The sequence below is a fragment of the Streptomyces sp. DH41 genome (genome assembly GCF_029813785.1).
In the GTDB taxonomy this organism is placed as follows: Bacteria; Actinomycetota; Actinomycetes; order Streptomycetales; family Streptomycetaceae; genus Streptomyces.
The window spans coordinates 1-229,220 of record NZ_JARVKY010000007.1 but is presented as its reverse complement, the minus strand read 5'-3'; the positions used below and the strand labels follow the sequence as shown (position 1 = coordinate 229,220).

The 229,220-nt window shown below is 71.3% G+C and carries 199 protein-coding genes, 1 tRNA gene, 3 pseudogenes and 2 riboswitches (1 of these 205 running past the window's edge); of the genes and pseudogenes, 78 read left to right on the top strand and 125 right to left on the bottom strand.

Annotated features, from left to right (window positions below):
• On the bottom strand, positions 1–179 hold the 5' portion of the coding sequence (locus QC283_RS14485; RefSeq protein WP_279561907.1) for a hypothetical protein. The gene continues 10 nt to the left of window position 1, outside the view; only the first 179 of its 189 coding nucleotides appear in the window; the start codon lies at positions 177–179; the stop codon falls past the left edge of the window.
• Between the two features lie 601 nt (positions 180–780).
• On the opposite strand from QC283_RS14485, the gene QC283_RS14480 reads away from it, so the two are divergent.
• From QC283_RS14480 to QC283_RS14445, 8 genes are all read left to right on the top strand, one after another.
• The gene (locus QC283_RS14480) at positions 781–4,764 is read left to right on the top strand and encodes a sensor histidine kinase (RefSeq protein ID WP_279561906.1); all 3,984 of its coding nucleotides are present in this window, start codon (positions 781–783) and stop codon (positions 4,762–4,764) included.
• A 9-nt stretch (positions 4,765–4,773) separates the two neighbouring features.
• Complete coding sequence (locus tag QC283_RS14475) at positions 4,774–5,187, top strand: roadblock/LC7 domain-containing protein (RefSeq protein WP_003973453.1); 414 nt, start codon at positions 4,774–4,776, stop codon at positions 5,185–5,187.
• 110 nt (positions 5,188–5,297) lie between these two features.
• Positions 5,298–5,696, top strand: coding sequence for a DUF742 domain-containing protein (locus QC283_RS14470; protein ID WP_003973454.1), 399 nt, complete (start codon positions 5,298–5,300; stop codon positions 5,694–5,696).
• A complete protein-coding gene (locus tag QC283_RS14465) occupies positions 5,677–6,252 on the top strand; it encodes a GTP-binding protein (protein ID WP_003973455.1) in 576 nt (191 codons plus the stop codon). The genes QC283_RS14470 and QC283_RS14465 overlap by 20 nt, the downstream gene beginning before the upstream one ends.
• A gap of 402 nt (positions 6,253–6,654) precedes the next feature.
• A complete protein-coding gene (locus QC283_RS14460) occupies positions 6,655–9,921 on the top strand; it encodes a nitrate- and nitrite sensing domain-containing protein (protein WP_279561905.1) in 3,267 nt (1,088 codons plus the stop codon).
• 10 nt (positions 9,922–9,931) lie between these two features.
• Positions 9,932–10,345 (top strand): roadblock/LC7 domain-containing protein, encoded by a 414-nt coding sequence (locus QC283_RS14455; protein ID WP_055421938.1) that lies wholly within the window; start codon positions 9,932–9,934, stop codon positions 10,343–10,345.
• A gap of 94 nt (positions 10,346–10,439) precedes the next feature.
• The gene (locus QC283_RS14450) at positions 10,440–11,012 is read left to right on the top strand and encodes a DUF742 domain-containing protein (protein WP_053137547.1); all 573 of its coding nucleotides are present in this window, start codon (positions 10,440–10,442) and stop codon (positions 11,010–11,012) included.
• Positions 10,993–11,574 (top strand): GTP-binding protein, encoded by a 582-nt coding sequence (locus tag QC283_RS14445; RefSeq protein ID WP_009314218.1) that lies wholly within the window; start codon positions 10,993–10,995, stop codon positions 11,572–11,574. Before QC283_RS14450 ends, QC283_RS14445 begins: the two co-directional genes overlap by 20 nt.
• Before the next feature lie 208 nt (positions 11,575–11,782).
• Here the strand turns inward: QC283_RS14445 and QC283_RS14440 are convergent, their stop codons facing one another.
• The 3 genes from QC283_RS14440 to QC283_RS14430 all read right to left on the bottom strand — a co-directional run bounded on the left by QC283_RS14440 (position 11,783) and on the right by QC283_RS14430 (position 16,123).
• The gene (locus tag QC283_RS14440) at positions 11,783–11,980 is read right to left on the bottom strand and encodes an acyl-CoA carboxylase epsilon subunit (RefSeq protein ID WP_279561904.1); all 198 of its coding nucleotides are present in this window, start codon (positions 11,978–11,980) and stop codon (positions 11,783–11,785) included.
• A gap of 17 nt (positions 11,981–11,997) precedes the next feature.
• On the bottom strand, positions 11,998–13,581 hold the full coding sequence (locus QC283_RS14435; protein ID WP_279561903.1) for an acyl-CoA carboxylase subunit beta: 1,584 nt from the start codon (positions 13,579–13,581) through the stop codon (positions 11,998–12,000).
• A 154-nt stretch (positions 13,582–13,735) separates the two neighbouring features.
• Entirely contained in the window at positions 13,736–16,123 is a 2,388-nt protein-coding gene (locus tag QC283_RS14430; protein ID WP_279562007.1) for a polysaccharide lyase 8 family protein, read from the bottom strand.
• A gap of 155 nt (positions 16,124–16,278) precedes the next feature.
• Here QC283_RS14430 and QC283_RS14425 point away from each other — a divergent pair, with 155 nt between their 5' ends.
• Complete coding sequence (locus QC283_RS14425; RefSeq protein WP_279561902.1) at positions 16,279–16,836, top strand: YceI family protein; 558 nt, start codon at positions 16,279–16,281, stop codon at positions 16,834–16,836.
• Here the strand turns inward: QC283_RS14425 and QC283_RS14420 are convergent.
• The 12 genes from QC283_RS14420 to QC283_RS14365 form a co-directional block, all read right to left on the bottom strand.
• Positions 16,823–17,401 (bottom strand): cysteine hydrolase family protein, encoded by a 579-nt coding sequence (locus tag QC283_RS14420; protein ID WP_279561901.1) that lies wholly within the window; start codon positions 17,399–17,401, stop codon positions 16,823–16,825. The genes QC283_RS14425 and QC283_RS14420 overlap by 14 nt on opposite strands.
• 102 nt (positions 17,402–17,503) lie before the next feature.
• Entirely contained in the window at positions 17,504–18,847 is a 1,344-nt protein-coding gene (locus QC283_RS14415) for a hypothetical protein (RefSeq protein WP_279561900.1), read from the bottom strand.
• 88 nt (positions 18,848–18,935) lie between these two features.
• On the bottom strand, positions 18,936–20,540 hold the full coding sequence (cimA, locus tag QC283_RS14410; RefSeq protein ID WP_279561899.1) for a citramalate synthase: 1,605 nt from the start codon (positions 20,538–20,540) through the stop codon (positions 18,936–18,938).
• Positions 20,541–21,013: 473 nt separating this feature from the next.
• Positions 21,014–21,625, bottom strand: a complete 612-nt coding sequence (locus QC283_RS14405; RefSeq protein WP_279561898.1) for a TetR/AcrR family transcriptional regulator — start codon at positions 21,623–21,625, stop codon at positions 21,014–21,016.
• Between the two features lie 99 nt (positions 21,626–21,724).
• A complete protein-coding gene (locus QC283_RS14400; RefSeq protein ID WP_279561897.1) occupies positions 21,725–22,762 on the bottom strand; it encodes an agmatine deiminase family protein in 1,038 nt (345 codons plus the stop codon).
• A gap of 10 nt (positions 22,763–22,772) precedes the next feature.
• Positions 22,773–24,452 carry an urease subunit alpha gene (locus QC283_RS14395; protein WP_279561896.1) on the bottom strand — a complete coding sequence of 560 codons (1,680 nt, stop codon included), beginning with the start codon at positions 24,450–24,452 and terminating at the stop codon, positions 22,773–22,775.
• A complete protein-coding gene (ureA, locus tag QC283_RS14390; RefSeq protein ID WP_279561895.1) occupies positions 24,449–25,132 on the bottom strand; it encodes an urease subunit gamma in 684 nt (227 codons plus the stop codon). The genes QC283_RS14395 and ureA overlap by 4 nt, the downstream gene beginning before the upstream one ends.
• Before the next feature lie 271 nt (positions 25,133–25,403).
• Positions 25,404–26,510: a branched-chain amino acid aminotransferase gene (locus QC283_RS14385; RefSeq protein ID WP_279561894.1), complete on the bottom strand. Its 1,107-nt coding sequence runs from the start codon at positions 26,508–26,510 to the stop codon at positions 25,404–25,406.
• A gap of 259 nt (positions 26,511–26,769) precedes the next feature.
• Complete coding sequence (locus tag QC283_RS14380; RefSeq protein ID WP_279561893.1) at positions 26,770–27,813, bottom strand: 3-isopropylmalate dehydrogenase; 1,044 nt, start codon at positions 27,811–27,813, stop codon at positions 26,770–26,772.
• A gap of 75 nt (positions 27,814–27,888) precedes the next feature.
• Positions 27,889–28,020 carry a hypothetical protein gene (locus QC283_RS14375; protein WP_279561892.1) on the bottom strand — a complete coding sequence of 44 codons (132 nt, stop codon included), beginning with the start codon at positions 28,018–28,020 and terminating at the stop codon, positions 27,889–27,891.
• 307 nt (positions 28,021–28,327) lie between these two features.
• Complete coding sequence (gene pruA, locus QC283_RS14370; protein WP_279561891.1) at positions 28,328–29,968, bottom strand: L-glutamate gamma-semialdehyde dehydrogenase; 1,641 nt, start codon at positions 29,966–29,968, stop codon at positions 28,328–28,330.
• Positions 29,969–30,017: 49 nt separating this feature from the next.
• Positions 30,018–30,944 carry a proline dehydrogenase family protein gene (locus tag QC283_RS14365; RefSeq protein ID WP_279561890.1) on the bottom strand — a complete coding sequence of 309 codons (927 nt, stop codon included), beginning with the start codon at positions 30,942–30,944 and terminating at the stop codon, positions 30,018–30,020.
• A gap of 164 nt (positions 30,945–31,108) precedes the next feature.
• On the opposite strand from QC283_RS14365, the gene QC283_RS14360 reads away from it, so the two are divergent.
• Both QC283_RS14360 and QC283_RS14355 read left to right on the top strand, forming a co-directional pair.
• On the top strand, positions 31,109–32,395 hold the full coding sequence (locus tag QC283_RS14360) for a PucR family transcriptional regulator (RefSeq protein WP_279561889.1): 1,287 nt from the start codon (positions 31,109–31,111) through the stop codon (positions 32,393–32,395).
• Between the two features lie 30 nt (positions 32,396–32,425).
• A pseudogene (locus QC283_RS14355) lies at positions 32,426–32,800 on the top strand (MFS transporter); the annotation flags it as partial.
• Between the two features lie 60 nt (positions 32,801–32,860).
• Here QC283_RS14355 and serA read toward each other — a convergent pair.
• The 6 genes from serA to QC283_RS14325 form a co-directional block, all read right to left on the bottom strand.
• Entirely contained in the window at positions 32,861–34,450 is a 1,590-nt protein-coding gene (gene serA / locus QC283_RS14350; RefSeq protein ID WP_279561888.1) for a phosphoglycerate dehydrogenase, read from the bottom strand.
• Positions 34,451–34,716: 266 nt separating this feature from the next.
• On the bottom strand, positions 34,717–35,715 hold the full coding sequence (ilvC, locus tag QC283_RS14345; protein ID WP_279561887.1) for a ketol-acid reductoisomerase: 999 nt from the start codon (positions 35,713–35,715) through the stop codon (positions 34,717–34,719).
• 117 nt (positions 35,716–35,832) lie between these two features.
• Positions 35,833–36,357 (bottom strand): acetolactate synthase small subunit, encoded by a 525-nt coding sequence (gene ilvN / locus QC283_RS14340; RefSeq protein WP_239763114.1) that lies wholly within the window; start codon positions 36,355–36,357, stop codon positions 35,833–35,835.
• Between the two features lie 21 nt (positions 36,358–36,378).
• A complete protein-coding gene (locus QC283_RS14335) occupies positions 36,379–38,223 on the bottom strand; it encodes an acetolactate synthase large subunit (protein ID WP_279561886.1) in 1,845 nt (614 codons plus the stop codon).
• A gap of 242 nt (positions 38,224–38,465) precedes the next feature.
• On the bottom strand, positions 38,466–41,768 hold the full coding sequence (locus QC283_RS14330; RefSeq protein ID WP_279561885.1) for a putative bifunctional diguanylate cyclase/phosphodiesterase: 3,303 nt from the start codon (positions 41,766–41,768) through the stop codon (positions 38,466–38,468).
• A gap of 398 nt (positions 41,769–42,166) precedes the next feature.
• Entirely contained in the window at positions 42,167–43,108 is a 942-nt protein-coding gene (locus QC283_RS14325; RefSeq protein ID WP_279561884.1) for a 2-hydroxyacid dehydrogenase, read from the bottom strand.
• A 75-nt stretch (positions 43,109–43,183) separates the two neighbouring features.
• Here QC283_RS14325 and QC283_RS14320 point away from each other — a divergent pair, with 75 nt between their 5' ends.
• Together QC283_RS14320 and QC283_RS14315 are read left to right on the top strand one after the other, a co-directional pair.
• A complete protein-coding gene (locus QC283_RS14320; RefSeq protein ID WP_279561883.1) occupies positions 43,184–44,182 on the top strand; it encodes an aldo/keto reductase in 999 nt (332 codons plus the stop codon).
• Between the two features lie 109 nt (positions 44,183–44,291).
• Entirely contained in the window at positions 44,292–45,494 is a 1,203-nt protein-coding gene (locus QC283_RS14315) for a PQQ-dependent sugar dehydrogenase (protein WP_279561882.1), read from the top strand.
• Between the two features lie 9 nt (positions 45,495–45,503).
• Here the strand turns inward: QC283_RS14315 and QC283_RS14310 are convergent, their stop codons facing one another.
• The 6 genes and pseudogenes from QC283_RS14310 to QC283_RS14290 form a co-directional block, all read right to left on the bottom strand.
• A complete protein-coding gene (locus QC283_RS14310) occupies positions 45,504–45,686 on the bottom strand; it encodes a DUF6191 domain-containing protein (protein ID WP_279561881.1) in 183 nt (60 codons plus the stop codon).
• Positions 45,687–45,723: 37 nt separating this feature from the next.
• A pseudogene (locus QC283_RS39580) lies at positions 45,724–45,855 on the bottom strand (LuxR C-terminal-related transcriptional regulator); the annotation flags it as partial.
• 33 nt (positions 45,856–45,888) lie between these two features.
• Entirely contained in the window at positions 45,889–46,062 is a 174-nt protein-coding gene (locus tag QC283_RS14305) for a hypothetical protein (RefSeq protein WP_279561880.1), read from the bottom strand.
• Between the two features lie 231 nt (positions 46,063–46,293).
• Positions 46,294–46,881: a hypothetical protein gene (locus QC283_RS14300; protein ID WP_279561879.1), complete on the bottom strand. Its 588-nt coding sequence runs from the start codon at positions 46,879–46,881 to the stop codon at positions 46,294–46,296.
• Positions 46,882–46,916: 35 nt separating this feature from the next.
• Positions 46,917–47,501: a GNAT family N-acetyltransferase gene (locus tag QC283_RS14295; protein WP_279561878.1), complete on the bottom strand. Its 585-nt coding sequence runs from the start codon at positions 47,499–47,501 to the stop codon at positions 46,917–46,919.
• Positions 47,479–49,725: an MMPL family transporter gene (locus QC283_RS14290; RefSeq protein ID WP_279561877.1), complete on the bottom strand. Its 2,247-nt coding sequence runs from the start codon at positions 49,723–49,725 to the stop codon at positions 47,479–47,481. Before QC283_RS14290 ends, QC283_RS14295 begins: the two co-directional genes overlap by 23 nt.
• 333 nt (positions 49,726–50,058) lie before the next feature.
• Between QC283_RS14290 and QC283_RS14285 the strand changes: the two genes are divergently transcribed.
• Positions 50,059–51,933, top strand: a complete 1,875-nt coding sequence (locus QC283_RS14285; protein ID WP_279561876.1) for a protein kinase domain-containing protein — start codon at positions 50,059–50,061, stop codon at positions 51,931–51,933.
• 69 nt (positions 51,934–52,002) lie between these two features.
• Here QC283_RS14285 and gatB read toward each other — a convergent pair whose 3' ends face one another.
• From gatB to QC283_RS14240, 9 genes are all read right to left on the bottom strand, one after another.
• Positions 52,003–53,514, bottom strand: coding sequence for an Asp-tRNA(Asn)/Glu-tRNA(Gln) amidotransferase subunit GatB (gatB, locus tag QC283_RS14280; protein WP_279561875.1), 1,512 nt, complete (start codon positions 53,512–53,514; stop codon positions 52,003–52,005).
• A gap of 15 nt (positions 53,515–53,529) precedes the next feature.
• On the bottom strand, positions 53,530–53,769 hold the full coding sequence (locus QC283_RS14275; protein ID WP_210960232.1) for a hypothetical protein: 240 nt from the start codon (positions 53,767–53,769) through the stop codon (positions 53,530–53,532).
• Positions 53,766–55,259 carry an Asp-tRNA(Asn)/Glu-tRNA(Gln) amidotransferase subunit GatA gene (gene gatA, locus QC283_RS14270; protein WP_279561874.1) on the bottom strand — a complete coding sequence of 498 codons (1,494 nt, stop codon included), beginning with the start codon at positions 55,257–55,259 and terminating at the stop codon, positions 53,766–53,768. The genes QC283_RS14275 and gatA overlap by 4 nt, the downstream gene beginning before the upstream one ends.
• 5 nt (positions 55,260–55,264) lie before the next feature.
• A complete protein-coding gene (gene gatC, locus QC283_RS14265) occupies positions 55,265–55,561 on the bottom strand; it encodes an Asp-tRNA(Asn)/Glu-tRNA(Gln) amidotransferase subunit GatC (protein ID WP_004925108.1) in 297 nt (98 codons plus the stop codon).
• A gap of 264 nt (positions 55,562–55,825) precedes the next feature.
• Positions 55,826–58,255, bottom strand: coding sequence for a putative bifunctional diguanylate cyclase/phosphodiesterase (locus QC283_RS14260; RefSeq protein WP_279561873.1), 2,430 nt, complete (start codon positions 58,253–58,255; stop codon positions 55,826–55,828).
• A 257-nt stretch (positions 58,256–58,512) separates the two neighbouring features.
• Positions 58,513–60,708, bottom strand: a complete 2,196-nt coding sequence (gene ligA, locus QC283_RS14255; RefSeq protein WP_279561872.1) for an NAD-dependent DNA ligase LigA — start codon at positions 60,706–60,708, stop codon at positions 58,513–58,515.
• Between the two features lie 15 nt (positions 60,709–60,723).
• On the bottom strand, positions 60,724–61,737 hold the full coding sequence (locus QC283_RS14250) for a methionine synthase (protein ID WP_279561871.1): 1,014 nt from the start codon (positions 61,735–61,737) through the stop codon (positions 60,724–60,726).
• 58 nt (positions 61,738–61,795) lie between these two features.
• Positions 61,796–62,485: an SDR family oxidoreductase gene (locus QC283_RS14245; protein WP_279561870.1), complete on the bottom strand. Its 690-nt coding sequence runs from the start codon at positions 62,483–62,485 to the stop codon at positions 61,796–61,798.
• 26 nt (positions 62,486–62,511) lie between these two features.
• Positions 62,512–63,051 carry a TIGR00730 family Rossman fold protein gene (locus QC283_RS14240; protein ID WP_279561869.1) on the bottom strand — a complete coding sequence of 180 codons (540 nt, stop codon included), beginning with the start codon at positions 63,049–63,051 and terminating at the stop codon, positions 62,512–62,514.
• 92 nt (positions 63,052–63,143) lie between these two features.
• Between QC283_RS14240 and QC283_RS14235 the strand changes: the two genes are divergently transcribed.
• The gene (locus tag QC283_RS14235) at positions 63,144–63,479 is read left to right on the top strand and encodes a DUF427 domain-containing protein (protein ID WP_279561868.1); all 336 of its coding nucleotides are present in this window, start codon (positions 63,144–63,146) and stop codon (positions 63,477–63,479) included.
• 167 nt (positions 63,480–63,646) lie between these two features.
• Here the strand turns inward: QC283_RS14235 and mnmA are convergent, their stop codons facing one another.
• On the bottom strand, positions 63,647–64,780 hold the full coding sequence (gene mnmA / locus QC283_RS14230; protein ID WP_279561867.1) for a tRNA 2-thiouridine(34) synthase MnmA: 1,134 nt from the start codon (positions 64,778–64,780) through the stop codon (positions 63,647–63,649).
• 60 nt (positions 64,781–64,840) lie between these two features.
• On the opposite strand from mnmA, the gene QC283_RS14225 reads away from it, so the two are divergent.
• Positions 64,841–65,653 carry an N-acetylmuramoyl-L-alanine amidase gene (locus tag QC283_RS14225; RefSeq protein WP_279561866.1) on the top strand — a complete coding sequence of 271 codons (813 nt, stop codon included), beginning with the start codon at positions 64,841–64,843 and terminating at the stop codon, positions 65,651–65,653.
• Positions 65,654–65,660: 7 nt separating this feature from the next.
• Here QC283_RS14225 and QC283_RS14220 read toward each other — a convergent pair whose 3' ends face one another.
• From QC283_RS14220 to QC283_RS14210, 3 genes are all read right to left on the bottom strand, one after another.
• Entirely contained in the window at positions 65,661–66,830 is a 1,170-nt protein-coding gene (locus QC283_RS14220; RefSeq protein ID WP_279561865.1) for a cysteine desulfurase family protein, read from the bottom strand.
• A gap of 132 nt (positions 66,831–66,962) precedes the next feature.
• Positions 66,963–67,232, bottom strand: coding sequence for a DUF4190 domain-containing protein (locus QC283_RS14215; protein WP_279561864.1), 270 nt, complete (start codon positions 67,230–67,232; stop codon positions 66,963–66,965).
• Between the two features lie 72 nt (positions 67,233–67,304).
• Entirely contained in the window at positions 67,305–67,472 is a 168-nt protein-coding gene (locus QC283_RS14210) for a hypothetical protein (protein WP_279561863.1), read from the bottom strand.
• A 114-nt stretch (positions 67,473–67,586) separates the two neighbouring features.
• On the opposite strand from QC283_RS14210, the gene QC283_RS14205 reads away from it, so the two are divergent.
• Positions 67,587–68,240, top strand: a complete 654-nt coding sequence (locus QC283_RS14205; protein WP_279561862.1) for a TetR family transcriptional regulator — start codon at positions 67,587–67,589, stop codon at positions 68,238–68,240.
• Between the two features lie 199 nt (positions 68,241–68,439).
• On the opposite strand, the gene QC283_RS14200 is transcribed toward QC283_RS14205, so the two are convergent.
• Entirely contained in the window at positions 68,440–69,300 is an 861-nt protein-coding gene (locus QC283_RS14200; RefSeq protein ID WP_279561861.1) for a thioesterase family protein, read from the bottom strand.
• A 26-nt stretch (positions 69,301–69,326) separates the two neighbouring features.
• Positions 69,327–70,118, bottom strand: a complete 792-nt coding sequence (locus QC283_RS14195; RefSeq protein ID WP_279561860.1) for a TioE family transcriptional regulator — start codon at positions 70,116–70,118, stop codon at positions 69,327–69,329.
• Between the two features lie 58 nt (positions 70,119–70,176).
• On the opposite strand from QC283_RS14195, the gene QC283_RS14190 reads away from it, so the two are divergent.
• The gene (locus QC283_RS14190) at positions 70,177–71,403 is read left to right on the top strand and encodes an erythromycin esterase family protein (RefSeq protein WP_279561859.1); all 1,227 of its coding nucleotides are present in this window, start codon (positions 70,177–70,179) and stop codon (positions 71,401–71,403) included.
• A gap of 12 nt (positions 71,404–71,415) precedes the next feature.
• On the opposite strand, the gene QC283_RS14185 is transcribed toward QC283_RS14190, so the two are convergent.
• The 9 genes from QC283_RS14185 to QC283_RS14145 all read right to left on the bottom strand — a co-directional run bounded on the left by QC283_RS14185 (position 71,416) and on the right by QC283_RS14145 (position 81,489).
• Positions 71,416–72,075, bottom strand: a complete 660-nt coding sequence (locus QC283_RS14185) for a trimeric intracellular cation channel family protein (RefSeq protein WP_279561858.1) — start codon at positions 72,073–72,075, stop codon at positions 71,416–71,418.
• Positions 72,076–72,145: 70 nt separating this feature from the next.
• Positions 72,146–73,459, bottom strand: a complete 1,314-nt coding sequence (locus tag QC283_RS14180) for an ABC transporter ATP-binding protein (protein ID WP_279561857.1) — start codon at positions 73,457–73,459, stop codon at positions 72,146–72,148.
• 23 nt (positions 73,460–73,482) lie between these two features.
• The gene (locus QC283_RS14175; RefSeq protein ID WP_279561856.1) at positions 73,483–74,580 is read right to left on the bottom strand and encodes an ABC transporter ATP-binding protein; all 1,098 of its coding nucleotides are present in this window, start codon (positions 74,578–74,580) and stop codon (positions 73,483–73,485) included.
• Positions 74,577–75,575: an ABC transporter permease gene (locus QC283_RS14170; protein WP_279561855.1), complete on the bottom strand. Its 999-nt coding sequence runs from the start codon at positions 75,573–75,575 to the stop codon at positions 74,577–74,579. The genes QC283_RS14175 and QC283_RS14170 overlap by 4 nt, the downstream gene beginning before the upstream one ends.
• A gap of 107 nt (positions 75,576–75,682) precedes the next feature.
• Positions 75,683–77,488 carry an ABC transporter substrate-binding protein gene (locus QC283_RS14165; RefSeq protein WP_279561854.1) on the bottom strand — a complete coding sequence of 602 codons (1,806 nt, stop codon included), beginning with the start codon at positions 77,486–77,488 and terminating at the stop codon, positions 75,683–75,685.
• 70 nt (positions 77,489–77,558) lie between these two features.
• The gene (locus tag QC283_RS14160; protein ID WP_279561853.1) at positions 77,559–78,566 is read right to left on the bottom strand and encodes an ABC transporter permease; all 1,008 of its coding nucleotides are present in this window, start codon (positions 78,564–78,566) and stop codon (positions 77,559–77,561) included.
• A gap of 326 nt (positions 78,567–78,892) precedes the next feature.
• Entirely contained in the window at positions 78,893–79,690 is a 798-nt protein-coding gene (locus tag QC283_RS14155; protein ID WP_279561852.1) for an enhanced serine sensitivity protein SseB C-terminal domain-containing protein, read from the bottom strand.
• Between the two features lie 210 nt (positions 79,691–79,900).
• Positions 79,901–80,668 carry an enhanced serine sensitivity protein SseB gene (locus QC283_RS14150; protein ID WP_279561851.1) on the bottom strand — a complete coding sequence of 256 codons (768 nt, stop codon included), beginning with the start codon at positions 80,666–80,668 and terminating at the stop codon, positions 79,901–79,903.
• Positions 80,669–80,820: 152 nt separating this feature from the next.
• A complete protein-coding gene (locus QC283_RS14145) occupies positions 80,821–81,489 on the bottom strand; it encodes an AAA family ATPase (protein ID WP_279561850.1) in 669 nt (222 codons plus the stop codon).
• A gap of 180 nt (positions 81,490–81,669) precedes the next feature.
• Positions 81,670–81,764: riboswitch (glycine riboswitch) on the top strand.
• Positions 81,765–81,881: riboswitch (glycine riboswitch) on the top strand.
• Positions 81,882–81,920: 39 nt separating this feature from the next.
• Here QC283_RS14145 and gcvT point away from each other — a divergent pair.
• The 6 genes from gcvT (at position 81,921) to QC283_RS14115 (ending at position 88,571) form a co-directional block, all read left to right on the top strand.
• The gene (gcvT, locus tag QC283_RS14140; RefSeq protein WP_279561849.1) at positions 81,921–83,054 is read left to right on the top strand and encodes a glycine cleavage system aminomethyltransferase GcvT; all 1,134 of its coding nucleotides are present in this window, start codon (positions 81,921–81,923) and stop codon (positions 83,052–83,054) included.
• 120 nt (positions 83,055–83,174) lie between these two features.
• Complete coding sequence (gene gcvH, locus QC283_RS14135) at positions 83,175–83,552, top strand: glycine cleavage system protein GcvH (protein ID WP_279561848.1); 378 nt, start codon at positions 83,175–83,177, stop codon at positions 83,550–83,552.
• Between the two features lie 14 nt (positions 83,553–83,566).
• Positions 83,567–84,829 (top strand): serine hydroxymethyltransferase, encoded by a 1,263-nt coding sequence (glyA, locus tag QC283_RS14130; RefSeq protein ID WP_279561847.1) that lies wholly within the window; start codon positions 83,567–83,569, stop codon positions 84,827–84,829.
• A gap of 96 nt (positions 84,830–84,925) precedes the next feature.
• The gene (locus QC283_RS14125) at positions 84,926–86,293 is read left to right on the top strand and encodes an L-serine ammonia-lyase (RefSeq protein WP_279561846.1); all 1,368 of its coding nucleotides are present in this window, start codon (positions 84,926–84,928) and stop codon (positions 86,291–86,293) included.
• 142 nt (positions 86,294–86,435) lie between these two features.
• A complete protein-coding gene (locus QC283_RS14120) occupies positions 86,436–87,884 on the top strand; it encodes an MFS transporter (protein WP_279561845.1) in 1,449 nt (482 codons plus the stop codon).
• Positions 87,885–88,013: 129 nt separating this feature from the next.
• On the top strand, positions 88,014–88,571 hold the full coding sequence (locus QC283_RS14115) for a glycoside hydrolase family 25 protein (RefSeq protein ID WP_279561844.1): 558 nt from the start codon (positions 88,014–88,016) through the stop codon (positions 88,569–88,571).
• A 10-nt stretch (positions 88,572–88,581) separates the two neighbouring features.
• On the opposite strand, the pseudogene QC283_RS14110 reads toward QC283_RS14115, so the two are convergent.
• The 3 genes and pseudogenes from QC283_RS14110 to QC283_RS14100 all read right to left on the bottom strand — a co-directional run.
• Positions 88,582–89,319 (bottom strand): annotated as a pseudogene (locus tag QC283_RS14110) (NADPH-dependent F420 reductase); the annotation flags it as partial.
• Between the two features lie 71 nt (positions 89,320–89,390).
• A complete protein-coding gene (locus tag QC283_RS14105; protein WP_279561843.1) occupies positions 89,391–89,603 on the bottom strand; it encodes an EF-hand domain-containing protein in 213 nt (70 codons plus the stop codon).
• 46 nt (positions 89,604–89,649) lie between these two features.
• Complete coding sequence (locus tag QC283_RS14100) at positions 89,650–90,564, bottom strand: MerR family transcriptional regulator (protein ID WP_279561842.1); 915 nt, start codon at positions 90,562–90,564, stop codon at positions 89,650–89,652.
• A gap of 48 nt (positions 90,565–90,612) precedes the next feature.
• On the opposite strand from QC283_RS14100, the gene QC283_RS14095 reads away from it, so the two are divergent.
• Complete coding sequence (locus QC283_RS14095; protein ID WP_279561840.1) at positions 90,613–91,251, top strand: GNAT family N-acetyltransferase; 639 nt, start codon at positions 90,613–90,615, stop codon at positions 91,249–91,251.
• A 43-nt stretch (positions 91,252–91,294) separates the two neighbouring features.
• On the opposite strand, the gene QC283_RS14090 is transcribed toward QC283_RS14095, so the two are convergent.
• The 5 genes from QC283_RS14090 to QC283_RS14070 all read right to left on the bottom strand — a co-directional run bounded on the left by QC283_RS14090 (position 91,295) and on the right by QC283_RS14070 (position 96,408).
• Positions 91,295–91,906, bottom strand: coding sequence for an ADP-ribosyltransferase (locus QC283_RS14090; protein ID WP_279561839.1), 612 nt, complete (start codon positions 91,904–91,906; stop codon positions 91,295–91,297).
• A gap of 97 nt (positions 91,907–92,003) precedes the next feature.
• Entirely contained in the window at positions 92,004–92,507 is a 504-nt protein-coding gene (locus tag QC283_RS14085; RefSeq protein WP_279561838.1) for an ATP-binding protein, read from the bottom strand.
• 273 nt (positions 92,508–92,780) lie between these two features.
• Positions 92,781–93,548, bottom strand: coding sequence for an enoyl-CoA hydratase/isomerase family protein (locus QC283_RS14080; protein ID WP_279561836.1), 768 nt, complete (start codon positions 93,546–93,548; stop codon positions 92,781–92,783).
• A 180-nt stretch (positions 93,549–93,728) separates the two neighbouring features.
• Positions 93,729–94,955, bottom strand: a complete 1,227-nt coding sequence (locus QC283_RS14075; RefSeq protein WP_279562006.1) for a L,D-transpeptidase — start codon at positions 94,953–94,955, stop codon at positions 93,729–93,731.
• A gap of 205 nt (positions 94,956–95,160) precedes the next feature.
• Positions 95,161–96,408 carry a L,D-transpeptidase gene (locus QC283_RS14070; protein WP_279561834.1) on the bottom strand — a complete coding sequence of 416 codons (1,248 nt, stop codon included), beginning with the start codon at positions 96,406–96,408 and terminating at the stop codon, positions 95,161–95,163.
• A 170-nt stretch (positions 96,409–96,578) separates the two neighbouring features.
• Between QC283_RS14070 and glgX the strand changes: the two genes are divergently transcribed.
• The 3 genes from glgX (at position 96,579) to QC283_RS14060 (ending at position 100,520) form a co-directional block, all read left to right on the top strand.
• Positions 96,579–98,846 carry a glycogen debranching protein GlgX gene (gene glgX / locus QC283_RS14065; protein WP_279561833.1) on the top strand — a complete coding sequence of 756 codons (2,268 nt, stop codon included), beginning with the start codon at positions 96,579–96,581 and terminating at the stop codon, positions 98,844–98,846.
• 76 nt (positions 98,847–98,922) lie between these two features.
• Complete coding sequence (locus QC283_RS39575) at positions 98,923–99,018, top strand: putative leader peptide (protein ID WP_361741438.1); 96 nt, start codon at positions 98,923–98,925, stop codon at positions 99,016–99,018.
• A 101-nt stretch (positions 99,019–99,119) separates the two neighbouring features.
• A complete protein-coding gene (locus QC283_RS14060) occupies positions 99,120–100,520 on the top strand; it encodes a sulfatase family protein (protein ID WP_279561832.1) in 1,401 nt (466 codons plus the stop codon).
• A 13-nt stretch (positions 100,521–100,533) separates the two neighbouring features.
• On the opposite strand, the gene QC283_RS14055 is transcribed toward QC283_RS14060, so the two are convergent.
• Genes QC283_RS14055 through QC283_RS14040 form a run of 4 tightly spaced genes read right to left on the bottom strand, consistent with a single transcriptional unit; the run spans position 100,534 to position 104,113 of the window.
• The gene (locus tag QC283_RS14055) at positions 100,534–101,178 is read right to left on the bottom strand and encodes a response regulator transcription factor (RefSeq protein ID WP_279561831.1); all 645 of its coding nucleotides are present in this window, start codon (positions 101,176–101,178) and stop codon (positions 100,534–100,536) included.
• Positions 101,168–102,424, bottom strand: coding sequence for a sensor histidine kinase (locus tag QC283_RS14050; RefSeq protein ID WP_279561830.1), 1,257 nt, complete (start codon positions 102,422–102,424; stop codon positions 101,168–101,170). The genes QC283_RS14055 and QC283_RS14050 overlap by 11 nt, the downstream gene beginning before the upstream one ends.
• A gap of 40 nt (positions 102,425–102,464) precedes the next feature.
• Positions 102,465–103,214, bottom strand: a complete 750-nt coding sequence (locus QC283_RS14045; RefSeq protein WP_279561829.1) for an ABC transporter permease — start codon at positions 103,212–103,214, stop codon at positions 102,465–102,467.
• Positions 103,211–104,113, bottom strand: coding sequence for an ABC transporter ATP-binding protein (locus QC283_RS14040; protein WP_279561828.1), 903 nt, complete (start codon positions 104,111–104,113; stop codon positions 103,211–103,213). The genes QC283_RS14045 and QC283_RS14040 overlap by 4 nt, the downstream gene beginning before the upstream one ends.
• A gap of 148 nt (positions 104,114–104,261) precedes the next feature.
• Between QC283_RS14040 and QC283_RS14035 the strand changes: the two genes are divergently transcribed.
• The 6 genes from QC283_RS14035 (at position 104,262) to QC283_RS14010 (ending at position 114,757) form a co-directional block, all read left to right on the top strand.
• Positions 104,262–106,181, top strand: a complete 1,920-nt coding sequence (locus QC283_RS14035) for an ABC transporter ATP-binding protein (protein ID WP_279561827.1) — start codon at positions 104,262–104,264, stop codon at positions 106,179–106,181.
• On the top strand, positions 106,178–108,052 hold the full coding sequence (locus QC283_RS14030; RefSeq protein WP_279561826.1) for an ABC transporter ATP-binding protein: 1,875 nt from the start codon (positions 106,178–106,180) through the stop codon (positions 108,050–108,052). Before QC283_RS14035 ends, QC283_RS14030 begins: the two co-directional genes overlap by 4 nt.
• A gap of 49 nt (positions 108,053–108,101) precedes the next feature.
• A complete protein-coding gene (locus QC283_RS14025) occupies positions 108,102–109,949 on the top strand; it encodes an ABC transporter ATP-binding protein (protein WP_279561825.1) in 1,848 nt (615 codons plus the stop codon).
• Positions 109,946–111,739 (top strand): ABC transporter ATP-binding protein, encoded by a 1,794-nt coding sequence (locus tag QC283_RS14020; RefSeq protein WP_279561824.1) that lies wholly within the window; start codon positions 109,946–109,948, stop codon positions 111,737–111,739. Before QC283_RS14025 ends, QC283_RS14020 begins: the two co-directional genes overlap by 4 nt.
• Positions 111,740–112,055: 316 nt before the next feature.
• Complete coding sequence (locus QC283_RS14015; protein WP_279561823.1) at positions 112,056–114,107, top strand: M4 family metallopeptidase; 2,052 nt, start codon at positions 112,056–112,058, stop codon at positions 114,105–114,107.
• Positions 114,108–114,247: 140 nt separating this feature from the next.
• Entirely contained in the window at positions 114,248–114,757 is a 510-nt protein-coding gene (locus QC283_RS14010) for a DUF1990 family protein (protein ID WP_279561822.1), read from the top strand.
• Positions 114,758–114,798: 41 nt separating this feature from the next.
• Here the strand turns inward: QC283_RS14010 and QC283_RS14005 are convergent, their stop codons facing one another.
• Positions 114,799–117,417 (bottom strand): glycosyltransferase family 1 protein, encoded by a 2,619-nt coding sequence (locus QC283_RS14005; protein WP_279561821.1) that lies wholly within the window; start codon positions 117,415–117,417, stop codon positions 114,799–114,801.
• 310 nt (positions 117,418–117,727) lie between these two features.
• Here QC283_RS14005 and QC283_RS14000 point away from each other — a divergent pair, with 310 nt between their 5' ends.
• From QC283_RS14000 to glgB, 4 genes are all read left to right on the top strand, one after another.
• Complete coding sequence (locus QC283_RS14000; protein WP_443032598.1) at positions 117,728–119,914, top strand: alpha-1,4-glucan--maltose-1-phosphate maltosyltransferase; 2,187 nt, start codon at positions 117,728–117,730, stop codon at positions 119,912–119,914.
• Entirely contained in the window at positions 119,911–121,629 is a 1,719-nt protein-coding gene (gene treS / locus QC283_RS13995) for a maltose alpha-D-glucosyltransferase (protein ID WP_279561820.1), read from the top strand. Before QC283_RS14000 ends, treS begins: the two co-directional genes overlap by 4 nt.
• Before the next feature lie 99 nt (positions 121,630–121,728).
• Positions 121,729–123,123: a maltokinase N-terminal cap-like domain-containing protein gene (locus tag QC283_RS13990; protein WP_279561819.1), complete on the top strand. Its 1,395-nt coding sequence runs from the start codon at positions 121,729–121,731 to the stop codon at positions 123,121–123,123.
• 64 nt (positions 123,124–123,187) lie between these two features.
• Entirely contained in the window at positions 123,188–125,620 is a 2,433-nt protein-coding gene (glgB, locus tag QC283_RS13985) for a 1,4-alpha-glucan branching enzyme (RefSeq protein ID WP_279561818.1), read from the top strand.
• A 10-nt stretch (positions 125,621–125,630) separates the two neighbouring features.
• Here the strand turns inward: glgB and QC283_RS13980 are convergent, their stop codons facing one another.
• The 4 genes from QC283_RS13980 to QC283_RS13965 all read right to left on the bottom strand — a co-directional run bounded on the left by QC283_RS13980 (position 125,631) and on the right by QC283_RS13965 (position 130,302).
• Positions 125,631–127,931, bottom strand: coding sequence for a HelD family protein (locus tag QC283_RS13980; RefSeq protein WP_279561817.1), 2,301 nt, complete (start codon positions 127,929–127,931; stop codon positions 125,631–125,633).
• Between the two features lie 97 nt (positions 127,932–128,028).
• Positions 128,029–128,343, bottom strand: a complete 315-nt coding sequence (locus tag QC283_RS13975; RefSeq protein WP_279562004.1) for a thioredoxin family protein — start codon at positions 128,341–128,343, stop codon at positions 128,029–128,031.
• Positions 128,344–128,354: 11 nt separating this feature from the next.
• The gene (locus QC283_RS13970; RefSeq protein WP_279561816.1) at positions 128,355–128,753 is read right to left on the bottom strand and encodes a MerR family transcriptional regulator; all 399 of its coding nucleotides are present in this window, start codon (positions 128,751–128,753) and stop codon (positions 128,355–128,357) included.
• Positions 128,754–128,907: 154 nt separating this feature from the next.
• Entirely contained in the window at positions 128,908–130,302 is a 1,395-nt protein-coding gene (locus QC283_RS13965) for a cation:dicarboxylate symporter family transporter (protein ID WP_279561815.1), read from the bottom strand.
• Between the two features lie 155 nt (positions 130,303–130,457).
• Between QC283_RS13965 and QC283_RS13960 the strand changes: the two genes are divergently transcribed.
• The 7 genes from QC283_RS13960 (at position 130,458) to QC283_RS13930 (ending at position 137,176) form a co-directional block, all read left to right on the top strand.
• The gene (locus QC283_RS13960) at positions 130,458–132,155 is read left to right on the top strand and encodes a sensor histidine kinase (RefSeq protein WP_279561814.1); all 1,698 of its coding nucleotides are present in this window, start codon (positions 130,458–130,460) and stop codon (positions 132,153–132,155) included.
• Entirely contained in the window at positions 132,152–132,313 is a 162-nt protein-coding gene (locus tag QC283_RS13955) for a hypothetical protein (protein ID WP_279561813.1), read from the top strand. Before QC283_RS13960 ends, QC283_RS13955 begins: the two co-directional genes overlap by 4 nt.
• Entirely contained in the window at positions 132,310–133,008 is a 699-nt protein-coding gene (locus QC283_RS13950) for a response regulator (RefSeq protein WP_279561812.1), read from the top strand. The genes QC283_RS13955 and QC283_RS13950 overlap by 4 nt, the downstream gene beginning before the upstream one ends.
• Positions 133,009–133,124: 116 nt before the next feature.
• Entirely contained in the window at positions 133,125–134,504 is a 1,380-nt protein-coding gene (locus QC283_RS13945; RefSeq protein ID WP_279561811.1) for an extracellular solute-binding protein, read from the top strand.
• Positions 134,501–135,457, top strand: coding sequence for a carbohydrate ABC transporter permease (locus tag QC283_RS13940; protein ID WP_279561810.1), 957 nt, complete (start codon positions 134,501–134,503; stop codon positions 135,455–135,457). Before QC283_RS13945 ends, QC283_RS13940 begins: the two co-directional genes overlap by 4 nt.
• A 1-nt stretch (position 135,458) precedes the next feature.
• Entirely contained in the window at positions 135,459–136,322 is an 864-nt protein-coding gene (locus QC283_RS13935) for a carbohydrate ABC transporter permease (RefSeq protein WP_279561809.1), read from the top strand.
• 140 nt (positions 136,323–136,462) lie between these two features.
• Complete coding sequence (locus QC283_RS13930) at positions 136,463–137,176, top strand: helix-turn-helix domain-containing protein (protein WP_279561808.1); 714 nt, start codon at positions 136,463–136,465, stop codon at positions 137,174–137,176.
• Positions 137,177–137,393: 217 nt separating this feature from the next.
• Here the strand turns inward: QC283_RS13930 and QC283_RS13925 are convergent, their stop codons facing one another.
• On the bottom strand, positions 137,394–138,419 hold the full coding sequence (locus QC283_RS13925; RefSeq protein WP_279561807.1) for an ATP-dependent 6-phosphofructokinase: 1,026 nt from the start codon (positions 138,417–138,419) through the stop codon (positions 137,394–137,396).
• 377 nt (positions 138,420–138,796) lie between these two features.
• Between QC283_RS13925 and pta the strand changes: the two genes are divergently transcribed.
• From pta to pyk, 3 genes are all read left to right on the top strand, one after another.
• Positions 138,797–140,890: a phosphate acetyltransferase gene (pta, locus tag QC283_RS13920; protein WP_279561806.1), complete on the top strand. Its 2,094-nt coding sequence runs from the start codon at positions 138,797–138,799 to the stop codon at positions 140,888–140,890.
• Positions 140,887–142,143, top strand: coding sequence for an acetate kinase (locus tag QC283_RS13915; RefSeq protein ID WP_279561805.1), 1,257 nt, complete (start codon positions 140,887–140,889; stop codon positions 142,141–142,143). The genes pta and QC283_RS13915 overlap by 4 nt, the downstream gene beginning before the upstream one ends.
• 88 nt (positions 142,144–142,231) lie before the next feature.
• Positions 142,232–143,662, top strand: coding sequence for a pyruvate kinase (pyk, locus tag QC283_RS13910; RefSeq protein ID WP_279561804.1), 1,431 nt, complete (start codon positions 142,232–142,234; stop codon positions 143,660–143,662).
• 100 nt (positions 143,663–143,762) lie between these two features.
• Here pyk and QC283_RS13905 read toward each other — a convergent pair whose 3' ends face one another.
• The 4 genes from QC283_RS13905 to QC283_RS13890 form a co-directional block, all read right to left on the bottom strand.
• Complete coding sequence (locus QC283_RS13905) at positions 143,763–145,178, bottom strand: hypothetical protein (RefSeq protein ID WP_279561803.1); 1,416 nt, start codon at positions 145,176–145,178, stop codon at positions 143,763–143,765.
• Complete coding sequence (locus QC283_RS13900) at positions 145,168–145,806, bottom strand: DUF6114 domain-containing protein (protein WP_279561802.1); 639 nt, start codon at positions 145,804–145,806, stop codon at positions 145,168–145,170. Before QC283_RS13900 ends, QC283_RS13905 begins: the two co-directional genes overlap by 11 nt.
• Positions 145,807–145,921: 115 nt before the next feature.
• On the bottom strand, positions 145,922–146,563 hold the full coding sequence (locus tag QC283_RS13895) for a DUF6230 family protein (RefSeq protein ID WP_279561801.1): 642 nt from the start codon (positions 146,561–146,563) through the stop codon (positions 145,922–145,924).
• 651 nt (positions 146,564–147,214) lie between these two features.
• Entirely contained in the window at positions 147,215–148,192 is a 978-nt protein-coding gene (locus QC283_RS13890) for a tetratricopeptide repeat protein (protein ID WP_279561799.1), read from the bottom strand.
• A gap of 246 nt (positions 148,193–148,438) precedes the next feature.
• On the opposite strand from QC283_RS13890, the gene QC283_RS13885 reads away from it, so the two are divergent.
• Positions 148,439–149,074 (top strand): TetR/AcrR family transcriptional regulator, encoded by a 636-nt coding sequence (locus tag QC283_RS13885; RefSeq protein ID WP_279561798.1) that lies wholly within the window; start codon positions 148,439–148,441, stop codon positions 149,072–149,074.
• 176 nt (positions 149,075–149,250) lie between these two features.
• Complete coding sequence (locus QC283_RS13880; RefSeq protein ID WP_279561797.1) at positions 149,251–150,603, top strand: hypothetical protein; 1,353 nt, start codon at positions 149,251–149,253, stop codon at positions 150,601–150,603.
• A gap of 109 nt (positions 150,604–150,712) precedes the next feature.
• Here QC283_RS13880 and QC283_RS13875 read toward each other — a convergent pair whose 3' ends face one another.
• The 3 genes from QC283_RS13875 to QC283_RS13865 all read right to left on the bottom strand — a co-directional run bounded on the left by QC283_RS13875 (position 150,713) and on the right by QC283_RS13865 (position 153,546).
• Positions 150,713–152,413, bottom strand: a complete 1,701-nt coding sequence (locus QC283_RS13875) for an acyl-CoA mutase large subunit family protein (protein ID WP_279561796.1) — start codon at positions 152,411–152,413, stop codon at positions 150,713–150,715.
• A 93-nt stretch (positions 152,414–152,506) separates the two neighbouring features.
• On the bottom strand, positions 152,507–152,848 hold the full coding sequence (locus QC283_RS13870; protein ID WP_279561795.1) for a DUF3817 domain-containing protein: 342 nt from the start codon (positions 152,846–152,848) through the stop codon (positions 152,507–152,509).
• Positions 152,849–152,952: 104 nt separating this feature from the next.
• Entirely contained in the window at positions 152,953–153,546 is a 594-nt protein-coding gene (locus tag QC283_RS13865) for a TetR/AcrR family transcriptional regulator (protein WP_279561794.1), read from the bottom strand.
• Between the two features lie 102 nt (positions 153,547–153,648).
• Between QC283_RS13865 and QC283_RS13860 the strand changes: the two genes are divergently transcribed.
• Positions 153,649–154,389: a nitroreductase gene (locus QC283_RS13860; RefSeq protein ID WP_279561793.1), complete on the top strand. Its 741-nt coding sequence runs from the start codon at positions 153,649–153,651 to the stop codon at positions 154,387–154,389.
• A gap of 249 nt (positions 154,390–154,638) precedes the next feature.
• Here QC283_RS13860 and QC283_RS13855 read toward each other — a convergent pair whose 3' ends face one another.
• The 3 genes from QC283_RS13855 to QC283_RS13845 form a co-directional block, all read right to left on the bottom strand.
• A complete protein-coding gene (locus QC283_RS13855; protein WP_279562003.1) occupies positions 154,639–154,842 on the bottom strand; it encodes a transposase in 204 nt (67 codons plus the stop codon).
• 171 nt (positions 154,843–155,013) lie between these two features.
• Entirely contained in the window at positions 155,014–155,487 is a 474-nt protein-coding gene (locus tag QC283_RS13850) for a hypothetical protein (protein ID WP_279561792.1), read from the bottom strand.
• 10 nt (positions 155,488–155,497) lie between these two features.
• Complete coding sequence (locus tag QC283_RS13845) at positions 155,498–156,655, bottom strand: helix-turn-helix domain-containing protein (RefSeq protein WP_279561791.1); 1,158 nt, start codon at positions 156,653–156,655, stop codon at positions 155,498–155,500.
• 325 nt (positions 156,656–156,980) lie between these two features.
• Between QC283_RS13845 and QC283_RS13840 the strand changes: the two genes are divergently transcribed.
• The 4 genes from QC283_RS13840 to QC283_RS13825 all read left to right on the top strand — a co-directional run bounded on the left by QC283_RS13840 (position 156,981) and on the right by QC283_RS13825 (position 159,754).
• Positions 156,981–157,448, top strand: a complete 468-nt coding sequence (locus QC283_RS13840) for an ATP-binding protein (RefSeq protein ID WP_279561790.1) — start codon at positions 156,981–156,983, stop codon at positions 157,446–157,448.
• Between the two features lie 211 nt (positions 157,449–157,659).
• Complete coding sequence (locus tag QC283_RS13835) at positions 157,660–158,688, top strand: radical SAM protein (RefSeq protein WP_279561789.1); 1,029 nt, start codon at positions 157,660–157,662, stop codon at positions 158,686–158,688.
• On the top strand, positions 158,685–159,323 hold the full coding sequence (locus QC283_RS13830; RefSeq protein WP_279561788.1) for a dTMP kinase: 639 nt from the start codon (positions 158,685–158,687) through the stop codon (positions 159,321–159,323). Before QC283_RS13835 ends, QC283_RS13830 begins: the two co-directional genes overlap by 4 nt.
• Positions 159,320–159,754 carry an NUDIX hydrolase gene (locus QC283_RS13825; protein ID WP_279561787.1) on the top strand — a complete coding sequence of 145 codons (435 nt, stop codon included), beginning with the start codon at positions 159,320–159,322 and terminating at the stop codon, positions 159,752–159,754. Before QC283_RS13830 ends, QC283_RS13825 begins: the two co-directional genes overlap by 4 nt.
• Positions 159,755–159,790: 36 nt before the next feature.
• On the opposite strand, the gene QC283_RS13820 is transcribed toward QC283_RS13825, so the two are convergent.
• The 3 genes from QC283_RS13820 to QC283_RS13810 form a co-directional block, all read right to left on the bottom strand.
• Complete coding sequence (locus QC283_RS13820; protein ID WP_279561786.1) at positions 159,791–160,300, bottom strand: MarR family winged helix-turn-helix transcriptional regulator; 510 nt, start codon at positions 160,298–160,300, stop codon at positions 159,791–159,793.
• 77 nt (positions 160,301–160,377) lie between these two features.
• Complete coding sequence (locus tag QC283_RS13815; RefSeq protein WP_279561785.1) at positions 160,378–160,671, bottom strand: MTH1187 family thiamine-binding protein; 294 nt, start codon at positions 160,669–160,671, stop codon at positions 160,378–160,380.
• Complete coding sequence (locus QC283_RS13810) at positions 160,668–161,012, bottom strand: DUF3817 domain-containing protein (protein WP_279561784.1); 345 nt, start codon at positions 161,010–161,012, stop codon at positions 160,668–160,670. The genes QC283_RS13815 and QC283_RS13810 overlap by 4 nt, the downstream gene beginning before the upstream one ends.
• 215 nt (positions 161,013–161,227) lie before the next feature.
• Here QC283_RS13810 and QC283_RS13805 point away from each other — a divergent pair, with 215 nt between their 5' ends.
• The 4 genes from QC283_RS13805 to QC283_RS13790 all read left to right on the top strand — a co-directional run bounded on the left by QC283_RS13805 (position 161,228) and on the right by QC283_RS13790 (position 163,863).
• Positions 161,228–161,860, top strand: coding sequence for an AIM24 family protein (locus QC283_RS13805; protein WP_279561783.1), 633 nt, complete (start codon positions 161,228–161,230; stop codon positions 161,858–161,860).
• A 1-nt stretch (position 161,861) separates the two neighbouring features.
• A complete protein-coding gene (locus tag QC283_RS13800) occupies positions 161,862–162,512 on the top strand; it encodes an AIM24 family protein (RefSeq protein WP_279562002.1) in 651 nt (216 codons plus the stop codon).
• A complete protein-coding gene (locus QC283_RS13795) occupies positions 162,509–163,285 on the top strand; it encodes an AIM24 family protein (RefSeq protein WP_279561782.1) in 777 nt (258 codons plus the stop codon). Before QC283_RS13800 ends, QC283_RS13795 begins: the two co-directional genes overlap by 4 nt.
• Positions 163,286–163,386: 101 nt before the next feature.
• Complete coding sequence (locus QC283_RS13790; protein ID WP_279561781.1) at positions 163,387–163,863, top strand: MarR family winged helix-turn-helix transcriptional regulator; 477 nt, start codon at positions 163,387–163,389, stop codon at positions 163,861–163,863.
• 24 nt (positions 163,864–163,887) lie between these two features.
• Here the strand turns inward: QC283_RS13790 and QC283_RS13785 are convergent, their stop codons facing one another.
• Together QC283_RS13785 and QC283_RS13780 are read right to left on the bottom strand one after the other, a co-directional pair.
• Positions 163,888–165,426 carry a sensor histidine kinase gene (locus tag QC283_RS13785; RefSeq protein ID WP_279561780.1) on the bottom strand — a complete coding sequence of 513 codons (1,539 nt, stop codon included), beginning with the start codon at positions 165,424–165,426 and terminating at the stop codon, positions 163,888–163,890.
• Positions 165,423–166,091, bottom strand: a complete 669-nt coding sequence (locus QC283_RS13780; RefSeq protein WP_279561779.1) for a response regulator transcription factor — start codon at positions 166,089–166,091, stop codon at positions 165,423–165,425. The genes QC283_RS13785 and QC283_RS13780 overlap by 4 nt, the downstream gene beginning before the upstream one ends.
• A 125-nt stretch (positions 166,092–166,216) precedes the next feature.
• Between QC283_RS13780 and QC283_RS13775 the strand changes: the two genes are divergently transcribed.
• Positions 166,217–167,026 (top strand): PepSY domain-containing protein, encoded by an 810-nt coding sequence (locus QC283_RS13775; RefSeq protein ID WP_279561778.1) that lies wholly within the window; start codon positions 166,217–166,219, stop codon positions 167,024–167,026.
• On the opposite strand, the gene QC283_RS13770 is transcribed toward QC283_RS13775, so the two are convergent.
• From QC283_RS13770 to QC283_RS13760, 3 genes are all read right to left on the bottom strand, one after another.
• Positions 166,914–168,254: an MFS transporter gene (locus QC283_RS13770; RefSeq protein ID WP_279561776.1), complete on the bottom strand. Its 1,341-nt coding sequence runs from the start codon at positions 168,252–168,254 to the stop codon at positions 166,914–166,916. The genes QC283_RS13775 and QC283_RS13770 overlap by 113 nt on opposite strands.
• A 158-nt stretch (positions 168,255–168,412) precedes the next feature.
• Complete coding sequence (meaB, locus tag QC283_RS13765; RefSeq protein WP_279561775.1) at positions 168,413–169,372, bottom strand: methylmalonyl Co-A mutase-associated GTPase MeaB; 960 nt, start codon at positions 169,370–169,372, stop codon at positions 168,413–168,415.
• A gap of 46 nt (positions 169,373–169,418) precedes the next feature.
• On the bottom strand, positions 169,419–170,633 hold the full coding sequence (locus QC283_RS13760) for an acetyl-CoA C-acetyltransferase (protein ID WP_279561774.1): 1,215 nt from the start codon (positions 170,631–170,633) through the stop codon (positions 169,419–169,421).
• Positions 170,634–170,782: 149 nt separating this feature from the next.
• Here QC283_RS13760 and mce point away from each other — a divergent pair, with 149 nt between their 5' ends.
• The 7 genes from mce (at position 170,783) to QC283_RS13725 (ending at position 180,773) form a co-directional block, all read left to right on the top strand.
• Positions 170,783–171,223 (top strand): methylmalonyl-CoA epimerase, encoded by a 441-nt coding sequence (gene mce / locus QC283_RS13755; RefSeq protein ID WP_279561773.1) that lies wholly within the window; start codon positions 170,783–170,785, stop codon positions 171,221–171,223.
• 233 nt (positions 171,224–171,456) lie between these two features.
• Complete coding sequence (gene scy, locus QC283_RS13750; protein ID WP_279561772.1) at positions 171,457–175,440, top strand: polarized growth protein Scy; 3,984 nt, start codon at positions 171,457–171,459, stop codon at positions 175,438–175,440.
• 207 nt (positions 175,441–175,647) lie between these two features.
• Entirely contained in the window at positions 175,648–176,583 is a 936-nt protein-coding gene (locus tag QC283_RS13745) for a cellulose-binding protein (protein ID WP_279561771.1), read from the top strand.
• Between the two features lie 96 nt (positions 176,584–176,679).
• Positions 176,680–177,651, top strand: coding sequence for an ABC transporter ATP-binding protein (locus QC283_RS13740; protein ID WP_279561770.1), 972 nt, complete (start codon positions 176,680–176,682; stop codon positions 177,649–177,651).
• The gene (locus QC283_RS13735; protein ID WP_279561769.1) at positions 177,648–178,424 is read left to right on the top strand and encodes an ABC transporter permease; all 777 of its coding nucleotides are present in this window, start codon (positions 177,648–177,650) and stop codon (positions 178,422–178,424) included. The genes QC283_RS13740 and QC283_RS13735 overlap by 4 nt, the downstream gene beginning before the upstream one ends.
• Before the next feature lie 142 nt (positions 178,425–178,566).
• Positions 178,567–179,907, top strand: a complete 1,341-nt coding sequence (locus tag QC283_RS13730) for an ABC transporter ATP-binding protein (protein WP_279561768.1) — start codon at positions 178,567–178,569, stop codon at positions 179,905–179,907.
• Complete coding sequence (locus tag QC283_RS13725) at positions 179,904–180,773, top strand: ABC transporter permease subunit (RefSeq protein WP_279561767.1); 870 nt, start codon at positions 179,904–179,906, stop codon at positions 180,771–180,773. The genes QC283_RS13730 and QC283_RS13725 overlap by 4 nt, the downstream gene beginning before the upstream one ends.
• 36 nt (positions 180,774–180,809) lie before the next feature.
• On the opposite strand, the gene QC283_RS13720 is transcribed toward QC283_RS13725, so the two are convergent.
• On the bottom strand, positions 180,810–181,142 hold the full coding sequence (locus tag QC283_RS13720; RefSeq protein WP_279561766.1) for an ATP/GTP-binding protein: 333 nt from the start codon (positions 181,140–181,142) through the stop codon (positions 180,810–180,812).
• A gap of 278 nt (positions 181,143–181,420) precedes the next feature.
• Here QC283_RS13720 and QC283_RS13715 point away from each other — a divergent pair, with 278 nt between their 5' ends.
• Positions 181,421–182,449 (top strand): LLM class flavin-dependent oxidoreductase, encoded by a 1,029-nt coding sequence (locus tag QC283_RS13715; RefSeq protein WP_279561765.1) that lies wholly within the window; start codon positions 181,421–181,423, stop codon positions 182,447–182,449.
• Positions 182,450–182,526: 77 nt separating this feature from the next.
• On the opposite strand, the gene QC283_RS13710 is transcribed toward QC283_RS13715, so the two are convergent.
• Entirely contained in the window at positions 182,527–182,919 is a 393-nt protein-coding gene (locus tag QC283_RS13710; protein WP_230070388.1) for an SCO5389 family protein, read from the bottom strand.
• A 280-nt stretch (positions 182,920–183,199) separates the two neighbouring features.
• On the opposite strand from QC283_RS13710, the gene nucS reads away from it, so the two are divergent.
• On the top strand, positions 183,200–183,871 hold the full coding sequence (nucS, locus tag QC283_RS13705) for an endonuclease NucS (protein WP_053137172.1): 672 nt from the start codon (positions 183,200–183,202) through the stop codon (positions 183,869–183,871).
• Between the two features lie 103 nt (positions 183,872–183,974).
• Here the strand turns inward: nucS and QC283_RS13700 are convergent, their stop codons facing one another.
• The 4 genes from QC283_RS13700 to QC283_RS13685 form a co-directional block, all read right to left on the bottom strand.
• Positions 183,975–186,647, bottom strand: coding sequence for an ATP-binding protein (locus QC283_RS13700; RefSeq protein WP_279561764.1), 2,673 nt, complete (start codon positions 186,645–186,647; stop codon positions 183,975–183,977).
• Positions 186,648–186,959: 312 nt separating this feature from the next.
• Positions 186,960–187,283, bottom strand: coding sequence for an STAS domain-containing protein (locus QC283_RS13695; RefSeq protein ID WP_279561763.1), 324 nt, complete (start codon positions 187,281–187,283; stop codon positions 186,960–186,962).
• Between the two features lie 204 nt (positions 187,284–187,487).
• Positions 187,488–188,336, bottom strand: a complete 849-nt coding sequence (locus QC283_RS13690; RefSeq protein ID WP_279561762.1) for a 3-hydroxyacyl-CoA dehydrogenase family protein — start codon at positions 188,334–188,336, stop codon at positions 187,488–187,490.
• A 154-nt stretch (positions 188,337–188,490) separates the two neighbouring features.
• Positions 188,491–189,132 carry a TetR/AcrR family transcriptional regulator gene (locus QC283_RS13685; protein WP_279561761.1) on the bottom strand — a complete coding sequence of 214 codons (642 nt, stop codon included), beginning with the start codon at positions 189,130–189,132 and terminating at the stop codon, positions 188,491–188,493.
• A 93-nt stretch (positions 189,133–189,225) separates the two neighbouring features.
• Here QC283_RS13685 and QC283_RS13680 point away from each other — a divergent pair, with 93 nt between their 5' ends.
• Genes QC283_RS13680 through QC283_RS13670 form a run of 3 tightly spaced genes read left to right on the top strand, consistent with a single transcriptional unit; the run spans position 189,226 to position 191,372 of the window.
• Positions 189,226–190,008: an ABC transporter ATP-binding protein gene (locus QC283_RS13680; RefSeq protein WP_279561760.1), complete on the top strand. Its 783-nt coding sequence runs from the start codon at positions 189,226–189,228 to the stop codon at positions 190,006–190,008.
• A gap of 28 nt (positions 190,009–190,036) precedes the next feature.
• Complete coding sequence (locus tag QC283_RS13675; protein ID WP_279561759.1) at positions 190,037–190,786, top strand: ABC transporter permease; 750 nt, start codon at positions 190,037–190,039, stop codon at positions 190,784–190,786.
• Positions 190,787–190,799: 13 nt separating this feature from the next.
• Positions 190,800–191,372 carry a cob(I)yrinic acid a,c-diamide adenosyltransferase gene (locus QC283_RS13670; RefSeq protein WP_279561758.1) on the top strand — a complete coding sequence of 191 codons (573 nt, stop codon included), beginning with the start codon at positions 190,800–190,802 and terminating at the stop codon, positions 191,370–191,372.
• On the opposite strand, the gene QC283_RS13665 is transcribed toward QC283_RS13670, so the two are convergent.
• Together QC283_RS13665 and QC283_RS13660 are read right to left on the bottom strand one after the other, a co-directional pair.
• Positions 191,373–191,567, bottom strand: coding sequence for a DUF5708 family protein (locus tag QC283_RS13665; RefSeq protein WP_279561757.1), 195 nt, complete (start codon positions 191,565–191,567; stop codon positions 191,373–191,375).
• Positions 191,564–192,151, bottom strand: a complete 588-nt coding sequence (locus tag QC283_RS13660; protein ID WP_279561756.1) for a hypothetical protein — start codon at positions 192,149–192,151, stop codon at positions 191,564–191,566. The genes QC283_RS13665 and QC283_RS13660 overlap by 4 nt, the downstream gene beginning before the upstream one ends.
• A 152-nt stretch (positions 192,152–192,303) precedes the next feature.
• Between QC283_RS13660 and QC283_RS13655 the strand changes: the two genes are divergently transcribed.
• The gene (locus QC283_RS13655) at positions 192,304–193,500 is read left to right on the top strand and encodes a sensor histidine kinase (RefSeq protein WP_279561755.1); all 1,197 of its coding nucleotides are present in this window, start codon (positions 192,304–192,306) and stop codon (positions 193,498–193,500) included.
• On the top strand, positions 193,497–194,138 hold the full coding sequence (locus tag QC283_RS13650; protein WP_279561754.1) for a response regulator transcription factor: 642 nt from the start codon (positions 193,497–193,499) through the stop codon (positions 194,136–194,138). Before QC283_RS13655 ends, QC283_RS13650 begins: the two co-directional genes overlap by 4 nt.
• A 191-nt stretch (positions 194,139–194,329) precedes the next feature.
• Here QC283_RS13650 and QC283_RS13645 read toward each other — a convergent pair whose 3' ends face one another.
• Positions 194,330–194,614 carry a hypothetical protein gene (locus tag QC283_RS13645; protein WP_279561753.1) on the bottom strand — a complete coding sequence of 95 codons (285 nt, stop codon included), beginning with the start codon at positions 194,612–194,614 and terminating at the stop codon, positions 194,330–194,332.
• A gap of 776 nt (positions 194,615–195,390) precedes the next feature.
• Here QC283_RS13645 and QC283_RS13640 point away from each other — a divergent pair.
• Positions 195,391–195,708, top strand: a complete 318-nt coding sequence (locus QC283_RS13640; protein WP_279561752.1) for a hypothetical protein — start codon at positions 195,391–195,393, stop codon at positions 195,706–195,708.
• 282 nt (positions 195,709–195,990) lie between these two features.
• On the top strand, positions 195,991–197,817 hold the full coding sequence (locus QC283_RS13635; protein ID WP_279561751.1) for a glycoside hydrolase family 18 chitinase: 1,827 nt from the start codon (positions 195,991–195,993) through the stop codon (positions 197,815–197,817).
• Positions 197,818–197,957: 140 nt separating this feature from the next.
• Here QC283_RS13635 and QC283_RS13630 read toward each other — a convergent pair whose 3' ends face one another.
• From QC283_RS13630 to QC283_RS13505, 26 genes are all read right to left on the bottom strand, one after another.
• Positions 197,958–198,404 carry a DUF2550 domain-containing protein gene (locus tag QC283_RS13630; RefSeq protein WP_279561750.1) on the bottom strand — a complete coding sequence of 149 codons (447 nt, stop codon included), beginning with the start codon at positions 198,402–198,404 and terminating at the stop codon, positions 197,958–197,960.
• A gap of 142 nt (positions 198,405–198,546) precedes the next feature.
• The gene (locus QC283_RS13625; protein ID WP_279561749.1) at positions 198,547–198,921 is read right to left on the bottom strand and encodes a F0F1 ATP synthase subunit epsilon; all 375 of its coding nucleotides are present in this window, start codon (positions 198,919–198,921) and stop codon (positions 198,547–198,549) included.
• 131 nt (positions 198,922–199,052) lie between these two features.
• Positions 199,053–200,501 carry a F0F1 ATP synthase subunit beta gene (gene atpD, locus QC283_RS13620; protein WP_279561748.1) on the bottom strand — a complete coding sequence of 483 codons (1,449 nt, stop codon included), beginning with the start codon at positions 200,499–200,501 and terminating at the stop codon, positions 199,053–199,055.
• On the bottom strand, positions 200,501–201,418 hold the full coding sequence (locus QC283_RS13615; protein ID WP_279561747.1) for a F0F1 ATP synthase subunit gamma: 918 nt from the start codon (positions 201,416–201,418) through the stop codon (positions 200,501–200,503). Before QC283_RS13615 ends, atpD begins: the two co-directional genes overlap by 1 nt.
• A gap of 21 nt (positions 201,419–201,439) precedes the next feature.
• Positions 201,440–203,029, bottom strand: coding sequence for a F0F1 ATP synthase subunit alpha (gene atpA / locus QC283_RS13610; protein WP_279561746.1), 1,590 nt, complete (start codon positions 203,027–203,029; stop codon positions 201,440–201,442).
• Positions 203,030–203,154: 125 nt separating this feature from the next.
• On the bottom strand, positions 203,155–203,970 hold the full coding sequence (locus QC283_RS13605) for a F0F1 ATP synthase subunit delta (protein WP_279561745.1): 816 nt from the start codon (positions 203,968–203,970) through the stop codon (positions 203,155–203,157).
• Positions 203,967–204,512: a F0F1 ATP synthase subunit B gene (locus tag QC283_RS13600; protein WP_279561744.1), complete on the bottom strand. Its 546-nt coding sequence runs from the start codon at positions 204,510–204,512 to the stop codon at positions 203,967–203,969. Before QC283_RS13600 ends, QC283_RS13605 begins: the two co-directional genes overlap by 4 nt.
• 44 nt (positions 204,513–204,556) lie before the next feature.
• Positions 204,557–204,787, bottom strand: a complete 231-nt coding sequence (gene atpE / locus QC283_RS13595; RefSeq protein ID WP_279561743.1) for an ATP synthase F0 subunit C — start codon at positions 204,785–204,787, stop codon at positions 204,557–204,559.
• Between the two features lie 72 nt (positions 204,788–204,859).
• Positions 204,860–205,681, bottom strand: coding sequence for a F0F1 ATP synthase subunit A (atpB, locus tag QC283_RS13590; RefSeq protein WP_279561742.1), 822 nt, complete (start codon positions 205,679–205,681; stop codon positions 204,860–204,862).
• 225 nt (positions 205,682–205,906) lie between these two features.
• Positions 205,907–206,344, bottom strand: coding sequence for a hypothetical protein (locus QC283_RS13585; RefSeq protein ID WP_279561741.1), 438 nt, complete (start codon positions 206,342–206,344; stop codon positions 205,907–205,909).
• Between the two features lie 286 nt (positions 206,345–206,630).
• The gene (locus tag QC283_RS13580; protein ID WP_279561740.1) at positions 206,631–207,959 is read right to left on the bottom strand and encodes an MraY family glycosyltransferase; all 1,329 of its coding nucleotides are present in this window, start codon (positions 207,957–207,959) and stop codon (positions 206,631–206,633) included.
• Between the two features lie 129 nt (positions 207,960–208,088).
• Positions 208,089–209,360, bottom strand: a complete 1,272-nt coding sequence (gene glyA, locus QC283_RS13575) for a serine hydroxymethyltransferase (protein ID WP_383524663.1) — start codon at positions 209,358–209,360, stop codon at positions 208,089–208,091.
• A gap of 197 nt (positions 209,361–209,557) precedes the next feature.
• Positions 209,558–210,238 carry an arsenate reductase/protein-tyrosine-phosphatase family protein gene (locus QC283_RS13570; RefSeq protein WP_279561739.1) on the bottom strand — a complete coding sequence of 227 codons (681 nt, stop codon included), beginning with the start codon at positions 210,236–210,238 and terminating at the stop codon, positions 209,558–209,560.
• A complete protein-coding gene (locus QC283_RS13565; protein WP_279561738.1) occupies positions 210,235–210,882 on the bottom strand; it encodes an L-threonylcarbamoyladenylate synthase in 648 nt (215 codons plus the stop codon). The genes QC283_RS13570 and QC283_RS13565 overlap by 4 nt, the downstream gene beginning before the upstream one ends.
• 50 nt (positions 210,883–210,932) lie before the next feature.
• Entirely contained in the window at positions 210,933–211,772 is an 840-nt protein-coding gene (prmC, locus tag QC283_RS13560) for a peptide chain release factor N(5)-glutamine methyltransferase (RefSeq protein WP_279561737.1), read from the bottom strand.
• Between the two features lie 126 nt (positions 211,773–211,898).
• Entirely contained in the window at positions 211,899–212,975 is a 1,077-nt protein-coding gene (gene prfA / locus QC283_RS13555) for a peptide chain release factor 1 (protein ID WP_279561736.1), read from the bottom strand.
• Positions 212,976–213,083: 108 nt separating this feature from the next.
• Entirely contained in the window at positions 213,084–213,308 is a 225-nt protein-coding gene (rpmE, locus tag QC283_RS13550) for a 50S ribosomal protein L31 (protein ID WP_279561735.1), read from the bottom strand.
• 187 nt (positions 213,309–213,495) lie between these two features.
• Entirely contained in the window at positions 213,496–214,644 is a 1,149-nt protein-coding gene (locus tag QC283_RS13545) for an LCP family protein (protein ID WP_279561734.1), read from the bottom strand.
• A gap of 214 nt (positions 214,645–214,858) precedes the next feature.
• Positions 214,859–216,544, bottom strand: coding sequence for a trypsin-like serine protease (locus QC283_RS13540; RefSeq protein ID WP_279562000.1), 1,686 nt, complete (start codon positions 216,542–216,544; stop codon positions 214,859–214,861).
• A gap of 284 nt (positions 216,545–216,828) precedes the next feature.
• The gene (gene rho, locus QC283_RS13535) at positions 216,829–218,931 is read right to left on the bottom strand and encodes a transcription termination factor Rho (protein ID WP_279561733.1); all 2,103 of its coding nucleotides are present in this window, start codon (positions 218,929–218,931) and stop codon (positions 216,829–216,831) included.
• 429 nt (positions 218,932–219,360) lie between these two features.
• The gene (gene thrB, locus QC283_RS13530; RefSeq protein WP_279561732.1) at positions 219,361–220,290 is read right to left on the bottom strand and encodes a homoserine kinase; all 930 of its coding nucleotides are present in this window, start codon (positions 220,288–220,290) and stop codon (positions 219,361–219,363) included.
• 386 nt (positions 220,291–220,676) lie between these two features.
• A complete protein-coding gene (gene thrC / locus QC283_RS13525; protein WP_279561731.1) occupies positions 220,677–221,735 on the bottom strand; it encodes a threonine synthase in 1,059 nt (352 codons plus the stop codon).
• Between the two features lie 6 nt (positions 221,736–221,741).
• Entirely contained in the window at positions 221,742–223,034 is a 1,293-nt protein-coding gene (locus tag QC283_RS13520) for a homoserine dehydrogenase (protein WP_279561730.1), read from the bottom strand.
• Between the two features lie 170 nt (positions 223,035–223,204).
• Positions 223,205–224,596, bottom strand: coding sequence for a diaminopimelate decarboxylase (lysA, locus tag QC283_RS13515; RefSeq protein WP_279561729.1), 1,392 nt, complete (start codon positions 224,594–224,596; stop codon positions 223,205–223,207).
• 18 nt (positions 224,597–224,614) lie between these two features.
• Entirely contained in the window at positions 224,615–225,688 is a 1,074-nt protein-coding gene (nrtL, locus tag QC283_RS13510) for an ArgS-related anticodon-binding protein NrtL (protein ID WP_279561728.1), read from the bottom strand.
• Between the two features lie 128 nt (positions 225,689–225,816).
• On the bottom strand, positions 225,817–226,251 hold the full coding sequence (locus QC283_RS13505; RefSeq protein ID WP_443032596.1) for a response regulator: 435 nt from the start codon (positions 226,249–226,251) through the stop codon (positions 225,817–225,819).
• A 208-nt stretch (positions 226,252–226,459) separates the two neighbouring features.
• On the opposite strand from QC283_RS13505, the gene QC283_RS13500 reads away from it, so the two are divergent.
• Both QC283_RS13500 and QC283_RS13495 read left to right on the top strand, forming a co-directional pair.
• Positions 226,460–226,531 (top strand) — tRNA-Arg (locus QC283_RS13500).
• Between the two features lie 523 nt (positions 226,532–227,054).
• Positions 227,055–227,474, top strand: a complete 420-nt coding sequence (locus tag QC283_RS13495) for a hypothetical protein (RefSeq protein WP_336620643.1) — start codon at positions 227,055–227,057, stop codon at positions 227,472–227,474.
• 105 nt (positions 227,475–227,579) lie between these two features.
• On the opposite strand, the gene QC283_RS13490 is transcribed toward QC283_RS13495, so the two are convergent.
• Together QC283_RS13490 and QC283_RS13485 are read right to left on the bottom strand one after the other, a co-directional pair.
• Positions 227,580–227,744 carry a hypothetical protein gene (locus QC283_RS13490; protein WP_279561726.1) on the bottom strand — a complete coding sequence of 55 codons (165 nt, stop codon included), beginning with the start codon at positions 227,742–227,744 and terminating at the stop codon, positions 227,580–227,582.
• 148 nt (positions 227,745–227,892) lie between these two features.
• Positions 227,893–228,726: a PIG-L family deacetylase gene (locus QC283_RS13485; protein WP_279561725.1), complete on the bottom strand. Its 834-nt coding sequence runs from the start codon at positions 228,724–228,726 to the stop codon at positions 227,893–227,895.
• Between the last annotated feature and the right edge of the window lie 494 nt (positions 228,727–229,220).

The following is a 229,220-nucleotide window of genomic DNA, read 5'->3' as shown; positions in this document are numbered from 1 at the left end:
ACGGAGGCCGCGACCGGCATCTCCATCAGGATGGTGCGCCGGGGGTTGGCGGTCTGGGCGGGGAGCTCGACGGCGTGCTCGGGCTGGTCCGGCGTCGCCAGCTCGGTGGCGGCGTCGAGGTGCGCCAGCGTGGTGCGTCGCGGGTTGGCGATCTTGTGGAACATCGTCGTCGTCTTCACGGTTGAACGAGACCCTGTCGTGTCCGGGCGCCGGGGGCTGACAAGAACCCCTGCGAGGGCGCGGGTTGTCGGTTTTGCCTTCTCTGTAAAGCGTCAGGCTAAACATGCGATTCCCCGCCGACCCGAGCGAGGCCCGTCATCTGCGTGTGAGTTTGCTCACTTAACCAGGGGCAAACCGGTCAATTCCGGCTCGCACGCCAGCCCGACGAAACCGACATTGCCCACCTGAAGCCATCATTCCGCTGCTGATCATGTCGACTGGGACACCGTCGGCGCACCGGCGACTCGCGGACGTATATCCGTTTTGCGGGTGATCATTTTCTACGTCCGGTGACTCGTCCCTCACGTGCTGTCACGTACCTCACGGGCTGACCCACGGGCCTTGTTGGAGATCCCGCACTGTGCTGGAATTCCACGGACCGCTGCGGGATCGAGCCGGTGCACAGGGGGCGCACACCAGCGCCGAGCGGCGGCGAGAAGGGGGAACCAGCGCCGGTCACTCACGACCGCCACGGGGGCGTATTCAGGGCGCCCCTATGACGCCGACACCGTGCCCGTCCGTTCACGCGGAGGGGCGCCTGGTCCAGAGGTTGCGACGCTAGTGCAGGGACGTTTCAAGAGGGATGGCAGCGCTTCGGCGGAGCCGGAGCCGCACGGCGGGACCGGCCCCAAGGCCGTCGGTTCCTCGCCCCAGCACGCCCAGAACCAGGGCCAGGACCAGTCCGGCGACAGTGGGGACCGCGCCGGACGCTCCGGTCAGGCGGCGGCCTCGTCCGCTCCCGACCAGAAGCCGTCCGCCAAGCCGGCCAAGGCCTCGACCGGCCCCGGCCCGCGAATAGCCCTGCGCAACTGGCGGATCTCCACCCGTCTGGTCTCGCTGCTCGCGCTTCCGGTGGTCGCCGCCACCTCGCTGGGCGCGATGCGGATCAACCAGTCGATGGACGACATCCAGCAGCTCGACAACATGAAGCTGCTGACCGAGATGACCAAGCAGGCCACGGAGCTGGCCGCCGCGCTCCAGGAGGAGCGCGACCAGTCCGCCGGTCCGCTGGCCCACGGCTCGACGTCCAGCGCGATCTCCGTCAAGGGCGACCGGGAGAAGACTGACCGGGCCCGGAAGAACTTCCTCGACAGCTCCGAGGCGATCGACGCCGCCAGCAAGGACGGCAACCTCGTCGGCGTCCGCGACAGCCTCGTCGGCCTCGCCGGCGACCTGAACGACCTCGAGCGGATCCGGAGCAACGCCTACCAGGCCGAGGACAACTCGACCCAGACGGTCGAGGCCTACCACCGCCTGATCACCCACCTGCTCGACCTCTCGCAGGACATGGCGGAGGCGACCAGCAACCCCGACATGATCCAGCGCACGCGCGCGCTGTCGGCCTTCTCCTCGGCCAAGGAGTACGCGTCCATCCAGCGCGCCGTCCTCGCGGCCGCCCTTCCGGCGAGCAACACCACGAAGCCCGACCTCTCCGAGAACGACCGGCTCTACGCCGAGTCCGCGCTGCAGAGCCAGAAGTCCGACATCCGCAGCTTCACCAGCATCTACGGCGACGGTGCCGAGGAACTCCTCAAGCCGATCTCCGAGGGCAACGCGGTGATCGAGTCGTCCGACGAGTACGCCGGCCGCGCGCTCGGCAAGAAGGGCGCCATCGGCGGCCTGAACAAGCGGTCCTACCAGGACTGGCTGGACGACAGCTCCACCAAGATCCAGCAGATGAAGAACATCGAGCTCAACCTGCTGGAGGACATGGAGCAGCAGGCCCGCGAGCTGCGCAGCGAGTCCGAGCGCGAGGCGATCATCTCGGGTGTGGTGATCCTGCTGGTGCTCGGTGTCTCCCTGGTCGGCGCCTTCGTCGTGGCCCGCTCCATGATCCGCTCGCTGCGCCGCCTGGAGGACACCGCGACCAAGGTCGCCCAGGACCGCCTGCCCGAGCTGGTCAAGCAGCTCTCCGAGACCGACCCGCAGGACGTCGACACCTCGGTGGAGTCGGTCGGTGTGCACTCCCGGGACGAGATCGGCCGAGTGGCCTCCGCCTTCGACGACGTGCACCGCGAGGCGGTCCGCCTCGCCGCCGAGCAGGCCCTGCTGCGGGGCAACGTCAACGCGATGTTCACCAACCTCTCGCGCCGTTCCCAGGGCCTGATCCAGCGCCAGCTGTCGCTCATCTCCGAACTGGAGTCCCGCGAGGCCGACCCGGACCAGCTGTCCTCGCTGTTCAAGCTCGACCACCTCGCGACGCGTATGCGCCGTAACGGTGAGAACCTCCTCGTCCTCGCCGGTGAGGAGCCCGGCCGACGCTGGACCCGTCCGGTCCCGCTGGTCGACGTGCTCCGTGCCGCCGCCTCCGAGGTGGAGCAGTACGAGCGCATCGAGCTGTCCTCCGTGCCGACCACCGAGGTCGCCGGCCGCGTGGTCAACGACCTCGTGCACCTGCTCGCCGAGCTGCTGGAGAACGCGACCTCGTTCTCCTCCCCGCAGACCAAGGTCAAGGTCACCGGTCACGCGCTGCCCGACGGCCGCGTGCTGATCGAGATCCACGACACCGGTATCGGCCTCTCGCCGGAGGACCTGGCCGCGATCAACGAGCGGCTCGCCTCGCCGCCCACCGTGGACGTCTCCGTCTCGCGCCGCATGGGTCTGTTCGTGGTCGGCCGCCTCTCGCAGCGCCACGGCATCCGCATCCAGCTGCGTCCGTCCGACTCCGGTGGTACGACCGCGCTGGTCATGCTGCCCGTCGACGTCGCCCAGGGCGGCCGCAAGCCGCAGCCCAAGCAGGGTCAGTCCTCCTCGGGCAACGGCGGTCCGGCCGCCGCGCAGGCCGCGGCCGGTGTCGCGGCGGCCCGGCGTGGTGGCGGCCAGGGCGGCGGCGCGTTCGGAAGCGGCGGCGCCTTCGGCGGCGGTGGCGGTGCCCTCGGCGCCGGTGCGCCGGGCGGCGGTGCCCTCGGCGCCGGTCAGGGCCCTCGGGCCGCACTGCCCGGACGGGACACGGGCGGTCGTCCGGGTGCGCCGGGTGGCGCGCGCGGGCCCCAGTCCCCGGCGGGCCCGAACCAGCAGAACCGCCCGGCTCCGGCCGGCGCGGGAGCGGGCGGCGGTGCCGGTCAGGCGCCGGGTGCTCCGCAGGGCCTGCAGGCCGCGGGCATGAACGCCCCGCAGGGCCAGGACTCCTCCGTCTTCGGCGGCGGGCGCGGTCCCTCCGCTCCCCCGCAGCGCGGCAAGCGCCGCGGCAACGGGAAGGGCGACGCCGAGCAGGGCCGTCGTCCGCAGCTGCCGCCGCGCGGCGGTCCGCGGGCCGAGCTGCCCGGCGGCAACCCGCAGCCCCGTACGCCGAGCTGGAGCGACGAGAACGCGCAGCCGCCGGTGCCGCGCGCCTCGCTGGACGCCCCGCGTGGTCACGAGGAGCCGGACAGCTCCCGTACGGACCGCACGCCGCGCTTCGACGACCGGCAGGGTCCCGGCTCGACCAGCGAGATGCCGGTGGTCCCCCAGCTCGGTGAGTCGCAGGGCCCCGCCGCCACGTCCGAGTTCGCCCGCCCTGACTTCGACGCCCCGGCCCCTCGCCAGGACGATCCGCAGAACACGGGCCAGTTCCCCCAGCCCGGCCGGGACCAGTACGGCCAGGACCAGTACGGCCAGGGTCAGTACGGTCAGGACCAGTACGGCCAGAGTCAGTACGGCCAGGACCAGTACGGCCAGGGCGGCATGAGCGCCCCGCAGAACGACCAGTTCGCGCGCCCCGAGCCGGCCGCCCCGCAGCAGGACGGCGGGTCCTTCGTCCGCTCGGACGTCTTCGGCAGCCAGCCCGGTCAGGGAAACCGGACGGGCCAGCCCGGTCAGGCCGGTCCGAACGACCCGGCCCGGACCGGACCGTTCACCGGCGCCCAGGGCTTCGACAACGGCTCGACCGGGCAGCACCGCCTGCCGGACCGGCAGAACCCGGCCGCCACCGGGCAGTTCGAGCGTCCGCAGCTCAACGGCGCGCAGGGCGGCAACGACTTCGGCGCCCCCCGTCCGCCGGCCCCGGCGCAGCGTCCCGCCCACCAGGAGCCCGCGGGCCCGAACGTCAACGGGAACTCGGGCGGCACCGCCGCCCAGCAGCCCGGTGACGGATGGGCCCTGCCCCCGGCCGCCGGACCCGGTGACGGACGTACGCCACTGTTCGACACGCTGGAGACCAACTGGTTCCACGGCGACCGCGAGGCCAGGGCGCAGCACGACGCGCCGGCCGCGGACCCGGAGCCGCAGGCCGCCCAGCCCCAGACCCCGGCGGCCCCCCAGCGGCCCGCCACCTCCGCCTGGCGCAGCTCGCCGAACGACGACCTCGTCCGGCAGGCCGAGCGCGTCCGGCAGCCGGCCGCGGGCGGAATCACCACCTCCGGCCTGCCGCGCCGGGTGCCCCGGGCCAACCTGGTCCCGGGCACGGCACAGCAGCAGTCGCAGCAGAGCGGTCCGCAGGTATCGCGTGCGCCCGACGAAGTGCGCGGCCGGCTGACCAATCTCCGTCGGGGAATCGCACAGGGCCGTCAGGCCGGTACCAACCAGACCGGCAGCTATCCGCGGCCCACTCACCAGCAGGAGCGTTAGTTGAGCCCGATGAGCCAGGCGGCACAGAACCTCAACTGGTTGATCACGAATTTCGTGGACAACACCCCGGGGGTGTCCCACACCGTCGTCGTGTCCGCCGACGGACTCCTCCTGGCGATGTCGGAGGGCTTTCCGCGCGACCGCGCCGATCAGCTCGCGGCCGTCGCCTCGGGGCTGACCTCGCTGACCGCCGGGGCGTCCCGGATCTTCGAGGGCGGCAACGTGGCACAGACGGTCGTGGAGATGGAACGCGGGTTCCTTTTCCTCATGTCCGTCTCCGACGGCTCGTCCCTGGCCGTCCTCGCCCACCCGGAGTGCGACATCGGCCTCGTCGGCTACGAGATGGCGCTCCTGGTCGACCGCGCGGGGGCGGTACTCACGCCCGACCTGCGCGCTGAGCTACAAGGAAGTCTGCTCCACTGAAGGGCCCCGGCACCACCCGTGTTACCAAATCACCGTCCGGCCGCCACAATCCCCCCACCGGCCTCGTCAGACGGCACGACTGACCAACTGCTGTCCCGCCCGGAGGATTCATGACCCCGCCCACCGCCTCTCATGATCCGTACGCGGAGCCGTACGAGGACGAGGGCGACCAGCCGCTGGTTCGTCCGTACGCGATGACCGGCGGCCGGACGCGGCCGCGCTATCAGCTCGCCATCGAGGCGCTGATCAGTACGACGGCCGACCCGGCAGCGCTCATGGGGCTGCTTCCCGAGCACCAGCGCATCTGCCATCTGTGCCGCGAGGTGAAATCGGTGGCCGAGGTGTCGGCCCTGCTCGCGATGCCGCTCGGCGTGGCCCGGATCCTCGTCGCGGACCTCGCGGAGGCCGGGCTCGTAGCGATTCACCAGCCTGGCGGCGATGAGAACAACGGCGGTGCGCCTGACGTGACACTGCTCGAAAGGGTGCTCAGTGGACTTCGAAAGCTCTGACGGAGGTCGGGCGACCACCTCCGCGAAGATCGTGGTGGCCGGCGGCTTCGGCGTCGGCAAGACCACGTTCGTGGGCGCCGTCTCCGAGATCAACCCGCTGCGCACCGAGGCCGTGATGACCTCTGCCAGCGCGGGGATCGACGACCTCACACACGCCGGGGACAAGACGACCACCACGGTCGCCATGGACTTCGGACGTATCACGCTCGACCAGGACCTGATCCTGTACCTGTTCGGTACGCCCGGCCAGGACCGTTTCTGGTTCATGTGGGACGACCTGGTGCGCGGTGCCATCGGCGCGGTCGTGCTGTGCGACACCCGCCGGCTGGCCGACTGCTTCCCGGCGGTGGACTACTTCGAGAACAGCGGGCTGCCGTTCGTCGTCGCGCTCAACGGCTTCGACGGTCAGCAGCCGTACTCCCCGGACGAGGTCCGCGAGGCGCTGCAGATCGGGCCGGACACTCCGATCATCACGACCGACGCCCGGCACCGCGCCGACGCGAAGAGTGCGCTGATCACGCTGGTGGAACACGCGCTGATGGCCCGCCTCCGGTAGGTCCGCGGGCGGTCGCAGCCAAGTCGGCAGGGTTCTACGGCGCTTGTCGTAGGCGGTTTGGAGCCGACTGTGTCCTTTGACACGGTCGGCTCCACCGTTCATAACGTTTCGGCAGAGGAATCGGGTGGTACCAACACGCGACGCGGTCAACTGGTCTCGCTGTGCGCACGAACGCCCCGTCTTTTGACGGGCCTCGCTCTTTATGACCGTTTTACGTGGGGCTTACATCACGTACAGCCCTCGCGTTCGACTGTTTGGAAGAGCGTTGGTCGCCGTGCTGGAATGCCAGAACTGCCCAATGGTCAAAGACGTACTCAGCGGTAGCGCGTACTCGATGACGGACTGGGCTCTGAGACACAGCGGCACGACATAGGTGCCGACCGCCGAGAGGTTGTTGGTCGAGTGAGGCGAAGCAAGAACAGTCCCGAGCCATCGGCCCGGGGCAACTTCACCCCGCCGCCGCGCACAGCGGCGCCCGTCCCCGAGCCCGCTGCGGAACCCAAGGCCGCGCCCGCCCCGAGCAATGGCCGTTTCTCCCCGCGCAACTGGCGGGTGACCACCCGGCTGAACGCGATCCTGCTCATACCCGTGCTGGTCGGCCTCGTCATGGGCGGCGTCCAGGTGAAGAGCTCGATCGACACCTGGCAGGACGCCGAGGACGCCGAGAGCACCGCGCGCCTGGTGCGTGCCTCCCTCGGCTACGCCAACGCCCTCTACAACGAGCGCGACCTCACGGCCGCCCCGCTGCTGCAGGGCAAGGGCCAGGAGGACGCCACCGTCACCAAGGCCCGTCAGGCGACCGACCAGGCGGCCGACGTGTTCGACGAGGCGGCCCAGGACATGCCCGGCAAGGCGGGCCTGGAGCGCCGGCTGAAGGTGTTCCGCGAGCAGGAGCCCAAGCTCCAGACGCTGCGCGCGGCCGCGTACACCTCCAAGCTCAAGGGCGTGGAGACCGAGGAGGGCTACACCGGGGTCGCCCACCCGCTGATGGAGTTCGCCAACGAGCTCGGTCTGGGCACCGGCAACATCACCTCCTACGGCCGTACCGTCTACGCGATCTCCCTGACCAAGGCGGCGCTCTCCCTGGAGCGCTCCATCGGCATGCACATGCTGGTCAAGCCGGGTCCGGACCCCAGTCACCTCGCCAGTCAGCGCGTCGCGCTCTCCTCGTACGCCTACCTGGAGCGCATCGCCATCGAGGAGTACATCGGCGGCGGTACCGAGGAGGACGCGCAGAAGCTCGAGGACGCCCAGGCGCGGCTGAAGACGGACGGCGCGGCCATGGCCAAGGAGGCCAAGGCCGCGGACCCGGACTACGTGCCGCCGCCGGCCAACCCGACCACGATGGTCTCGGAGCTGGCCCGGCTGGAGTCCACCGACACCAGTGAGCGGACCGACCTGGCCGAGCAGGGCATCACGCCGGACAACTGGTGGGCGGTCAACACCCTCAAGTTCGACGCGTACAGCAAGATCGAGACGGATCTGGCCGACAAGGCGGTGTCCGAGGCGTCCACGATCGCCGACGACGCCGAGCGGGACGCCTACATCACGGGTGCCGCGGTCGTGATCGCGCTGCTCGCCGCGTTCATCCTGGCCGGCATGGTGGCCCGCGGGATGAGCCGCTCCATGCGCCAGCTGCGCAACGCCGCCTTCGGCATCGCCGAGCAGCGTCTGCCGATGCTGGTCGACCAGCTCTCCCGTACCGACCCCGGCCGGGTCGACACCCGGGTCCAGCCGATCCCGATCACCTCGACCGACGAGATCGGCGAAGTCGCCCGCGCCTTCGACCAGGTACACCGCGAGGCCGTCCGGCTCGCCTCCGAGCAGGCTCTGCTGCGGGGCAACATCAACGCGATCTTCACCAACCTCTCGCGCCGCAACCAGTCGCTGATCGAGGGCCAGCTGAGCCTGATCACCGGCCTGGAGAACAACGAGGCCGACCCGGACCAGCTGGAGAACCTCTTCCGGCTGGACCACCTGGCCACCCGTATGCGCCGCAACGGTGAGAACCTCCTGGTCCTCGCCGGTGAGGAGCCCGGCCGCCGCTGGGACCAGCCGGTCCCGCTGGTCGACGTGCTGCGCGCCGCCTCCTCCGAGGTGGAGCAGTACGAGCGCGTCGAGCTGTCCGGCGTCCCGGAGGCCGAGATCCACGGCCGGGCCGTGACCGACCTCGTGCACCTGCTCGCCGAGCTCCTCGAGAACGCCACCACGTTCTCCTCCCCGCAGACCAAGGTCCGCGTCACCGCGACCCGTCTTCCCGACGGCCGTGTGATGGTCGAGATCCACGACAAGGGCATCGGCCTGACCGCCGAGGACTTCGCGGACATCAACCACAAGCTGGCCAACCCGCCGACCGTGGACGCCGCGATCTCGCAGCGCATGGGCCTGTTCGTGGTCGGCCGGCTCTCCGACCGGCACGGCATCCGCGTCCAGCTGCGCCCCTCCGGCGAGCAGGCGGGCACCACCTCGCTGGTCATGCTGCCGGACGCCATCACCCACGGTGGCGGTGGCGAGCACCAGTCGCGCGACGAGTTCACGGTCTCGCAGATCATCCCGGAGCAGAACGTCCAGGGCGGCGAGAGCTTCGGTCAGATCGGTCAGCCCATGCGGACCGCCGCCGAGCTGGGCTTCGACGACAGCCGGTACTCCGAGGTCCCCGACGACATACGCGACCTCGACCCGGTCGGCCGCTCGCTGCTGCGCGAGGAGCGCCGCGCGGCCCTGGAGGCCCAGGCGCACCCCGAGCTGACCGGCCCGGTGGAGCACGGCGGCCGCGAGGAGACCGAGACACCCGGGTACCAGGACCAGTTCACCGGCCGGCAGCCGGTGTACGACCCGGGCCAGGGTGGTTACCAGCAGCAGCAGAACGGCCAGGGCGGCGGGTACGACCAGCAGTCGCCGTACGCCGATCAGCAGCAGGCGTCGTACGGCGACCAGTACTACGCGCCGGACGGTGGCATGCCGCAGGGCGAGGGCTACCCGGCGGGCGGCGGTTACCAGGACCCCTCCTACGCGGAGCCGGACCGAAACGGGCACCAGTCGGCGGGCTCCGGTGCCCAGGAGAACTACTCGGCCTTCGAGCAGCGGCGTTACCAGGACGACTGGCCCCAGCAGGACGGTTTCCAGAACGGCTACCCGGACCAGTACTCCGCGGGTGCGCCCGAGGCGCAATCCGCGCAGGCCGCTGACGTGACCGAGGCGGACCGCGTAGGCTTCGACCGTCCGGGTCCGACCCCTTCCGCGGCCCACGAGATGACCGACGCGGGTCTTCCCCGCCGCGGATCCACCACGAGCGGCACGGGTGACGCGGGGCGCGCGGACCACGAGGCGCCGGCGGCCGCACCGGATGCGGGCGCCACGGACAACTGGCGGTCGGCGAACGACGACCGGTGGCAGCAGGCCTCGACACTGCGCAAGCCCAAGGCGGGCGGGGTGACCTCCTCGGGTCTGCCGCGACGGGTACCCAAGGCCAACCTGGTCGAGGGCGCCGCCGAAACCACTCCCCAGGGAGGCCCCCAGGTCTCCCGCGCCCCGGAGGACGTCCGGGGCAGACTGAGCAACCTGCGACGCGGCGTCGAACGAGGCCGCAGCGCGGGCAGTGAAACGAACGGCCAGGACACAAGGAACGAACACCGTGGTCCTGACAGCACCTACAACCAGGAGCGTTAGTGTGAGCCCGATGAGCCAGGCGGCGCAGAACCTGAACTGGTTGATCACCAACTTCGTGGAAAACACCCCGGGGGTGTCCCACACGGTGGTGGTCTCCGCCGACGGACTCCTTCTGGCGATGTCGGAAGGGTTTCCGCGCGACCGTGCCGATCAGCTCGCGGCCGTCGCCTCCGGTCTGACCTCGCTGACCGCCGGTGCCTCGCGCATCTTCGAGGGCGGCAGCGTGAACCAGACGGTTGTGGAGATGGAGCGGGGATTCCTCTTCATCATGTCCATCTCCGACGGCTCGTCCCTCGCGGTTCTCGCACACCCGGAGGCGGACATCGGCCTCATTGGGTACGAGATGGCCCTTCTGGTGGACCGTGCGGGCACGGTCCTGACCCCCGATCTGCGGGCGGAGCTCCAAGGGAGCCTTCTCAACTAAAGGACAGACGGTGCGTTTTGGCGTCCCGTGGCCGTAAAGTTTCGGGACGCGGCTCCACAGTGATGGATGCCAGGCACAGTCGGAGGAGGAAAAAGTGGCAACACCCCCAGGCGGTCCGTCTTCGGGCAACTGGTCGTACGGCCCTGGCCAGGGCCAGAACGACGGCTCGGCGAACGGATACGGCTACCCCTCCGTGCCGAGCCACCGGCAGCCGTACGCGCCGCAGGGCCCCGGTCCTTCGCCGTACGACCAGCCGCACGCTCCACGCATCCAGCCCGTGCAGCCGCAGCGCCGCACCCCTGAGCCGGCGCCCGCCGGGGCGTCGAACAACCCCCTGGTGCGCCCGTACGCCATGACGGGCGGCCGCACCAGGCCCCGCTACCAGCTCGCCATCGAGGCACTGGTGCACACCACCGCGCAGCCGCACCAGATGCAGGGCCAGTTGCCCGAGCATCAGCGGATCTGCAACCTCTGCCGGGAGATCAAGTCGGTTGCCGAGGTCTCGGCCCTTCTGACGATCCCTCTCGGCGTGGCCAGGATCCTCGTCGCCGACTTGGCGGAGGCGGGCCTGGTCGCCATCCATCAGCCCGGCGGCGACGAGAACGCCGGCGGCCAGCCAGACGTGACACTGCTCGAAAGGGTGCTCAGTGGACTTCGCAAGCTCTAGCGGAGGGCCTTCCCGCTCCACCACTTCCGCGAAGATCGTGGTGGCGGGCGGATTCGGCGTGGGCAAGACGACGTTCGTCGGCGCCGTCTCGGAGATCAACCCGCTGCGCACCGAGGCCGTGATGACATCCGCGTCCGCGGGCATCGACGACCTCACCCACACGGGGGACAAGACGACCACGACGGTCGCCATGGACTTCGGACGTATCACGCTCGACCAGGACCTGATCCTGTACCTCTTCGGTACGCCCGGCCAGGACCGTTTCTGGTTCATGTGGGACGACCTGGTGCGCGGCGCCATCGGCGCGATCGTGCTGGTCGACACGAGGCGGCTCGCCGACTGCTTCCCCGCCGTCGACTACTTCGAGAACTCGGGCCTGCCGTTCGTCATCGCCCTGAACGGCTTCGACGGTCAGCAGCCGTACAACCCGGACGAGGTCCGGGAGGCGCTGCAGATCGGGCCGGACACCCCGATCATCACGACGGACGCGCGCCATCGGGCCGACGCGAAGTCGGCGCTGATCACTCTCGTCGAGCACGCGCTGATGGCACGGTTGCGCTAGCCGCGCAGGTCGCACCCAGCCGACGCCGGGTTGCGTGACGCCCCCTGCGGCCACTGGGCTGCCGGGGGCGGACTCGTTGCCGGGGGCGGGCAGTCCGGGGCTGGTCGCGCCCGCGCGGCGGAGCCGCACATCGACACAGCCCCGCGCCCCTGGGTGGGTACGCGTAGAGGCCCCTCCAAAGCGGAGGGGCCTCTACGTATGTGTCAGGTCAGCGCCAGCTGTGCGGAGCGCGGAAACCCGGCTCGCGTTCCAGGCGGCGCCAGCCCGCGCGGACGCGGCCGCCGCCGTGGGCGGGGGCGATCTCGACGGGGCGGGCGGCGGCGCGGGCCAGGAGGAGGGCCGTGATGGCGGCGACTTCCTCGGGCTCGGCGTGGCCCTTCTCGACGCGGATGTCGGCAGTGGACATGGACGTGGCTCCTCGGGTCACTGCGGCGGGTTGCCGTGCTTGCGGGAGGGCAGGTCGGCGTGCTTGGTGTGGAGCATCGCCAGGGACTTGATGAGCACCTCGCGGGTCTCGGCGGGGTCGATGACGTCGTCGACCAGGCCGCGTTCGGCCGCGTAGTAGGGGTGCATCAGTTCGGCCTTGTACTCCTTGACCATGCGGGCCCGCATGGCCTCGGGGTCCTCGGCGTCGGCGATCTGCCGGCGGAAGATGACGTTGGCGGCACCCTCGGCACCCATCACGGCGATCTCGTTGGTCGGCCAGGCGTAGGTGAGGTCGGCGCCGATGGACTGGCTGTCCATGACGATGTAAGCACCTCCGTACGCCTTGCGCAGGATGAGCGAGATGCGCGGCACGGTGGCGTTGCAGTAGGCGTACAGCAGTTTGGCGCCGTGGCGGATGATGCCGCCGTGTTCCTGGTCGACGCCGGGCAGGAAGCCGGGTACGTCCAGGAGGGTGATGATCGGGATGTTGAAGGCGTCGCACATCTGGACGAAGCGGGCGGCCTTCTCGCTGGCCTCGATGTCCAGGACGCCGGCCAGGGCCTGGGGCTGGTTGGCGACGATGCCGACGACCTGCCCGTCCAGGCGGGCCAGCGCGCAGATGATGTTGCGCGCCCAGCGTTCGTGGACTTCCAGGTACTCGCCGTCGTCGACGAGTTCCTCGATGACCTTGGTCATGTCGTACGGGCGGTTGCCGTCGGCGGGGACCAGGTCGAGGAGGGTGTCGCCGCGGCGGTCCGCGGGGTCGCCGCACTCGTGGCGGGGCGGGTTCTCCCGGTTGTTCTGCGGGAGGAGGGAGAGCAGGTAGCGGACTTCGGCGAGGCAGGTCTCCTCGTCGTCGTAGGCGAAGTGGCACACACCGCTGGTCTCGGCGTGGACGTCGGCGCCGCCCAGGCCGTTCTGGGTGATCTCCTCGCCGGTGACGGCCTTGACCACGTCGGGTCCGGTGATGAACATCTGCGAGGTGTCGCGGACCATGAACACGAAGTCGGTCAGGGCGGGGCTGTAGGCGGCGCCGCCCGCGCACGGGCCGAGCATCACGCTGATCTGCGGGATGACGCCGGACGCTTTGGTGTTGCGCTGGAAGATGCCGCCGTAGCCGGCGAGCGCGGAGACGCCCTCCTGGATACGGGCGCCCGCACCGTCGTTGAGGGAGACCAGCGGGGCACCGGCCGCGATGGCCATGTCCATGATCTTGTGGATCTTCGTGGCGTGGGCCTCGCCCAGCGCACCGCCGAAGATCCGGAAGTCGTGCGCGTAGACGAAGACCGTACGGCCCTCCACCGTGCCCCACCCGGTGATCACACCGTCGGTGTACGGCTTCTTCGCCTCCAGGCCGAACCCGGTCGCCCGGTGCCGGCGCAACTGCTCGACCTCACGGAAGGAGCCCGGGTCCAGGAGCAGTTCGATCCGCTCCCGAGCCGTCAGCTTGCCCTTGGCGTGCTGCGCCGCCGTCGCCTTCTCGCTCGGGCCGGCCAGTGCCTGCGCACGGATCCCGTGCAGTTCGGCCACTCGCCCGCGTGCGTCCGTCGGCTCACCCGGCGCCTCATCCAAAACGGTCATGTAGCGACTGTACGAAGCCGGACAAGGAATGCCAGCCGTCGACTCCGTACAGTCTCCGACGCGATTTCCTGGTAGCACTGAACAGAACCCCCACGGCGCACAGCCGTTTCGACTGCTCAGAGGGGCTCAACCTTGTAGGGGTCGCACAAAGCCGTCAGCTGAGAGTCACCTCACATTCGTGGGTGGTACATACCACCCCTGGAGTGACTACCAGGTGCAGTCGGCGGCCCGTCGCGAGGATCTCGACCGTGTCGTCGGCCCGTAGCACCGCTCGGACCGGGTGGTCCCAGATGATCTCCAGAGGCTCGCCCGTGCGCGGCGGTTCGCTCACGCAGAGGGTAGCGGTACGACCCCGGCGGCGGATCAGCACGCTCGCTCCGGCCGTCGTGGTGAGCGGGCCGGCCGTGCCGGGCCGCCAGAAGTTCGCGGCCGTGAGGCCGAGTGGGGGAACGGTGACCGCCTGGCACCCGTCGTCGTTGGCGAGGACCGTGAGCCGGCGGCGGTCGGCGGCGCGCCGGGCGACGGCCCGGCGGCCGGCGCCCGGCATGAGGACGTAGACGTAGGCGGCGCCGGCCGGGTCCGTGCCGTGGTCCAGCCAGAGGGTCTGCCAGCGGCGGGTACGGCGCTCGGTCGTGCTGGTGGTGTTGATGTCGGACCAGGCGCCGGTGCGGTCCTCGCGCAGGGTGCGCAGGTCGCCCTCCGGCACGATCCAGCCGCCGTGGCCCTCCAGGTGGGCCCAGTCCCGGCCGCGGGCGAGGGCCTGGTCGCCGCCCTCCCCCAGGTTGCGGTTGTCGACGACCGTCTCGACCGGGGCGCCGTCCGCGCAGGTGATGCCGGCGCCCAGGCAGACCACCTCGTCGTCGAGGAAGAACCAGGACTTGCGGGCTTCGAGGGTCGAGCCGAGCCCCTTGAGGTGCTGTCCGACGGCCGCGTACTCGCCGTCGGTCGTGCCGCCGACCCAGCGGGCGTCGGGCTTGGGCGCGCCCCATTCGCCGCCCGCCCGGTCGGGCAGGCGCTTGGTGGAGACGGTGGTCCCGGGCAGCCGGTACCAGTCGACGGTGGGCCAGAACCAGTCCGTGTACTGGTCGGAGGCGACGCCGTTCGCCCACCAGCTGAGCATGCCCGCGCCGGTGTGCCAGCCGCGCGGGTTCTCGCCGTTGCCGCACTCGTAGTGGGCGATGCGGTCACTGGCCATGGCGAGGTGCGCGGTGAAGGCGGGGCGGCGGTGGACGGCACGGTCCATGGCGGCGAAGAGGTGGTGCCCGGTGGGTTCGGGCGCGGCATCTACGGGGGCGTCCGCGATCTCGTGCAGCCGGGCCAGGTCGGCGACCCGGAACTGGGGTGCCGTCAGGACGGGGGTGACGGTGTCCCGTTCGATCCAGCCCTTGATCCGCGCGTGCCAGCGCTCCCGCTCGGCGTCGCTCGCGCCGCCCGCGAGGACCGCCATCGCCGCGATGATCTGCTGCCCGTGGAAGTGGTCGCCGCGCATGACGTGCAGGTCGTCGCTCTTGAGGTAGCCACGGCTGATGGCGCGTCCGTTGACGCCGTCCATGACCAGCCCGTCGTGGACGAGGGGTGCGTAGGCGCGCTCGACGCTGTCCAGGACGATCTGCTTGCCGGGGTCCGTCACCTCCCACTCCGAGCCGGCGAGCAGGGTGAACAGCCGGCCGAGTCCGTCGAGCATGACCTGGCCGTACGTCCCCGAGTAGGCGACCCAGGTGTGCTGGACGAACGAGCCGTCGGCGTAGAGGCCGTCGCCCTCGGTGACGTACGGGAAGACCGGCGAGAGGGCGTCGCGGGCCAGGGCGATCTTGGCGGGGGCCCGGCCGAGGATGCCGCGCAGGGCGACGGAGCGGCACAGGTCGACGCGGTTGGCGCCGGTGGAGGTGCCGGAGTAGTCGGCGAGCATCGCGTCGGGGACGAAGTGGTCGACCGCGGCGCAGGCGGCGCTGACGCGTTCGGTGCCGAGGTGGTCGTACAGGGCGGCCGTGATGTCCGTCAGGAGGCGGGGGCTGCCGATCTGCCACTCCCACCAGTTGCCGTAGCGGGTGGTGGCCGGGTTGTAGACGGTGGCCGAGAGATGGTCGAGGCCGCGCAGGATGTCGGCGAGCAGGGCCTCGTCGCCGGTGGACCCGGTGCCCTGCTGGACGTACGCCTCGGTCATGGTCCACAGGCGGCCGTAGGCGAGGGTGATGCCGGCGGGCGGGTCGAAGGGGTGGCCGGGCCACAGGGAGGTGGGAGTGGGGGCCATGGTCGCGCGGTGGGCGCGGGCGCGTTCGCCGGTTGCGGCGAGGCGGGAGACGTACGGTTCGGCGGCCGGGTCGTAGCCGGTGCCGAGGGCGATGCCGAGCCAGCGTCGACGGAGGGTGTCGTAGGGGTCGGCGGCGGCCGCGGCGGGGGCGGTCGCGCCGAGGGCCGGGGGGAGTGCGGCGGCCAGGGCGGCCGTGAGGAGAAGGGAGCGGCGGGTGGGTTCGGTGCCGGTCCGGTCGGTGCCGGTTCGGTCGGTGCCGGTTCGGCGGGTGTGCGGCCACTTGGAGGTCATGCTCATGACCTTTCCCCGATTCACGGGGCGCCGCGCGAAAGCGTTGAAGCCCGTGCGGAATAGGTCTACAGTCGTGACCGTTGGACTGGTTGAACATTCAACATCATGTTGCCGAGCACCATCGCCCGGCTCCGATCACGACCAGGAGGAACACCATGACCACCACCCCCGACCTCGCCACCCTGACCGGCGACTACACGATCGACCCCGCGCACACGACGATCGGCTTCACGGCACGCCACGCCATGGTCACCAACGTCAAGGGCAAGTTCCTCGACTTCAGCGGCGAGCTGCACCTGGACGGCGCCGAGCCGGCCCGCTCCACGGCGTCCCTCGACATCACGATGGACAGCATCGACACCGGGTCCGCCGACCGCGACGGCCACCTCAAGAGCTCGGACTTCTTCAAGACGGACGAGTTCCCGAAGATGACCTTCCGGTCCACCAAGGCGGAGGCCCTGGGCGACGACGACTACCGCGTCACCGGCGACCTCACGATCCTCGGCACCACCAGGCCGCTCACCATCGACCTGGAGTTCAACGGCGCCGCCAAGGACCCGTTCGGCAACGAGCGCGTCGGCTTCGAGGGCAAGGCGGAGATCAAGCGCTCGGAGTGGGGGCTCACCTGGAACGCCGCCCTGGAGACCGGAGGCGTGCTGGTCTCCGACAAGATCAAGCTGAGCTTCGACATCTCCGCGATCAAGCAGGCGTGACGCCCCGCGCCTCCTCGCGAGCGGCGAAGTCCACGTCGGCGGCGGCCCGGACCCGGATACTCCGGCCGGGCCAGCCGATCATCCCGTAGACCGTGTTGTACTGGGCGATCGAGCGGTCCGCGGGCATCAGATCACCGGCGTCCGCCGCGCTCCGCCGCGACGTGGTGTGCCCGTCGGCCACGACGACCAGGTCGTAACCCCGGCTCAGCGCCTGCCGCGCCGTGGTGTCCACGCAGACCTCCGTGGCGAACCCGGTCACGATCACCTCGGTGACGCCGTGGGCCTGGAGGATCTCGGCGAGGTCGGTGTCCAGGAAGCTGTCCGGTGTCGTCTTGTCGACGACCGGCTCCCCCGGCCGCGGCGCCAGCTCCGGCACCACCCGCCACCCTTCGGTGCCGGGCACCAGATCCTGCCCCCGCTGCCGCACCGTCACCACGGGCACGCCGGCCGCCCGGGCCCGCTCGCTCAGCCCCGCGATCACGGCGACGGTCTCGGTGGGCCGGTGGGCGATGCCGACCGTGGCGTTCTGCATGTCGATGACGAGGAGCGCGGGAGTATGCGGCATGGGCTCACGTTAGCGAACGAGCGTTCCCCGGGCCCCCTGTACAGCGAACTCGCGACCCGCGTACGGGAACTCGCAGCCCGCCTACGGGAACTCGCAGCCCGGTCAGAAGCCTCCGCCGAAGTCGCCACCGCCGCCGAACCCACCGCCACCGCCGAAGTCGCCGCCGCCGAAACCGCCCCCGAAGTCGCCGGGGTCGAAGTCGGCGCCGGAGACGTCGCCGCCGCCGAAGTCGCCGTAGCCGGCGCCGTAGCCGGCTCCGTAGGCCGGGCCCGCCATCATGCCGCCCAGCATGGTGCCGACCAGCAGGCCGGGCAGGATGCCGCCGCCGAAGTATCCGCCCGCCCAGGGGCCGTAGGCCGGGCCCGCGTCCCAGTAGGGGCGGCGGCCGTACTCGGTGTCCACCTCGCGGATCATCGGGTCCCGGCCGTCGGACAGCCGGGTCCGGTCGGCCGCGCAGACGGGGACCTCGCGGGTGGCGCCGCCCGGTGGGGTCCAGGTGACGTCGGCGACCGACGGGCCGTGGCGCGGGTCGAAGAAGCAGGGCGGGCGGCGTTCGGGCAGCGGCCTGCCCTCGCGCCGGGCCGAGAGCTGCGCGAGCGAGAAGCGGCCGTCCTCCAGGGCCTGGGTCACGGCGCGCACGTCCTCCGGTTTACGGGCGTCCGCCATGAACGTCTTGGCCTGCTCGTAGGCGTCGAGGGCGCGTTCGTAGTCCGTGCGCATCGCGTCGTCGGCGCGCGGTTCCGCCGGGTGGAAGTCCAGGCGGTCCAGTTCCTCGCCGAACGCCGTGATGTCCTCGTCGACCACCACCCGCAGCCGCTCCAGCGCCTCCCGCTGCTCCTCCTCCCTGCGGTGCCGGTTGCGCCGGGAGAGGGCGTAGACGCCCGCGCCCCCTACCACCACGACCGCGCCGGCGGTGATCAGGGCGCCGGTCGGCGCGGAGGCGCCGCCGGAGTCCCAGGAGGAGGGCGCGGAGCCGCGTACGCTGCGCAGCGCGTCGTCCACGAAGTCGTTCAGCTGGGCCTTGGCGTCTCCGGCGCCCTGGGCCGCCGTGACCAGGTTGTCCACGCCCTGGCGGCTGAGCACCCGGCTGTCGGCGCGCGCGTCGAACTCGTCGCCGAGGCGGATGCCGTACAGGCCGGTGATGCCGGTCTCGGTGCGGAGGTTCTGGAAGAGGTTCCCGGTCGGGTAGTCGGCCGGGAGGACGGCGACGAAGACGGGTTCGTTCGCGTCCTCGATCTTGTCGGCGAGCGCCTCGGCGTCCGACGACGACAGCAGGTCGGTGGCGGCCGGGTCCACGTAGACGGGACTCTCGCGCAGGGCGGCGCCGATCTCGGAGACGTCGGTGGCCGCCTGCGCGCCGGGCGCACCGGCCATCAGCACCGCCAGCGCGGCGACGACCGGCGCGACCAGGAGGCGTATGAGGACTCGAACACGTGCGTCCGTCATACGTTCGAAAGTACCCGAATCCGCCTCGATAAGACATCAGTGCGGACCCGGAAAAAACCGGCACCCCCCCCCGCCCGCCCCCCGGCACTCATCCCGCGGGCGTGACCCCCGCCCGCAGCAGCCCGTACGTGTACGCGTCCTCCAGTGCCTGCCAGGAGGCGGCGATGACGTTCTCCGCGACGCCCACCGTGGACCACTCCCCCGTCCCGTCGCTGGTGGAGATGAGGACCCTGGTCGTGGACTGGGTGCCGTGCACGCCCTCCAGGATGCGGACCTTGTAGTCGACGAGGTCCAGCTTGGCCAGCTCCGGGTAGATCTTCTCCAGGGCGACGCGCAGGGCGCGGTCCAGGGCGTTGACCGGGCCGTTACCCTCCGCCGTGGCGACGATGCGCTCGCCCTTGGCCCAGAGCTTGACGGTGGCCTCGTTGGCGTGGGAGCCGTCGGGGCGGTCCTCGGCGATCGAGCGCCAGGACTCCACGTCGAAGTACTTCAGGGGGCTGCCCTCGGCCTCCGCGCGCAGCAGGAGTTCGAAGCTCGCGTCGGCGGCCTCGTAGGTGTAGCCCGCCAGCTCGCGTTCCTTCACGCGCTCGACGACCCGGCCGACCAGTTCCCGGTCGCCGCCGAGGTCGATGCCGAGCTCCTTGCCCTTGAGCTCGATGGAGGCGCGGCCGGCCATGTCGGAGACCAGCATCCGCATGGTGTTGCCGACCAGCTCCGGGTCGATGTGCTGGTAGAGGTCCGGGTCGACCTTGATCGCGGAGGCGTGCAGGCCGGCCTTGTGCGCGAAGGCCGAGACGCCGACGTAGGGCTGGTGGGTGGAGGGGGTGAGGTTGACGACCTCGGCGATGGCGTGCGAGATGCGTGTCATCTCGCTGAGCCGGCCCTCGGGCAGGACCTGCTTGCCGTACTTCAGCTCCAGCGCGGCCACGACCGGGAACAGGTTGGCGTTGCCGACCCGCTCGCCGTAGCCGTTCGCCGTGCACTGGACGTGGGTCGCGCCCGCGTCCACCGCGGCGAGGGTGTTGGCGACGGCGCAGCCGGTGTCGTCCTGGGCGTGGATGCCGAGCCGGGCACCGGTGTCGGCCAGCACCGTGCCGACCACGGCCTGGATCTGCGCCGGGAGCATGCCGCCGTTGGTGTCGCACAGGACGACCACGTCGGCGCCCGCTTCCGAGGCGGCGCGGACGACGGCCTTCGCGTACTCGGGGTTGGCGCGGTAGCCGTCGAAGAAGTGCTCGCAGTCGACGAAGACCCGGCGGCCCTGCGCGACGAGGTGGGAGACGGTGTCCCGCACCATCGCCAGGTTCTCGTCGAGCGTGGTGCGCAGGGCGAGCTCGACGTGCCGGTCGTGGGACTTGGCGACCAGGGTGATCACCGGGGCTCCGGACTCCAGGAGCGCCTTGACCTGGTGGTCCTCGGCGGCCGTGGCCCCCGCGCGGCGCGTGGAGCCGAAGGCGACCAGCTGGGCGTGGCGGAAGTCGATCTCCTGCTGGGCGCGGGCGAAGAACTCGGTGTCCCGGGGGTTCGCGCCGGGCCAGCCGCCCTCGATGAAGCCCACACCGAAGTCGTCCAGGTGCCGTGCGATGGCCAGCTTGTCCGCGACCGTGAGGTTGATGCCCTCGCGCTGCGCGCCGTCGCGCAGGGTGGTGTCGAAGACGTGGAACGAATCGTCGAGTTCGCTGGGTGCGGTCATGATCTGAAGACTCCTGTAGGGGATCTCGGTCTACCGGAATGACCGGTTCCACCGTCCGTCTATGATCCCTCGCGCTCTCTTCCCGGCTGGAGGTGGGCCAGGAAAACGAAAAACCTCTCGCGGGTGCGAGAGGTCTGCGCGCGGGTCGAGGACGACGGTGTCCACCCGTACCTGGTCGTACGTGGTGGTCACTGCGGACCGGCGCGCCTGCTGCCAATAATCATGGCGAACGAGAGCACGGGGGCAGTCTGGCACAGTCTGTCCCGTGCTCACCGTCCGTCTCAGGATGCGAGCGGTGGATGTTCAGTTCAGGCGGCGGACGAACCCGTCGGACTCGCCGTCGTGGTCCAGCCAGACGATCGTGCCCGAGCCCTGGACGCCTCTCCCCCGGCCCCGCGCCGGAGGCTCCCCGAGGCGGACGCGTCGCACGGCGCGGGTCGATCGGCCGTATGACGTACAACCCGGGCAGAGGCTCAGGCGTCCGCGAAGAGGCCGTCCGTCAGGAACTCCCGTACGTGGCCGAGAACCTGCGCCCGGTCCGTCCCCCGCAGCCCGATCGCCACGTGAATGGCGAAGCCGTCGAGGAGGGCGCGCAGCCGGGATGCGAAGCGGTCGGGGTCCACGGGCCGGAACTCGCCGCGTGAGACGCCCTCGGCGAGCAGCGCGACCAGGTCGCGGTGCCAGGCGCCCTCGATGGCGGCCTGCCGGTCGCGGGCCTGGTCGGCGGCGTTCTGCGAGCGGTTCCAGACCTCCAGCCACAGGGTCCAGTGCGGGTCGCGGTGCCCGTCGGGGACGTACAGGTCGACGTAGGCGTGGAGGCGTTCGCGGGCCGTCCCGGGGCGGGTGAGCAGCCGGCCGCGTTCGACGCCGAGGCGGCCCTCGCTCCACTCCAGGGTGCGCAGCAGCAGTTCGTCCTTGGACCGGAAGTAGTACAGGAGGTGGCCGCTGCTCATGCCGACCTCGCGGCCGAGCGCCGCCATGGTGAGCTTCTCCAGACCGCTGTCGGCGATCATCTCCATGGCGGCGGCGAGGACGTGCTCGCGCGGCGGGGCGGGGGTGCGGCGGCGGGCGCCGGGGGTGCTCATGCGGAGGTCACCGGGGCCGCGTCCGGCCGGTGTCCGCGGGCTGTGCAGGGCGATACATTCACCCGTACGTTCTACCCGATCATCGCCGTCGCCCCGCCGTCAGCCCGCCTTCGGCTGCTGCTGCGTGACGCAGTGGATGCCGCCGCCGCCCGCGAAGATCGTGCGCGCGTCCACCAGGGTCACCGTCCGCCGCGGGTGGAGCCGGCGGAAGATGCCGGCCGCGACCTCGTCGCGCGGGTCGTCGAAGCCGCAGAGGACGACGCCGCCGTTGCAGAGGTAGTGGTTGACATACGAGTAGTCGGCCCAGTGGCCGTCGGCCTCCAGGGTGGTCGGGGCGGGCACCTCGACGACCTCCAGGGGGCGGCCCCGGGCGTCGGTGGCGGAGCGCAGGATACCGATGGCCTCCCGCGTCACCTCGTGGTCGGGGTGGGCGGGGTCCGGCTGGTGGTGGGCGACGACGACGCCGGGGCGGGCGAAGGCGGCGAGGATGTCGATGTGGCCCAGGGTGCCGAAGCCGTGCGGTGGGTAGTCGCCGGTGAGGCCGCGCGGCAGCCAGATCGCCTTGCGGGTGCCGAGGTGGGCGTGGATCTCCGCCTCGACCCGCTCCTTCGTCCAGCCGGGGTTGCGCTCGGGGCCGAGTTGCACGGTCTCGGTGAGCAGCACGGTGCCCTCGCCGTCGACGTGGATGCCGCCGCCCTCGTTGACCAGCGGGGAGCTGTACGTGCGGGCGCCCGCGAGGCCGGCGACGTGACGGCCGATCTTCGCGTCGTGCTCCCAGTGGGCCCACTCCTGGGCGCCCCAGCCGTTGAAGGTCCAGTCGACGGCGGCCAACTCGCCGCCCCGGGTGAGGAAGGTGGGGCCGATGTCGCGCATCCAGGCGTCGTCCAGGTCGTGTTCGACCGTCTCGATGCCGTCGCCCAGCAGGGCGCGTGCCTCGGCCGACCGGCCCGGTCCGCACACCACCGTGACCGGCTCGAAGCGGCGGACGGCACGGGCGACCGACGCCCAGGCGATACGCGCGGCGGCCAGGTCCCCGGGGTCCTCGAAGGTGGGGTTGGGGCCCGGCCACGCCATCCAGGTGCGTTCGTGCGGGGCCCATTCGGCGGGCATGCGGAAGCCGTCTGCGGCAGGGGTCATGGCGGGACCTTCACAGGAAGTAGAGGCGGTTGAGGGAGACGGAGTCGGCCGGTTCGGAGCGCAGCGGGTCGCCGTCCAGGGTGACCAGGCCGGTGCGCTGGTCCACGTCGACCGCGCCGGTACGGGAGTTCAGGCGCAGGTCGGCCGGGCCGATGCCGCGGGTGCCGCGCACGGCGACCCTGCGGCGGCGGGTGGGCATCGTGTCGCCGCCCTGGTCGAGGGCGGCCCGCGCGACGAAGGCCACCGATATCTCGGCGGGCGTGGCGCCGTGCGCGCCGAACTGCGGGCCGAGGACGAGGGGCTCGCAGGTGTCGGTGGCCGCGTTCGGGTCGCCGACCACGCCGTACGCCGGGAAGCCGGACTTGAGGACGAGCTGCGGCTTGGCGCCGAAGTACTCCGGGCGCCACAGGACGATGTCGGCGAGCTTGCCGGTTTCGATCGAGCCGACCTCGTGGGCCAGGCCGTGGGCGATGGCGGGGTTGATGGTCAGCTTGGCGATGTAGCGCAGGACGCGTTCGTTGTCGTGGTCGTCGTCGGGGGCGCCGAACTGGGCCTTCATCTTCCCGGCCATCGCGAAGGTGCGGCGGACCGTCTCGCCGGCCCGGCCCATGCCCTGCGCGTCGGAGGAGGTGATGCCGATGGCGCCCAGGTCGTGCAGCACGTCCTCGGCGCCCATGGTCCCGGCGCGGATGCGGTCGCGGGCCATGGCGGCGTCGCCCGGCAGGTCGGTCTTCAGGTCGTGGACGGAGACGATCATGCCGTAGTGCTCGGCGACCGCGTCCCGGCCGAAGGGCAGGGTGGGGTTGGTGGAGGAGCCGATGACGTGGGGCACACCGGCCATCTTCAGCACGTTGGGGACGTGTCCGCCCCCGCAGCCCTCGATGTGGAAGGCGTGGATGGTGCGGCCCTCCAGGACACGGAGGGTGTCCTCGACGGAGAGGCACTCGTTCAGGCCGTCGCTGTGCAGGGCGACCTGGACGTCGTGCTCCTCGGCGACGCGCAGGGCGGTGTCGAGGGCGCGGGTGTGGGCGCCCATGTCCTCGTGCACCTTGAAGCCGCTCGCGCCGCCCTCGGCCAGCGCCTCGACCAGCGGCGCCCCGTCGGACGACGACCCCCTTCCCAGGAACCCGATGTTGACCGGCCAGGCGTCGAACGCGCCGAACGCGTGCTTCAGCGCCCAGGGCGAGTTGACGCCGACGCCCCACACGGGCCCGAACTCCTGCCCGATGACCGTCGTCACGCCGGACGCGAGCGACGCCTCCATGATCCGCGGGGAGAGCAGGTGGACGTGGGTGTCGACGGCTCCGGCGGTGGCGATGAGGCCCTCGCCGGAGACGATGGAGGTGCCCGTGCCGACCACGACGTCGACACCGTCGAGGGTGTCGGGGTTCCCGGCCCGCCCGATCGCGTGGATCCGTCCCTCGCGGATGCCGATCGACACCTTGCGGATGCCCTGCGCCGCGTCGATCACCACGACGTTGCTGATGACGACGTCGCAGGTCTCGCGCACGGCGGCGGCCTTGAGGTGGAGTCCGTCGCGGGCGGTCTTGCCGAAGCCGGCGAGGAACTCGTCGCCGTGCCGCTGGGCGTCGGACTCGACGCGGATCACCAGCCCCGAGTCGCCGAGGCGGAGGCGGTCGCCGGCGCGCGGGCCGTGGGTGGCGGCGTAGGCGTACGGGTCGGTGCTCATCGGTCCGCTCCCAGATATCCGCAGGCGGCGGCCCGGCGCAGGGCCTCTTCCCTCGCTCCCGGCGCGTCCAGCGGGCCGTCGACCAGCCCGGCGAACCCGACGGCGACGCGCGCGCCGCCGATCGGGACGAGCCCGACCTCGACGCGTTCGCCGGGCCCGAAGCGGACCGAGGACCCGGCGGGGACGGCGAGGCGCATGCCGTAGGCCCGCTCGCGGTCGAAGTCCAGCCGCGGGTTGGCCTCGAAGAAGTGGAAGTGGGAGGTCACGGAGACGGGCACCGTCGCGGTGTTGGTGACCGGGATGCGCACGGCGGCTTCCGGTTCGGCGTGGGCGGGGCCCGGCAGCAGGGCGCCCGGGCCCGCCGTCCCGAGCGCTCCGCCCGCGATGGGGCCGGAGACGACCGCGAGCCGGGAGCCGTCGTCGAACACGGCCTCCACGTGCACCTCGGTGACCACGTCAGCGACGCCGGGCAGCACGTCGTCCGGGCCGAGTACGGACCGGGCGCGCTCGACGGCCTCCGCGAGGCGGGCACCGTCGCGGGCGGCCTCGCACACGGTGTCCGCGATCAGCGCGGTCGCCTCCGGCACGTTCAGCCTGAGCCCGCGGGCCCGGCGGGCACGGGCCAGCTCGGCCGCGCCGAAGAGCAGCAGCCGGTCTCGTTCCGTGGGGGTCAGCCTCACGACGTGGCACCTCCTCGCCATCACTGATTAGAGCGTCACTCTAAACAGCGGGTTCGAGGAAGGGCAACGTTGACGAGCAGTGGCGAGCGGCCTTACTTTGAGCATCGCTCTAAATCGTGGACAGTCTGCGGCGACCTGCGGTGATGTCGCACGGGGCCGCTGCCGGTGTTCTACCGGCGGGGCGGGCCCCGGTTTCCCCCACTGTCGGGGCCGGGGGCGGGGAGCCGGGGGCTCACGCCCCCGGCACATGGCCGCACCGGCCCCGGGCGCCTCAGGCCAGGCGGTGCATCCAGCCGTGCTTGTCCTCGGCCGTACCACGCTGAATGTCCAGCAGGGCTCCGCGCAGGCGCTGGGTCACCTCGCCGGGCTCGCCTCCGCTCTGCTGCCACTGGGCCCCGGCGCGCTTCACCGTGCCGACGGGCGTGATCACGGCCGCCGTACCGCAGGCGAAGACCTCGGTGAGGGTGCCGTTCTCCGAGTCGCGCTGCCACTGCTCGACGGAGACGCGGCCCTCCTCCGCCTCGTAGCCGAGGTCGCGGGCGACGGTGAGGAGGGAGTCGCGGGTGACGCCCTCCAGGATGGATCCGGTCAGGGACGGGGTGACGATCACGGGCTTTGAATTGGACGCAGCGCCGTACACGAAGTACAGGTTCATGCCGCCCAGCTCCTCGACCCACTGGTGCTCGACCGCGTCGAGGTAGCAGACCTGGTCGCAGCCCTTGGCCGCGGCCTCCGCCTGGGCGAGGAGGGACGCGGCGTAGTTGCCGCCGGTCTTGGCGTCACCCATGCCGCCGGGGACGGCGCGGACGCGGTCCTCGGAGACCCAGATGGAGACCGGCTTGACGCCGCCCGGGAAGTAGGCGCCGGCCGGGGAGGCGATGACGATGAAGAGGTACTCGTTGGCCGGCTTCACGCCCAGGCCGACCTCGGTCGCGATCATGAAGGGCCGCAGGTAGAGGGATTCCTCACCACCGTGTGCCGGGACCCAGTCCTGGTCCTGGCGCACCAGGGCGTCGCACGCCTCGAGGAAGGTCTCCACCGGCAGCTCCGGCATGCCGAGGCGGCGCGAGGAGGCCTGGAAGCGCTGCGCGTTCTTCTCCGGGCGGAAGGTGGCGACGGACCCGTCGGGGCGGCGGTACGCCTTCAGCCCTTCGAAGATCTCCTGCGCGTAGTGCAGGACCATGGTGGCCGGGTCGAGGGAGAGCGGGGCGTACGGAACCAGCTGACCGTCGTGCCAGCCGCGGCCCTCGGTCCACTTGACCGTCACCATGTGGTCGGTGAAGTGGCGGCCGAACCCGGGGTTGGCCAGGAGCGCCTGCCGCTCTGCGTCGGAGAGCGGGTTGGCGGAGGGCTTGAGCTCGATCGTGGGCGTCGTCATGGGTTGATGTCCTTCACCGGTTTGGTTGTGACGGGCCGCGGTCACGCCCGTACGGCCGGTGGCCGGTGCTAGGACGTCCGAGCATTCCCTCAGGTCGCGGCTTCGCGTTCGATTATCGCGCGCGGTCCGTGACGGATGAAGCGGGGTGAATGCGGCCCAGGGTTCGATGGTCGCACCTTGCGGACGCAGGAGAAAGCCGCCGGGTGCCTTGTTTCTCGGACCCGGCGGCTTCGAAAGGTTGGATTTCGAGTGCGCCGGGTCAGCCGGCTACTCGTACGGCGAGTGCGTCGCCGATCTCGGAGGTGGAGCGGGCGGGCTTGTCGCCGCGCTCGCCGAGGTCGGCGGAGACGGCGTCCTCGATGCGGGCGGCCTCGGCCTCGTGGCCGAGGTGGCGCAGCAGCAGGGCGACGGAGAGCACCGTGGCGGTGGGGTCGGCCTTGCCCTGGCCGGCGATGTCGGGCGCGGAGCCGTGCACCGGCTCGAACATCGAGGGGAAGTCGCCGGACGGGTTGATGTTCCCGCTGGCGGCGACGCCGATGCCGCCGGAGACGGCCGCGGCGAGGTCGGTGATGATGTCGCCGAAGAGGTTGTCGGTGACGATCACGTCGAAGCGCTCGGGCTGGGTGACGAGGTAGATCGTGGCCGCGTCGACGTGCATGTACTCGGTGGTGACGTCGGGGTACTCGGTGGCCACCCTGTTGAAGACGTCCGTCCACAGGTGGCCCGCGAAGGTCAGCACGTTGTTCTTGTGGATGAGCGCCAGCTTCTTGCGCGGCCGGGCCTGCGCGCGGGCGAAGGCGTCGCGGACCACGCGCTCGACTCCGAAGGCCGTGTTGACGGAGACCTCGGTGGCGACCTCGTGCTCGGTGCCCTTGCGGATGGTGCCGCCGTTGCCCGTGTAGGGGCCCTCGGTGCCCTCGCGGACGACGACGAAGTCGATCTCGGGCTGGCCGGCGAGCGGGGTCGCGACACCGGGCAGGAGCTTGCTCGGCCGCAGGTTGACGTGGTGGTCGAAGGCGAAGCGGAGCTTCAGCAGGAAGCCGCGCTCCAGGACGCCGGACGGCACCGACGGGTCGCCGATCGCGCCGAGCAGGATGGCGTCGTGCGCCTTGAGGGCGTCGAGGTCGGCGTCGGTGAGGGTCTCACCGGTGGAGTGGTAGCGCCGGGCGCCGAAGTCGAACTCCTTGGTCTCCAGCTTCACATCCTGCGGAAGGACGGCGGAGAGGACCTTGAGACCTTCGGCCACGACCTCCTGGCCGATGCCGTCACCGGGAATCACTGCGAGATTGAGGCTGCGAGACATGACGGCACCCTACTCCTCGTCCCACGGGATGACATGCGGCGTCCGGCATGCGGACGCCGACGCGTCACCTCGGACTCAGTGCCCGGTGGAGCCGCCGTTGTCCCGGCGGTCGAGGGCGCGCTGGAGGGCGGCGGCCGCGTTCCTGCGGTCGGAGTCACTGGTACGGGAGAGGTGGCGGACTCGGCGGCGGACGGTCGTCTCGGCCATGGGAATCGACTCCTTCGGCACGCGGGAGAGCGCGGAAAGCGAGTGGTACGGGGAGACGCCGGAAGGGGCGGGGAGCGCGGTGCCGCAGGGGTTGCCTGCAAGGGGCCCGGCTCACGACCGCCATCCGCTCGATCGAGCGGGACGTTCGGCTCCTACAAAGCTAAGGGAGCGTGGAGCGTCTGTCTCCACAATTACTCGGACTTCCTACTATCTGAGACAGTGCCGTCGGTCACTCCGCCGCGACCTGCGAAAACGTCGGACGGGCCAGGTCGGGGGGAGACCTGGCCCGTCCGGGATCGGGTGGGCGTCAGCCCATGTGCGGGTACGCGTAGTCGGTCGGCGCGACCAGCGTCTCCTTGATGGCGCGGGTCAGGGTCCAGCGCATCAGGTTCTGCGGGGCGCCCGCCTTGTCGTTGGTGCCGGAGGCACGGCCGCCGCCGAAGGGCTGCTGGCCGACCACGGCGCCGGTCGACTTGTCGTTGATGTAGAAGTTGCCGGCCGCGTAGCGCAGCTTCTCCATCGTGTACGCCGCCGCAGCGCGGTCGTTCGAGACGACCGAGCCGGTGAGGGCGTAGTCGGAGACCGACTCCATCTGGGTCAGCATCGCGTCGTACGCGTCGTCGGCGCTGTCGTCGTACACGTGCACGGCGAGGAACGGGCCGAAGTACTCGGTGCGGAACACCTCGTTCTCCGGGTCGGTGCACTCGACGACCGTCGGGCGGACGAAGTAGCCGACCGAGTCGTCGTAGGAGCCGCCCGCGACGATCGTGCAGGTGTCGTCGGCCTTGGCGCGGTCGATGGCCGCCTTGTTCTTGGCGAAGGACCGCTCGTCGATGACGGCGCCCATGAAGTTCGACAGGTCGGTGACGTCACCCATGGTGAGGTAGTCGACCTCGGCCGCGAACTCCTCCTTGAAGCCGTCGTTCCAGATGGACGCCGGGATGTACGCGCGGGAGGTGGCGCTGCACTTCTGGCCCTGGTACTCGAAGGCGCCGCGGGTCAGGGCGGTCTTCAGCACGGCGCGGTCGGCGCTCGGGTGGGCGACCAGGAAGTCCTTGCCGCCGGTCTCGCCGACCAGACGCGGGTACGTGCGGTACTTCGCGATGTTGTTGCCGACCGTCTTCCACAGGTGCTGGAAGGTCGGGGTCGAGCCGGTGAAGTGGATGCCCGCGAGGTCGCGGTGCTCCAGGGCGACCTCGGAGACCGCGATGCCGTCGCCGGTGACCAGGTTGATGACGCCCTTGGGCAGCCCGGCCTCCTCCAGCAGCTGCATCAGCAGCACGGCGGCGTGGGTCTGCGTCGGGGACGGCTTCCAGACCACCACGTTGCCCATGAGGGCCGGGGCGGTGGGCAGGTTGGCGGCGATCGCGCTGAAGTTGAACGGCGTGATCGCGTAGACGAAGCCCTCCAGCGGGCGGTGGTCCATGCGGTTCCACACGCCCGGGGAGTTGGCCGGGGGCTGCTCGGCCAGGATCTGGCGGGCGTAGTGGACGTTGAACCGCCAGAAGTCGATCAGCTCGCAGGGGCTGTCGATCTCGGCCTGCTGGGCCGTCTTGGACTGGCCGAGCATGGTGGAGGCGGCGATGGTCTCGCGCCACGGGCCGGACAGCAGCTCGGCGGCGCGCAGGATGATCGCCGAGCGGTCGTCGAAGGACATCGCGCGCCACGCGGGGGCGGCGGCCAGGGCGGCGTCGATCGCGTCCTGTGCGTCCTGCTGGGTGGCGTTCGCGTACGTGCCCAGGCGGGACTTGTGGTTGTGCGGCTGCACGACGTCGAAGCGCTCGCCGCCGCCCATCCGCTTGACGCCACCGATGGTGCAGGGCAGGTCGACCGGGTTGTCGGCCAGCTCCTTGAGCTTGGCCTCCAGCCGGGCGCGCTCGGGCGAGCCGGGGGCGTAGCCGTGCACCGGCTCGTTGACGGGGGCGGGGACCTGGGTCACAGCGTCCATGGGTTCCGTAACTCCTTGACTTGAGCGGGTTGTGCGAGCGGGTGCGGGCTCAGCCCTTGCTCACCATCGAGCGGGCGAAGAACCGGAGGTTGGCCGGCTTCTCCGCCAGACGGCGCATGAAGTAGCCGTACCAGTCGGTGCCGTAGGCGGTGTACACGCGCATGCGGTGGCCCTCGGCGGCGAGCCGCAGGTGCTCGTCGCCGCGGATGCCGTACAGCATCTGGAACTCGTACTCGTCGAGCTTGCGCCCGGCGGTGCGGGCCAGTTCCTGCCCGATGGAGATCAGGCGCGGGTCGTGGGACCCGATCATCGGGTAACCCTCGCCCTCCATCAGGATGCGCAGGATGCGCACGTACGCCTTGTCGATCTCGTGGCGCTGCTGGTACGCGACCTCGGCGGGCTCCTTGTAGGCGCCCTTCACCAACCGTACGCGAGAGCCGTTGTCGGCGAGCCGGCGCGCGTCGGCCTCGGTGCGGAAGAGGTAGGACTGGATGACGCAGCCGGTCTGCGGGAAGTCCTTCCGCAGCTCGTCGTGGATGGCGAACATCGAGTCGAGGGTGGTGTGGTCCTCGGCGTCGAGCGTGACCGTGGTGCCGATCTCGGCGGCGGCCTCGACGACCGGGCGGACGTTCTTCAGGGCCAGCTCGTGGCCGCCGTCCAGCGCCTGGCCGAACATCGACAGCTTCACCGACATCTCGGCACGGGTGCCGAGGTCCAGCGACTTCAGCCGGTCGATCAGCTCCAGGTAGGCGTCGCGGGCCGCCTCGGCCTGCGCGGGGTTGGTGATGTCCTCGCCGACGACGTCCATCGTCAGTTCCAGGCCCTGGCCGGTGAGGTCCCGGATGATCGGCACGATCTCGTCGACCGTCTCGCCGGGGATGAACCGGTCGACGACCGGCTTGGTCACGGGCGCCGCCGAGACCATACGACGCATCCGGTCGCTGCGCGACGCGGCGAGAATCACGGGACCCAGCACGGGGCACCTCCACTTACCAACCAACACGAGGCCGCTGCCCGACGAACGGGGGACGGCACGGAGAACCACCGTGAAATCTAAGGATCCCCCCGATCGTCGGCCATCGACAGCTGTCACGCATCCGTGCCACGGATCTCAGACAAATGTATGAACCACGCGCGGATATGCGGCAGAATGCCCGGGTGACGACGGATTCCAGGGGTGACTACCAGGAGCTGGTCGACGAGATCTCCGAGCTGCTGGGCGCGCCCGCGACCCTGGAGAACCGCGACTTCGAGCTGATCGCCTTCGGCGCGTACGACAGCGAGGGCGACCTCGATCCCTCGGTCCTGGACCCGGTACGCACCCGCTCGATCCTGACCCGGCGTTCCACGGCGGCGGTCCGGGCCTGGTTCGAGGGCTTCGGCATCACCCGCGCGAGGGGCCCGGTCCGCATTCCGCCGACCCCGGAGGCCGGGGTGTACCGGGGGCGCACGTGTCTGCCGGTACGACACCGGGGCGTCGTCCTCGGCTATGTGTGGCTCCTGGACACCGAGCCCGGCCCGACGGAGCGGCAGCTGGCGGCGGCGATGGAGGTCACCGTCCGGATCGGCGCGCTGCTCGCGGACGAGGCGCAGCACGGCGCCGATCTGAGCCGGGAGCTACGGGCGGTGCTGACCGCCGAGCGGGACTGGCAGCGGGACATGGCGGTGGCGGAGCTGCGTACCGCCCTCGGTGCCCGCGCCGACACCCCGCACGCGGTGGTGTGCGTGGCGCCCTGGCCGTCGGCCGGCCCCGAGGACGCGCCCTCGGTCCGTACGGTGCCGGGGGCGACGGCGCTGTGCACGGTGCCGTGGGGGGCCGCGGGACAGTCGCTGGCGCTGCTGGTCCGGTTGCGCTCGGCGGACGTGCTGACCCCGGCGACGACGGCGGCGGGGCGGCTGCTGGAGCGGGCGCGGAGCGAGGGCGGGACGGCCGGAGCGAGCGGGACGGCCGGAGCCGCCGGCCGCCGGACCGGCGCCGTCTCCGGGGCGGCGGCCGGGTCGATCGGAGCGACGGCCGGGGTGGCGGCGGGGGTCTCCGCGCCGCGCACCGGGCTGGCCGAGCTGGGGGCCGCCTGGCAGGAGGCCTCGGCGGCGGCCCGGGCGGCGCGCGCCGAGAGCCGGTTCGGTCCGGTCGCCGAGTGGACGTCCATCGGAGCGTTCCGTCTGCTGACCGCGCTGCCCGCGCGGTCCGCCCACGATCCCGCCGTACGGGCGCTGCTCTCCCCCGCCCACCGCGAACTGGCCCGCACGGCCGAGGTCTACCTCGACCGCGCGGGCCAGGCCGGCCGCACGGCCGCCGAGCTGGGCATCCACCGCCAGACGCTGTACTACCGCCTGTCCCGCGTCGAGCAGCTCACAGGCCTGGACCTGGACGACGGCGAGGACCGGCTGCTGCTGCACATGGCGCTCAAGGCCTGGGGTCTGTAGCCGCCTCGATCACCGGACCGTCCCGGTGGAGCGGGCGGGCCGTCCTCGCTGATGGAGACCGGCACGGAGTTCGGTGGTGCGCTGGGCATGGCCGTCCTGGGCTCCATCGGCACCGCCGTCTACCGCCACGGCGTCCCGGACCCGGCACCGGCCGCGGCTCACGAGACGCTGGGCGGGGCGCCGGCCGTCGCCGGGCAGTTGCCCGGGCGCACGGGGGATTCGCCGGCGACGGCGGCTCGGGAGGCGTTCACCCAGGGAATGCGGGCGGCGGCGATCGCGGGCGCGGTGGTGCTCGCCGGTGCGGCCGTCCTGGCGGCGGTGACACCGCGTCGGGTGCGGGTGCGGGAGGAGTCCCGCACGGAGAACGCCGGACGGGCTGACCAGGTCAGCCCGTCCGGCGTGTGAGGGACGAGTCCGTTCGGAACGAACGGGGCCCGGGGGCGGCTGCCCCCGGGTACGGCGGCGTCAGACGAGGTTCACGGACCGGGCGGACGTCGCGCCGATCTCCGCCGAGACCTCCGTCAGCACCCCGGCGGGCACCGTGTCGTCGACGGTCAGCACGGCCAGCGCCTCGCCGCCGACCGTCGCGCGGGCGACCTGCATGCCGGCGATGTTGATGCCGGCCTCGCCGATGACGCGGCCGACGGTGCCGACGACACCCGGCCGGTCCTCGTAGCGCAGGACGACCATGTGGTCGGCGAGGGCGAGGTCCACGTCGTACTCGCCGACGGCGACGAGCTTCTGGAGGTGCTTCGGGCCGGCCAGCGTGCCGGAGACCGACACCTCCTCGCCGTCCGAGAGGGTGCCGCGCACGGTGACGACGTTGCGGTGCTCCGGCGACTCCGAGCTGGTCGTCAGCCGGACCTCGACGCCGCGCTCCTGGGCGAACAGCGGGGCGTTGACGTACGACACGGTCTCGTCGACGACGTCCTCGAAGACGCCCTTGAGGGCGGAGAGTTCCAGCACCTTCACGTCGTGCTGGGTGATCTCGCCGTAGACCTCGACGTCGAGGCGGACGGCGACCTCACCCGCGAGCGCGGTGAAGATGCGGCCGAGGCGCTCGGCGAGCGGCAGGCCCGGCTTGACGTCCTCGGCGATGACGCCGCCCTGGACGTTCACCGCGTCGGGGACCAGCTCACCGGCGAGGGCGAGGCGGACCGACTTGGCGACCGCGATGCCGGCCTTCTCCTGGGCCTCGTCGGTGGAGGCGCCGAGGTGCGGGGTGCAGACGACCTGGTCGAACTCGAACAGCGGCGAGTCGGTGCAGGGCTCCTTGGCGTACACGTCCAGACCGGCGCCGGCGACGCGGCCCTCCTTGAGCGCCGCGTACAGCGCCTCCTCGTCGACGATGCCGCCGCGTGCGGCGTTGACGATGCGGACGCTCGGCTTGACCTTGCGCAGCGCCTCGTCGCCGATCAGGCCGAGGGTCTCCGGGGTCTTGGGCAGGTGGACGGTGATGAAGTCGGAGACCTCGAGCAGCTCGTCCAGCGACAGCACCTTGACGCCCATCTGCGCGGCCCGGGCGGGCTGCACGTAGGGGTCGTAGGCGACGACCTTCATGCCGAAGGCCGACATGCGCTGGGCGACGAGGGCGCCGATACGGCCCAGGCCCACGACGCCGAGGGTCTTCTCGGCCAGCTCGACGCCGGTGTACTTGCTGCGCTTCCACTCGCCGTTCTTGAGCGCGGCGTTGGCCTGCGGGATGTTGCGGGCGGTGGCGACGAGCAGACCGCAGGCCAGCTCGGCGGCGGTCACGATGTTGGAGGTCGGGGCGTTGACCACCATCACGCCGGCCTTGGTGGACGCGGAGACGTCCACGTTGTCCAGGCCGACACCGGCGCGGGCGACGACCTTGAGCTTCTTCGCGGCGGCGATGGCCTCGGCGTCGACCTTGGTCGCGGAGCGGACCAGGATCGCGTCCACGTCGGCGATGGCGGGGAGCAGTTCGGCCCGGTCCGCGCCGTTGCACTGGCGGATCTCGAAGTCGGGGCCGAGCGCGTCCACGGTCGCGGGCGACAGCTCTTCAGCGATGAGTACGACGGGTTTCGAGCTCACGTGAGTCCTCACAGGTCCAATGCGGACGGCCGTCCCGACGGCCGCATGCGGTGGAGGGTTGCTAGCCGCGTGGAAGACGCACGACGCTGTGGGCCCGACGCGTATGTTGTCAGCAGTCTAGTGGCGTGGCGGGGGTCGTCCTGCGCCTCTGCGGAAGGATCACCCGTCCGTGGCCGGACGGATGGGACAACGCCGCACTCACGACGTTGCCCGAGGTTCGCCGAGGGGGCCGGAGCGGCTTCGCTCCGGCCCCCTCGGACCGAGGCTTACGCCTCCTCGTCGACCCAGCTCATGAGCTTGCGCAGCTCCTTGCCGGTGGTCTCCAGCAGGTGCTCGGAGTCCTGCTGCTTGTACTCGTTGTACTTCTTCAGACCGCCGTGGTACTCGTCCATCCAGTTCTTGGCGAACGTGCCGTCCTGGATCTCGGCGAGGACCTTCTTCATCTCGGCCTTGGTGGCGTCGGTGATGATCCGCGGGCCGGTGACGTAGTCGCCCCACTCGGCGGTCTCGGAGATCGACCAGCGCATCTTCTCCAGGCCGCCCTCGTACATGAGGTCCACGATCAGCTTCAGCTCGTGCAGGCACTCGAAGTAGGCGATCTCCGGCTGGTAACCGGCCTCGGTCAGGGTCTCGAAGCCCGCCTTGACCAGCGCGGCCGTACCACCGCAGAGGACGGCCTGCTCACCGAACAGGTCGGTCTCGGTCTCCTCGGTGAAGGTCGTCTTGATGACGCCGGCGCGGGTGCCGCCGATGCCCTTCGCGTACGACAGGGCCAGCGCGAAGCCGTTGCCCGTGGCGTCCTGCTCGACGGCGGCGATGCAGGGAACGCCGCGGCCCTCCTCGTACTGACGGCGCACCAGGTGGCCCGGGCCCTTCGGGGCGACCATGCAGACGTCCACACCGGCCGGGGGCTTGATGAAGCCGTAGCGGATGTTCAGGCCGTGACCGAAGAACAGGGCGTCGCCGTCCTTCAGGTTGTCCTTGATGTGCTCCTCGTAGACCTGGGCCTGGATCGGGTCCGGGACGAGGATCATGATGACGTCGGCCTCGGTGGCGGCCTCGGCCGGGCTGACCACGCGCAGGCCCTGCTCCTCGGCCTTGGCCTTGGACTTGGAGCCCTCGTGCAGACCGACGCGCACGTCCACACCGGAGTCGCGCAGCGACAGGGCGTGGGCGTGGCCCTGGCTGCCGTAACCGATGACCGCGACCTTGCGGCCCTGGATGATGGACAGGTCGGCGTCGGCGTCGTAGAACAGCTCGGCCACTGGGTTCTCTCCTTGTGTGCAGGTGTTGCGTCCCACCGTATGCCGGTGGGCGGAAGGGAAGTCTGAGGGTCTCGGAATGCGGGCGGCCGAACTTTCGCCGGCTGCCCGTTTCCGTCGTTATGCGGACCGGTCGAGTGCGCGCAGCGAGCGGTCCGTGATCGAACGGGCACCGCGGCCGATGGCGATCGTGCCGGACTGGACGAGTTCCTTGATGCCGTACGGTTCCAGCATCTTGAGCATGGCGGACAGCTTGTCGCTGCTGCCGGTGGCCTCGATGGTGACGGCCTCCGGGGAGACGTCGACGGTCTTGGCGCGGAACAGCTGGACGATCTCGACGATCTGGGAGCGCGTCTCGTTGTCGGAGCGCACCTTCACCAGGACGAGTTCGCGCTGGACGGCCTGGGCGGGCTCCAGCTCGACGATCTTGAGCACGTTGACCAGCTTGTTGAGCTGCTTGGTGACCTGCTCGAGCGGGAAGTCCTCGACGCTCACCACGATGGTGATGCGGGAGATGTCGGGGTGTTCGGTGACGCCGACGGCGAGGGAGTCGATGTTGAAGCCGCGGCGGGAGAAGAGGGCGGTGATGCGCGCCAGGACGCCGGGGGTGTTCTCCACCAGGACGGAGAGCGTGTGCTTGGACATGGTCTCTTCGGTCTCTCTCGCTCAGTCGTCTTCGTTGTCGCCGAAGTCGGGGCGGACGTCCCGGGCGGCCATGATCTCGTCGTTGGAGGTGCCGGCGGCGACCATCGGCCACACCATCGCGTCCTCGTGGACGATGAAGTCGACGACGACGGGGCGGTCGTTGATCGAGTTCGCCTCCTCGATGACCTTGTTGAGGTCGGCGGGGTCCTCGCAGCGGATGGCGTAGCAGCCCATGGCCTCCGACAGCTTCACGAAGTCGGGGACGCGGGTGCCGCGGGCCTGGGGGTTGACGTCCTCGGGGCCCGAGTGCAGCACGGTGTTGGAGTACCGCTGGTTGTAGAACAGGGTCTGCCACTGGCGGACCATCCCGAGGGCGCCGTTGTTGATGATGGCGACCTTGATCGGGATGTTGTTCAGGGCGCAGGTGGTGAGTTCCTGGTTGGTCATCTGGAAGCAGCCGTCGCCGTCGATCGCCCAGACCGCCTGGTCGGGCGCGCCGGCCTTGGCGCCCATGGCGGCCGGGACGGCGTAGCCCATGGTTCCGGCGCCGCCGGAGTTCAGCCAGGTGGCGGGCTGTTCGTACTGCACGAAGTGCGCGGCCCACATCTGGTGCTGGCCGACGCCGGCCGCGAAGATCGTGCCCTCGGGCGCCAGTTGCCCGATGCGCTCGATGACCTGCTGCGGCGAGAGCGAACCGTCCTCGGGCTGGTCGTAGCCCAGCGGGTAGGTGTCGCGCCAGCGGCTCAGGTCCTTCCACCAGTCGGTGTAGTCGCCCTTGCCGCCCTCGCTGTGCTCCTTCTGGACGGCCTGCACGAGGTCGGCGATGACCTCGCGGGCGTCGCCGACGATCGGCACGTCGGCCGCGCGGTTCTTGCCGATCTCGGCCGGGTCGATGTCGGCGTGGACGATCTTGGCGTGCGGGGCGAAGCTGTCCAGCTTGCCGGTGACGCGGTCGTCGAAGCGGGCACCGAGGGCGACGATCAGGTCGGCCTTCTGCAGCGCGGTGACGGCGGTGACCGCACCGTGCATGCCCGGCATTCCCACGTGCAGCGGGTGGCTGTCGGGGAAGGCGCCGAGCGCCATCAGGGTGGTGGTGACGGGCGCTCCGGTGAGTTCGGCGAGGACCCTCAGCTCGGCTGTGGCCCGCGCCTTGAGCACGCCGCCGCCGACGTAGAGCACGGGGCGCTTCGCTGCGGTGATCAGCTTGGCGGCCTCGCGGATCTGCTTGGCGTGCGGCTTGGTGACCGGGCGGTAGCCGGGCAGGTCCATGACCGGCGGCCAGGAGAAGGTGGTCTTCTTCTGGAGGAGGTCCTTGGGGATGTCGACCAGGACCGGGCCGGGCCGGCCGGTGGAGGCGATGTGGAACGCCTGCGCGATCACCCGGGGGATGTCCTCGGCCTTGGTGACGAGGAAGCTGTGCTTGGTGATCGGCATGCTGATGCCGACGATGTCCGCTTCCTGGAAGGCGTCGGTGCCGATCGACGAGGACACCACCTGCCCGGTGATCGCGACCAGCGGCACGGAGTCCATGTGCGCGTCGGCGATCGGGGTGACCAGGTTGGTGGCGCCGGGTCCCGAGGTCGCCATGCAGACGCCCACCTTGCCGGTGGCCTGCGCGTAGCCGGTGGCCGCGTGGCCGGCGCCCTGCTCGTGGCGGACCAGGACGTGACGCACCTTGGTGGAGTCCATCAGAGGGTCGTACGCCGGAAGGATCGTGCCGCCGGGAATGCCGAATACCGTGTCGGCGCCGACCTCCTCGAGAGAGCGGATGAGGGACTGCGCACCCGTGACGTGCTCGGGGGCGGACTGTCCTCCGGATCGGGGCCGCGGCTGCGGGTGATGGGCCCCGGTGGCCTGCTCGGTCATCGGCATTCTCTTCTCGATGCTGAGGGTTTTTGCGAGGTTTGCGCGGAGTGCGGCTGCTGCTCGGCAGGTGCCTGTGCAACAAAAAACCCCTCGTGCCATAAGGCAAGCGAGGGGAGCGCGCCGGGTGTGGGTCGCTGGGAGTCCGGGTCGGTCCGGACGTCACCAGCTCAGCCGACGCGCTTTCCAAGTACGAGAATTCGGGTGCGCATGGCACTGACCCTCCCCCCGGCACGCACCCACTGTCAAGTGGGTGGGACGGGAGTCTCATCATGTGAGCGGAGGGCCGTGCCACCACCCAGGACGGCGGGCAGTCCGGGGCCGCCACCTGGGGCTGCCCCCGGACCGACACCGGTACCGACGGCCGTTCCCATCCCCGCCCCGACCCCCGTACCGACGGCCGTCCCGACTCCCGTACCGACGCCCCTGGAGTACACCCCCGCGCCGCCGCCCGCGAAGGCCGGTTCGGCCGGGCCGTGCGGCACCGGGTAGTGGCCAGTCGCGAGCGCTCTGCGCAGCCGGTACTCGTCCAGCGGCCCGGAGAACGCCATGCCCTGCCCGTGCGTGCAGCCCATCGCCCGCAGGGCGACGATCTGCTCGGGCAGGTCCACCCCGTCGGCCACGGACTTCAGCCCGAGGTCGGTGGCGATGCGCAGCAGACCACTGGTGATCTTGTGCAGCCGCGCCGACTCCACCACGCCCTCGACCAGGCCCCGGTCGAGCTTGAGAACGTCCACGGGGAGTCGCCGCAGGGCGGTGATCGCCGCGTAGCCGCTGCCGAAGCCGTCCAGGGCGATCCGGACGCCCACTCTCCGCAGGGCGTTCAGCCGGCGGTCCAGCTCGTCCAGGCCGACCCGTGGGTCGATGTCCGACAGCTCGATCACAAGTGACCCGGGGGGCAGTCCGTGCCGGGTCAGCAGGGCCTCCACGGAACCCAGCGGCATGGACCGGTCCAGCAGTCGGCGGGCACCGACACGTATGGCGACGGCCACCGACAGCCCGGCGCCCGCGCGTTCGGCCGCCTGCTCCACGGCCTCCTGGAGCACCCAGCGGTCCAGTTCGGCGGTCTTGTCGCCGTCCTCGGCCACCCGCAGGAACTCGGCGGGGGTGAACATCACCCCCTGCGAGGAGCGCCAGCGCGGCTGGGCGCAGACCGACGTGATCCGGCCGTCCGTCAGGGAGACCACCGGCTGGTGCAGCAGCGCGAACTCACCGTCGTGCAGCGCGGCCCGCAGGCGCGTGGCCAGCTCGGCCTTGCGTACGACGTCCTGCTGCATCTGTGGTCTGTAGAGCTCGACGCGTCCCTTGCCGGCCGCCTTGGCGCGGTACATCGCGAGGTCGGCGTTGCGCAGCAGCTCGCCCGCGCCGAGACCTGGCTCGGCGAAGGCGACCCCGATGGAGGCGTTGACCCGGACGTCGTTGCCGTCGATGAGGTAGGGCTGGGAGAGGGTCATCCGGAGCCGGTCGGCGAGTTCCAGGATGTGTCCCTCGCGGGCGGTCCGGTCCCTGGCGCCGTCCCCGACGATCAGGGCCGCGAACTCGTCGCCGCCCAGCCGGGAGGCGGTGTCCCCCTTGCGGACGGCCTCGTGGAGTCTGCGGGCGGCCTGCACCAGCAGCTCGTCGCCGGCCTGGTGCCCGATGGTGTCGTTGACGGCCTTGAAACCGTCGAGGTCGATGAAGAGCACCGCCGTCCCGCGCAGGGCGGCGCCCCGGTCCGAGGCGCGGCGGCCGGACAGGGCCTGCTGGACGCGCCGGGTGAACAGGGCGCGGTTGGGCAGGTCGGTGAGCGGGTCGTGCTCGGCGTTGTGCTGGAGCTGCGCCTGGAGGCGCACTCTTTCGGTCACGTCCCGGCTGTTGAAGATCAGGCCCCCGTGGTGGCGGTTGACGGTGGACTCGACGTTGAGCCAGCCGCCGTCCCCGGAGCGGAAGCGGCACTCGATGCGTGTGGTGGGTTCCTCGGCCGGGCTCGCGGCGAGGAACCGGCGTACCTCGTGCACCACGCAGCCGAGGTCCTCCGGGTGGATGAGACCGGCCAGTTCACTGCCCACGAGTTCCTCGGCAGGGCTTCCGTAGACCCCGGCGGCGGCCGGGGAGACGTAGCGCAGGATGCCGCTCGGCGCGGCGATCATGATGACGTCGCTGGAGCCCTGCACCAGGGAGCGGAAGTGGTTCTCCTTCTGGGCCAGTTCCTGGGTGAGGGTGATGTTGTCGAGCAGCATGATGCCCTGGCGCACGACGAGCGCGAGCACCACGGTGCCGCCGGTCAGCAGCACCACGCGGTCGACGCTGCGGCCGTTGAGGACGTTGTAGAGGATGCCCAGGGTGCAGACCGCGGCGGCGAGGTACGGCGTGAGCGCGGCCAGGGACCCGGCGATGGGCCGGGTGGCCGGACAGCGTCCGCGATCGCCTCCGTGAGCGGGTCCGGCGCCGGGTACGCCCCCGTGCCCCGGTCCGGACGTGGAGTCGGGCACGGACGTGTCCACGGTCCCGGGCGCGGGTGTGTCCACGGTGTCGGTTGCGGAGATGGGTGCGGTCCCGGGCACGGGGGTGGGCGCGGTCATGGGCACGGAGACGGGTGTGGGCTGGTGACCGACGGTGTTGCGTTGTCCGGGCACGTGCTCGCGCACCACGCGCGTGTGCCCGTCTTGTTCTCGCCCGTCGGGTCCGCGCGCGCCGGATTCCCGCTCGTCGTACCGCAGCCCCCGCCGGGACGCGGCCCAGGGGGCGTACGCGAGCAGCAGGGAACCCGCGAACCAGCCCGCGTCGAGCAGTTGGCCCGAGCGGTAGTTGTTGTGCAGCAGCGGCGAGGTGAACAGGGCGTCGCACATCACCGTCAGGGCGAGCGCCCCGATGGCGGTGTTGACGGCCGACCTGCAGACGGGTGATCGTCTGAAGTGCAGCGCGAGCACCATGCTGACCAGTGCGATGTCGAGCAGCGGGTACGCCACCGAGAGCGCGGAGTGGGCGACGCTGGAACCGCCCCCGGCCTTCGCCGCCTGGGCGAGCGCCAGGCTCCACGCGAGCGTCAGCAGCGAACCGCCGATCAGCCAGGCGTCGAGACCCAGGCAGATCCAGCCGGCCTTCGTCACCGGCCGCTTGGCCAGTACCAGCAGCCCCACGATGGCGGGCGGCGCGAAGCACAGGAAGAACAGGTCCGCGTAGCTGGGGCTGGGCACGGGCTGACGCAGGACCACCTCGTACCACCCCCAGACCAGATTGCCCAGGGCCGCCATCGCCGAGGAGAGGGCGAACAGCAGCCAGGCCGGCCGGAAGCGGACGCGGCGCCCGCGGGCGTAGAGGAAGCAGGAGAGGGCGGCGGTGGCCGCGGCGGCGCTCAGTCCGAAGTCGCCCATGATCTTGGCGACGTAGTCCGAGCCCCAGCCGAGCGCGGCACCGACGGCGTATCCCGCGCAGACCAGGGCCAGCAGGAGCTGGCGGACGAGGACGAACCCGCCGGTGGCGGCCGACGGCCGGGGCAGCAGCGGTCCGGTCGAGGGCTGCGTCCGCGGCGCTCCGTCCAGGGTGGGCACGGAGGACGGCGGGCTCACCGGTGCCTCCCGGTCCCGCGTGCTCCCGCGTCCCCCGGACCCCGGTGCGCCGGCTGGGGGTGCTTCCTGCGGCTGCTCTGCCGGCGCTGTTGAGGACCGTGAGAGCCGCCGGGGCTGCTGTGCCGGCCGCGTCTGTGCGCGGTCGTGGTCGTGCGCCAGGGTCGCCGGCGGCGGCTCCGCCGCGTCGGGTCCTTCGTCCATAGGCCGTGCATCGCCCGTCGCCCCCCTCACAGTCTGAGATGTCCATCCCCGGCGCCGAACGGTGCGCGGCGCGTCCCCTGTCGGACGATACACCAGTATCGTCACTCAGGGACATAGGCTCTCTACTCTCCGTGACGACCAGCGGATATGCGCGTACCCACCGCATCCGGGGAGTCGCGGAGGGTACCTGAAACGGATTACGCGCCCGTCGTCAGGATCACGTTGCGCAGCGGCTCCCGGTTCACGAAACGGCTCAACTGGTCCACCAGCAGCCGCTTGGCGCGCGGCAGAAAGGCGGAGGTCGGCCCCCCGGCGTGCGGGCTGACGAGTATGCCCGGAGCATGCCACAGGGGGTGGCCCGGCGGCAGCGGCTCGGGGTCGGTCACGTCGAGGGCGGCGGTGAGGCGTCCGCTCTCCAGTTCGGCGAGCAACGCCTTCGTGTCGACGACGGGCCCGCGCGCGACGTTGACGAGCAGGGCGCCGTCCTTCATCCGGGTCAGGAAGTCCGCGTCGACCAGACCGCGGGTGGCCTCGGTGAGCGGCGTGGAGATGATGACGACGTCGGCTTCCGGGAGCAGGGCCGGGAGTTCGGTGAGCGGATGCACCGGGCCGCGCGCCGTGGTGCGGGCGGAGCGCGCGACGCGCACCACCGGCGCGACTTCGAAGGGCACGAGCCGGTCCTCGATCGCGGCGCCGATCGAGCCGTACCCGACGACGAGCACCTTCCGGTCGGCGAGCGCGGGCCGGAACCCGCCGAGCCACTCGCCCCGGTCCTGCGCCCGGACGAAGTCGGGGATGCCGCGCAGCGACGCCAGGATCAGGGTCAGGGTGAGTTCCGCGGTGCTGGCCTCGTGCACGCCGCGCGCGTTGCACAGCCGTACGCCCGCGGGCAGGTGCTTCAGCCCGGGCTCCACGTGGTCGATGCCGGCGGAGAGGGTCTGGACGACCTGGACGGAGCGCATGTCCGGCAGCGGGCGTACGCCGATCCCGGTGGGCTTCATGTAGGGGACGACGTAGTACGCGCAGTCGGCCGGGTCGGCGGGGAAGGCCTCCTCACCGTTCCAGTAGCGGTAGGCGGGGCCCTCGGGGAGCCCCTCGATCTCGTCCGGCGGGATGGGCAGCCACACGTCAGGAGTCATGGTCAGGAGGCTATGTCAGGGGCTCGGAAGGGCAGAGGTTAGGTTGGGTGGCCTGACGAGGGAGGGTCACGACCGGTGGAGCGCAGGACGATCGGCGCGACGGCACTCGCGGTGGGGGCCGTCGGACTGGGGTGCATGCCGATGAACTGGGCGTACAGCGCGTCGCGGCAGCGGGGCGAGGAGTCGGTCAGGGCGGTGCACCGGGCCCTCGACCTGGGCACTTCCCTGCTGGACACGGCGGACATGTACGGCCCGTTCACCAACGAGCTGCTGCTGGGACGGGTATTGAGTCAGCGGCGGTCCGACGCCTTCGTGTCGACCAAGGTCGGCCTGCTGGTGGGCGATCAGCACATCGTGGCCAACGGCCGCCCCGGCTATGTGCGGCGTGCCTGCGACGCCTCGCTGCGCCGGTTGCAGACGGACGTCATCGACCTCTACCAACTGCACCGCGCCGATCCCGAGATACCCGTCGAGGAGACCTGGGGCGCGATGGCGGAGCTGGTCCGGGCCGGGAAGGTGCGGGCGCTGGGGCTCTGCGCGGTCGGCGCGCGGTCGGCCCGGCGGCCGGGGGCGCGGCTGCACGACGCGACGATCCGCCAGCTGGAGCGGGTACAGCAGGTCTTCCCGGTGAGCGCGGTGGAGGCGGAGCTGTCGGTGTGGTCGCCGGAGGCGTTGCGGACACTGCTGCCGTGGTGTGTGACGCGCGGTGTCGGTTTCCTCGCCGCGATGCCGCTCGGCAACGGCTTCCTGACCGGCACGCTGACGCCCGGGCAGGGCTTCGAGCCGGAGGACCTGCGCGCCCGGCACCCCCGCTTCACCGCCGAGATGATGGCCGCCAACCAGCCGATCGTGGCCGGTCTGCGGCGGATCGCGGCCCGGCACGGCGATGAGGTCACACCGGCGCAGGTGGCGCTGGCCTGGGTGCTGGCGCAGGGGCGGCACGTGGTGCCGGTGCCGGGCACCAAGCGGGAACGCTGGGTGACGCAGAACGCGGGTGCGGCACGGCTTCGGCTGACCGCGGAGGATCTGGCGGAGGTGCGCGGGCTGCCCGCGGCGCAGGGCTCGTGGGAGTGACGCGCGCTTTACCGGTACGGATCCGCGGTCGCTGAGGCGCGATCGCCCAAGGGCGGGGTTTCCCGGTTCGGGATTCGGCGATCGGGAACTTGTAGGGCGCGTGCGGTGTATGACAAGGAGAACCCGCCGCGTCGAAGGGACCATGATCGTGCAACGTCGAGCCGTGTCGGCCGTGTTGGCCGCCGCCGCACTCCTGCTGACGGCCGGCTGCTCCTCCGACGACGGGGAGCCGTCCGGCGCCGACGGCGGCACCTCGCCGAGCCGTACGACGGCGCAGTCCTCGCCCTCGGGCTCGGCCGCCGAACAGGCCCCGCCCGCGAAGGGCTCCGTGGAGGTGGCCCGTACGGTCGCCACGGGGCTGAAGAGCCCCTGGGGCCTGGCCCCGCTGCCGGGCGGTGACCTGCTGGTCTCCTCCCGTGACGAGGCCACGGTCACCCGGGTCGACGAGAAGACGGGCAAGAAGACGGAGCTGGGCGAGGTGCCCGGGGTGTCCCCGTCCAGCGAGGGCGGCCTCCTCGGCATCGCCCTCTCCCCCGACTACGCCTCGGACCACATGGTCTACGCGTACTTCACCTCGGCCTCGGACAACCGCGTCGTGCGCATGCTGTACGACGAGACGAGGCCGTCCGGTGAGCAGCTGGGCGAGCCGGACACGGTTTTCCGGGGTATCCCCAAGGGCGTCATCCACAACGGCGGCCGGATCGCCTTCGGCCCCGACAAGATGCTCTACGCGGGCACGGGCGAGAGCGGTGACACCGGCCTGTCCCAGGACAAGGAGTCCCTCGGCGGGAAGATCCTGCGGATGACGCCGGACGGCGACCCGGCGCCCGGCAACCCCTTCCCCGACTCCGTGGTGTACTCGTACGGCCACCGGAACGTGCAGGGGCTGGCCTGGGACGGCAAGCAGCGGCTGTTCGCCGCGGAGTTCGGGCAGGACACCTGGGACGAGCTGAACGCGATCGAACCGGGCGACAACTACGGCTGGCCCGAGGCCGAGGGCAAGGACGGCGGCTCCGGGTTCCACGATCCGCTCGCCCAGTGGAGCACCGACGAGGCGTCCCCGAGCGGCATCGCCTTCGCCGAAGGTTCGGTGTGGATGGCGGGCCTGCGCGGTGAGCGTCTGTGGCGGGTCCCGCTGAAGGGAACGGAGGCGGCGGCCGATCCGCAGGCGTTCCTGGAGGGCGAGTACGGGCGGCTGCGCACGGTGGCCCCGGCGGGCGGCGACAAGCTGTGGCTCGTGACCAGCGACACGGACGGCCGGGGCGACGCCAAGGAGGGCGACGACCGGATCCTGGAGCTGCGGGTGACGTAGCCGGCGCCGTCACTCCTCTTCGGCCTCCGTGGGGCGCGGCAGGTGGACGACGACCTTGCCCGAGGTGAGGTCTATCGGGCCGTGCCCGGGGCCGCCGTCGCCGACGTCCTCGCGGGTCAGTTCCAGACGGTTCTGCTCGTCGCGGGTGTGCTTGCTGCCGGGGGAGAACAGTTCCTCGAATGCGTTGAACACGGAGCCTCCGTCGGTCGGCGTCTCTACAGCGTAAGCCTCACCCCGCCCAACGGGACGTGAGCCGTCCGGCCGGGAACAGCGCCGGCCGGCGCGTCACCGCCGCCTCGCCCCGGCCGGAGACGCCGAGCTTGGCCGGGATGTCGGAGACGCGGACGCCGGCCGTCGAGGGCGGCCGTGCGGCCTCCCTCCCCTGACTCCCCGTTCACGCGGCCCGGGCGAACCTGTGCCGGCGGAACCGCGGCGTATGGCTCTCCGCACCGGCGGCACCGTCGCGGGCGTCGCGGCGGGCGCGGCCGGCCTCGCGGGCCAGCCGGGCCTGGTCCGCGTAGCGGATCAGTTCGGCGACACGGGTCTGCTGGATCTCGTACTGGAACATGGTGTACCCCCTCGGTGAGAGCCGGTTCCGGCTCGGGTTTCGGCTTCGCTTGCTTGCGATGCCTCAACCTTCGTCTCCCAGGGGGGTGTGCCACATCGGGTAAGTTCCGCATCTTCGGCGGAGCGCGGGGCCTTAGAAACGCGCGAAGGGGCTTAGACACGTGTGAGGGGCCTTAGGGCGTGCGCCGGGGGCGCGCCGATGCCCTGAGACCCCTCAGTGACCGCGTGGGCGTCAGCCCACGGACGGCACGTCCAGCATGACGTTGGTGTACTTGAGCACGGCCAGGATGAGGCCGATCACGCCCAGCGCGACGCCGGCCCAGGAGACCGACTTGATCCACGCGGCCTGCGGCTTGCCGGGCGCGCCGAACGCGGGCCGGACCAGCACCACGACGCCGACGACCAGCGCGATCAGCGCGAAGACACCGCCCCAGAGCGCGGTGGCCTGCCAGGCGTCGCCGTAGCCCTTCTCGAGCATGTCCTGGACGTTCGACGACGTGGTCGTCTCCAGTTGTCCGAAGACCGACTCACGCGCGGAGGCGACGGTGCCGACCCAGCTCCCGGTCAGCGAGACGATGCCGAGCCCCGCGGAGACGACGGCGCCCGCGCCCTGGCCGACGCCGGTGACGTCCTCGTTCTCGGTGGTGGCGAAATCGCCGTCGTCCGTCACTTCGGCGTCCGTGGTGGCGTCGTCCTCGGCGGCGCCCGCGATGTCAGTGGTCTCGGTCTCGGTCCCGGCCGTCTCGGGGGCCTCGGCCGTCTCGTCCGTCTTGCGCAGGTCGGTCTTCACGCCGGTCTCGTCCACTGTCTTCGTTCCCATGTCTCGCACCGTACGGACGCTGTCTGAGAGGTCCCTTAACGTTCCTTTTGAGCGGCACGCGCGCGTGCCTCACGTGCCGCACGCCACTCGGGCGCGAGCACCGCCCACACCTCCATGTCCTGGCGGACACCCCGGTAGGGGAAACTCTCGCGCAGCACGCCCTCCCGCATCATGCCGAGTCGCCGGGCGGCGTTGACACTCGGGGTGTTCGCGGACGACGCGTGCCACTCCACACGATGCATCCCGCGCTCGTCGAACGCCCAGTCGATCAGGACCCGGGCGCCGCGTGTGACGAGGCCGCGCCCCGTGCCGGCGGGCTCCAGCCAGCAGCCGATCTCGCAGACGCCGGTGGCCGCGTCGAAGACCCGTAGGAGCAGGCCGCCGACGAGTGTGCCGTCCAGCCACAGCCCGTGCAGAAAGCCGCTGTCGGCGGCGCGCCGGTCGGCGTAGGCCTGGATCACCTCACGGGCGGAGTCGATGTCCGTGGCCTTCGCCCCGAAGGGGACGTGCTGTGTGATGAACTCCCTGCCCCGGTCCAGGTGGGCCAGGAACTCCTCGGCGTGCCAGATCTCCAGGGGGCGCAGTTCGGCTCCGTCGTCACCCAGTGGTATCGCGTACATCCTGCTGCCGTTCCTCCTCCGCAAGGACGTCCGCCACCTCGGCGTCCGTCGCGGCGGCCAGCCTCTCATGGGCGACGCGGCACTCGGGCGGCTCGATGCTGATGCGCGGCAGGAGCCTGTCCAGCCGGCGCGGCAGCCACCAGTTGGCGCTGCCGAGCAGGTGCATCAGGGCGGGTACGAGGAGCGTACGGAGCACGAAGGCGTCCAGGGCGACGGCGGCGGCGAGCGCGATGCCGAACATGGCGATCACCCGGTCGCCGCTGAGGACGAAGGCGAGGAACACCGCGATCATGATGACCGCGGCGGAGTTGATCACCCGGCTGGTCTCGGCGAGGCCGACGCGGACGGCACGGCGGTTGTCGCCGGTCTCCAGCCACTCCTCGTACATCCGGCTGACCAGGAAGACCTGGTAGTCCATGGAGAGCCCGAAGAGCACCGACACCATGATCACGGGCAGGAAGGGCTCGATCGGGCCGGCGCTGCCGAGGCCGAGCAGTTCACTCCCCCAGCCCCACTGGAAGATGGCGACGACGATGCCGAAGGAGGCGGCGACGGCGGCGACGTTCATCGCGGCGGCCTTGATGGGGATGCCTACGGAGCGGAAGGCCAGCAGAAGCAGTACGCAGCCCAGGCCGATGACGACGCCGACGAAGAGGGGCAGCTTGCCGACGATGACGTCGGCGAAGTCGTCGTAACCGGCCGTGACGCCGCCGACGTGCACGTCGAGCGCGGTGCCGGTCTCGGCGCGCGGCAGCACCTCGGCGCGCAGCCGCTCGACGAGGTCGCTGGTGTTCCGGGACTGCGGGGCGGACTCGGGCACGACGGTGAGGTACGCGGTGTCGCCGCCGGAGTTGTACGTCACCGGGGTCACCGAGGAGACGCCCTCGGTGGTGCGCAGGGAGGCGTCGAGATTGTCCAGGGCGAGCCGGTCCTCGGCCCCGCCGACCTCTGTGACCAGGGTGAGGGGGCCGTTCACGCCGGGTCCGAAGCCCTCGGCGAGGAGGTCGTAGGCCTGGCGGGTGGTCGTGCCGCGGGGGTCGTTCCCCTGGTCGGAGGTGCCGAGGCGCAGTCCGAGGGTGGGCAGCGCGAGGACGGTGACGACGACGAGGGCGAGGACGCCGAGCAGCTTGGGGTGGCGCTCCACGAACGCCGACCAACGGGCGGCGAACCCGGTGGGCAGCTCGGGTTCGGGTCCGTGCTCCGCGAGCCGGCGCCGCTCGCGCCGGCTCAGCGCGCGCGGGCCGATGTACGACAGCAGCGCCGGGAGCAGGGTCACGGAGGCGGCGACGGTGAGGACGACGGTCAGCGAGGCGGCGATGGCCACGCCGTTGAGGAAGTTCAGCCGGAGGATCAGCATGCCCAGCAGGGCGATGCAAACGGTGGCACCCGCGAAGACGACCGCGCGTCCCGTGGTCGCGACGGCGTTCTCGGCGGCCTCGGCGACGGTGAGTCCCCGCTTCAGTCCGCGCCGGTGTCTGGTGACGATGAACAGCGCGTAGTCGATGCCGACGCCGAGTCCGATGAGGGTGCCCAGCATGGGGGCGAAGTCGGCGACGGTCATGGCGTGGCCGAGCAGGGTGATGCCCGCGTAGGAGGTGCCGACCGAGACCAGCGCGGTGGCGATGGGCAGCACGGCGGCGGCGAGGGAGCCGAAGGCGAGGAAGAGGACGACCGCGGCCACGGCCACACCGAGGGCTTCGGCGAGATGACCTTCCGGCGCCTCGGTGAGCGCGACGGCGCCGCCGCCCAGTTCGACCTGGAGCCCCCCGGTCTCGGCTTCCTCGGCGAGGTCGACCACGGCCCGCGCGTCGCCCGCGTCGATGTCCTGGGCGGCGTCCTCGAAGGTGACCGAGGCGTAAGCGGTGTGGCCGTTCTCGCTGATCTGGGGCGAGTCGGGGTCGTCGTACGGGTTGGTCACCGAGGCCACCCCGGGCAGCTCGGCGACGCGGTCCAGGGTGCGTGTCATGGACTGTTCGACGTCGGTGGCGCGAACGGTGCCCGTCGTCGTGCGCCACACGATCGTCTCGCTGTCACCACCGAGGCCGGGGAAGCCGGAGGCGAGCAGCCGGGAGGCACGGTCGGAGTCGGTGCCGGGCACCCCGTAGTCGTTGGAGTACGCGGAGCCGGCGACCACGGCGGCCGTGGCGACCCCGCCGAAGGCGAGGAGCCAGAGCAGGACGGTGACGAGGCGGCGCTGGACACACCAGCGTGCGAGGGCTGCCACGAACGTGCTCCCAGAGTGTCTGATTGTGGATCTTTGACCGGGAACAGTCGTACATAGTGCGAACAGCCCGCAAAGAACGCATGAGCAATGCGCCGCCACTCTTTCAGGCAGAAGTGATCCTTTGCTGCTTTCGTGGGCTTGTTCACAATTCCGCCTTGTTCACCGTCCCGCCGTACACCCCCGGGGGCGGAACCGCCGGGTCGCACGGTGCTGTCGTTGACTTGGGCGACAAGTGGTGGGCAAGCTGACGCGCGCTCGCCTACGGCACCGCACTCTGCTTGTACTGGGCCGACAACTCATCGACGCCGGGGGGCAATTGACTTGAACAGTGCCATGCATCACATCGGGCCGGACGCGGCGCCCGACCGCTACCGGCTCCTCAACGCGATCGGCCGGGGCGGCGAGGCCGTGCTGTACCGGGCGACGATCCAGCTGGACGGAGAGCCCGAGACGGTGGTCGTCAAGGTGCTCGACGCGAAGAACACCCTCACTCCGGACCAGTTCGAGCGGCTGAGCACCAAGTGGAACGACCAGGCGGAGCTGCTGCGTTTCGTGGGGCGGCCGGGGGTCGTGGGGGTCCGTGAGCACTTCGAGGGGCCGCCGATCCACTCGCCGGGCGAGGCCGCGTCCGCCGCGGGACGGGCGCTGGTCCTGGTGATGAACCACGTCGACGGTCTCGACCTGCGGGACTGGCGCGCCGAACGCACCCTGGACACGCACGCCGAGCGGCGCGAGGTCGGCCGGGTGCTGGAACAGCTCGCCGACACCCTCGACTGGCTGCACTCCGGCCGGGCCACGCCGTCCGGGCGCACCGTGATCCACGGTGACCTGTCGCCGGGCAACATCATGGTCGACGTCCACGGCCAGGCCACTCTGGTCGACTTCGGCCTCAGCAAACTCACCGCCGACCACCAGACCGCCGAGGTCTGGTTCACCCCCGGGTACGCGGCGCCCGAGGTGTTCGACGGCAAGCGGACCCCGAACACGGACCGGTACGCCTTCGGGGCGATCACGTACTTCCTGCTGAGCGGGCAGACGCCGCCCACCACCCCGGAGCAGCTCCGCACGGCGCTGGCGGAGCTGCCGTCGGTGCGGGCGCTCGCCCCGGACCGTGCCGAGCGGGTCCTGACGATCTGCGCCACGGATCCGGCACAGCGGCCGGAGAGCCTGCGCACCTGGCTGAGCGACGTACGGGACGCGGTGGTGTCGACGACGAATCCGGTACGGGACGCCGTACCCACCGGGTTCGGCGGAACCCAGCAGCCGCCCACGACGGTGACGGCCGCGCCGACGGCTCCGCCGCCGCGCCCGGCCCAGGCGCCGCCGACCACGGTGACCGGCTCGGCCGCCCCGGGCCCGGCGGGGACCCAGGCACCGCCGACCACGGTGACCGGCTCGGCCGCCCCGGGCAGCGCTGGCGGCACGTACGGCACAGGCGGCCCCGAGCACCCGGTCCCGCTCGGGGCCTTCGGACCGCCCGTCCCGCCGCCCACCGTCGCCGGGGCCGCCTCGGGAGGCGCTCCCGGCCGTCCGGCGCGCGGGGACAAGGCGCGGCGGGTGCTGGTCCCCGTGCTGGCCGTGGCGCTCGTCGCCTCGCTGGCCGTCATCGGCGTCCAGGCCCTGGCCGACGACGGCACCGAGAACGGCGCGTCTCCCGCCGTGACCAGGACGGTCACGGAGACGGCCACGGTCACTGCGCCACCGGACACCCAGGAGAGCCCGGTGGCGGACGACGGGGCGACCGCCGAACCGTCGGGCGAGGAGTCGTCCGCGGACACCGGGAACGACGGGGTGGCGGACCAGGCGTCCTCGGTGTCGCTGACGACCTTCGAGACGGTCGCCCAAGTCCCGAACGCCTCGCTCGCCGTCGGCGACGGCACCATGAACAACCGGCGTTACGAGACGGCTCTCGTCCCCAAGGGTGGGAACAAGGAGTGCAGGGGGTGGGCCGAGTACAACCTGGGTCGTGAGTGGAAGAACCTCACCATGACCGCCGGTGTGTCCGACGTCTCGGCGAACACGTCGTCCCGCGTCGAGGTGTCCGTCGACGGACAGTCCCTCTTCACCGGGCAGGTCGATCTCGGCAAGCCGCGCGAGCTGAAGATGGAGGTCGAGAACGGGCTGCGGCTGCGCATCGCGTACAGCGACCCGGACAGCAGCTGCGACATGGGCGACCTGCTGCTCGCCGACCCCACGCTGACGAGGTGAACACGAGGGGCGGTGCTCCCGGACACGAGGTCCGGGAGCACCGCCCCGTCATGTGGCGCGGGTAAACGCTCAGCCCTCGACGCCCAGCTTCTGAAGGATCAGCTCCTTGACGCGCGCCGCGTCCGCCTGACCCCGGGTCGCCTTCATGACCGCGCCGACCAGGGCGCCGACCGCGGCGACCTTGCCGCCGCGGATCTTGTCCACGACGCCCTGGTTGCCGGCGATGGCCTCGTCGACGGCGGTGGTCAGCGCGCCCTCGTCGGAGACGACCTTCAGGCCGCGCTTGTCGACGACCTCGTCCGGCGTGCCCTCACCGGCGAGGACGCCCAGGATGACCTGGCGGGCCAGCTTGTCGTTCAGGTCGCCCTTGGTGACGAGCTCGGCGACCCGCGCGACCTGCTCCGGCGTGATCGCCAGCTCGTCGAGCGACTTGCCCGACTCGTTGGCGCTGCGGGCCAGTTCGCCCATCCACCACTTGCGGGAGGAGGCCGCGTCGGCACCGGCGTCGATCGTGGCGACGATCGGGTCCAGCGCACCGGCGTTGAGGATCGACTGCATGTCGTTGCCGGAGATGCCCCACTCCTCGCGGAGCCGGTTGCGGCGCACCAGCGGCAGTTCGGGCAGGGTGGCGCGGATCTCCTCGACCCACTCGCGCGAGGGGGCGACCGGTACCAGGTCGGGCTCCGGGAAGTACCGGTAGTCCTCGGCCTCCTCCTTCACGCGGCCCGAGGTCGTGGACCCCGTGTCCTCGTGGAAGTGGCGGGTCTCCTGGATGATCGTGCCGCCGTCGTTCAGCACGGCGGCGTGCCGCTGGATCTCGAAGCGGGCGGCGCGCTCCACGGAGCGCAGCGAGTTGACGTTCTTGGTCTCGCTGCGGGTGCCGAACTTCTCCCGGCCGTGCGGGCGCAGCGACAGGTTCACGTCGCAGCGCATCTGGCCCATCTCCATGCGGGCCTCGGACACGCCGAGGGCACGGATGAGTTCGCGCAGTTCACGGACGTAGGCCCGCGCGACCTCGGGGGCCCGCTCGCCCGCTCCCTCGATCGGCTTGGTGACGATCTCGATGAGCGGGATGCCGGCGCGGTTGTAGTCGAGGAGGGAGTGCGAGGCGCCGTGGATACGGCCCGTCGCGCCACCGACGTGCAGCGACTTGCCGGTGTCCTCCTCCATGTGGGCGCGCTCGATCTGGACGCGGAAGGTCTCCCCGTCCTCCAGCTGCACGTCGAGGTAGCCGTCGAAGGCGATCGGCTCGTCGTACTGGGAGGTCTGGAAGTTCTTCGGCATGTCCGGATAGAAGTAGTTCTTCCGGGCGAAGCGGCACCACTCGGCGATCTCGCAGTTCAGCGCGAGACCGATCCGGATCGCCGACTCGACGCCGGTCGCGTTGACGACCGGGAGCGCGCCGGGCATGCCGAGGCAGACGGGGCAGGTCTGGGTGTTGGGGTCGGCGCCCAGTGCGGTCGAACAGCCGCAGAACATCTTGGTGTGGGTGCCGAGTTCGACATGGACCTCGAGGCCCATGACGGGGTCGTACGACGCCAGCGCGTCCTCGTACGACACCAGGTCGGTCGTGGTGGTCACGGTGAAACTTCCCTCTCAGCCCAGCAGGACGTCGTCGTCGCCCAGGCGCTTCAGCTCGCGGTAGAGGATGGCGAGGTTGGTGACGACCGCTGCTCCGGTCACGACGGCGTCGAGCAGCCGCAGCGTGTCGTGGTCGCCGCGGGCCTTCTTGATCTGCTTGTACACCCCGACGGCGCCGAACGCCGACGTGGCCATCGAGACGTACAGGCCGGACTTCGAGCTCTTGAAGCCCTTGGCCTTGGACAGTGCGCTCACAGCGACGGTGCCTCCTCGATCAGCGGGTGGCCCCACCTTTCCACGAAGGCGGCCTCGACGGCGGCGCCGACCTTGTAGAGCCGGTCGTCCTTCATGGCGGGGGCGATGATCTGCAGACCCACCGGCAGGTTGTCCTCGGGTGCGAGGCCGCAGGGCAGCGACATGGCCGCGTTGCCCGCCAGGTTGGTGGGGATGGTGCACAGGTCGGCCAGGTACATCGCCATCGGGTCGTCGGCGCGCTCGCCGATCGCGAAGGCGGTGGTCGGGGTCGTCGGGGAGACGATCACGTCGACCTGCTCGAAGGCCTGCTCGAACTCCTGCTTGATCAGGGTGCGGACCTTCTGGGCGCTGCCGTAGTACGCGTCGTAGTAGCCCGAGCTCAGGGCGTACGTGCCGAGCATGATGCGCCGCTTGACCTCGGGGCCGAAGCCGGCCTCGCGGGTCAGAGAGGTGACCTCCTCGGCGGAGTGCGTGCCGTCGTCGCCGACGCGCGCGCCGTAGCGCAGGCCGTCGAAGCGGGCGAGGTTGGAGGAGCACTCGGAGGGCGCGATCAGGTAGTACGCCGACAGCGCCAGGTCGAAGGACGGGCAGTCCAGCTCGACGACCTCGGCACCCAGCTCCTTGAGCAGTTCGACGGACTCGTCGAAGCGCTGGATGACGCCGGGCTGGTAGCCCTCGCCGCGGAACTGCTTGACGACGCCGACGCGCATGCCGGCGACGGAGCCGCTCAGGGCGGCCTCGACGACCGCGGGGACCGGGGCGTCGATGGAGGTGGAGTCCATCGGGTCGTGTCCGGCGATCACCTCGTGCAGCAGGGCCGCGTCCAGGACCGTACGGGCGCAGGGGCCGCCCTGGTCGAGGGAGGAGGAGAAAGCCACCATGCCGTAGCGGGAGACGCCGCCGTAGGTCGGCTTGACGCCGACCGTGCCGGTGACGGCCGCGGGCTGGCGGATGGAGCCGCCGGTGTCGGTGCCGATGGCGAGCGGCGCCTGGAAGGCCGCGAGCGCGGCGGAGGAACCGCCGCCGGAACCGCCGGGGATCCTGGTGAGGTCCCACGGGTTGCCGGTCGGGCCGTACGCGCTGTTCTCCGTCGAGGACCCCATGGCGAACTCGTCCATGTTGGTCTTGCCGAGGATGACGACGTCGGCGGCCTTCAGCCGCTGGGTGACGGTCGCGTCGTACGGCGGGATCCAGCCTTCGAGGATCTTCGAGCCGACGGTGGTGGGGATGCCCTCGGTGGTGAAGATGTCCTTGAGCGCGAGCGGGACGCCGGCCAGCGGGCCGAGCTTCTCGCCCCGCTCGCGCTTGGCGTCCACGGCACGGGCCTGGGCGAGGGCGCCCTCGCGGTCGACGTGCAGGAAGGCGTGCACCTTCTCGTCGACGGCCTCGATACGGGCCAGGTGGGCCTCGGTGACCTCGACGGCCGTCAGCTCGCCGGAGGCGATCTTCGCGGCGATCTCGGCCGCGGTGAGCTTGATGATGTCGCTCATGGCGGTTACTCCTCCCCCAGGATCTGCGGCACCTTGAATCGCTGCTGCTCCTGGGCCGGGGCGCCGGAGAGCGCCTGCTCGGGCGTGAGCGACGGACGGACCTCGTCCGGCCGCATGACGTTCGTCAGCGGGAGCGGGTGCGAGGTCGGCGGTACGTCTTGGTCGGCGACCTCGCTGACGCGGGCGACCGCGCCGATGATGTCGTCCAGCTGTCCCGCGAAGTGATCGAGCTCTTCGGGCTTCAGCTCCAGACGCGCCAGCCGGGCGAGGTGGGCGACCTCCTCGCGCGTGATGCCAGGCATGCAGCGTTCCTCTGGGGTGAGTGTGTGTGGTGTGGGCAAATCGGCTTTCGCAAGTCGGTTTGGCCCAATCCTATGGGTCGGGGGCCGGTGCGCGTGAAACGGTCGCCCTCAGCGCCGGAGCGACGGCGCCGAAGCGCCCCTGAGGGGCGCGGGGCGGGTACGGCTCCGCGGCTCCGCCGAGCGAGCGCGACCAGCCACGAAAGGGCCGGCACACGGCCGACGCCCGATCCCGGCGCTGCCCGCTCCCGCGCTGCCGACCCGCCGCTACCCCACCCTCCCCGGATCGTCCGCCGCGGCTGCCGGAAGGGCCGCCGCGGGCCGCTGCCAGCCCCGGGAACCGCGTGCCAGCAACCACGCGGTGGTCTCCTCCGGCGGCATCGCGGCCGCGACCAGCCAGCCCTGTACGGCGTCGCAGCCCAGGTCGCGCAGACGCTCCCAGGTCTCGTCGTCCTCCACGCCCTCGGCGACGACGAGCAGGCCGAGCGAGTGCGCGAGGTCGACGGTGCAGCGCACGATGGCCGCGTCCTCGGTGTCGACGGCCAGCCGGGCCACGAACGAGCGGTCGATCTTGAGCTCGCTGACCGGGAGCTTGCGCAGGTGGACGAGGGAGGAGTAGCCGGTGCCGAAGTCGTCCAGGGACATCTTCACGCCGTGTCCGGTCAGCGCGTTGAGGGTGTCGGCGGCGCGCTGCGGGTCCTCCAGGAGGACGTGTTCCGTGATCTCCAGTTGGAGCGCTCCCGCCGGGACGCCGTGCCGGGCGAGACGGGCGGCGACCGCGCCCGCGAAGCCGGGGGTGTGGACGTCGCGCGGGGAGACGTTGACCGCGACGGGCACGAACAGGCCCTGGGAGCGCCAGTGGGCGACCTGTTCGAGGGCCGTCTCCAGCACGTACTCGGTGAGGTGGGGCATCAGACCCGAGGACTCGGCGATCGCTATGAACTCGTCCGGCGGCACCTTGCCCCGCTCGGGGTGCACCCAGCGGACCAGGGCCTCCAGGCCCGCGACCTGTCCGTCGAAGCGGACCTTGGGCTGGTAGTGCAGCTGGACCTCGTGGGCGTCCAGGGCCCGGCGCAGGTCGCCCAGCAGCCCGAGCCGGTCCGGGGTGTTGGAGTCCCGCTTGGACTCGTAGACCTCCACGCCCGTACGGTCCCGCTTCGCCTGGTACATCGCCACGTCCGTGCGGCGCAGCAGCCCTTCGGCGTCCAGGGCGTGGTCGGGGAAGACGGCGACGCCGGCGCTGGCCTCCAGGACGAGGGTGAGCCCGTCCAGGTCCATCGGGGAGCTGAGCGCGGACACGAGGCTCCGGGCGATCCGGGTCGCCGAGGTGGTCGAGTCGGCGACGGGCAGCAGGACGGCGAACTCGTCGCCGCCGAGCCGCGCGGCCTCCGCTCCGCGCGGCAGGGCCTGCCGCAGCCGGTCGGCGGTCTGCAGCAGCAGCCGGTCGCCGGCGAGGTGTCCGAGCGTGTCGTTGACCGACCGGAAGCGGTCGAGGTCGATCAGCATCAGGGCGGCGCGGGCCCCGATGCGCTCGGCGTCGTCCAGGGCGGTCCAGGTCCGCTCCAGCAGCCACTGGCGGTTGGGCAGGCCGGTGAGCGGGTCGCGCAGCTGCTCCTCGGCCCGGGCGCGGGCGATCCACAGCGTGGAGTCGAGGGCGATCAGCGGGATGGAGAACAGCGGCAGCAGCAGCGGCTTGGCGACGGCGACCACGCAGACCAGCGGGGCGATGCCGAGCAGCGCGACGGCGACCAGGCCCTGCCTGGCCAGGGCGGAGCGGGCGACGGTGGGCAGGCCGGGGCGCGGTGTCTGCAGGTACCACAGCAGGGCGCGGGTGACGGCGAGGTAGGCGACCGCGACGAGCACCACCTTGGGCGCCGCGTACAACCCCCAGGTGTTCGGGTCCCAGGGCTTCTCGACGGTCGGTACGGAGCCGCAGACGCCCAGCAGCAGGGCTCCCGCGGCGATGCCGAGGATGTCCACCGCGCCGTGCAGGATGCCTTGCCGCCAGCGGCCCCGGCGGGCTATGCCGACCAGGACGACGACGGTGAGGCTGACCAGGCCGGCCGGGAGCCAGCCGTAGAGCAGCAGGACGGCGAGGGTGAGGGCGGCGCCGGAGCCGGTGCCGCCCCACCAGCGGGAGCGGCCGAGCATGACCAGGTGACCGACGACGACGCCGGTCAGTACGGCCAGGGACCAGCCGACGGTGCCGGACGGGAAGAGGGCCTGGCCGTCGGTGAACGCCCGGTAGAAGCCGGCGCCCAGCACGAAGGCGGCGGCCGCGACGACCGCGGCGGGCAACGCGGGCCAGGCCAGGTGCCGTTCGCCGTCGGTGCCGAGGGCGGTATCAGCGCCGGTGCCGGTGCCGGACAGGGCGGAGGGGTGGCGGACGGCCGACGGCCCGGAGGCGCGACCGGTGACCGGCGGCCCGGAGGCGCGACCGCTGACCGGCGGACCGGAGGCGCGACCGCTGACCGGCGGCCCCGAGCCGCGACCGCTGACCGGCGGACCGGAATCGCCTCCGGTGGCCGGCGACGCGGAGCCGCGTACGGCCGCGGGCGGCCCGGAGCCGCGGGAGGCGGCCGCGGGATGCGGTGCGCCACCACCGCGCTGCCCGAGCCACCGGCTCACGTGCCACGCGCCCACCATGCGACGCAGGCGCAGCCGTGAGCCCGCGGCGGCGCTCTCGGTCGGTTCCATTCCCGTCCCTCTCACAGCCGGCGGTGCCCACGCCACGCGGCCCCCGCCTCGACCACCATCAACGGCTCCGCGTCGGAGACCTCTTCCTCCCGTCCCTCGGGGCAGGGGATGCCCCGACCGCAGCCGGGCACGGCGGGCGCACACCTCAACAGTAGGCCGCGGAAGGCTTCCAGGGGCACCGGTCGCCGACGGTTGCCCGAATGCGACCTGGCCACCCGTATGCATCTGGTATGCGCCGAACGGGTGGCCTTCAACCGCTATTCCTCAGCCGAAAGTGCGACGTCGGCCGCCGCTTCGGGTCCTTGTTCGAGCAGGACGGTGAAACCGTCCTCGTTCAGAACCGGCACTTTCAGTTGCATCGCCTTGTCGTACTTCGACCCGGGGCTGTCACCGACCACCACGAACGACGTCTTCTTGGACACGGACCCGGTCACCTTCGCGCCCCTGCTCTGCAGGGCGTCCTTGGCTCCGTCCCGGGTGTGGTTCTCCAGGGTGCCGGTGACCACGACGGTCAGTCCCTGGAGCGGGCGGGGCCCCTCGTCCTCCCCCGTCGACCGGTCCTCCAACGGGACTCCGGCCGCCTTCCACTTGCGGACGATCTCGCGGTGCCACTCCTCGGCGAACCACTCCTTGAGGGCGGTGGCGATGATCGGGCCGACGCCGTCGGTGTTCGACAACTCCGCCTCGGTGGCCTGCTCGACGCGGTCGATCGAGCGGAACTCGCGGGCCAGGGCCTGGGCTGCGACGGGCCCGACGTGCCGGATGGAGAGCCCGTTGAGGAAGCGGGCGAGCGGACGGGTCTTGGCCTCCTCGATGTGCCGCAGCAGCGCGAGGGTGTTCTTCTTCGGCTCGCCCTCCTTGTTGGCGAAGACCGTGACGATCTTCTCCTCGCCCGTTTTGGGGTCGCGCTTGGGGAGCCCGCTGTCCGGGTCGAGGACGTACGCCTTGATGGGCAGCAGTTTCTCGACGGTGAGGTCGAAGAGGTCGCCCTCGTCCACCAGCGGCGGCTCGGACGGTTCCAGCGGCCCGGTCAGCGCGGCCGCCACGACGCCGCCGAAGTGCTCGATGTCCAGGCACTCCCGGCCCGCGAGGTAGGACACACGCTCGCGCAACTGGGCGGGGCACGTGCGGGCGTTGGGGCAGCGGAGGTCGATGTCGCCCTCCTTCATCGCCTTCAGCGGTGTCCCGCACTCCGGGCACTCGGCCGGCATGACGAACTCCCGCTCGGTGCCGTCCCGCAGGTCGGCGACGGGCCCGAGGATCTCCGGGATCACGTCACCGGCCTTGCGCAGCACCACCGTGTCGCCGATGAGCACGCCCTTGGCCTTGACGACCTCCTGGTTGTGCAGCGTGGCGAACTCGACCTCGCTGCCCGCCACGGTGACCGGCTCGACCTGCGCGTACGGAGTGACGCGGCCGGTGCGGCCGACACCGACCTTGATGTCGACGAGCTTGGTGTTGACCTCTTCCGGCGCGTACTTGTAGGCGATGGCCCAGCGCGGCGCCCGGGCCGTGGAACCGAGCCGTCCCTGGAGCCGGATCTCGTCGAGCTTGACGACGACACCGTCGATCTCGTGCGCCACGGAGTGCCGGTTCTCGCCGTAGTACGCGATGAACTCCCGTACGCCGTCGAGCCCGTCGACGACCCTGTTGTGCGGGGAGGTGGGCAGGCCCCAGGTCTTCAGCAGGTCGTAGGCCTGGGAGAGGCGGGTCATGCCCGTGAAGCCCTCCAGGACGCCGATGCCGTGGACGACCATGTGGAGGGGGCGGGTGGCGGTGACGCGCGGGTCCTTCTGGCGCAGCGAACCGGCCGCCGCGTTGCGCGGGTTGGCGAAGGGCTTGTCGCCCGCCTCGTTCAACCGCTTGTTGAGCTCCTGGAACTTCTCCATCGGGAAGTAGACCTCGCCGCGGATCTCCACGAGGTCGGGGACCTCGTCCCCCGTGAGGCGCTCCGGGATGTCGGCGATGGTACGGACGTTGGGAGTGATGTCCTCGCCGGTGCGGCCGTCGCCGCGGGTGGCCGCGCGGACGAGCCGGCCCCGCTCGTAGGTGAGGTTGACGGCGAGTCCGTCGACCTTGAGCTCGCACAGGAAGTGGTACTTCTGCTCGCCCAGCTCCCTGGCGATGCGCTCGGTCCAGGCGGCGAGCTCCTCGTCGTTGAAGGTGTTGTCGAGGGAGAGCATGCGGGAGCGGTGCTCGACGGCCGTGAACTCCGTCTCGTAGGACCCGGCGACCTTCTGGGTCGGGGAGTCCGGGGTGCGCAGCTCCGGGTACTCCTCCTCCAGCTCCTCCAGGGAACGCAGCAGCCGGTCGAAGTCCGCGTCGCTGACGACGGGGGCGTCCCTCACGTAATACCGGAAGCGGTGCTCCTCGATCCGCTCAGCGAGCTGCACGTGCTTCTCGCGCGCCTCGGCGGGCACGCTCGTCGTCTCCGCCTGCTTGTCGCCGGCCACCGTGTTGTCCTCCCGTTACTCTGGGTTGTCCGCGAGGGATCTCGCCGCCCGGGCGCAGTGGGCGAGCGCCCGGCGGGCGTACTCGGGGGACGCGCCCGCGAGTCCGCACGCCGGCGTCACGGTGACCGCCTCCGCGAGAAGCCCCGGGTGCAGCCCCAGCCTGCGCCACAGCGTCCTGACCCCCATGACGCTACCGGCAGGGTCTGACAATGCGGCATCCGTGCCCGGCACGACACCGGCGAACAACCGGGTGCCGCCCTCGACGGCCTCGCCGATCACGTCATCGTCACGCTCGGTGAGGAGCGAGAAGTCGAAGGAGACGCCCGCGACGCCGGCCCGGCGCAGCAGGGCGAACGGCACGTCCGGTGCGCAGGAGTGGACCACGACGGGTCCGTCGCCGTGTACTCCCGCGACGTCGCGGAGCGCGGCCTCGACGACCTGGCGGTCGACGGCCCGGTGGGTGCGGTAGCCGCTGGCGCTCCGGACCTGGCCGCGCAGGACGGCGGTGAGGGACGGTTCGTCCAGCTGGAGCACGAGCCGGGCGCCGGGCACCCGGCGCCGGGCCTCGGCGAGGTGCAGGCGCAGCCCTTCCGCGAGGGAGGCGGCGAGGTCGCGGGACGCGCCGGCGTCGGAGAGGACCGCCTCGCCGTTCCTGAGCTCCAGGGCGGCTGCGAGTGTCCAGGGGCCGACGGCCTGGACCTTCAGCGGCCCCTCGTAGCCCTGGGTGAACTGCTCCAGGGCGTCGAGGTCCTCCCCGAGCCAGGCCCGGGCCCGCTTGGTGTCGCGCCCCGGCCGGTCGCCGAGCCGCCAGCCGCTGGGCTCCACGCGCGCGTACAGCTCGACGAGCATCCCGGCGGTGCGGCCGATCATGTCGGCGCCGGGACCGCGGGCGGGCAGCTCGGGGAGGAACGGGAAGTCCTCGAAGGTACCGGTGGCGGTCTTGACGGCCTCGCGGGCGTCGTCCCCCGGCAGGGAGCCGACGCCGGTGGCGGGGCCGAAAAGCGGGCTGGTCTGGCTGTTGTCGCTCACCCGGCCAGCCTATGCGGGAGCGGGAGCGGGCGAACACGACCGGCGCCCCCGCGGGCCGTCACCGCCCCGGGCGCACCGTCAGGTCGTTGACCTCCGCGTCCCTGGGAAGGTCCAGGGCCATCAGGATCGTCGTGGCGACCGACTCGGGGTCGATCCACTTCGTGGGGTCGTACTCCTTGCCCTCCTGCTGGTGCACCTTGGCCTGCATGGGGCTGGCGGTGCGGCCGGGGTAGACCGAGGTGACGCGGACGCCGTTCGCGTGCTCCTCGTGGCGCAGGGAGTCGGCCAGGGCCTTCAGGCCGTGCTTGGAGGCGGCGTACGCGGCCCAGCCGGCGTGGGCGTTCAGGCCGGAGCCGGAGTTGACGAACAGCACGTGTCCCTGGGCGACGCGCAGCTGGGGCAGGAAGAGGCGGGTCAGCTCGGCGGGGGCGACCAGGTTGACGTTCAGCTGGTTGAGCCAGGTCTTCGGGGTGAGGTCGCCGACCGGCCCGAGGTCGACGACCCCGGCGATGTGCAGCAGCGAGTCCACCCGGTCGGGCAGGCTCTGGTGGGAGAAGGCCCAGGACAGCTTGCCCGGGTCGGAAAGGTCGCCGACCAGCGTCTGCGCGCCGGGGAACTCGGCCGCCAGTTCCTTCGCCCGGCCCGCGTCGCGCGCGTGCAGCACGACCTCGTCGCCGCGCTCGTGCAGGCGGCGGGTGACGGCGGCGCCGATGCCGGAGCCCGCTCCGGTGATCACATGTGTAGCCATGCCGCCATGCTCGCACCACCGCGGCCTCACTCGATGCCCTGGCTCTCCTCCAGGTAGGCGAGCGCCCCGACGGGCTCCTCGGCGAAGAAGACCAGCTCGGTGAGGGGGCGGGGCAGGAAGCCCTCGTCCTCCATCCGGCGGAACTGCTCCTTGAGGCCGTCGTAGAAGCCCGCCGTGTTCAGCAGGACGACCGGCTTGTCGGTGTGCCCGTGCTTCTTCAGCTCCAGGATCTCCGTCGCCTCGTCCAGCGTGCCGGTGCCGCCCACCATGATCACCACGGCGTCGGCCTTCCCCAGCAGCAGCCGCTTGCGCTCGGCGAGGTCCCGGGCGATCACCATCTCGTCGGCGCCCTCGCGCGCCTTGGCCGCCAGGAAGTCCACCGAGACCCCCAGCAGCCGCCCTCCGGACTCCTGCACGCCGTCGGCGACCACCTTCATCAGGCCGACGTCGGAACCGCCCCACACGAGGGTGTGACCGCCCTTGCCGAGCAGTTCGGCGAACTCCTTGGCGGGGCGCGTGTAGCGCTCGTCGAGGTCGGCGGCGGAGAGGAAGACGCAGATGTTCATGGGGCCACGGTACGTTCGGCGCCCCACGGGGAAGAACCCGGCTTCCGGCCGCGCTGTAGTGACCGGGGCCACTGCCACCGAGGAGGACGATCGTGGGACTCGAGAAGCTCAAGGGACACCGCATCACCGTCGAGCCGAGCGACCGGCACGTGCGCGTGGTGCACGGCGGGCAGGTCCTGGCGGAGAGCGACGGGGCACTGGTGCTGCGGGAGACGGGCCTCCCGGAGCGGTACTACATCCCGCCCCAGGACGTACGCCTCGACCTGCTGACCCCGTCCGACACGCGGACGCACTGCCCCTTCAAGGGCGACGCGTCGTACTGGTCGCTGCCGGAGGCGGCGGATGTCGTCTGGGCCTACCCGGACCCGAAGCCGGAGGTGCGGGACATCAAGGACCACCTCTGCTTCTACGAGGTGGAGGTGTCCTGACCGATTCGCGTCCTGACCGATGCCGTGTCCCGACCGATTCGCGTCCTGACCGATGCCGCGTCCCGACCGATCGATCGCGTGCCGTGGGGAGTGATCGGGCCGCCCGCCGGTCCCCCACGTGGGCCGGCATGGAGTCGGTCGCGCGGGGGGCGGCGTACGACGACGGTTCAGGCCACGCCGGCCGTCGCGCGCGTGGTGGACGCGATCGTCGCCGAGCCCACCACGCGCGTGCCGTCGTACAGCACGATCGCCTGGCCGGGGGCGACGCCGCGTACCGGATCCGTGAAGGACACCTCCAGGAAGTCGCCGACCAGCTCGGCCCGTACCCCGGTCTCGCCGCCGTGGGCGCGGAGCTGCGCCGTGTAGGTGCCGGGGCCGGTCGGCGCGGCGCCGCACCAGCGGGGCTTGATCGCGCGCAGCGCGTGGACGTCCAGGGAGTCCGCGGGGCCGACGGTCACCGTGTTGGTCACCGGGGAGATGTCCAGGACGTAGCGCGGCTTGCCGTCGGGGGCCGGGGTGCCGATCCTGAGGCCCTTGCGCTGGCCGATGGTGTAACCGTAGGCGCCCTCGTGGGTGCCGAGCCGGTTGCCCGCCTCGTCGACGATGTCGCCCTCGGCCTTGCCGAGCCGGTCGGCCAGGAAGCCCTGGGTGTCGCCGTCGGCGATGAAGCAGATGTCGTGCGAGTCGGGCTTCTTGGCCACCGCCAGGTCCCTGCGCTCGGCCTCCGCGCGGATCTCGTCCTTGGTGGTGAGGGTGTCGCCGAGCGGGAACATCGCGTGCGCGAGCTGCCGGTCGTCCAGCACACCGAGGACGTAGCTCTGGTCCTTGGCCATGTCGGAGGCGCGGTGCAGCTCGCGTGTGCCGTCGTCCTTGAGGATCACCTTGGCGTAGTGACCGGTGCAGACGGCGTCGAAGCCGAGGGCGAGCGCCTTGTCGAGGAGCGCGGCGAACTTGATCTTCTCGTTGCAGCGCAGGCAGGGGTTGGGGGTGCGGCCGGCCTCGTACTCGGCGACGAAGTCCTCGACCACGTCCTCCCGGAAGCGGTCGGCGAGGTCCCACACGTAGAACGGGATGCCGATGACGTCCGCGGCGCGGCGGGCGTCCCGCGAGTCCTCGATGGTGCAACAGCCCCGCGCGCCCGTGCGGAAGGACTGCGGGTTCGCGGAGAGCGCGAGGTGGACGCCGGTCACGTCGTGCCCCGCCTCGGCCGCGCGGGCGGCGGCGACGGCGGAGTCGACTCCGCCCGACATGGCGGCGAGGACGCGGAGGGGACGGGTGCGCTGCGGGGTGTCATCAGTCATAGCCCTTCCAGGGTACGGGGAGGAGGGAACCGGAGCCCGCGAGTATGCGTTGGAGATCGCATGGGGGCGAAGCATGAATCCAGAAGCTCATCCACCGGCGGGTCCGTCGGTGGAGCTACCGGTGGACCGACCGGCGGGTCCGCGGGCGGGTCCGGCAGTGGCTCCCCCGGAGGGCCCGCTGGTGGGTCCAAGGACGCGGACCGGCGCATCGGCCGCCGCGCGCTGATCGTCGGCGGCACGGCGGCGGCCGTGGGCACGGCGGTGCTGGCGCGCGACGAGCTGGCCCGCCTGTGGTGGCGCGTGCCGGGAGTGGAGCGGCCCCGCGAGGAGGGCGTGGTCGACTACGCCGGCGCGCGCTGGGTGGCGGCCTCGGACGAGAACTGGCGCCGTGCCGACCGGCCCGACGACTTCGGCGTCGACATGGTGATCGTCCATGTCACACAGGGCAGTTTCGAGAGTGCGGTCAGAGCGTTCCAGGACCCCGGGCACAAGGCTGCCACGCACTACATCGTCGGGCAGGACGGGCGCGTCACCCAGATGGTCCGCGAGCTGGACGTGGCCTACCAGGCGGGCAACCGCGACTACAACGAGCGCAGTGTCGGCATCGAGCACGAGGGTTTCGTGGACCGCCCGCAGGATCTCACCGACGAGATGTACGCGGCCTCGGCGCGGCTGACGGCGGGGATCTGCGCGCGGTACGACATACCCCTGGACCGCGAGCACATCATCGGTCACGTACAGGTGCCGGGCACCGACCACACCGATCCGGGGCCGCACTGGGACTGGGACCGGTACATGAAGCTGGTGCGGCGGGCGGCCACGAGCGCCCCGTCGGGCGGCCCGACGAGCGGTCCGTCCCGGTCCGGCGCCTAGCCCGGTCTCAGCTCAGCCCCGCCGCCCGGGCCCGTTCCACCGCCGGGCCGATCGCCTTGGCGACGGCCTCCACGTCGGCCTCGGTGGAGGTGTGGCCCAGCGAGAAGCGCAGGGTGCCGCGGGCCAGGTCGGGGGCGGTGCCGGTGGCCAGCAGGACGTGGCTGGGCTGGGCGACGCCGGCGGTGCAGGCCGAGCCGGTGGAGCACTCGATGCCCTGGGCGTCGAGCAGGAGGAGGAGGGAGTCGCCCTCGCAGCCCGGGAAGGTGAAGTGGGCGTTGGCCGGAAGGCGGCCCTCCGGTGCCGGATCGCCGCCCAGGATCGCGTCCGGGACCGCCGTACGGACGGCGTCGACCAGGTCGTCGCGCAGGGCGCCGATCTCGCGGGCGAACCACTCGCGCTGCTCGGCGGCGAGACGCCCGGCGACCGCGAAGGAGGCGACGGCGGGGACGTCGAGGGTGCCGGAGCGGACGTGGCGTTCCTGGCCGCCGCCGTGCAGGACCGGTACGGGGCTGTACTCGCGGCCCAGCAGTAGCGCGCCGATGCCGTAGGGGCCGCCGATCTTGTGGCTGGAAACCGTCATGGCGGCGAGCCCGGAGGCGGCGAAGTCGACCGGCAGCTGGCCGACGGCCTGGACCGCGTCGGCGTGCAGCGGCACGTCGAACTCGGCGGCCACGTCGGCGAGTTCACGGACCGGCATGATGGTGCCGATCTCGTTGTTGGCCCACATGACGGTGGCGAGGGCCACGTCGGAGGGGTCGCGGGCGATGGCATCGCGCAGCGCCTCGGGGTGGACGCGGCCGTGGGCGTCGACCGGCAGGTACTCGACCCGCGCGCCCTCGTGTTCGCCGAGCCAGTGGACGGCGTCGAGGACCGCGTGGTGCTCGACGGGGCTGGCCAGGACCCGGGTGCGGGCCGGGTCGGCGTCGCGGCGGGCCCAGTACAGGCCCTTGACGGCGAGGTTGTCGGCCTCGGTGCCGCCGGAGGTGAGGACCACCTCGCTGGGCCGGGCGCCGAGGGCTTCGGCGAGGGCCTCGCGGGACTCCTCGACGGTGCGCCGCGCGCGGCGGCCGGACGCGTGGAGGGAGGAGGCGTTGCCGGTGGCGCTCAGGTGCGCGGTGAGTGCCTCGACTGCCTCGGGAAGCATCGGGGTGGTCGCGGCGTGGTCGAGGTAAGCCATGGTGGGGCCGATTCTACGGGGCACTCCCGCCCGGCCTCAGATCAAGGTTGGCCTCTTCCCCGCGCGGCCGTGCGGACGGTGCGCGTGGACGGCCCGCGCGGACGGTGCGGGGGCGCACGGTTCGCGGCCGGCTCACAGACTCCACGACATCGTGTCGTCCGCGGCCATGAACGCCACCAGGACCAACAGGTCGGCGATGCCCAGCCCGAGGCCGAGCAGGGCCCGGCCGCGGCGGGCGGTGCCGCGCCACAGGGCGACACTCGCCAGCACGATGGCGATCGGGCCGAGGAAGACGTTGAGGACGAGCAGTCCGAGCAGGCCGAGGACGAAGGAGGCGACGGCCATGCCGTCGGTGTCCCGGATGCCGGTGCGGCGGGCGGTGGCCGGTGCGGTGAGCTGCATGGTGTTCTCCCTGCCGTGCGTCAGTGCTGTGCGTACGTGCCGGGCGTCGGCGCCGCACGTCGGTGCCGTGCGTCAGTGGGTGGAGGTGCTCCGTCGGCGGCCGTGCCGCTCGCGGAGCGCGAAGATGCCGAGCCAGACCGCGATGACCAGGCCTGCGGCGACGGAGAAGGTGAGCGGTGCGTGGGCGACGGTGCCCAGCACCACGCCCAGGAGCAGGAGTGCGGCGACGAGAAACAGCATGGGGCGAACCCCCGACCTTTCGTGAACGGTTGCGGTTACAGTTGTTCACTGACTTGCCAGTCTAACGCGCGCCACGGCTTTTCAATTTCAGAGAACAGTTGTTGACTGCATGGCATGAGTCACACCCCCGGCGTTCGAGAGGCCCAGAAGCGGAAGACCCGGAAGGCGCTCCTGGACGCGGCCCTCGGACTGCTGGAGGAGCAGAGCCTGAGCAGCCTGGGCCTGCGCGAGGTCACCCGTGCCGTGGGCGTGGCCCCGACCGCCTTCTACCGGCACTTCCGCTCCATCGCCGACCTCGGCGTGGCACTGGTCGAGGAGGCGCTGGGCAGCCTGCACCCGATGATCCGGACGACGGTGTCACCGGCCGAGGACCGCGATGAACGCATCGCCCGCGCGGTCGAGCTGATCGCCGGTCACGTGGCCGCGTACCCCACCCACGTCCGGTTCATCGCGCGCGAACGGCACGGCGGGGTGCAGCCGGTACGGGAGGCCATACGGGAGCAACTGGCCCGGTTCGCGGAGGAGGTGAAGGCCGAGCTGGCCAAGGACCCCGTGTCGGCGGGCTGGAGCGACGCCGATCTGCTGATGCTCGCGGGTCTCTACGTCGACCAGATGCTCGCCACGGGCTCCCTGTTCCTGGAAGCGCTGGAGACGCCGGAGACACCGGAGACACCGGAGACACCGGACGAGGCACGCCGGCGGGCGGCCGACACCGCGACCCGCCAGATGCGGCTGATCAGCCTCGGCCGACGGCACTGGCTGGACTGACGGCCGTCTACTGTCACCCGTCTGCCGTCAGCCGTCAGCCGTCTGCCGTCAGCAACCGGCGGTCGGCGGTCGGCGGTCGACCGTCGGCCGTCGTCGGACACACCGAGAACCGGGACGCCGGAGGCGGACAGGGGCCTCGGCGTCCCGGTGGACGGTAGGGCCGGACTTCACGGCGCCGGCGTGCCGTAGGGGGCGCGGGTCAGCCGAGCCGGACCCGGGCGAGCTGACGGGACTGGGCCACCAGTCGGTCGGCGCTGTCCCAGATCTCCGCGTCCTCCTCCAGGAAGCCGCCGGCGAGGTTGCGGGTGGTGATGGAGACGCGCAGCGGTCCCGGCGCCGGACGGCACCGCACGTGCGCGGTCAGCTCGACGGTGGGCACCCAGCCCTTGAGCCCGAGCTCGAAGGCGGTCGGGGGCAGCGCGTCCACCGCCAGGAGCATCGACAGGGGGTCGGCGTCGCGGCCGTCGGCGAGCCCGAACCAGGCCCGCATCTCGCCCCGGCCCGAGGGCTGTCCGAGCGCCCAGCCCAGCGTGGCGGGGTCCAGCTTGAGCATCAGCCGGTCGGCGATGGCCGAGCTGCCCTCGACGGGGGCGGGGCCGTCCTCCGGACCGAAGCACTGGTCCATCGGCGGGATCCCGGGCGGCTTCGCCGAGGTGCGGACGTCGTCGGGCAGCGTGTCGAGGTCGCCGTAGGAGGCGAGGACGCGGATGCGCTCCACCTCGTTGCCCTCGTCGTCGTACTGGAAGAGGGAGGCCTGGCCGGTGGAGAGGGTGCGTCCCGTGCGGACGGTCTCGGTGCGTACGACCGCCGGGCCCGGCCGGGAGGCGGTGAGGTAGTGCGCCGAGATCGTGAAGGGGTCGGGATGCGGCAGGGCGTCCGCGAGAGCGCGACCCAGGACGGCCAGCAGGTAGCCGCCGTTGACGGCGTTGATGATCGTCCAGCCGGCGGAGAGGTCGATGTCGTAGACACCGGGGGCACGCCGGGTGACGGCGGTGTCCCGGTCGAACTCACTGTCGCCGATGGTGGCCCGCATGGCCGCTGCGGAGGCTGCTTCTGGCATGGCTGCACGGTACAACAGACAGGCTACTAAGCGGTAGCTTGTGAAATTCCGGTCACGGTCTCGTCCGCACTCACGGCGGGACGCCTCCGCCGCTCGCGGAGGTACGCCTCCAGTTCGGCGGCGCCCGACAGCATCGCCCGGCCGCGGGCGGAGACCCGGTCGTGCCAGTCGCGCAGGGTGGCCTCCAGCGGTTCCGCTCCACCGGCGTCCCGCACCTGGGCGATCACGGGAGCGATCTGCTCCAGCAGGTAGCCGCCCCGCCTGAGCTGGTGGGCCAGCCGGGCGTCCCGTACGTCGGCCTCGCCGTAGACGCGGTACCCGGTCAGCGGGTCGCGGCGCGGGCGCAGCAGCCCGGCACGCTCCCACTTGCGCAGCGTCGCGGGCCGGACCCCGAGCTCCGCCGCCAGCGGCCCGACGAACGTACCGCCCGGACGGGGCACCGCCGCACCGGACACGGGCACCTCCGCGGGCGCCAGGTCGCGCAGCGCGCTCTCCACGGCCTGGAGTGTCCGCCGGTCGGCGAGCAGTTGGGCGTGGCTCTCGTCGATGAGCCGGTACGCCTCGTCCGCCGCGCCCCGGTTCACGGCCCGCATGATCGAGGCAGCCGACCGGTGGCCGTGGCCGGGCAGCAGGGCGAGGAACGCGCCCAGCGCCTGTGCGTGCAGGGAGGTGTAGGTGCGGTAGCCGTGGGTCGTGCGACCGGCGGCGGGAAGGATGCCGGCCTCCTCGTAGTTCCTGACGGCCTGCGTCGACAGGCCGTACGCGCGTGCCAGGTCGATCGGCCTGAGCCTGCCACCGTGTTGAAGCTTTTCGGCCATGAGGAGGACTGTAGCGCGACAAAGTCTCCACCGAAGGTTCAACGATAGCGTTGAGGGCATGGCCACTGTCATCAAGGACACCGTCCACCCCGTCGAGACCGCCGCCGTCATGGGGCTGCTCCCCGCCCGGCCCCGGCTGCTCGCCCTGGGCGAGCCCACCCACGGCGAGGACACCCTGCTCGAGGTGCGCAACGAGCTCTTCCGGCAACTCGTCGAGCAGGAGGGCTACCGGACGATCGCGATCGAGAGCGACTGCCTGATGGGTCTGGTCGTGGACGACTACGTCACCTCGGGCACGGGCACCCTCGACGAGGTCATGGAGCGCGGGTTCAGCCACGGCTGGGGCGCGTACGCGGGCAATCGCGAGCTCGTGCGCTGGATGCGCTCCCACAACGAGCGCGTCCACGACGAGGGCCGGCCCGCCTCGGAGCGGCTCCGCTTCGCCGGTTTCGACGGACCGCTGGAGATCACCGGCGCCGCGAGCCCCCGCCAGGCCCTCACCGCGCTCCACGGTTGCCTCGCGGCCCGGGTGGACGCGGACCTGCTCCCGTGCACCGCCGAAACGCTCGACCGCCTGCTCGGCGCCGACGACCGGTGGACCGAGCCCGCCGCGATGACGGACCCGGCCCGGTCCGTTGGGCGGTCCGCCGAGGCCCGGGAGCTGCGGCTGCTCGCCGACGACCTGGTGTCGCTGCTCGACGAGCAGACGCCTCACCTGCTCGCGGCGGCCTCGCGGGACGACTGGGACCGGGCGCACCTGTACGGGCGGACCGCGGCCGGCCTGCTGCGGTACCACCACTGGATGGCCGACACCTCACCGGCCCGTATGAACCGGCTGCTGGGCCTGCGGGACCGGATGATGGCCGACAACCTCCTCGCGCTCGCCGATCGGGGCCCGGCCCTCGTCAACGCCCAGAACGCCCATCTCCAGCGGGAGAAGAGCACGATGCGGATGTGGCAGGGGAAGGTGGAGTGGTGGAGTGCCGGTGCGCTGGTCAGCGCCCGGCTCGGCGAGGAGTACGCCTTCTTCGCCACGGCACTCGGCACGATCCGGCACCAGGGGGTGGGCACCCCGCCGCCGGACACCGTCGAGGGACTCCTGTACGGGCTGCCTCAGGGGCGCTGCGTCGTCGACGCCTCCCGCCTGGCCACCGCTCTCGGCGACCCGCGGCCCGCGGCCCGCGTGTCCCCCTGGTTCGGTTACGCCTCGCTGGACCCGGCCCACCTGGCCTCGATCGACGGCCTGGTGTTCGTCAAGGACGTCGAGGTCCCTGACCGGCGATAGCGCCGCCGGGCCTCACTCCCCCTCCGTCACCGTCGACCGCCGGTTCCAGGCACGCGGTGCCCGCCAGTGGAACCGCAGGGCGAGCAGGCGCAGGACGAAGGCCGTGACCACCGCGAGGCCGGTGGTGAACGGGGTGAGGGCGTCGTAGCGGATGCACAGGGCGACCATGGTGGCGCCGACGATCGCCGGGACGGCGTACAGGTCGCGGTCCCAGCGCAGCAGCGAGGGCACCTCGTTGGCCAGCACGTCCCGCAGTACGCCGCCGCCCACCGCGGTGGTCAGGCCCAGGCAGGCGGAGGCGGTCAGGCCGAGCCCGTAGTCGTACGCCTTGACCGTGCCGGCGACGCAGAACAGGCCGAGGCCGGCCGCGTCGAAGATGTTCACGCCGGTCTGGAGGCGCTCCACATGCGGGTGGAGGAAGAAGACCAGCAGGGTGGCGAAGAGCGGGGTGATGAAATACCCCAGGTCCGTGAAGGCCGCGGGCGGTACGGCGCCGATGACCAGGTCCCGGAACAGCCCGCCGCCCAGCGCGGTGACCTCGGCGAGTACGGCGATGCCGAACACGTCGAAGTTCTTGCGTACGGCCAGCAGCGCGCCGGAGATGGCGAAGACGAAGATGCCGACCAGGTCGAGCGTGTGCTGGACGGTGGGCGTGAAGATCTGCTCGTACACCCTTCCATTCTTACCTGCCGATGAGCCCCCGCCTTCCAAACGAAGGCGGGGGCTCATCGGCAGGGCAAGGTCACTTCCCCTTGGCGGGAGGCTCCTCGTCGGTGCCGTCGGCACCCTCGGCACCGGGCTTGTCACCGCTCGCGGTGTCCTCGGTGGCCTCGGTCGCCTCGGCGGCCTCCGTGCGCTCGGCCTCCGCCTCGACCGCCTCGACCTCCGCGGCCACCGCCGCCGAGGTCGCCGCCGACGCCGCCAGGGCCTCCTCGGACACCAGCTCCGCCGCCTCCTTGGCGTCGGAGAGCAGGACGACGTCCTGCGGGGCCTGGTCCTCGAAGTTCTCCGGGTGGTGGCAGGCGACCTGCTGTCCGGGACGCAGCTCCTTGAGCGGCGGCTCGGTCGTCGTGCAGATCTGCGTCGCCTTCCAGCACCGGGTGTGGAAGCGGCAGCCGCTCGGCGGGGCGATCGGCGAGGGCACGTCGCCCTTGAGCAGGATGCGCTCGCTCTTGGCCGACTTGCGGGACGGGTCCGGGATCGGGACCGCCGACATCAGCGCCTTGGTGTACGGGTGCATCGGCGTCTTGTAGATCAGGTCGCGGTCGGCCAGCTCCATGATCTTGCCGAGGTACATCACCGCGATCCGGTCCGAGACGTGCCGGACGACGGACAGGTCGTGCGCGATGATCACGTACGTCAGGCCCAGCTCCTGCTGGAGGTCGTCGAGCAGGTTGACGACCTGTGCCTGGATCGACACGTCGAGCGCGGAGACCGGCTCGTCCGCCACGACCAGCTTGGGGTTCAGCGCGAGCGCGCGGGCGATGCCGATGCGCTGGCGCTGACCGCCGGAGAACTCGTGCGGGTAGCGGTTGTAGTGCTCGGGGTTGAGACCGACCACCGACAGCAGCCGCTGCACCTCCTTCTTGACCCCGCCCTCGGGCTCGACGCCCTGGAGGCGGAAGGGAGCGCTGATGATCGTGCCGATGGTGTGGCGCGGGTTCAGCGAGGAGTACGGGTCCTGGAAGATCATCTGCACGTCGCGGCGCAGCGGGCGCATGCCGCCGACCCCGAGGTGGGTGATGTCCTTGCCCTGGAACTCGACCTTGCCGGCGGTCGGCTCCAGGAGACGGGTGATCAGCCGGCCCATGGTCGACTTGCCGCAGCCGGACTCGCCCACGACACCGAGGGTCTCACCGGCCTTGACCTCGAAGTCGATGCCGTCGACGGCGCGCACGGCGCCGACCTGGCGCTGCAGCAGGCCCTTCTTGATCGGGAAGTGCTTCTGCAGCCCGGTCACCTTCAGCAGGGTCTCGCCGGGGGCGGCGTCCTTGGTGAGGGTGGCGGTGCCGGCGGCCTCGCTCTGTGTGCCGTCGCTCTGCGCAGGGATGGCCACTGCTTCGTCCTTGGCGTTCTCGCTCACAGCTTCGGCGCAATCTCTTCGGTCCAGATACGCTCCCGCTGCTCCTGCGACATGTGGCAGGCGGCCCAGTGCTTGCTGCCGACCTCGGTCAGGTCGGGGCGGACCGTGCGGGTGACGTCGTCCTTGGGCACGTCGGCGTACGGGCAGCGCGGGTTGAAGGCGCAGCCGGACGGGAGGTTGATGAGTGAGGGCGGGGAGCCCTTGACCGGGATGAGGCGTTCCTGCTGGTCGCGGTCGAGCCGCGGCATCGAGCCGAGCAGGCCCCAGGTGTAGGGGTGCCGGGGCTCGTAGAACACCTTCTCCGCCGGACCTCGCTCGACGCACCGGCCGCCGTACATCACCAGCAGGTCGTCGGCCAGCTCGGCGACGACGCCCAGGTCGTGGGTGATGATGATGACCGCCGAGCCGAACTCCGTCTGCAGGTCCCGGATGAGGTCGAGGATCTGCGCCTGGACGGTCACGTCCAGGGCGGTGGTCGGTTCGTCGGCGATGAGCAGCTCGGGGTTGTTGACCAGCGACATCGCGATCATCGCGCGCTGGCGCATACCGCCGGAGAACTCGTGCGGGTAGCTGTCCACCCGCTTGTCCGGCTGCGGGATGCCGACGCGGTCGAGCATCTCCACGGCACGGCGCTTGGCGGTCTTCTTGTCCACCTTGTGGTGGATGCGGTACGCCTCCACGATCTGCTGGCCGATCGTGTAGTACGGGTGCAGCGCGGACAGCGGGTCCTGGAAGATCATCGCCATCTCACGGCCGCGCAGCTTGCGCACGTGGTCCGGGTCGGCGGACAGCAGCTCGGTGCCGTCCAGCCAGATCTCGCCCGAGATCTGCGCCTTGCGCCTGCCGTACTGGCCGGCGGTGTGCAGGCCCATGATGCCGAGCGAGGTCACCGACTTGCCGGAACCGGACTCGCCCACGATGCCGAGGGTCTTGCCCTTCTCCAGCTGGAAGCTGAGGCCGTCGACGGACTTGACCAGGCCGTCGTCGGTCGGGAAGTGCACCTTCAGGTCGCGTACTTCCAGGAAGGCCTTCGGCGCGGGCGAGGTGCCGGTGGGCTCGCCCACGGCGGCTCCGCTCTTGCTGAGGTCGGTCATGCGAGCCTCACTCGGGGGTCGATCACGGCGTACAGGACGTCCACCACGAGGTTGGCGATCAGCACCGCGAGAGAAGTGATCAGGACGACGCCAAGGATAAAGGGCAGGTCCTGGTTCTGGATCGCGTCCAGCACCTTCTGGCCGAGGCCGGGGAGGCTGAACGTGGTCTCGGTCAGGATCGCGCCGCCCATGAGGGCGCCGAGGTCCATGCCGAGCATGGTGAGCAGGGGGGTCAGGGTCGACCGCATGGCGTGCTTGCGGATGACGACCTGCTCCTTGAGGCCCTTGGCACGCGCGGTGCGGATGTAGTCCTCGCCGAGGATCTCCATCATGGTGGCCCGGGTGATCCGGGCGTACATCGCGGCGTACAGGAAGGCCAGGGTGACCCAGGGCAGGAGCATGCCGCCGAACCAGCCGGTGAAGCTCTCCTCCAGGGGTACGAACTCACCGTTGATCCAGCCCAGCCCGTAGGAGAAGACCGCGAGGCTGACCAGACCGGTGAAGTAGATGGGGAGGGAGACGCCCGCCAGCGCGACGACCATCGCGCCGCGGTCCCACAGGGTGCCCCGCTTGAGCGCGGAGAGCACACCGGCGGCGAGACCGAAGATCAGCCACAGCACGGCCGCGCCGAGCGCGAGAGCCAGGGTCACCGGGAAACGCTCGGTGAGCACCGGCCAGACGGACTGCTCGGTACGGAAGGAGTAGCCGAAGCACGGCGCGGAGCAGTTGGTGACGTCACCGCCGGCCGCGTAGGTGCGGCCCGCGAAGATGCCCTTGAAGAACTCCCAGGCCTGGACGTAGACCGGCTCGGCCAGGCCCAGCTTCTCCCGCACCCCTTCGACGGCGGCGGGGTCCGCCTGCTTGCCGACGAAGCTCAGGGCGATGTCGACGCCCGCCCACTTGGGGACGAGGAAGAAGATGCCGAAGACCACCAGAATGATGACGACGAGCATCACAGCGGCGGCGAACAGCCGCCTGATGAGGTAAGCGAGCACGGGTTGCGGCCCGCTGCGGACCAGGGCCGCCGGAGATCGTCCGGCGGCCCGCGGTCACGCCGCGCCGGCCTTCACCTGCCTTTCGTGCCGTACGGCGGGTGTACCGGTTACTTCTGCGGGTTCTTCAGGCCGAGGTTGACGAAGTCGTACATACCGCTGTAAGCGTCGGTCGTGTACACGTTCGCCAGTCGGGGGGAGCGCCAGTTGATGAACTTCTCGAAGACGAAGGGCAGGTAGTACGCGCCCTCCATGATCTTGTGGTTGATCTCCGTGGCGATCTTCTCCTTGCCCGCGCTGTCCTTCTGCGTCAGGTAGTCGGCGAAGAGACCGTCGATCTTCGGGTCGTCGATCATCGCGAAGTTGTTGTTCGCGCTGTCGAGGATGTAGTCGCTGTGCCACAGCGGCAGACCGTAGCCCTGCACGGACGGGAAGTCCGGGCCCCAGCCCATGATGATGATGCCGTAGCCCTTCTTCTTCACGTTCGTGGGGCTACCGATGACGCTGGCGTACTGCGAACCGTCGTACTGGTCGATCTCGACGTCGATGCCGACCTTCTTCAGCGACGCCTGGAGGGACTCGGCGGTGGCCACCTCGACCGGCTTGTTGTTGCGGACCGCGATGGTGGTCTTGAAGCCGTTCGGCTTGCCGCAGGCCTTCAGCTCTTCCTTGGCCTTCTCGACGTTGCCGTTCTTGTTGTCGGTGGCCATCTTGTACGGGTCGTACTTCTGGCCCTCGGAGCCCGGGACGGCCGGCGGCAGCATGTTGGTGCCGATGTCGCCACCGGCGACCGGGCCGCCGCGCGCGGTCTGCAGCGAGACGTGGTCGGCCCCGTAGAGCACGGCCTTGCGGCAGTGGATGTTGTTGAACGGCTCCACGTTCTGCGGGAACGAGGCGTACCGGATGTAACCCGAGACCGGGTTGTCCAGGTTGCCCTTGTGCTCCTTCAGGGCGGTGGTGCGGCCCTGCGGGGACAGGCCGGTCTGGGCCAGGTCCAGGTCGTAGTCGCCGGCGATCAGGCGGGCGTCCAGGTCGTTGGCGTTGGAGAAGAACTTGATCGTGATCTTGTCCGGGTACGCCTTGCGGACCGGGTCCGACTCCTGCTTCCACTCCGTGTTGCGGACCAGGGTCAGGTCCTTGTTCGGGCTGTAGGACTCGAACTTGTACGGGCCCGAGGAGAACGGACGCAGGCCGTACTTGGACTTCGTGTCCTTGTCCTGGCGGACCGGGGACGCCGAGGTCAGCGCGAGCATCTCCTCGAAGTCCGAGTTGGCCTGCGGCAGCTTGAAGATGATCGTCTTGTCGTCCGGCGTCTCGATCGCCTTCAGACCCAGCTTGTCCTTGGACTTGTCCTTGTACGGACCCTGGTACTCGTCCTTCGGGTCGAGCACCTCCTTCAGGTACGTCGGACCGCCGGACAGCACGTCCTGCGCCCACACGCGCTCGATGCCGTACTTGACGTCCTTGGAGGTGATCGGCTTGCCGTCCTCCCAGGTGATGCCGTCACGCAGGGTGTACGTGTAGGTCTTGCCGTCGTCCGAGACCTTGGCGACGTCGGTGGCGAGGTCGGGGGTGACCTCGGCGCCGGTCTTGCCCGGCTCCGTCTTGTTCGTGACGAGCTGGCGGCTGTAGTAGCGGGAGAAGTTCCACATGAAGCCGTAGTAGCCGCGCGTGGTGTCCCACGAGTCGGCGTCCTGCGTGCTCGCGAACTTCAGCTCGCCGCCCTTCTTGGCCTCGGAGGCCTGAAGGACCTTGTTGTTGGCCGCGTCGAAGGTGGCCGCGCCGTTCTTCGAGCCGCCGCCGTTGCCGCCGTCGTCGCCGCCGCCGCCGCACGCCGCCGTGGTCAGCAGCGCGGCGACCACTGCGGCAGCGGCCAAAGCCTGCTTGCGCCGCCCTGAGGTGCGTTGGGTAGTCACGATCTCGGATCCTCCGGATTAGATGAGAGACCCCGTGCGGGAACCACGGGTCGCTTGCCGGTACGGCAGGTCAGCGGGAGCCCTTCGGGTCCAGCGCGTCGCGCACGCCGTCCCCGAAGAGGTTGAAGGCAAGAACGGTGATGAAGATCGCCACACCGGGGACCACCATGTACATGGGGTCCGACTTGTAGTAGTCGATCGCGCTCGAGAGCATCTGCCCCCAGGACGAGGTGGGCGGCTTGACGCCCACGCCCAGGAAGCTGAGTGCCGCCTCGGTGAGGATGTTGGTGGGGATCATCATCGTGGTGTAGACGATGATCGGCGCCACCAGGTTGGGCAGCAGTTCCTTGAACAGGATGTAGAACCGTCCGGCTCCCAGGGACCGGGCCGCCTCGACGTACTCCCGTTCACGCATCGAGAGTGTCTGGCCGCGGACCACGCGACCGATGTAGGGCCAGCCGAAGAAGCCGATGACCAGGATCATCATGAGCAGTCGCACGCCCGTGCCGCTCAGTCCGAGCATGTTGTCGGGCATGACGGAGACCAGCGCGATGATGAACAGCAGCTGCGGGAAGGCCAGCAGGCCGTCCATGACGCGGCTGATGAGGGCGTCGACCCAGCCGCCGAAGAAGCCGGCCAGGACGCCCAGGACGGTGCCGATGACCACGGCGACCAACGCGGACAGGAAGCCGACGAGCAGCGAGATCCGGGCGCCGTGGACGATGCGGGCGAAGACGTCGCGGCCGTTGACCGGCTCGACGCCGAGCCAGTGCTCGCCGCTGATCCCGCCCAGGGACCCCACGGGGGTGCCGAACAGCGGGTCGATCTTGTCCTCGTTGAAGGCGTTGGGATCCTGCCCGTAGAGGGAGGTGATCATGGGCGCGAACACCGCGATCACGATCAGGACGAGCACCACGATTCCGCCCGTCAGGGCCAACTTGTCCCGTTTCAGGCGCTCCCAGGCGATCCGGCCCAGGGAACGTCCCTGTACCGCCTTGGCGTCGGCGCCGGCAACCGCCGCTTCCTCGGCAGCACTTGGGGCCGCTTCCGCGGTCGGCTCGTGCAATGGTGCCGTCATCTGGCAGGGACCCCTCTCAACCGGCGGTAGCCGGCCCGCACTTGCCGCTGTAGCGGCGTGATCAGTCCGTCGTACACAGGAGCGAGCAACCACTCCTCGTTTCGGGAGTCTTCAACGCTTTGGCGATCTGTAGCCAGAGTTGAGGGGGAATGGATGCGTAACCGTGATGCTGTTTGAGGTGTTCCGTTATCCGGACACTGGGTAACGGGGGCCGGACATGGACGAGTTGGGACATCGAGGGCGGAGCGGGATCTTGCACCCTTGTCTACGCGCGAAGATGTCCCACGGGCGGGCCGCTCGACTCCGGCGGGACGAGCCCGCGTCGGTCAGTACCGCCCTTGGGCCGGAGGGTATCCGTATCCGCCCGCCGGGGCCTGGGCGGGGGCGGCCGCGTGGGCCTCACGGTCGTAGAAGGGTCGGGCGTGGGCACGCAGCCACATGGCGACCGGATCGTGGGCGTCGGTCATCGCCACCGTCGACACCGGCAGCCCGTCCGGCACCGCGCCGACGGACTGCTGCATCATCCCGCGCACCGCGTCGACGGCGGGCGGCGACGTGTCGTACACGTCGAGGCCGATGGCCAGATACGGCGCTCCCAGCGCCGGCTGGACCCAGGCACGGCGCAGCGCGCGGACCGCCGCGGTGCGATGGGCGTTCTGCGCGAGCAGGGCGTAGAACTGGGGGATCTCGATGGCCGGTTCGGACAGGCGCAGAGGGCCAGCCGGCTGGCGGCCCAGGCCGGAGGCGATGCGGCGCAGGTCCAGCCAGGGGATGCCGACACCACCGCCGGGGGCGTGCGGGTTGAGCCACAGGCCGAAGTGGTCCGGGTAGAGGGCGCGGGCGACCTCCAGGCCGTCGACCACCTCGTACGACCGGTTCCAGCCACTGGCGGACAGCTCCTGGGCGGAGGTGACGCAGGGCGCGTAGCCGTAGCCGTCGACCTCCATGTGCCCGTACTGGGCGTCCGGGGAGCCGGCCTGGCCGTGCCAGAGCAGCATCCAGACCTGGCCGGAGGTGGGGGTGGCGAGCGCGCGCAGCAGCGCCTCGTAGGCGTCGTAGCGCCCGGGCGTCACCTGGCGCAGCATGTGCTCGACCTGTCCGGTCGTGGTGCCGCTGGCGCTCACGCGTATCGCCCCTTCGAGAAGTCCCCGGTTACGGAACCAGCTTAAGGCTCCGCCTGACGCGGGGCGCCTATGAGCTCGGGGTGCGGTGTCCGTCGGCGAGTGCGGGTTCGTCGCGGCTGGTCGCGCCCACGCGGCGGAGCCGCACGTCGACACAGCCCCGCAGCCCTGGGCGAGCTGCCCCGGCCGGCACCCACGAGTTCCCTCGATCGCCTACAGGTCACGGTCGTAGAACGGGTGGACGTTCGCCCGCATCCAGTCGCAGACCGGGTCCTGGGCCGCCTCCAGGAGGACGAGGTTGACCTGTGTCTTCAGGGGGGCCCTGGTCAGCGCCCGGCCGAGGGCTTCCAGGGGCAGGGCGCGGGCGTCGCCCTCCCAGTGGGTGAGTTCGACACCGACGAACATGACGGGGTCGGCGGTCTCGATGGTGGCGAGGCAGCGGCGGGCGGTGCGCACGACGCCGACGGCGGCGAACTCGGCGGAGGCCGCGGCCAGGAAGTCCACGGGGTCGTCCTGCCAGTCCGGCTCGAAGAGGCGGACCCGGCCGCCGGACGCGGGCCCGTCGAGCGGGGTGCGGCCGGCCCGGCACAGCTCGGCCACGGCCTGCGGCGGCAGCGGGATGCCCACCACGCCCTCCGGGTTCACGGCGATGCCGATCTGCGGGGGCAGGCCGCGGGCGAACTCCGCGGCGGGGGCGATGGTGTACGCCATCTGCGCGCCGGCGACCTGGCGGAGCTGCTCCTCGGAGCTGAACACCGGTACGTAGGCCTGGCCGTCGACCTCCAGGGAGGGCAGGTCGAGGGGGCCGCTGTGCGGGCCGCCGCCGTTCGGCAGGGGGATCCACACGAAGCTGCGGCCGAGCACCTCCACGATCCGGCCGCCGGCGCCCGGCACGCCGAGGGAGGCGGACAGCACCTCCTCCAGCTCGTTGCCGGGCCACCCGCCGTGCGGGTGGGGGTGCGCCTGTGCCGGGAAGTCCATCTGCCTACCTACCGCCTGCCTGGTACCGCTGCTGTGGCTGAAAAGGCTAACCCGTCCGGCCCGGCGGCCCAGGGCCTGTCCCGAACACCGGGGAACGGACCTGGGGTTCGGAACAGGCCTCGGGTACGTCACCCCGCGAGGCCTCGGGCACGTCACCCCGTGAAGGCGATCCGGCGGAGCGTGTCCGCCGCCGCCCGGTCCAGGAGGACCGCCGAGGCGCAGCCGGCGGGCAGGGTGCCCTCGGCCACCGCGCGCAGCATGCGGGTGTTGGCCGAGCGGTGCCGCAGGAACGCGTACCGCGACACGCCCCGGCCGCGCTCGCGCTGGCCGGCCAGGGCGTCACCGGCGTCGACGTCGAGCAGCAGCAGGTGCAGGTCGCCGTCGCGGCGGCGGGCCTCACGGGCCAGCCAGCCGCGCACCCAGGCCTGGGTGCCGCAGTCGTGCACGACGACGCCCTCACCGGAGCGCAGCGCGCGGCGCAGTCCGGCGTAGTGGGCGAGGCGGACGAGGGGGCGGTAGAGCCCGTACGGCAGTAAGCGCGGCATGCGGTGGTCCCAGCGGTCCCGGGTGTCCTGGGAGTCGATGCGCGCTCCGCGCACGGTGCGCTTCATCAGTGTGGACTTGCCGCTGCCGGGCAGGCCGGTGATCACCACCAGGTCCCGGGGTCCGAAGAGCAGGGCGTGCGGGCTGCGGCCGCCCCGGTCCCGCAGGTCGCGGACGACGGGTGCGGGCAGTTCGGCGCACGCCTGTGGTGCCGGGGCGACGGGCTGCTTGGGCAGCGCGAGACCCGAGGTCGTGGCGTACGCCGTGGTCCTGTTCACCGTGATCGTCCTCCCCTGGGGCGGTTCACGAGTCACCATCCCCGTCGAGTGTAAAGAGAAGGTAATGCGCAGGTCTCGCGTTTTCGTGCGCTTACTGCCACAAGCCGGTTACAGATAGCTGTCTGCCCACGAACGGGCGGGGCGTGCAATGATGGCGGCGCCAACTGCATACCGGCCGTTTGAATCCGCGCGGGAGAGTCCCCGGTCGTCGCCGGGGCGCCGAAGGAGCAAGTCCCTCCCTTGAATCTCTCAGGCCCCGTTACCGCGCGGGCGAGGCACATCTGAAAAGCGGGCCGCCGCTCGACGGCTGCCCCACCCAAGGTGCAAGTCCTGACCGCCGCGCTCCGGTGGTCGTGGCGAACCTCTCAGGTTCCGATGACAGATGGGGAGGATCGACCTCGCCACGTCCTGTCCTGGGAGACGAACGACCGATGAGCAGTACCGAACTCCGCCGTACCGCGCTCGATGCCACGCACCGCGCGCTGGGCGCGACGATGACCGACTTCGCGGGCTGGGACATGCCCCTGCGCTACGGCTCCGAGCGGGACGAGCACCTCGCCGTGCGCTCCCGGGCCGGTCTCTTCGACCTCTCGCACATGGGCGAGATCACCGTCACCGGTCCGCAGGCGGCCGAACTGCTGAACTTCGCGCTGGTCGGCAACATCGGCACCGTGAAGCCGGGCCGCGCCCGCTACACCATGATCTGCCGCGAGGACGGCGGCATCCTGGACGACCTGATCGTCTACCGGCTGGACGAGACCGAGGCCGGTTCTCCTCACTACATGGTCGTGGCCAACGCCTCCAACGCCCAGGTGGTGCTGGACGCGCTGACCGAGCGGGCCGCCGGCTTCGACGCCGAGGTCCGTGACGACCGCGACGCGTACGCGCTGCTCGCCGTGCAGGGCCCCGAGTCCTCCGGGATCCTCGCGTCGCTGACCGACGCCGACCTGGACGGCCTGAAGTACTACGCGGGCCTGCCCGGCACGGTCGCCGGTGTCCCGGCGCTCATCGCGCGCACCGGCTACACCGGCGAGGACGGCTTCGAGCTGTTCGTGAAGCCGGAGCACGCCGTGGAGCTGTGGCAGGCGCTGACCGGGGCGGGCGAGGGCGCCGGGCTGGTCCCGTGCGGTCTGTCCTGCCGGGACACGCTCCGCCTGGAGGCGGGCATGCCGCTGTACGGGCACGAGCTGTCGACCGCGCTGACGCCCTTCGACGCCGGTTTCGGCCGGGTGGTGAAGTTCGAGAAGGAGGGCGACTTCGTCGGGCGCGCCGCGCTGGCCGAGGCCGCTTCCCGGGCGGAGCAGAACCCGCCCCGTGTCCTGGTGGGTCTGGTCGCCGAGGGCCGCCGGGTGCCGCGCGCCGGGTACCGGGTCGTCGCGGGCGGCGAGGTGATCGGCGAGGTCACCTCGGGTGCCCCGTCCCCGACGCTGGGCAAGCCGATCGCCATGGCGTACGTCGACCCCGCGCACGCGGCGCCGGGCACCTCGGGTGTCGGCGTGGACATCCGGGGCAGCCACGAGCCGTACGAGGTCGTGGCGCTGCCGTTCTACAAGCGCCAGAAGTAGACAGTAGAGGGACACCGGTCGCGGCCGTCCCGGGCCGCGCGTACGTTTCCGCTGCTCACCGGTGGTGTCAGCGGTCCCCCCGTTCATCAGCACTTTCCCGCGTACAGGAGAATTCAGGCCATGAGCAACCCCCAGCAGCTGCGCTACAGCAAGGAGCACGAGTGGCTGTCGGGCGCCGAGGACGGCGCCTCGACGGTCGGCATCACGGAGCACGCGGCCAACGCGCTCGGTGACGTCGTCTTCGTCCAGCTCCCCGAGGTCGGCGACGCGGTGACCGCGGGCGAGACCTGCGGCGAACTGGAGTCGACCAAGTCGGTCTCCGACCTGTACTCCCCCGTCTCCGGCGAGATCACCGAGATCAACGAGGACGTCGTCAACGACCCGTCGCTGGTGAACTCCGCGCCCTTCGAGGGCGGCTGGCTGTTCAAGGTGCGGATCACGGACGAGCCGGCCGACCTGCTCTCCGCCGACGAGTACACCGCCTTCACCGCCGGCTGAGGAGTCACGACCGCATGTCGCTTCTGAACACACCCCTGCACGAGCTCGACCCCGACGTCGCCGCCGCCGTCGACGCCGAGCTGGACCGCCAGCAGTCCACCCTCGAGATGATCGCCTCGGAGAACTTCGCGCCCGTCGCGGTCATGGAGGCCCAGGGCTCGGTCCTCACCAACAAGTACGCCGAGGGCTACCCCGGCCGCCGCTACTACGGCGGCTGCGAGCACGTCGACGTGGTCGAGCAGATCGCCATCGACCGGGTCAAGGCGCTCTTCGGCGCCGAGCACGCCAACGTGCAGCCGCACTCGGGCGCCCAGGCCAACGCGGCGGCGATGTTCGCGCTGCTCAAGCCCGGCGACACCATCATGGGTCTGAACCTCGCCCACGGCGGGCACCTGACCCACGGCATGAAGATCAACTTCTCCGGCAAGCTCTACAACGTCGTCCCGTACCACGTCGGCGACGACGGCCAGGTCGACATGGCCGAGGTGGAGCGCCTCGCCAAGGAGACCCGGCCGAAGCTGATCGTGGCCGGCTGGTCGGCGTACCCGAGGCAGCTGGACTTCGCCGCGTTCCGCAAGGTCGCCGACGAGGTCGGCGCCTACCTGATGGTCGACATGGCGCACTTCGCCGGTCTGGTCGCGGCGGGCCTGCACCCGAACCCGGTCCCGCACGCGCACGTGGTGACCACCACGACGCACAAGACGCTGGGCGGCCCGCGCGGCGGTGTGATCCTCTCCACGGCCGAGCTCGCCAAGAAGATCAACTCCGCCGTTTTCCCCGGTCAGCAGGGTGGCCCGCTGGAGCACGTGGTGGCCGCCAAGGCCGTCGCCTTCAAGGTCGCCGCGAGCGAGGACTTCAAGGAGCGCCAGGGCCGTACGCTGGAGGGTGCCCGCATCCTGGCCGAGCGCCTGGTGCGGGACGACGCGAAGGCGGCGGGCGTCTCCGTCCTGACCGGCGGCACGGACGTCCACCTGGTCCTGGTCGACCTGCGCGACTCCGAGCTGGACGGTCAGCAGGCCGAGGACCGTCTCCACGAGGTCGGCATCACGGTCAACCGCAACGCCGTCCCGAACGACCCGCGTCCGCCGATGGTGACCTCCGGTCTGCGCATCGGTACGCCGGCCCTGGCGACCCGAGGCTTCACCGCCGAGGACTTCGCCGAGGTCGCGGACGTGATCGCCGAGGCGCTGAAGCCGTCCTACGACGCTGAGGCGCTGAGGGCCCGGGTGAAGACCCTGGCCGACAAGCACCCGCTGTACCCGGGTCTGAACAAGTAGACACCGCGTGTCCGGGGCGCCGTGCCCGCCACAAGCGAGCCCGGCGCCCCACCCCGAAGCACCGCCTCCGCACCACCCCCGTTCTGAGGAGTCCCCGTGGCCATCTCGGTCTTCGACCTGTTCTCGATCGGCATCGGCCCGTCGAGCTCCCACACGGTCGGCCCGATGCGGGCGGCCCGCATGTTCGCCCGCCGGCTGCGGGGCGAGGAGCTGCTGGACACCGTCACCGGCGTCCGCGCCGAGCTGTACGGCTCGCTCGGCGCCACCGGCCACGGCCACGGCACGCCCAAGGCGGTACTGCTCGGCCTGGAGGGCGACTCGCCGCGCACGGTGGACGTGGAGAAGGCGGACGAACGCGTCGAGACGATCAAGTCCTCGGGCCGCCTCCGTCTCCTCGGCGAGCGCGAGATCGCCTTCGCCTACGACGACGACATGGTCCTGCACCGCCGCAAGGCCCTCCCGTACCACGCCAACGGCATGACGCTGTGGGCGTACGACGCGGCCGGCACGGAAGTGCTCTCCAAGACGTACTACTCGGTCGGCGGCGGCTTCGTCGTCGACGAGGACGCGGTGGGCGCGGACCGCATCGTGCTCGACGACACGGTGCTCAAGTACCCCTTCCGCACCGGCGACGAGCTGCTGCGCCTGGCCCGGGAGACGGGCCTGTCCATCTCCGCGCTGATGCTGGAGAACGAGCGGGCCTGGCGCGACGAGGACGAGATCCGCGAGGGCCTGCTGGAGATCTGGCGCGTGATGCGGGCGTGCGTGGAGCGCGGCATGTCCCGCGAGGGCATCCTGCCGGGCGGTCTGAAGGTCCGCCGCCGCGCCGCCAACACCGCGCGCAAGCTGCGCTCGGAGGGCGACCCGCAGGCCCTGTCCATGGAGTGGATCACCCTCTACGCCATGGCCGTGAACGAGGAGAACGCGGCCGGCGGCCGGGTCGTCACCGCCCCGACGAACGGCGCGGCGGGCATCATCCCGGCGGTCCTGCACTACTACATGAACTTCGTGCCCGGCGCCGACGAGGACGGCGTCGTCCGCTTCCTCCTGGCCGCGGGCGCGATCGGCATGCTCTTCAAGGAGAACGCCTCCATCTCCGGCGCCGAGGTCGGCTGCCAGGGCGAGGTCGGCTCCGCCTGCTCCATGGCGGCCGGCGCGCTCGCCGAGGTGCTGGGCGGCTCGCCGGAGCAGGTGGAGAACGCCGCCGAGATCGGCATGGAGCACAACCTCGGTCTGACCTGCGACCCGGTCGGCGGCCTGGTCCAGATCCCGTGCATCGAGCGCAACGGCATGGCCGCGGTCAAGGCGGTCACGGCGGCGCGGATGGCGATGCGCGGCGACGGCTCGCACAAGGTGTCCCTCGACAAGGTCATCAAGACCATGAAGGAGACCGGCGCGGACATGTCGGTGAAGTACAAGGAGACGGCGCGGGGCGGGCTGGCGGTCAACATCATCGAGTGCTGACCGGCCGTCGCACACGCGGCGAACGGGGACCGCGCGGACGGCGGCACCGCGCGGGCGTCTCACATCTTGACACCGGGTTTCCGAAAAATAAGACGCCTGAGATCGTTGCGATACCCATGTATCGCACGTGAAAGACCGAGAGATGCCCGCACCGTCCCCCCACTCCGCTCCCGCGCAGGCACCCGTCAATTCGCGGTCCCGCGTCCTCATCGCCAGCCTCATCGGCACGACGATCGAGTTCTACGACTTCTACATCTACGCGACCGCCGCCGTGCTGGTCTTCCCCGCGCTCTTCTTCCCGAACAGCGACCCCACCACGGCCCTGCTGTCGTCCTTCGCGGTCTTCGGTGCCGCGATGGTCGCCCGGCCGATCGGCGCCGTCTTCTTCGGGCACCTCGGTGACCGTCTCGGCCGCAAGAAGACGCTGGTGATCTCACTCCTCACCATGGGCATCGCCACGTTCCTCATCGGCGTACTGCCCACCTACGCACAGGCCGGCTGGGTCGCCACCGCGCTGCTCGTGCTGATGCGGCTGGCGCAGGGCTTCGCGCTCGGCGGCGAGTGGAGCGGGGCCGCGCTGGTCGCGACCGAGAACGCCCCCCGCGGCAAGCGCGCCCTGTACGGGACCTTCCCGCAGCTGGGCGCCCCGCTCGGCTTCATCATCGGCAACGGCCTGTTCCTGATCATCGGGGCGCTGCTGCCGTCCACGGCCGGCGCCGACCCCACCCAGCCCTCCGAGGCCTTCACCAGCTGGGGCTGGCGCATCCCGTTCCTGTTCTCCGCCGTGATGGTCGCGATCGGCCTGTGGGTGCGCTCGCGGCTCGTCGAGTCGGCGGTGTTCGCCAAGACCCGCGAGGCCGGGAAGGTGCGGAAGCTGCCGCTGGCCACGGTGGTCCAGGGCCACTGGAAGCAGCTGATCCTGGGCACGTTCATCATGCTGGCGACGTACGTGCTCTTCTACCTGATGACCACGTTCTCGCTGAGCTACGGGCGTACCGCGAAGGACGCCGACGTGCCGGGGCTGGGGTACAGCTACACCACGTTCGTCCTGATGATGATCTTCGGTGTGCTCTTCTTCGCCGTGTTCACCCTGGTCTCCGGCCCGCTCGCCGACAAGTACGGCCGCCGCGCCACCCTGATCTGGATCACCGCCGCGATCGTGGTCTTCGGCCTGGTCTGGGTGCCTCTGATCGACCTGGGCACGCTCGGCGTGGTGCTGTGGCTGGTGCTCGGCTTCACCCTGATGGGCATGACCTTCGGACCTATGGGCGCGCTGCTGCCGGAGCTGTTCCCGACGAGTGTGCGCTACACCGGCTCCGGAATCTCGTACAACGTCAGCTCGATCCTCGGAGCGGCCGTCGCCCCGTTCATAGCGGTGGCGCTGTGGGAGGCCGGAGACGGCTCCCCGTGGTTGGTCGGCGTCTACCTCTCGGCGATGGCGGTGCTGACGCTGACCGCCCTGCTGCTCGGCAAGGAGACCAAGGACGTCTCCCTGGACGAGGGCGAGAGCGAGGCCGAGGCCGCCTTCGGGGAGACGTCCGACGGCGGCACGCCCGCCACCGCCAGCTCCGTCACCTCCTCCGCCCCCTGATCCCACCGGCGTTCACCACCGCCGTACGCCGAGCATCCGCACGCCCGGCGTACGGCATCGACTGCCGGGCATAACAACTACCTACGCCCCCGGGGCACTTCCGCCCCACCGGCAACCGAGGGAGTCGTCATGCTGCGCGGCATCGACGTCAGCGCGTACCAGTCCTCCACCTACGACACCGACGGCCTCTCCTTCGTCTTCATGAAGGCGACGGAGGGCCGTTCGTACGTCAATCCGAAGCTCAAGGACCAGACCGAGCGGGCCCGCGACGCCGGTCTCGTCGTCGGCTTCTACCACTTCCTGTGGCCGGGCAACCTCACGGACCAGGCCGAGTACTTCGTCTCCAAGGCACCCGACAAGAAGGGTGACATCCTCGCCGTCGACTGGGAGACGACCGGCGAGGGCACCCACGCGAGCAACGCGGAGAAGGACAGCTTCATCCGGAAGGTGAAGAAGCTCCGGCCGGACAACCGGGTGATCCTCTACGCGAACAGGAACTACTGGCTGAACGAGGACACCACGTCCTATGCGGGCGACGGCCTGTGGATCGCCGACTACGTGTCGGCCGGCGAGCCCCGCATCAAGGCCAAGTGGCGCTTCCACCAGTACACCGACGACCCGGTCGACACCAACGTCGCGGACTTCGAGAGCAAGGCCGCGCTGAAGAAGTGGGCCGAGGGAGCCTAGCCTCCCGCCCCTAGCCCCTGAACGCCGCCGGACGCTCCGGCGACGCCTCCGCCAGGGCCTTGGTGACGCCCTCAACGCCCGCGCGCAGGCCGTACACCGGGGTGTCGGGCTGCTGGCGCCAGGAGTCGTCGATGCCGCCGGCGTCCACGGTGTCGAAGCCGATCTCGTCGATCAGGGTCCGCACCCTGGCCTTGGCCGCCTCGTCGTCACCGGCGACCGGGAGCGCCATGCGGTCGGGGTCGCCGGCCGGGCGCGGACGCTCCAGGATGTCCTGGGCGTAGGTGCCGTTGAAGGCCTTGACCACCGGGTGGCCGAGGTGGCGTTCGATCCAGCGGCTCTCGGTGAGGCCCTCGTCCTCGATGGCCGCGATCCGCCCGTCGCGCTGCCGCGGGTAGTAGTTGTTCGTGTCGATGACCACCACGCCGTCGGCCGCCCCGTCGAGGACGCCGGACGGCAGGTCCGGGACCGCCTTCAGCGGGATGGTGACGACCACGATCTCGGCGCCGCGCGCCGCCTCCCCGACCGGCACCGGGGTGGCCCCGGTCTCCTCGGCCAGTGCGGTGAGCGTGTGCGGGCCGCGGGAGTTGGCGACCAGGACGTCGTGTCCGAGGGCGGTCAGCCGCCGGGTGAGGTTGCCGCCGATGTTGCCCGCGCCGATGATGCCGATCTTCATGATGCCGACTCGCCTGGCCTTTCGGAGGTCGTGTGGTGCCTGGCCCGGCGGCTCGCGCCGGTGACCAGCCCAACCTCCGGCTTTGACCGGATATTCCGCCCGAGGGGCGCCCCCGGTCGACCGGTCGGGCGCCCCTCACCGCGTCGTCACTTGCTGAGGTGTGCCCAGAACTCGTCGAACGACAGAACCTTGTCCCCGTCGAGGTCGCGACCGGCGATGATCGCCTCGGCCACCGACTCGGTGACGTTCCAGTCGCCGCCCTGGGCCAGCGCGGTCTTGAACTCGGCCGCGGTGATGAAGCCGTCCTTGTCCGTGTCGATCCGCTCGAACTGCTTGCGTGCTTCCTCGATGTCCGCCACCGGTCCGCCCCTCGTCTTGTGCTGGGTCCTTCTGACGCAGGTCAGATTAGCTGCCCGTCCGAGCGTCCAGTGCGGCGACCACCCACCCGAACTGCTCCTCGTAGGCGGACGGGGGCTCGACGCCGTTCACGATCGCGGAGAGCTCCCGGTAGCGGGCGAGGCGGACGTTCGTCACCGCGGTGAGACGCTCCCGTACGACGGCCGGGTCGGCGTCGCCGATGAGCTCGCGCAGGATGTCGGCGGCTCGCGGCGAGTGGGGCGCGACGTCCTCGCTCAGCGCCTCCCCCGCGACCCGCACCAGGCGGCTCACGAACCACAGGGAGGAGCCTGTGGGGACGTCCGGCCCCCGGTCCGCCGCGTTGAACTCGATCATCCGGCGCATCGTCGCCCGGAACTCCGGGTCCTGGATCAGCTCGGCCAGCTCCACCCAGGCGTCCACCTGTTCGGGGGTGGGATCGTCCGGCAGGTCGGCCGCGGCGAAGCGCAGGCGGGTGCGGATGTCGGGGTCGGCGGTGTCGACGCCCGCGAAGACCTCCGTCATGAAGTCCTCGATGATGCGCCGTCGTTCGGCGGCGGACAGTCGCGCCAGTTTGTTCATCAGGGTCGTCTCCTCTGCGGTCGAGCCGCGTCGTGCCACGGTCGACAGCACCGCACGGGTCACCCTGAGCGCCCGGATCTGTGCGTCCAGCGCGCTCACGTGCGCCGCCGCGACCTGCGCGACCGTCGTCTCGCCGGCAAGGACGCGGCGTACGGCGTCAAGGCCGAGGCCGAGTTCACGCAGGGTGCGGATCAGCTCCAGACGGGCGACGGAGGCGGCGTCGTAGAGCCGGTAGCCGCCCGCGGAGCGGGTCACCGGGGGCAGGGCGCCCTCGTCGGACCAGAAGCGGATGGTGCGCACCGTGAGTCCGGTGGTCCGCGCCAGTTCGCCGATGGTCATGAGTCCGGTGCCGTCGTCGATCATGTGTGTGAGTCTGGGCCTTCCAGTGGGTGGAGACTCAAGGAGCGCGGTGTGGCGGAGAGCCTGCGGGACATTCTGGACGCGGCGGCGCGGGGCGTCTTCCCGGCGGCGGACGGCGGTACGACCGTCGTGCCGCAGCACGGTTCCCGGGACGCGGGGGTGATCGCGTTCACGGCGCACTCGGTCGTCTTCACGGACGAGGACCCGCGGTGGGTGCGCAAGACGCTGGACGGGCTCGGCTGCGACCCGCTCGCCGCCACGATGCACGCGCGGTTCCTGACCGCGTTCATGGAGCGCACGGGACGGACGACCGACACGATCGACGTGCTGCTGACCGGTGCTCCACTTCCGGGCCGGCCGGAGCTCGCGCTCACGGAGGTCGCCGACCCCGGGCATCCCCGGGTGGTCTCGGCCCGTCGGCGGCGCGACGACGTGCGGGTGTGGGCGGCGGACGGCGGCGTGCTCGTGCTGGGCCGCGGGGTCGCCGGGCGGCTGGAGGTCGCCGTGGAGGTGGCGGAGGCGGTACGGCACCGGAGGCTGGGGCGGCGCCTGGTGACGGCGGCGCGGCAGCTGGCCGGGGACGAGCCGGTGTGGGCCCAGGTGTCGGCGGGGAACGCCCGCGGTCTGCGGGCGTTCCAGGCGGCGGGTTACCGGGCGGTGGGGTCGGAGGCGCTGTTCCTCCGGCCCTGAGTCCCTCGGGCCGTGAGTCAGGGCCTGCCCTGAACCGGGGCCATCAGTGCCAGGGCTTGTAGTGCGGGTTGCTCTCGCACTCGCTCATGATCTCTGTCTTGGTCTGCCGGTCGACCGGGCAGACGCCGATGACGTACTGCCGCTTGATGCCGCCGGGGAAGGCGACCTCGACCTGGTCGGCCCACTTGTGGGTGTCGCCGATGGTCTTGTTGACGTCCACGCCGCCGGGGGCGTCGATGTAGTAGTTGTAGCCGGACTTGTACCAGGTCTTGTACAGGTCGTGGTCGTAGGTCGTCGAGACGTACGGCGAGGGCTGGTTGACCAGGACGTACTTCTCGACGTCGTACTGGCCGTTCAGGACGTCCCTGGCGTGGAAGCCCTCTTCGAAGACGACCTGCGGTCCCCGGCTGTCGCTGCGGTAGAGGGTGCCGCACGTGGTGCGCCAGACCGGCTCGGGAGTGATGCGGTCGATGTCGACGCCGGGGTCGGCGGCGGCCTTGAGCTTGTCGTCGAACTGGGGGCAGGCGGGGGCGGCCTTGGCCGGAGCCGTCGCCGGGGCCGCGGTCTCCGGGAGCGTGGCGGCCGAGGTGGCGAAGACGGCGGAGAGGGAGAGGACGGCGGCAGCGGCCCGGCGCCGCAGACGAGTGGTGATCATGCCGGTACGATCCCGCCCGCGCGGCGCCGGGCCGGGGACCGTCACCCGTAGGTGGCGTGTCTGCCGAACCGGCTTGATCTCAGCGGCAGATGGGGCCTCAGCGGTCCAGCACCCGCATCTCGAACCAGGTCGTCTTCCCGCGCGGCAGCAGGTCGACGCCCCACCGGTCGGACAGCTTGTCCACGAGGAAGAGGCCGCGTCCGCTGATGTCCGTCTCCTGCACCGGCATCAGACACGGCAGCCCCCGGGAGGGGTCGCGGACCTCGACGCGGATCCAGCCGGGGCGGCGGCGCATGTGGAGGCCGAAGACACGGGCGCCGGTGTGGCGTACGGCGTTGCCCACCAGCTCCGAGACGAGCAGGACGGTCTCCTCCGTCGCCTTGGGGCCGAGATTCCACTGGCGCAGGGCCACGACCTGGGCCAGTCTGCGGGCGGTGGCGGCGGACTCGGGGAGGGACGGTAACGGAATCTCGCGCTCCGTCGGATTGCCGAACAACTCCAGTGCCTTGAGCGCCCGTTCGTCCTCGACCGCCGGCGACCAGCGCGCCGCGGTCGCCCGTCCGGCTCCCCGCGGCTGTTCCGTACCCTCCAGCCCCGCCATACCTCCATCATGGCCGTCCCCAGGGGACCCCGGGGCCGTTCCCGGCGAATACGCCCCTGCCGGGCCACGGCCCGGCGAGGGGCGATCGGCATATGCCACAGGCAGTTCAGAGCCATGAAAAGCCCCGCTGACCTGCGTGGACGACTCGGCCGGAGACAAGCGGCGGACTCCCTCGACACGACGCGCTTAATGGTGCGTTAAGGCTGTCATAAACCGCCCTATCGAGGGACCTGGAATCAGACACCGCGTCAACTGCAAGTGATGCGCGCGAACTTAGAGGAACTTCGCCTTCCCGGGGCCCTCCTCCACGAAGCTGCGCATCCCGCGTTCGCGGTCCTCGGTGGCGAACAGACCCGCGAACCAGTTCCGCTCGACGGCGAGGCCGGTGTCGAGGTCCGTCTCCAGACCCGTGTCGATCGACTCCTTCGCCGCGCGCAGGGCGATGGCGGGCCCCTTCGCGAGCCGCGCGGCCCAGGCGTGCGCCTGCTCGTAGACCTCGGCGGCCGGCACCACGCGGTCCACCAGGCCGAGCGTGAGCGCCTCGTCGGCCTTCACCTGGCGGCCCGTGAAGATGAGGTCCTTGGCCTTGGAGGGGCCGATCAGCCGGGACAGCCGCTGGGTGCCGCCCGCGCCGGGGATCAGGCCGAGCAGGATCTCGGGCTGGCCCAGCTTGGCGTTCTCGCCGGCGATGCGGAAGTCGGCGCAGAGGGCGAGTTCGCAGCCGCCGCCGAGGGCGTATCCGGTGACCGCCGCGACCACCGGCTTGGGGATGCGGGCCACCGCGGTGAAGGAGTCCTGCAGGCCACGGGAGCGCGCGATCATCGCCGCGTGGTCCATCACCTGCATCTCCTTGATGTCCGCGCCGGCCGCGAACACCTTCTCGCCGCCGTAGATCACCACGGCGCGTACGTCCTCGCGGCGGGTGGCCTCCTCGGCGAGCTCCTTGAGCCGGTCCTGCGTGGCGACGTCCAGCGCGTTCATGGGCGGGCGGTCCAGGCGCAGCGTGCCGACGCCGTCCGCGACTTCGAGATGTACGGTCATGCCCAGCAGGTTAACGGCGCCTAACGGAAACTTGGTCGGTGCCGTCGCTCACACTCGGCCGGGGGTCCGGGGGTCGCCCCCGGGCAGGCACAGCACGACTGTTAACGGCGTCGGCCCCGGTGCCGTACCTCACATCGAGGACGGACACCGGGGCCGTACGCCGGACTCTCACCGGAAGGCTCAGGCCTTCCACTTCTCCCAGGACATGTTCCAGCCGTTGAGGCCGTTGTCCGGGGCGATGGTCGCGTCGTTGGAGTTCTTCACCACGACCACGTCGCCGATCAGCGAGTTCTCGAAGAACCAGGCGCCCGGTGCCTTCTCGTCCCAGCCGCCGCGCACGTCGCGCAGGCCGATGCAGCCGTGGCTGGAGTTGCGGTTGCCGAAGGCGTCGCCGCCCCAGTAGTTGCCGTGGATGAAGGTGCCGGAGGTGGACAGGCGCATGGCGTGCGGGACGTCCTTGATGTCGTACTCGCCGCCGTAGCCGACCGTCTCACCGTTCATCCGGGTCACCGGGAGCCGCTCGGTGATGACCATCTGGCCGTTCCAGGTCTCGTAGCCGGGCGCGCCGGTGGTGATGGGGATCGTCTTGACGGTCTTGCCGTCCCGGACGACCTGCATCGTGAGCTTCTTGGCGTCGACGACGGAGACCTGGCTGCGGCCGACGGTGAAGGAGACGGTCTTGGCCTGCTCGCCGTAGACGCCGTCGCGGCCCTCGACGCCGTCGAGGTTGAGGTCGACGGTGACCTTGGTGCCGGCCTTCCAGTACTTCTCCGGGCGGAAGTCGAGGCGGTCGTTGCCGAACCAGTGGCCCGCGACCTCGACGGCCGGCTCGGTCCTGACGCGGATGGCCTTCTCGACCTCCTCGGGGTTGGTGATGCCCCGGGTGAAGCGGATCGAGAACGGCATGCCGACGCCGACCTTCGAGCCGTCCTCCGGTGTGAAGGTGCCCATGAAGGTGTTCTTCGGCGTCAGGGTGGTGAAGCGGGAGTCCTCGGCCGCCGTACGGCCCTCGGAGTCCTTGGCGACCGCGTGCACGGTGTACTTCGTGGCGGCGGCCAGATGGGTGGACGGCGTCCAGGTGGCGCCGTCCCCGGATATCTCGCCGTCGACCTTCGCGCCCTCACCGTCCTTGACCACGACCTCGGTGAGCTTGCCCTTCGCGGCGGCTATCTTCAGAGCCCCGCTGGTGTCGACGGCCTTGGCCCCGTCCTTCGGGGCGATGGTGACGACGGCCTCGGACTGCTTGCTCTGTGCCGCGGTGGAGTCCTTCACGTTCTCCCCGCCGCCCTCCCCCGCCCCGGCTCCCGAGCCGGACCCTCCCCCGCCGCACGCGGTGACCGTCAGCAGCACGCCCAGTGCCAGCGCCGACAGCGCCCTGCCGCGTCCCTTGCCGCCCCGCCCCCGGATGCCGGCCGACGACGTCCCCGATATCGGACGCACGTTCAACTTGTCTCCCCTCGCCGGGCCTGGTCGGGCCCGCGCCCCAGTGCGCCTGCGCACGCACGGGCGCATCGTAACCGCAGGCCAGGGGGGTGGGGGGCAGCGGAATTGTCACTGTTCCGTACCGAGTTGGCGATCGGGGGCCGAGATCACGTCGGCGTCACGTCCGCCGTCACTTCACCGCGCTGCCCGCCTTCCACTTCTCCCAGTTCATGTTCCAGCCACCGAGACCGTTGTCGGGGGCGACCTTCTTGTCCTTGCTGTGGACCACCTCGACGACGTCGCCGATCAGGCTGCGGTCGAAGAACCAGCCCGCCGGGGTGTCGGAACCGCCGCCCTTGACGTCGCGCAGTCCGACGCAGCCGTGGCTGACGTTGGCCCGGCCGAAGGTGTCCTCGGGCGCCCAGTAGTTGCCGTGCAGGAAGGTTCCGGAGCTGGTCAGGCGGATGGCGTGCGGCACGTCGGGGATGTCGTACTCGCCGCCGAAGCCGACCGTGCGGCTGTTCATACGGGTGACGTCGAGCATCTCGGTGATCACCATCTTGCCGTTGTAGGTGGGGGTCTTCGGCGCCCCCGCGGTGATCGGCACGGTGGTCAGCAGCGTGCCGTCCCGGCGTACCTGCATGGTGCGCTCGGCCGCGTCGACGAGCGAGACCTGGCTGCGGCCGACGCTGAAGGAGAACGTCTTGTGCTGGAGCCCGTAGATCCCCGGCGCGCCCTCGACGTCGCGCAGGCGCAGGTCGACGGTGACCTCGGTGCCGGGCTTCCAGTACTCCTTCGGGCGGAAGTCGAGGCGGTCCCTGCCGAACCAGTGGGGGCGGATCTCGGTGGCGGGTTCCGCGGTCACCGAGACGGCGCGTTCGACGGCGGCGCGGTCGGAGATCTCCCGGCTGAACTCGAGCGAGACGATCATGCCGGTGCCGACGACCGAGCGGTTCTCGGGGGCGACATACGCGATGAAGCGCTCGTCGGGGACGTAGGTGGTGAAGGTGGTGTGCCGGGCGGAACGGCGCCCCTGGCCGCTCAGGGCGACGGCGTCGACGGTGTACCTCGCGGCCAGCGCCAGCCGGTCGTCGTCGGGTTCCCAGCGCAGGCCGTCGTCGGAGATCCGGCCGGGCACCGGGGTCTCCTGCGCGTCCTGCGACTTGACCACCTTCACCGACTCCAGCCGTCCGTCGGGCACCCGGACCGACAGCTTCTTCTCCGGCCGGACCGCCTTGCTGCCGTCGTCCGGGGTGATGCGGATGGCCTCCTCCGCCGCGGGGGGTTTGCCGAACACCCCGCCGATGCCGCCGATGCCACCGCCGGATCCGCCGCCGTCCGAGGTGCAACCGGCGGCCCCGGCCAGCAGTCCTGCCCATGTCAGTACGGCGGCCAGAGCGGCCCCCGCGCGCCGTGCGCGCCCATGTACGTGCCTCACATCCACCCGTAACGACCGGTCGGCCCTGGGGAAACGTGAGTGCGAGCCATGCGGTGGGCAGAACTGTGGGGAGGACGACGCGACGGGGAGCGGCGGTCGGGACGCCGCACGCCCTCCTCCCGTCTTCCTGTCTGAGGCACGTCGTTCCACGAGCCGCAGGAGGCTGACAGGTGTCCAGCGCAGCCGAGCAGGAGGTGGCCGGCGACCAGGCCGCCGAGGACGGGCGCCCCGCCGTCGTGGTCAACGGCGCGCGGCGTGCCGCGGTGCCGCCCGCCGTGCCGGCCTGGCCCGGCACCCCGGTGCCGCTGGGCGCCCGGTTCCGGACCGGCCCGGACCAGGTGGCGGGGACGAATTTCGCGCTGTGGGCGGGCGGGGCGGAGTCGGTGGAACTCTGTCTGTTCGACGGTCCGGGCCCCGGTGGCAGGGAGAGCCGGGTGCGGCTGACCGAGCTGACGCACGAGATCTGGCACGGCTTCGTGCCGGGCGTGGGTCCCGGGCAGCGGTACGGCTTCCGGGTGCGGGGCCGCTGGGACCCGTGGACCGGCGCCCGCTGGAATCCGGCGAAGCTGCTGCTCGACCCGTACGCGCGTGCGGTCGACGGCGACTTCTCCCTGCCGCCCGAGGTGTACGGGCATGTGCGGGACTGGCCCGAGCAGCATGTGGCGGACACCGTGCGCGACGACCGGGACTCGGCGCCGTACGTCCCGAAGGGCGTCGTCGTCCACGATGGCGGCCCCGACGACGAATGGACGTACGACCGGCGGCCGAAGACGCCGTGGGCGGACTCCGTCATCTACGAGCTGCACGTGCGCGGCTTCACCAAGCTGCACCCCGGCGTCCCCGAGGAGCTGCGCGGCACGTACGCCGGTCTGGCGCATCCGGCGGCGATCGAGCACCTGACGCGGCTGGGCGTGACGGCGGTGGAGCTGCTGCCGGTGCACCAGTTCGCGCACGAGAGTCATCTGCTGGAGCGCGGCCTGAAGAACTACTGGGGCTACAACTCGATCGGCTACTTCGCCCCGCACGCCGCCTACGCCGCCTCCGGCACCACCGGTGAGCAGGTCGGCGAGTTCAAGCGGATGGTGCGCGCGCTGCACGCGGCGGGCATAGAGGTCATCCTCGACGTGGTCTACAACCACACGGCGGAGGCGGGCGAGCTGGGCCCGACGCTCTCCCTGAAGGGCATCGACAACCGCGGCTACTACCGCCTCCAGCCGGACGCGCGCAGGTACGCCGACTACACGGGCTGCGGCAACACCCTGCACGTCGTGCAGCCGCACGTCCTGCGCCTGATCACCGACTCCCTGCGCTACTGGGTGACGGAGATGGGCGTGGACGGCTTCCGCTTCGACCTCGCGGCGGCGCTGGCCCGCTCCATGCACGACGTCGACATGCTGTCCCCGTTCCTCGCGGTGATCGCGCAGGACCCGGTGCTGCGGCGGGTGAAGCTGATCGCCGAACCGTGGGACGTCGGTTCGGGCGGCTACCAGGTCGGCGCGTTCCCGCCGCTGTGGACGGAGTGGAACGACCGCTACCGCAACTCCGTGCGGGACTTCTGGCGGCACGCGCTGCCGGACGTGCGGGAGATGGGCTACCGCCTGTCGGGCTCCAGCGATCTGTACGCGTGGGGCGGGCGGCGGCCGTACGCGTCGGTCAACTTCGTCACCGCGCACGACGGCTTCACGCTCCGGGACCTGGTCTCCTACGAGCGCAAGCACAACGAGGCGAACGGCGAGGGCAACCGGGACGGCACCGACGACAACCGGTCCTGGAACTGCGGCGCGGAGGGAGAGACGGACGACGAGGAGGTACGGGCGCTCAGGCGGCGCCAGCTGCGCAACCTGCTGACCACGCTGCTGCTGTCGACCGGGGTGCCGATGCTGGTCGCGGGCGACGAGCTGGGCCGCACCCAGGGCGGCAGCAACAACGCCTACTGCCAGGACAACGAGATCAGCTGGGTGGACTGGAGTCTGCTGGACGACCCTCAGTGGCGGCCGCTGTTCGAGCTGACCTCCCGGCTGATCGCGCTGCGGCACGAACACCCGGTCCTGCGCCGCCGGGCCTTCTTCTCCGGCCGGGCGCACTCCGCGGACGGCCTGCGCGACCTGGCCTGGTTCACGGCCCGGGGCACGGAGATGACGGAGCGGGACTGGTACGCCCCCGCCGCCACCCTCGGCATGTACCTGTCCGGCCGGGACATCCCGGGCCGGGACGAGCGCGGTGCCGCGATCGTCGACGACAGCTTCCTGACCGTCCTGCACGCGGGTGACCGGCCGGCCGGCTTCGCGCTGCCGGGGCCGCCGTGGGCACAGCGGTACGAGGTGGTCGTCGACACCAGCCGGGAGCGGCAGGCCGACGCCCCGGGCGGGACACACCCGGCGGGGACGGAGATCACGGTGCCGGCGCGGTCGGTGCTGCTGCTGCGGGTCGTCGGCTGAGGTCTCGTTTCGGCTCCGTGAACTCGGCGGCGATCTTCTTGACCGGCGTACCGGCCGGCTGGCAGCGTCCCGGAGCATGAGGTCCTCCGCTGCCCGCCGGTCCGTGGGCGTCGCACTCGTGGTGCGACGCCACGTCGACCTGTGCCGGCAGTCCAGCGCCGTCTGTCGCTGACCCGCGCGCCTGCTTCCGCGCCTCTCCTCGCCTCTTCTTCACGTCTCTTCGCTTCCCCCTCCTCTCCTCACGACTCTTCTCCTCTTCCCCAGGGATGACGCATGCCTGAGATATCCCGTCGTGTCTTCGGCGGACTGCTGGGCGGCGGCGCGGTGGGCGCCGTGGCCGGCGCCTCCGACACCGCCGCGGCCTCCCCCGCCGAACGCCCCTTCCGGACCCGCCCCGGCGCGGCCCGCCCCCGCAGACGTCCCAACATCCTGTTCATCCTCGGCGACGACCTCGGCTGGGCCGACCTGTCGTCCTACGGCGCCCCGCACATCCGCACGCCCCACCTGGACCGGCTCGCCGCCCAGGGCGTCCGGTTCACCCAGGGTTACTCCGGCTCGGCCACCTGCTCCCCGACGCGCTTCAGCCTCTACACGGGCCGCTTTCCGGGGCGCGCGAAGGGAGGCCTGGCGGAGCCTCTCGGCAACCGCTCCCAGGGCCTGGACCCGGATCACCCCACGCTGGCCTCCCTGCTGAAGAGGGCGGGTTACTCGACCGCGCTCATCGGCAAGTGGCACTGCGGCTGGCTGCCGGACTACAGCCCCACCAAGTCCGGCTGGGACGAGTTCTTCGGCAACTTCGGCGGGGCACTGGAGTACTTCTCCAAGCTCGGCCAGCTCGGCGACTACGACCTGTACGAGGGCGACTCCACCTACCAGGACCTGCGCTACTACACCACCGTCCTCACCGAGCGGGCCGTCGAGTACGTCGGCCGCGACCACGACCGGCCCTGGCTGCTCAACCTGAACTTCACCACCCCGCACTGGCCGTGGCTGACCGAGGACGACGAGGAGACCGGCGCCGAGATCGCCGCGAGGGTGCGCGCCGGGAAGGTGCTGGGCGGGCTGCGGCACAGCGACGGCGGCTCGGTGGAGAAGTACCGGGAGATGGTGCGGAGCCTGGACGCGTCGGTCGGCGAGGTGCTCGGCGCGCTGCGCCGCTCCGGGCAGGAGGAGAACACCGTCGTCGTCTTCGCCAGCGACAACGGCGGTGAGCGCTTCTCGTACCAGTGGCCGCTCAGCGGCGGGAAGTCCGAGCTGCTGGAGGGCGGCATCCGGGTGCCGACCATCCTGCGCTGGCCCGCCCGTGTCGACGCCCGGCAGGTCAGCCACGAGCCGGTGTACTCACCGGACTGGACGGCGACCCTGCTGGAGCTGGGCGGCGCCCGGCCGGACCCGGCGTACCCGCTGGACGGCCACAGCCTGGCCGGCTACCTCCTGCGGGGCGAGGACGTACCCGGGCGCGACCTGTTCTGGCGGGTGCGGGGCAACCGGGCGCTGCGACGCGGCGACTGGAAGTACTACCGGGACGCGGACGGCGGGGACCACCTGTACGACCTCGGCACCGACGCCCGTGAACAGGCCGACCTGGCCGCCGTCCGGCCGGAGCTGCTGGCCGAACTGCGGGCGGCCTGGGAGCGGGTGGACGGCGGACTGCTGCCCTACCCGGCGTCCTGAGCCCGGCCGCGGCTCAGCCGAGGATGCCCCGGTCGTAGCCCACCGCCACCGCGGCCGCGCGGTCGCCCACACCGAGTTTGGCGTAGAGGTGGGTGAGGTGGGTCTTCACGGTCGCCTCGCTGATGAACAGTTCACGGGCGATCTCCTTGTTGGAGGTGCCCCGGGCGACCAGGGCGAGCACCTCGCGCTCCCGGGCGGAGAGGGGTTCGCCGCCGGGTGCCCTGGGGGTGCGGACGGCGGAGACCAGGCGGGTGGCGACGGCCGGGGAGAGGACGGTGCGGCCCTCGGCCGCCGCGCGGACCGCGGTGAACAGCTCGTCGCGGGGCGCGTCCTTGAGGAGGTAGCCGGTCGCGCCGGCCTCGATCGCGGGCAGGGTGTCGGAGTCGGTGTCGTACGTGGTGAGGACGAGGACCTTGGCGCGGGCGCCGCGCCGGGTCAGTTCCCGGATGGCGTCCACGCCCGAGCCGCCCGGCATCCGCAGGTCCATGAGGATGACGTCCGGGTCGAGGGCGGCGGCCCGCTCCAGCGCCTCGACGCCGTTCGCGGCCTCGCCGAGGACGCGGAAGCCGGGCGCGGACTCGAACATGCCGCGCAGGCCGTCGCGGACGACGGGGTGGTCGTCGACGATGAGGAGGGAGATCACGGCGTCATCGGTCATGGCGGACCAACGGTACGCGAGCCGAGACGGCCGTCCCCTGGCCGGGTTCCGCCTCGACCGTGAGTGACCCGGCGATGCGTTCGGCGCGGGCCCGCATGCCGGGGAGGCCGAAGCCTCCCGTGTGGGTGCGCCGCCGTACGGCGTCACGGTCGAAGCCCCGGCCGTCGTCACGGATGTCGAGGGTGACCTCGTCGCCCATGTAGGAGAGGGTGACGCCGACCCGGCCGGCGGCGGCGTGCCGGGCGGTGTTGGACAGGGCCTCCTGGGCGATGCGCAGGAGGGTGGCCGCGACCTCGTCGTGGAGCGGCTCGGCGGTGCCGGTGACGGTGAACCCGGCCGGTATCCCCGTTCGTTCGCCCCACTCCGTCACCGTCTTCTTCAGGGCGTCCGGCAGTCCGTCGTCGGCGAGGGCGACCGGGGAGAGGTTGTGCACGGAGCGGCGGGCCTCGCCGAGGCTGTGGCGGGCCAGGGCGAGGGCGCGCTCCATGTGCGCGCGGCCGAGGGCCTGGTCGGGGGTGGCCGCGACGACCTGGAGCTGGGCGATGATGCCGGTCAGTCCCTGGGCGAGGGTGTCGTGGATCTCGGCGGCCAGCCGCCGGCGCTCGTCGGCGACGCCGGCCTCCCGGGCCTGCACGAGGAGTTGGGCGTGCAGGGCGGCGTTCTCGTCGAGGGCCTGCTGCAGGGCGGTGTTGGTGCGCTCCAGTTCGGCGATGGTCTCGACACGGGCCTGGGAGCGGGCCTCCTCCAGCTCGGCGAAGTGACCGAAGAGCAGGACCAGCACGGTGTTGGCCGCGAGAATGGCGCCGAAGAGCACCCATTGCAGCTGCCCGCTCGGCGGCAGCCCGCCCGCCTGCGAGCCCGCCAGCGTCACGGCGGTGGCGAACAGACCGGCCTTGCGCAGGCGGCGGGGAAGCAGGCGCTCGACGCTGAAGTAGCCGATGGCGGCGTAGAAGGCGAACAACGGATTCGCCCAGGTGAGCGCGAACCCGACCGCCCAGCGGATCGCATAGTGCCAGACACCCGCGGCGGTGGACGGTCCGGGACGGGTGCGGGCCACCCTGCTCCAGCACAGGTGCAGGACGACGGCCGCGCCGATCAGGGCGCCGCACGTCCAGCGCTCGGCCGTGGTCATCGCGAACGCGTCGGCGGTCGCCCAGGCGATCGGGGTGCTCAGGAGCAACAGGCCGTACGGGCCCCAGCGTTCGAACAACGCCCATCGGTCGTCGATCAGCGTCGTCTGCGTCATGGCGTCATTGTCGGCCACGCCCGCGCGCTGCCCCATGTGCTCACTCCCAGCGGAACCAGCGCGAGGCCGCCGCCGTGAGCAGCACCGTCCAGGCCGCCAGGACACCGAGGTGGGTCCAGCCCGGCCAGTCGCCCGCCGCGGCGTCGTTCAGGGCCTGCGCGGCGGCACCGAAAGGGGTCCAGCCGACGATGTCGCCCAGCACGTCCGGCATGGCCTCCACCGGCAGCCACACGCCCGCGCAGAACATGGCGGGGAAGAGCGCGGTCGACCCGAGCGCGGTGGCGATCTTCGTCGTGCGGGCCAGGGCGGAGAGCAGGGCCCCCAGGGCGAGGGACGCGCCCAGGGCGAGCAGCAGGGCGAGGAGGTAGCCGAACGGCTGCCCCGGCAGCGTCACGTCGAAGGCGAGCCGGCCGACCGCGAGGGTGACCAGGGCCGAGAGCAGCGCGCCACCGCCGAGCACCAGCATCTGCGCGGTCAGCAGGGCGGCGGGCCGTACCGGCGTGGTCGACATCCGGCGCAGGATGCCGTTCTCCCGGTAGCCGGCGATCGTCGGCGGCATGCCCTGGAGCCCGCCGACGATCAGCCCGAGGAGGACGGCCACCGGCACGTAGGCGTCGACCGGCCGCAGGCCGCCGAGGTTCGGGTCGGTCTCGCGGAAGGTCGGGACGGAGCCCAGGATGGCCAGGAGCAGGGTGGGGAAGAGCAGGATCCAGAAGACGCTGCCCGGTTCGCGCCCGAAGAGGCGGATCTCCGTCTTCAGTACGGCGGTGTTGAGGACGTCGGTCTTCATGCCGTGGCCTCCGTGAGGTCCAGGAAGGCGTCGTCCAGCGTGGCGTCGGTGACGCGCAGCTGGTGGGCGGTGACGCGGGTGCGGGCGAGGAGGGTGATGACGGCGTTGACCGTCTCGTCGGTCCCGGACAGGGTGACGCGGCCGTCCTTGCGCTGGACCGAGGCGAGCCCCGGCAGCGCGTTCAGGTCGTCGTCGTCCAGCGGCGCCGACGGCGTGAAGCTGATGACGGTGGCGCCCGCCGACCGGCGGATCAGCCCGGCCGGCGTGTCCAGGGCGGCCACCCGCCCCTTGTCGATCACGGCGATCCGGTCGCAGAGGCGCTGCGCCTCCTCCATGAAGTGCGTGACCAGCAGGACGGTGACTCCGTCCGCGCGGATGTCCTCGATGAGCTGCCAGGTCTCGCGCCGGGCGCGTGGGTCGAGGCCCGTGGTCAGCTCGTCCAGCACCACGATCCGCGGGTCGCCGATCAGGGCGAGCGCGATGGACAGGCGCTGCTTCTGGCCACCGGAGAGCTTGCCGAACCGGGAGTCCAGCTTCGGGGTGAGGCCGAGGCGTTCGGCGAGCGGGCGCCAGTCGGCGGGCTTCGGGTAGAAGCCGGAGTACAGCTCCAGGGCCTCGCGGACGGTGAGTTTCGGCTGGAGCTCACTCTTCTGGAGCTGGGCGCCGAGGACGCGGGTGACCTCCCTGTGGTCGGCGACGGGGTCGAGGCCGGTGACGCGGACGCGCCCCGCGTCGGGGACGCGCAGGCCCTCCACGCACTCGACGGTGGTGGTCTTGCCGGCGCCGTTCGGGCCGAGGATGCCGAAGATCTCGCCCTCCTCGACGGCGAACGACACACCGTCGACGGCGGGGTGGTCGCCGTAGGACTTGCGCAGATCGGTGACTTCGATGACGGGCATGACGTCAGGGTCCCGGGACACGGGCGTGCGGCACATCGGCCGACGCGCTCGAAGGCGCATCAGCCGATCGGTTGATGCCCCCGTACGACCCCGGTGAGCGCGAAAATCCGATGGGCAGTGTCAGTGGTGAACCGTAGGCTCGCTGCTGATGCCCACGACACCTGTACCCACCAAGGACCCCGCTCCGGTTCCCGGGCCGAACAGCGCGCCGGATCCCGCCGGGGAACGGTCCACCGTACGCTCGCTGCTGCGACTGTGGCCCTATGTACGGCCCGTGCGGGCGCGGTTGGGGAGTGCCGCGTGCGTGGGGATCCTCGCCTCCTGCGTGGGGCTGGTGATCCCGCTCGTCCTCAAGTGGATGGTGGACGGGCCGGTCGCCGACCGCGATCCGGCCGGCGTGTGGCTCGGGGCGCTGTACCTGCTGCTGCTCGGGCTGGCGGAGGCGCTGCTGTTCGGGCTGCGGCGGTGGCTGGTGGCCCGGCCGCTGGCCGGGGTCGAGGCGGGGATGCGGGCGGACCTGTACGGGCGTCTGCAACGGCTGCCGGTGGCCTTCCACGATCGGTGGGCCTCGGGGCAGCTGCTGTCGCGCGGGACGACGGACCTGATGCTGCTGCGCATGTTCCTGGCCTTTCCGTTGACGTTCCTGCTGGTCAACGGAGTGACGATCCTGGTCGGCGTGGCCATCATGCTGGTGCAGGACTGGACGCTGGGGCTGGTCACCCTGGGGCCTGCCATTCCCGTGATGATCACCTGCGTGATCTTCGAGAAGAAGTACTCGGCGGTGGCGCGGCGCGCGCAGGACCAGGTCGGTGATCTGACGACCGTGGTCGAGGAGAGCGTGCTCGGCGTCCGGATCATCAAGGGGTTCGGCCGGCACCGCAGCCAGGCGAGGGCCTTCCACGAGCTGTCCCACACGCTGCGCGGGACGGAGCTGCGCAAGGCGCGGCTGCTGGCGGCCATCTGGGCGGTCATCGTGACGCTGCCGGAGCTGGCGATCGCCGCGGCGCTGGTGGTGGGCACGGTGCAGGTGGCGGACGGGTCGTTGTCGGCGGGGACGCTGGTGGCGTTCCTGTCCACGGCGCTGGCGCTGCGGTGGCCCGTGGAGTCGATCGGCTTCCTGCTGGCGATGAGTCAGGAGGCGGCCACGGCCACGGACCGGTACTTCGAGGTGATGGACGCGGAGGCCGAGACCGGTGCGGCCGCTACGACGGCCCGCTCCCAGGCCGGCCGCGAAGCCGACGCCGGTGACGGCAACGGTGGCGGCGACAGCGACAGGGACGGCCTGCGGTTCGAGGGCGTCCGCTTCCGGTATCCCGACGCGCCCCCCGACTCCCCGCCCCTCCTCGACCGGGTCGACCTGCACATCCGCCCCGGCGAGTCGATGGCCCTGGTCGGGGCCACCGGCAGCGGGAAGACGACGCTCACCGCGCTCGTCCCCCGCCTGCACGAGGTGACCTCCGGACGGATCACGCTGGACGGCCGGGACATCACCGACCTGCCCCGCGAGGAACTGCGCTCCATGGTCGCCGTGGCCTTCGAGGAGCCCACGCTCTTCTCGGCGACCGTCGGCGAGAACGTGCTGATGGGGGCCGGTGAAGGCGCCGGCGACGAGGAGCTGGTGCGGGCGCTCGCCGTCGCGCAGGCCGACTTCGCGCACGCCCTCCCCCAGGGCACCGGCACCCAGGTCGGCGAGCAGGGCCTCACCCTGTCCGGCGGCCAGCGGCAGCGCCTCGCGCTCGCCCGGGCGGTGGTCGGCACACCGAGGTTCCTCGTCCTGGACGACCCGCTGTCCGCGCTGGACGTGCACACCGAGGCCGCCGTGGAGGCCGCCCTGCGGCAGGTCCTCGCGGACACCACCGCCCTGATCGTGGCGCACCGCCCGTCCACGGTGCTGCTGGCCGACCGCGTCGCGCTGCTCTCGGGCGGCCGCGTCACCGCCGTCGGCACCCACCAGGAACTGCTGCGCACCAACGCCGAGTACGCCCACCTGATGTCCGGGCACGAAGAACGCGACGGGCAGGACGCGCACGTCGGGCACGAGGAGTCAGAGGAAGGGGACGGCCGATGACCGCGCCCACGGCCACCGCGCCGGACCGGGAGCGACCGGAGGACGGGGACCCGGCGGCCGAGGCGGAGACCCGCGCGGCCGACGACCTCTTCGACCGGGACGTCCTGCCCAGCCCGCCGGGCGCGACCGGTGCCCTGCTGCGCTCCCTGCTGGTGCCGTGGAAGGCCCGGGTCGCCCTCACCGCCTTCCTCCTGCTGCTCCAGCAGGCGGCGGTGCAGGCGGGCCCGCTGCTGGTGGCGTACGCCATCGACCACGCGGTGCCGGCCCTCCGGGACGACGACCACGGTCCGCTGATCGCGGTGGGCGCCGGTTACCTGCTGTGCTCGCTGGCCGCGGGCGGGCTGCAGTACGCGTTCATCGCCACCGCGGCCCGCGTCAGCCAGGACGTGCTGCTGGACCTGCGCGACCGGATCTTCCGCCACGCGCAGGCGCTGAGCGTCGACTTCCACGAGCGCTACACCTCGGGCCGGCTCATCTCCCGCTCGACCACCGACGTGGAGTCGCTGCGCGAGCTGCTCGACGAGGGTCTCCAGGAGCTGGTGACGGTCATCCTCTCCTTCGTCTACATCGCGGCGCTGCTGCTCTGGCTGGACCTGGGGCTCGGCGGCGTCGCGGTGGCGTCGTTCGTGCCGCTGTACGGGCTGGTGCGGCTGTACCAGCGGCGGGCGGGGCGGGTGTACCGGCAGCGGTCCACGGCGATCGCCGCGGTGATCGTGAAGTTCGTGGAGACGATGAACGGCATCCGGCCGGTGCGCGCCTTCCGCCGCGAGGCCGCCAACGACGCCGACTTCGCCGTACTGAACCGGCGCCACGAGCGGACGAACGGCAACGCGCTGCTGGAGATGGCCCGTTACGTCGTCGGTTCGCGGCTCGTCGCCAACACGGCCGTCGCGGGGATCGTGCTGTGGGGCGCCTACCGGGTCGCGGACGACACGCTGGCGCTCGGCGTGCTGGCGGCGGCGGTGCTGTACCTGCGCCGGCTGTACGACCCGATCGACCGGCTCGGCATGTTCCTGAACTCCTACCAGTCGGCGGCGGCCTCGCTGGAGAAGATCGCCGGACTGCTGGCCCAGACGCCGTCCGTGCCCGAGCCGGCCGCGCCGAAGGAGCTGCCGCCGCCGGCGTCCGAGCATCCCGGGCGCGAGGTCGTCTTCGACGGGGTCCGCTTCGGCTACCGCACCGGCGGCGAGGTGCTGCCCCGCTTCGACCTGACGATCCCGGCCGGGCAGACGGTCGCCGTCGTGGGCTCGACGGGCGCGGGCAAGTCGACGCTGGCCAAGCTGCTCGCCCGGTTCTACGACCCCTCCGACGGGCGGGTCCTGCTGGACGGCACCGATCTGCGCGACCTGGCCGTGCCCGAACTGCGGCGCGGGGTGGTGATGGTGACGCAGGAGGCGTTCCTGTTCTCCGGCACGGTCGCCGAGAACATCGCCATCGGCCGTCCACAGGCGACGCGGGAGGAGATCGAGCGGGCCGCGAAGGCGATCGGCGCCCACGACTTCGTCGCCGCGCTGCCCGACGGCTACGACACCGACGTCCGCAAGCGGGGCGGCCGGATCTCCGCGGGGCAGCGGCAACTCGTGGCGTTCGCCCGCGCGCTGCTCGCCGACCCGGCGGTGCTGATCCTGGACGAGGCGACCAGCTCGCTGGACGTCCCCGGTGAGCGGGCGGTGCAGCGGGCGATGGCGACGGTGCTGAAGGGCCGTACGGCGGTCGTGATCGCGCACCGGCTGTCCACCGTGGAGATCGCCGACCGGGTGCTGGTGATGGAGCACGGCCGGATCGTGGAGGACGGCGCACCGGCCGGGCTGATCGCCGGTACGGGGCGTTTCGCGGACCTGCACCGGGCCTGGCGGGACAGTCTGGCGTGAGGGCGGGAGTCCGGGAGGTCCATGCGGCAGGCCGCCGGGGGAGGCAGCGATGATCGACGCGTACGAGGACCCCGGCACGCCCGACCGCCGGGGCGGCTGGCGCTACCTGGGGTGGCTGGTGGCGCGGCAGTGGCCGCGGTGCCTGGCGGGGGCGGTGTTCGCCAGTGTCTGGATGGTGCTGCTGGCGGCGACGCCGTACCTGACGGCCCGGGCGATCGACCACGGCCTGGTCCCCGGTGACCTGGGCGCGCTGGCGGGCTGGACGGGGGCGCTGGTCGCCGTCGGGGCGTTCAACGCCTGGCTGGGCGTCATGCGGCACCGCACCATGACACGGGTGCGGATGGACGCCAACTTCCGCACGGTCAAGGTGGTCGTCGGGCACGCCACGCGGCTCGGTGCGGCGCTGCGCCGGCAGGTGGGAGCCGGCGAGGTCGTCACCATCGGGGTGGGCGACGTGCAGACGATCAGCAGGGCCCTGACCGCCGTGGGGCCGGGCGTCGGCGCGGTCGTCGCCTATGCCGCGGTCGGCGGGCTGATGCTGTCGGTGTCGACCCGGCTCGCCCTGGTGGTGCTGCTCGGGGTGCCGGTGATCGGCGTGCTGCTGGGGCCGCTCATGGGGCGGTTGCAGGGCACGGAGACCGAGTACCGGGAGCGGCAGGCGGTACTGACCGCGCGGATCGGCGACCTCGCGGGCGGGCTGCGGGTGCTGAACGGACTGGGCGGCAAGGGTCTGGTCGCGGACGCGTTCCGCCGGGACTCGGGGCGGCTGCGCGAGCAGGGTTACCGGGTCGGGGCGGTGACCAGCTGGATCCAGGCCCTCGGTCTGGGCCTGCCGATGCTGTTCCTGGGGCTGGTGACCTGGCTGGGCGCCCGGCTGGCCGTGCAGGGGCGGATCAGCGTGGGCGAACTGGTGGCGGTGTACGGGTACGTGGTGGCGCTGGGGTGGCCGGTGGCGTACCTCATCGAGATGGCCCAGCAGCTCAACCAGGGGGTGGTGGCCTCACGCCGTGTCGTCGCGTTCCTGCGGCTGGAGCCCGAGCCGGACGACGGCGTCCTCGACGCCCCCGCGGAGCCCGCGGTGCTGCACGACCCGGCCTCCGGCGTCCGCGTACTGCCGGGCCGCCTGACCGCGCTGGCCGGCGCCCGGCCGGCCGACGCCGCCACGGTGATCGACCGCCTCGGCCGCTACACGCCCTCCGACGTCACGTGGGGCGGGGTGCCGCTGACCGGGGTGGCGCTCGGACAGGTACGGGCCCGCATCCTGGTCGCTCAGGCGGAGGCCGACCTGTTCGCGGGCGTCCTGCGCGAGGTGATCGGCGCGGCGGAAGCCGACGGAGCCGGCCCGAGGGGCACGGGCGGTACCGGAACGGGGCCTCGCCGCGGGGACGTAGGGGGTGCCGGCACAGGGCGGCGTCGCGGAAGCGCGCACGGACACGACGGACCCGCGGACGCCTCCCGGGGGCCCGGGCCCGCCGGGACGCACGCGCACCTGCTCCACGCGATCCACACCGCCGCCGCCGACGACATCGTCCGTGGCCTCCCCGACGGCCTGGACACTCCCGTCGCGGCCCAGGGCCGCACCCTCTCCGGCGGCCAGCGCCAGCGGATCCGGCTGGCCCGGGCCCTGCTGGCCGACCCCGAGGTCCTGCTCGCCGTCGAGCCGACCTCCGCACTCGACGCGCACACCGAGGCCACGGTCGCGGACCGGCTGCGGGACGCCCGCGAGGGCCGTACGACCGTGGTGGCCGCCACTTCCCCGCTGCTGCTCGACCGGGCGGACGTCGTGCACTACGTGGTCGACGGCAAGGTCGTCGCCACCGGCGGTCATCGCGAACTCCTGGACACCGAGCCGGGGTACCGGTCGCTGGTCGCACGGGACGACGAGGTGGCCCGATGACGTCTTCGGAGCAGCTCCCGGTCGCCGGGCGCGCCGATGTCCGCCGTGCGGCGGCCCACCTCGTACGCGCCGACCGGGGGGCCTTCGCCCTCGTCCTCGGCCTCAACGCGCTGGCCGCCCTCGCCGGGCTCGCGGGCCCGTGGCTGCTGGGCCGGATCGTCGACGAGGTGCGTGCCGGGGGCGGGGTCGGCACGGTGAACCGGATGGCGCTCGCCATCCTGCTGTGCTCGCTGGCGCAGCTGCTGCTGGCCCGCTGGGCGCGGTACGTGGGGCACCGCTTCGGGGAGCGGACGCTCGCCCGGGTGCGGGAGCGGTTCGTGGACCGGGCGCTGGCCCTGCCGGCGTCCGTGGTGGAGCGGGCCGGCACCGGTGACCTGACGACGCGCGGCACCGCCGACGTGTCCGCCGTCGGCACGACCCTGCGCGACGCCGGACCCGACCTGCTGGTCAACTCCGTGCAGGCGCTGTTCCTCACTGCCGCGGTGTTCGTGCTCGACCCGCTGCTCGGTGCCGTGGGTGTGCTGGGGCTGACGCCGGTCTGGTTCGCGCTGCGCTGGTACCTGCGCCGGGCGCGGGCCGGCTATCTGGCCGAGGGGGCGGCCACCTCGGAGGTCGCCGAGAGTCTCGCCGCCACGGTGGCCGGGGCCCGCACCGTCGAGGCGTTCGGGCTGGCCGGCCGGCGCGTCACGACGAACCGGCAGGCGCTGGAGGCCGCGCGGCGCACGCGGTTCCACACGCTGTATCTGCGCAGCGTGTTCTTCCCGGCGGTGGAGATCTCCTACGTCGTCCCCGTGGCGGGCGTGCTGCTGCTCGGCGGGATCCTGCACGCGCAGGGGTCGGTGACCCTGGGGGCGGTGGTGGCGTCGGCGGTGTATCTCCAGCAGTTGGCCGGGCCGCTCGACGAGGTGCTGGTCCGGGTGGAGCAGCTCCAGGCGGGTGGCGCCTCCTTCGCCCGGGTGGAGGGGCTGGCGCGCGCCCCGCGGGCGGCGACGGACGACTCGCCGGTCCCGGAGGACGACCGTATCGACGTGTCCGCGGTGCGGTACGCCTACGGCCGGGGCGGTGAGGTGCTGCGCGGGGTGGATCTGACGGTGCGGCCGGGTGAGCGGCTGGCGGTCGTCGGGCCGTCCGGGGCCGGCAAGACCACGCTGAGCCGGCTGCTGGCGGGCGTGGACGCGCCGACGGAGGGGTCGGTGACGGTGGGCGGGGTGCCCGTGGTCGGCCTCGGGCCGGAGCGGCTGCGCCGTCAGGTCGTGCTGGTCACCCAGGAGCACCATGTCTTCCTCGGCACGGTCCGCGACAACCTCGTCGTCGCCGAACCGGAGGCCACCGACGAGGAGTTGTGGTCCGCGCTCGGCGCGGTGGGTGCCGAGGAGTGGGTGCGGGAGCTGCCCGGGGGTCTCGGCACCGAGCTGGGCGGGGGCGGTCACCGGGCGGACGGCTCGCAGGCCCAGCAGCTCGCCCTGGCCCGCGTGGTGCTGGCCGACCCGCACACCCTGATCCTGGACGAGGCCACCGCCCTGCTGGACCCGACGACGGCCCGGCACACCGAGCGGGCCCTGGCCGCCGTGCTGGAGGGCCGTACGGTCATCGCCATCGCGCACCGCCTGCACACCGCGCACGACGCGGACCGGGTGGCGGTGATGGAGGACGGCCTGCTGACCGAACTCGGCACGCACGACGAGCTGGTGGCGGCGGGCGGGGCGTACGCGGCGCTGTGGGGCTCCTGGCACGGAGAGCCGTCGGCCGGGCCCCGTACCGGCACCGGCACCGGCACCGGCACCGGCTGAACGAACAGTCGGTACCACGCGGCCATTACCGCACCGAAGCGTCACTTCCATATATCGAACATGAACGCCCGGTCAACGAACGATTTCCGGCCAACTTCCCGGAACTTTCTGACGCGCTCCTGACAGGTACCCGGTTCTCCTGCCACTCTTCCCACGGCCGCTCCACAGCGCCCCCACAGCTTCGCCCACCAGCGCTGTGCCGCGGCCAGCTCCTGGCACGTCGTTTCTGCGTACCGCCCAGTACCGCCCGGCCGGCTCACCCGCCGACCGGTCTCCCCTGGCCGCGCGACCCGCGGCCACGCAGAAGGAGTCAGTGTTGAGCAGCAGCACTCCCCACAGACGCACCTCCCACACCGCGTCCCACCGCACCACCGGGCCCCGCGCCACGCACCGTCGTGCCGCGGCCGTCGCCCTGGCCGGTGTCGCCGCGCTGATCGCCACCGCGGTCCAGTCCGGCGCCGCCACCGCGGCACCCGCCCCGGCCCCGGGCGCCGAGTCCGTCAAGCTCACCCCGGCACAGCGCGCCGAGCTGATACGTGACGCCGACGCCGGCAAGGCGAGGACCGCCGACGGCCTCGGCCTGGGCGCCAAGGAGAAGCTGGTCGTCCGCGACGTGGTCAAGGACCGCGACGGCACCGTGCACACCCGCTACGAGCGCACCTACGACGGGCTGCCCGTCCTCGGCGGTGACCTGGTCGTCAGCACCGACTCCGGGAAGACCGAGCGGGTCGTGAAGGCCACCGCCAAGGCGATCGCACCGGCCACCGTGACGCCGAGGATCGCCGCCGGGAAGGCCGAGCGGCAGGCCGTGTCCGCCGCGAAGGCCGCCGGCGCCGAGAATCCGGCCGCCGACCGCGCACCGCGCAAGGTGATCTGGGCGGCGAGCGGCACCCCGGTACTGGCCTACGAGACGGTCGTGGGCGGCCTCCAGGAGGACGGCACCCCCAACGAGCTGCACGTGGTCACCGACGCCGCCACCGGTGCCAAGCTCTACGAGTACCAGGCGATCCACAACGGCACCGGCAACACCCTGTACAGCGGCACGGTGACGCTGGGCACCGCGCAGTCCGGGTCGTCGTACACGCTGACCGACACCACGCGCGGCAACCACAAGACGTACAACCTCAACCGGGGCACCTCCGGCACCGGCACGCTCTTCTCCGGCCCCGACGACACCTGGGGCAACGGCAGCGCGGGCAACGCGGAGACCGCCGCCGCCGACGCCCACTACGGGGCCGCGCTGACCTGGGACTACTACAAGAACGTCCAGGGCCGGTCCGGTATCCGCGGCGACGGTGTGGGCGCCTACTCCCGGGTCCACTACGGCAACAACTACGTCAACGCCTTCTGGTCGGACGGCTGCTTCTGCATGACGTACGGCGACGGCTCCGGCAACGCCAACCCGCTCACCTCCGTCGACGTGGCCGCGCACGAGATGACGCACGGCCTCACCTCCAACACCGCGGGGCTCAACTACAGCGGCGAGTCCGGCGGGCTGAACGAGGCCACCTCCGACATCTTCGGCGCGTCCGTCGAGTTCTACGCCAACAACTCCTCCGACGTCGGTGACTACCTCATCGGCGAGGAGATCGACATCAACGGCGACGGCACCCCGCTGCGCTACATGGACGAGCCCAGCAAGGACGGCGCGTCCAAGGACTACTGGTACTCGGGGATCGGCAACGTCGACGTCCACTACTCGTCGGGCCCGGCCAACCACTTCTTCTACCTGCTGAGCGAGGGCAGCGGCACCAAGACCATCAACGGTGTCAGCTACGACTCGCCCACCTCGGACGGCCTCCCGGTCACCGGCATCGGCCGCGACAAGGCGGCGAAGATCTGGTTCCGCGCGCTGACCACGAAGTTCACGTCGACCACCAACTACGCGGGCGCCCGCACCGGCACCCTCGCGGCGGCCGGTGAGCTGTACGGCACCGACAGCGCCGAGTACACGGCGGTGCAGCACGCGTGGGCGGGCATCAACGTCGGCGCGCGCCCCGGCGGTGGCGGTGGCGGCGACGGCACGACCTTCGAGAGCGGCGCGAACGTGAACATCCCCGACTACGGGTCGGCGGTGACCTCCTCGCTCACCGTCTCCGGCCGGGCCGGGAACGCGCCGAGCGACCTGAAGGTGGGCGTGGACATCGTGCACAGCTGGCGCGGTGACCTGCGGATCGACCTGGTCGCGCCCGACGGGACGGCGTACCGACTGAAGAACAGCGGCTACGACCCCGCGGAGGACGTGCACGAGACCTACACGGTCAACGCCTCCTCCGAGGCGGCCAACGGCACCTGGAAGCTGCGTGTCCAGGACCTCGGCCGGCAGGACACCGGTTACATCGACTCCTGGCGCCTCACCTTCCCGTAAGCCCGTACCCGGCTCGACCCGTACACGGGTGGACCCGTACACGGATGGGCCCGTGATCCGACACGGCCGGTGATCCGACACGGCCCGAGGGCGGCACCCGGAACCCCAGGTTCCTGGGTGTCGCCCTACTCTTGGTGCCCATGTCCTTCACGTACGACGACGTCGGCGCCACCCGCGAGCAGGGCTACTGCCCGCCCGGCTTCCGCCCCATGCACGTACGCACACGCCTCGGGGAGGGCGAACCGGTGTTCAAGCGCGCGGTCGAGGCCGTGCTGACCTGGGAGATGCACCGGGAGATGGGCGTCGGCATCGACGCGGGAGCGGACCGTGCCGCGCCCGGCGTCGACGTCACCGTCACCCTCGCCGGGATGATCAAGGCGCCCTGCCGGGTGGTCTGGACCCTGGACGAACCCCGCCGGGCCGGTTGGGCCTACGGCACGCTGCCCGGCCACCCGGAGTCCGGCGAGGAGGCCTTCGTCGTCGACCGCACCGGCGACGGCACCGTCTGGCTGACGGTGACCGCCTTCAGCCGGCCCGCCAAGTGGTACGCCAAGGCCGGCGGACCGGCCGCCCGCGCCTTCCAGCACGCCTACGCCCGCCGCTGCGGCACCGTCCTGCGACGGCTGAGCGGCGGCGACGAGGAGGACTGAGCCCGCCCTCGCCGCCCCGGGCGCTCACCTCACCGGCCGGCTCACCTCATCAGCAGGCCGGCCGCCTGGGCCAGCTCGTCGGAGGGCACCGCGACCAGCCCCGCCTCCGCGCCGGACGCCAGCAGCCGGTGCGCGGGCAGGACACGGACCGTGTAGCCGAAGGGACCGGTACGGTCCAGGGCCAGCGGACCCTCGTACAGCCAGCGGCCCTCCAGGTCGGGACCGCCCACCGGTTTCAGCGGCACGGTCGTCGCGTCGGTGATCCGGTCCTCGGAGTCCACCCGGCCGGAGACCGCCTGCACCTCGACGTCGTCCGGGGCCAGATCGCCGAGGTTCACCCGCACCCGCAGCCCGAGCGTCGAGCCCAGCTCCGCCGTGGCGCTCGCGGCGGACGTCTCCACATGGTCGACGCTCACCCCCGTCCAGGCGGCCCGCACCCGGGCCTTCCACTCGGCCAGCGCACGGGCGGAGTCCGGGTCCATCGCACGGTGCGCCTCGGCCGCCGGGGTGTAGAGCCGGTCGACGTACTCGCGGACCATGCGGCCGGCCAGCACCTTGGGCCCGAGCAGGCTCAGGGTCCGGCGGACCATCTCGATCCACCGGTCGGGCAGGCCGCTCGCGCCCCGCTCGTAGAAACGGGGAGTGATCCGCTGCTCCAGCAGGTCGTAGAGTGCCGCGGCCTCTATGGCGTCGCGCCGGTCCGGGTCGGTGCCCGCGCCGTCGGCGGTGGGGATCGCCCAGCCGAAGTCCGGCTGGAACCACTCGTCCCACCAGCCGTCCAGCACCGACAGGTTGAGGCAGCCGTTGAGCGCCGCCTTCATGCCGCTGGTGCCGCACGCCTCCAGCGGGCGAAGGGGGTTGTTCAGCCAGATGTCGCAGCCCGGGTAGAGCTTCTGCGCCATCCCCATGCCGTAGTCGGGCAGGAACACGATCCGGTGCCGCACCCGCGGGTCGTCCGCGAACCGCACCAGCTCCTGCACCAGCCGCTTGCCGCCGTCGTCCGCCGGGTGCGCCTTGCCCGCGACGACGATCTGGACGGGCCGCTCGGGGTGCAGGAGCAGGTCCATCAGACGGTCGCGGTCGCGCAGCATCAGCGTCAGCCGCTTGTACGAGGGGACCCGCCGCGCGAATCCGATGGTGAGCACGTCCGGGTCGAGGACGTCGTCGATCCAGCCCAGCTCGGCGGCCCCGGCGCCGCGCTGCCGCCAGGAGGCGCGCAGCCGTTGCCGTACCTCGGTGACGAGCTGCTCGCGCAGGGTGCGGCGCAGCTCCCAGATGTCCTGGTCGGCGATGTCCGCGACCGAGTCCCAGCGGTCCGAGTCGCCGACGGACAGCGCGTCCTCGGCCCGCTGGACGCCGATCTGCCGGGCGCCGAGCCGGAACACCTCGGGGGCGACCCAGGTGGGGGCGTGCACCCCGTTGGTGACGGAGGTGATCGGCACCTCGTCGGCGTCGAAGCCGGGCCACAGTCCGGAGAACATCTCCCGGCTGACCCCGCCGTGCAGCAGGGAGACGCCGTTGGCGCGCTGGGCCAGGCGCAGGCCCATCACGGCCATGTTGAAGAGGTTGGGCTCGCCGCCCGGGTAGGTCTCCATGCCGAGCCTGAGGACGCGTTCGACGTCGATGCGCGGGAGCTCGGAGTCGGGGCCGAAGTGGCGGGCGACCAGTTCGCGGTCGAAGCGGTCGATGCCGGCCGGGACGGGGGTGTGGGTGGTGAAGACGGTGCCCGCCCGGACCGCCTCCAGCGCGGCGCCGAACTCGAGCCCCTTGTCGCAGAGTTCGGCGATGCGTTCCAGCCCCAGGAAGCCGGCGTGGCCCTCGTTGGTGTGGAAGACCTCCGGCGCGGCGTGCCCGGTGAGCCGGCAGTACGTCCGTACCGCCCGGACACCTCCTATACCGAGCAGCATCTCCTGGAGGAGCCGGTGTTCGCTGCCGCCGCCGTAGAGCCGGTCGGTGACTCCGCGTTCGCCGAGGTCGTTCTCCTCGACGTCCGAGTCCAGCATCAGCAGCGGCACCCGGCCGACCTGGGCCAGCCAGACGCGGGCCCGCAGTTCGCGGCCGCCGGGCAGGGCGAGCGCGACGTGGGCGGGGGTGCCGTCGGTCTCCTTGAGGAGGACGAGGGGCAGCTCGTGGGGGTCGAGGACTGGGTAGTGCTCCTGTTGCCAGCCGTCCCGGGAGAGGGACTGGCGGAAGTAGCCGTGGCGGTAGAGCAGGCCGACGCCGATGAGCGGGACGCCCAGGTCGCTGGCCGCCTTCAGATGGTCGCCGGCCAGGATGCCGAGGCCGCCGGAGTACTGGGGCAGGGCGGCGGTGATACCGAACTCGGGCGAGAAGTAGGCCACGGCGGCGGGGAGTCGGCCGGACTGCGCCTGGTACCAGCGGTCGCCGGTCATGTAGTGGTCGAGGTCGTCGGCCACCGCGGTCAGCCGGCGCAGGAAGCGCCGGTCCTCGGCCAGCTCCGCGAGGCGTGCGGGCCGGACGGTGCCGAGCAGCCGTACCGGGTCGCAGCCGGACGCGGTCCAGCACTCGGGGTCGACGGACTGGAAGAGGTCGCGGGTCTCCGGATGCCAGGACCAGCGCAGATTCCGGGCCAGGTCACTGAGGGGCCGGAGGGGGTCGGGGAGAACGGGACGGACGGTCAGTCGACGAATCGCCTTCACCCCGACGACGTTACCGGCGTGATGTGTCCCTCGCCGGGGCCTTCGCCCTCAGACCTCCGATTCGGCCTGAACGGCGTCGTTCGCCTTCGCCGGACGGGCTAATAACGACCGGCGTGTCGATCTTCCGGCGGGGAAGGTGTCCGGTCAGGTCGTCGCGTGTGTCGACATACGCGTGAGTAGGTAACAAAGTGCCGGATTGCCCACCCGAACAGTGTGGGAAGGCTCCTGCGGTACACCCCGCACGCACCCCCGCAGGACCCACCTCCCCAGAGTCATCCGCCCACCCACGTTGACGCGGACAGGAGCGGTCATGCCCGCCACGCACCACTCGTCAGCACCCCGCGAGGCGCCCCCCGGAGTGTCCTCCGGGGAATCCCCCGAGGCGCCCCCCGCGGACGGCACCACCGCCGCCGGACGCACCACCCCCGTCGGACGTACCGACGCCGTAGCCGATCGCGCCACCGCCGACGACCGCACCACCGTCGTCGGGCGCACCACCACCGACGACCGCACCACCGTCGTCGGACGCATCCCCGTCCTGGACGTCCGCCCGATGGTCCGGCAGGGACGCAGGCCCGCCAAGGCCGTCACCGGCGAGTCCTTCGAGATCTCGGCCACCGTCTTCCGCGAGGGGCACGACGCGGTCGCCGCCGACGCCGTCCTCAGAGATCCGCGGGGCCGGCCGGCCCCGCGGACGCCGATGCGCGAACTGGCCCCGGGCACCGACCGCTGGGGCGCCACCGTCACCGCCGGTGAGCCCGGGCTGTGGTCGTACACGGTGGAGGCGTGGGGCGATCCGGTCACCACCTGGCGGCACCACGCGCGGATCAAGATCCCGGCCGGCATCGACACCGAACTGGTCCTGGAGGAGGGCGCCCGGCTGTACGAGCGCGCCGCCGCGGACGTGCCGGGCGGCGCGGACCGGCGGACGCTGCTCACCGCCGTCGACGCGCTGCGGGACGAGACCCGGCCGGCCGCGTCGCGGTTGGCGGCGGCGTTGACGCCCGAGGTGGACGCGGTGCTGGCCCGGCATCCGCTGCGGGAGCTGGTCACCACCTCCGACCCGCTGCCCCTGCTCGTGGAACGCGAACGCGCCCTGTACGGCGCCTGGTACGAGTTCTTCCCCCGCTCCGAGGGCACCCCCACCCAGCCCCACGGCACCTTCCGCACCGCCGCCCGCCGCCTCCCCGCCATCGCCGCGATGGGCTTCGACGTCGTCTACCTCCCCCCGATCCACCCCATCGGCACCACCCACCGCAAGGGCCGCAACAACACCCTCTCCGCCACCCCCGACGACGTCGGCGTCCCCTGGGCCATCGGCTCCCCCGAAGGCGGCCACGACACCGTCCACCCCCAGCTCGGCACCATCGACGACTTCGACCACTTCGTCACCGAGGCCACCCGACTGGGCCTCGAGGTGGCCCTGGACTTCGCCCTCCAGTGCTCCCCCGACCACCCCTGGGTCCACAAACACCCCGAGTGGTTCCACCACCGCCCCGACGGCACCATCGCCCACGCCGAGAACCCGCCCAAGAAGTACCAGGACATCTACCCCATCGCCTTCGACGCCGACCCCGACGGCATCGCCGCCGAAACCGTCCGCGTCCTGCGCCACTGGATGGACCACGGGGTACGGATCTTCCGCGTCGACAACCCCCACACCAAACCCGTCGCCTTCTGGGAAAGGGTCATCGGCGACATCAACCACACCGACCCCGACGTCGTCTTCCTCGCGGAAGCCTTCACCCGCCCCGCGATGATGCACACCCTGGCCCAGATCGGCTTCCAGCAGTCCTACACCTACTTCACGTGGCGCAACACCAAACGGGAACTCACCGAGTACCTCACCGAACTCACCGGCGACGCCGCCTCCTACATGCGGCCCAACCTCTTCACCAACACCCCCGACATCCTGCACGCCCACCTCCAGCACGGCGGACGCCCCGCCTTCGAGGTCCGCGCCGTCCTCGCCGCCACCCTCTCCCCCACCTGGGGCATCTACAGCGGCTACGAACTCTGCGAGAACACCCCCCTGCGCGAAGGCAGCGAGGAATACCTCGACTCCGAGAAGTACCAGCTCAAACCCCGCGACTGGGCCGCCGCCGCACGCGAGGGCCGCACCATCGCCCCCCTCCTCGCCAAGCTCAACACCATCCGGCGCCAGAGCCCGGCCCTGCGCCAACTGCGCGATCTGCACTTCCATCCCACGGACAAGGAGGAGGTGATCGCCTACTCGAAGCGGCACGGGTCGAACACGGTTGTGGTGGTCGCCAACCTCGACCCCCACCACACCCAGGAGGCGACGGTCTCGTTGGACATGCCGCAACTCGGCCTGGACTGGCACGAGTCGGTGCCGGTGCGCGACGAGCTGACCGGCGAGACATACCACTGGGGCAGGGCCAACTATGTGCGCCTGGAGCCGGGCCGTACGCCCGCGCACATCTGCACGGTTCTGCGACCGTCCCACCCGCAGATCGGAGGGTCACCCACCACATGATCTTCAACGAGCCCGTGCCGGACACCTTCGAGGACACACCCGCCAAGGACCGTGACCCGGACTGGTTCAAACGAGCCGTCTTCTACGAGGTCCTCGTCCGCTCCTTCCAGGACAGCAACGGCGACGGCGTCGGCGACCTCAAGGGCCTCACCGCCAAGCTGGACTACCTGCAATGGCTGGGCGTGGACTGCCTCTGGCTCCCGCCCTTCTTCAAGTCGCCCCTGCGCGACGGCGGCTACGACGTCTCCGACTACACCGCCGTCCTGCCCGAGTTCGGCGACCTGGCCGACTTCGTCGAGTTCGCGGACGCCGCCCACCAGCGCGGCATGCGCGTGATCATCGACTTCGTCATGAACCACACCAGCGACCAGCACCCGTGGTTCCAGGAGTCGCGGGCCGACCCCGACGGCCCGTACGGCGACTACTACGTCTGGGCCGACGACGACAAGCAGTTCCAGGACGCGCGGATCATCTTCGTCGACACCGAGGCGTCGAACTGGACCTACGACCCGGTGCGCAAGCAGTACTACTGGCACCGCTTCTTCTCCCACCAGCCGGACCTCAACTACGAGAACCCGGCCGTGCAGGAGGAGATGATCTCCGCCCTGAAGTTCTGGCTGGACCTGGGCATCGACGGTTTCCGGCTGGACGCGGTGCCGTACCTCTACCAGGAGGAGGGCACCAACTGCGAGAACCTCCCGGCCACGCACACCTTCCTGAAGCGGGTGCGCAAGGAGATCGACGCGCAGTATCCGGACACGGTGGTGCTGGCGGAGGCCAACCAGTGGCCGGAGGACGTCGTCGACTACTTCGGCGACTACGCCGCGGGCGGCGACGAGTGCCACATGGCGTTCCACTTCCCGGTCATGCCGCGGATCTTCATGGCGGTCAGAAGGGAGTCCCGCTACCCGGTCTCCGAGATCCTCGCCAAGACCCCGGCCATCCCGTCCGGCTGCCAGTGGGGCATCTTCCTGCGCAACCACGACGAGCTCACCCTCGAGATGGTCACCGACGAGGAACGCGACTACATGTACGCGGAGTACGCCAAGGACCCGCGCATGCGCGCCAACATCGGCATCCGCCGGCGGCTCGCCCCGCTCCTCGACAACGACCGCAACCAGATCGAGCTGTTCACCGCGCTGCTGCTCTCCCTGCCCGGCTCGCCGATCCTGTACTACGGCGACGAGATCGGCATGGGCGACAACATCTGGCTCGGCGACCGCGACGCGGTGCGCACGCCCATGCAGTGGACCCCGGACCGCAACGCGGGCTTCTCGTCGTCCGACCCGGGGCGGCTGTTCCTGCCGACGATCATGGACCCGGTCTACGGCTACCAGGTGACGAACGTCGAGGCGTCCATGGCCTCGCCCTCGTCCCTGCTGCACTGGACCCGCCGGATGATCGAGATCCGCAAGCAGAACCCCGCCTTCGGCCTCGGCACCTACACCGAACTGCCCTCCTCCAACCCCGCCGTGCTGGCCTTCCTGCGGGAGACCCCCTCGAACGGGGAGAACGAGGACGACACGGTGCTGTGCGTCCACAACTTCTCCCGGTTCGCCCAGCCCACCGAACTCGATCTGAGCGCCTTCGGGGGACGCCACCCCGTCGAGCTGTTCGGCGGAGTCCGCTTCCCGGCGGTCGGGGACCTCCCGTACCTGCTGACTCTCGGGGGGCACGGCTTCTTCTGGTTCAGGCTCCGCAAGGACGCCGTTTAGGCCGCACCGGCCCCGATCCCCGGGCGGAGCGGTTTCCGCCGCCCCGCCCGGGGCACGCATCAGTAGCACCCCGACTACCCGGGGAAAGGACGCGACGCCATGTCGGAAGCCGTCACACGCACCGTCACGAGCCCGCCAGGCCTTCTTGCGTCACTTGAACCACTGCTGCGGGACTGGCTGCCGCGGCAACGCTGGTTCGCGGGCAAGGGGCGTCCGGTCACCGGATTCTCGCTGGTCGCGGCCACCGAGCTGCTCCCGGCCGATGCCCGCGTCGGCCTCCACCACGTGCTGGTGCGCGCCCACCAGCAGAGCGCGCCGGCCGCCGGCGCGCCCGAGGAGCCCGGCGACTGCTACCAGCTCCTCATAGGCGCGCGCGAGGCGCTGCCGCCCCGGCTGGCGCCCGCGCTCATCGGACATGTGACCGAGGGCCCGCTGGCCGGCCGTACCGCCTACGACGCCCTGTACGACACCCGGCCCGCCGAGGTGCTCCTGGAGGCGTTACGCACCGGGGCCCGCATCGGCGGGCTTCGTTTCGAGCGGGAGGGGGACCGGGAGATACGCACCGGTCTGGTGCCCCGGCTGATGACCGCCGAGCAGTCGAACTCGTCGGTCGTGTACGGAGATACGTTCATTCTCAAGGTGCTGCGCCGGATCGTGCCCGGCGTCAACCCCGATCTGGAGCTGCCGCTGGCGCTGGCCCGCGAGGGCTGCCCCCGGGTGCCGGCACCGGCGGGCTGGATGGTGGCGGAGCTGGCCGGCCGGTCCTGGGTGCTGGGCGTGCTCCAGCCCTATGTGCAGGGCGCGAGCGACGGCTGGGAGCTGGCCCTGCGCGAGCTGGCCAAGGGGGAGGACTTCACCGCCGAGGCCCGGGCGCTCGGGCGGGCCACCGCCGAGGTGCACACCGCGCTGGCCCGCGCGCTGCCGACCGTCACCCTCGGCCAGGGCCAGGTGCGGCACCTCGCCGACGGCATGACCCGGCGGCTGGAGGAGGCCGCCCACGCGGTGCCCCTGCTGAGGCCGTACGCTCCCGCGCTGCGCACGGCCTTCACCGCGCTGGGCGACCTGGCCGCCGAGGGCCGTACCTGGACCGCCCAGCGGGTCCACGGCGACCTGCACCTCGGCCAGTGCCTGCGCTCACCGTCCGGCCGGTGGTCGCTGATCGACTTCGAGGGAGAGCCCGCGAAACAGCTCGCCGAGCGGCGGATGCCACAGCCGCCGGTGCGGGACATCGCCGGGATGCTGCGCTCCTTCGACTACGCCGCACACTCGGCCGGCGCCCCGGTGCCGGGCTGGGCCGGGTCCTGCCGGGCCGCGTACTGCACCGGGTACGCGGAGGTCGCCGGCAGCGACCCGCGCACCGACCCGGTGATGCTCCGCGCCCACGAGACGGACAAGGCGGTCTACGAGGTCCTGTACGAGGCCCGGCACCGTCCCGACTGGCTCGCGGTGCCGCTGTCCGCGGTGCGCCGCCTGTCCACGCCCGAACCGGCCTGACGCCGGGTCCCGGACACCCCTTGTCACCCCCTCTCGATCCCACGTCGCCCAGGAGGCTCCGCCCGTGACCCCCCGCCCCTCGTCCAGCGGTCCCGACCCGAAGCAGACGGGCGCCAAGAAGGCGGCCGCGAAGAAGCCGGCCGCGAAGAAGGCCGCGGCCAAGAAGACGGTCGGGAAGAAGGCAACCGGGAAGAAGGCGGTCGCGAAGAAGGCTGTCGCGAAGAAGGCTGTCGCGAAGAAGACGCCCGACAAGAGGACGCCCGCCGGGAAACCGGCCGCCGGGAAGAGGGCGGCGCCGGCCGAGGTCGCCGTCTCCCCCCGTCTGGACAGCGGCGACCGGGAGCGGCTGCTCGCCGGCACCCACCACGACCCGCACTCCGTGCTCGGCGCCCACCCGGTGCCCGGCGGCGTCGCCTTCCGGATCTTCCGGCCGTACGCCCTGGCGGTGACCGTCCTGTCCGGTGAGCCGCGGGCCGAGCTGCACGACGACGGCGACGGTTTCTTCTCGGGCCTGCTGCCGCTGGGCGACGTCCCCGCCTACCGGCTCCTCGTGACGTACGAGGGAGCGGTCCAGGAGGTCGAGGACCCGTACCGCTTCCTGCCCACGCTGGGCGATCTGGACCTGCACCTGATCGGCGAGGGCCGGCACGAGCAGCTGTGGCAGGCGCTCGGCGCGCATCCGGTCACCCACGAGGGCGTCGCGGGCACCCGCTTCACGGTGTGGGCGCCGAACGCGCGCGGCGTCCGGGTCGCCGGCGGCTTCAACTTCTGGGACGGCACCGGCCACCCGATGCGCTCGCTGGGCGGCACCGGGGTGTGGGAGCTGTTCCTGCCCGGCATCGGCGCGGGCGAGCAGTACAAGTTCGAGATCACCCGGCCCGACGGCTCCCGCACGTTCCGCGCGGATCCGCTGGCCCGCCGTACGGAGGTACCGCCCGCGACCTCCTCCGTCGTGCACACCTCGGAGTACACCTGGGGCGACGAGGACTGGCTGGCCCGTCGCGCGGAGGCGCCCGCGCACGAGGCACCGCTGTCGGTGTACGAGGTCCACCTGGCCTCCTGGCGGCCGGGGCTGTCCTACCGCGAACTGGCCGACCAGCTCCCGGCGTACGTGGCGGACCTCGGCTTCACGCACGTCGAACTCATGCCGGTCGCCGAGCACCCCTTCGGCGGTTCCTGGGGCTATCAGGTCACCGGCTTCTACGCGCCCACGGCCCGCCTCGGCGATCCCGACGACTTCAGGTACCTGGTCGACCGGCTGCACCAGGCCGGCATCGGTGTCCTGATGGACTGGGTACCGGCGCACTTCCCGCGCGACGACTGGGCGCTGGCCGAGTTCGACGGCCGTCCGCTGTACGAGCACTCCGACCCGCTGCGGGCCGCGCACCCGGACTGGGGCACGCTGGAGTTCGACTTCGGCCGGCGGGAGGTGCGCAACTTCCTGGTGGCGAACGCCGTGTACTGGTGCGAGGAGTTCCACATCGACGGGCTGCGCGTCGACGCGGTCGCCTCGATGCTCTACCTGGACTACTCGCGCGAGCCCGGCCAGTGGACGCCGAACGAGCACGGCGGCCGGGAGAACCCGGACGCGGTGGCGTTCCTCCAGGAGATGAACGCCACGGTGTACCGGCGGGTGCCCGGCGTCGTGACCGTCGCGGAGGAGTCGACGGCCTGGGACGGCGTCACCCGCGCCACCCACCACAAAGGACCCAGCGGCTTCGGCGGGCTCGGCTTCGGCCTGAAGTGGAACATGGGCTGGATGCACGACTCGCTGACGTACATGAGCCACGAGCCGGTGCACCGCAAGTACCACCACGGCGAGATGACCTTCTCCATGGTGTACGCGTACAGCGAGAACTACGTGCTGCCGATATCCCACGACGAGGTGGTGCACGGCAAGAAGTCGCTGGTGTCGAAGATGCCCGGCGACTGGTGGCAGCAGCGGGCGGGCGAGCGGGCGTACCTGGGTTTCATGTGGGCCCACCCCGGCAAGCAGCTGCTCTTCATGGGGCAGGAGTTCGCGCAGGGCGCGGAGTGGTCCGAGGCGCACGGCCCCGACTGGTGGCTGCTCGACCCGGGGTACGGGGCGGCGGCGGACCACCGGGGCGTGCTGGACCTGGTCCGCGACCTGAACACCGTCTACCGGGCCACGCCCGCGCTGTGGCAGCGCGACACCCACCCCTCCGGTTTCGCGTGGGTGGTCGGGGACGCCGCCGAGGACAACGTCCTCGCCTTCCTGCGGCTGGACGCCGAGGGCACCCCGCTGCTCGCGGTGTCCAACTTCGCCCCGGTCGTCCGCGCCGACTACCGCCTCGGCGTCCCCGACGACGTCCCCGCCTGGCACGAGGTGCTCAACACCGACGCCGCCCGGTACGGCGGCGGCGACGTGGGCAATCCGGACCCGGTCAAGCCGGAACCGCAGGGGTGGCACGGCCGGCCGGCGAGTGTCCGGCTGACCCTGCCGCCCCTGGCGACGGTGTGGCTGCGTCCGGCCTGAGGGCCGGCGGTCAGGACGCGTCCACGAGTCCCTCCGGCAGCGGCTCGGTGTGCAGGACGCCGAGCCGCTGGGTGGCCCGGGTGAGGGCCACGTACAGGTCGCTCGTGCCGTAGCGGCCGGGCTCGACGACCAGGACGGAGTCGAACTCCAGGCCCTTGGACTGGCGCGGGTCGAGGAGGACGACGTTCCGCGTCAGGTCCGGCTCGGCGCCGGCCGTCACGCCGTCCAGCCGGGCCGCGAGGGCCCGGTGCAGCTCGCGCGGGGCGATGACGGCGAGGCGGCCCTCCTCGGGGGTCAGCTCCCGGGCGGCCTCGGCGACGGCGGCCGGGAGGTCGCCGGTGGCGCGGATCCAGGGGCGTACGCCCGTGGACCGCACCGAACTCGGCGGTTCGAACTCCGGGTCGCCGGCGCGGACGACGGCCGCCGCGACGTCCATGATCTCGGCCGGGGTGCGGTAGTTGACGCCCAGTCGGGTGTGCTCCCAGCGGTCCTCGACGTAGGGGGCGAGGATCTTCGACCAGGAGCCGACGCCCGCCGCCTCCGCGGTCTGCGCCGGGTCGCCGACCAGGGTCATCGAGCGGGTCGGGCAGCGGCGCATCAGCAGCCGCCACGCCATCGGGGACAGCTCCTGCGCCTCGTCCACGATGATGTGCCCGAAGGCCCAGGTGCGGTCGGCCGCCGCGCGTTCGGCGGCGCTGCGGTGGTCGTCCTCCTCCTGGCGTTCGGCGAACCGCTCGGCGTCGATGATGTCGTGCGCCGACAGCACCTCCGCCTCCTCCTCGTCCTTGTCCTCGAACTCGTAGGTCCGGGACGCGTACGACACGTCCAGCACGCCCTGCGCGTAGGCGATCTGCGCCTCCCGCTCGCGTTCGGCGCGGGTGCGGGCGATCCGGTCGTCCTCGCCGAGCAGCTCGGCCGCCTCGTCCAGCAGGGGTACGTCGGCGACGGTCCAGTGCCGGGTGACCGGGCGGCGGACGGCGGCGGCGTCCTCGGCGGGGAGGTAGCCCTCGGGTGCGGCGAGGAGGTCGGCGACGAGGCGCTGGGGAGTCACCCGGGGCCAGAGCTGGTCGATGGCCGACCAGACCTCGGGGTTCTCGGCGAGTTCGTCGCGGATCTGGGTGATGTCGCTGGGGTCGAGGAGGTTGGAGCCGTCGTAGGGGTCGGTGCCGATGCGTTCGGCGACCATGTCGGTGAGGGTGTTGAGGATGTGGCCCTCGAAGTGCTCGCGGGCCGCGTTGTGCGGCAGCTTCGCGCCACGGGTGCGCTCGCGGGCGACGCTCACCAGGTCGTCGTCCAGCATGAGGATCTCGCGGTCGTGCTCGATGGCGATGACCGGGTCGGGCAGTGCCTGCCGGTCGCGGACCGCCTCGGCGAGGACCTCCGCCATGCCGGCGCCGCCCTTCACCGCGGCCGCCTCGGGGGTGTCCGTCGCCGTGGCCTTCACGCCGGGGAACAGCTCGCCGACGGTGGACAGGAGCACGCCCGTCTCGCCCAGGGAGGGCAGTACCTCGCCGATGTAGCCGAGGAAGGCCGGGTTGGGGCCGACGATGAGGACGGCGCGCTTGGCGAGCAGCTCGCGGTGCTCGTAGAGCAGATAGGCGGCGCGGTGCAGGGCGACGGCGGTCTTGCCGGTGCCGGGGCCGCCCTCGACGACCAGGACGCCGCGGTGCGGGGCGCGGATGATGCGGTCCTGGTCGGCCTGGATGGTCTGCACGATGTCGCCCATGCGGCCGGTGCGCGCGGAGTTCAGCGCGGCGAGCAGCACGGCGTCGCCGGACGGGTCCTCGTGGCCGGTCCGCGTCTCGTCGCCGAGGTCGAGGATCTCGTCGTGCAGCGCGGTGACCGTGCGGCCCTCGCTCGCGATGTGCCTGCGGCGGCGCAGACCCATCGGGGTGTGGCCGGTGGCCAGGTAGAAGGGGCGGGCGACGTCGGCCCGCCAGTCGATCAGGACCGGGGTGCGTTCGGCGTCGTCCGCGCGGAGGCCGATCCGGCCGATGTGGTGGCCCGCACCCAAGGTGAGGTCGATCCGGCCGAAGCAGAGGGAGCCGTCCACCGCGTTGAGCGCGGCGAGCAGCCCGGAGCGCTCGGCGACCAGGATGTCCCGCTCCAGCCGGGCCTGCTGGGGCGTGTTGCCCTGCGCGAGCGCCTGGGTGACCGAGACCTCGGTGTCGCCGCGCAGCGCGTCCACGCGTGCGTACAGTCCGTCGATGAATTCCTGCTCGTGCCGCAATTCATCGTCCGGAAATTCGGTGTTTGACAATTCCACTCCCGCCCGGATATGCTGTGCCCATGAACTTCTTCGTGCCTTCATTGTGCTGAAGTCACGAATCAACGAATATACGCAAAGAAATCCCCCGAGCGCAATTGCTCGGGGGATTTCTTGTTGTCACCCGTCGACCACCGGGCGGCTACAGCACGTCCGACAGCTCCTCCAGCAGCCGCCGCTTGGGCCGGGAGCCCACCATGGACTTCACCGGCTCACCCCCGCGGAACACCATGAAGGTCGGCATGGACAGCACCTTGTACGCGTTGGTGGTCGCCGGGTTCTGGTCGACGTTCAGCTGCACCACCCGGAGCCGGTCCCCCTCCTCCTCGGCGAGGGCGCCGAGCACCGGAGCCATCTGCCGGCACGGCGGGCACCAGTCCGCGGTGAACTCCACCAGCACCGGCAGCTCACTGCCCAGCACCTCCGCGGCGAACCCCGCGTCCGTCACCTCGGTCACACCGCTGCTCTTCATGCGTGTCCTCCCAGTTCGCACTTGGGCTCCGGGCCTCCCGGAACCGCCGCCTCGGCCCGCGCCAGCTGGGCGCCCACCTGCGCCCGCACCGACGTGAGCTGCTCGATCAGCGCGTCCAACTCCGCCAGCTTGCTCCGGTAGACCACGAGGGAGGCGGGGCACGCGTCGCCCTCGGGGTGCCCGGCGCGCAGGCACTCCACGAACGGTCGGGTCTCCTCCAGGTCGAACCCGAAGTCCTGGAGCGTCCTGATCTGCCGCAGCAGCTTCAGGTCGTCCTCGTCGTACGTCCGGTAACCGTTGCCGGTGCGCCGCGCGGACAGCAGTCCCCGCGACTCGTAGTACCGCAGCGTCCGCGTGGTGGTTCCGGCCCGTGCGGCCAGCTCGCCGATTCGCATGGGAACGAACGTAAGCCTTGACGCTGACGGCAAGGCAAGGAGAACAGGGAGAGCGAGGAGAACCCCGCGCGGAAGGCGCGGGGTTCTCGGGGCCGGACGGCTGAGCAACGGGGGGAGTATCTCAGCCGACCGGAGTGGGGGGCGTCGCGCGGCCTCAGGCCTTGGCCAGCTCCTTCTCGCCGCCCTGCTCGGGCACCTCCGGGGCGTCGTCCCCGTCGTCGGCGCCGGCATGGTCGTCCAGGAGCGTCTTCTCGTCGAACGGGGCCCGTCCGGCGAGCACCTCGTCCACCCGGTCCTTGTCGATCTCCTTGGTCCAGGTGCCGATCAGGACGGTGGCGACGGCGTTGCCCGCGAAGTTGGTGAGGGCGCGGGCCTCACTCATGAAGCGGTCGATGCCGACGATGAGGCCGATGCCGTCCACCAGGGCGGGCTTGTGCGAGGAGAGGCCGCCGGCCAGCGTGGCGAGACCGGCACCGGAGACACCGGCCGCGCCCTTCGAGGCCACCAGCAGGAAGAGCAGCAGCGGGATCTGCTCACCGATCGACATCGGCGTACCCATGGCGTCGGCGATGAACAGCGAGGCCATGGTCATGTAGATCATGGTGCCGTCGAGGTTGAACGAGTAGCCGGTCGGGACGGTGATGCCGACCACCGGCTTGCTGACGCCCAGGTGCTCCATCTTCGCGATCAGACGCGGCAGCGCCGACTCCGACGAGGAGGTGGACAGGATCAGCAGGAACTCGCGGCCCAGGTACTTGAAGAGCGAGAGGACGTTCACGCCGGCGACCAGCCGCAGCATCGCGCCCAGCACCAGGACGACGAACAGGAAGCAGGTGACGTAGAAGCCGAGCATCAGCACGGCCAGGCTCTTGAGCGCGTCGACGCCGGCCGAGCCGGTGACCGCGGCGATGGCGCCGAAGGCACCGACCGGAGCGGCCCACATGATCATCGCCAGGACGCGGAAGACCAGCCGCTGGATGTGCTCGATGCCGCGCAGGACGGGCTGCCCGGCGGAGCCCATGGCCTGCAGGGCGAAGCCGCACAGCAGGGCGATCAGCAGGGTCTGCAGGACCTCGCCCGCGGTGAACGCGGAGACGATCGTGGTCGGGATGATGCCCAGCAGGAACTCGGTGGTGCCCTTGGCCTCCGCGTCGACCTGCGCCTGACCGGTCTCCTTGATGGCGTCGGTGACCGCGAGGCCCGTGCCCGGGTCCAGGATGTTGCCGACGACCAGGCCGATGGCGAGGGCCACCAGCGACATCACGAGGAAGTAGACCAGGGCGATACCGCCCACCGCGCCGACCTTGGCGGCCTTGCGCACCGAGCCGATGCCCAGGACGATCGTGCAGAAGATGATCGGCGAGATCATCATCTTGATCAGGTTCACGAAGCCGGTGCCCAGCGGCTTCAGCTCGGTCGCGAAGTCCGGGGCGGCGAGACCGACGGCGATGCCGAGGACGACCGCGATGATCACCGCGATGTAGAGATAGTGCGTGCGGTCCCGCTTGGCTTTGGGTGCGGCAGGTGCTGTAGCGGCGTTGCTGGTCACGGCTGCCCTCCTTGACGACGTCGTCGGTACTCACCGGCGTGCGGCTCACGTCCGGGGGTTTGTATCGGGGATCTGGCGACTATCTCCCGTGTTGTGAGCGCGGTCACCCTTGCGTTCATTTAGTTCACAATCAAGCCACGAGAGAGACTGGCGGCATGCACCTCCGCGTCCCGAGACCCCGTAGCCTGGCCGGTCAGCTCTTCGCCATGCAGGCGGTACTGATAGCGGTCGTGGTCGCCGGTTACGCGCTGTTCACCTACGTCAGCGACCGGCAGCAGGCCCAGGAGGCGGCCGGGCGGCAGGCCAGGTCGGTGGCGCTGGCGATCGCCGACTCGCCGTCGGTGCTGGAGGCGATCCGCACGCCCGACCCGACGGCGCGGCTCCAGCCGTACGCGGTGCGGGTCATGCGGGACACCGACGTGGACTTCGTGACGATCATGGATCCGGAGGGCATCCGCTGGACCCACCCGGACCCGAGGCAAATCGGCCATCCCTTCCGCGGCCACATCGAGCGCGCGCAGCGGGGCGAGACCTTCACCGAGACCTACACGGGCACGCTCGGGCCGTCGGTACGGGCGGTGACCCCCGTGGAGGACACCGGGCGGGTCGTCGGCCTGGTCAGCGCCGGGATCAAGGTCGAGGAGATCAGCAAACGGGCGCAGGAGCAGCTGACGGCGCTGCTCGGGGTGGCGGCCGGCGCGCTGCTGCTCGGCGCGGTCGGCACGTACGTGGTCAACGCCCGACTGCGGCGGCACACACACGGTATGAACGCGGACGAGCTGAGCCGGATGCACGACTACCATCAGGCGGCGCTGCACGCGGTGCGGGAGGGCCTGCTGATGCTGGACGGGCAGTACCGCGTCGCGTTGATCAACGACGGCGGACGGGAGCTGCTCGGGGTGACCGGCGACGTGGTGGGCACCTCGGTCGCCGACCTGGGGCTGCCGGCGCAGCTGACGGGGGCGCTGCTGGCCTCGGAGCCGCGGGTGGACGAGGTGCATCTGGCGGCGGACCGGGTCCTGGTGGTGAACACCTCGCCGGTCTCCGGCGGGGAGCACCGGGGCACGGTGGTGACGCTGCGCGACGTGACCGAGTTGCAGTCGCTGACGGGCGAGCTGAACTCGGAGCGCGGCTTCTCCCGGGCGCTGCGCTCGCAGGCGCACGAGGCGGCCAACCGGCTGCACACGGTCGTCTCGCTGATCGAGCTGGGGCGCGAGGCGGAGGCCGTGGACTTCGCGACGGCCGAACTGGAACTGGCGCAGGCACTCACCGACCAGGTGGTGGCGGCGGTCGGCGAGCCGGTGCTGGCGGCGCTGCTGCTGGGCAAGACGGCGCAGGCCAACGAGCGGGGAGTGGAGCTGGTGGTGTCGCAGGACAGCCGACTGGACGACGGGCTGCTGCCGCCGTCCCTGCCCGCCCGGGACCTGGTGACGATCCTGGGCAACCTGGTCGACAACGCGGTGGACGCGGCCCAGGACGGGGTGCCCTCACGGGTGACGGTCTCGGCGTACACGGGCGCGGCGCCGGGCGGCGGCCCGGAACTGGTGCTGCGGGTGTCGGACACCGGCGCCGGGGTCGACCCCGCCCATGCCGACCTGGTCTTCCAGCGGGGCTACTCGACCAAGCCGGCCGGTGAGGGCGGACGGGGCCTGGGGCTGGCGCTGGTGCGGCAGGCGGTGCGACGGCACGGCGGCACCCTGACCGTGGCGGAGGCCGAGGGCGGCGGCGCCCGCTTCGAGGCCCGGCTTCCGCTGTCCGACACCGGCCCCCGGCGTGCGCCCTCCGACGCCGGGGACCGCGCACCGGCGCCGGACGCCCTGACGGGCGGAGCGATACCGGGAGGCGAGGCATGAACGCCGGACGGCCGTACCGCCCCGCCCGCCCCGTCCGCCGGGTCCACCCGGCCGTCCTGGTCCACCCGGCCCGCCCGGTCCGCCCCCGCCGGCGGCCCCGGCCCGCGCCCGGCACCGGAGCCCCGGCCCGCAGACCGGCCCCCGGAGGCGCCGTATGACCGCCCCGCAGCCCATCCGTGTCCTGGTCGTCGAGGACGATCCCGTCGCCGCGGACGCGCACGTGATGTACGTCGGCCGGGTGCCGGGATTCACGGCCGTCGGCAAGGCGCACACCGGGGCTGAGGCACGGCGCACGCTGGACCGTACGCCGGTGGACCTGCTCCTGCTCGACCTGCACCTGCCGGACGTGCACGGACTGCAGCTGGCCCGTTCGCTGCGGGCGGCGGGGCACCACACGGACGTGATCGCGGTGACGTCGGCGCGGGACCTGGCGGTCGTACGGGAGGGGGTGTCGCTGGGTGTCGTGCAGTACGTGCTGAAGCCGTTCACCTTCGCCACCCTGCGGGACCGTCTGGTCCGGTACGCCGAGTTCCGGGGCGCGGCCGGGGAGGCCAGCGGCCAGGACGAGGTGGACCGGGCGCTGGCCACGCTGCGGGCCCCCGGCCCGGCCGCCCTGCCGAAGGGGCTGAGCGGGCCGACGCTGGAGCGGGTGACGGGCGCGCTGCGGGGCTCCGAGGAGGGCCTCACCGCGGCCGGGGTCGCCGAGGCGGTGGGCATCTCGCGGATCACGGCCCGGCGCTACCTGGAACACCTGGTGGACGCGGGGCGGGCGGGACGGCGGCCGCTGTACGGGCAGGTGGGGCGGCCGGAGCTGGTGTACCGGTGGGGCCGGGAGGCCGGGCGGGGCCGCTGAGCACCGATGAACACAGGTTGTCCACCGCACACGCATTGACCTGACCAGACCGGTCCTCTTACGTTCGCCGAGCAGTCGTCCCGGCCACAGCGTCGTGCCCGTAGGAGGTCTTGCCCGTGCGTCCCACCGTCCGGTCCGTCCGGTTCACCGCCCTGTTAAGCCTCACCGCACTCGCCTCCACCGCCCTCACCGCCTGCGGAAGCGGCTCCGGCAGTGACCCGGACACGGTGAAGGTCTCCTTCAAGCAGTCGACGGACAACTCCATCAAGGTGATGGACACCTATCTCGCCGGCGTCAAGAAGCAGTTCGAGAAGGCCAACCCGGGCAAGAAGGTCGAGCTCGTCCCCATCAAGGCCCCGGACTCGGAGTACTACACCAAGCTCCAGCAGATGCTCCGCTCCCCCAAGACCGCGCCGGACCTGGTCTACGAGGACACCTTCCTCATCAACTCCGACATCACCAGCGGGTATCTGAAGCCCCTCGATGACTACCTGGCGAAGTGGCAGGACTGGGACCGGTTCATCGACACCGCGAAGGCGGCGGCGAAGGGCGAGGACGGCAAGACGTACGGCGTCCCGGACGGGACGGACACCCGCGGTCTGTGGTTCAGCAAGGACGTGTTCGCCAAGGCCGGGCTGCCCGCCGACTGGCAGCCGAAGACCTGGGCCGAGGTCCTCGACGCCGCCCGCGCCATCAAGGAGAAGGTCCCCGGCGTCACGCCGCTCAACGTGTACACGGGCAAGCCGGCCGGTGAGGCCGCCACCATGCAGGGCTTCCAGATGCTGCTGTACGGCACGAACGACGGCACCACGGACCCGCTGTACGACAAGAGCGGCAAGAAGTGGATCGCGGCGGGGCAGGGCTTCAAGGACTCCCTCGCCTTCGTCGAGACCGTGTACAAGGAGAAGCTCGGCCCGGAGGTCTCCGACGCGCTCGACCCCAACTTCGGGACCAAGGTGCGCGGGGAGCTGCTCCCGCAGGGCAAGCTCGGGATCGCGCTCGACGGTTCCTGGCTGCCGCAGGACTGGCTGGAGGGCAGCGGGCACGAGTGGCCCGAGTGGTCGAAGGAGCTGGGGCTGGCCGCCATGCCCACCCAGCACGGGCAGGCGCCGGGCAGGGTGAGCATGTCCGGCGGCTGGACCTGGTCGATCCCGGACAAGGCGGGCAACCCCGACCTGGCCTTCGAGTTCATCAAGACGATGCAGACCAAGGCCAACGCCCAGAAGTGGTACGTCGCCAACTCCGGCATCGCGGTCCGCGAGGACGTCGCGAACGACCCCGCGTACGTCGACGCCCAGCCCGGCATCGAGTTCTTCACCGACCTCGTCGAGGTCACCCACTACCGGCCCGCCTACCCGGCGTACCCGAAGGTCTCCGTCGCCATCCAGGAGGCGATGGAGGGCGTGACGACCGGCGACAAGTCGGTCGAGGAGGCGGCTCGCGACTACGACGAGGCACTGGGGGAGGCCACCGACGGCCAGGTGGTCCGCAAGTGACCGCGGCCACGCCGCGGCACACGGGTCCGGAGGTCCGCAAGGCGCCCCCGGGCCCGCCCGTCCCGCGACCGGCCCGCCGCACGGGGTCCGCCACCGCGCGGCGGTCCCTGTTCCGGGCCCTGCCCGTCTCCCCCGCCGTCGTCCTGCTGCTGCTCTTCCTCGCCGGACCGATCGCGTACTGCGTCGTCATCGCCTTCACCGACCTCCAGCTCACCGGGCAGGCCGAGTCGTCCTTCGTCGGCTTCGAGAACTTCCGGCGGGCGTTCCAGGACGAGGCGTTCCTCAACGCCGTGTGGCTGACCCTGGTGTTCACGGTCCTGTCCTCGCTGATCGGGCAGAACACCCTGGGTCTGGCGCTGGCCTCGCTGATGCAGCGGGCCTCCAAGCCGGTCCGTACGCTCACCGGCGGCATCGTCGTCACGGCGTGGGTGCTGCCGGAGGTGGTGGCGGGCTTCCTGCTCTACGCCTTCTTCCGCCGCGAGGGCACTCTCAACGCCGTCCTGGACTGGCTTCACCTGCCCTCCCAGAACTGGCTGTTCACGCTGCCGATCCTGGCGGTGTCCTTCGCCAACGTGTGGCGGGGCACGGCGTTCTCGATGCTCGTCTACTCGGCCGCGCTGAACGAGATCCCCAAAGAGGTCACCGAGGCCGCCGAGGTGGACGGGGCGAGCGGCTGGCGGCGGATGTGGCACATCACGCTGCCGATGATCCGGCGCTCCATCGGCACCAACCTCATGCTCAACACCCTGCAGACACTGTCGGTCTTCGGACTGATCTGGGTGATGACGCGCGGCGGTCCGAGCGGGAAGAGCCAGACGCTGCCGCTGTTCATGTACGAGCAGGCCTTCCAGAACAGTCTGATCGGTTACGGCACGGCGGTGGCACTGCTGCTGTTGCTGATCGGCTCGCTGTTCTCGGTCGTGTACCTGCGCCTGCTGCGGACGGAGGTCTGAGATGGCGTCCACGGTCGCGCCCCGCCGCACTCCCGCTTCCGCCTCCCGGCGCGACAGGCGCCGGCTGGCCGCCGACGCCGGGCTGCTGGTGGCGTCCGCCGCCTTCGTGCTGCCGCTGGCCTGGGTGGTGCTGTCCGCGCTGGACCCGCGCGCGAGCCTCAGGGTGAAGGTCCCCGACGGGCTCACCCTGGAGCACTTCGACGCGATCCTCACCCCGGAGATCACCTTCACCCCGCTGCTCAACAGCCTGGTCCTGTGCGGCGGCGCGACCCTGCTGACGGTGGTGTGCGCGGCGCTCGCGGCGTATCCGCTCTCCCGTTTCCGGTCCCGGCTGAACCGGCCGTTCCTGCTGACCGTCCTGTTCGCGACCAGCCTGCCGATCACGGCGATCATGGTGCCGGTCTACGCCCTCTTCGTCCGGGTCAACATGATCGACACCATGCACGGCACGATCTTCTTCTTCGCCGCCTCCCAGCTCCCCTTCGCCATCTGGCTCATGAAGAACTTCATGGACGGCGTGCCCAAGGAGCTGGAGGAGGCGGCGTGGACGGACGGGGCGTCGTCGTTCCAGTCGCTGCTGCGAATCGTGCTGCCGTTGATGGGGCCGGGGGTCGCGGTGGTGACGGTGTTCTCGTTCGTGATGATGTGGGGGAACTTCTTCGTCCCGTTCATGCTGCTGCTCACCCCGGACCAGATGCCCGCCTCGGTGAGCATCAACGACTTCTTCGGCAACCGGGGCATGGTGGCGTACGGGCAGTTGGCGGCGTTCTCGATCGTCTACTCGACGCCGGTCATCCTGCTCTACGTGCTGATCTCCCGGCGCCTGGGCGGAGGGTTCGCGCTGGGCGGGGCGGTCAAGGGGTGAGCGGGAGGTCAAGGGGGTCCACGGGACGGTCCCACGGTGCGTGGGACGGTTGCGCACATGCCCGTAATACGACCGTAGGTTCGTACAATCCGTATCACTGGCCGAACAGCCCGTAGTCAAGCCCTCCCCGGCCCCCTACGGTGTGGCGCGTGCGCCGACCCTCACCCCACCCGAACCAGTCGGGACCGCCGTTCAACGCCCTCGCCGCCCGCCGGCTCCGTGCCGCCCTGAACATGGGGCCCGAGCACGTCGCCCACGGCATGCGGGTCTCGTACGGGCTGCCGTACGTCACCCCGGACCTCGTCGCCGCCTGGGAGCGGGGGGTCGCCTCGCCCGGGACCGCGGAGCTCACGGCTCTCGCCGGGGTGCTGTGGTGCTCGCCGGGCGAGCTGATCGGCCGGCCTCAGACCCTGCGCGAGCACCGCGTCGCCCGCGGTCTGGCACCGGAGGACGTAGCCCGTGCCGTCGGGGTCGCGCTCCCGGCCTACCTGCGGATGGAGGAGACGGAGGGCTGGCGCGGCACCGACCGCCAGTCGTCCGCGCTCGCCGACGTGCTCGGCCTCGCGCTGCCCGACTTCGTGACCGTCACAGGGCGCGAGGAGAAGCTCGCCGACCTGCTGTCGAGCGCGGTGACCACCCGCTGGCAGGGGTATGTGCGTCCGGTCGCCAAGGTGGCGCCGCTGGACCGGCGGGTCCTGGAGAACGTCCTCCAGGTGCTGCACCAGGACTACCAGGGGCACATGGCCGCCACCCTCCGGTGGGGCGGCGGCGGCCCCGACGCGAGCGCCCAGGGCCGCGACTTCCTCGACCGGATCGTGGAGCACTTCTGGGCGGCGGTCGAGAGGCACCCCTAGCCAGGGTCCAGATGACCCCGGCGGGGGTCCAGAAGGCCCTGGCGTGGGTCCGGAAGACCTTGGCGGGGGTCCGGAAGACCCTGGCGAGGGTCCGGAAGACCCTGGCGAGGGTCCGGAAGCCCTGGCGGGGGTCCGGAAGGCCCTGGCGGGGGTCCGGAAGGCCCTGGCGTGGGTCCGGAAGACCCCGGGCAGGGATCCAGAAGACCCCGGCGCGCGTCTAGAAGACCGACTCCGCTTCGTCCATCCGGTCCTTCGGCACCGTCTTCAGCTCGGTCACGGCCTGGGCCAGCGGCACCATGACGACGTCCGTGCCGCGCAGCGCGGTCATCCGGCCGAAGTCGCCCCGGTGCGCGGCCTCCACCGCGTGCCAGCCGAAGCGGGTGGCGAGCACCCTGTCGTACGCGGTCGGTACGCCGCCGCGCTGGACGTGGCCGAGGATGACCGGCTTGGCCTCCTTGCCGAGCCTGCGCTCCAGCTCGTACGCCAGTGCCGTGCCGATGCCCTGGAAGCGCTCGTGGCCGAACTTGTCGATCGCGCCCTTGCCGTAGTCCATGGAGCCCTCGGCGGGGTGGGCGCCCTCGGCGACGCAGACGACGGCGAACTTCTTGCCGCGGGAGAAGCGCTCCTCGACCATCTTGACCAGGTCGGCGGGGTCGAAGGGGCGCTCGGGCAGGCAGATGCCGTGGGCGCCGGCGGCCATGCCGGACTCCAGGGCGATCCAGCCGGCGTGCCGGCCCATGACCTCGACGACCATCACGCGCTGGTGGGACTCGGCGGTGGTCTTGAGGCGGTCCATCGCCTCCGTGGCCACGCCGACCGCGGTGTCGAAGCCGAAGGTGCGGTCGGTGGAGGAGATGTCGTTGTCGATGGTCTTCGGCACGCCGACGACCGGCAGGCCGGCGTCCGACAGCATCCGGGCGGCGGTCAGGGTGCCCTCGCCGCCGATCGGGATGAGCGCGTCGATGCCGAAGCTCTGGATCATGTCGCCGGCGTTCTCGCAGGCCTCGCGGAGCCGGTCGCGCTCCAGCCGGGAGGAGCCGAGGATGGTGCCGCCGCGGGCCAGGATGCCGCTGACCGCGTTCAGGTCGAGCGCGCGGTAGCGGCCGTCCAGCAGGCCCGCGTAACCGTCCTCGAAGCCGATGACCTCGTCGCCGTAGTTGTCGACCGCTCGGTGCACGACCGACCGGATCACTGCGTTCAGGCCGGGGCAGTCGCCGCCTGCGGTGAGAACTCCGATACGCATCGTGCTGTGTCTCCTGCTCGCTGTTGACACCGGTGAGCCGCTCCAATTGTTCCACGGCCGGGCCATGGAGGGGCACCGGCGTGCACACGCCCGTACTGGCGCGCACGGACCGGCACGGACGAGCGCGGAGGGGCACGGACGAGCACCCCCGGGGCGCGGGCGCGGCCGAACGCAGGCGGGCGCGGACGAGTGTCCGCGGGCACGGGCGCGCACCGGTCCACCGGCGGACGTTGACGGGCGCCGTAGCCATCGCCGGAGGTACTGTCAAGAGGGTTCTGCTCACCCCGATGGGCGATCTCTGTGCACGGCACAGCCGCCACCGCACGGGACAGCCGCCACCGGACGAAGCCGCCACCACACGAAACGGAGAGCAACGCGTGACGCGCAGCGTGTACGTGACCGGTATCGACCGCGGCGACGGCCGCCAGGTCGTCGAACTGGGGGTCATGGAACTCCTGACCCGGCAGGTCGACCGGGTCGGCGTCTTCCGTCCCCTGGTCCACGACGGGCCCGACCGGCTCTTCGAGCTGCTGCGGGCCCGCTACCGGCTCGCGCAGGACCCCGCGACCGTGTACGGCATGGACTACCAGGAGGCGTCCGCGCTCCAGGCCGAACAGGGCACGGACGAGCTGGTGTCCGCGCTGGTCGACCGCTTCCACCTGGTCACCCGGGAATACGACGTCGTCCTCGTCCTCGGCACCGACTTCGCCGACACCCAGTTCCCGGACGAGCTGTCGCTGAACGCGCGGCTCGCCAACGAGTTCGGCGCCTCGGTCGTCCCGGTCGTCGGCGGCCGCAAGCAGACCGCGGAGTCCGTGCTCGCCGAGACCCGCAACGCCTTCCGCGCCTACGACGGGCTGGGCTGCGACGTCCTGGCCATGGTGACCAACCGGGTCGCCCGCGAGGACCGGGACGAGATCGCCGAGCGGCTCACCGGCCGGCTGCCGGTGCCGTGCTGGGTGGTGCCGGACGAGCCCGCGCTGTCCGCGCCGACCGTCTCCCAGATCGCCCACACCCTCGGCGCCGCGGTGGTCCTCGGCGACGACTCGGGGCTCGCCCGTGACGCGCTGGACTTCGTTTTCGGCGGGGCCATGCTGCCCAACCTGCTGAGCGCGCTGACCCCGGGCTGCCTGGTCGTCACGCCCGGCGACCGCGCCGACCTGGTGATCGGCACGCTGGCCGCGCACAGCGCCGGCACCCCGCCGATAGCCGGCGTCCTGCTCACCCTGAACGAGGTGCCCGGCGACGGCATCCTCACCCTCGCCGCCCGCCTCGCCCCCGGCACGCCGGTGCTCTCGGTGACCGGCAACAGCTTCCCCACCGCCGAGCGGCTGTTCTCCCTGGAGGGCAAGCTCAACGCGGCCACCCCGCGCAAGGCGGAGACCGCCCTCGGGCTCTTCGAGCGGTACGTCGACACCGCCGAGCTCAGCAGGCGGGTCTCGGCGCCGAGCAGCGACCGCGTCACACCGATGATGTTCGAGCACACGCTGCTGGAGCAGGCCCGGTCCGACCTGCGCCGAGTCGTCCTCCCGGAGGGCACCGAGGAGCGGGTGCTGCACGCGGCGGAGGTGCTGCTGCGCCGGGGCGTGTGCGAGCTGACGCTGCTCGGCCCCGTCGAGCAGATCCGCAAGAAGGCCGCAGACCTGGGCATCGACCTCGGCGACGCGCAGCTGATCGACCCGGCCGCCAGCGAGCTGCGGGACTCCTTCGCCGAGAAGTACGCCGCCCTGCGCGCCCACAAGGGCGTCACCGTGGAGCTGGCGTACGACGTCGTCTCCGACGTGAACTACTTCGGCACGCTGATGGTGCAGGAGGGGCTGGCCGACGGCATGGTGTCGGGGTCGGTGCACTCGACGGCGGCGACGATCCGCCCGGCCTTCGAGATCATCAAGACGAAGCCGGAGGCGTCGATCGTCTCGTCGGTCTTCTTCATGTGCCTGGCCGACAAGGTCCTGGTCTACGGCGACTGCGCGGTCAATCCGGACCCGGACGCCGAGCAGCTCGCCGACATCGCGACCCAGTCGGCGTCCACGGCGGCGCGGTTCGGGGTGGATCCGCGGATCGCGATGCTGTCGTACTCGACGGGCACGTCCGGGTCGGGCGCGGACGTCGACAAGGTGCGCGAGGCGACGGAGCTGGTCCGCTCGCGCCGTCCGGACCTCAGGATCGAGGGGCCGATCCAGTACGACGCCGCCGTCGAGCCGTCGGTGGCCGCGACCAAGCTGCCGGGCTCGGAGGTCGCCGGGCAGGCCAGCGTGCTGATCTTCCCCGACCTGAACACCGGCAACAACACGTACAAGGCCGTGCAGCGCTCGGCCGGCGCCATCGCCGTGGGGCCGGTGCTCCAGGGGCTGCGCAAGCCGGTCAACGACCTGTCCCGGGGCGCGCTCGTCCAGGACATCGTCAACACCGTCGCCATCACGGCGATCCAGGCCCAGCAGTCCCCCAGCGAGAAGGTGTCCGACCTGTGAGCCCGACCCCGGCCCCGACCACGTCCCCGGCTCCGGCCCGTGTCCTCGTCCTCAACTCCGGCTCGTCGTCGGTGAAGTACCAGCTGCTCGACATGCGCGGCAGCGACCGGCTGGCGATGGGCCTCGTCGAGCGGATCGGCGAGGAGACCTCACGGCTCAGGCACACCCCGGCGGGCGGCGAGAGCCGTGAGTGGAGCGGGTCCGTTCCCGACCACGACGCGGCGCTGAAGGCGGTGGCGGCGGAGCTGGCCAAGGACGGCCTCGGTCTGGACTCGCCCGAGCTGGCCGCGATAGGGCACCGCGTGGTGCACGGCGGGAAGCACTTCACCGAGCCGACCGTCGTCGACGAGGCGGTGCTCGCCGAGATCGAGCGGCTGATCCCGGTCGCCCCGCTGCACAACCCGGCCAATCTCACCGGCATCCGCACCGCGCGGGCGCTGCGCCCGGACCTGCCGCAGGTCGCCGTCTTCGACACCTCCTTCCACACGACGATGCCGGAGTCCGCGGCCCGCTACGCGATCGACGTCGAGACCGCCGACGCGCACCGCGTCCGCCGCTACGGCTTCCACGGCACCTCGCACGCGTACGTCTCCCGTCAGACCGCGAAGCTGCTGGGGAAAACACCCGAGGACGTGAACGTCATCGTGCTGCACCTGGGCAACGGGGCGTCCGCCTCGGCGGTGCGGGGCGGCCGTTGCGTGGACACCTCCATGGGGCTGACGCCCTTGGAGGGGCTCGTGATGGGTACGCGGTCGGGAGACATGGACCCGGCCGTCATCTTCCATTTGATGCGTGTTGGTGGAATGTCCGCCGACGAGATCGACACTCTCCTCAACAAGAGGAGCGGTCTGATCGGTCTGTGCGGCGACAACGACATGCGGGAGATCCGCCGCCGTGTCGACGCCGGCGACGAGCGGGCGCGACTGGCCTTCGACATCTACATTCACCGGCTGAAGAAGTACATCGGCGCCTATTACGCCGTCCTCGGACGGGTGGACGCGGTGGCCTTCACGGCCGGGGTCGGGGAGAACTCCGCGCCGGTGCGGGAGGCCGCCCTGGCGGGCCTGGAGGGGCTCGGCCTCGCGGTCGACGGCGAGCTGAACGCCGTACGCGGGGACGGGGCGCGGCTGATCTCGCCCGCGGACGCGCCGGTGGCGGTGGCCGTGGTGCCGACGGACGAGGAAATGGAGATCGCGACACAGACCTACGCTCTGGTCGAAAAGGGAAAGCAGAGGGCATCCGAGGACAGCTGAAGAATTCTCTTGTGAGCACCGAGGCGCCCATTTGTATCTTCCGCCAGACGGAATATTCCGCAGCGAAACAAACCGATAGGATCGCCCCATGCGCCGTTCGAAAATCGTCTGTACTCTCGGCCCCGCGGTCGACTCCCACGAGCAGCTCGTAGCGCTGATCGAAGCCGGCATGAACGTGGCCCGCTTCAACTTCAGCCACGGCACCCACGCCGAGCACCAGGGGCGTTACGACCGTGTACGGGCCGCCGCCAAGGAGACCGGCAGGGCCATCGGTGTCCTCGCCGACCTGCAGGGCCCGAAGATCCGCCTGGAGACCTTCGCGGAGGGTCCCGTCGAGCTGGTGCGCGGTGACGAGTTCACCATCACCACCGAGGACGTACCGGGTGACAGGACGATCTGCGGCACGACGTACAAGGGCCTGCCCGGCGACGTGACCAAGGGCGACCAGGTACTCATCAACGACGGCAACGTCGAGCTGAAGGTCACCGAGGTCGAGGGCCCCCGGGTGCGGACGATCGTCATCGAGGGCGGCGTCATCTCCGACCACAAGGGCATCAACCTGCCCGGCGCGGCCGTGAACGTGCCCGCGCTGAGCGAGAAGGACATCGAGGACCTCCGCTTCGCGCTCCGCATGGGCTGCGACCTGGTCGCGCTCTCCTTCGTCCGGGACGCCAAGGACGTCGCCGACGTGCACCGCGTGATGGACCAGGAGGGCCGCCGGGTCCCCGTCATCGCCAAGGTGGAGAAGCCGCAGGCGGTGGAGAACATGGAGGGCGTCGTCGCGGCCTTCGACGCCGTCATGGTCGCCCGTGGCGACCTGGCCGTCGAGTACCCGCTCGAGAAGGTCCCCATGGTGCAGAAGCGCCTGATCGAGCTGTGCCGGCGCAACGCCAAGCCGGTGATCGTGGCGACCCAGATGATGGAGTCGATGATCACCAACTCGCGCCCGACCCGCGCCGAGGCCTCCGACGTGGCCAACGCGATCCTGGACGGCGCGGACGCGGTCATGCTGTCGGCGGAGTCGTCGGTGGGCGCGTACCCGATCGAGACCGTCAAGACGATGTCGAAGATCGTCACCGCCGCCGAGCAGGAGCTGCTCTCCAAGGGCCTGCAGCCGCTGGTCCCCGGCAAGAAGCCCCGCACGCAGGGCGGTTCGGTGGCCCGTGCCGCCGCCGAGATCGCCGACTTCCTGGGCGGCAAGGGCCTGGTGGCCTTCACCCAGTCCGGTGACACGGCCCGCCGGCTGTCCCGCTACCGCGCGGCCCAGCCGATCCTCGCCTTCACCACCGACGAGTCCACCCGCAACCAGCTGGCGCTCAGCTGGGGCGTGGAGCCGCACGTGGTGCCGTTCGTGAACAGCACCGACGAGATGGTCGACCTGGTGGACCAGGAGACGATGCGCCTCGGCCGGTTCAACGACGGCGACATCGTCGTGATCACCGCCGGTTCGCCCCCCGGCGTGCCCGGCACCACCAACATGGTCCGCGTCCACCACCTGGGCGAGACGCGACGCGGCTGACCTCCCGCGCGGGACTTCCGTACGGCACCGAGGGCGCCCCCTGTGATCGCGGGGGGCGCCCTCGGTGTGTCACGGCTCCCGGACGGGTCCGGGACGCGGCTCAGTCCGTGACGTACTGGTGCAGCCCGGGGATGTGCAGCGTCCCGCCGAACTGACCGGCCTGGACGACCGTCACCTTCGTGAAGTAGATGAGCGGGATGTCCAGCGGCGGCGGGTGCTCCGGGTCGAAGGTGATCGGGATCAGCCCGAGCAGGTTGCCCGAGATGCTCTCGGTGTACATCACCGTGTCGCCGTCGCGGATCGTGGACGTCGATCCCTCGGCCGCCTGCACGTGGTAGGTCTTGCCGGCCTGCTCGTCCTTCACCGTCTGGTGCAGGTCGCCGATGTCGGTGCCGTCGGAGATGACGTACTTCAGCACCTTCTTGGTGGTGCCGTTGGCCGTCTTCACCTCGACGACTCCCTTGTAGGAGGCGCCCTTCAGCGTCAGCGAGCTCGCGTTGAGCTGCCAGGGGTCGTCGGGCAGCGGCACCGCGTTGTCGACGCCGCCCTCCTCGTCCGTGGCGACCGGGCAGTCGTCCACGTCCGTACCGGCGCTCTCGGAGGCGCTGGGGCTGGGCGAGGCGGTCGCCTCCCCGGCCGGCTCCTTCGCGTCCTCGGCAGCCTCGTCCGCCTCGTCCGCCGGTTTCCCGGTGTCCTCGGCCGCGTCGGACGCCGCGCCGGCCGGGTCCTCCACGGCGTCCTTCGCCGTGCCCTCGTCGGTGGCCTCCTTGTCGGTGGCCTCCTCGGCAGGGTCGGACGCGTCCTCGCCTGCGCTCTCGGCCGCCGACGGGGTCGGCGTGGGGCTCGGGCTCTCCTCGGCCTTCTTTCCACCGGTGAAGAAGTCCTCGATGGCGTCCCCGATACCCTCCAGCACACCCGGGGACTCGGACGCGGAGGGGGACGGCGCCGTGGCGCCCGCGCCGGCCGCCTCCTCGCTCCGCGACTCCTTGCCCTGCGCATCCTGCGACGCGGAAGGGCTCGGGGCGGGATCGGCGGTGCCCGCGTTCTCGCCCTCGTCGGCCTTGGCGTCCTTGGCGTCCTTGTCGTCGGAACCTGAATCCGACGAAGAGGAGCCGTCCGTGTCCTTGCCGGAATCCCCCGCGGGGTCCGAGGGGCTGGGCTCCGTCGTGCCGGTCTCGTCCTCGTCGGCCCCGTCGGTCGCCGAGGGGGACGGTGTGGGCGACTCGGACGTGCCCTTCTCGGCGTCCTCCAGGGCCGCCACGCAGTCCTTGTACTCGTCGGCCGTCAGGCTGTTGGAGGTCGGCGGCGCCGCGTCGTTGCCGTCTGCCAGGGCCAGCGTCGGCGTGAACCCCATCCCCATGAGGACGGCCGTGGGCATCGCCGCCAGGGCTATCGCCTTCCCGGCCGGCATGTGGAACCTGGTGAACAACGGCTTCTTGGGTGCCGCGTGACGCGGCCCGGTTCTCACACGGGACGACTCCACGTCAGTCCCGCGGGTCACCTCGTCAGCCGGCACTGTGCCTCCCGTTCGCCCCGTTGGCCGGGCTCGTCACTGACAGTTCGTTCTCCCCCGGTGCCTTGGAGGCATGGGACGGGCCCCCACCGTCCACCCCGTCCCGCGGCTGCGGGACCGTGGCGTCGGGCACCTGCGTGTCGCGCACCTGTCCGTCGGGCACCTGTGTGTCGGGCAGCGCGCTCTCGGGCGCGTCGTCCGTCGCCCCGCGTTCCAACGGCGGCTCCGCCAACGGGGGTTCACCCGGCACCCACGCCACCGCCATGCCTCCGCCGATCAGCGCGAACAGGAAGCCGATGACGAAGCCGCCGAAGTTGGACACCGGGATGGAGACCAGACCCAGAAGGATCGCCGCCACGCCGGCGAAGACCCGGACATGCTTCTGGAACCACAGGCTGACGCCCAGGACGACCAGCAGCACGCCGATGATCAGGGACCCGGAGCCCGCGGTGGTGGCCATCGCCAGCGTCAGGTGACCGATCTGGAGGTTCGCGTACGGGAAGTACATGATCGGAAGGCCGCCGAGGGCGACGAACAGGCCGGCCCAGAACGGCCGCGTGCCTCGCCAGGCACGGAACTGCAGCCGCCGGCGGGCAAACTGGCCGGATGCGGCAGGAGTCTCGGCGCTCATGGAAAACAGCTCCCTGTTACGGCGTTACTGAGGTGGAGATGTGGGCCGCGCGCGAGGGCGGCCGGAGGGTGGACGGGCGGGGATGCCCTCGGCGCCCCCGCCCGTCAGCGAGTGCTTAGTAGCACTCCTTGACGCCCTTGGACAGCGACATCTTCAGGTCGCTGAGCTTGAAGGTTCCGGCGGTGGTCGCCCACGCCGTCTGCTTCACGTCGGTGAGGACGGCCCGCTCGGCCTGCTGACCGAACCCGTGCGGGTTGGCCTGCTCCTTACCGCCCTTCATGCCCGGACCGGGGCCGTCCTTCATGTCCCCGGCCGCCACGCCGATGTCGATGTTCGTGAACGTGGCGTTCGCGGAGAGGTCCTCGACGTCGATGTACAGGTTCTCCGCGTGGACCGGGGTGCCCTTGCCACCGGCCTTCAGCGTGAGGCTGACCGAGCCGATCAACGGCAGGTTCGGGGTGACCACGGACTGGCACATGTTCGTGATGTCCGCGGACGTGAACGCCGACACGGCGACGGGGTGAGCCGCCTTCTCGCCCTTCAGCGTGTAACCCGAGTCGATCGCCCCGTACTGGGAGAAGCCCGTGCCGTCGAGCTTGTCCGCCGTCACCTTGAACGACTGGCCGGAGACGCTGAACGACGCCGCGAGCGCACCCTGCGCGAGGGCGACGCCTATCGCTGCCGTCGCGGCGACGCTGGGCACCATGACCACAGCGAACCGCTTCCATCTGGTCCCGCCACGCACCTGGGACTCCATATTTCCTCCTTCTCGGACGTACATCTCCTGGCCTCGGCCCGCCCCGGGATCGGCGGCTCGGCCTGGCAGGGATGGGAGAAGTGCTACGTCCTCGGGAAGGAGAGCGCCCGAGCCCGGCGCGTACGGAACGCGCCCGGATCACCGGCGATCACCCCCGAGCGACAACCACTGGTCGCGCCTGACACGATCACGCACAACCCTGCTGGACAGGCTTCGCCGGGTGGACGAAGACCCCCCTGCCCAAGAGCCGGCTCCACTGCCGCCGGCCCTGCTCGGTGGGGACCCAGGAACCCCCGCGACCCGACTGGCTTTCGGGGTACGGGAATGGACCGAGCGTCGCCGATCGTGGTGCATTCTCGCCCTCGACACAAGGGGGTTCGTTACTCGCTGGTAACGGCTGCGCGACCGCGGGACGACGGACCGGCCCCGAACGGCGACGCTCGGTGCGCCATCAGGGCGGAACAAAACTGTTGATCGCCGGACAGAATCCGACAGACCGCCGCCACCGACTTACTGGCAGTAACAGCGGCCGCGATTACCAAGATTTGGTAAAGCGCGGCCGCACTGGCGTCTCGTCGACAGCTCTTTCACACGGGCACCATCCGGACGAACGGTCGACGACCGGTCGGTAACGGGCGCCCGAACCGCCCTCTAGAACAGGGCGCGGGCCAGCGCCCTGCGCGCCGCGGCAACCCGCGGGTCGTCGGCGCCGACCACCTCGAAGAGCTCCAGCAGCCGCACGCGCACGGCGTCCCGGTCGTCGCCGGCCGTGACGCGCACCGTGTCGACGAGGCGCCCGAAGGCGTCCTCCACGTGACCGCCCACCAGGTCCAGGTCGGCGGCGGCGATCTGCGCCTGGGCGTCACCCGGCTTGTCGGCGGCGTCCTGACGGACCCGCTGCGGGTCGGCGTCCTGCACACGCTGGAGCAACTCGGCCTGGGAAAGGCCCAGTTTGGCCTCCGTGTTGCCCGGGTCCTCGCTCAGTACGTTCTTGTACGCCTGGACGGCTCCGGCCAGATCGCCCGCGTCCAGCGCCTGTACGGCGGCCTCCAGGGCCGCGTCGTGCGGCCCGGCCGGACGCTCGGGGGCGGCGGCGGGCTGCGCGCCCGGCTCCGCCTCGGGGTCGACGGCGAGACCGGTCAGGCCGAAGCGCTCCTCGGCGACCTGCACCAGCTGGTCCAGGGTCTGGCGGATCTGCGTCTCGCCGGCGGCGCCCTGGAAGAGCGGCAGTGCCTGTCCGGCGACGACCGCGAAGACGGCCGGGATGCCCTGGACGCCGAACTGCTGCATCAGCATCTGGTTGGCGTCGACGTCGATCTTGGCGAGGAGGAAACGGCCGCCGTACTCGACGGCGAGCCGCTCGAGGACCGGGCTCAACTGCTTGCAGGGTTCACACCACTCGGCCCAGAAGTCGATGACGACCGGGACCTCGGTGGACCGCTGCAGGACTTCACTCTCGAAGCCGGCCTCGTCGACGTCGATGACGAGGTCGGCCGGGGAGACGGCCCCCGTCCCGCCGTGCCGGGCCGCCTCGGCGCGCGCCTGCTCCGCCTTCGCCTTGGCCTCCTGGGCCTGCTTCACCGCGGCGAGGTCGACGACCCCGCTCATGGACATGTTCCGTGGCTGCATGGGCCTATCCTCCCCCGTACTCCGCGCGTGCGTGAAAAACGGGCCGAAAGCCCGCCCTGAAGTGTGCCGTTGGCGCCGGGTCCCCACCCTCGCCCGTGGTCGTCGCTGGGGCGCGGGCGGACCCGCGCTTTCGCTACGCCCCGTAGCGTAATGCCACCACGGGCCGCCGGGACAGCCCGCTCCAGTGATCTCCCTCACGACCGCTCGCCGGTTACTCGCCGGTTACCCGCCGGTTAGGGTCGGGGAATGCAGAGCAGTACCCCCGCCGGCCGTGCCGGGCGCCCGCGCAGCGCCGCGGCGGACGCCGCGATCCTGGCCGCGACGCGGGCTGCCCTGGTCGATCTGGGCTGGTCGAGGCTCACCCTGGGAGACGTGGCCGCGCGGGCCGGGGTTGCCAAGACGACCCTCTACCGCCGCTGGGCGGGCAAGAACGAGCTGGTGGTCGACGCGGTCGCCGAGCTCTTCGACGAGCTCCGGCTCCCCGACCGCGGCTCCCTGGCCGACGACATCGAGGGCGTGGTGCTCCAGTTCGCCGGCATCCTGGCCCGCCCGGAGGCCCGCAGCGGCCTGATGGCGGTGGTCGCCGAGTCCACCCGCGACGACGCCCTGCGCGAGCGCATCCGCGCCTCGATCGTGGACCGGCAGAAGCGTCTCATCCTCGCCGGCCGGGCGCGGGCGCAGGCGCGGGGCGAGCTGCCGCCGGAGTCCGACGCCGGCGAGGCGGCCCGCACGGTCGACCTGATCTTCGACATGGTGGCCGGCGCGGTGGTGCACCGCACCCTGGTGAGCGCGGAACCGGCCGACGAGGAGTGGGTGCACGACTTCACCCGGGTCCTGCTGTCGGGCCTCGCGGGTGCGGGAATGACCGACCGTCCGGCGTAGCCGATCTCAGGAACGAGCATGGGGCCGCGAAGGAGCGGGGCTCGTCCAACCGGTGTGCCGCCGTGCTTCATGGGACTGGGCGCCGCAGAATCCTGGCGGGCGGCGCCCCACGCCGCCCCCTCCGGTCGTCCAACCGGTGTGCCGCCGTGATTCATCGGACACAGAAGGGCACTACCTTGCGCATACTCAGACGGGCGCTGGGCACCACTTTCACCGCAGCCCTCGGTTCGCTGCTGCTGACCGTTCCGGGAGCCGCCCCGGCGTACGCGGCGGGCGGCGTGCCGCTGCCGTTGTACTCCCTCGCCGACATGGAGGTCGACGGGAGCAGCAAGCGGGTCTTTCTCAGCATGCCCGCGGGGGCGGACGGCCGGGTCGTGGTGACGGACTACGACGGCGGGAACAGCACCTGGCTGGGCGGCCTGCCGGGCGCCGGCGGGCTGGCCCTCTCGCCCGACTCCCGGACCCTCTACGTGGCCGCGCGGGACATCGACACCATCGTCGCGTACGACACCGCGACCCTGACGGAGACCGCACGGTACTTCGTGGGCGGGGACACCGCCCCGTGGAGCCTGGCTTTCGCGGGCGGGAAGCTGTGGTTCGGATACGGCAACACCGGGGACCTCGGGTCGGTCGACGTGTCCGGTGCCGAACCGGTGATCGAGCTCGGTCTGGACGCTTCACTGGACTGGGGGGCGGAGCTCGTCGCCTCCCCCGCCGACCCCGACGTGCTGGTGGCCGGCACGGGCAACCCCAACGTCAACACCCTCACGGTGTACGACGTGAGCAGTGGATCACCCGAGGCGACCGCCCGGCGGGTCTTCTCCGGGACCGAGATGAACGGTCTGCGGGACCTGGCCGTGACACCCGACGGCCGGAGCGTCGTCGTGGCCGCCCTCGTATCGCCCGGCTACCGGACCTTCCGCCTCGACGACCTCACGGACCAGGGGACCCCCGCGGCTTCGCCCTCTCCCCAGACCGTCGCCGTCGCACCCGACGGCACGGTGGCCGGAGGAACCTCCAACAACAGCGTCGACGTGCCGGACCTGTCCTTCTACGCACCGGGCGCTCCCGCTCCGCTGACCACGGTCGAGCTGGGCGGTACCACCGAGAGGCTGGTGGACGAGGGGCTTGCCTGGGCGCCTGACGGAAGCCGGGTCTTCGCCGTGACACAGCAGACCGGCGTCATGGGCCTCCGGTTCCATGCGCGGCAGGTCGCCACCACCGTGCAGACCACCCTTGCCCTCGAGGCGCCCCCGACCAGCAGGAGGTACCGGGAACTGACCGTCACCGGCACCCTGGCTCCGGCAGCCGGCTTCACTCCCGGCGCCACCGTCGCCGTGACACGCTACGACGCCGCCGCTCCGGAAGGCACCCCGCTGGGCACCGTCACGGTGGCGGCCGACGGCACCTTCACCGTGACCGACACGCCGAGCAGGATCGGTCAGGCGAGGTACGGCGTGACATACGCCGGTGACCCCTGGCACACCGCGGCCTCCGCCGAGGTGACCGTGGAGATCACCCGCCGCTGACGTGGCCTGCGGCACGGAGGTCGCCGTGGCCCGGATCGGGACCGCGGACCACGGCGACCTCAGCCGCGCCGGTGGTTGCTCCCGCCGCCCTGACCGGGTGGCGTGGGGTCTAGAAGCCGGCGGGCTCCGTGTACACGCCCCACTCGTCGCGCAGCACCCCGCAGATCTCGCCCAGCGTCGCCTCCGCGCGCACCGCGTCCAGCATCGGCTCGATCATGTTGCCGCCGGAGCGGGCCGCGGCGAGCATGCCGTCCAGAGCCGTGCGTACGGCCGCGTCGTCGCGGGCCGCCTTGCGCTCGCCCAGGTCCCGCACCTGCTCGCGCTCCACCTCGTGGCTGACCCGCAGGATCTCCAGGTCGCCGGTGACGGAGCCGGTGTGGACGTTGACGCCCACGACCTTCTTGTCGTCCTTCTCCAGGGACTGCTGGTAGCGGAAGGCGGACTCGGCGATCTCGCCGGTGAACCAGCCGTCCTCGATGCCGCGCAGGATGCCGGAGGTGATCGGCCCGATGGGGTGCTTCCCGTCGGGGTGGGCCCTCAGCCCCCGCTCCTTGATCTGCTCGAAGATCTTCTCCGCGTCGGCCTCGATCCGGTCCGTCAGCTGCTCGACGAACCAGGAACCGCCCAGCGGGTCGGCGACGTTGGCGACGCCGGTCTCCTCCATCAGCACCTGCTGGGTGCGCAGGGCGATCTCGGCGGCCTGCTCGCTCGGCAGCGCGAGGGTCTCGTCCAGGGCGTTGGTGTGCAGGGAGTTCGTGCCGCCGAGCACCGCCGCCAGCGCCTCCACCGCCGTACGCACCACGTTGTTGTAGGGCTGCTGGGCGGTGAGCGAGACACCGGCGGTCTGCGTGTGGAAGCGCAGCCACTGCGCCTTGTCGGTCTTCGCGCCGTACACGTCCCGCATCCAGCGGGCCCAGATGCGCCGGGCCGCGCGGAACTTGGCGATCTCCTCGAAGAAGTCGAGGTGCGCGTCGAAGAAGAAGGACAGCCCGGGCGCGAAGACGTCCACGTCCAGCCCGCGGCTGAGCCCCAGCTCCACGTAGCCGAAGCCGTCCGCCAGCGTGTACGCCAGCTCCTGCGCGGCCGTCGAGCCGGCCTCGCGGATGTGGTAGCCGGAGACGGAGAGCGGCTTGTAGTCGGGGATGCCGGCCGCGCAGTACTCCATCAGGTCGCCGATCAGGCGCAGGTGCGGCTCGGGCTGGAAGAGCCACTCCTTCTGGGCGATGTACTCCTTGAAGATGTCGGTCTGGAGCGTGCCGTTGAGCACGGACGCGTCGACGCCCTGCCGCTCGGCGGCGACCAGGTACATGCAGAACACGGGCACGGCGGGCCCGCTGATCGTCATGGAGGTCGTCACGTCGCCGAGCGGGATGTCCTGGAAGAGCACTTCCATGTCGGCGGCCGAGTCGATGGCCACCCCGCAGTGTCCGACCTCGCCCAGCGAGCGCGGGTCGTCGGAGTCGCGGCCCATCAGCGTCGGCATGTCGAAGGCGACCGAGAGCCCGCCGCCGCCGTTGCGGAGGATCATCTTGTAGCGCTCGTTGGTCTGCTCGGCGTTCCCGAACCCGGCGAACTGCCGGATGGTCCAGGTCCGCCCCCGGTAGCCGGTCGGATACAGGCCTCGGGTGAAGGGGTACTCCCCCGGCCAGCCGATCCGCTCGAAGCCCTCGTACTCGTCCCCGGGCCGGGGCCCGTACACCGGCTCCACGGGGTCACCGGAGAGCGTGGTGAAGTCCGCGTCGCGCTTGCGCGCCGCGTCGTACCGGGCCTGCCAGCGAAGGCGGCCCTCCTCTATGGCGTGAGCGTCCATACCCCCGAATTTACTAGGACGTCCAAGTAAATGTCGATGGGGGACCGCCGTACGGGTGTCCGTACGGCGGTGAGAAAGCCCGCGAAGTGCCGGTTACGCCTTGACGGGCGCGGGCGCCTCGGCCGCGGCTGCCTTGGCCTCCAGCTCCTGGCTGATCCTGCGTTCCACGAAGAACGCGGCGGTCGGCACGGTCCCGGCCAGCAGCACCCACAGCTGCTTGCTGACCTTCCACTTCGCCTTGGAGCCCAGGTCGAAGGCGAAGACGAGGTAGACGACGTACAGCCAGCCGTGCGCGAGGCTGACGACGTGGGTGAAGCCGTCGGCACCGTCCATGTCCAGCAGGTACTTGGCGATCATGCCGAGGCAGAGCAGGATCAGCAGCACACCGGTGACGTACGCCATGACCCGGTAGCGGGTCAGCACGCTCTTTTTCATGCGTACGAGCGTAACCGTCCGTTTCGCGCGATCTTCGAGCGGGCCCGGCGACTCGCTCAGGCCTCTCCGGAGTCCCCCGCGGCGACCCGCGGCGGCCTGGCCGGTCAGCTCGTGGTCGGCAGCGCGTTGTCCAGGAGGATCTCCGCCGCTGCCCGCGCGTGCCGGCCGTAGTTCGAGTCGTCCAGCACCATGGCGCGGCTGGCGGCGCCGTCCGCGAGGGTCACGAGCTGCTCGGCGAGGACGGAGGGCTCGCGGCAGCCCAGCTCCGCGACCAGGTCGGCCACCAGCCGCACCATCAGCAGTTTCCGTTCGCGGGCGTAGGAGTGGACCGCGTTCCGCGGGTCGGGGAACTCCACGGCGGCGTCGATGAACGGGCATCCGCGCACCGGATCCGTGCCGGCCGGGGGCGGGTCGAACAGCGTGAGGATTCGCTCCCGGGGAGAGGTGTCCTTGCGTGTCAGCGCACCCTCCAGCGTGCGCCCCGTCGAGGCGAGGTCCTCGAGGTGGGCGAGGACCAGCTCGTCCTTGGTCCTGAAGTGCGCGTAGAGGGTGCGCTTGGACACCGGCGCCCGCTCCGCGATCTGCTCCATGCCGGTCGCGTTGATCCCCTGGGCTGCGAACAGTCCGCCCGCGGCGGCCAGGATGCGCTCCCGTCCTCCGCGCCCCTGCCGTCGAGACGCCGTCGTCACCGTGGTCATGACGTAAGTATACGTTCTCGTTTACTTCAGAGGGGCGGCTGGGGCTATAGTGCGCTCCAGGTAAACGGTTCCGTTTACTTCGACGAATCCAGGGAGAGTTCCATGAGCGGACCGGTCTTCACCCCGACGCGCACGAGCGAGGCGCCCACCGGCGGAACACGGACGGGCGGGACACGAGCGTGGGAGTACGCCGAGCAGCTGATCCGCGGGCGCCACGCGACCCGCGCCTTCCGTCCCGACCCGGTGCCCCAGGACACTCTGCGCGGGATCTTCTCCCTGGCCGGCGCCGCGCCGTCCAACTCCAACGCACAGCCGTGGCGTGTAGAGGTGGTCGGCGGCGCACGGCGAGACCGTCTGGCCGACGCCCTGCGAACGGCCCACGCCGAGCGACGCGTCACGGCCGACTATCCGTACTCCGAGGACATGTACGCCCCCGTCCACCAGGAGCGGCGGGCCGCCTTCGGGGCCGATCTGTACGGAGCGCTGGGCATCGGCCCCGAGGACCACACGGCCCGCGCGGCCTACGACGCGGAGAGCCTGGGCTTCTACGGGGCGCCCCATGCCGCGTTCCTGTTCGTCACCGGCGACGGCGGGCCGCGACTGGCCGCCGACGCCGGCGCCTACCTGCAGACGCTGCTGCTGGCCATGACCGCCTACGGCGTGGCCAGTTGCCCGCAGGGCCTGCTCAGCTTCTACTCCGACGCCGTCCGCGACCAGCTCGGAGTGGACGAGGGGAAGCTGCTCGTGGGGATCTCCTTCGGCTACGCCGACGAGAACGCGCCGGTGAACCGGGTCGTGACCGGCCGGGCGGCCCTGGAGGCAACCACCACGTTCCACATCTAGAGCCGGTCGCGACCATGCTGGTCACAGCCACTCGTCGAGGACTGCGACCAGCACGGTCGCCTCGTATCGGACGGCGGGTTCGTCGTATCCCCCCGCGCGGGCACGAGCGGTGCGCGCGGGATCCAGAGGCTTGGTCGGCACGAACCCTGTCCGGCGTGGTGCGCGGGCGTCCGGGACCGGTGCGAGGCAGGCGGATGCGTCCGAGGACGGGTGGGAGCCGAGGGCTGTCGTGGCGGTGGTCCGCAGTGATCAGCAGGGACAGTGGCTTGTGCCCCTGGTCGGTCGCGGGAGCGTCCGAGCCCGTGGTCGTCCGGCTCGGTGTCGACCCCGCCGGGCGGCTCGCTTCCGTATGCCGTCGCGCTGCCAGCGGCGGGACAGGTCGTAGACCCGGCCCCACGGGCCGTACCGCTCGGGGACGTCCCGCCAAGGCGCGCCCGCCCGGGTCCGCCACATCCCGTCGATCAACTGCCGACGTGTTCACGTCCGCGGCCGCCCCGGCCTCCTCCCCGCCGGCAGCAGCGGCTCCAGTCCAGCCCACTGCCAGTCCGTCAAGTCCCCTCGCACCACACCATGATCACGACAGCTCAGAATCCACTTTTGCGGCAGGCCCAATAGCGGTGACGATCAGCGGGTGGCGCCCTCCGGCCACAGGACCCGCACCGGGATGCCGCTTCGCCGCGCGTACGAGACCACGTCCGCGGTACCGCCGAAACCCCGGGCCGGCTTGCCGTCCCACACCGCGAGGAGGTCGTCGGACAGTCCCACGAGGACCTCCGAGCCCACCATGTGCGCCTCGGACGTCGACTCGTCCATGCCGGTCTCGTGGACATCGGCTGCCTGCCCCAGCAGAGCGTCATAGGTGGCGTGGTGCCACTCCGGGAGCGCGTCTCGGTACCCGGTCGCCGGAATGACCACCTCAAGACGGCCACCATGCTTCACCACGGCTTCGGCGAACCAGGCGTCAGGACCGTCCGCGAGGCACGAAACGCCGACCAGATCAGCGGCGTCGTAGGCACTCACCGCTTCGTCGAGCATTTCCCGCACGCGCCTCTCCACCTCCGCGCCGAGTCCGCGATGACCAGTGATTCCCACCCGCATGCCTGTCCTCCTAGAGATATGCGCCGTGCAGGCGCTCGTCGAAGTCGCGCACCACCTTGGGCGGCGCGTTGGCCGTGAGGGTCCGGCGCAGGGCGCGGGCCCGTTCCACGATGCGCCCGGATTTGTACGTCAGCCCGGTCTCGAGTGCCCGCCGAGCGAGGGCGAACGCCGACTCCACACGTCCGCCGGCCAGGTGTCCGGCGGCGATGTCGATCACCAGGAGGGCACGCTGCTTCGCGTGGCCGGTGGCCAGGGCTGCCACATCGTCCGACAGCACCCAGTCAGCCAGACCGAGCCGCGCCCCACAGGTCACGCGGCACGCGGTCACCTTCTCCGGGCCGAACGCGAACACCCAGGGCCAGGGCGGCGGCTCCTCGGGCAGCGCCTCGGCTGCTGCGCGGCTCGCGGTCAGCGCCCTGTCGGCCGAGCGGCGGTCGCCGTCGGCGGCATGGGCGAGGGCTTCCACGGACAGCAACCAGGCCTCCGCGACCGGCGGCCGACGGTCCCCGAGCACTCGCCGGGCCCGTCTGGCCAGGTTCAGGGCCTCGGTACCGTTTCCCGCGTGCGCCTCGAACTGGGCCAGGCTCCCGGTCTGGTAGGCCGCCAGGAGCGGGTCCCCGGACGATCGGGCCGCCTTGACCGCCGAGCCGTACCAGACACGCGCGGAACCGTTGTCGCCCATATCCCATGCCAGCCAGCCAGCCAGGCTCGCGGCCTCGCTGCCAACCGCCGCAAGCCGGTTGCGATCGCCGTCGCCCGCCGCCGTGCCGCTGACGCTCTGAATCAGCCGCATGTGTGACCTCACGGCCTCGGAGAGATCGCGGGACGGTGTCGAACCGTCGAGCCTCCGGTACGCCGATGTCGACAGCCGCAGCACGGCGGCCTGGCCGCTCCCCGGACCGGTCTCGGCGGGCAATGCAGCCAGTGCCGGCGTCGCCGCTGTCGCCGCGACGCCGCCCAGGAATTGTCGTCGGTCCACGTCATCATCACCGTTCGCCTGCCCCTGTGGGCGACTGTCCGCGAGCCCCACCAACGCCGGTGGAAAGCCCAGGTGTGCGCACGCCGCTGCCAGGACGTCCGTGCTGTACGTACGCGCGCCGCGCTTCTCCAACCGGGAGACGGCCGACTGCGAAAGACCGATCGCCCCACCCAGTTGCGCTTGGGTCATGCGCTGGTCCTGCCGGACAAGTTCAATGACCTTGCCGTAGTCCCCGGTCCGGGACGCCTCTCGGACCGCTGCTGCCTGCCACTTCACGGCACACCCCCCACGTTACGAGTCCCCACGGCACCGTGCGCCTGTCCGTACCCGCTCAGCTCATATCTGTATGCGGGTGCCGCATCTGTGATGGTCCCACAGCACTGAGTAACCATTGACTGGTCATCAGGACAGCAACGAGCCCCACACCACGGGCCGTTCTGGACTCGGCGACCGTCCCTCGCCCCTTTGAGGAACAGCCGACACGTCCCCCAGCCGCCCGACCGTGAGGCCCCCGATGACCAGCATGACGGCAAGACGATCAGCAACCGCCGTCCCCCAACTGCACGCTCACGGGACCGGGTATCCGGGCTATGACGTGTGTCTCGTCCGCCTGCCGCAAAGCGCGGCCGTGGCACGCCTGGCAGCGCGGACCACGATGAAGTGTTGGGGGCTGTCCGAGGACCTGACGGCGGACGCCGAACTGATCGCTTGCGAGCTGGTAACCAACGCGATCCGGCATTCGGGCAGCCGCAACGTACAGGAGCCCGGTCACTGCCGTCTGACACTGGAGCGCCCGGCCTCGGACGCGGTCCGGATCGAGGTATCCGACGGTTCCATGACCCGTCCAGCGAAGCGCGAGCCGGGCGAGGACGAAATCAATGGCCGTGGCCTGATCCTTGTGGCGGCCCTCGCCGCCGACTGGGGCGTGACCCACCGCCCGGGCGGCAAGACCGTCTGGGCCCTGCTGAGAGCCCAACCGTGAGCGGGGGATCCAGCGCGCGCCCGGAGTCACCCAGTCCTCCCGGCCCGACCGTCGGCTTCCCCGCCCTCCTGTCGTAACCAGCGGACGAATCACCCGCCATGGCACCAACTGCCGCACCTCTGGTGGCCCTGGCGGAGCGAAGTCCTACCTCCGCCCGCACATCGGGCGGGACGGCACAACATCACTCGACACGACCATCGGAGGACATCCCATGACCATCCCGATCCTGTCGGCCTCGTCTCCGCCCGCCACGGACTGGACGGCGCTGCGGAACTTCGCCGCCCTGCGCGGGCAGCTCCGGGTCTCCCTGACCCCGCTGTGCAACGAGGCATGCTGGTTCTGTCACAACGAAGGAGACGTACCACCGCCGCACACCCGAATGCACAGCAAGGACCGCCCGCGCCCTGGAGAGCTGACGGCCGCCGACTACCTCACAGTGCTCCGTGACGTGATCGCCGCCGGGCTGAAGCGCGTCTACTTCACCGGTGGTGAACCACTCCTCTCCCCGCTCGCCAGGCCCGTCCTCACGGAACTTCCCGACGCGGGCGCCGACGGTTCCTACACGCTGATCACGAACGGCAGCCTCGTCCGCCGCAATGCGGCATGGCTCTCCACCACCCGCCTGGACAAGGTGAAGATCTCCCTGCACTACTTTTCGGACGACAGTCTGTACGAGATCGCGGGCGTGCGGTTCGGCATCAACCAGATCCTCGACGGCATCGACGCGGCCCGGGAACTGTTCGAGCGCGTAGAGCTGAACACGCTGCTCCAGCGCGAGAACGCACACGAGATCCTGCCCATCCTCGACTACGCCCTGAAACGACGGCTCCCGGTGCAGTTCATCGAGCTGGTGGACACCGACTTCAACGAGGCCCACCGTGACTCAGCCGTCACCGCTGACGGACTCATTCAGCACCTCCGCAGCCTCACCACTGACGAGCGCACCGAGATCGCGGGAGTCGGCCAGGGCCGCCGCGTCTTCCGCGTCGACGGCGTAGAGATCGACATCATCCAACGGATCCTGGGGCGCCACCACGTCGGGCAGTGCGGCACCTGCCCCGTCAAGCCGCGATGCGTCGAGGGGTTCTGGTCGCTGCGCATGGACCACGCCGGCGGAGTACAGCCGTGCCTCCTACGTGATGACCTGCGTCTGGACCTCCGGCTCCTCCTCGCCAACCAGGCCTCCACCGCTACGGCGATCGCCCGCCACCTGTCCGCTTTCACCGAGGGCACCCTGTGAGCCCCCTGTACGGCGCCTACACGCCCGGCGTCCCCGCCCGTGGAAACGGCCCGTTCATCGTTCTGGAAGGGATCTCCGGCATCGGGAAATCCACCCTCGCCCGCCTTCTCGCGGAGCGGCTGAACGCCGGAACCCTGCACACCGTGCCCGACTTCTACATGCCGTGGGCGCCGGTCATGAACGCGAACACTCGCGCCCTGCCACAGCTCGCGTTCTATCTGTCCGGGGTCCTCCACGCCTCCGACATCGTCCGGAGCCATCTGGAACGCGGGGCCGTCGTCTCCGACCGCTATGTGTCGTCGGTGCTCGCCTACCATTCCGCCGTCCACGAACTCGAGATGGCTCAAGTCGCGGAGCTCCTTGCCCCGTTCCGCCCATACCTCCCTGCCCCTGACCTCACGTTCTATCTACGGTGCACAAACCGAACACTCCGCACCCGAATGGCGGGCAAGAAGGACTACAACCAGGACGACCACGACATGATCACGGTCCCCGGACGCCTGGAACGCCTCCGCTCGAACTTCGACAAAGCAGCAGCAGACGACACCACGGCCGTCATCATCGATACAGACGACCGCACACCCGGCGAACTCGCCGACACCATCACCGACCACCTGACAGAACTGAGCACATGACCAACACTCCGGACCTTCAGGACGCGTCCGTCATCGTCGCGCTCGACGAGGGCGGACGCGTCGCCGTCCTCAGCTCCCGCAACGCTCAGCACGGAGGGATGTTCCTCCCAGGAGGCAGACGGGACCCCGGCGAGAAGCCCGAGCAGTGTGCCCGCCGCGAGCTTAGGGAAGAAGCGGGTGTCACCGCCGCGAAGTGGCGTCACCTCGGCACCTATGCCATCACCCTCGGAAGCGCCGCTCGGATCTCCCTCTACCTGGCCGAAGAGCTCACCCTCGGTCCTCAGGAACTCAACGACAGCGAAGAGGATTTCAAGCTCACCTGGTGGCCCCTGGCCGACGCAGTCACCGCAGCCACCGAAGGCCGCTTCCTCCTGCCCGCCGGTCCCCTCGCGCTCCTGCTCGCCGACCGGTTGTTCACGGACAGGGACTGATCCGCCACCGACGCGCGTACTGACGTCCGGGCCGGGCTACTCCGCCGCGAAATCCCCCGCGGCAACCCGCAGCGGTCTGAGCATCGCGAAGATCTCGCCGCACTCCTCGGCGTCGTACGCGCCCAGGCCGAAGTCCATCGCCATGAGGTCGCGGGTGGCCGCCTCGACCACCTCACGGCCCTTGTCGGTGATGGTGGCGAGCGTGCCGCGGCCGTCGTTGGGGTTGGGGCGCTTGTCCACCAGGCCCGACCTCACCAGCCGGTCGACGGTGTTGGTGACGGAGGTGGGGTGCACCATGAGGCGCTCGCCGATCTTGGACATCGGCAGCTCGCCCGACTTGGAGAAGGTGAGCAGCACCAGCGCCTCGTAGCGCGCGAAGGTCAGCCCGTACGGCTTCACCACCGCGTCGACCTCGGCCAGCAGGATCTGGTGCGCCCGCATGATGGAGGTGATGGCGGACATGGAGGGCACGCCGCCCCAGCGCTGCTTCCAGAGTTCGTCGGCACGGGCGATGGGATCGAAGGAGAGACTGAGGGGCTTCGGCACGGCATCAGACCCTACCGGCCGGTCATATCCCGGTCAGCCCCGTCTCGCCTTTCGATACCACCGCCCGCGGCGCACGGCTACCGCGCGAGGTGCCGCTCCACCGTGTCGACCTTCGAGGTGAGGCCGTCGGTCACGCCGGGGCGGATGTCCGCCTTGAGGACCAGGGAGACGCGCGGGGCCCGTGCCTCGACGGCGGCGACGGCGCGCCGGACGACGTCCATGACTTCCGTCCACTCGCCCTCGACCGACGTGAACATCGCGTCGGTGCGGTTCGGCAGGCCCGACTCGCGGACCACCCGGACGGCGTCGGCGACGTACTCCCCCACGTCCTCGCCGACGCCGAGCGGCGTGACGGAGAAGGCGACGATCACGCTCCCACGACACCTTCCTGGCGGGCGCGGGAGGCGATGACCGCACTCTCGGCCTCGCGCTTGAGCCTGCGGTCGGCGAAGAAGCCGCCGGTCGGCAGGACCGACATGACGAAGTAGAAGGCGGCGGTGCCCAGGGACCACTTGGCGCGGTTCCAGGCGTCCGCCCAGAAGAGCACGTAGACGACGAAGAGGAAGCCGTGGACCGCGCCCATCACGGGCACCGCGTTGAAGTCGGTGGTCCGCTTCAGGACGGAGCAGACCATCAGCAGCAGGAACGAGATCGCCTCGGGGCCGGAGACCAGGCGGAGGCGGCGGAGGGCGGAGGCGGTCTTGAGGTCCACGGGTCACCTTCGGTGGGAGAGGTATCGATACGTCGGGCACCGCCGGGACGGCGGTTTGTGAACGTGCGCACAAGCGCGCGTCCATTGTGGCAAACCCCCGACGCGCCCGGGTGAGGGGGGCGGCGACACCGACTTCGGGGGAGGCGATCGACGGGTATCCGCCCGTGAGATCTGTCGGCGGGCCCACCCGGCACGCTAGCGTCACATTTGTGGCGATGTTCCGACTTCAAGACAGCAAGGTACTCGCCGTCGACATGACCGGGGACGCCGTGAAGGCGAAGAACGGCTCGATGGTCGCGTACGACGGGGAGATGGCCTTCAAGAAGCTGAGCGGCGGCGGTGAGGGGATCCGGGGGATGGTGACCCGGCGGATCACCGGCGAGCAGATGACGGTGATGGAGGTGAAGGGGCACGGGACCTGCTGGTTCGCGGACCGGGCCTCGGAGATCAGCCTCGTGGGTCTCCAGGGCGACACGCTGTACGTCGAGTCCAGCAACTTCCTGGCGGCCGACGCCGGGCTGCGGACCGGCACCAGTTTCACGGGAACGCGCGGCGCCTCCCAGGGCAACGGGCTGTTCACCACGACCGTGGAGGGGCACGGACAGGTGGCGATCATGTCGGACGGGCCGGCGGTGGTGCTGCGGGTCAGCGCGCAGTACCCGCTGACGGTCGACCCGGGGGCGTACGTCGCGCACCAGGGGAACCTGCGGCAGTCCTTCCAGTCGGGTGTGACCTTCCGCACGCTGTTCGGGGAGGGCGGTGGCGAGGCCTTCCAGATCCGCTTCGAGGGCGACGGCCTGGTGTACGTGCAGCCGAGCGAGCGGAACACGATCGCGGGGGATGTGTGAGATGGCCTTCCGGGAGATCAACTCCAAGATGGTGCAGGCGACCGTGGCGCCCGGGCAGCGGCTGTTCAGCCAGCGCGGCGCGATGCTCGCCTACCAGGGCGAGGTGTCCTTCACGCCCAACCTGCGGGGCGGCCAGGGCGGCGTCATGTCGATGATCGGCCGCCGGGTGGCGAACGAGGACACGCCGCTGATGACCGTCGAGGGCAGCGGCACCGTGCTCTTCGGGCACGGCGGCCACCACGTCCAGGTGATCGGCCTCGCCGGCGACACCCTGTACGTCGAGGCGGACCGCCTCCTCGCCTTCGAGGGCACCCTGGAGCAGGGCACGGTGTTCCTGGGCTCGCAGGGCGGGGTCATGGGCATGGTGCGCGGTCAGGTCAGCGGGCAGGGGCTGTTCACGACCACCCTCAAGGGTCACGGCTCGGTGGCGGTGATGGCCCACGGGGGCGTCTTCGAGATCCCCATCACCCCGCAGCGCCCGGTGCGCGTCGACCCGCAGGCGTACGTCGCCCACCACGGTGACGTCCGCAACAAGCTGTCCACGGCGATGGGCTGGCGGGACATGGTGGGGCGCGGCTCCGGCGAGGCGTTCCAGCTGGAGCTCAGCGGCAGCGGCACGGTGTACGTCCAGGCGTCCGAGGAGAAGCTGTGAGCACCGTTCACCACGACCCGGCGACGCTGCCGGCCGATGACAGCGTCAACGCGTACACCTTCTGTGTGGAGCTCAAGGGGAGCCAGTGGTTCCTGCAAAAGGGGAAGATGATCGCCTACTACGGGACGATCGAGTTCAACGGGATCGGGCACGGCCGGCTGGACCGGCTGGTGCGGACGTCCTTCCATTCGCCACTGCACGCGAGCGACTGGGTCGTGGCGGAGGGCTCGGGCAAGATGCTCCTCGCCGACCGGGCCTTCGACGTGAATTCGTATGACCTGGAAGACGGCAACCTGACCATTCGCTCAGGCAACTTGCTTGCTTTTCAGCCAAGTCTCGCTCTCAAGCAGTCGATCGTGCCGGGCTTTCTGACACTGATCGGAACCGGAAAGTTCGTGGCGGCGTCGAACGGTCCGGTGGTGTTCATGGAACCCCCGATCCGGGTCGACCCGCAGGCCCTGGTCGGCTGGGCCGACTGCCCGTCCCCGTGCCATCACTACGACCACGGGTACATGACCGGCCTGATGGGCGGTCTACGTGCGATGACGGGGCTCGGCGGGGCCTCCGGGGAGGAGCACCAGTTCGAGTTCGTGGGCGCGGGGACGGTGCTGCTGCAGTCGAGCGAGGCGCTGATGGCGGAGCAGGCGACGGGGGCCACCCCACAGCAGGCGGGGGTGCCCGGAGGCGGGGCGTCCGGTGCGCCGGGAGGCCGGTCCGGAGTACCGGGGCTTCCCGGACAGCTGGGGGACCTCCAGCGCCGCTTCGGGCTGTGAGCGGTAATCTGCGGAGTGTGACATCGAACGCGTGCGCACCGTCATCGTCACGGAAAACCCCTCACTAGTTCGCCTTTCAACATTTTAGGTAGACTTCATTCATGGAGACCGAGACGGCCACCCGCTGGCTGACCGATACGGAGCAGTGTGCTTGGCGCACCCACCTGGAGGTCAACAGGCTGTTGACGCACCAGCTCGAGAAGGACCTGCAGCCGTTCGGCCTGACAATGAACGACTACGAGATCCTGGTGAACCTCTCCGAGTCGGAGGGCGACAGGATGCGGATGAGCGACCTGGCCACCGCCACGATGCAGTCCAAGAGCCGCCTCTCCCACCAGGTCACCCGCATGGAGAACGCGGACCTGGTCCGGCGGGAGAACTGCGAGTCCGACCGCCGAGGGCTCTACGCCGTCCTCACCGAGCACGGCCTGGAGACGATGCGGAAGGTCGCGCCGCACCATGTGGCGTCCGTCCGCAGGCATTTCATGGACCTGCTGGCGCCCGAGGCCCTGACGGAGCTCGACAAGGCGCTCAAGCCGATCGCGGAGCACCTGCGCGGGCAGCGGGGACGTCCCTGACCGCATCCCTGATCACGTCGCTGGTCACGTCCCCGCGGGCATGACGGTCCGGGCGGTCGGCAGGCGGAGCTCGAACAGGGCGCCGCCTGCCGGCGCCTCGTGGACCGTGAGCGTGCCGCCGTGCCGTACGGCGACGTCGCGCGCGATGGCCAGCCCCAGCCCCGCCCCGCCGTCGTCGCGGCTGCGGGCGGCGTCGAGCCGTACGAAACGCTCGAAGATCCGCTCCCGGTCCCCCGCCGGCACCCCCTCGCCGTCGTCGGCCACCGCGACCACGGCCAGGTCACCGTCGCGGCGCACGGACACCTCCACCGCCGAGCGGGCGTGCCGCTGCGCGTTGTCGAGCAGATTGGCCAGCACCCGCCCCAGCTGCCCCCGCGACCCGGCCACCTGCACCGCGCCCTCGCCGTCGCCCTCGCCGTCGCCCGCGCCCTCGCCTTCGCCTTCGCCTTCGCCCCGCACGGTCACTCCGGTCCGGCCCTCGGCCGCCTCCCGCGCGAGCGCCCCGAGGTCGACCCGGGCGTCCGCGGGCCGCTCCCCCGCGTCCAGCCTGGCCAGCAGCAGCAGGTCGGCGGCGAGCCGCTGCAGCCGTACGGTGTCCTCCACCGCGCCGTCGAGGTCGAGCAGCTCCGGGTGGGCCGCGGCCACCTCCAGCTGGGTGCGCAGCGAGGCGATCGGGCTGCGCAGTTCGTGCGAGGCGTCGGCGACGAAGCGGCGCTGCCGCTCCACCGAGGCCTCCAGGGCGGCCAGCGTCCGGTTGGTGGTCGAGGCGAGCCTGGCCACCTCGTCGTGCGTGCCCGGCACCGGGACGCGGCGCGCGAGGTCCTCGCTGGCGGTGATGGCGGCCATCTCCCGGCGGATGCCCGCCACGGGGCGCAGGGCGCGCCCGGTGACCAGCCAGGTCACCCACCCGACGACCGCGAGCAGCAGCGGGAAGCCGATCAGCATGACGGTCAGCGCGGTGTTCACGGCGCCGTGTTCGGCGGACAGCGGGGCACCGGCGTAGACGGTGAGCTGGGCACCGCCCCGGGTCTCCACGGGCACGGCGGCGAAGCGGTAGTCCTCCGTGTCACCGTCGATCGTCGCCGAGCCGTCGCTGACGGTGGTCCGCTCGCCGATCTCACCGGGCTCCAGCGCGTCGCCGGCGTCGTCATCGTCGTCGTCCGAGTCGCCGCCTTCGCCACCGTCGTCGCCGCCGCCGTCGTCGTCATCGTCGGCGTCGCCGGTGGGGGTGGGGGCCGGCTGCGGCTGCGGCTGCACCGCGTCGACGCCGGTGCCGCTGATCCGCTCCAGGTCCTCACTGGCGGCGACGAGCGTGCCCTCGTCGTCGACGATCTGCACCGGACGGTCGTCCACGTCCAGGGACAGCTCGGTGTACCGCGTCCCGACGGACAGCTCGGCGGCGACCTCCCGCGCGGAGCGCTCGGCCTGGGTGCCGGCCTCGCCGAGCAGGTTGGAGCGCAGGGACAGCAGGACGGCGGTGCCGGCCGCGACGAGGGCGACGGCGACCACGAGGGTGGCGCCGAGCGTGGCCCGGGCCCGGACCGAGCCGAAGAGCCGGCTCATCGCTCGCCCTCCAGCCGGTAGCCGGCGCCGCGCACGGTGCGGATGAGACCGGCGCGCAGCTTGCGCCGCAGAGCGCTGACGTACACCTCGACGATGTTGGGGTCGCCGTCGTAGGCGAAATCCCAGACGTGTTCCAGGATCTCCGCCTTGGACACGACCTGCCCGGCCCGCACCACGAGCTCCTCCAGAACGGCGAACTCCTTCGCGGTCAGGGCGACTTCGCGCTCGCCCAGGAAGACCCGGCGGGCGGCGGTGTCGACCTTCAGGTCGCCGTGGACGCGCACGGGCGATGCCCCGGCGCCCTGCTTCCGCCGCCGCAGCAGGGCCTTCACCCGGGCGACGAGGACGACGTACGAGAAGGGCTTGGTGAGGTAGTCGTCCGCGCCCGTGTCCAGGCCCTCCGCCTCGTCGTACTCGCCGTCCTTGGCGGTGAGCATCAGGATCGGCACCTCGTGCCCGGCGGCGCGCAGGGCGGCGCAGACGCGGTAGCCGTTGAGCCCGGGCAGCATGATGTCGAGGATGACGAGGTCGTACGTGCCCTCGCCGGCCCGGTGCAGTCCCTCCCGGCCGTCGTGGACGACGTCCACGGCGTAGCCCTCCGCGGTGAGGCCCTTGGCGAGCGACACGGCGAGACGCTTCTCGTCCTCCACGATCAACAGGCGCATGGGTAAAGAGTCGCAAAACGAAGCTGAAGATCCCTTCAGGCGGCTTCAGCTCGGCCTCAGCGTCGGTGGACGACAGTGAAGGCGTCGAAATCGAAGCGACCCTGTACGACTCGGGAGGAACCCGCATGAAGCGCAACATCGTGATCGCCGCCGTCACCGCCGCCGCACTGATCGGAGGCGGTACGGCGACGGCTCTGGCGACCACGGACGACGACGACTCGGGTACGACGACGCGTCAGACGGACGTGCGCGGGGCCTCGGACGACGACGCGGGCGACGACGCGGGCGACCGGGCGGACGACGCCGACGACGCCGACGACGCCGACGACAGCAACGACGACGACCGCGACGGCTCCCGCGACCGCGACGACGACGCCTCCCGCGTGTCCTCGGCGAAGGTGACGGCGGCCGAGGCCATCGCCTCCGCGCTGCGCGAGGCGCCGGGCACCGCCGTCTCCGCCGAACTGGACGACGAGGACGGAGACGACGGCGACGACGACGAGCGCGCCGCCTGGGAGGTCGACATCCTCGCCGGTGACGGCACCTGGCACAGCGTGTGGATCGACCCGGCGGGCGGCAAGGTCCTCGGCTCGGAGACGGACGACGACGAGGACGACACCGACGAGGTACGGGCCGCGCTGAAGGGCGCGTCCGTGGACGCCGCCGAGGCCGCGAAGGCAGCCGCCGCCCACGGGACCGTGACGTCCGTGGAGCTGGACGACGACGGCTACTACGGCGACGGCAAGGTGGCCTGGGAGGCCGAGACCCACTCCTTGGGCGAGGCCGAGCACGACTGGCGCGTCGACCCGAAGACCGGCAAGGTCACGGCCGATCGCTCACACCACTCGGCCGACTCGGACTCGGACGACTCGGATGACTCGGATGACTCGGATGACTCGGATGACTCCGACGACTCCGGCTCGGACGACGACTGAGCGGCCCCCGCCACTCGACGGACCGACCGCGGCGGCGCCCCGGCACCAGCGCCGCCGCCACGGCGACCGCGCCGGACACCGCGAAGCACACCGGCAGCGGCAGCCGCTCCACCAGCAGGCCCACCGCCGCGGCGCCGGCGGAACCCCCGGCGTTCACCGCCGTGTTGCACCAGGCTCCCGCCCGGACCCGGAAGCCGGGCGCCGCACTCTCGTCGGCGATCAGGTACGCCGTCGTCAGCGCTGGTGCCACGAACAGGCCCGCGCAGGCGACGGCCACGACGAGCGTGCCGACGCCGGACGCGAGGCCCGCGGCGACCAGGCAGAGGCCGAGGCCGGCCGCGAGGAACGGGAGCCGGGCACGGGCGGACGAACTCCAGACGATGGCACCGTTGAGCAGCCCGCCGACCGCGCTGCCCGCCGACAGTGCCGCGAGCGCCCAGGCCACGGTGGAGCCGCCGAGGCCGCGCTGACCCGCGAAGGCGACGACGAGCAGGTCGACGGCGCTCACCGAGACGCCGACGCACGCGGCGACGGCGACGGGTTGCAACAGGGCCCGCCCCTGCCCCGCGGCCTTACCCCCGGCCGGCGCGGAGCCGTCCTTCGCACGCTCCGCCGGACGCGGCACGCCCGCCGCCGGCGACGTGACGAAGGCGAGGGTACCCACCGCCACCAGCACCGCGCTGAGCACGACGCCGACGGTCGGCGGGGCGAACCCGATCACCACGCCGACCAGGAGCGGGCCGGAGACGAAGAGCAGCTCCTCGGCGACGCCGTCCAGGCTGTAGGCGCGCTGCAGCATGGCCCGATCGGGCAGCAGTTCGACCCACACCGCGCGCATCGTGGGCCCGAGCGGGGGCATGCAGGCGCCCGCGAACGCGGCGGTCACCGCGAGGACGGCCGCGGGCGTGCCGCTCCGCCCGCAGACCGCCGCCAGCGCGCAGAGCAGGGCGGCGTGGAGCAGGGCCATGGGCAGCAGGGCCCGGCGCGGGCCGTGCCGGTCGACGAGGGCCGCGCGGTAGGGGGAAAGGAAGACGCCCGTGGCGCCGAAGACCGCCATCACCGTGCCGGCCACGGCGTACGACCCGGTGGACCGGGTCAGGGAAAGCATCAGGGCGAGGGAGACCGTGCCGTACGACAGCCGGCCGACAAGTGCGGCGGCGAAGGTACGGCGGGCATGGGGGACACGGAGGACGGCGGCGTACGAGGGCCGCGGAGCAGGCGTGGACACGGAAGGTTCCTCAGAGGAAGGCAACGAGGGGACGCCGAAGCGCGCGACGGCCGGGTGCGGCGGTCGCGCGCGGGGCGGGCCCTAGGCCAAGAGGAGGAACACGCGGGTCAACATACCGGCGCGGCGCTGCGGCCGCACCGGCGTTTCCGGCCTCGGCGTCAGCCGCTCGTCGTCAGCCCCGCCACCAGTTCGTCCGCCGCGCGGTACGGGTCCAGCTCGCCCGCGACGATGCGTTCCGCCAGTGCGCCGAGGCGGCGGTCTCCGTGGAGGTCGCCGATGCGTTCGCGCAGGGTGGTGACGGCGATGGTCTCGACCTCGCGGGCGGCGCGGGCCCGGCGGCGTTCGGCCAGGACGTCCCGTTCGTCCATCCACGCGCGGTGCTTCTCCAGGGCCTCGACGACCTCGTCGACGCCCTCGCCGCGCGCGGCGACCGTCTTGACGATGGGCGGGCGCCAGTCGCCGGGGCCCCGGGACTCGCCGAGGCCCAGCATGTGGTTCAGCTCGCGGGCGGTCGCGTCGGCGCCGTCGCGGTCGGCCTTGTTGACGACGTAGACGTCGCCGATCTCCAGGATTCCGGCCTTGGCCGCCTGGATGCCGTCGCCCATGCCCGGGGCGAGGAGGACGACGGAGGTGTCGGCCTGGGAGGCGATCTCGACCTCGGACTGGCCCACGCCGACCGTCTCGACGAGGATCACGTCGCAGCCGGCCGCGTCGAGGACGCGGATGGCCTGCGGCGCCGACCAGGCGAGGCCGCCGAGGTGGCCGCGGGTCGCCATCGACCGGATGTAGACGCCCGGGTCGGACGCGTGCTCCGACATCCGGACGCGGTCGCCGAGCAGGGCGCCGCCGGAGAAGGGGGAGGACGGGTCGACGGCGAGGACGCCGACCCGCTTGCCCTGCTTGCGGTACGCCGTCACCAGGGCCGAGGTGGAGGTGGACTTGCCGACGCCCGGCGAGCCCGTCAGACCGACCACGTAGGCCCCGCCGGTCAGCGGCGCGAGGGCCGCCATGACCTCCCTGAGCTGCGGGGACGCCCCCTCCACCAGGGAGATCAGCCGGGCCACGGCCCGCGGCCGGCCTTCCCTGGCCTGGGCGACCAGCGAGGAGACGTCCTGCATCACAGCTCCGTTCAGCGACGTTGGGTGAGAAAGTCGTACCGCGCGCTCAGGCCTTGGGTACCCGCACGATCAGCGCGTCGCCCTGGCCGCCACCGCCGCACAGGGCCGCCGCGCCGACGCCGCCGCCGCGCCGCTTCAGCTCGAGCGCCAGGTGCAGCACGAGCCGGGCGCCGGACATGCCGATGGGGTGGCCCAGGGCGATGGCACCGCCGTTGACGTTCACCTTTTCGGTGGATACGCCGAGGTCCTTCATTGACTGCACGGCGACGGCCGCGAACGCCTCGTTGATCTCGATCAGGTCGAGGTCGCCGACCTCCAGGCCCTCCTTCTTGAGGGCATGCTGGATGGCGTTGGACGGCTGCGACTGCAAAGAGTTGTCCGGGCCGGCCACGTTGCCGTGGGCGCCGATCTCCGCGATCCACTCCAGGCCGAGCTCCTCGGCCTTGGCCCTGCTCATGACGACCACGGCCGCCGCACCGTCGGAGATCTGCGAGGAGGAGCCCGCGGTGATCGTGCCGTCCTTCGAGAAGGCCGGGCGCAGCTTGCCCAGGGACTCGGCGGTGGTGTCGCCGCGGATGCCCTCGTCCCTGCTGAACAGGACCGGGTCGCCCTTGCGCTGCGGGATCTCGACCGGGGTGATCTCGGCGTCGTAGACGCCGTTCTTCTGGGCGGCGGCCGCGCGCTGGTGGGACAGGGCGGCGATCTCGTCCTGGGCGTCGCGGGCGATGCCGAGACGGGTGTTGTGCTTCTCGGTGGACTCGCCCATGGCGATGTCCTCGAAGGCGTCGGTCAGGCCGTCGTGGGCCATGGCGTCGATCATCTGGACGGCGCCGTACTTGTAGCCCTCGCGGGACTTCGGCAGCAGGTGCGGGGCGTTGGTCATGGACTCCTGGCCGCCCGCGACGACCACGTCGAATTCGCCGGCGCGAATGAGCTGGTCGGCGAGCGCGATGGCGTCGAGGCCGGAGAGGCACACCTTGTTGACCGTGAGCGCCGGGACGTTCATGGGGATGCCGGCCTTGACGGCGGCCTGGCGGGCCGGGATCTGCCCGGCGCCGGCCTGGAGCACCTGGCCCATGATCACGTACTGGACCTGGTCGCCGCCGATCCCCGCACGGTCGAGGGCGGCCTTGATCGCGAAGCCGCCGAGGTCGGCTCCGGAGAAGGACTTCAGCGAGCCGAGCAGCCGCCCCATCGGGGTGCGGGCACCCGCGACGATGACGGAGGTCGTGCCGTTCGTTCCAGAAGTTGCGGAAGACATGAGCTGCGATCCCCTTTTCCGGCCCGCACAGGCCGAGGAGTGAACGAGGGTTTACTCGAATGTACTGAGCGGTATCCCGCCCGTCACCGGGCTGTCGGTGTGATCGCGCGCACGTTGCGTAACCACCTCCGGAGCGCTGCAATCAATGCATGCTGACGCGAATCGACCACATCGGAATCGCCTGCCACGACCTCGACGCGACCGTCGAGTTCTACCGTGCCACCTATGGCTTCGAGGTGTTCCACACCGAGGTCAACGACGAGCAGGGTGTGCGTGAGGCCATGCTCAAGATCAACGATACGTCGGACGGCGGCGCCTCGTACCTCCAGCTCCTGGAGCCCATCCGGGAGGACTCCGCGGTCGGGAAGTGGCTGGCCAAGAACGGCGAGGGCGTCCACCACATCGCTTTCGGCACGGCGGACGTGGACGCGGACGCCGCGGACATCCGGGGCAAGGGCGTACGCGTTCTGTACGAGGAGCCGCGGCGCGGTTCCATGGGGTCGCGGATCACCTTCCTGCACCCCAAGGACTGCCATGGCGTACTGACAGAACTGGTCACTTCGGCGGCCGTTGAGTCACCTGAGCACTGACTCTCGTACATATGGGCCGGTAGGGTTGGGTGCGGTCGCCGCTCAGTCCAGGGTGACCCGGTCCTGTCGTCTGTGGTGGCGGGACCGCCGGGGTCGTGTTTCGGGGGTCGAACGCCGGGGCAGAAGCGCATGCTCCGCCGTTGATCTGACACCATTCCCCGGGGGCCCCGTCCGGCGGACGGACGGAGCTCGTTCGGGAAGATTTGCGACCAGGGGACGGATGGGACCGCGCAGTGCGGGGCTACGAGAGCCAGGAGCGAGAGCCGGCGGCTGACGTCGACCACCTCTCTCGGTTCGAGGCCGAGATGAAGCGGCTGAAGACCGAGCGGGAAAAGGCGATCCAGCACGCCGAGGACCTCGGCTACCAGGTCGAGGTGCTGCGCGCCAAGTTGCACGAGGCGCGGCGCACCATCATGTCCCGGCCCGCCTTCGACGGCGGCGACATCGGGTACCAGGCCGAGCAGCTGCTGCGCAACGCGCAGACGCAGGCCGACCAGCTGCGCTCGGACGCCGAGCGGGAGCTGAGCCAGGCGCGGGCGCAGACCCAGCGCATCCTCCAGGAGCACGCCGAGCAGGCCGCCCGGCTCCAGTCCGAGCTGCACCAGGAGGCGGTGACCCGGCGCCAGCAGCTGGACCAGGAGCTGGCCGAGCGCCGGCGGACCGTCGAGTCGCACGTCAACGAGAACGTGGCCTGGGCCGAGCAGCTGCGCGCCCGCACCGAGCAGCAGGCCCGCCGGCTGCTCGACGAGTCCCGGGCCGAGGCCGAGCAGGCCATGGCGGCGGCCCGCGCGGAGGCGGAGCGGCTGACCTCCGAGGCCCGGCAGCGGCTGCGCAGCGACGCCGAGAGCGCGCGCGGTGAGGCCGAGCAGATCCTGCGCCGGGCCCGCGCCGACGCCGAGCGGCTGCTGAACGCGGCCTCCGAGCAGGCGCAGGAGGCCACCGACCACGCCGAGCAGCTGCGCAGCTCCACCGCCACCGAGTCGGAGGCCACCCGCCGCCAGGTCCAGGAGCTGAGCCGGACCGCCGAGCAGCGCATGACCGAGGCCGAGGAGGCGCTGCGCAAGGCGCAGACCGAGGCCGACAAGGTGCTCACCGAGGCCAGGGAATCCGCGGCCAAGGCGCTCGCGAGCGCCGAGCAGACCAACGAGCAGCGCACCCGTACCGCCAAGGAGCAGGTCGCCCGGCTGGTCGGCGAGGCCACCAAGGACGCCGAGTCGACGAAGTCCGAGGCCGAGCAGCTGGTCGCGGACGCCCGCGCCGAGGCCGAGAGGATCGTCGCCGAGGCCGCCGAGAAGGCCCGCACGATCACCGCCGAGGAGTCGGCCACCCAGCTGTCCAAGGCGGCCAAGACCGCCGAGGACGTGCTGAACAAGGCGTCCGAGGACGCCAAGCGGACCACGAAGGCCGCCACCGAGGAGGCCGAGCGGATCCGCACCGAGGCCGAGGCCGAGGCGGACCGGCTGCGCGCCGAGGCGCACGACATCGCCACCCAGCTCAAGGGTGCGGCGAAGGACGACACCAAGGAGTACCGCGCCAAGACGGTCGAGCTGCAGGAGGAGGCGCGCCGGCTGCGCGGCGAGGCCGAGCAGCTGCGGGCCGACGCGGTCGAAGAGGGCGAGAAGCTCCGCGCCGAGGCCCGCAAGGAGGCCGTGGCGCAGATCGAGGAGGCCGCGAAGACCGCCGAGGAGCTGCTCGCCAAGGCCAAGGCGGACGCGGACGAGCTCAGGCAGACCGCGGCGGCGGACGGCGAGAAGGTCCGTGCCGAGGCCATCGAGCGGGCGACGACCCTGCGCCGGCAGGCCGAGGAGACCCTGGAGCGCACCCGCGCGGAGGCCGAGCGGCACCGCGCGGAGGCCGCCGAGCGGGCCGAGGAGCTCCAGGCCGAGGCCGAGCGCACCGCCCGCGAGCTGCGCGAGGAGACCGAGCGTGCCGTCGAGGCCCGCCGGGAGGAGGCCGCCGAGGAGTTGACGCGGCTCCAGACCGAGGCCGAGGAACGCCGCACGGCGGCCGAGCAGGCGCTGACCGAGGCCCGCGAGGAGGGCGAGCGGATCCGCCGCGAGGCCGCCGAGGAGAGCGAGCGGCTGCGCACCGAGGCCGCCGAGCGGATCCGTACGCTCCAGCAGCAGGCCGAGACCGAGGCCGAGCGGCTGCGTACCGAGGCCGCCGCGGACGCCTCCGCCTCCCGCGCGGAGGGCGAGGCCGTCGCCGTACGGCTGCGGTCCGAGGCCGCGGGCGAGGCGGAGCGGCTGAAGTCGGAGGCGCAGGAGAGCGCCGACCGGGTGCGGGCGGAGGCGCAGAGCGCCGCCGAGCGCATCGCCGCCGAGGCCTCCGAGACGCTGGCCGCCGCCCAGGAGGAGGCCGCCCGGCGCCGCCGCGAGGCCGAGGAACTGCTCGGCGACGCCCGGCAGGAGGCGGACCAGGAGCGCGAGCGGGCCCGCGAGCAGAGCGAGGAGCTGCTGGCCTCGGCGCGCAACCGCGTGGAGGAGGCGCAGGCCGAGGCGACCAGGCTGGTCGAGGAGGCCGACCGGCGCGCGACCGAGATGGTGTCGGCCGCCGAGCAGCACGCGACACAGGTACGGGAGTCCGTCGCCGGGCTGCACGAGCAGGCCCAGGAGGAGATCACCGGACTGCGCAGCGCCGCCGAGCACGCGGCGGAGCGCGTCCGGCGCGAGTCCGAGGAGGAGGCGGACCGGGTCCGCGCCGACGCCTACGCGGAGCGGGAGCGGGCGAGCGAGGACGCCGGACGGCTGCGGCACGAGGCGCAGGAGGAGACGGAGGCCGCCAAGGCGCTGGCCGAGCGGACGGTGTCCGAGGCCATCACGGAGGCCGACCGGATCCGTGCGGACGTCTCCGAGCACGCCCAGCGGGCGCGCACGGAGGCCTCCGACGCCATCGCCGAGGCCGAGCAGTCCGCGTCGCGTACCCGGGCGGACGCCCGCGAGGACGCCAACCGCATCCGGTCCGACGCGGCGACGCAGGCGGACACCCTGATCACCGAGGCGCGCTCCGAGGCGGAGCGGCTGACGACGGAGACGGTGGCCGAGACCGACCGGCTCCGGACGGAGACCGTCACGGAGGCGGAGCGCGTCCGCACCGAGGCGGCCGACGAGGCCGGGCGGGTACGCACGGAGGCGGCCGGCGAGGCGGAGCGGCTTCGGGCCGAGACGGTCGCCGAGGCCGACCGGGTCCGGGCCGAGGCGAGTGCCCGGGCCGAGCAGCTGATCTCGGACGCCACCGGGGAGGCGGAGCGGCTGCGCGCCGAGGCCGCCGACACGGTCGGCTCCGCCCAGCAGCACGCCGAACGCCTGCGCACCGAGGCGGAACGCGTCCGGACCGAGGCGGCGGCGGAGGCCGAACGGGTCACCACGGCCGCCCGCGAGGAGGCCGAGCGCACCCTCGACGAGGCCCGCAAGGACGCCAACAAGCGGCGTTCGGAGGCGGCCGAGCAGGTCGACACGCTCATCACGGAGACCACGGCCGAGGCCGACAAGCTGCTCACCGAGGCCCAGCAGCAGGCCCAGAAGGCCACCGCGGACGCCGAGTCGCAGGCCGACACGATGGTCGGCGCGGCCCGCACGGAGGCCGACCGGATCGTCGCGGAGGCGACGGTCGAGGGCAACACCCGGGTGGAGAAGGCCCGTACGGACGCGGACGAGCTGCTGGTCGGGGCCCGCCGGGACTCGACCGCCATCAGGGAGCGCGCGGAGGAGCTGCGCGAGCGGCTCACCTCCGAGATCGAGGAGTTGCACGAGCGGGCCCGCCGCGAGGCCGCCGACACGATGAAGTCGGCCGGCGACCGCTGCGACGCGCTCGTCAAGGCCGCCGAGGAGCAGCTGGCCAAGGCGGAGGCGAAGGCCAAGGAGCTGGTGTCGGAGGCCAATTCCGAGGCCGGCAAGGTGCGTATCGCCGCCGTCAAGAAGGCGGAGGGGCTGCTCAAGGAGGCCGAGCAGAAGAAGGCGTCCCTGGTCCGGGAGGCCGAGGCGATCAAGGCCGAGGCGGTCGAGGAGGCCAGGCACACGGTCGAGGAGGGCAAGCGCGAGCTGGAGATCCTGGTGCGGCGCCGCGAGGACATCAACGCGGAGATCTCCCGGGTGCAGGACGTGCTGGAGGCGCTGGAGTCCTTCGAGGCGCCGACGGGCGGCGGCAAGGACAACGGGGTCAAGGCGGGAGCAACGGTCGGTGCCCCACGTTCGGGTGGCAAGTCGTCAGACGGCTAGCGCCGGGCGCGGATCGGGTGTCTCCTGGAGATCTTTGGCCGGATCGCTGTCCAGACCCTTGACCATGACTTTGGCAAGCCTTCCGGGGGTCAGCCACCCGAAAGAGGGGTCATTCTCCGTACCAAACGTGCATCCGCTCGATGACTCACCGCATTGGCGCCTAGGATTCCCTCTATCACCTCACCGGTCTCTTTCGACAGGAACCCCATGAGCGACACTTCCCCCTACGGCTTCGAGCTTGTGCGGCGTGGGTACGACCGCGCTCAGGTGGACGAACGGATCTCCAAGCTCGTCTCCGACCGTGACAGCGCTCTCGCCCGCATCACCGCTCTGGAAAAGCGCATCGAGGAACTCCACCTCGAAACCCAGAACGCCCAGGCCCAGGTCAACGACGCCGAGCCGTCGTACGCCGGTCTCGGTGCCCGGGTCGAGAAGATCCTGCGTCTCGCCGAGGAAGAGGCGAAGGACCTGCGTGAGGAGGCCCGGCGCGCGGCCGAGCAGCACCGCGAGCTCGCCGAGTCGGCGGCCCAGCAGGTGCGCAACGACGCGGAATCGTACTCCGCGGAGCGCAAGGCCAAGGCCGAGGACGAGGGCGTCCGGATCGTCGAGAAGGCCAAGAGCGACGCCTCGCAGCTGCGTTCCGAGGCGCAGAAGGACGCGCAGTCCAAGCGCGAGGAGGCGGACGCCCTCTTCGAGGAGACCCGCGCCAAGGCCGCCCAGGCCGCCGCCGACTTCGAGACGAACCTCGCCAAGCGCCGGGAGCAGTCCGAGCGCGACCTGGCCTCCCGTCAGGCCAAGGCCGAGAAGCGCCTCGCGGAGATCGAGCACCGCGCGGAGCAGCTGCGTCTGGAGGCGGAGAAGCTGCGCACGGACGCCGAGCGCCGCGCCCGCCAGACCGTCGAGACGGCGCAGCGCCAGGCCGAGGACATCGTGGCCGACGCGAACGCGAAGGCGGACCGGATCCGTTCGGAATCGGAGCGCGAGCTCGCGGCCCTCACCAACCGCCGCGACTCCATCAACGCGCAGCTGACCAACGTGCGCGAGATGCTGGCGACGCTCACGGGCGCCGCGGTCGCCGCCGCCGGTACGCCGGCCGAGGACGAGCCGGCCTCCCGCGGGGTGCCGGCCCAGCAGTCCCGCTGACGCGGGACGTACGCCGGCCGAACAAGGACGGAACAAGGACGAAGCCTTCTGTCACTGGGGTGGCAGTGGGCTTCGTCCCGTTTTACCGTGGGCGCCATGATCGAGCTCGAGGGGCTGACCAAGCGGTACGGCGAGAAGGTGGCGGTCAACAATCTCTCCTTCACCGTCAGACCCGGCATCATCACGGGTTTCCTCGGACCCAACGGCGCGGGCAAGTCGACCACCATGCGGATGGTGCTGGGCCTGGACCGGCCCACCGCCGGCGACGTCCGTATCGACGGCAAGCACTACGACCAGCTCAGGGACCCGCTGACCTACATCGGCGCGCTGCTGGAGGCGAAGGCCTGGCACGGCGGGCGCAGCGCCTACAACCATCTGCTGTGCCTGGCGCAGAGCAACGGCATTCCGGCCAACCGGGTGCGTGAGGTGCTGGACACGGTCGGACTCTCGGCGGTCGCCCGGAAGAAGACCAAGGGCTTCTCCCTCGGCATGGGCCAGCGGCTCGGCATCGCCGGCGCGCTGCTCGGCGACCCGCGGATCCTGATGTTCGACGAGCCGGTCAACGGCCTCGACCCCGAGGGCATCCACTGGATCCGCAACCTGATGAAGACACTGGCCTCCCAGGGCCGTACGGTCTTCGTCTCCTCCCACCTGATGAGCGAGATGGCGCTGACGGCGGACCATCTGGTGGTCATCGGCCAGGGCAGGCTGCTGGCGGACACCTCGATGGCCGACTTCATCGCGGAGAACTCGCGCAGTTACGTCCGGATCCGCACCCCGCAGCGCGAGCGGCTGCTCGACGTCCTGCACGGCGAGGGCATCACGGTCGTCGAGGCCGGTGCCGAGGTCCTCGAGGTGGACGGTGACAGGTCGGAGGCGATCGGGGAGCTGGCGGCACGGCAGCAGATCGTGCTGCACGAGCTGAGCCCGCAGCGGGCCTCGCTGGAGGAGGCGTTCATGCAGCTGACCGCGGAGTCCGTCGAGTACCACGCGCACGACGGGCAGCCGCCCGGCGCGGTGCCGCCGCAGCAGCAGCAACAGTGGGGCAGCGACTGGAGGAAGGGATGAGCATGGCGGCGACACAGGTCGTCCGGTCCGAGTGGACCAAGATCCGGTCGGTCGCGTCCACCGTGTGGACGCTGGGCCTCGCCGTGGTCGTCACCATCGCCCTCGGCATGCTGATCTCGGCGCTGTCGAAGAGCGAGTTCGGCAATCTGAGCGAGCGGGACCAGCTCTCCTTCGACCCGACCTTCATCAGCTTCGCCGGGACGAGCCTCGGCCAGCTGGCGATGATCGTCTTCGGGGTGCTGGTCGTGGGGAACGAGTACAGCTCCGGCATGATCCGCACCTCCCTGGCCGCCGTGCCGCAACGCGGCACCTTCCTGTTCAGCAAGATCGCCGTGGCCACGGTGCTCGCCCTCGTGGTGAGCATGGTCACCAGCTTCGCCACCTTCTTCCTCGGGCAGGCGATGCTCGGCGACCTCAAGGCGTCGATCGGCGATCCGGGCGTGCTGCGCGCGGTCATCGGCGGCGGCCTCTACATGACCCTGATCGCGATGTTCTCGATGGGCGTCGCCGCGATGCTGCGCTCACCGATGCTGTCGCTGGGCATCCTGATGCCGTTCTTCTTCCTGATCTCCAACATCCTGGGCAACGTCCCGGCGACGGAGAAGATCGGCCGGTTCCTGCCCGACCAGGCCGGCAGCAAGATCATGCAGGTGGTCACGCCGATCGACGACGACGTCCCGTACGGTCCCTGGGGCGGCCTCGGGATCATGGCAGTGTGGGTGATCGCGGCACTCGTCGGCGGGTACGTTGTGCTGAAGAAGCGGGACGCCTGAGGACCGGGCGGACGCTGGACGGGTTCCGTCCGTGCCCGGATTTTGCCCGGGCTTGAACGGAACCGTCAGCGCCTCGTTATCCTCCTAACCCTTACGGGGGCGTGTGCCCTGCTGTCCCTGAACCTTTCGATGGGTGCGGAGCATGATCGAGGCTGTCGGCCTGACCAAGCGCTACGGCGACAAGACCGCCGTGTACAACCTCTCCTTCCAGGTGCGGCCCGGCGCCGTCACCGGCTTCCTGGGGCCCAACGGCTCGGGCAAGTCGACGACGATGCGGATGATCCTCGGCCTGGACAACCCGACCTCCGGGCATGTGACGATCAGCGGCCACCCGTACCGCAAGCTGCCCAACGCCGCCCGCCAGGTCGGGGCACTGCTCGACGCCAAGGCGGTGCACGGCGGCCGGGCCGCCCGAAACCACCTGCTGAGCCTGGCCCAGCTCTCGGGCATCCCGGCCCGGCGCGTGGACGAGGTGCTCGGCGTGGTCGGCCTCCAGGACGTGGCCAGACGGCGTTCCAAGGGCTTCTCCCTCGGCATGGGCCAGCGGCTCGGCATCGCCGCGGCACTGCTCGGCGACCCTCAGGTGCTGCTGTTCGACGAGCCGGTCAACGGCCTCGACCCCGAGGGCATCCACTGGGTCCGCAACCTGATGAAGGCGCTCGCCGCGGAGGGCCGTACCGTCTTCGTCTCCTCGCACCTGATGAGCGAGATGGCGCTGACCGCCGACCACCTGATCGTCATCGGGCGCGGCCAGCTGCTCTCCGACATGAGCGTGAAGGACTTCATCTCGGCCAACTCCGCCGACTTCGCGCGCGTGCGGACGCCGGACAGCGAGCCGCAACTGCGCGAGAAGCTGACGTCCGCGCTGACCGAGGCGGGCGGACAGGTGCTGCCCGAGCAGGACGGCGGGCTGCGGGTGATGGGGCTGCCGCTCCCCCGGATCAGCGACATCGCGCACGACAGCGACGTACGGCTGTGGGAGCTGTCGCCGCACCAGGCCTCGCTGGAGGAGGCGTACATGCGGATGACGCAGGGCGCCGTGGACTACCGGTCGACCGCCGACCAGAAGGCCGGGCTCCAGCAGCCGCTGCCGCCCGGCGCGCAGCCGCCGATGCCGGTGCCCGGACAGGGCCAGCCCGGCTGGTACGCCCCGCCGCCGCCCCAGCAGGGCTCCCAGCCCTTCCCGCCGCCCCAGGGCGCGCCGGGCCAGGCCCCGGCGGGACCGTACGGCGCCCCGGCCGCGCCCGGCGCGGTGCCGGGCGGTCCGCCCGTCAACCCGTACGCGGCGCAGCAGGTCCCGCAGAATCCTCAGATCCCGCAGGCGCCGCAGGCCCCGCAGGCCCCCCGGACCCCGCAGCCGCAGCAGGCGCCCGCCCCGGTCACCGCGCCGCCCGGCGCCGCTCCCTCGCCCTCACCCACGCCCCCGCCGTCCCCCGCGCCCGCGCCCGTCACCGACCCGACCAAGTCCGAGGACGCCCGATGAGCACGCCCCAGCCCCCGACGCAGCAGGCCGCACCCGACTGGCAGGCGGCGCCCGGATCTCCGTACCCCACCTACACGTCGCCGATCCCGGTGGTGCGCACGCACCTCGGCCACGCGCTCGCCTCCGAGTGGACGAAGATCAAGTCGGTGCGCTCGACGATGTGGACGCTGGGCGTGTTCGTCCTGCTGGTCGTCGGCATCGGGCTGCTGACCGGCCTGGTGGTGGCGAGCACCTCGTCCGACCTCACCGGTGCGAACTCCCTGGAGCTGGGCTTCTTCGGGCTGCTCCTCGGCAGCATCTGCGTCATCACCCTCGGTGTGATGACCACCGCCTCGGAGTACGGCACCGGCATGGTGCGGACCACGATGACCGCCTGCCCGAGCCGCGGCCGGGTCCTCGCGGCGAAGGCGATCGTGTTCTTCCTGGTGGCCTTCGTCGTGACGCTGGTGTGCACGGCGCTCGTCGCCCTCGCGCACACGGCGCTCCTGGAGGGCAACGGGGCCGACGCGCCCACCGGCGGCGAGTGGCTGAAGGCCACGTTCGGTGTCTCGTTCTACATCGCGCTGCTCGGGCTGCTGTCGCTCGCCATCGGCTCGATCATCCGGCACTCCGCGGGCGCCATCACGATCATGATCGGGACGCTGCTCGCCCCCCTGGTGATCGCGTTGTTCATGTTCACCGAGTCGCTCAGGGACGTGCAGCAGGCGCTGTTCGAGTACTCGATCCCCAACCAGATGAGCATCTTCTACGCCAACTCGCTCAGTGACTCCGGTCCGTCCGGCTGGGACCCGCTGTGGATCATGCTCGGCGTGACGGCCGTCGCGTACGCCGGCGCGTACGCGCTGCTGGAGAAGCGGGACGTGTAGGAGCGGAAGGTTCAGCAGCGCAACGTGTAGGGGCGCTCAGAACTTCGGCGCGTTACGGGACCGCTGCACCCGCGTGGTGCGGCGGTCCTTCGCGTTCCAGCAGGACTTGTGCCAGTGCCGGCGGTCGTCGACGCCCGAGTGCGCCGGCCAGGCCACCACATGCGGGACACCGCCCGGGATGAGCTGGTCGCAGCCCGGGCAGCGGTACGACTTGCCCTGGGCGCTCGCGCCCGCCACATGCCGTACGCTCCAGTCCTCGCCCTGCCAGCTCTCCGACGACTGCCAGCCGCCGTAGCGGCCGGAGCCGTCGTCCTCGGCGCTCCGGCCGGACGAACCGGCTGCCTTGGGTCGGTTGCGACGCGGGGACACGGGACACCTCACGGAGCTCTTCGGGGAATGCGGGCGGCGTCCAGCCTACGCGGCACGGACAGGGGTACACGTACGCCTCCAACCACCGCAACTCCCCCCGGAGGGCTCGCGCGGGAGCCGTCGCGGCCCCCTCGCGACAGCCGATACAGCACCGCCACAACGGCTGATTCTGTAGACAATCCGCAAATCCCTCCGCCCGGCCGTGTCCTCGGCACGTGTCAGACGGTTATGCCCTGTGGGGGAGCTCCGTGTCGGAGCCGAGGAAGCAGGAAAAGGCAATGCGCGTAGGAAGTTTCGTGTTGGGCGCCCAGTTCCCGGGCCAGGGCCAGGGGGAGGCGCTGCACCGCGCGGTCCGCTCGGCCGAGGTGGCCGAGGAGGCGGGACTCGACACGGTCTGGCTGGCCGAGCACCACTTCGTGCCGTACGGCACATGCCCGTCGGCCGTCACGCTGGCCGCGCTGCTGCTGGGCCGTACCCGTCGTATCCGGGTCGGCACCGCGGTCAGCGTACTGCCCACCGCCCACCCCGTGGCACTCGGCGAGCAGGCCGCGCTGCTGCACGTCACGAGCGGCGGCCGGTTCTCGCTGGGCGTGGGACGGGGCGGCCCGTGGGTGGACCTGGAGGTGTTCGGCGCGGGCCTGGAGGCGTACGAGGAGGGCTTTCCGGAGTCACTCGATCTGCTGGTGCGCTGGCTGCGCGAACCGGCCGTCGGCGCCTTCGGCGAACGCTTCAGGTTCCGTGAGGTGCCCGTCGTGCCGCGCCCCTCCGAGTCCCTGACGGAGGGCGCGGGCCCGGAGGTCGTCGTCGCCTGTACCTCCCCGGCGAGCGTGCGCACGGCGGCCGAGCGGGGGCTGCCGATGCTGCTCGGGATGCACGTCGGGGACGAGGAGAAGGCCGAGATGGTGGCCCTGTGGCGCAGGCACGCCCGTGCGGCCCGGCGGCCGGCGGCGGAGATCGACCACGCGGGCCATGTGTCGGCCGGCGTCTGCCAGATCGCGGACCGTCGCACGGACGCGGCGGAGACCCTGCTCAAAGCCATGCCGGGCTGGCTTCGGCAGGGGCTCGGCGCCCATGTCACGGTGGACGACCGCCCCCGGCGGATGCGCGACCCGCACGCCTACACCGAACTGCTCTGCGGACTGCACCCGGTGGGGCCGCCCCGGCTGTGCGCGGACCGGCTCGCGGCGACCGGCGAGCGGACCGGCATCAACCGCTTCGCCCTGCTCGTCGAGGGGTCCGGAGACCTCGCGGCGACCGAGGAGAACGTACGGCGGCTCGGAGCCGAAGTACTCCCCCAGCTCCGCTGAGAAGGTGGGCGGGGGCTTGCCGCTCCGGTACGAACTGCACCTCCCTCGTACGGAACGGCAAGCGGACGACCGTCGCGTCAGCAGTCGCGGAACTCGGGCGACTGGTTAAGTACCTGGCTGCGTACCGAGGTGAAACGGGTCAGCTTCTCGTCGACGGAGGAGTCCAACGGGAACACCGCCACCCGGTGGCAGTTCTGGAAGGCCAGCCGCACTCCGAAGTGCCGCTGCAGTGCACCGCGTATGGCGTCACTCGCGAGCGCGCGCAGCAGCTGACCGCGCGCCTGCTCGTCCGGCGGGGGCGTCTGGTTGTCGGCGAACGCACCGCCGTCGACCTTCAGCTGTGCCACCAGGGCGCTGACCATCTCCCATGCGTAGGGCAGGGAGGTCCGGACGCAGTCGACGAAGGCTGCTTCGTCGACCTCGCCTCGCTCGGCCTGTTCGAGTAGGGCCGGTGAGACGTCGAGCGACATGGGTTCTCCTCTCGCACCCCCGACTGACAGGGGTTGCCGGACAGTTAAGGGAGTGCGCGATTTTGAACACGCTGCGTACATACCTCGCGACCTCCCGTTCAATACCGTAAGCAACCGATCGTGACCGCACCAGGAGAATGCCTATATGCGCCCCATCCGGTAGGCAGACAATCGGCCAGTGCGCAAGGTGGGGCCAATGGGAGAAGTGGGGCAGCCCGCGGGGCCACCCCGGCACGGGCGAATCGCGTCGGGCCGGGCGCGTCGAGTAGCGTTGCCGACCATGCGTCTCGTCATTGCCCGCTGCTCCGTCGACTACGCCGGGCGGCTCACCGCCCACCTGCCCTCGGCCCCCCGGCTGATCCTGGTCAAGGCGGACGGCAGCGTCTCGATCCACGCCGACGACCGGGCCTACAAACCCCTCAACTGGATGTCGCCGCCCTGCACCCTGAAGGAGGGCACGGGCGAGGAGGAGGGCGTCTGGACCGTCGTCAACAAGGCGGGCGAGAAGCTCATCATCACGATGGAGGAGATCCTCCACGACTCCTCGCACGAACTGGGCGTCGATCCCGGCCTGATCAAGGACGGCGTGGAAGCGCACCTCCAGGAGCTGCTCGCCGACCGTATCGAGACGCTGGGCGAGGGTTACACCCTCATCCGCCGCGAGTACATGACCGCCATCGGCCCCGTCGACATCCTGTGCCGGGACGCCGAGGGCCGGACCGTCGCGGTCGAGATCAAGCGGCGCGGCGAGATCGACGGCGTGGAGCAGCTCACGCGCTACCTGGAACTGCTGAACCGCGACCCCCATCTCGCCCCGGTGCGCGGCGTCTTCGCCGCCCAGGAGATCAAGCCGCAGGCCCGCGTCCTCGCCACGGACCGCGGCATCGGCTGCCAGGTGCTGGACTACAACGCCATGCGCGGCATCGAGGACGACAAGCTGCGGCTGTTCTGAGCGGGAGCCACGTCGCGTCACGTCACCTCACGTGCGGGAGGGCCGGGTCCGTGTGACGGACCCGGCCCTTCCGCGCTCTGTTCCTCGCCGCCTCGGCGAGCGGTCAGATGATCTGGCTTGTCGCTGATCCGGTCCTGCTCGGCGTCCCCGTGCCCGTCCCGGTGCTCGCGGTGCTGCTCTGCGAGGCGGTCGCGGTGCCGGCGGGGGAGCTGGCGGTGGTGGGCGGCGTGACGGGGCCGCTGGCGCTGTTGGACGTCTCCGGGGTCGACGGCAGCGGCGGCGCCGTGCTGGTGGGCGTCTCCTCAGGGGTGCTGGGCTCGTCCGTGGTCGTGCTGGGCTCGGGGTCCGGCTCCGTGTCGGTGGGCTCCGGCGAGGTCGGGTCCGGCGGCGGCTCGTCGGACGTGGGCGGCTTGGACGGCGAGTCCGGGTCGTCCGGCTCGTCCGAGTCGCCCGGGCCCGGCGACGACGGGTCGTCGGGCTCGCCCGAGTCGCTCGCGTCGTCCGACGGCGACGCCGAATCCGTCGGCGTCGGGTCGTCCGACGTACCGAGGGTGCCGTCCGGACCGGGATCGGTCGGCCGGCCGGTCGCCCCGCCGGTGTCGCCCGAGCCCTCGCCGTCGTCCTCCGGCCGGTCCGCGCCGAGGCTGCCGTCGTCGACACCCTGGCTGGCCGACGGGTTGACGCCGACCTGGTCGGAGGGGTTTCCGGCGTCGTTCTCCGACGTGGCGCCGAGGGTCACCACCGTGCCGAGCACGGCGACGAGCAGCGCGCCCGCTCCGGCGGCCACCAGATTGCGCCGCGCGAAGCCCTTGATGTTCACGCCCGCCTTGTGGGACGGCCCGGTGGACGGGTCCCGGCTGGTGACCAGGGTCGGGGACTGCGGAGGCGGCTGGAGCGGCGGGAAGGGCGCGGGTACGCCCCCGGGCGGCGACGCCGACTCCTCGTTCCGGGCGTCGGGCACCTCCTCCCCCGCGGTCGGGCCGAAGGCGACGGCGCCGAATCCGGCGGCGGCTCCCGCTCCGCCGAACGCGCCCGCGCCGCTGCCGAGGCCCGGCGTGTCCCCGGTCCGGTCGGCGACCAGCGCGAGGGCGCGGCGGCCCGCGACGGCACCGCGCTTGTCGGACAGCGCGCCGCGCAGCCCGATGGACGCCTCCAGCTCGGCGCGGGCGCGGTCGAGCTGTCCCTCGCACAGCGCGAGGACGCCGAGTTCGTGGTGGAAGTAGGCCTGTTCGGCGACGTCACCGGCGAGCCGGGAGGCCTCGGTGCCGGAGCGCAGCGCCCGCTCCCAGGCGCTCCAGTGCAGCCCGGCGGCGAACGCGGGCGCCGCGGTCCGGGCCAGCTGGACGGCGGGGCTGTCCTCGTCGTCCGCGGGCGGGACCGTCGCCGGCGTCAGCACGGCGAGGGCGGCCAGCACGGCGTCGGCCTCGGCGCAGACCCGCTCCGGGGTGACCGAGGGATGCCCGGCCCACCAGGCGTAGTGCTGGGCGGCGGCCAGCGTCCGTTCCCGTACGTCGTCGGCGTATCCGGCGCTCTCCAGCTGGGCGAGCACCCCGGCGGCGAGCCGGTAGCGGGAGCCGACCGGAGAGAGAAGTCCGCAGTCGGTCAGCTCGCCGAGGGCGGCGTCCGCGTGGGTGTCGCCGATCAGGGCGGGCAGATGCGCCTGGTGCGGTACCTCTCCGCCGAGCGCGACGGCGAACTCCAGGGTGGCGCGCGCGGAGGCACTCAGCCGCGAGGCGAGCAGCGGCGCGGGCGCGGCGGCCTCACCGAGGGACGGCAGGGGCACCTCGTCGGCCTCTGCGGCGTCGTAGGGCGTGTCGTCGGCCGGGAGGGCGTCGGCGAAGACGCCGAACTCGTCGACGGCGTCGGCGCCGGCCCGCTGCCGGTCGCGCCGGCGGAGCAGCGCACCGGCCTGGACGAAGCGCAGCGGCAGGCCCTCGGACTCGAACCAGAGGTCGCCGGCCCAGTTGGCCTCCTCGTCGGTGAGGGTCCGGCCGGCGGCGCGCTCGAGCAGTTCCACGCCGTCCGAGCGGTCCAGTCCGGTGAGGAAGACCTCCTCGACGGCCGAGTCGGCGGAGGGCGAGGGCACGTCCGGGGTCGCGCCGATCAGGAAGGCGCACTCGGGGGTGGCGTCCAGCAGCTCGTCGAGGGCGGCGCCGCCGAACTCGACGTCGTCCAGGACGACGACCGCGCCGACCTCCCGGAGCCGGGCGAGCAGCTCGTCGCGCTCCGGGCGGTGCAGGGGCGCGCGGTGGACGGCGTAGAAGAGGTCGTGGAGCAGGTCGCCCGCCGTGCGGTGGAAGCCGCTGAGCCGGACGACTCCGTCGGGCGCGAGGCCCGCGCAGTCCTCGGCGACGACGTCGAGGAGGCTGGTGCGGCCGGAGCCGGCGGGGCCGGTGAGGCGGACGGACCGGCCGCGGGCGAGCAGCCGCACCAGGCGTTCACGCTCGTCCTCGCGGGCCAGCAGGCCCAGCACGGTCCGGACCGGTCCCGGTGGGACGGGCGGCCTCGCGGCGCGCTCCGCCTCGGTCCGTTCGGCCGCGGTGAGCTTCTCGGGCCGGGCGGGCCGCTCCGTGGGCGGGCAGACCTCGATCTCGCTGCCGTCGACGGGATTGACGGTGAGCAGGAAGTCGCCGGACACGAGCTGCACCGTGCGGGCGAGCGCGGGTGTGTGCTGTCCGAAGTCGGATGTGAGGGGGTCCCTGGGCGGGCGTGGGCGCGGCGCCTGGTGGTCGCCGTCTTGGCCGTGCTCCTCGGGTCCCCGGTTGTTCGGGTCCATAGGTTCAAGCCCCCCAAAAGCGTCGTGTGCGGGCCCGGGTCGGGACCACCCCTCCCGGCCTTGCCGCACACCGCGCTGTCGCTTCTGGTCCGGTCCCGCCAGTGGGTCACAAAGTGGCGGGCAGCCAGACCCTAAACCTTCGCTCAGTATCTCCGACAGTCCGGGGTGCCGACCCGTCCAAGACGTCACAGTCTCGTGAGGATTGCGTGTGTCGGGTGTTTGTCGGGCGGTTCGCCGAGTGGTGTCCGGGTCTCCCCGGCCCACCGGGCCACACCGGCCCGTGGCGTCACAACCTCGCGCCACACCCTGGCGTCACACCCTGGGCAGGGTCTCCACGCCGATGCCGCCCTCGATGGCCAGGATCCGGTGCAGTCGGGTGGCCACCAGCAGGCGCTGCATCTGCGGCGGTACGCCGCGCAGCACCAGTCGCCGGCCGCAGCGGCCGGCCCGCCGGTGGGCCCCCATGATCACGCCGAGTCCGGTGGCGTCCCAGGAGTCCAGTTCGGTCAGGTCCAGCACCAGGTCGCCGACTCCGTCGTCGACGGCCGAGTGCAGGACCGTACGGGCGTCCGCCGCGCTGCGGACGTCGAGGCGGCCCCCGACGACCAGCTCGACGTGGTCGCCCCTGATGTGCATATGCGCTCCCCGGCGTGCGTCTTTGTCGTCTCTTCGATTCTTCGTGGTGATTCTTCGTGATGCTTCGTGATGCTTCGTGTGGTCTCTCGGCGATATCAGGTGTTACAACCTCTGACTGGCCGAAACGATCAGAGGTTGCTACCTGTAAGCGAACCGATACCGAATTCACCCCGGCGTGTGACGTTCGCCGGGGCTGACGCGATCTCAGTGCTTGTAGAAGCCCTGCCCGCTCTTGCGGCCGATGTCACCGGCGTCCACCATCCGGCGCATCAGCTCCGGCGGGGCGAACTTCTCGTCCTGGGACTCGGTGTAGATGTTGCCCGTGGCGTGCAGCAGGATGTCGACGCCCGTCAGGTCGGCGGTGGCCAGCGGTCCCATGGCGTGGCCGAAGCCCAGCTTGCAGGCGAGGTCGATGTCCTCGGCGGTGGCGACGCCCGACTCGTACAGCTTCGCCGCCTCGACGACGAGGGCGGAGATGAGGCGGGTGGTCACGAAGCCGGCGACGTCGCGGTTGACGACGATGCAGGTCTTGCCGGTGGACTCGGCGAACTCCCGTGCGGTGGCGAGCGTTTCGTCGCTGGTCTTGTAGCCGCGCACCAGCTCGCACAGTCGCATCATCGGGACCGGTGAGAAGAAGTGGGCGCCGACGACCCGCTCCGGGCGCTCGGTCACGGCCGCGATCTTGGTGATCGGGATGGCGGAGGTGTTGGACGCGAGGATCGCCTCGTCCTTCACCAGCTTGTCGAGCGCGCGGAAGATCTCGTGCTTGACTTCCAGCTTCTCGAAGACGGCCTCGACGACGACGTCCGCGTCGGCGACGGCGTCCAGGTCGGTGGTGGCGGTGATGCGCGCGAGGGCGGCCTCGGCGTCGTCGGCCGCGAGCTTCCCCTTCGCCACGAACTTGTCGTACGAGGTACGGATGCCGTCGGTGCCACGCCGGAGCGCTTCGTCGGTGACGTCGCGCAGGACGACGTCCCAGCCCGCCTGGGCGGAGACCTGGGCGATTCCGGACCCCATGAGTCCGGCTCCGATGACGGCGAGCTTCCGTGCCACTGTGCGACTCCCCTGATGCAGGCTTTCCTCGAGGGCCTGCCCGGCCCTGTCTTCTCGGCCGGAGATTATCGGGAGTGAGGGGCTGTGTGACCGGTTAGTAACGCGCGTCACGTCTCAAATGACGGACATCACACCCAGGTGTGCCATCCGGGTGTCACCTCGCGCCCCGTACGGCGTAGTTGAGCACCTTCTCGCTCAACAGCTCCTCCATCTCGTCCAGCAGTACGAGGATGTCACGGGACACCTGGGACGGCTTTCCTCCCGCGACCATGCGCTGCCCGATGGCCGCGAGGACCGTGCCGTGCAGCCAGTTGATCTGACCGGCCATCAGGGCGGGTGTCATGTCGTCCTCCGTGCCGCCGGTCTCCTCGCGCAGGGTCCGCTCCAGGTCGAGGAGCACCTCCTGGCCGATCGCCCACATCCGTGAGCGCAGGGCGGGCGACTCCTGGATGACCGTCATGAACTGCGCGTAGCCGTCCATCAGCCCGACGCGGGGCGAGACGGTCTCGACCTCCTCGCGCAGCTCGCGCAGCACGGCCCGCGCCGCCGACTCCCCCGCGCTCCGGCCCCGCACCCAGCGGGAGAGCCGGTCGATGACGCCCTTGGAGCGGTCGAGGAAGAGGTCCTCCTTGGCCGGAAAGTAGTTGTAGACGGTGTTGACGGAGACGTTCGCGGCGTCCGCGACCTCCGCCACCGTCACGGCCTCGAAGCCGCGTTCCAGGAACAGGCCCGTGGCGACATCCGAGATGTACTGCCGGGTCTGCCGCTTCTTCCGTTCCCTGAGTCCCTCCGCCATGTCCGCATCCTAGCCGCGCCGGAGCCGATGACTGGAGCCACTGAAAACTTGGGGTCGTTGCAAAATTTCAGTGGCTCTGTTTTTCTGGGCGGCATGGCAATCATCAGTGCGGCCGGTCTGGCCCGTACCTTCGAGACGAAGCACGGCCCGGTCGAGGCGGTGCGCGGCATCGACCTGGCCGTCCGCGAGGGCGAGATCCTCGGCTTCCTGGGCCCCAACGGCGCCGGCAAGACCACCACCCTCCGGATGCTCACGACGCTGCTCGCCCCCACCGGCGGGGCGGCCACCGTCGCGGGCCACGACCTGGCGACGGACCCGGCGGGAGTACGTGCGGCCTGCGGGTACGTGGCGCAGTCGGGCGGAGTGGACACGCAGATCACCGTGCGGGAGGAACTGGTCACCCAGGGCCGCCTGTACCGCCTGTCCAGGGCGCGGGCCGTCGAGCGCGCCGGGGAGCTGGCCCGCGACCTGGACCTGACCGAGCTGCTCGACCGCAAGTGCGGGGCGCTCTCCGGCGGTCAGCGGCGCCGGCTGGACATCGCGATGGCGCTCACGCACCGCCCGAAGGTGCTCTTCCTCGACGAGCCGACGACCGGCCTGGACCCGGGCAGCCGCGCCGCCCTGTGGGACCTGGTCCGCCGGCTGCGCGACGAGCGGGGCACCACCGTGTTCCTCACCACCCACTACCTCGACGAGGCCGACGCCCTCTCCGACCGCCTGGTGGTCGTGGACCGGGGCGTGGTGGCGGCCGAGGGCACCCCCGGCGCGCTGAAGCTGGAGTACGGCGGTTCACTCGACGCCCCGCTCCAGGACACCTTCCTCGCCATCACCGGCCGCAGCGCCGCAGCCGCGGACGCGGCCCCCGTAGCCGTATAGAACCCCGACGATCCGAGGACCGCCCCCGATGCTGCTCCACGACACCGGCCTCATCTACGGCCGCTATCTGCGCCAGTCCCTGCGCTCCCGCTTCGCGCTGCTCTTCGGCGTGCTGATGCCGCTGCTGTACCTGCTCTTCTTCGGCCCGCTGCTGACCGAGCTGCCGCTCGGCGGGCAGGGCAGCTCCTGGCAGGTGCTCGTCCCCGGCCTGCTGCTCCAACTCGGCCTCTTCGGCGCCTCCTTCGCGGGCTTCTCGATCATCATCGAGAACGGCCAGGGGGTGGTCGAGCGGATGCGGGTCACACCCGTCAGCCGCCTGGCGCTGCTGCTGGGGCGGGTACTGCGGGACGCCACCGTCTTCGCCTTCCAGGCGGTGCTGCTGGTACTGGCGGCGCTGGTGATGGGCCTGCGCGCGCCACTGCCCGGCGTGCTCATCGGCTTCGCGTTCGTGGCCCTGCTCACGGTGTCGCTGGCGTCGCTGTCGTACGCGCTGGCGATGAAGGTCCGCACCCCGCAGGAGTTCGGGCCGACGGTCAACGCGCTCACCATGCCGTCGATGCTGCTGTCCGGCCTGATGCTGCCGATGACCCTGGGCCCGGCCTGGCTGGACGTGCTCTCGCACCTGATGCCGTTCCGCTACCTGGTCGACGCGGTCCGGGACGCGTACGTCGGCTCCTACGCGACGGCGCACATGCTGTACGGCGTCCTGGTCGCCGTCGCCCTCACCGCGCTGGCCGTGACGGTGGGCACACGTGTCTTCCGCACCGCCGGAGCCTAACTACGCTGACCCCATGGTCAACCTGACGCGCATCTACACCCGGACCGGCGACCAGGGCACCACCGCCCTCGGGGACATGAGCCGGGTCCCCAAGACCGACCTGCGCATCTCCGCGTACGCGGACGCCAACGAGGCCAACGCGGTGATCGGCACGGCGATCGCCCTGGGCGGCCTCCACGAGGAGGTCGTCAAGGTCCTCGTCCGCGTCCAGAACGACCTGTTCGACGTGGGCGCCGACCTGTCGACACCGGTGGTGGAGAAGCCCGAGTTCCCGCCCCTGCGGGTCGAGCAGTTCTACGTCGACAAGCTGGAGGCGGACTGCGACCGCTTCCTGACCGAGGTGGAGAAGCTCCGCTCCTTCATCCTGCCCGGCGGCACACCCGGCGCGGCCCTGCTGCACCAGGCGTGCACGGTGGTCCGGCGGGCCGAGCGCTCGACGTGGGCGGCGCTGGAGGTCCACGGCGAGTCGATGAACCCGCTCACCGCGACCTACCTGAACCGCCTCTCCGACCTGCTCTTCATCCTGGCCCGCGTGGCCAACAAGGAGGTCGGCGACGTGCTGTGGGTGCCGGGCGGGGAGCGCTAGCTAGCCGTGCCCGCGGCGCGCCGACCGGAACAGGCCCCACCCGGTCTGCGCGCCGCCGACGCACATCATCACGATGCCGACCTTCATCAGGTCGACGACGGGGACGTCCACGTCACCCGCGAACAGCCAGAGGGCGAGGCCGGCCACGAAGGTGGCCCCGCCCTCCCACAGCGAACGTTCCGCCAGGCCCCTCATCGGCGCGCGCCCTCCTTCTCCTTCGCCGCCTCCGGCGTGGCCGCAGCCGTCCCGGCCGGGTCCTTCTTCGGCCAGATCAGGTAACCGAGCGCCACCAGGCCGTGGATCGCGGCGACCCTGATGGCCACCCACTGGAAGGCCCGCAGGGACGACACGTCTCCGTCACCGACGTACCAGACCGCGCCCTGGAGCAGCGCGAGCGCCACGGCCGCGCCCAGCAGCGTGCGCGCGAACAGACGGCCTTCGTGCCGGGCCCGGGCCTTGCCGTAGCGCGGGGCCTTCGGCGGTGGCGGGCCGCCGGCCAGGCGGTGGGCGGCGTGGCCGTCGAGCCAGCGGATCGTGTAGTGGCCGTACGCGACCGTGTAGCCGATGTACAGCGCCGCCAGGCCGTGCTCCCAGCCCGGCTCGGCGCCGTTCCTCAGGTCGATCGCCGTCACGGCGAACAGCACCAGTTCCAGGACGGGCTCGCACAGCAGCAGGAACACGCTGGTGCGGCGCCACTTCAGCAGGTAGCGGGCGGCCAGTCCGAGCGCCAGCAGCACCCAGAAGCCGACCTCGCAGGCGATGATCAACGCGACGACCATGACGTACTCCCTTCGTTCACCCTTCCAGGCTCCCGTGGGAATCCGCCGCGTTCGTCGTCGCCGGTGACGAACCTCCGGTACATCGAAGGATGCAGTGCGGGACCGTCCCCCGGGATCAGGCGCGCGGAACCCGGGCCGTGTTGGATGGTGGCATGGCCGTACGACTCCCCCGCCCGCACCGCTTCGACGTGTACGCCGCGTCGGCGGGTCTGCTGGGCGGACTGCTGCTGTGGGGCATCGGTCTGGGCGTACGGCCCGCCGGAGAGCCGGTCGTACTGTTCGACGGCCGCTGGCCGCTGCTGGTCCCGCTCGCCGTCATGGCCGGCTGCGAGCTGGTCCGCCGCGCCGCGCCGCGCACCGGGCTGCTCATCGGCACCGCCGCGCTGATCGCGGACACGCTCACGCAGGGCAGCCTGGTCACGGTGATCATGTACACCGACGTGATGTACGCCGCCGTCCTGTACGGTCCGCCGGCCTTCGCCCGCCGCGTCCCGTGGATCACCGGGCTGCTCACCGTGGCCGCGACGCTGGTGCCGTTCGCCGTGTGGCGGGTGCCCGAGGTGCTGCTCATCGGGGTCGCCGTCGCCTTCGTGGCCTTCGCGCCCGCCTCGACGGGGCTGATCGTGCGCAGCCACCGCGAGGCCGCCGACGCCGCGCTGCTGCGGGCCGAGCAGACCGCGCTGCTGGCCGAGATGGACCGGGTCCAGGCGGTGACCGCGGAACGCTCGCGGATGGCGCGCGAGTTGCACGACATGGTCGCCAACCACCTCTCCGCGATCGCCATCCACTCCACGGCCGCGCTCTCCTTGGACGATCCGGCGACGACCCGGCAGGCGCTCGGTGTGATCCGCGAGAACAGTGTCGAGGGGCTGGCCGAGATGCGACGCCTGATCGGCATCCTGCGGGACGACGTCGGGGACAGGGAGCCGGCCGCCGCCCCCACGCTCGACGGCCTGGACGCGCTGGTGGGCGGCGCCCGCGCCAACGGACTGGACGTCGTCCTGGAGACCGTGTCCGGCGAGGGGCTGCCGGCGCCGGTCGAGCTGGCCGCGTACCGGATCGTGCAGGAGTCGCTCACCAACGCGCTCAAGCACGCCTCGCGGGGAACGGTACGGGTCGGGCTCGCCCGGCGCGACGACGTCCTGTGTGTCCGGGTGACCAGTCCGTACGGCGAGCGGGAGGCGCCCCGCGCGCCCGGTTCCGGAGCCGGTCTGGTCGGCATGCGGGAACGGGCCGCGCTGCTGCACGGCACGTTCGAGGCCGGGCCGGTGGCGGACCCCGAGTCGGCGGGCGGCAAGATCTGGTGCGTACGCGCCGCCCTGCCCCTGACCGAAGGAGACCTGCCATGATCCGCGTCCTGGTCGCCGAGGACCAGTCCGCCGTCCGCGCGGGACTGGTGCTGATCCTGGGCAGCGCACCGGACATCGAGGTGGTCGGGGAGGCCGCGGACGGCGAGCAGGCGGTGGCGCTCGCCCGGGAACTGCGGCCCGACCTGGTGCTGATGGACGTACAGATGCCACGTCTGGACGGGGTGTCGGCGACCCGGCTGGTGGTCGCCGAGCAGCTCGCCGACGTGCTGGTGCTGACCACCTTCGACCTGGACGAGTACGTGTTCGGGGCGCTGCGGGCGGGGGCCGCCGGCTTCCTGCTGAAGAACACGGAGGCGAAGGACCTGCTGGCGGCCGTGCGCACGGTGGCGAGCGGTGAGGGGATCGTCGCTCCGGCCGTCACCCGGCGTCTGATCGCCGAGTTCGCCGCGAAGCCGGTCCGGGAACCGGCCGCCGATCCGGCGGTGCTGGCGGACCTGACCCGGCGCGAGCGTGAGGTCCTGTCCTGCCTCGGCGAGGGCCTGTCCAACGCGGCGATCGCCGAGCGGCTGAACATGGCCGAGGCCACGGTGAAGACGCACGTCAGCCGGCTGCTGGGGAAGCTGGGACTGCGCAGCCGCGTACAAGCGGCGGTGCTGGCCCAGGAGTTGCGCGTCTAGATCCCGCGGGCCCCGGCCCCCGCGGGGTCCGGCGGGCCCCGGCGCACACCGGTCTCCCGCCTGGCCCCGGGCACAAGAAAGTGGCCCCCGAAGTGAAACGGGGGCCGCTGGTAAAGGCAAGCAACCAGTCGCCTCTGGGCCGGGCCGGGAAAGCTGTCAGCGACGGCTCGCCCGGCCACCGGTCAGTGGTACTAGTCCTTCTTGACGAAGAAGGCGGCCTCGGCGCTGTTGTCGCTCTCGTCGACGATGGTGAGCTCCTTCTCCTCCTCCTCCTTGTTGTTGTCGGAGCAGTCGATGTTGTTGTTGGCGGCCGAGAGGATCGGGATGTCGATGACCTCGACGACGTCGCAGCTGAGGACCTGCGAGTTGTTCTCGAACTTCGAGGTGTCGTCGTCGGCGGCAGCGGCCGTGCCGGCGGCACCGCCGGCCATGACCAGCGCGGTGACGGTGCAGGCGAGCGCCTTCTTGAGAGCCATGCGGATTTCCTCCTGAGTGGGGTGTGTGATCACCGAAGGCGTGCGCCCGGATGGGCTTCACACAATCGGCGGGGTGCGCCGGACTCGGACGTTCACAGCCGGACTTGACTGCGTTTCCGTTCGGCTATCAATGCAACGAATCCATACCCCGCGAGTTCTGCTCCAACGGAGTGAATTGCGGGCCGCGGGCGCCGGACGCGACCTTCCGTCCGCGCCAACGGGCTACCAGGTCTCGCATTTCTTTGCCTTCGCCTGCACGCTCAGTATTGTTCGGCCGCGGGCAACTGCGACCGATGAGGACTTCTCGTCCTGCGCAGGTGCCACAGACCCCGTTCCCGACTCAGACAGGACCCGAGGAATGTTGAGCACTCGTCTGGCCGTTCTCTCGCTGTGCGCGGTGCCCCTGGCAGCCCTGCAGGCCGGAACCGCTCACGCGGGAGAAGAAGACGCGAGGTTCGTGAACAACACCCAGATCCTCTCCTGCGTGAACATCGAAGTCCTCGACCTTCCGATCGCATCGGTTTCGGGCACTACGATCGACTGTTCCGATCATCATGAGGAAACGTCGACCACGTCCCGGACCCACGAATAACGGCTTCACTCCGTCGGAGCAACACCCGCCGGTCCGCGGCTTCGTTCATTGGGTAGTCGCGTTCGGAAAGTGCTGCCGGAGTACGGATTGGCGCCGCTGGACGCGGTCACCGCCGAGCGCGGGCGATGCCCTCAACAGATTCGCCTGCCTCTAGTTCGAAAGACCCCCTCAGGAGGAAATCCGCATGGCTCTCAAGAAGGCGATCGCCTGCACCGTCACCGCGCTGGTCATGGCCGGCGGTGCCGCCGGCACGGCCGCGGCCGCCGACGACGACACCGCGAAGTTCGAGAACAACTCGCAGGTCCTCAGCTGCCTGCCGCTCGAAGTGATCGACATCCCGATCCTGTCGTCGGCCAACAACAACATCGACTGCTCCGAGAACAACAAGGAGGAGAAGGAGACCGAGGTGACCGTCGTCGACGAGGACGACAACAGCGCCAAGGCCAACTTCTTCCTCGCGGACGAGGACGCGTCGGAGGACCGGCACCACGAGTACCGCTGAGTCGGCTACCGGGCAGGCCGTCCCCACCGACGGCCCCACCTGACCGCGGCACCGACAGGCGCCCCGGTCGACCCGGTACTCACTGATCGCAGGTCAAGCGGCTCCCAGGCATCAACGCCCGGGGGCCGCTTCGCCGTTCCCGGAGACCGCCGGAGGGGGACCCGCGCCGGAACAGTGGTCCAGACCTATTGACCTATGGTCCAGACCTTTCTATTCTCGCGGCACTGCGGGCATGAGGCTCAGTCATGCCCACAACAACAACTCCCCATAAGGAGGCGCTTCATGCGCTTCAGACACAGAGCCGCGGCACTCGCCGCCACCCTGGCGCTGCCCATGGCCGGGCTGGTCGGACTGGCGAGTCCGGCACAGGCGGCCACGAGCGCGACAGCCACCTTCGCCAAGACCTCGGACTGGGGCAACGGCTTCGGCGGCAAGTGGACGGTGAAGAACACCGGCACCACGACGATCAGCTCCTGGAACGTCGAGTGGGACTTCCCCTCCGGCACCAAGGTCACCTCCGCCTGGGACGCCACGGTCACCAACTCCGGTGACCACTGGAGTGCCAAGAACGTCGGCTGGAACGGCACCCTCGCCCCCGGGGCGACCGTCACCTTCGGCTTCAACGGCAGCGGCCCCGGCTCCCCGTCCAACTGCAAGCTCAACGGCGGCAGCTGCGACGGCACGTCCGTCCCCGGCGACGAGGCCCCCTCCGCCCCGGGCACGCCCACCGCCTCGGGCGTCACCGACACCTCGGCGAAGCTGTCCTGGTCGGCGGCGACCGACGACAAGGGCGTCAAGAACTACGACGTCCTGCGCGACGGCGCCAAGGTCGCCACCGTGACCGGCACCTCCTACACGGACAACGGCCTTACCAAGGGCACCGACTACTCCTACACCGTCCAGGCCCGGGACACCGCCGACCAGACCGGCCCGGTCAGCGGCGCGGTGAAGGTCACCACCACCGGCGGCGACGGCGGCGGCAACCCGGGCGGCGGCGAGGAGGTCAAGCTGGGCTACTTCACCAACTGGGGCGTCTACGGGCGCAACTACCACGTGAAGAACCTGGTCACCTCCGGCTCCGCCGAGAAGATCACGCACATCAACTACGCCTTCGGCAACGTCCAGGGCGGCAAGTGCACCATCGGTGACGCCTACGCCGACTACGACAAGGCGTACACCGCCGAGCAGTCCGTCGACGGCGTCGCCGACACCTGGGACCAGCCGCTGCGCGGCAACTTCAACCAGCTGCGCAAGCTGAAGGCCGAGTACCCGCACATCAAGGTCATCTGGTCCTTCGGCGGCTGGACCTGGTCCGGCGGCTTCCCCGACGCGGTGAAGAACCCGGCAGCCTTCGCGAAGTCCTGCCACGACCTGGTCGAGGACCCGCGCTGGGCCGACGTCTTCGACGGCATCGACCTGGACTGGGAGTACCCGAACGCCTGCGGTCTCAGCTGTGACGAGACCAGCGCCCCGAACGCCTTCAGCAACATGATGAAGGCCATGCGCGCCGAGTTCGGCGACGACCTGGTCACCGCCGCCACCACCGCCGACGCGACCGACGGCGGCAAGATCGACGCGGCCGACTACGGCACCGCCGCGCAGTACATCGACTGGTACAACGTGATGACGTACGACTTCTTCGGCGCCTGGGCGAAGAACGGCCCCACCGCTCCGCACTCGCCGCTGACCTCGTACGACGGCATCCCGCAGCAGGGCTTCAACTCCGCCGAGGCGATCGCGAAGTTCAAGGCGAAGGGCGTGCCGGCCGACAAGCTGCTCCTCGGCATCGGCTTCTACGGCCGCGGCTGGACCGGCGTCACCCAGTCGGCGCCCGGCGGCACGGCCACCGGCCCGGCGGCGGGAACGTACGAGACGGGCATCGAGGACTACAAGGTCCTCAAGAACAGCTGCCCGGCCACCGGCACCGTCGCCGGCACGGCGTACGCGCACTGCGGCACGAACTGGTGGTCCTACGACACCCCCGCGACCATCACGTCGAAGATGGACTGGGCCGAGCAGCAGGGCCTGGGCGGTGCCTTCTTCTGGGAGTTCAGCGGTGACACCGCGAACGGCGAGCTGGTGAGCGCCATCGACAGCGGTCTGAAGTAGTACCCGGCAAGCTCCAAGCCCCGTTCGCCCTCCCCCTCGCTTCGTCCGGGGGAGGGCGAACGGGGTTACGCCACGTTCACCCTCCCCCAGCAGCTCCGCTGCCGGGGGCACCCCCACCCAGCGGGGCCCTGAACGTCGCTCTACGCGACGTTCACCCGCTGTCCGGGCGGGGCCGCCTCGAGCCACGCGAGGAACCCGGTCAGCGCGTCGTCGCTCATCGCCAGCTCGAGCCGCGTGCCCCGATGGACACAGGCGAGCACGACGGCGTCCGAGAGCAGCGCCAGCTCCTCCTCGCCGTCCGGGACGCGGCGGCCGGCCACCTCGATCGCGGAGCGTTCCAGGACGCGGCGCGGGCGGGGGGAGTACGAGAAGACGCGATACCACTCGACCCGGTCGCCGTTGTAGCGGGCCACGCCGTAGGACCAGCCCTTGCCGCCGGCGTCGCCCTCCTTGGGGGCGTCCCAGCGCAGGGAGCAGTCGAAGGTGCCGCCCGATCGCTGGATCAGCCGGCGGCGCAGACCGAAGACGAAGAGCCCGATCACCACCAGGGCGACGACAATTCCGCACACAGTCAGAGCGAGGGCCATCGACACCGACCTCCTCGTCTCCTAGGTAACGGAACGGAAAAAACACCCGGATCTGCCTCAGCCGCGGCCGGGTCCGGATGGCTCCGGTCCCAGCCGCGGCTGAGTGACGTCATGGCACGACGCTATCGCACAGTGCTGTGGATCAGCGTCCCGCCGCCGCGCGCAGTCGGACGTCCGCGCGGCGCTCGGAGTGGGTGTCGCCCTCCGCCTTCGCGTGCTCGAGCTCCCGCTCCGCCCGCTGGACGTCGATCTCGTCCGCCAGCTCGGCGATCTCGGCCAGCAGCGACAGTTTGCCGTCCGCGAACGAGATGAAGCCTCCGTGCACAGCGGCGACGACCGTCCCACCGTCACTCGTACGAATGGTCACCGGGCCCGACTCCAGCACACCGAGCAGCGGCTGGTGACCGGGCATGACGCCGATGTCGCCGGACGTGGTGCGCGCGACGACCAGGGTGGCCTCGCCGGACCAGACCTGACGGTCGGCGGCGACCAGCTCGACATGCAGCTCAGCAGCCAAGAGTGGCTCCTCGGGTCACCACCCGGCGGGAGAGCCGGGTGTTGGTTACAAGTCTAATGGGCGTGACGGAGGGGACGGGACGCGCCCGCCCCCTCCGGTGTGAGCCCTGGGGCTCACGATGAGCACGCGGCTCAGGAGACGCCGAGCTCCTTCGCGTTCTTCTTCAGGTCCTCGATGCCACCGCACATGAAGAACGCCTGCTCCGGGAAGTGGTCGTACTCACCGTCGCAGATCGAGTTGAACGCTGCGATCGACTCGTCCAGCGGCACGTCCGAACCGTCCACGCCGGTGAACTGCTTGGCGACGTGGGTGTTCTGGGACAGGAAGCGCTCCACGCGACGGGCACGGTGGACGACGAGCTTGTCCTCCTCGCCGAGCTCGTCGATACCGAGGATCGCGATGATGTCCTGCAGGTCCTTGTACTTCTGCAGGATGTTCTTCACGCGCATCGCGGCCTGGTAGTGGTCCGCCGCGATGTACCGCGGGTCGAGGATGCGGGACGTCGAGTCCAGCGGGTCCACGGCCGGGTAGATGCCCTTCTCGGAGATCGGACGGGAGAGCACCGTCGTCGCGTCGAGGTGGGCGAAGGTGGTGGCCGGGGCCGGGTCGGTCAGGTCGTCCGCGGGGACGTAGATCGCCTGCATCGAGGTGATCGAGTGACCACGGGTCGAGGTGATGCGCTCCTGGAGGAGACCCATCTCGTCGGCCAGGTTCGGCTGGTAGCCCACCGCGGAGGGCATGCGGCCGAGCAGGGTCGACACCTCGGAGCCCGCCTGCGTGAAGCGGAAGATGTTGTCGATGAAGAACAGCACGTCCTGCTTCTGGACGTCACGGAAGTACTCGGCCATGGTCAGGCCGGCCAGCGCGACGCGCAGACGGGTGCCCGGCGGCTCGTCCATCTGACCGAAGACCAGCGCGGTCTTGTCGATGACGCCGGACTCGCTCATCTCGTCGATGAGGTCGTTGCCCTCACGGGTGCGCTCACCGACACCGGCGAACACGGAGACACCGTCGTGGTTGTTGGCTACGCGGTAGATCATCTCCTGGATGAGCACCGTCTTGCCGACGCCGGCACCACCGAACAGACCGATCTTGCCGCCCTTGACGTACGGGGTCAGCAGGTCGATGACCTTGACGCCGGTCTCGAACATCTCGGTCTTCGACTCGAGCTCGTCGAAGTTCGGCGCCTTGCGGTGGATCGGCCAGCGCTCACCGGTGTACTTCTCGTCGACGTTCAGCACCTCACCGAGGGTGTTGAACACCTTGCCCTTGGTGAAGTCGCCGACGGGGACGGAGATGGCCGAACCCGTGTCGGTCACCGAGGCCTGGCGGACCAGACCGTCGGTGGGCTGCATCGAGATGGTGCGGACCAGGCCGTCACCCAGGTGCTGGGCGACCTCCAGGGTCAGCGTCTTGATCTCGCCCGCCTGCGCCGGGTCGGCGACCTCGACGTGGAGGGCGTTGTAGATCTCCGGCATCGCGTCGACGGGGAACTCCACGTCGACGACCGGGCCGATGACCCGCGCGACGCGGCCGGTGGCCACGCCCGACGCAGCGGTCGGCTCAACAGTGGTGGTCATTAGTTGTCACTCCCCGCGGTCGCGTCGGCCAGTGCGCTCGCGCCACCGACGATCTCGCTGATTTCCTGGGTGATTTCGGCCTGGCGGGCCGCGTTGGCAAGACGGGAGAGCGTGTTGATCAGCTCGCCCGCGTTGTCGGTGGCCGACTTCATCGCGCGCCGCGTGGCGGCGTGCTTGGAAGCGGCCGACTGGAGCAGCGCGTTGTAGATACGGCTCTCGACGTAGCGCGGCAGCAGGGCGTCGAGGACGTCCTCCGCCGACGGCTCGAAGTCGTACAGCGGAAGGACCTCGTCCTTCGTCGCAGACTCCTGAGCCACCTCTTCGAGGCGCAGGGGCAGCAACCGGGAGTCGACCGCCGTCTGCGTCATCATCGAGACGAACTCGGTGTAGACGATGTGGATCTCGTCCACGCCGCCCTCAGCCGTCTCCTTCTCGATGGCCTCGATCAGCGGCGCCGCGACCTTCTTGGCGTCCGCGTACGAGGGCTCGTCGGTGAAGCCCGCGAACGACTCCGCGACCTTGCGCTCACGGAAGTTGTAGTGGGCGAGACCGCGCCGGCCGACGATGTACGTGTCGACCTGCTGGCCTTCGCGCTCGAGGCGCTCGGTCAGCTGCTCCGCCGCCTTGATGGCGTTGGAGTTGAAGGCGCCGGCCAGGCCGCGGTCGCTCGTGAGGAGGAGGACCGCCGCACGAGTCGGGTTGTCCGCCTCCGTGGTCAGCGGGTGCTTGGTGTCCGAACCGCTACCGACCGCCGTCACCGCGCGGGTCAGTTCCTGCGCGTACGGCGTGGAGGCCGCCACCTTGCGCTGCGCCTTGACGACACGCGAGGCGGCGATCATCTCCATCGCCTTGGTGATCTTCTTGGTCGCGGTGACGGATCGGATGCGACGCTTGTAGACCCGGAGCTGGGCTCCCATGAGTCAGGTCCCTTCCTTACGTCACTTGGCGGCGGACGGGGCGTCCTCGCCGAGCAGCTTGCCGTCGCTCGTCTCGAACTGCTTCTTGAACGCCGCGATGGCGTCGCCGATGGCCTGAAGCGTGTCGTCGGACATCTTGCCGCCCTCGCGGATGGAGGTCATGAGGCCCTGCTCCTGGCGGTGCAGGTACTCGAGGAGCTCCTTCTCGAAGCGGCGGACGTCGACGACCGGCACCTCGTCCATCCGGCCGGTGGTGCCGGCCCAGACGGAGACGACCTGGTCCTCGGTGGACATCGGCTCGTACTGGTCCTGCTTCAGCAGCTCGACCATGCGCTGGCCGCGCTCCAGCTGCGCCTTCGACGCGGCGTCCAGGTCGGAGCCGAAGGCGGCGAACGCCTCCATCTCACGGAACTGGGCGAGGTCCACGCGCAGACGGCCGGAGACCTGCTTCATCGCCTTGTGCTGGGCGGAGCCACCGACTCGGGAGACGGAGATACCCACGTTCAGCGCGGGGCGCTGACCGGCGTTGAACAGGTCCGACTCCAGGAAGCACTGGCCGTCGGTGATGGAGATGACGTTGGTCGGGATGAACGCCGAGACGTCGTTGGCCTTGGTCTCGACGATCGGCAGACCCGTCATCGAACCGGCGCCCTCGGCGTCGGAGAGCTTCGCGCAGCGCTCCAGCAGACGGGAGTGCAGGTAGAAGACGTCACCCGGGTAGGCCTCGCGGCCCGGCGGGCGGCGCAGCAGCAGGGACACGGCGCGGTAGGCGTCGGCCTGCTTCGACAGGTCGTCGAAGATGATCAGGACGTGCTTGCCCTCGTACATCCACTGCTGGCCGATGGCCGAGCCGGTGTACGGCGCCAGGTACTTGAAGCCGGCCGGGTCGGACGCCGGGGCGGCGACGATGGTCGTGTACTCCAGCGCGCCGTTCTCCTCCAGCGCGCCGCGGACCGACGCGATGGTCGAGCCCTTCTGGCCGATGGCGACGTAGATGCAGCGGACCTGCTTGTTCGGGTCGCCGGTGCGCCAGTTGTCACGCTGGTTGATGATCGTGTCGACGGCCAGGGCGGTCTTGCCGGTCTGGCGGTCGCCGATGACCAGCTGACGCTGGCCGCGGCCGATCGGGGTCATGGCGTCGACGGCCTTGTAGCCCGTCTCCATCGGCTCGTGCACCGACTTGCGCTGCATGACCGTGGGGGCCTGCAGCTCCAGCGCACGGCGGCCGGACGTCTCGATCTCGCCGAGGCCGTCGATCGGCTTGCCGAGGGGGTCGACCACGCGGCCGAGGTAGCCCTCGCCCACGGCGACCGACAGGACCTCACCGGTGCGGGTGACCGGCTGGCCCTCCTCGATACCGCTGAACTCACCGAGGACGACGCAACCGATCTCGCGCTCCTCGAGGTTGAGGGCGAGACCGAGGGTGCCGTCCTCGAACTTCAGCAGTTCGTTGGCCATGGCCGACGGAAGACCCTCGACCTTCGCGATGCCGTCGCCGGCAAGGCTGACCGTACCGACCTCCTCGCGCGAGGCCGCGTCCGGCTTGTACGACTGGACGAAGTTCTCCAGCGCGTCCCGGATCTCCTCCGGCCGGATCGTGAGCTCCGCCATCTGAGTTCCCTGCTCTCCTTGTTGGGCCCGAAGTTTCACTTTGGGGGGATGGGGACTCCCCCCTGAAAGAGGTGAATCCTCTGCACGGCCCAACCCGGGCCGTAGTCCTACGTATGCGGTTGGTGCTAGCTCGCCATGCGGCGGGCGGCGTCGTCGAGCCGGTCCGCCAGCGAGCCGTTGATGATCTCGTCGCCGACCCGCACCTGGACTCCGCCGAGGACCTCCGGGTCCACGTCGAGGTTGAGGTGCATCTGGCGCCCGTACAGCTTCGCCAGCGCCGCGCCGAGGCGCCGCTTCTGGGTGTCGCTGAGCGGGACCGCCGAGGTGACGACGGCGACCGTGCGCTCGCGACGCTCGGCGGCGAGCTTGGACAGGGACTCGAGTCCCGCTTCCAGGCTACGTCCCCGGGGCGCGGTCACAAGGCGCGTCACCAGACGCTCGGTGGTGGCCTTGGCCCGGCCGCCGAGCAGGCTGTGCAGCAGCTCGCTCTTGGCCGACGTGCTCGCGGAGCGGTCGGTCAGCGCGGACCGCAGGCCCGTGTCGGACGCGACGATCCGGCTGAACCGGAACAGCTCGTCCTCGACGTCGTCGAGCGCGCCCGTCTTCTGCGCCGCGGTGAAGTCGGCCATGGCGGCCAGCTCCTCCAGCGCGTCCACCAGGTCGCGCGACTGCGACCAGCGGGAGCGCACCGTACCGGCCACCAGGTCGGCGGCGGGACCGCCGACCTGTCCGCCGAGGATGCGTCCGGCCAGTTCGGCCTTGGCGTCGGCGGCCTGCGCCGGGTCGGTGAGGACCCGCCGCAGGCTGACCTCGCGGTGGAGCAGCGCGGTGACGGCGGCCAGCTCGTCGGCGAGCTGCGCGGCGTCCACGGACGTGGAGTCCGTCAGCGCGTCGAGTCGCTCGCGTGCGGCTGCCAGGGCCTCGCGGCTCGCTCCGTTCATCGTCCGGCCTCGGCCTTCTCCTCGAGCTGGTCGAGGAAGCGGTCGATCACACGGCTCTGCCGGGCGTGGTCCTCGAGGGACTCGCCGACGAGCTTGCCGGCCAGGTCGGTGGCGAGCTTGCCGACGTCCTGGCGCAGCGCGGACGAGGCGGCCTTGCGGTCGGCCTCGACCTGGGTGTGTCCGGCGGCGATGATCTCCTCACGCTGCCGCTGGCCTTCCGCGCGCATCTCGGCGATGAGCGCGGCGCCCTGCTCCTGCGCCTCCTGGCGCAGACGCGCGGCCTCGTGCCGGGCCTCGGCGAGCTGAGCCTTGTACTGCTCCAGCACGCTCTGGGCCTCGGTCTGAGCGGCCTCGGCCTTCTCGATCCCGCCCTCGATCGCCTCGCGGCGCTCCTCCAGAACCTTGTTGATGTTCGGGAGGATCTTCTTGGCGAGGAAGCCGAAGACGATGACGAAGGCGATCAGGCCGATGACGACCTCGGGGATCGCCGGGACGAGGGGGTTCTGCGCCTCCTCGGCCGCGATATGAAGCAGTGGGCTCATATCAGAGTGCCTTTCGTCTAGTGAGCCGGTCGCGGATCAGATGATCACGTGCCGTAGACGAACGGCATGACCAGGCCGATCAGGGCGAGCGCCTCACAGAAGGCGAAGCCGAGGATCTGGTTGGAACGGATCAGGCCGGCGGCCTCGGGCTGACGGGCGATGGCCTCGGTGCCCTTACCGAAGATGATGCCGACGCCGATGCCGGGGCCGAAGGCGGCGATGCCGTAGCCGATGGAAGCGATCGAGCCGCTGACGGCGGCCAGGGTCTGGGACATGCCAGTTCTTCCTTTTCTTCACGGTTCCGGTGGGGGTGGGCCACCGGACGACTGGGGGCGGGTGCGGGACGCTCAGTGCTGCTCGGCGAGCGCGCCCTGGATGTAGGTAACGGCCAGCAGGACGAAGACGTATGCCTGCAGTGCCTGGATGAAGAGCTCGAAGGCGGTCATCACGATGACCATCACGAACGAGACGCCGGCGTAGGCGATCCCGATGCCGTTCAGCAGGTACCAGCTGGCGATGGTGAACAGCACCAGCAGGATGTGGCCCGCGAACATGTTCGCGAAGAGTCGCACGGCGTGGGTGAAGGGCCGCACGAGCAGGTTCGAGAAGGCCTCGATCAGCATGACGACCGGCAGGGCCGCACCGAGCGACTTGTCGTAGCCGGTGAAGTTCTTCAGGGCGCCGACGAAGCCGTGCTTCTTGAAGGTCAGTGAGACCCAGACGACGTACACGAGCAGCGCCAGCACCGCCGGGTAGGCGATGGACGACGTCACCGGGAACTGGGCGACCGGAATGATCGCCCAGAGGTTCATCATCCACACGAAGAAGAACAGCGCGACGATGAACGGGACGTACTTCTCGCCCTCGCGCTTGCCCATCGTCTCGTAGACGACGCCCCGGCGGATGAAGTCGTAGCCCGCCTCGGCGACCATCTGGAGCTTGCCGGGGACGACCTTGGGCCGGCCGAAGGCGGCCCAGAAGAAGCCGACGATGATGATCGAGCCGAGCAGCGCCAGCAGCATCGTCTTGTTGAAGTACACGTTGCTGTCGCCGTTGCCCCACAGGGGCTCGAACAGGAACGAGTGCAGCCCGGGAGACGGGAAGCCACAGCCGTCGAAGATGTGGCAGTCGGTCTCGAAGGCGAGCACCTGTGTCTGGTCAGCACTCACCGCGGGCTCCTTCAGCGTGGCGCATGGATTCGGCAACCTCGTGGTGTCGGCGCGGCACGGGGCCGCGGATCGGCACGGGACTGGTGTTACGGGTATGGGGGCGGCTGTGGGGCATCTCGCCTCGCGATGTGGCAGGCGTCAGCTGGGATGCCCGCGCCCGCGATGCCGCAGTTGGCACCGGACGATAGCAGGGTCTCTCATGCGCCTTTATCCCGGCCCTACGTCTCACGACGGGCGCCCCGGAGTTTCCTTCTTCTCGCTCGTCGTCGACTCGGGCTCCACGTAGAGGATCTTGGCCTTCATCTGGGCACGCGCTTGCGCGGCGACCCAGGTGAGAGTGCCCGCGAGCAAGGCGAGAGCGAAGACCTTCGGATGGAACAGCGTCGTGTCCTTGAAGAGCACGATGAAGACGAACATCAGCGCGATCTGAGCCATGTACATCATCAGCGCCATCGCCTGGAACAGCGTCGGCACCGACCTGGCGGTCCACTGAAGGGCGTACAGCCCCGCTCCCATGAAAAGGATCACGATCACCGCCCCGACGAGCGCCCCGATCGCACCCTTGCCCCCCTCGACGGCACCGCCGATCGCGACTGCGAGCGCACCGACGATGGCGGTGGGCACGGCAGCCTGGATCAGGATCCGGACGTCGTTGGAGGGCATGGCGGCAGCTCCGCTTTCAGGGGGCAGGGGGTGTCGTCATGGACGAGCGTAGTCCCCCGGGTCGAGTGCAGAACTCTCACCAACGGGCCGTCGCACTGCGGCCCTTCGGCTCCATCCGGGGTTCTCGTGAACGGTATCACAAACTATTTGATGAGGTCTTTACCTGGGAGTGTGCTTGCTGTCACACATGAGAGTGACCGTGCGCGTTTGTGCGCTCACTGAGCCCACTTGTCTGGTAATGGGGTACTTCGTTCCCCCACGAGTTGGCAATGCTCTAGTCAGATTCTTACCTTGTGCGCGAACGGGGGCCGACGGCGGTGGCCCCGTTGACGCCCGAGACACCCGCGGCGACCGGGACCCGGTCGCCGGTCGCACCCGCACCGGACTCGTCGGCGTCGCCGCCCTCGTCCGCGGCCACCGGAGGCTCCCCCTCCGTGACGACCGCCTTGCGGCGGCGGTAGCGGGGCGGCACGAAGTGCTCGGCCCAGCGCGGGGCGCGGGGGGTGAAGCGCGGCAGCAGGAGCAGGACCAGGCCCGCCGCGCTGAGGATGACGACGCTCAGCACGATCCACATCGAAGCGGCGTTCACGGAGTACGCGAGCGCACCGAAGGCGATCAGCGCCGAGAAGAAGTACATGATCAGCACCGCGCGGCTGTGCGAGTGGCCGATCTCCAGCAGCCGGTGGTGCAGGTGCCCCCGGTCCGCGGCGAACGGCGACTGGCCGCGCCAGGTGCGCCGGACGATCGCCAGGATCAGGTCGGCGGCCGGGATGGCGATGATGGTGAGCGGCATCACCAACGGGATGTAGACCGGCACCATCTGGTGCACCGAGTTGCGCTCGGAACCGGAGAACAGGTTCATCAGGTCCGGGTCGACCTGGCCGGTGACCGAGATCGCGCCGGCCGCCAGGACGAGCCCGATCAGCATCGAACCGGAGTCGCCCATGAAGATCCGGGCGGGATGCATGTTGTGCGGCAGGAAGCCCAGGCACATGCCCATCAGGATCACCGCGAACAGCGAGGCCGGGGCCGCGGCCTCGATGCCGTACGAGTACCAGATCCGGTAGGCGTACATGAAGAACGCGGCCGCCGCGATGCACACCATGCCGGCGGCGAGACCGTCCAGGCCGTCGACGAAGTTGACCGCGTTGATGGTGATGACGACCAGCGCCACCGTCAGCAGGGTGCCCTGCCACTGGGTGAGCGCCACCGTGCCGACGCCCGGCACCGGGATCCACAGGATGGTCAGACCCTGCACCACCATCACACCGGCGGCGATCATCTGCCCGCCCAGCTTGATCAGGGCGTCGATCTCGAACTTGTCGTCCAGGACGCCGATCAGCCAGATCACGGCCGCCCCGGAGAGCAGGGCCCGAGGCTCGTTCGAGTTCTCGAAGACCTCACTGAGGTTGGTGAGGTGGTCGGCGACCAGCAGGCCCGCGCACAGTCCGAAGAACATCGCGATCCCGCCGAGCCGCGGAGTGGGTTCCCGGTGCACGTCACGTGCCCGGATCTCCGGCATCGCCCCCGCCACGATCGCGAACTTCCGTACCGGCCCTGTCAGCAGATACGTCACCGCGGCCGTGATGCAGAGCGTCAGCAGGTATTCACGCACAGGCTTCCCCACAGGTCTCGCTGGCCATTCCCAGCCCACCACCCTAGCGATGCGCGCATATGGTTGGGGACTTCCGGGTAGCGACGATGGTTGCACGTGTGGCGGTGCACACGTCGCGCCTACCCGGACTCAGTCCGGGTACGGCGGGAATTGCCCGACCAGATCCCGTACGTCGTCCCGCGCCGCGGCGGGCTCCGTCCCGCCCCGGAGCACCTGGGCGAGCAGGGTGGCCACCGCCCGCATCTCCCGCTCCCCCATGCCCTGCGTGGTCATCGCCGCGGTGCCCAGCCGCAGGCCGCGGGCGTCGCCGTGCGGCAGCGCACAGCAGTCCAGGACCATCCCGGCCGCCGCGAGCCGGCCCCGCGCGCTCTTCCCGTCGACGCCGAGCGGGGCGGGGTCGGCGGTGATCAGATGGGTGTCCGTGCCGCCGGTGGTGACGACCAGGCCCTCGGCGGCCAGGTGCGCCGCGAGCGTACGGGCGTTGGCGATCACCTGATGGGCGTACGCGGCGAAGGCCCCGGTCGCCGCCTCCCCGAAGGCGACCGCCTTGGCCGCGATGGTGTGCATCTGCGCGCCGCCCTGGGTGAACGGGAACACCGCCCGGTCGACGCGCTCCGCCAGCTCGCTCCCGCACAGGATCATGCCGCCGCGCGGCCCGCGCAGCACCTTGTGCGTGGTGGCGCACACCACGTCGGCGTACGGCACCGGACTGGGCGCCGCTCCCCCGGCCACCAGCCCCATCGGGTGGGCGGCGTCCGCGATGAGATAGGCGCCCACCTCGTCGGCGACGTCGCGGAAGGTCGCGTAGTCGGGGTGGCGGGGGTAGGCGATCGAGCCGCACACGATCGCCTTGGGCCGGTGGGCGCGGGCCAGGGTGCGCACCTGGTCGTAGTCGATCAACCCGGTCTCCGCGTCCACGCCGTAGCCGACGAAGTCGAACCAGCGGCCGGAGAAGTTGGCCGGTGAGCCGTGGGTGAGGTGACCGCCGTGCGGCAGCCCGAGGGCGAGGACGGTGTCGCCGGGGCGCAGCAGCGCGGCGTAGGCGGCCAGCACGGCGGAGGAGCCGGAGTGGGGCTGCACGTTGGCGTGCTCGGCGCCGAACAGGTCCCGGGCCCGCTCCACGGCGAGCCGCTCGGCGACGTCGACGAGCTCGCAGCCGCCGTGGTGCCGGGCGCCCGGGTAGCCCTCGGCGTACTTGTTGGCCAGCGGGGAGCCGAGGGCGGCCAGCACGGCGGGGGACGTGAAGTTCTCGGCGGCGATCAGCTGGAGGGTGGTCGACTGCCTGCGGCCCTCGGCGAGCAGGATCTCGGCCAGTTCGGCGTCCTGGCGCAGCAGGGGTCCGAGCATGCCGTCATCGGCCATGCCGGCATCGGCCTGTGGGACGTCGTGGGTGACCGACATGGTGCGCTCCGGGCGTGCGTCGACGGTGACGTACGACCAATGTAGGCCCGTGGGGCCGACGGCGCCCGCGTTGTCGCTCCGCCGCCGCCGCGTGGGCGGCGGCGTACCCCGCCTGCCGCCGCGTGCGCGCCCGGCCCGCCCCGGCCCCTGTTCCGATACGGGCACCAGGCCCTGTCCCGGCGCTGACGGGGGCCCGCCTACATGCGCGCCGCGACCCCCGTCAGCGCCGTCACCACCGGATCCAGCGCCTGGTGTATCTCGTCCCCGACCGACCGGAAGAACGGCAGCGGCGCCCCGTACGGGTCGTACACCTCGTCCGCCTCCACCGTGGGCGCCAGCAGCCACCCGCGTAGCGCGGCGGCCGCGCGGACCAGGGCGCGCGCGCGGGCGACCACGCCGTCCTCCAAGGACGGCAGCGTCGCCGGGTCGATGGCGTTCACCAGGCGGGTGAACTCCTTGAGGGTGAAGGTGCGCAGCCCCGCCGAGTGCCCCATGGAGATGACCTGGGCGCGGTGGTCCCGCGTCGCGGTCAGCACGAGGTCGGCGCGGATCACGTGCTCGTCGAGCAGCTCACGTCCGGTGAAGCCGGCCGCGTCCGCGCCGAAGTCCGCGAGGACCGTCTCCGCGTTCGACTCCATGGGCGCGCCCTCATGGCCCCAGGTGCCCGCGCTCTCCACGATGAGGCCACCGCCCAGCACGCCGAGCCGCTCCTTCACGAAATGCCGGGTCAGCCGCTCGGTGATGGGCGAGCGGCAGACGTTGCCGGTGCTGACGTGGAGGATGCGGAAGCTGTCGCGCGGAAGCCCGACGAACGTTGTCGTGATCTCCGCGGCGCGTTCCGCGTTGCCTATGCCACGCCCCGTCTCAGGGGCCGTCAATTCGCCACCTCGAGGTCGGGTACCACCTTGCGCAGCTCCTCGGCCGACAACGCGCCCGCGCGCAGCAGTACGGGCACCTCGCGGGTGACGTCGACGATGGACGACGGGACGTTGCCGGGGGTGGGGCCGCCGTCGAGGTAGACGGAGACGGAGTCGCCGAGCATCTGCTGGGCGGCGTCGCAGTCCTCGGGCGCCGGGTGGCCGGTCAGGTTGGCGGAGGAGACGGCCATGGGGCCGACCTCGGTGAGCAGCTCGATGGCGACGGGGTGCAGCGGCATGCGCACGGCGACCGTGCCCCGGGTGTCACCGAGGTCCCACTGGAGGGACGGCTGGTGCTTGGCGACGAGCGTCAGCGCGCCCGGCCAGAAGGCGTCGACCAGTTCCCACGCCATCTCGGAGAAGTCGGTGACCAGGCCGTGCAGGGTGTTCGGCGAGCCGATGAGGACGGGGGTGGGCATGTTGCGGCCCCGGCCCTTGGCGTCCAGCAGGTCGGCGACGGCCTCCCCGGTGAAGGCGTCGGCGCCGATGCCGTACACGGTGTCCGTCGGCAGCACCACGAGCTCGCCACGGCGGACGGCGGACGCGGCCTCGCGCAGACCGGTCACACGGTCGGTCGCGTCGTTGGTGTCGTATCGCCGTGCCATTTAGCGGGCCTCCTCGTACACGTACTGCGGGGTCGAAGTCTGGGCGGTGATCACGGCATCGCCTTGCGGGCGGTCGCGAACCGCGGGCGGTTGTTGAGGTCGGGGTGGTCGGCCGCGTCGGCCCAGCCCCGCTCCTCGGTGAAGATCCACGGCACCTGGCCGCCCTGGGTGTCGGCGTGCTCGACGACGACCACGCCACCGGGGCGCAGCAGACGGTGGGCGGTGCGTTCCAGGCCGCGGATGAGGTCGAGGCCGTCCTCGCCGGAGAACAGGGCCAGCTGGGGGTCGTGGTCGCGGGCCTCGGGGGCGACGTACTCCCACTCGGTGAGCGGGATGTACGGCGGGTTGGAGACCACCAGGTCGACCTGGCCGTCGAGGTCCGGGAAGGCCGTCAGGGCGTCGCCCTGGCGCAGTTCGACCCTGGACCCCTCCATGTTCCTGCGCGTCCACTTGAGGGCGTCCTCGGACAGCTCCACGGCGTACACGCGCGAGCGCGGCACCTCCTGCGCGAGCGCGAGCGCGATGGCGCCCGAGCCGGTGCACAGGTCGACGATGCAGGGCTCGACGACGTCCATGGCGCGTACGGCGTCTATGGCCCAGCCGACGACGGACTCGGTCTCGGGGCGGGGCACGAAGACGCCGGGGCCGACCTGGAGCTCCAGGTAGCGGAAGTAGGCGAGGCCGGTGATGTGCTGGAGCGGCTCGCGCGCCTCACGGCGGGCGACGACCTCCCAGTACCGGGCGTCGAAGTCCGCGTCCGGCACGGTGTGCAGCTCGCCCCGCTTGACGCCGTGCAGATACGCGGCGAGCTCCTCCGCGTCGGTGCGCGGCGAGGGCACGCCGGCGTCGGCCAGCCGCTGGGTGGCCTGGGCCACCTCCGCGAGCAGCACACTGCGGGGGTTCGGGGGTCGCCCCCCGTGATGTTGCGCCACGCTGGTCCTCCGGGGCTGAGCTGGTCGTCCGGTACGGGCGTACGGATCTACAGGCGTACGGATTCGGGTCCGGTGCGGCTACGGTCAGGCGGCGGCGAGCTTGGCCGCCGAGTCCGCGTCGACGCAGGCCTGGATCACCGGGTCGAGGTCGCCGTCCAGGACCTGGTCCAGGTTGTACGCCTTGAAGCCGACGCGGTGGTCCGAGATGCGGTTCTCCGGGAAGTTGTACGTACGGATCTTCTCGGAGCGGTCGACGGTGCGGACCTGGCTGCGCCGGGCGTCCGCGGCCTCCTTCTCCGCCTCCTCCTGCGCCGCCGCGAGCAGCCTGGAGCGCAGGATACGCAGTGCCTGCTCCTTGTTCTGCAGCTGGCTCTTCTCGTTCTGGCAGGAGGCGACGACTCCGGTCGGAATGTGCGTGATGCGCACCGCGGAGTCGGTCGTGTTGACGGACTGACCGCCGGGGCCGGAGGACCGGTAGACGTCGATGCGGAGATCGTTGGGGTTGATCTCGACGTCGATCTCCTCGGCCTCGGGCGTGACGAGCACACCGGCCGCGGAGGTGTGGATACGGCCCTGGGACTCGGTCGCCGGCACCCGCTGCACGCGGTGCACCCCGCCCTCGTACTTCAGCCGCGCCCAGACGCCCTGGCCGGGCTCGGTGGCGCCCTGGCCGCCCTTGGTCTTCACGGCGACCTGGACGTCCTTGTAGCCGCCCAGCTCGGACTCGGTGGAGTCGATGATCTCGGTCTTCCAGCCGACCCGCTCGGCGTAGCGCAGGTACATGCGCAGCAGGTCACCGGCGAAGAGCGCCGACTCGTCGCCGCCCGCGCCCGCCTTGACCTCCAGGATGACGTCCTTGTCGTCGCTGGGGTCGCGCGGGACGAGCAGCAGGCGGAGCTTCTCGGTGAGCTCGTCGCGCTGCTTGTCCAGCTCCTTGACCTCGGCGGCGAAGTCCGGGTCGTCGGCGGCCAGCTCGCGCGCGGTCTCCATGTCGTCGCCCGTCTGCTTCCAGGAGCGGAACGTGGCGATGATCGGGGTGAGCTCGGCGTACCGCTTGTTCAGCTTGCGCGCGTTGGCCTGGTCGGAGTGGACCGACGGGTCGGCGAGCTTCTTCTCCAGGTCGGCGTGCTCGGCGACGAGTTCCTCGACGGCCTCGAACATCTTGGGCTCCTGCTACTGCTTGGGAAGGGGAAGAGGGGCGACCAAAAACGCCGGTCCCGGCGCTCCCCCGGCTGGGGGCGCGGCCGTGGACCGGCGGTTGGAGGCTCGCTACTTCTTGGAGCCGGCGGCAGCCTTGCCGAAGCGGGCCTCGAAGCGGGCCACGCGGCCACCGGTGTCGAGGATCTTCTGCTTGCCCGTGTAGAACGGGTGGCACTCGGAGCAGACCTCGGCCCGGACGGTGCCGGACGGGATGGTGCTGCGGGTGGTGAACGACGCGCCACAGGTGCAGCTGACCTGCGTCTCGACGTACTCGGGGTGGATGTCGCGCTTCAAGGTGTCTCCTACTGTTCGGGAGGGCGCCGGGTCGCCGCCGCGGGATGCGGGAGCGTGAACCGGAGCCGACGTACCAGTCTGCCAGGACTGGGGCCTTCTCCCAAAACCGGGGGTTGCCGTCGTCTATTCCCCACGCCTGTACCGGGTGCCGCTCACCACGCCGCTACGGGTGTTGTCCGCGACACCGCTACGGGCCGCTGTTCACGACGCCCTTGGCGCCGCCCGACGCCGTGCCCTCCGTCGCCGCCTCGGGAATCGGCTTGTCGTTCTTCAGCGCCGTCCACACCTGGTCGGCCTTGGTCCGCGCCACCAGGACGCGGTTGGCGTCCGCGGGGTCGTACCGGACCGGCATCGTGACCATGTTCATGTTCGAGGCGTCGATGCCCTTGAGGCCGCTCGCGAAGGACATCAGGGAGTTCACCGAGCCCAGGTCGGAGTCGGTGGTCACCGTCTTGGTGGCGGTGTCGGCGATGTCGTACAGCTTCTTGGGGTTGCCGAGCAGACCGATGTCCTTGATCTGGTCGACCAGGGCCTTGACGAAGGCCTGCTGGAGCTGGATGCGGCCGAGGTCGGAGCCGTCGCCGACGCCGTGCCGGGTGCGGACCAGGCCGAGGGCCTGCTCGCCGTCGAGGGTGTGGGTGCCGGCCGGCAGGTCGAGGTGGCTGTCGGGGTCCTCGATGTCCTCGGTGGTGGTGATGTCGACGCCGCCGAGGTCGTCGATGAGCTGCTGGAAGCCGCTGAAGTCGACCTCCAGGTAGTGGTCCATGCGCAGACCGCTGATCGACTCGACGGTCTTCACGGCGCAGGCGCCGCCGCCGGTGGAGTAGGCGGAGTTGAACATCACGTCGTCGGCGGCGGGGTGCTCGTCGCCGTCGGAGTCGGTGCACTCGGGGCGGTCGATGAGGGTGTCGCGCGGGATGGAGACCACGCTGGCCTTCTTGTGGCCCTTGTAGACGTGCACGACCATCGCCGTGTCGGAACGGGCGGTGCCGTCGTCGGTGCCGCCGCCGAGCTCCTTGTTGCCGCCGGAGCGGGTGTCGGAGCCGAGGACGAGGATGTTCTGGGAGCCGTTGTCGGCCTTCTCGGGCCGGTCGGTGCCGAGGACCTGGTCGATGTCGACGCTGGAGAGGTTGCCGTTGAGCTTGAAGAAGAGGACCCCGGCGCCGGTGCCGCCCAGGACCACGACGCCCGCGGCGGTCCAGGCCGCGACCAGCAGGGCCTTGCGCCGTCTGGCGCGGGGCCTGCGGCGGCGGCCCTTGCCCCGGTGGCGGGGAGCGGGGGAACGGGCTTCCCCGGGGCCGGGTATGGCGGGGTCGGGCGTGTTCTCGGCGGACATGTGCTCCTCGGTGCTCGTGCGGTCGGTTACCCCCTGTGCTCAGGGTCGGGGCTGGTCGGCTCCGGCGGTTTCCACCGGTACCTCACCATCGTCCCCCCGTTGGTGAGACGGCGGAACTCGGCACAGGGTTGCACAACGCCCTGTGCCCGACGCGTGGCGCGTCGGGCACAGTGAGTCACCGAAGTGACCGCGGGATCCGCGGTCACCTGGGGTTTCAGGTGATGATGTCGTAGCTGCCGTACCCGCCGCCGACCTTCACCGCTGTGGCGAAGATCCCGGTACCGGCCTCGCCGGTACCGCGGTACAGGTACATGTTCCCGTACTCCGTGATGGCCAGGACGTCCGCCTTGCCGTCACCGTTCACGTCGCCGGGTGTGACGACGGTCTCGACCTCGGGCCAGCTGCGCAGCTTGATCCGCGAGGTGAAGGCGCTCTGGGCGTTCCCCGTGCCCTGGTACAGGTAGAGGTCACCGTTCCAGGCCTGGCCGATCAGGTCGGCCTTGCCGTCCCCGGTGAAGTCACCGTGGCCGCGCAGCTCGTCGTAGGCGGTCAGACCGGTGGTCACCTGGACGCGGCCGGCGAAGTAGCCGTCGCCGCGGCCCGGGTACAGCCACAGCGTGTCCGCGGAGTCCAGGGAGAGCAGGTCCGGCAGGGTGTCGCCGGTCACGTCGCCGGGAGCGAGGATCTGCTTGCGGCTGCCCCAGCCGCTCGCCAGGGTCCGGTGCGCCCAGGACTGGGTGGACGGCACGAAGTGCGTCCAGACCAGCTCGCCGTTGAGGCCCCGGTTGAGCAGGTCCTGGTAGCCGTCCCGGTCGAGGTCGGTCTGCACGACGTGGTCGACGCCGCTCCAGTCGCCCCACAGGCCGCGGGCGCCGAAGGCGGTGCCGGTGGATTCCATGGAGTACCCGTTCCCGGTGGACGCCTCGCGCAGCCACAGGTCGGCTCGGCCGTCCCCGCCGAGGTCCGTGTCGTCCACCCGCGGGTAGGTGTCGGCGGCGTAGGTGCTGACCTTGGCGAAGACGCTGTACGCGCCCGCCGCGACGCAGTCCTCGACGCCCCAGGAGACGACGCCCACGATGCGTCCGGCGACGACCAGGGGGCCGCCGGAGTCGCCGTTGCACGCCGAGACGGTGCCCTCGTCGGAGCCGGTCGCGGGCTCGCCCGCGCAGACCATGTGGCCCTTGACGTAGTCGGTGCCCCAGGCACCGGCGCAGGTGGCGTCGGACCGGATCGGCAGGGTGGCCGTCTTCAGCACGTCGGAGATGTCGTCCGAGGTGGAGGTGGTGCGGCCCCAGCCGTACACCTTGGCGTTGGTGCCGGCCTGGTAGGAGGCGGTGTCGTCCGCCGTCGTCATGGGGATCGGCTTGGCATCGACCGGGTTCGGCAGGGTCAGCAGCGCCATGTCGTTGTCGATGGTCGTCGCGTTGTACGACGGGTGGTTCCACTGGCGCCAGACGCCGGAGACGGTGCCGCCGTTCAGGTCGCTGCCGGTGGCGAGCTGCGCGGTGCCGGTGACGACGGCGCCGTTGGCGTACCAGTCGTAGCCCTTGACGCAGTGCGCGGCGGTGAGGATCTTCGTCGGCGAGATGACGGCGCCGCCGCAGAAGAAGCCGATGTCGTCGCCCTCGGTCACGGTGCCGCGGTCGTCGTAGTACCAGAGCTGCGCCATCCACGGCGCGGCGGAGATGCCGGTCTCGGTACCGCCGATGATCTTCGGGTCGATTCCGGCGGCGTCGGTGGTGTCGCCGCGCAGCGTCTTGCCGGCGCTCTCGCCGGCCTTGTCGTCACCGACGACGGCGCCGGCGATCCGGCGCTCCAGCTCGGCCTGCGGCACGGTCCTGACGGCCGGTTCGACCGTCGGCTCCGGCTGGGCGGGGGCGGCTGCGGCGGACGACGTCATCAGCGCCGCGGCCACCACCCCGGCCAGGCCTGTGGCGAGCGCGGGCAGCGCGAGGCGCGTCCTGCGTCTGTGACGGCGGGGCCGGTCGGACGCGGACAGGGATGTGCTCACTCAAGTCCCCCCAGGAGATGAGAAATCTGCCGGATCGAGTGCCGTGACGCCGGTGACCCCCCGGACGCCGACGCACTCGAGAAGGCGTGATCGTACACCTGTTCCCCAGGGCGTGAACAGGGCCGCCCCCGTCACAGGTGTGACGGGGGCGGCCCTGGGGTGCTGCGAAGACGTCAGTCGCCGTTGCCCGGCGTCGGGGTCGTCTTCTGGATCTGCAGCAGGAACTCCGCGTTCGACTTGGTCTGCTTCATCTTGTCGAGGAGCAGCTCGATCGCCTGCTGCTGGTCGAGGGCGTGCAGCACCCGGCGCAGCTTCCAGGTGATGGCGAGTTCGTCGCTGCCGAGCAGGATCTCTTCCTTGCGGGTGCCGGACGCGTCGACGTCCACCGCCGGGAAGATGCGCTTGTCGGCGAGCTTCCGGTCGAGCTTGAGCTCGGCGTTGCCGGTGCCCTTGAACTCCTCGAAGATGACCTCGTCCATGCGGGACCCGGTGTCCACCAGGGCGGTGGCGAGGATGGTCAGCGAGCCGCCGTCCTCGATGTTGCGGGCCGCACCGAAGAAGCGCTTCGGCGGGTACAGGGCGGTCGAGTCGACACCACCGGACAGGATGCGGCCGGAGGCCGGGGCGGCGAGGTTGTACGCGCGGCCCAGACGGGTGATCGAGTCGAGCAGGACGACGACGTCGTGACCCAGCTCCACCAGACGCTTGGCGCGCTCGATGGCGAGCTCGGCGACCGTGGTGTGGTCCTCCGCCGGGCGGTCGAAGGTCGAGGAGATGACCTCGCCCTTCACCGACCGCTGCATGTCGGTGACCTCTTCCGGACGCTCGTCGACCAGGACGACCATCAGGTGGCACTCGGGGTTGTTGTGCGTGATCGCGTTGGCGATCGCCTGCATGATCATGGTCTTGCCGGTCTTCGGCGGGGCCACGATCAGACCGCGCTGCCCCTTACCGATGGGCGCGACGAGGTCGATGATGCGGGTGGTGAGGACGCCGGGGTCCGTCTCCAGGCGGAGGCGGTCCTGCGGGTACAGCGGCGTCAGCTTGTTGAACTCCGGCCGCCCGCGCCCGGATTCGGGCGCCATGCCGTTCTGGGAGTCCAGGCGGACCAGCGCGTTGAACTTCTCGCGGCGCTCGCCGTCCTTGGGCTGGCGCACGGCACCGGTGATGTGGTCACCCTTGCGCAGGCCGTTCTTGCGGACCTGGGCGAGGGAGACGTACACGTCGTTGGGGCCGGGCAGGTAGCCGGAGGTCCGGATGAACGCGTAGTTGTCGAGGATGTCGAGGATGCCGGCGACCGGGATGAGGACGTCGTCCTCGTTGATCTGCGGCTCCTGCTGGATGTCGTCGCGGCCACGGCGGCCACGGCGGTCCCGGTAGCGGCCGCGACGGCCGCGGCGGCCGCCCTCGAAGTCGTCGTCGTCCTGCTGCTGCTGACGGTCCTGCCCGCCGCCCTGCTGCCGGCGCTGCTGACCGCCGCCCTGGTTCTGCTGGTCGTCGCCCTTGCCCCTGCGGTCGCGGTCGCGTCCGCGGTCACCGCGGTCGCGGTCACCCCGGTCGCGGTCACGGTCACCGCGGTCACGGCGGTCGCGACGGCGGCCCTCGCCGCCCTCACCGTCGGAGCGGGCGTCGCCCTGGCCCTGCTGCTGGCCCTGCGACTGCCCCTGCCCCTGCTGCTGCGCGGAGGACTCGGCCTTCGGCTCGCTCTTCGTCTCGACGGCCACCGTCTCGGTGGCGGCGGACGGGCTGCCCGCGTCGGCGGTGGCCCGGCGGCGACGGCGCTCCGAGGGCGCGTCGTCACCGGCCGTCTCGCCCGCGGGCGAGACCTTCGGGGACGGCTGACCGGGGATGTCGATCTGCTGCTGGGCGGCGGCCTTGTCGGCGGCCGTCCGGTCCGTCTTCTTCTCGGCCTTGCCGGCCTTCTCCGCCTTCTCGGCGGGGGCCTCGTCGCCGGTACGGGACCGGGAGGTGCTGCGGCGCTTCGGCTTGGTCTCGCCGGCGGCGTCCGCCGCTGCGGGCGCGGCCTTGGCGGGGGCTCCCCCCGCGGCCTGCGCCTCCTTGATGACCTCGATCAACTGGCTCTTGCGCATACGCGCGGTGCCCCTGATGCCGAGGCCGGATGCGACCTGCTGCAGCTCGGCCAGCACCATGCCCTCGAGGCCGGTACCACGGCGCCGCCGGGAGCCGGCACCGGTGGCAGGCGCGGAGGCGTCCGTGGAGGGCGCGGCAGCGGTCTCCTCGACACGTGCGCCCATCAGATCGGTGGTGTCGCTCACGAAGGGTCCTTCCCTGGAGCGGACGTCGGCCTGTCTGGCTCGGCGACCGGTTGTGCTGTCCGGCTTCGGTCCTTGCTGTGTGAACCGTGCCGGGGCGGTGGTCCGCCTGAACGGCGGAAGAGATATCTGGTGATGGCGCTTCCCCTAGCCGTGGCACCCAGTGTCTGTGTCATGCGGCGTGGTCGCACCGGTTCCGAAACTCCCCCAGAGGGGGTGCCCCCACCGGCGGGCCGCTCAGTGTCCGTGTCGGCCGTACTGATCACGTACGACGTCCAGCACACAATGCGGCTTGGGGGGCTCCCGGAAGAATGTCTGTCCCTGACGGGGACACGAGGCACCTCGCCATGGTGGGGTCGGGTGCAGACTTGAGATTAACACTACCGGATCCAACAAACATTCCCCCTCTCGAAATCCGGCAACCGTACGCGGCTAAATGTCGCTGGAGGTCGCCAGCGGCAGGACGCTCGCGCCCCGCTGGTCCAGGCTGAGCCGGTTGGCCGCCCAGTCCGTACCGGCCAGCGCCTCGACCTTGTCGGCCGTGTCGGCGTCGGCCAGTGCCATCACCGTGGGCCCGGCGCCCGAGATCACCGCGGGGATGCCGTCGCCGCGCAGCCGCTCCACCAGCGCCGCGCTCTCCGGCATGGCCGGCGCGCGGTACTCCTGGTGCAGGCGGTCCTCGGTGGCCGGCAGCAGCAACTCGGGGCGCCTGGTGAGCGCCTCGACGAGCAGCGCGGCGCGGCCGGCGTTGGTGGCGGCGTCGACGTGCGGGACGCTGCGCGGCAGCAGGCCGCGCGCGGTCTCCGTCAGTACCGGCTTTCCGGGCACGAAAACCACCGGAACGATGGAATCGGCGGGCTCCATCCTGATCGCCCGGGCGGCGCCGGAATCCATCCAGGAGAGGGTGAAGCCGCCCAGCAGACAGGCCGCCACGTTGTCGGGGTGGCCCTCGATCTCGGTGGCGAGGTCGAGCAGCGCGGCGTCGTCGAGGCGGGTCTCGCCGCCTATGGTCACCGCGCGCGCCGCGACGAGGCCGGCGCAGATGGCGGCGGAGGAGGAGCCGAGGCCGCGGCCGTGCGGGATGCGGTTGGCGCAGACGATCTCCAGGCCGCGCGGCTGTCCGCCCAGCAGGTCGAAGGCGGTGCGCAGGGAGCGGACGAGGAGGTGCTTCTCGTCGCGCGGCAGTGTCTCGCTGCCCTCACCCGCGATGTCGATGTGCAGCCCTGAGTCGGCCACCCGGACGACCACGTCGTCGTACAAGCCCAGCGCCAGGCCGAGGGCGTCGAAGCCCGGACCGAGGTTGGCGCTGGTGGCGGGGACGCGCACCCGGACGGCGGCGGCGCGGAAGGCTGGACCGGCCATCGCTTGATGACTCTCCTTGAGCTGCGTGACTGTGGAACGACATTCGATGACGTACGTAGAACCCTGGGCCCGCCGCTGCCTGCCCAACGGCCGACGACCCCCCGGACGCTTCCCGGCCGCTTCCCGGACGCTTCCGGAACGGGGAGACGGCGCGGCACCGCGGCATATGCGGCGGACGGATTCGGTACAGCCTATCGAAGGAAGGTTCTGTGGCGACATAGGGCGCACAGGAGGCGCACGATGCGTGTCGTAAGCCCCCTGTGCACCCCCCGTAAGTGACTTTCCCGGCTGGGCGCCGCTTACGCCCTCTGCTTACGCGGGGCGCGTTTCCTGGGAGGCTCCTCCGAATTCCGTCGCGGGCCCCCGGGATTCCGCGGGGAGGCCCCTCAGATCAGGCCGAGCCGCTCGGCCGCCGTCGCCGCGTCGACCGGGACGGTGACCGGCTGCGGGGCGCCGGCGACGGCCCAGTCCGGGTCCTTCAGTCCGTTGCCGGTGACGGTGCACACGATCCGCTGCCCCGGGTCGACCTTGCCCTGCTCGGCGGCCTTCAGCAGGCCGGCGACCGACGCGGCGGACGCGGGCTCCACGAAGACGCCCTCCTGGGAGGCCAACAGCCGGTAGGCGCGCAGGATCTCACGGTCCGTCACCTCGTCGATGGCGCCGCCGGACTCGTCCCGCGCGGCGAGCGCGAAGTCCCACGAGGCGGGGTTGCCGATGCGGATGGCGGTGGCGATGGTCGACGGGTCCTTGACGACCTCGCCGCGCACGATCGGTGCGCTGCCGGAGGCCTGGAACCCCCACATGCGCGGCGTCCTCGTGCTGACCTTGTCGGCGGCGTACTCCTTGTAGCCCTTCCAGTACGCGGTGATGTTGCCCGCGTTGCCCACCGGCAGGACGTGGATGTCGGGGGCGTCGCCCAGCATGTCCACGATCTCGAAGGCGGCCGTCTTCTGCCCCTCGATACGCACCGGGTTGACCGAATTGACCAGCGCCACGGGATAGTTGTCGCTCAGCGCGCGGGCGAGCGTGAGGCAGTCGTCGAAGTTGCCGTCGACCTGGAGGATCTTCGCACCGTGCACGAGGGCCTGGCCCATCTTGCCGAGCGCGATCTTGCCCTGCGGCACGAGGACGGCGGAGACCATCCCGGCCCGCACCCCGTACGCGGCGGCGGAGGCGGACGTGTTGCCGGTGGACGCGCAGATGACGGCCTGCGCGCCCTCCTCCTTGGCCTTGCTGATGGCCATGGTCATGCCGCGGTCCTTGAAGGACCCGGTCGGGTTCGCCCCCTCGACCTTGAGGTGGACCTCGCAGCCCGTGCGCTCGGAGAGCACCTGCGCGGGCACGAGCGGCGTGCCGCCCTCGCGGAGCGTCACGACGGGCGTGCTGTCGGAGACGGGCAGCCTGTCCCGGTACTCCTCGATGATTCCGCGCCACTGGTGGGTCATTGCTGGTTACTCTCCTTCAACCCGCATGATGCTGGCGACACCCCGCACGGTGTCGAGCTTGCGCAGCGCCTCGACCGTACCGCCGAGGGCGGCGTCGGACGCGCGGTGGGTGACGACGACGAGGGAGGCCTCGCCGTCCTTGCCGGACTGCCGCACGGTGTCGATGGAGACACCGTGCTCCGCGAACACGGTCGCGACCTGGGCGAGCACGCCCGGTTTGTCGGCCACGTCGAGGCTGATGTGGTACCGCGTGACGACGTCGCCCATCGGGGAGACGGGAAGCGCGGCGTACGCGGACTCGCCGGGTCCGGTCGCGCCGCCGATCCGGTTGCGGCAGACGGCGACGAGATCGCCGAGCACGGCGGACGCGGTCGGCGAGCCGCCGGCGCCGGGCCCGTAGAACATGAGCTGCCCGGCGGCGTCGGACTCGACGAAGACGGCGTTGTAGGCGCCGCGCACGTTCGCCAGCGGATGGCTGAGCGGGATCATCGCGGGGTGCACGCGCGCGGTGACCGACGCCCCGTCCGCGGCCCGCTCGCAGATGGCGAGGAGCTTGATGGTGCAGCCCATCTCCTTGGCGGAGGCGAAGTCGGCGGCGGTGACCTCGGTCATGCCCTCGCGGTAGACGTCGTCGAGGCGCACGCGCGTGTGGAAGGCGATCCCGGCGAGGATGGCGGCCTTGGCGGCGGCGTCGAAGCCCTCGACGTCGGCGGTCGGGTCGGCCTCCGCGTACCCGAGGGCGGTGGCCTCGTCGAGCGCTTCCTGGTACCCGGCACCGGTGGTGTCCATGGCGTCGAGGATGAAGTTCGTCGTCCCGTTGACGATGCCGAGCACCCGGTTGACCTTGTCGCCGGCGAGGGACTCGCGCAGCGGCCGGATCAGCGGGATGGCACCGGCGACGGCGGCCTCGTAGTAGAGGTCCTTCCCGTTCGCGCCCGCCGCGGCGTGCAGCGCGGCGCCGTCCTGCGCGAGGAGCGCCTTGTTGGCGGAGACGACGGAGGCGCCGTGCTCGAAGGCGGTGGTGATGAGGGTCCGGGCGGGCTCGATCCCGCCGATGACCTCGACGACGACGTCGATGTCCCCGCGCTTGACGAGGGCGGTGGCGTCGGTGGTGACGAGGGCCGGGTCGATGCCCTCGCGCACCCGGTCGGGCCGCCGTACGGCCACGCCCGCGAGCTCCACCGGGGCCCCGATCCGGGCGGCGAGGTCGTCGGCGTGCGTCGTCATGATGCGCGCCACCTCTGAGCCGACCACTCCACAGCCCAGCAGCGCCACTTTCAGCGGACGCGTACGCATCATCCGACCTCGTTTCCTCTTACCGTCTACGGTTGGTCCAGTCTCACTCACCGGACGGGATTTTCTGCCTTTCGTCCGGATCGTGAGACATTAATTTCATTGTCGCAGGACCGGATTCCGAAGGATCTTCCGCCCGCCCTGCCTCGCCCCACCACCGGCTCCTCCGGCCGGACTCATCCGACGTCGAGGCGCAGCAGATCCTCCTCGGTCTCCCGCCGCACGATGACCCGTGCCTCGCCGTCCCGTACGGCGACGACGGGCGGACGCAGCACGTGGTTGTAGTTGCTGGCCATGGAACGGCAGTACGCCCCCGTCGCCGGTACGGCGATCAGGTCACCGGGCGCCAGGTCCCCCGGCAGGAAGGCGTCCTTGACCACGATGTCCCCGCTCTCGCAGTGCTTGCCGACGACCCGCGCGAGCACGGGCTCGGCGTCGGAGGCGCGGGAGACGAGGGCGACGCTGTACTCGGCGTCGTACAGCGCGGTGCGGATGTTGTCGGACATGCCGCCGTCCACGGAGACGTACGTGCGCAGCCCGTCGAGGGGCTTGACGGTGCCGACCTCGTAGAGCGTGAAGGCGGTGGGCCCCACGATGGCACGCCCGGGCTCGACGGAGATACGAGGCGTACGCAGCCGCGCGCCCTCGCACTCCCGCGTCACGATCTCGGTCAGCGCCTTGGCGATCTCGTGCGGCTCACGGGGATCGTCGTCGCTCGTGTACGCGATCCCGAGCCCGCCGCCGAGGTCGATCTCGGGCAGCTCGACGCCGTGCTCGTCGCGGATGTCCTTGAGCAGCCCGACCACCCGGTGGGCGGCCACCTCGAACCCCGACATGTCGAAGATCTGCGACCCGATGTGCGAGTGGATCCCGATCAACTCGAGCCCGTCGAGCTGGAGCGCCCGCCGCACGGCCTCCGCCGCCTGCCCGCCGGCCAGCGGGATCCCGAACTTCTGGTCCTCGTGGGCCGTGGCGATGAACTCGTGCGTGTGCGCCTCGACTCCGACGGTGATACGGATCTGCACCCGCTGCCGCTGGCCCAGCGACTGGGCGATGTGGGCGACGCGCACGATCTCCTGGAAGGAGTCGAGCACGATCCGCCCGACCCCGGCACGCACAGCCCGCTCGATCTCCTCCGGCGACTTGTTGTTGCCGTGAAAGGCGATGCGGTCGGCGGGCATGCCCGCGGACAACGCGGTGGCGAGCTCGCCCCCCGAACACACGTCGAGGTTCAGCCCCTCCTCGTCCAGCCACCGCACGACGGCCCGGGACAGGAACGCCTTGCCCGCGTAGAAGACGTCGGCGTCCGAGCCGAAGGCGGTTCGCCAGGCCCGCGCCCTGGCCCGGAAGTCGGCCTCGTCGAGGACGTAGGCGGGAGTGCCGTACTCCTCGGCGAGCCGTGTGACGGCCAGCCCGCCGACGGTGACGACACCGTCGGCGTCCCGCGCGACCGTCTGGGCCCAGACCTTCGGGTCGAGGGCGTTGAGGTCGGCGGGCGGCGCGGAGTAGTGCCCGTCGGGGAGGACGTCGGCGTGACGGGGCCCGGCGGGGTGTGCGGAACGGCTCATGGCGTCTTCTGCGCTCTCTCAGAGGTGGTCGGGTGCGTCGATGCCGAGGAGGGACAGGCCGCCGGCCAGCACCGCCCCGACGGCTTCGGCGAGCGCCAGCCGGGCACGGTGGGCGGCCGAGGGTTTCTCCCCGCCGCGGGGCAGCACGGTGGGCAGGAAGGGCAGCGCGGCATCGGCGACGGTGACGAGGTGCCGGGCGAGCCGGTCGGGGGCACGGTGCGCCGCGGCGGCGGCGAGGACGCGGGGATGGCCGGCGAGCGCGGCGACAAGCTCCTGCGCCGTACCACCGGCCATGGGGCCGGGTTCGGCGGCGAAGCGAAGATCGGCCGCGTTGCGCGAGAGCGCGCGGGTGCGGGCATGGGCGTACCGCACACGGAAGAGGGGGTTGCCCTCGCGCTGCCGGAGGTGCTCGTCACCGATCCGGGGCCGGTCGTGGCCGGCGGGGTGGAGCAGGGCCCACCGGCCGGCGTCCCGGCCGAGCGGCAGCGGGTCGGCGGGCGCCGGGACGGGACGGATCCCGACCGGGAGATCCGCGAACGCCGGCCCTTCCGCGTCGACGCGTACACCGAGGACAGCGGTCCACGCGGGGGCGACCGGGGCGGCGCAGCTGGTGCGGACGAGGGCGCCCTGCGAACGCAGGATGCGGGCGGCGGCCTCGGCGACGACGACGGCACGGAGTTCGTGCGGGCAGTGCAGCCGCACGATGCGGCCGCTCTCCCGGCCGGTGCCGTCGGCGCGCCCGTGCCCGTAGCCGTACCCGTACCGGGGCCCGTGCCGCAGGATCTCCTCGACGAGAACGGCGGGCGCGGTGCCGTGCAGGCTGATGTTGAGGAATCCGGGCCCGGTCAGGACGACGTCGGTGATCCCGTCGACGTCGACGAGGTACGGCCGCAGCACCTCGGCGACCCGGCGGGGCGGCTGCCCGGCCGGCCGGGCGAGCTGAAGGGCGATGTTGGTGGCGTAGTCCCCGCACCCTCCGGGCCCCGGCGGAGCGACCACGGCCCGAGCCGGAACGGCCACGCTCAGCTCACCCGCGTCGACAGCGCGACGCACCGCGTGCAGCACGGTACGGGAGAGCTCTACGGGGGTCACGGGTCAAGCGTATGGGAGGAGGGGGGTGGGTAGGCGAACAGGTTTGGCACTGGTCCCGCCATATGGACGGAGCGCCCCTCGACCACGGCTCGACCGCGGGTGGAGTCACCCGGCGCCCATGGACGGAGTCACCCGGCCGACTCGGCCTGAGCCGACGATTCGCTCTCCCCGCCCACACCGAGCACCGTCCGAGAGGAAGCGGCACCCCCACAGGCGCCCCTCCGCTCGACCAGCTGCCGTACGAGAGCGACGAGTTCAGCAGGTTCGAACGGCTTGGACAGAAATACGTCAGCCCCTGCATCGAACGCCGCGTCGACCTCGTACGGCGTACAGGCGCTGACGACGGCGATCGGAAGCTCCCGCGTACGCGGGTCGGCACGCAACCGGGCAGCGGTCCGCACCCCGTCCAGCCGTGGCATGACCACGTCCAGCGTGACGACGTCGGGCCGCACCTGATGGACGACTTCAAGACACTCGGCACCATCGGCCGCGGTCACGACCTCGAAGCCCTCCAGCTCGAGATTGACCCTGATCAGCTGCCGGATGACCTTGTTGTCGTCCACAACAAGAACTCGGCCAGACGCCCTAGGCACAACTCGAGAGTAGGTCCGGACCGGCCACCGCGTCCGGGTTTTCCCCACTTCCACCCCGTGCGGGGGACAACGCCCCCACGGCAGGCCCCACGACCCGCGAAAACCCGTTCATGACCACCCCGGGGGAGCTGGTAGTGTTCTACCCGTCGCCGCGAGCAACACCGAACGCGACGGACACGCCCCCGTAGCTCAGGGGATAGAGCAACGGCCTCCGGAGCCGTGTGCGCAGGTTCGAATCCTGCCGGGGGCACACTGTGCAAGTGTGCCCAAGACCCCGTCACCAGCGGAAACGCTGAGGCCGGGGTCTTCGCGTATGTGCAGGCGGGTGCCACTCGGGGCGGCCGCATGTCAGGCGTTGTGGACTATGCGTGGACTGGCCACGGAGCAGAAATCCGCAGGCCGAACCGAGTGAGCTCCGAGGTACGGCTACGTAGGTGGGAGCGGGCAACGCGGGACCGCGTAGCAGTGGGCGACGGTGTCCGCGCATACGCCCCAAGGCTGATGCGGCGACGCTGCGGTTACGTCCTGTGGTGGGGGCAGTACATACCCTGGCCGGACGAAAGCAATAGGGGACCGCGGAAGCATCAAGGGCACCGCACTACATCGCTGATCGAGGAGCGTGCCGTATGCCCACCATTGCTTCCCTCTCCGCCAACGGCCCCGCTAACAAGGGCCACTTACCCGGTCGCGCTCCGGGCCGGACGGTTCCCGGCGTCCCGTGCTGGGCAAGACGCGCGGCCGCAGCGGTCGTTCTCGCATCTCTGCCGTCGGCGTTGTGGCGTCTCGCCGCAGTACTGGGCATACCGCTCGGCCTGGGACAGTCCGAGTACGACGCGATGCTCATACCCGGCTGGGGCCTGCTGGTGCTGCCCCTGCTGTCGCTGGCCCAGGAGGGCTTGGCCTGGCTGACACTCGGGCTGGTGCGTCCGTGGGGTGAGGTGTGGCCGCGTTGGCTGCCGTACTTCGGAGGCCGTCCAGTGCCGGTCCTCGCCGCGGTTGTGCCGGCTGCGTTCGGCGCAGTCGCCTGCAGCGTCTACGGCGTGCTTCTTGTCTGGACGACCCTGCACGCTGAAATGGACATCGCGCCGTGGGGCAACTGGCTCCTGACCGCCTGCTATCTGCCCATGGCGGCCTGGGGGCCGCTGCTCGGCGCGGTGACCGTGCACTACTACCGGCGCCGCACCCACGGGTGAAGGGCACGAGCGACTCATCCACGGCCGCCATCCGCGAAACCGAAGGCCCCCGTGCCGGGGTCCGGGGGCCTTCATACCTGTGGGTACGGCACCGATGGGTCGTGATCAGGTCTCGTCCGGGTGCCCGTCCTCCTGGCCGTCGTCGTCACCAAGGAGTTCGGCGATCCTGCGGTTGGCGACGTCCTGGCGGCCGTCGAGGCATTTGGCGTACCGGGTCGGGAGCGCTTCGACGCTGTTGCCCACGCGCTCCGCGACCTCGGTGGGGTCCACGCCGGCGTTGAGCCACGAGCCTCAAGGAGCTCGGTTGCCTGCCGAGGGTTCACCACGACTCGGCGGTTGGACCTGATGTGGGACGAACGCCAGTCCCCGAGCTTGTTCCCAGGGCCGTGAGTACGACGAAGAGGGCGGGGCGGGAGAATCAGCGCAGTCCGGCGAAGAGGTCGTTCTCGGGCACGCTCGCGCCGGTGGCGTCCTTGACACGCAGGAAGGTCTCCATGCCCATCAGCTCGCCGAATCGCTCCTTGCCCATCTTGAGGAAGAAGATGTTCTCGCCCTGGCTGGCGTGCGCGGCCAGCGCATCGAACTTCTGACCGCTGAACGCGGTGGTGTCCACCCACGTAGTGATCTCGTCGTCGGGGAGACCGATCTCCGCCAGCGCGGCGGCCTCGGCAGGGTCCGGCTCCGGCTTCTCCTCCTGGGATTCACTCATGGCCTCCCCGAAGCGCTGCATCGTCGAGTGGGGCATCGTCGTCCAGTACACCTTCGGCACCGGCTCAGTCATCTCCAGCGCCGCCATCGTGATGCGGTGGGCCTGGATGTGGTCGGGGTGGCCGTAGAAGCCGTTCTCGTCGTAGGTGACGACCACGTCGGGCCGATAGTGCCGTATGAGTTCCGCGAGACGGGCCGCGCCTTCCTCCACGGGGGTCTGCCAGAACGATCCGGGGGCGTCGTTGCTGGGCCAGCCCACCATCCCGGAGTCGGCGTAGTCCAGCATCTCCAGATCGCTGACCTTCAGGACCTCACAGCTCGCCTCGAGTTCCTTACGGCGCATGGCGGCGACGGCGACCGGATCGTGGCCGGGATCGCCCGGCTTCACACCTCCCGGTCCGTCACCGCAACCGCCGTCGGTACACGTCACGAGAACGGTGCGGATGCCTTCCGCCGCGTACCGCGCGAGAACTCCTCCGGTTCCGGTGGCTTCGTCGTCGGGGTGGGCGTGTACTGCCATGAGCGTCAGGGGCCGGTCAGTCATGAAAACAGTCCTTCTGTAGGAATACGTCCTGGTCCTTACGCGGCGGGATGCGGTGGGCCCGCCGCGTCCTCGGGGCCCGGATCCTGGTGGGCGGACGCGCTCGCGGGCCCGGTGTTCGCCATCCGTGTGGCGCCGGTCCTTCGGTCGGTGCAACCGTGCCGGGCGAATCGGTTGTTCCCACTGCGCGCCTCGGTCTTCCGGGCGTCGGGGCCGCGAGTCCGAGGATCACTGCCCTCGTCGCAGCGCTGGGCGAGGCCGCGCGGCGGGACCGCGGCAGACTCCGCTGGGACTGGCCGCCGAGCGGCCTGAGGAACCGACGCTCATAGCGCTTGGCACAGGGGGTCTCACGAGCCGGTTCGAACGCTTCCTGGCACTGGCACTCCGAGGCGCAGAACGACGAAGCCCGTGGTCAGCTCTACGAGCTGACCACGGGCGGATCTCAACGCCGAGCGTGGGCAGGTTCCTCGCGGGGGGACGGGGGGCCGGGCTGCTCC

Excerpts from the sequence above, each read along its gene's own strand:
- QC283_RS14475 (WP_003973453.1), top strand. The coding sequence starts at position 4,774 with ATGAGCCAGGCGGCACAGAACCTCAACTGGTTGATCACGAATTTCGTG.
- QC283_RS14470 (WP_003973454.1), top strand. The coding sequence starts at position 5,298 with ATGACCCCGCCCACCGCCTCTCATGATCCGTACGCGGAGCCGTACGAG.
- QC283_RS14455 (WP_055421938.1), top strand. The coding sequence starts at position 9,932 with ATGAGCCAGGCGGCGCAGAACCTGAACTGGTTGATCACCAACTTCGTG.
- QC283_RS14440 (WP_279561904.1), bottom strand. The coding sequence starts at position 11,980 with ATGTCCACTGCCGACATCCGCGTCGAGAAGGGCCACGCCGAGCCCGAG.
- QC283_RS14435 (WP_279561903.1), bottom strand. The coding sequence starts at position 13,581 with ATGACCGTTTTGGATGAGGCGCCGGGTGAGCCGACGGACGCACGCGGG.
- QC283_RS14430 (WP_279562007.1), bottom strand. The coding sequence starts at position 16,123 with ATGACCTCCAAGTGGCCGCACACCCGCCGAACCGGCACCGACCGAACC.
- QC283_RS14425 (WP_279561902.1), top strand. The coding sequence starts at position 16,279 with ATGACCACCACCCCCGACCTCGCCACCCTGACCGGCGACTACACGATC.
- QC283_RS14420 (WP_279561901.1), bottom strand. The coding sequence starts at position 17,401 with ATGCCGCATACTCCCGCGCTCCTCGTCATCGACATGCAGAACGCCACG.
- QC283_RS14415 (WP_279561900.1), bottom strand. The coding sequence starts at position 18,847 with ATGACGGACGCACGTGTTCGAGTCCTCATACGCCTCCTGGTCGCGCCG.
- cimA (WP_279561899.1), bottom strand. The coding sequence starts at position 20,540 with ATGACCGCACCCAGCGAACTCGACGATTCGTTCCACGTCTTCGACACC.
- QC283_RS14405 (WP_279561898.1), bottom strand. The coding sequence starts at position 21,625 with ATGAGCACCCCCGGCGCCCGCCGCCGCACCCCCGCCCCGCCGCGCGAG.
- QC283_RS14400 (WP_279561897.1), bottom strand. The coding sequence starts at position 22,762 with ATGACCCCTGCCGCAGACGGCTTCCGCATGCCCGCCGAATGGGCCCCG.
- QC283_RS14395 (WP_279561896.1), bottom strand. The coding sequence starts at position 24,452 with ATGAGCACCGACCCGTACGCCTACGCCGCCACCCACGGCCCGCGCGCC.
- QC283_RS14385 (WP_279561894.1), bottom strand. The coding sequence starts at position 26,510 with ATGACGACGCCCACGATCGAGCTCAAGCCCTCCGCCAACCCGCTCTCC.
- QC283_RS14380 (WP_279561893.1), bottom strand. The coding sequence starts at position 27,813 with ATGTCTCGCAGCCTCAATCTCGCAGTGATTCCCGGTGACGGCATCGGC.
- QC283_RS14375 (WP_279561892.1), bottom strand. The coding sequence starts at position 28,020 with ATGGCCGAGACGACCGTCCGCCGCCGAGTCCGCCACCTCTCCCGTACC.
- pruA (WP_279561891.1), bottom strand. The coding sequence starts at position 29,968 with ATGGACGCTGTGACCCAGGTCCCCGCCCCCGTCAACGAGCCGGTGCAC.
- QC283_RS14360 (WP_279561889.1), top strand. The coding sequence starts at position 31,109 with ATGCGGCAGAATGCCCGGGTGACGACGGATTCCAGGGGTGACTACCAG.
- ilvN (WP_239763114.1), bottom strand. The coding sequence starts at position 36,357 with ATGTCCAAGCACACGCTCTCCGTCCTGGTGGAGAACACCCCCGGCGTC.
- QC283_RS14335 (WP_279561886.1), bottom strand. The coding sequence starts at position 38,223 with ATGACCGAGCAGGCCACCGGGGCCCATCACCCGCAGCCGCGGCCCCGA.
- QC283_RS14325 (WP_279561884.1), bottom strand. The coding sequence starts at position 43,108 with ATGACTCCTGACGTGTGGCTGCCCATCCCGCCGGACGAGATCGAGGGG.
- QC283_RS14315 (WP_279561882.1), top strand. The coding sequence starts at position 44,292 with ATGACAAGGAGAACCCGCCGCGTCGAAGGGACCATGATCGTGCAACGT.
- QC283_RS14305 (WP_279561880.1), bottom strand. The coding sequence starts at position 46,062 with ATGTTCCAGTACGAGATCCAGCAGACCCGTGTCGCCGAACTGATCCGC.
- QC283_RS14300 (WP_279561879.1), bottom strand. The coding sequence starts at position 46,881 with ATGGGAACGAAGACAGTGGACGAGACCGGCGTGAAGACCGACCTGCGC.
- QC283_RS14295 (WP_279561878.1), bottom strand. The coding sequence starts at position 47,501 with ATGTACGCGATACCACTGGGTGACGACGGAGCCGAACTGCGCCCCCTG.
- QC283_RS14285 (WP_279561876.1), top strand. The coding sequence starts at position 50,059 with ATGCATCACATCGGGCCGGACGCGGCGCCCGACCGCTACCGGCTCCTC.
- gatA (WP_279561874.1), bottom strand. The coding sequence starts at position 55,259 with ATGAGCGACATCATCAAGCTCACCGCGGCCGAGATCGCCGCGAAGATC.
- gatC (WP_004925108.1), bottom strand. The coding sequence starts at position 55,561 with ATGCCTGGCATCACGCGCGAGGAGGTCGCCCACCTCGCCCGGCTGGCG.
- QC283_RS14260 (WP_279561873.1), bottom strand. The coding sequence starts at position 58,255 with ATGGAACCGACCGAGAGCGCCGCCGCGGGCTCACGGCTGCGCCTGCGT.
- QC283_RS14245 (WP_279561870.1), bottom strand. The coding sequence starts at position 62,485 with ATGGCTACACATGTGATCACCGGAGCGGGCTCCGGCATCGGCGCCGCC.
- QC283_RS14240 (WP_279561869.1), bottom strand. The coding sequence starts at position 63,051 with ATGAACATCTGCGTCTTCCTCTCCGCCGCCGACCTCGACGAGCGCTAC.
- mnmA (WP_279561867.1), bottom strand. The coding sequence starts at position 64,780 with ATGACTGATGACACCCCGCAGCGCACCCGTCCCCTCCGCGTCCTCGCC.
- QC283_RS14225 (WP_279561866.1), top strand. The coding sequence starts at position 64,841 with ATGGGGGCGAAGCATGAATCCAGAAGCTCATCCACCGGCGGGTCCGTC.
- QC283_RS14220 (WP_279561865.1), bottom strand. The coding sequence starts at position 66,830 with ATGGCTTACCTCGACCACGCCGCGACCACCCCGATGCTTCCCGAGGCA.
- QC283_RS14215 (WP_279561864.1), bottom strand. The coding sequence starts at position 67,232 with ATGCAGCTCACCGCACCGGCCACCGCCCGCCGCACCGGCATCCGGGAC.
- QC283_RS14210 (WP_279561863.1), bottom strand. The coding sequence starts at position 67,472 with ATGCTGTTTCTCGTCGCCGCACTCCTGCTCCTGGGCGTGGTGCTGGGC.
- QC283_RS14205 (WP_279561862.1), top strand. The coding sequence starts at position 67,587 with ATGAGTCACACCCCCGGCGTTCGAGAGGCCCAGAAGCGGAAGACCCGG.
- QC283_RS14200 (WP_279561861.1), bottom strand. The coding sequence starts at position 69,300 with ATGCCAGAAGCAGCCTCCGCAGCGGCCATGCGGGCCACCATCGGCGAC.
- QC283_RS14195 (WP_279561860.1), bottom strand. The coding sequence starts at position 70,118 with ATGGCCGAAAAGCTTCAACACGGTGGCAGGCTCAGGCCGATCGACCTG.
- QC283_RS14190 (WP_279561859.1), top strand. The coding sequence starts at position 70,177 with ATGGCCACTGTCATCAAGGACACCGTCCACCCCGTCGAGACCGCCGCC.
- QC283_RS14175 (WP_279561856.1), bottom strand. The coding sequence starts at position 74,580 with ATGACCGACCTCAGCAAGAGCGGAGCCGCCGTGGGCGAGCCCACCGGC.
- QC283_RS14160 (WP_279561853.1), bottom strand. The coding sequence starts at position 78,566 with ATGACGGCACCATTGCACGAGCCGACCGCGGAAGCGGCCCCAAGTGCT.
- QC283_RS14150 (WP_279561851.1), bottom strand. The coding sequence starts at position 80,668 with ATGGACTTCCCGGCACAGGCGCACCCCCACCCGCACGGCGGGTGGCCC.
- gcvT (WP_279561849.1), top strand. The coding sequence starts at position 81,921 with ATGAGCAGTACCGAACTCCGCCGTACCGCGCTCGATGCCACGCACCGC.
- gcvH (WP_279561848.1), top strand. The coding sequence starts at position 83,175 with ATGAGCAACCCCCAGCAGCTGCGCTACAGCAAGGAGCACGAGTGGCTG.
- glyA (WP_279561847.1), top strand. The coding sequence starts at position 83,567 with ATGTCGCTTCTGAACACACCCCTGCACGAGCTCGACCCCGACGTCGCC.
- QC283_RS14120 (WP_279561845.1), top strand. The coding sequence starts at position 86,436 with ATGCCCGCACCGTCCCCCCACTCCGCTCCCGCGCAGGCACCCGTCAAT.
- QC283_RS14115 (WP_279561844.1), top strand. The coding sequence starts at position 88,014 with ATGCTGCGCGGCATCGACGTCAGCGCGTACCAGTCCTCCACCTACGAC.
- QC283_RS14100 (WP_279561842.1), bottom strand. The coding sequence starts at position 90,564 with ATGATCGACGACGGCACCGGACTCATGACCATCGGCGAACTGGCGCGG.
- QC283_RS14090 (WP_279561839.1), bottom strand. The coding sequence starts at position 91,906 with ATGATCACCACTCGTCTGCGGCGCCGGGCCGCTGCCGCCGTCCTCTCC.
- QC283_RS14085 (WP_279561838.1), bottom strand. The coding sequence starts at position 92,507 with ATGGCGGGGCTGGAGGGTACGGAACAGCCGCGGGGAGCCGGACGGGCG.
- QC283_RS14080 (WP_279561836.1), bottom strand. The coding sequence starts at position 93,548 with ATGACCGTACATCTCGAAGTCGCGGACGGCGTCGGCACGCTGCGCCTG.
- QC283_RS39575 (WP_361741438.1), top strand. The coding sequence starts at position 98,923 with ATGAGGTCCTCCGCTGCCCGCCGGTCCGTGGGCGTCGCACTCGTGGTG.
- QC283_RS14060 (WP_279561832.1), top strand. The coding sequence starts at position 99,120 with ATGCCTGAGATATCCCGTCGTGTCTTCGGCGGACTGCTGGGCGGCGGC.
- QC283_RS14055 (WP_279561831.1), bottom strand. The coding sequence starts at position 101,178 with ATGACCGATGACGCCGTGATCTCCCTCCTCATCGTCGACGACCACCCC.
- QC283_RS14050 (WP_279561830.1), bottom strand. The coding sequence starts at position 102,424 with ATGACGCAGACGACGCTGATCGACGACCGATGGGCGTTGTTCGAACGC.
- QC283_RS14045 (WP_279561829.1), bottom strand. The coding sequence starts at position 103,214 with ATGAAGACCGACGTCCTCAACACCGCCGTACTGAAGACGGAGATCCGC.
- QC283_RS14040 (WP_279561828.1), bottom strand. The coding sequence starts at position 104,113 with ATGCCCGTCATCGAAGTCACCGATCTGCGCAAGTCCTACGGCGACCAC.
- QC283_RS14035 (WP_279561827.1), top strand. The coding sequence starts at position 104,262 with ATGCCCACGACACCTGTACCCACCAAGGACCCCGCTCCGGTTCCCGGG.
- QC283_RS14030 (WP_279561826.1), top strand. The coding sequence starts at position 106,178 with ATGACCGCGCCCACGGCCACCGCGCCGGACCGGGAGCGACCGGAGGAC.
- QC283_RS14025 (WP_279561825.1), top strand. The coding sequence starts at position 108,102 with ATGATCGACGCGTACGAGGACCCCGGCACGCCCGACCGCCGGGGCGGC.
- QC283_RS14020 (WP_279561824.1), top strand. The coding sequence starts at position 109,946 with ATGACGTCTTCGGAGCAGCTCCCGGTCGCCGGGCGCGCCGATGTCCGC.
- QC283_RS14010 (WP_279561822.1), top strand. The coding sequence starts at position 114,248 with ATGTCCTTCACGTACGACGACGTCGGCGCCACCCGCGAGCAGGGCTAC.
- QC283_RS14000 (WP_443032598.1), top strand. The coding sequence starts at position 117,728 with ATGCCCGCCACGCACCACTCGTCAGCACCCCGCGAGGCGCCCCCCGGA.
- treS (WP_279561820.1), top strand. The coding sequence starts at position 119,911 with ATGATCTTCAACGAGCCCGTGCCGGACACCTTCGAGGACACACCCGCC.
- QC283_RS13990 (WP_279561819.1), top strand. The coding sequence starts at position 121,729 with ATGTCGGAAGCCGTCACACGCACCGTCACGAGCCCGCCAGGCCTTCTT.
- QC283_RS13980 (WP_279561817.1), bottom strand. The coding sequence starts at position 127,931 with ATGAAGGCACGAAGAAGTTCATGGGCACAGCATATCCGGGCGGGAGTG.
- QC283_RS13970 (WP_279561816.1), bottom strand. The coding sequence starts at position 128,753 with ATGCGAATCGGCGAGCTGGCCGCACGGGCCGGAACCACCACGCGGACG.
- QC283_RS13960 (WP_279561814.1), top strand. The coding sequence starts at position 130,458 with ATGCACCTCCGCGTCCCGAGACCCCGTAGCCTGGCCGGTCAGCTCTTC.
- QC283_RS13955 (WP_279561813.1), top strand. The coding sequence starts at position 132,152 with ATGAACGCCGGACGGCCGTACCGCCCCGCCCGCCCCGTCCGCCGGGTC.
- QC283_RS13950 (WP_279561812.1), top strand. The coding sequence starts at position 132,310 with ATGACCGCCCCGCAGCCCATCCGTGTCCTGGTCGTCGAGGACGATCCC.
- QC283_RS13935 (WP_279561809.1), top strand. The coding sequence starts at position 135,459 with ATGGCGTCCACGGTCGCGCCCCGCCGCACTCCCGCTTCCGCCTCCCGG.
- QC283_RS13925 (WP_279561807.1), bottom strand. The coding sequence starts at position 138,419 with ATGCGTATCGGAGTTCTCACCGCAGGCGGCGACTGCCCCGGCCTGAAC.
- pyk (WP_279561804.1), top strand. The coding sequence starts at position 142,232 with ATGCGCCGTTCGAAAATCGTCTGTACTCTCGGCCCCGCGGTCGACTCC.
- QC283_RS13900 (WP_279561802.1), bottom strand. The coding sequence starts at position 145,806 with ATGAGCGCCGAGACTCCTGCCGCATCCGGCCAGTTTGCCCGCCGGCGG.
- QC283_RS13895 (WP_279561801.1), bottom strand. The coding sequence starts at position 146,563 with ATGGAGTCCCAGGTGCGTGGCGGGACCAGATGGAAGCGGTTCGCTGTG.
- QC283_RS13890 (WP_279561799.1), bottom strand. The coding sequence starts at position 148,192 with ATGCAGCCACGGAACATGTCCATGAGCGGGGTCGTCGACCTCGCCGCG.
- QC283_RS13885 (WP_279561798.1), top strand. The coding sequence starts at position 148,439 with ATGCAGAGCAGTACCCCCGCCGGCCGTGCCGGGCGCCCGCGCAGCGCC.
- QC283_RS13875 (WP_279561796.1), bottom strand. The coding sequence starts at position 152,413 with ATGGACGCTCACGCCATAGAGGAGGGCCGCCTTCGCTGGCAGGCCCGG.
- QC283_RS13870 (WP_279561795.1), bottom strand. The coding sequence starts at position 152,848 with ATGAAAAAGAGCGTGCTGACCCGCTACCGGGTCATGGCGTACGTCACC.
- QC283_RS13865 (WP_279561794.1), bottom strand. The coding sequence starts at position 153,546 with ATGACCACGGTGACGACGGCGTCTCGACGGCAGGGGCGCGGAGGACGG.
- QC283_RS13860 (WP_279561793.1), top strand. The coding sequence starts at position 153,649 with ATGAGCGGACCGGTCTTCACCCCGACGCGCACGAGCGAGGCGCCCACC.
- QC283_RS13855 (WP_279562003.1), bottom strand. The coding sequence starts at position 154,842 with ATGTGGCGGACCCGGGCGGGCGCGCCTTGGCGGGACGTCCCCGAGCGG.
- QC283_RS13850 (WP_279561792.1), bottom strand. The coding sequence starts at position 155,487 with ATGCGGGTGGGAATCACTGGTCATCGCGGACTCGGCGCGGAGGTGGAG.
- QC283_RS13845 (WP_279561791.1), bottom strand. The coding sequence starts at position 156,655 with ATGACCCAAGCGCAACTGGGTGGGGCGATCGGTCTTTCGCAGTCGGCC.
- QC283_RS13840 (WP_279561790.1), top strand. The coding sequence starts at position 156,981 with ATGACCAGCATGACGGCAAGACGATCAGCAACCGCCGTCCCCCAACTG.
- QC283_RS13835 (WP_279561789.1), top strand. The coding sequence starts at position 157,660 with ATGACCATCCCGATCCTGTCGGCCTCGTCTCCGCCCGCCACGGACTGG.
- QC283_RS13825 (WP_279561787.1), top strand. The coding sequence starts at position 159,320 with ATGACCAACACTCCGGACCTTCAGGACGCGTCCGTCATCGTCGCGCTC.
- QC283_RS13805 (WP_279561783.1), top strand. The coding sequence starts at position 161,228 with ATGTTCCGACTTCAAGACAGCAAGGTACTCGCCGTCGACATGACCGGG.
- QC283_RS13800 (WP_279562002.1), top strand. The coding sequence starts at position 161,862 with ATGGCCTTCCGGGAGATCAACTCCAAGATGGTGCAGGCGACCGTGGCG.
- QC283_RS13790 (WP_279561781.1), top strand. The coding sequence starts at position 163,387 with ATGGAGACCGAGACGGCCACCCGCTGGCTGACCGATACGGAGCAGTGT.
- QC283_RS13785 (WP_279561780.1), bottom strand. The coding sequence starts at position 165,426 with ATGAGCCGGCTCTTCGGCTCGGTCCGGGCCCGGGCCACGCTCGGCGCC.
- QC283_RS13780 (WP_279561779.1), bottom strand. The coding sequence starts at position 166,091 with ATGCGCCTGTTGATCGTGGAGGACGAGAAGCGTCTCGCCGTGTCGCTC.
- QC283_RS13775 (WP_279561778.1), top strand. The coding sequence starts at position 166,217 with ATGAAGCGCAACATCGTGATCGCCGCCGTCACCGCCGCCGCACTGATC.
- meaB (WP_279561775.1), bottom strand. The coding sequence starts at position 169,372 with ATGCAGGACGTCTCCTCGCTGGTCGCCCAGGCCAGGGAAGGCCGGCCG.
- QC283_RS13760 (WP_279561774.1), bottom strand. The coding sequence starts at position 170,633 with ATGTCTTCCGCAACTTCTGGAACGAACGGCACGACCTCCGTCATCGTC.
- mce (WP_279561773.1), top strand. The coding sequence starts at position 170,783 with ATGCTGACGCGAATCGACCACATCGGAATCGCCTGCCACGACCTCGAC.
- QC283_RS13745 (WP_279561771.1), top strand. The coding sequence starts at position 175,648 with ATGAGCGACACTTCCCCCTACGGCTTCGAGCTTGTGCGGCGTGGGTAC.
- QC283_RS13740 (WP_279561770.1), top strand. The coding sequence starts at position 176,680 with ATGATCGAGCTCGAGGGGCTGACCAAGCGGTACGGCGAGAAGGTGGCG.
- QC283_RS13735 (WP_279561769.1), top strand. The coding sequence starts at position 177,648 with ATGAGCATGGCGGCGACACAGGTCGTCCGGTCCGAGTGGACCAAGATC.
- QC283_RS13730 (WP_279561768.1), top strand. The coding sequence starts at position 178,567 with ATGATCGAGGCTGTCGGCCTGACCAAGCGCTACGGCGACAAGACCGCC.
- QC283_RS13725 (WP_279561767.1), top strand. The coding sequence starts at position 179,904 with ATGAGCACGCCCCAGCCCCCGACGCAGCAGGCCGCACCCGACTGGCAG.
- QC283_RS13715 (WP_279561765.1), top strand. The coding sequence starts at position 181,421 with ATGCGCGTAGGAAGTTTCGTGTTGGGCGCCCAGTTCCCGGGCCAGGGC.
- QC283_RS13710 (WP_230070388.1), bottom strand. The coding sequence starts at position 182,919 with ATGTCGCTCGACGTCTCACCGGCCCTACTCGAACAGGCCGAGCGAGGC.
- nucS (WP_053137172.1), top strand. The coding sequence starts at position 183,200 with ATGCGTCTCGTCATTGCCCGCTGCTCCGTCGACTACGCCGGGCGGCTC.
- QC283_RS13700 (WP_279561764.1), bottom strand. The coding sequence starts at position 186,647 with ATGGACCCGAACAACCGGGGACCCGAGGAGCACGGCCAAGACGGCGAC.
- QC283_RS13695 (WP_279561763.1), bottom strand. The coding sequence starts at position 187,283 with ATGCACATCAGGGGCGACCACGTCGAGCTGGTCGTCGGGGGCCGCCTC.
- QC283_RS13685 (WP_279561761.1), bottom strand. The coding sequence starts at position 189,132 with ATGGCGGAGGGACTCAGGGAACGGAAGAAGCGGCAGACCCGGCAGTAC.
- QC283_RS13680 (WP_279561760.1), top strand. The coding sequence starts at position 189,226 with ATGGCAATCATCAGTGCGGCCGGTCTGGCCCGTACCTTCGAGACGAAG.
- QC283_RS13675 (WP_279561759.1), top strand. The coding sequence starts at position 190,037 with ATGCTGCTCCACGACACCGGCCTCATCTACGGCCGCTATCTGCGCCAG.
- QC283_RS13670 (WP_279561758.1), top strand. The coding sequence starts at position 190,800 with ATGGTCAACCTGACGCGCATCTACACCCGGACCGGCGACCAGGGCACC.
- QC283_RS13665 (WP_279561757.1), bottom strand. The coding sequence starts at position 191,567 with ATGAGGGGCCTGGCGGAACGTTCGCTGTGGGAGGGCGGGGCCACCTTC.
- QC283_RS13660 (WP_279561756.1), bottom strand. The coding sequence starts at position 192,151 with ATGGTCGTCGCGTTGATCATCGCCTGCGAGGTCGGCTTCTGGGTGCTG.
- QC283_RS13655 (WP_279561755.1), top strand. The coding sequence starts at position 192,304 with ATGGCCGTACGACTCCCCCGCCCGCACCGCTTCGACGTGTACGCCGCG.
- QC283_RS13650 (WP_279561754.1), top strand. The coding sequence starts at position 193,497 with ATGATCCGCGTCCTGGTCGCCGAGGACCAGTCCGCCGTCCGCGCGGGA.
- QC283_RS13645 (WP_279561753.1), bottom strand. The coding sequence starts at position 194,614 with ATGGCTCTCAAGAAGGCGCTCGCCTGCACCGTCACCGCGCTGGTCATG.
- QC283_RS13640 (WP_279561752.1), top strand. The coding sequence starts at position 195,391 with ATGGCTCTCAAGAAGGCGATCGCCTGCACCGTCACCGCGCTGGTCATG.
- QC283_RS13635 (WP_279561751.1), top strand. The coding sequence starts at position 195,991 with ATGCGCTTCAGACACAGAGCCGCGGCACTCGCCGCCACCCTGGCGCTG.
- QC283_RS13630 (WP_279561750.1), bottom strand. The coding sequence starts at position 198,404 with ATGGCCCTCGCTCTGACTGTGTGCGGAATTGTCGTCGCCCTGGTGGTG.
- atpD (WP_279561748.1), bottom strand. The coding sequence starts at position 200,501 with ATGACCACCACTGTTGAGCCGACCGCTGCGTCGGGCGTGGCCACCGGC.
- QC283_RS13615 (WP_279561747.1), bottom strand. The coding sequence starts at position 201,418 with ATGGGAGCCCAGCTCCGGGTCTACAAGCGTCGCATCCGATCCGTCACC.
- atpA (WP_279561746.1), bottom strand. The coding sequence starts at position 203,029 with ATGGCGGAGCTCACGATCCGGCCGGAGGAGATCCGGGACGCGCTGGAG.
- QC283_RS13605 (WP_279561745.1), bottom strand. The coding sequence starts at position 203,970 with ATGAACGGAGCGAGCCGCGAGGCCCTGGCAGCCGCACGCGAGCGACTC.
- QC283_RS13600 (WP_279561744.1), bottom strand. The coding sequence starts at position 204,512 with ATGAGCCCACTGCTTCATATCGCGGCCGAGGAGGCGCAGAACCCCCTC.
- atpE (WP_279561743.1), bottom strand. The coding sequence starts at position 204,787 with ATGTCCCAGACCCTGGCCGCCGTCAGCGGCTCGATCGCTTCCATCGGC.
- QC283_RS13585 (WP_279561741.1), bottom strand. The coding sequence starts at position 206,344 with ATGCCCTCCAACGACGTCCGGATCCTGATCCAGGCTGCCGTGCCCACC.
- glyA (WP_383524663.1), bottom strand. The coding sequence starts at position 209,360 with ATGTCGGTCACCCACGACGTCCCACAGGCCGATGCCGGCATGGCCGAT.
- QC283_RS13565 (WP_279561738.1), bottom strand. The coding sequence starts at position 210,882 with ATGGCACGGCGATACGACACCAACGACGCGACCGACCGTGTGACCGGT.
- prfA (WP_279561736.1), bottom strand. The coding sequence starts at position 212,975 with ATGTTCGAGGCCGTCGAGGAACTCGTCGCCGAGCACGCCGACCTGGAG.
- QC283_RS13545 (WP_279561734.1), bottom strand. The coding sequence starts at position 214,644 with ATGTCCGCCGAGAACACGCCCGACCCCGCCATACCCGGCCCCGGGGAA.
- QC283_RS13540 (WP_279562000.1), bottom strand. The coding sequence starts at position 216,544 with ATGACGTCGTCCGCCGCAGCCGCCCCCGCCCAGCCGGAGCCGACGGTC.
- thrB (WP_279561732.1), bottom strand. The coding sequence starts at position 220,290 with ATGGCCGGTCCAGCCTTCCGCGCCGCCGCCGTCCGGGTGCGCGTCCCC.
- thrC (WP_279561731.1), bottom strand. The coding sequence starts at position 221,735 with ATGACCCACCAGTGGCGCGGAATCATCGAGGAGTACCGGGACAGGCTG.
- QC283_RS13520 (WP_279561730.1), bottom strand. The coding sequence starts at position 223,034 with ATGATGCGTACGCGTCCGCTGAAAGTGGCGCTGCTGGGCTGTGGAGTG.
- lysA (WP_279561729.1), bottom strand. The coding sequence starts at position 224,596 with ATGAGCCGTTCCGCACACCCCGCCGGGCCCCGTCACGCCGACGTCCTC.
- QC283_RS13485 (WP_279561725.1), bottom strand. The coding sequence starts at position 228,726 with ATGACTGACCGGCCCCTGACGCTCATGGCAGTACACGCCCACCCCGAC.